This window comes from Corynebacterium sp. c7Ub_26 (assembly GCF_053760365.1).
Genome location: NZ_JBSNBL010000004.1, coordinates 57,672 through 288,357, shown reverse-complemented (window position 1 = coordinate 288,357; position 230,686 = coordinate 57,672). Strand labels below are relative to the sequence as shown.

The window sequence follows — 230,686 nt, the reverse complement described above, 5'->3', positions numbered from 1 at the left end:
ACCGTGGGGGTTTAAGCGCCTTCCGGTCATCAAATGCATTGGGGTCTAGTAAATTCAGGTAATGGAGAGGATTGCGCGATTAAGTCCCACCGTTGGATACTGACTTATTTGTTTAGCTGTAGTCGTAGAAGCCTTTTCCGTTTTCAACCCCGAGGCGGCCTTTCTCTAGGTAATTTTTAAAAATGAAGTCTGCCAGTTCCTTGGAACCGGGGAGGTCATGTTTCGCTTCTGCCGACAGCACAGAATAAACGGTTCGGAGTCCAATTATGTCGATAGTATGGAACGGTCCCTCCGAGCCCATAACCGTCTCCCATACCGTATCAACGGACTCTGGTTTGGCTACTCCGTTCGCGGCTAAGCTCAGTCCTGAGCGGATGAAAGGAACTAGGACCGAGTTTAAGAGGTAACCGGGGTGTTCACGGTTCAACCTAACGGGTTTTAAGTCTACTTCTTTAGCGAAAGTTTCCATCTTTGCAAGTACAGCGTCAGATGTATCGGCGTGAGGCATTATCTCTGCGACATTACGAGCCCATATCTCATTTGCCAGATGAACCGCAACGAAGATAGAGGAATCGCTGAAGCAATCTGTAAAATAACTCGGGAGGAAAGTAGATGAATTTGTTGCCACGATTGTGGCTGGATTTAGGTCTTTCGATATTTTCGTAAAGAATCTCTGCTTTAGTTCCTTATCCTCGGGTAGACATTCAAATACTAGATCCACGCCTGAGACTGCGGTTTCGATATTGTCTACGCATTCGATGTTCTCTAACGTCTTACTTATAGCGGGTGCCGCGTAATCAGTTTGGGCCTTATATACTTCAGTAAAGCGGGCGAGGCGTGTTTTAGTTCGGTCAATTGCTTCTGCACCGTGGGTGTAGATAGTAACTATTTTCCGTTTAACGCGAACTGTAGAGCAGACTGGGTTCCGAGCGTGCCGCCACCGGCGATAAGGATGCGATTTATCGACATGATTTCCTTTTGAACAGAATCTATGAACTATAAAAATATTTTTAAAATTAGAGGTGGTTCTGTTTATCGATGGCGCCCTCTTCCTCACAACATGTTGTAGTGGATATTCTACGACGAGGGCACGCTGATGGGTGTTTAATTAACGCCGTAGAAAAGTGTACTCAGTACCTGTTGAACTATATAATATCCCAATCGACCTTGTTTATGTTGAAAAACCGTTTTGGGGATCAGTCCATGTCAAATTTCACGCTCACTCCGCGGATTAACCACGGAGCACCTGCGACAATTAAACTTCAGCAGTTTGGCTACTTTTTGCGTATCCTCAAGGACCTTGAAGTTCTTGAGCCCATGGGGGCGGGCGACATCGCTGCTGCAGCGAAGAGCTTCTATCGCTGGGGAGCGCTAGAAACAACGATGTTATTCATGGCCGCCCGGATGAATCCGGACCGCCTAGGGCTCGTAGACGATGACGGCGAACTCACCTACGGCGAGTTTTGGGAGCTCACCAACCGCCTAGCTCGGGCGCTCCAAGCCCGAGGAGTGAAGGCTGGCACCAACGTCGCCGTTTTAGCCCGCAATGGCAGAGCGGCCATACTTCCTCTCACATGCCGTCACATGCTGGGCTTCAACATCTTTATGGTCAACGCGAACACGTCGGCAAAACAGCTCGAGCACGTGCTGGCATTCAACCATATTGACGTCTTCATCCTCGACGACGAATTCCTCCCCATGCTCGCAGATGATGCCACAGAAAAATATGACATCATCCTAGGCCACGTCGACGATCCTGATAATTCCGAGCACTACGAGACCATGGAGGGCATCATCGGCCAGGCTCGAGTAACAGACTCGCTACCCACGAGGCCGAAACGAGGCTTCCACGTGGTCATGACGTCGGGAACCACGGGAATGCCCAAGGGCGTCATCCGCGGCGCATTTAAGTCACCCCAAGGGGCCGCCCCGTTAGTCTCAGGAATCCCCTGGAAGCGCGGTCTTACCGTCATCCTCACCAGTGTTCTTTTCCATGACTACGGATGGGCCAACCTCGTCCTATCCTTATTCACGCAACTCACCATCATTGCTCGACGGGGCTTTTCTCCGGAAGAAACACTGCGTGATATCCAGCACTACCACGCCACGGCGATGTGCTCGGCTGCATCGCGCCTTCGTTCCATCGTCTCCTATATGGATAACGAAGGAATTGACCACGTCGACGGGCTTCAGTTCATTGTCTCGGCAGGTAGCCCCTTAGCTGCTCACGAAATCGAAAAGACTAACGAAAAATTCGGTGGCCCCGACGCGCAACCCGTTCTTTGTAACCTCTATGGGAGTTCGGAATCTGGCCCGATCGCCGTCGCCCGACCCAAAGAGCTCGCCGCAGATACCGCACTCAGTGGGCGCATCTACCCCGGTGAAATCGTCGACATCCGTGACGAGGACGGCAACCTGGTCCCCGAGGGCGAGATCGGCATCATCTGGGTCGCCGTGTATGACCTCTTCGCTGGATACACCGACCAAGACATAGACATCCCCACCATCAACGGAGCGATATGCATGCACGATCGTGGCTACATCACCGACGGCAACATGCTCCATGTACTCGGCCGCGGCGATGACCTCATCATCACCCAGTTTGCCGAAAAAATCTTCCCCATCGAGATCGAAAATGTCCTGGTTTCACACCCGCGGATCCATGACTCTTACGTTCACGGAGTTGCTGACGACCAATACGGCCAAGCAATCCGCGCCTATGTCATCAGAGGAGAAGGCACCGACCCGATCACCGCCGACGAAGTCCGCGAGCACGTTGTCAATGAATTGTCTGAGGGGCACCGCCCACGCGACGTTTTCTTCGTTGATGAATTCCCCCGCAATCCCATGGGCAAAGTTATCCGTAAGAAGCTCCCAGGCCACTCCACCGTCGAGTAGGGAAAGAAGTTAGGAGCGTCGTCGGCCGCCGAGTGGGGGCGGGCGCTACCTCTTCGAGGCTACCTTTCCGAACGGTCAGCAAGCGTGGGGCGAATAGGCCGCGCCAACTGGGTCATCTCTTTTCGCCCGCGCAACTCCACGGACTTCAACACGGTCCACCGTGCTTGCTCCGCCTCATTCGCACGGCGCAACGTCGCAGCAGACGTCAAAACACGGCCGGGGGTGTCCTTAGCCAAATCCGTCAACCGCGCCGCCTGGTTCACCGCATCCCCAATCACTGTGTACTCAAAGCGGTCATGGGCACCGATGTGGCCAGCCACAACGTGCCCGGCAGCCACACCAATGCCCGATTGCAGACGCAAACCGCGCAACTCCGCCCGAAGCTCGCGCGCTGCCGCCAACGCGTGACCAGCGATGTCGTCAAGTGGCAGCGGAGCCCCAAAAACAGCCAGCGCAGCGTCCCCCTCGAACTTATTGATAATCCCACGATGCTTGTGCACAATCTCTACAACTCGATCAAAGTACTGATTAAGCGTTTCCACAACGTCTTCCGGCGGATGATTCACCGCAAACGTCGTCGAACCAATCACGTCGACGAATAGCACCGCAACCAGGCGATCCTCGCCCCCCAACACCGGATTCTCCTCTATCGCCTGGCGCGCCACCTCAATGCCCACATACTGGCCAAAAACGTCACGCACACGTTGGCGGTCCCGCAAACCGCGCATCATCTCGTTGAAACCAGCCTGCAGAACTCCAATCTCTGAACCGTCGTAGATGGGAACATCAGTATCCGTTTCACCACGACGGACACGGAGAATAGCATCGTGGAGTTCGTCAATCGGGTCCGCAATGCTCATCGATAACAATGCAGCACCGGCCCAGCCGGTCACCAACGACGTCACTGCCAGCGCCACCACCGCGGGCATCAGACTCGCCGCGTCGCTGGAGAAAAAACCCTGGCGAGCACCCACCGCCAACAGCACGATTCCCACCACGGGGATGGCCGTCGTCGTTACCCATACTTGGCGGATGCGCCCGCTAATCGACGGCTCCAGGAAGGTACGATCTGCGTTCACCGTCAGAGCGGCGATCGCGATGGGGCGCACGCGACGCTCCGCGATGAAGTACGTGAGCATCGTGACCAGCGCACCGCCCAGAAGAGCCGTCACGCACACCGACACGGCGAGGCTCGCGGAACGAGTAGCGGCCACCGCCGTGAAGATCACCACACCAATGAGCCAGAGAGCCGCGCCCAGGAACGCCTGGAAAGCGGGGATGCGCAGCACCAAATGGCGGATCATGATCGGATCGAAGCGGTCAGGGTGGCGCTGCCACCTCAGCACCGACTGAAAGAGGAAAACGGTACAGCCGATGCCTGCCACCACGGCTGCCACGAAGTACACCGCGTAGAGCACGCCCACTGAACTGGAAAAATCCGTGAGATCGTCGCGCTCTTCCAGCGGCAACAGGAACCGGAGGAAAGCGCCCACAGCCAGCGCGCCGACCATATTAGCCAGAAGCACCAATGCCGCATACAAAGGCCACGACGTCCCCCGAAGCCACCGCAGATACTCCTGAATAGTCATAATCAATAGGATAACTGGTCAATCGGTGCGACGGGCGGTGTCTCGGCCGCGCATATCGGGCGGTGGCTTGGCCCCACATATCGCCGGCATGGCATGTCCTGGGCGCAACGTACACTATTCCCATGAATTCTCGCGCCACCGACCGCCCTGAACCCCCGCTGCTCCGGCAGATGGTGGGATCCCCTACTGTGCGCGAAACACTCACGAACGCGGTGTATGCTGCCCGGGAGATTGCTGGTGGCGGGAGTGGGTTGGGTGAAAATGGCGTGGATAGCGGGAGTGGGGCGGATAGGGAAAGCGCCACAACCGACGACGCCGCTCCCGCCGGCCAGCCTGCGTCGGCGCACCAATCCGCCCACATGACCCACGCCTGGCTCTTCACGGGGCCCCCCGGCGCGGGCCGCTCCGTCGCCGCAAAAGCCTTCGCCGCGTCGTTAATGTGCAAGGAAAAAACACCTGGTTGCGGGCAATGCGAAGCCTGCCGCACCGCCCTGGCCGGAACGCACACGGACATCGTCACGATCGTGCCCGAAGGCGTCGTCATCCCGGTGAAACAGGTGCGCGACATGATCGAGGCGGCCTCGCGCATGCCCACCACCGCACAGTGGCGAGTCGTGATCGTCGAAGACGCGGACCGGCTCAACGATGCCGGCGCCAACGCTCTGCTGAAATCCATCGAGGAGCCCCCGCCGCGGACGGTGTTTATCCTCTGCGCGCCGTCCACCGACCCCGATGACGTCCATGTCACGATCCGTTCGCGGTGCCGACACGTGTACATCCCTACGCCCTCAATAGACGAGGTCAAACACATTCTTGCCGACGACGCAGCCGTCGGGCTTACCGACAAGCAGATTGATTGGGCGGCGTCTGTGTCGGGCGGGCATGTTGGACGGGCCAAGCGGTTGGCGTCGGACGAACAAGCGCGCACTCAGCGGCAACGGGCGCTACGTGTCCCGGAAAAGGTGTACCAGGACGGCGACGCGTACCTGTACACCGGGGAGCTCGTGGCGTCGGCAAAGAAGGAAGCCGAGGCGGCCACCGCTGAACGCGACGAGGCTGAGCTGGCGAAGTTGCGGGAGGCCCTTGGCGTTGGTGCGAAAGGGCGTGGTGCGGCGAAAGCGCAGCGGGGGAGTGCGGGCGCGATGAAAGAACTGGAAACGAAGCAGAAAAACCGCCGAACGCGCATGGTCATTGACCTGTTGGATCTCTCGCTGATGGATATTGCGGGGCTTTACCGCGATGCGCTCATGGTGAGTGTGAATGCTGGTGGCGGAGGTGTGCCCGCCATCCACCCCGACCACGCGAATACAGCGGCCGAACTAGCCCGACGAAACACACCTGAGCAGCTGCTTCAGTGTGTTGATGCTGTTCGGATGGGACGCGAGTTACTCGCTTCAGGGGTCCGGCAAGAAGGAGCGCTCGACGCGATGGTGGGCAGGTTGCGGCAAATATGCGTAACCGGGCCTGTTGAGTAGGGCGAGGGAAGTCGTGGCGGGGCCGGGAATTTATCGCACGAATCGCGAGGTGAGGGCTACGTTTTGGTCCCACGACTGGTTCAGGTAATATGCGTCGAGGTACTTCATGCCGCCTTAGCTCAGTCGGTAGAGCATCTCACTCGTAATGAGAAGGTCGTCAGTTCGATTCTGACAGGCGGCTCCACGTAGCCCCAGGCACAATTCTGGTTGTGCCTGGGGCTTCACGCATTTTTGCGGACTGGGGGAACACGAGGCATCATGCCTGGTTGTGTGTCGGCGTTCGGGATCTTTCCGTAATAATTCCCGAACACATCACGGGTGGGATAAGGGGGTATACACGTGATGCAGATTGCTAATGGGGACGACCTGGTCTTGCCAGAGCCAAAGGTCCTCACATGGCTGGGTACACGAGGGACATTCCTCTCCGAGATACTCTCCTTCGGAGGCACCACGGCCGCTGGTGCGGCGTTCGCCTTCGAGGGTGCTACAAGGGGATGGGTGCTGGCGGTCGGGATTGTTGTCGCGGTGACTGCAATCGGGTTTCGAGCCTTCAGAGAGCGACACCGGAAGGAACTCACGGAGCACAAACAAGGCGAACAGCGCGACACGGTCCAAGAGCTGCTCTCGGAGATCAACATGCTCGATGCCTTGATATTGAGAGCTTCGGACCCTGAGCTCGGGGCCAGGGATCGAAAGGAACAACTGTCAGGCGCACGGCACATAGTGCTGAGGGTCGTTAGCGACAGGTTGGGGCCCGACGTTGGGGTGTCGGTGAACTATTTCGAAGTCACCTCGCCAGAACGCGCGACCCTTACTGCAGCATCATGGGGAAGGATCGGTGAAATGGGGCGTGTGTCTAGCAGAGTGTTTACTCCCGAATCGCCGACACTCATGCTCGCCCTGACAGGTAGAGGACGACTTGTGCATGATACCCGTCAGCTCACGGGGCCGGAAGCGGATGAGGAGCTCGAGTACGGATCGTTCGCAGTGGCCCCTGTTTTCGCAGTTAATAGCCTTTTTGGCTTGCTCACCGTTGATGCTAAGCCGGTTGATGGGCTCACGAGTTTTGACCAGAAGCTTCTGATGAAGTACGGCTCGTCGTTGGCCACGACGTTTGTGGCGCAGGGAGGAGTGCCGAAAATTAACATGGATTCTTTCGACCGCGCGGGTAGAATTGTTTCTGACCTACGCCATGGAGGTGAGCCTCAGTGACCAGCCCAAAGAACATCACATTCGATGCAACCTATTCGGAGCGCATCAAGCTCCTTGAGACGAACCCGGAGGAGTACTTCGCCAAGTACCCTCGGACGCGATTCGACTTCTTGAAGGACGAGAAAGATAATTCTCGCAAGCGTAAGAAGCGTTGGTAGGCGCACTGCGTCGGCAAACACCCGTCATGAGAATATCGCCAGTTCAATTCTGACAGGCGACTCCACATCCCGCCTATCCGAGCTTGTAGCTTTTCCGGATAAAGAAATCCACAGCTCGGTCGGGGAGTAGGCGGCGCGACAGCACCGTGAGTTTCGCCAATGGCCCCACCGCGTACCTCGTGCGAGGCCGCTCAGTCGTCGCGGCCTTCACAACAACACGCGCCACAGTCCCAGGCCGGGACACCATTCCCGGACGGTGCTTAAACTCAACAGACTCCGCCACCGCGTGCGCCATCTCCGCATACGCCCCACCCTCACTGGTTTCCTCCATCGATTCCTGAGCAATATGCGGCCACTCTGTCTTCACCGGGCCCGGCTCCACCACGGACACATCGATTCCCCACGGCTCCAGCTCCAAGCGCAGACAATCGCTCAGCCCCTCCAGGGCAAACTTCGACCCGTGATACCAACCGCCGAGCAGGGCAGGAACCTTCCCCGCGATCGACGACACATTCACAATCCGGCCCTCACCCTGCTCGCGCATATGCGGAGCAACCAAACGCACCAACGCCATCGGACCGAACACGTTAACCTCAAACTGTCGTCGGGCATCCTCCGGATCGACATCCTCAATAGCGCCCACAACTCCATATCCAGCACAATTGATCAGAACATCAATGTGACCAGCGTCGTCGATAATGGTGTTGATCCCGTCGCTCATGGAGTCTTCATCAGTCACATCCATCCGGAGCGTGCGCACCCCGTCGCGCGCCAGCTCGCGCAAACGATCCTCGCGCCGGGCTGCTCCGTAAACCACAAAACCCTTCTTGAGCAGCTTGAGCGCGGCCGATCGACCGATACCCGACGTCGCGCCCGTCACCAAAGCAACCTTCTTGCCGTCCAGTGAGCTAGAGCGATTGGGATGGGATGTGTCGGGATTCGTGCGAGCCATCGTTGTTCTTCCCTTCCGGCGATTCAGGCGATACGTCAAAAACATGATCCATACCACATATTGGTCGTTTGTGTGAGAGTTGCGTAATTTCGGGCTAAAATCGCGATTTTATTTCGTTGGAAAACTGGGCACTCCTACGATAAGGCCATGTCCTCCCCGAAATCGTCTGAGAGCGACAGCTCAGACGCACATCTTGACCCTGCCCCACATACCGCTGACAGCAGCGCCGCTTCCGCAACGACGAGTGCGCGAAGTAGCACGCAACAGGACCAGCTTGCCGACGTCACACCTCACGAACTCCGGGCCGCCACGCCGACCACCGCGAACGCTTCGGATCGCTACGCTTGGGTTTTCGTCGTACTGGCGATGTTTGTGATCGCCTGGGGTGGCAACGAATTCACACCGCTCCTCATTTTTTACCGTGGTGAAAGCGTGTTCTCGCCGGTCTTTGTCGACTCCCTGTTGGGAGCGTACGCGATCGGGATTATGGCCGGTTTGGTTTTCTTAGGGCCTCTCTCGGACCGCTACGGACGTAAGACGGTGATGCTATGGGGGCCGGTCGCGGCCATCATCGGCTCGATTTTGATTGCCGTCGGTGAAAAGTCTGAGATCCCCATGTTTATTGGCCGACTTCTCGCCGGCCTGGCCGTGGGGATTGCCATGACTGTTGGCGGCTCGTGGGTGAAAGAGCTTTCTCAGGCGCCGTTTGACCCGCACGCGAAAAAGTCTGCTGGTGCGGCCCGAGCAGCGATGGCCCTCACGGGTGGATTCGGAGTTGGTGCCGGCGTTGCTGGTCTTCTTGCACAATGGGGGCCGATCCCAGGGCAGCTTTCCTATATTTTGCAGATCATTCTGTCTATCCCCACCCTGGTTTTTCTGGTGAGAATACCGGAAACTCGCCAGTCTGCACACTTGAAAGTTCACGGCAGCTTTTGGTCTGACCTGGCCGTTCCCACCGCTAAGCACCCACGGTTCTTGACGGTCGCCGTGCCGATCGCACCCTGGGTCTTCGGGGCAGCCGGCGTTGCCTACGCGGTGACACCCGCACTCATGTCCTCCCACGTCAAAGCCCCCGTCGCCTACTCCGCGCTCCTCACGGTGGTGTGCTTGGCATTCGGGTTCGGCATCCAGCAAGTTGGTGACCGCATCAACACTGACTACAGCGCGCGCGGCCCCATCTTGGGCATCATCTTCGTTGCCATTGGGATGGCATTAGCGGCTTTCGTATCGACGCGACTCTCCATCGTCGGGTCCATTTCCGTGGCTGCTTTGTTGGGTCTCGGGTACGGACTTGTTCTGATCTCTGGACTGACGGAGGTCCAGCGGCTTGCTGGCCCGGATGATCTTGCCGGTTTGACCTCGGCGTTTTACGTGCTGACGTACGTCGGATTCTTCTTCCCCATGATTTTGACCAAGCTGTCCGGGGATTTCGACTACGTGGACATGCTCGCTTTCGGTGCCATCGAGGCGACGCTGACCCTGATTCTTTTGTTCATGGTGTCGCGCAAGAACCTGGATGACGTGACGGCTGAGGAGTAGTCGGCGGGTTGGCGCTTGGGTGCCAGCCTCGATTACCGGCCCTTGACCTCTAACCCTTGACCGTGACGTTTAGGGAAGCATACTGTTGGCGTGGTGATTCACTCACCACGCCGCCGCGCAATAGCCACCGCTGTCATAATCAGCCTCGTTATTGCAGCCCTCTTCGCCGTCATCGTGACCCGGCGACGATCGTCGTCGCCCAGCGAAGATGAAGAACTCAACGGGCCATCTAGCTCCGCCATCACCATCAAGTCGGGTGGTCTCACCCGCTCATACCGACTATCCGTACCCCTTACCGACGCAACCGCCGCGCCGCTTCCGGTGATCTTCGCCTTCCACGGGCACAGCCAAAATGCTGCGCTCATGGAGAAATACACCGATCTCGACCGACTCCCGGCCCTCGTCGTCTACCCCCAAGGCGAAAAAGACACAAGTGGCACCCAGCGCGCATGGGAATCCGCGCCCTACGCCACCACCAACGACGGGGACAAGGATTCGCAGCTCGTTCGCGATATCCTCGCCCAGCTCGACCGGAAATACCGGATCGACCACACCCGGATCTACGCGACCGGGAAATCCAACGGCGGGGGATTCGCTGCCAAACTCGCCTGCACAATGCCGGAGACTTTCGCCGCCGTGGCGCCCGTCGCCGGTGCCTACTATCCCGCGACGCACACATCATGCACCACCGGGTCAACGCCAAACAACGACGTGTCCGTCTTGGAAATACACGGTGTCAAAGACGGAACCATGCACTACGACGGAGGCACAAGCCACGGCGAACGCTACGTGGCAGCACCCGAACTGGCGGGCACATTCGCGCAGCTACAGGGATGCGCATCGGAACCCGCTACATCGCCGACGTCGTCGGCCGGCGTCACCCGCATGACATGGGGAGGGTGCCGCCCGGGAGTCGACGTCGAACACCTCGCCATCGCTGATGGAGGACACAATTGGCCGGGATCGCCCTACCAAAAGGAAAGCGGGGAAGGCCCGTATAACCACACGCTTCAGACCACCGACGTGGTGTGGGATTTTCTGAGCCGGCACCATAAATAAGGCGCGCGGGGTCGACGCTTCCGTGTTTACGCTTCCACTTCCGCCTTGCTAGAGAGCTGCACGCACGCCCCCAGCACCGCCACGAAGCCGACCCCCGCCAACCACATCAACCCCGGCCGGACTTCGTCGCCCAGCCAGATCAGCCCGATCGCCGACGGAACAATGGTCTCGCACGCGAAAGACAGCGCCGCCACCGTCGTCGTCGGCAATCGATCTAACGCATAGCCATAAGCAACCACAGCAAGGCCTCCCATCAGCACCATCGCCCAGACGAACGCGTCGCTGAGCCAGCCGAGTATCGACGAATGCACCGTCACCAAGCGGGCAGCAACGCCGACAAAACCGAAGCCCAGCCCCGAGATGACCGACAGAACAATCCCGGTCGTCATTGTCCATCGGGGTTGAGAGGCGACGACGCACACCGCCGCGACTGCGGCAAGGGGAATCGCGAGGGCGCACAAGCCCCAACCAACCCACCAAGCTACAGCTCGCGCCGGGCCTTCCTCGGCCGTCACACCCAGGACAATCAGGCCCGCGACCAGCACAGCAACGGCTATAACCTCGTGCGCGGTGAGGCGCTGGTGCAGCACGACCACCGCCAGCACAGCGGTCACCGCGACCGACGACGCCACCGTCGACTCCACAAGAAAAAGAGGCAGGGAGTGCAATGCCAATGCCGACATGAGGAAGCCGAGGAAGTCGCACACCAAGCCGAGGCCGTACAGCCATCCGGCGCGAATACGGCGACCCCACGACGAGCCGGCCGGAAGCGCGGCCAGCCTCCCCACCGCGATAGCCTGCAAAATAGTGGCCCCGCCGTAGGCAATCGCGGCGCACACGGCACCGATGTAGGCGATCATAGTGAATGTCACACGCTGATACGCTACCCTTTGCGCAATTGCCGACGCATTCGCCGGACGTATTTACCGACGGAGTAGTCCTGCGGCAATGGGCGCTCCACAGAGCGCAAGAACGTCAGGTACCCCCACGGCTATTGCCCCCATTACCTGAAATCTCGATGGCAGCGTCGTATCCTAAAACCGTGGCTGAACATTATGACGTAGTTATCCTTGGTGCAGGTCCCGGCGGATATGTGGCGGCTATTCGCGCCGCTCAGTTGGGCAAAAAAGTTGCGATTGTGGAGAAGAAGTATTGGGGCGGTGTGTGCCTGAATGTGGGCTGCATCCCATCCAAGGCACTCCTTCGCAACGCTGAATTAGCGCACACGTTCACGCACGATGCCAAGACATTTGGCATCTCAGGCGATGTGTCGTTCGACTTCGGTGCGGCTCACAAGCGCTCCAGGAAGGTGTCGTCCAACATTGTGAAGGGCGTTCACTTCCTGATGAAGAAGAACAAAATCACCGAAGTCCACGGCCTGGGCACCTTCACCGACGCGCACACCATCGAGGTGTCCGACGGTGACGATGCCGGTAAAACCCTCACGTTCGATAACTGCATCATTGCGACGGGTTCCGTCGTGAAGACGCTCCCAGGTATCGAGCTCAGCAGCAACGTCGTCTCTTATGAGGAACAGATCCTTAACGACGAACTCCCTGAGTCGATGGTTATCGTCGGTGCGGGCGCGATCGGCATGGAATTCGCTTACGTGCTGGCAAACTACGGCGTGGACGTAACCATCGTCGAGTTCATGGATTCCGTCCTGCCCAACGAGGACAAGGACGTTTCCAAGGAGATCGCCAAGCAGTACAAGAAGTTGGGCGTCACCGTCCTGACCGGGCACAAGACCACAGCGGTGCGCGACAAGGGCGATTCTGTCGAGGTTGACATTGAGAAGAAGGACGGGTCGAAGCAGCAGACGCTGACCGTAGACCGCGTTCTCGTCTCGGTCGGGTTCGCCCCGCGGGTCGAGGGCTACGGCCTGGACAAGACCGGCGTCGAGCTCACCGACCGCGGCGCTATCGCCATCGATGACTTCATGCGCACCAATGTCGACGGCATCTACGCCATTGGCGACGTTACCGCGAAGCTGCAGCTAGCCCACGTGGCTGAAGCTCAAGGCGTCGTGGCTGCCGAAACCATCGCCGGCACAGAAACCGAAACCCTGGGCGACTACATGATGATGCCCCGCGCAACGTTCTGTAACCCGCAGGTGGCGTCGATGGGCTACACGGAAGCTGCCGCGAAAGAGAAATTCTCCGACCGCGACATCAAGGTCGCCAGCTTCCCCTTCACCGCGAACGGCAAGGCGCAAGGCCTCGGCGAGCCCGCTGGTTTCGTCAAGATCGTGACCGACGGCGAATATGGGGAAATCCTCGGCGCACACATGGTCGGATCTAACGTCTCCGAGATGCTGCCGGAACTGACCCTCGCGGCCCGTTACGACCTGACCGCTGAGGAAATCGGGCGCAACGTTCACACCCACCCGACGCTGTCTGAGGCAATTAAGGAAGCGGCAGAGGGCACATTGGGCCACATGATCAACCTCTGAGGCGGGCCTGCCGCGTCCCGGCAGGACACTCAGGAAGATGCCCCTCCGCAGAAACGCACTCGCGCCTACGCAGAACCCCGCTCAGCGATGCTGAGTAGGGGAGGTGTGCGCGATGACCAGGGGAAACGTCCCCGTCGTCCGCGTAACTCGCGTCGGCGAAAAAAGAGCCACCCCGACGCGCGCTGCCCAATCCGGTTCGGCGAACCCTGCACCGCGTGCCAACCTGGAACCAGCGGGCCGGCCGACTGCCAACTTGTGCAAATGGTGCGGATGGACCCCGAACTCATGGAACGCATGCGCCAGATGAACCTGGCGCACCGGCACACGTCTTAAGCCACCCCGCCCAGGCCGCGGGTGCCGGTGCCCGCCTGCGTGCGGTTTACTCCGCCAGCGTGCGGTTACTTCTCCACGAAATATTCCCGGCCGGCCAAAGAATCCGGCAGTTGAACGTCGGTGTGAATATCGCTCTTCGGCATCAACCCAAACTTCTCATACGCTTTCCGCATGTACTCGGCCGCGTCGATATTGAGTGGCCCGGACGTCCACATGGCGTACGGAAGGTTGACGTACCGCTTCTGCTTCACTGCCTCCAAGTTCTTCGTCGCCGGGTTGGACTCCAGGATCTTCACTTTCTCCTCGAAAGTTTGTGAAGGATAGTCCACGAAGGCGATTACATCCGGCTGGGCAGAGGCGATTTTCTCCCACCCCACCGTGGTCCACGTGTCATCGACGTCATCGGTGGCGTTCTTCCCGCCAGCCGCTTCGATAATCGCCTGCGGTCCGCCGAACTTGCCGGAGGTGAAAATGGTGTCCTTCGCGCAGTCGAACACGAACGTTACCGGCGGCTTACCGGAGCCCTCAGCGTTATCAGAACCCCCAGCCGCGGGAGCTTGCTTCAACGCGTCCAGACGCTTATCCACATCTTTGACCACGTCATTCGCCTTATCGTCGTGGCCAGTCAGCTTCCCAATATTGGTGAGATCCGTCTTCGCAGCATCCCACGGATCCATCGTCCCGCGCTTGTCGGACCCGCCCTGCCGGCATGACTCGGAAAGAATGTAGGACTCAATCCCGTGATCCTTCAGCGCATCAGGCGTCAAATTCTTGGATTCCGAAAACCCGTAGTTCCACCCCGCGAACACAAGGTCCGGCTTGGTCGCGATAATTCGCTCCAGCGACGGAGAGTCCGGCGCATCCACCTTCAACTTGTCGACGACATCCTTGCCATATTTGGCCTCAAGGATTGCCTTGTCATCCTGCAGGCTGCTGACATTCGCGATATTGTCCGCCGCGCCCACCGCCAGCGTGGTGGCAATCATCTTCCCGTCATTGACGTACATGTGCTTCGCCGTCGAGGGATACGTGGCGTCCTTCCCACAATTCTTGACGGTGACCGGGCCCGAGTTGCCGCCCTCATTTCCGCCGCTAGCGCTGGTGGAATTGTCCGAGCTGGAGCACGCTGCCAGCGGAGCCATAATCAGACTGGCCATGAGCGCCGAGGTCGCAATGGTCCTCCCGGGGTGGCGACGTCGGCCTCCGTCGCTGAGTTTTAACTTCTTGGTGTCGTTCACAGTGTTCTGTTTCACGGTGCAGTATCCTTTCGTAAGCTTTCCACCACGAGATGGAGAGAATTGTTCGCGGTAGAAATATGGGTGGAATTCACGGAAAAGCCGTGCGCAACGGTGCTTTCCGTTAACGTTTCTTCGGGCGGCCCGGCCGCAAGAACACCACCGTCGCCAAGAACGATGACGTGGTCAAAGTGCGTAAACGCCAAATCCAGGTCGTGAATGGTGGCGCAGATCGTGCGCCCCGACGCCCGCATCACGTCGAGAAGCAGCAGCTGATACCGGACATCCAGGTGGTTAGTGGGCTCGTCCAGAAGAACAAGGTCCGTATCCTGGGCCAATCCGCGGGTCAACATGGCTCGACGACGCTCTCCGCCGGAAAGCTGGTCACACCGGTGATCGATCTTGTCCGCGAGGCCGACGACCTCCAGCGACGCGGTCACAACGTCGCGTTCCTTCTTCCCACCGGTTTGCCACGGCTTCAGATGCGGAATCCGCCCCAAGGCCACCATTTCGCCGAGGAGGAGATCATCCGGCGGCGCTTCCTCTTGGCCGATGAAAGCAATGCGTTGCGCCCGGTCGCGCGGGCGAAGAGAGTGGACGTCGGTACCGTCGTCGATAAGAACACGACCAGAATGAGGGCGGTGAATACCAGCGAGGACCCGAAGGAGGGTGGTTTTACCGACGCCATTAATGCCGACGATGGCCGTCATGCCGCCAGATGGAACGGTGAATGACACGTCCCGGAGGATGACTCGGTCCGAATGTGCAATGGAGCACGAGACATTGCGCGCTTTGAGTGTGGTCATTGGTTGCCCCCAAACATCACTCTTGACCCCCGAACCTGTAGTGCGAGCGCCCCATAAGCATCAGGAACACCGGGGCGCCGATGATGCCGGTCACGACACCCAGCGGGATCTCTTGCGGGATGGCGGCGACGCGCGCCAGAACATCCACCCACACCAGGAAAATCGCGCCGCAGAGCATGGCTGCGGGAACAAGCCGACGGTGACGAGGGCCAACGAGGAGCCGCGCAATGTGGGGGATCACCAGGCCGACAAAACCAATTCCGCCCGACACCGCCACCAGCGCACCCACCAGGATCGCTTGAAGGAAGAACAGGCACTGGCGGAGCACAGCAACATTGATTCCCAGTGCAGCGGCCGTGTCCGGGCCGGCGGCTAACGCATCGAGCTGCGACGATACCGCCATGAGGAGCGCAAAAGTCACAGCCACAATAGCCGACGGGATCCACAGCTTGGACCACGTAGCGCCCGCGACCGAACCCAGCATCCAAAACATCACGCCCTGTGCGGCCTGCCCATAGGGCGACTTAAAGATCATGAAGTTGGCGATCGCGCTGAACGCGGCGCTGATGACCACACCGGACAGGACGAGCCGCAGCGGTGTCAGCCCGCCTTGCCCCATAGCGACGAAGTACACCGTGAGGGTGGCGGCTATCGCCCCGGCCAACGCCCCGCCGGTGAGCGCGAAAACCACCCGAGGGTGATGACCGACGTTGCCCCCACGCTGGCACCCGACGAAATCCCCAACAAATACGGGTCGGCCAGCGGATTCCTGACCAGAGTTTGGATGGCGACGCCAGCCAGCGCTAGGCCGGCTCCGACGATTGCGGCTAACACACCCCGCGGAGCACGCAAATCCCACACCACGGAATCCAACGACGCGTCTGGTGTTCCTGCGCCCCCGAGATGCGCGCGGATGACAGACCATACTTGGCCGACGTCGTACTGGGCCGAACCAAACGTTGTCGATGCAATAAGGCTGATGATCAGTGCAGCCGCTCCTATCAGCAGGAATAGCCAGAGCGGAGCGCGCCGGGGCGTGTGCTCGGACGGATCCCGGCGGGAGCGACGCCCGAACGAAACCCCGCGGATCCGTCGTCGCGACGACGTGCAGGGTGGTGACGATGTACAACCGTTATTCACGTGATTCCTTGGCGAAATCTATAGCAGGGAACGGTTCGATGAACCTCCAGAAAACACTCACCGAAAGTAAAACACATTTTCTATAAAAGCTGAAACGGGTGGATGAACAGCGAAAATGCGTCTCGGATGCCCACCACGATGTGCCGCCTGCGCGTGTTATTGATATGCGCGCGCTTTATCTATTGATATACATGGACGGTAACTCAGAAAGGTGAATTATGAAGAAACACGGCGCAGCTTTTCTAGCCAGCACACTGTTAATCTTTTCCGCCGCGGTTCCAGCACATGCCGGGGATGCGCAACAACCGTTATCGCCACTGAAGTGGGGGCCATGCCCAGAGGGGTCGGGAGTGGCCGACCGTGCGACGTGCGCAACATTCACCGTTCCGAAAGACTACGACGATCCGTCGTCGGGGACCATCGAACTCACCATGAGCAAAATCCCCGCTAGTGGGCAGAAGAAGGGTGTTATTGCGGGTAACCCGGGTGGGCCTGGTGGCGACGCGCTGGGCATGTTTAGCGACCCCAGCGATAAAGGCGAAGGGACGCAGGCGGTTCATCTGCCTGAGAGCGTCGGCAAGAATTATGACCTCATTGCGGTGGAGCCGCGTGGGTTGACGTGGGGTACTCCGCTGAATTGTGAGCCGGCCATCGCCACGCCCTATATGACGGCGGGAATGCTTTATGCGGCGTGCGAATCGCATAATCCGGGGTACACAAAAACAGTAAATACAGAAAATACGGCACGTGATTTAGAAGAAGCGCGGAAACTTTTGGGCGAAAAGCAGCTCAATCTTTATGGGCTTTCCTATGGAGGGCCGCTGATGAGTACGTATGCCACTTTATTTCCGGAACATACTAATAAAGCGATTTTCGATTCGAGTGCGTCCCCCAATGACGTTGTTTTCCGTCTCGCAGAAAAGCGACAAGCTATCCGGCATGAAGCGATACATGAATTCTTCTCGTGGGTCGCTGAGCGGGACAGCGAGTATCACTTGGGGACCACACCGCGCGAGGTGTATCAATCCTTCGCCGCCGTGATTCATGACGAGTACGGGGTGTCGGCTCCTGTTCGTCCGCAGTCGGCGGACCGTCACGATGTCGAGGCAATTCCCGACGATTATGCACAGGCTGCCGTGGCTCTGGTGAACGCGGCTGACCTCGTCGCGTGGCGGACCGGCAGGGTGATCGATGCGGTGAAGCTCTATACCGACGCGATTTCGCCGGATCAATTCGCCGACCCGAACTCGATGGTGATGGGGACGCTGTATAGCCAAAAATCGTGGCCCAAGCTGGCGGAATACCTGAGCACGAAGAAGACGCAGGCGGGGGATACGAACGCCAGCGCGGGAGAATCGTCGGACGCGGATGAGAACGATAATGGCCGCGAACCAACGCCGGAGGAGCAGAAGCAGCTGGAAATTCAGCAACAACTTGTTCAGGCGATGACCATTCAGGGCAACGTCGTCTCCTGTAATGAGAACGCGACGGCCCTCGACCGATCCAGGCTGATCCCCTATTACACGTCCCTTATTGTGCCGGGGGACATCATTGATTTGAACGAAAACATGCTGGCCAGCGGCGCGTACTGCGATGGTTGGCCGACGAACACACCGTTCAAGAAGGTGTCCGGGGACAAGCTGAAGGTTAAGCCGCTTCACCTCGGTTACGACAAGGACACCGCGGTCACCGGAACGGGAGCCCCCGAGATGCGCGACGCGATGGGTGGCGACCTTCACATGTATCCGGGTTACAGCCACGGTGTGTTGGTGAATGACTTTGATCAGGCCGCCGACGTGGTCGCTGAGTATATGAATGGGGAATAGACAGCCCTGTCTTTTCTCGCTGAGGGCCGGGCGCTACCGTGGCACTATGCGAACGATAGCGATTGTTGGCGGCGGACCACGTGCGATCTCGGTCGTGGAGCGCCTCGGAAGTTTCTTGCGGGACTCGGCAGATCAGGCGTCAGCCGATGACAAGTCCGCGCACTCCGCTGGCAACGTCGCTATTCACCTTATTGACGACGTCGAACCCGGCGCGGGCCGTGTGTGGCGGACCGACCAATCATCCACGTTATGCATGAACACGCTGGCAGATGCGGTGACGCTCTTCACTGAACCGGGATCGAGTGTGCGTGGTCCCGTTCTGGAAGGCCCGACGCTCTACGAGTGGTTTCAATTGCTCCGCGGCGATGCTGTACAGCCACGGCCGACGGATTCTGATTCCTCCCGCGCACGCAAGAAAACGGAGCTGTTCCGCGAATTCCCGCCCACCATGCCCGCGGACTACGAGGAAGAAGTCCGTCAATCCCGTCCTGAATCGCATCCTTCGCGCGCGTTATATGGGCATTATCTGCGGTGGGTATTCGATATCACCGTGGACCGACTTCGGGCAATTCCGGGCGTGACCGTGCATATTCACAACGCCCGTGCCGTCGATATTCGGCCTAGCGATGCTGGCGCGGATGGGCATGGAGACACCGATGGTCCCGTCGGCAAGCAAGAAGCACACGCTGGGCAGCAGAGTTCTCAGGACACCATCACACTTTCCGACGGAACATCCATCGACGCCGACGCCACCATTTTGGCGCTCGGGTGGACGGACACCACCGCGAACACCGCCGAATCGGTGCTGGCCGCGAGTGTTGACGCGCACCCGAACCTGACCTGGATCCACCCCGGGCACCCCGCTGACCAGGACCTTGACCGTGTTGCTGGTGGGCACCCTGCCCGTGAGTCGGCACAGCAAGATCTACACGAGCACCGGCCCGACGTCATCGTTCGGGGACTGGGCATGGGGTTCTTTGACCTCATGGCCAGGTTGACCATCGACCGCGGCGGGGATTTCCAGCGCGCCTCGTCCTCGCCGTTGGACCTGACCTATAAGCCCTCCGGTCGGGAACCGCGGCTCATCGTGACGTCCCACCACGGGTACCCTTACCAGCCGAAACCCGTGTTTGGTTCGCTTCCGCCGGCGGCACCGATGCCTCGGCTGAAGGCTGCCGTTCAAGCTTTGCCCAGTGATCCACCAGCGGGCAGCATCGATTTCTCTACAACCCTGTGGCTAGCAATCCTGCGCGACGCGCAAGCTGCCTACTATCGCGTCCTTCTTCGCGACTCCGACGAGGCACTCCGCATTATCGACGACCCGGCAACAGACCCCTGGTCGCTTCACGATAATCCCCGGCTCGACGGTTTGGTCGCCCCCGTGGACCGCTTTGACCTGCCCTATTATGCCGATCCGATGTCCAGGATCGCGGCCGAGCTGCCGGAGGCGATGAATCCGGACACGGCAGACGCTGAATCTGCCATCCGCGCCCTTACCGAGGCGGTCAAAGAGGCGTTGAAGAATGACCTGGCCGAAGCGCGCCGGGGCCGCGAATCCGCGGTCAAAGCGGGTTTGCAGGTCATCGGAGCCGCGCGCAAAACCGTCGCCATCGCTGACGAACCGGGAAAATTCACGTCCGAGTCGCGCAGAGGGGACTACGCCGAGTTCGTGCGGATCGGTGCCAACGTCGGCTCCGGGCCGCCCGCGTTCCGTACCGCGGAGCTGATCGCCCTTATCGACGCTGGCCTGGTCGTTTTCGCGGGCGCAGATCCGATCATCGGCGTCACCACCGACCACGACGACGAACCGCAGTTCGTGCTGACTTCGCCGACCACCGGTGCGCGCCCGATGTACTCAACGACGCTAATCGACGCGTGGCAGCACAAACCGAACGTCAATAGGAGTACCGATCCGGTGACGCGGGCGCTGGTGGCGTCGGGAAGAATGAGACCATTTGCCCTGCATACGCCGCATGAGGACGATGCGAAACGTGGCGACGGCAGTGCGAACCGTGACGGTAGCGCCAAACCTCATCCCACCGCGACTCGCGCGCCCGAAGTCGACATGGCGACATGCCGGATTATCCACCCCGACGGCACGATCGATCCGCGCGTCCACATGTTGGGCATTCCGCTGCAAGAGATGCGTGCGGATACCACCATTTCGCCGATGCCGGGGACCGATCCGCTGATGCTGCAGGAAACAGATGCGGCAGCGGCAAGTGCGCTCGGGGTCGCCCGTGGGTAGCGTCGTCGGCAAGCAGTCTCGACATCATTGGCCACACTTCCTCTACACTGGCCCACACCATGACCGGAGCCATGAACGCTGACACACACGCTTGCACCCAGTCGCGACGCAACCACAGCTTCCGCGACGCCTGGATTGTTGAGACCACGACCGGCCCGATCAAAGGGCATGCCGAGACAGGCGTCGTTGCTTTCCGCGGAATTCCGTACGCGCAACCGCCGCGCGGTGACTTGCGATTTCGGCGTGCTCAACCGGTGGAACCGTGGACGGAACCGCTGATCGCGGACCATCCCGGCGACTATTGCGCTCAATACCGCAACAAGTCCGTGGGGTGGGTGGGCTCTGAGGACTGCCTGTGGCTCAACGTTGTTGTTCCGAATACGGCTGCTCGGTCGAGCGAAGGGCGCTCGGGCAAAGGCCAGTCTCACATGATTAATCGGGATGCCCGACGTCCGATCGTCGTCTACTTCCACGGTGGGTCCAACGTTCACGGCTCTGCCAACGAACCGTTGCTGACCGGGCAGTATTTCGCGCAAGCCATGGACGCGGTGGTCGTCGCGGTCAATTATCGTGTGGGAATCTTGGGGCAGCTGTCGCTCAATTACACGGCCGACGAGGCAAGTGTCGTCGGCACGAAGTCCACGACCAGGGCAGATTCCAACCCTGGCTTATCAGACCTCGTCACGGCCGTGCGGTGGGTCCACGACAATGCCGAGGCATTCGGCGGCGACCCCGCGCGCATCACGATCATGGGCGAGTCCTCGGGCGGCGCCATGGTGACCGCGCTGACCGCGGTGCCGGAACTCCGCGGGATCATCGCCGGAGCCATCGCGCAATCCCCGCCCGTCGCCATGGTCCATTCACCCGCAGCCGCCGCCCGGTGGGCAGATCGCGCGCGGGCCGAAAACCCCGACCTCAACGGCATCTCGGCCATGGAACTCGCGCACCTGACCGAACGGCTGAACGTCATTAACGACGAGTACCTCGAGTTTTCCGGCCCCTTCGCGCCCACTGTCGACGGGGACCTGATGGCTCGGCATCCTCTGGCTGTTCCCCAACCAACTGCCCCCGACGAACGAAGCGACGAACGTCGAGAAGAACCTCTTGACGACGGCACCCCGGCGGCGAACATCCCGCTTCTGATCGGGACGAACGCCGATGAATACCTGGTCATGCGGTGGGAGCGCATGTCCACCCGCGCCCAACGCGCGCGCATTCGTCGGCTGGCCCAGTCCATCGGCGGGAGCGCCCCGGAGATTTTGGCAGAGTTCTACCGCGGTGGCCGGACCCGCGCGGAGTGCGGGAGATTCGCCGGCGACGCCTTGTTCTTGGCATCGTCACTGCAATTAGCGTCCCGGTGGCCACAAGGGAAAGTCTGGATGTATCGGCTCGATATGTTGACGCCGTCGCTCCGGTTGTCAGGGCTGGGTGCGACGCACGCCCTCGACCTCCCCCTCTTATTTGAGCGCTACGATTCCGGCAAAGGCCCTGATGCGCTGTATTTGGGTGGTCACGATCAGATGCGGGCCACCAGTGCCGTCATGCAAAGTCGATGGAAGAATTTTATTCATTCCGGTAATCCAGAATTTCCACCATTTAGTGATGGCTTTGCTACTCAGATTTTTAATGCGGGCGAGCACACAGCGGAAGATCCGTCGGGTGAGCTGCGCCGGGCCTGGTCAGACGTTGATCTAACGAATTAATTTCGCCAAATAAGGAATCGTTAGTTCGCTGCATTTACTATATTTGTCAATGTGTCTATTCCTGTTAACGATTCTTCTCATTTAACTTCAACACCTAAAAGGTCATTTCGCGATAACTGGACCGTGAATACCACCACCGGGCCGGTGGTAGGTCACGCAGAAACGGGCGTGGCCGCTTTCCGCGGCATTCCGTACGCCGAACCACCCACCGGCGAGCTTCGCTTTCGCCGCGCCCGGCCCAAAGAGCCCTGGTCAACACCCCTTTTAGCAACACAGTCCGGCAGCCCCTGCATCCAAATCCGCAACGCCGACCAAGGCGTCATCGGATCAGAAAACTGCCTGTGGCTCGACGTCGTCGTCCCGCGCGACCCGTCGTCACGATCAGCGGTCGATGCGTCAGCCCGCCGCCCCGTCGTGGTCTTCTTCCACGGCGGTTCCAACGCATTCGGATCCGCCGCCAACAGGCTTTATTCCGCTCAGTACTTGGCGATGGCACTCGACGCCGTCGTCGTCGCTGTGAATTATCGGCTCGGGGTGGCAGGCGGAATGTCGCTGAGTTACGGAACATCGCAGTCCGACGTCCCCGCGGACCGCTTCGACACCAACACGCAGCTCTCCGACGGGATAACGGCCCTGACCTGGGTCCGTGACAACGCGGAGGCGTTCGGCGGGGATCCGCATCGAATTATCGCGATGGGGCAATCGTCGGGCGGGGCACTGGTGTCGTCCCTCACCGCTGTGCCCCAGCTGGAGAATGTCATCGCGGGCGTCATCATGCTCTCGCCGCCGCTGGCGATGGTCCACCACCCGGACTTAGCCGCGCTGTGGGCCAACCGCCTGTTCGATAAATGCCAGAATCCGGTGGCAGTGGATTCGCACACAATCGGGAAACTCAGCGGGGGCATACTCCAAGAAAATGTGGAAAACCTGGAGTTCGGAGGGCCTTTTGCCCCCGTTATCGACGGCGACCTCCTCCCGCGCCATCCGCTCGAAATCACGCCCGACGCCCCCGGGGTCGGCGGAAAAGTTCCGCTACTGATCGGAACAGTGAGCCACGAATACTATTTCATGCGGCTCAGGAAAGTTTCGACGACGACGCAACGCCGCCACGCCCAGACCTTTGCGGAATCCATCGGCCCGAACGCCGCCGAGGTGTTCCGGGACATGTACCGCAACGGTCGCTCACGCACCGAGTGCGCAGAGCTCTTCGGCGACGCCCTGTTCTGGGGCCCGTCCATCGCCCTGGCAGAGCAGTGGTCGCCCAGCAACGTGTGGATGTACCGCCTCGACGCCTCCACACCATTCTTCAAAGCCCTCGGACTCGGCGCGACGCACACCTGGGACCTTCCGCTGCTCTTCGGCCGGTACGACGCCGGAATGGCATCGAAAGCCTTCACTTTCGGCGGGTTGGACCGCATCAAGGAAACGACGGCTGCGATGCAACGTCGGTGGCGGGACTTTATTCACGACGGAAACCCCGGTTTCACTCCCTACGCCGACGACCGATCAACGCACATTTTTGGCGACGACGGCGAAACGACCGTGAACGATCCGCGCCACGACATGCGTGAGGCCTGGTCGAGCGTGGACTTCGGGTGAACGTAGGGCGGGGCGGCCTGCCTTTACCGTGAAAGTGCCGCCTGAGCAGCGTAAAGGCCGCATAATCCGTGTGCCCCCGCGCCCGGAGGCGTCGCCGCCGAACATAGGTACACCTGTGGCCCGTCGCCACGGCCGGTGACCGCATACGGGTTCGTCGACAATCGCGGCCTACCCACCAACCCGCCGAGCGTGTTCGCCCCGGTCGTGATGTTGCCACCCACAAAATTGGCATTGTCACGTTCAACATCCGCCGGAGTTCTGATTTCCTTAGCGACGATTCTCTCGCGGAACCCCGGCGCGTACTGCTCGATAACTCTCTCGATGGAGGCACACAGCGCGGACGCGTCGCGCTGCTCGGGGTGATTCCCTCCGTATCCGGCCGGTACGTGCGCATAGGCGTCGATGGGGTGGAGGTTTCCCCTGCTTCGCGACGGATCGGCAACGTACTGTTGGGTGACCAACACGAAAGGGCGCTCCGGCAGACGGCCGCGGTTGATCTCCCGTTCAGCGGTGTGAATATCGCGCACCGAGCCACCCAGATGCACGGTTCCAGCGCACCGAGCTGGCTCATAGGTCCACGGAATATCTCCCTCGATGGCGAAATTCACGACAGCGACGCCCGGGCCGTACTTGTACCGCGAGAGAGCAGCGCGAACATGCGGGGACACGCGCGGAGGACGTCGGCTCGCGTCGATGATCCCAAGAGCAGCTTGAGGTGTTGTGTCCAGCATGACGATGTCGTCGGCGCTGGCAGGGAGGTCGTCCAAGGATCGGACAGGGTTACCGGTCGTAATCTGCCCACCGGATTGTTCCAGCGCATGAACAAGGGCGTTGGTGATGGCCTGAGAACCGCCCTTGGCAACGGGCCAGCCGCGGGCATGTGCGGCGGTGGTGAGCATCATCCCGATGGCGGACGAGCCGGGGCCCGTCAACGGCCGAAACCCGTGTGCAGCGACGCCGGCGAAGAGTGCGCGAGCTTCCGCGGACAGCAATAATCGGGAAGTAGCCACGGCCGGTAGGCCTGCGGGAATACCGAATTGAAGGAGTTTTCCCCATTTACGTCCGTTTGTCCGAGCCTGGGCTAGCCGCAAAGGTGGCTGAAGAATATCGGACGCGAGCTCTGTGAAATTCCTGGCCAGAGGGCGGAAAATTCGCTCCCACCAGAATCGGTCGTGTGCAGTGGGAAATTGCTGGGCGGTGGCGTGGACATCGCGATACAGCGCGGCCCCACCAGATTTAGCCCCAGCAAAACCAGTGGCAACCCCACCCCGTGCAGTTCGAAGAAGTGGGTGCGCACATTGCACCGACGGCCACAACCACTCCAAGCACGCACTATCGTCGCTGGTTAAAGAGCGAAGGAGAGGATTCTCCAGCGCGAGCGGGTGGATCGCCGCGCAGTGATCGTGGATGAGCCCGGGAATGGTCAGTTCGTCGGAACGGGCACCTCCACCGATGGAGCTCTGAGCCTCGACGACAGTGACTGCATATCCAGCGCGTGCAAGAGTGACCGCCGCCGCGAGGCCGTTCGGGCCGCTGCCCACAACAAACGCTTGAGTCACAGGCACCCCTCCACCTTCGGCTCGCTCAAGTCACCGCGAATTATACGGCGTGTGAACCTGCGAGGGCTTCCTCACCCGTTTCGGATTTCTGGACTTCCTCCCAGTCATGCTCGCCAGCGTCCCACGTAGCCGTGTCCAAAATCCCGGCTCGCTTCGCCACCACCGTCGTGGCTAGGGACTGTCCAGTCACGTTCACAGCCGTGCGTCCCATGTCGATAATCGGCTCGATAGCCAGCAGCAGGCCGACACCAGATAGCGGGAGGCCCAGCGTCGATAATGTCAATGTCAACATGACCGTCGCGCCGGTCGTACCAGCCGTCGCCGCGGAACCGATAACCGAGACGAAGATAATGAGCAGGTAATCGGTGAAGTTCAGGGGAGTGCCATAGAACTGGGCGACGAAAATCGCGGCGACCGCGGGGTAGACGGATGCGCACCCGTCCATTTTGGTGGTCGCACCCAGCGGGATAGCGAAGGATGCGTACTCCGACGGCACACCCATGCGCTGCTCGGTGACGCGCTGGGTAACAGGCATAACACCCATCGACGAGCGCGTGACGAAGCCCAAGCTGGTCACGGGCCAGACGCGGCGGTAGAAGCCCGACACGGAAAGGCCATTGGTGGCGAGCACCGTGGGGTAGATAATGCCCAGCACAATGGCCAGGCCAACGTAAATAGCCAGGACAAACTTGCCGAGCGAACCGAGCGCGTCCCACCCGTAGTTCGACACAGCGTGCCCGATCAGCGCGGCCGTGCCAATCGGCGCCAGTCGGATGATCCACCACAGCACTGTTTGAACAATCTTGAGGACGGATTCATTAAACCGCAGGAACGGTTCCGCCGCGTGGCCGGTTTTCACAGCCGCAATGCCGATGGCCAGCGAAATGACCAGTAGTTGGAGCACATTGAAGGACAGGTCAATGCCATCGCCACTCGATGTGGTCGATGCGCCCAGCCCCAAGATATTCGACGGCACGATCCCCTCGATAAAGGCCAGCCAGCTGCCGGTATGCGATGGGTCCGCGGCCGTGGACGCGTCGATGCTGGTACCTTCACCGGGCTTCATAACCAGCGCCACAATAATTCCCGTGAGGACGGAGAAGAAGGCGGTGATGGCGAACCACACGAGCGTGCTAATCGCGAGCCGTGCCGCGTTGGTCACTTTCCGCAGGTTTGCGACGGAGGTAATCACCGCGGTGACGACCAGTGGCGGGATCATCACTTTCAGAAGCTGCACATAGGCAGTGCCGACGCCGTCGAGCAGCCCGCCCAGCCATCCTTCCTTGTCGCCGCCGAGCCCGTTGCTTTGAGCGCGCGCGATAAAACCGAGGATCAGGCCAATGATGAGGCCGGCGATCACTTGCGCACCAAACCCCGTCATCCATCCGGGGAGGAGCTTCTTCTTATCGACGGTGTCGTTGCGTTTGGCGCCGTTGTCGAGTTTTGTGTCAGCTGAATCGGCCATGTGTCTCCTTCGCTGTGACAACTGCGTGCGGGACGGCGGGAGGTGTCATGGCTGGTCAAGCCGGAGCCCGTGCAGACTGGTCTGTCTATTTATAACCGACGCACATATTACGTGGTGGCGTCCCTGGTTCCAACCCATGACAAGGGCCAACTATTCCTGACGTGACATATCACTCATCGGCGTGACAATCGTCGCCTGGCAGACACTTCGCGCTAATACGGGTTGACCGACGAACTATGCGTAGTAATTCGTATGTCATGAAGAATCGACGGAAATGCACGCTGGGGACACTCGGTACGGCTGCACACTCGACACCCCGGCCCGATCGGCGTTGCCGCCGCCAGGTCGGAGAGATCCAACCCCTCGGCATACACCGTGCGTTCCGCATGACGCGCCTCGCACCCCAGGCCAATGGCGAACACTTTTCCCGGCTGGCCGAACCGTCGTCGATAGTGTTTCACCGTCCTCGCCACCCACATATACGTCCGCCCATCCGGCATCTGCGCTAGCTGGCGCATCACTTTCCCCGGGTAGGAGAACGTTTCGTACACATTCCACAACGGGCAGGTACCGCCCGAATGTGTGAAATGAAAGCCCGTCGCCGATTGCCGCTTCGACACATTCCCGGCGCGGTCCACGCGAACAAAGGTCCACGGTATTCCCCGCAGCTTCGGGCGTTGCAGGGTAGATAAGCGGTGGCAAATGGTCTCATACCCCATGCCGTAGGCCGTCGACAGGTACTCGATGTCATAGCCGGCGCGCTCAGCCTGAGCATGGAAATTCGTGTACGGCAGCACCAAAGCCGCCGCGTAGTACGTCGCCGCGCCCCGCACCGCGAGTTGTCGGGATTCGTCGGACGTAAACCGCGGGTCCTCGTCGACAAGAGAATGAAGCTGATCGCCTACCTCTAAATAGGCAAGCTCCGTAGCCATCCGGAAAGCCTTCTGCCCCGACGTGAGATGCGCGTCGATGGTGAGCACGCCGGTGTCGGGGGAAAAGCGGTGCTGTACCATGTGCTCGGCGGTATCCGGGTGCCCATTCCCGCCGCTATCCAGGTGTGAAATATAGCGAACCTCGACCCCATATTTCGAGGTCAGCCGCGTGGCGACGCAGTCTTCGACGTGGTTGATATTGGGTACGCCCAGGCCCAGTGTCCCGGCAAGCCCCTCGGCCGCAACATCAAGCGAATCAATGTAGTTTTGGCGCGCATAGAAGAAATCACGAACCTCTTCGTGAGGCATCGTGAGCGCGTCGGGCCCCGTTGACGAATCCTCCACATCCGACCGATTCCGCTCCTCCGTGACCAGCGACAACTGGTCTGACACATTGCGATAGCGGCGGTGAATATCCACCAACGCGCGGGCAAGCTCCGGGTGAGTGTGCACGAGATCCGCCACCTCGTGCACATCAATGCTGGTGGGGCACACCTCGCGGTCCAGAGTGACGTCGTGAACCTCGGCGACCAGGCGGGAATCGTCTTCGCGCGAAAAGAAAGCCTCGTCGATTCCGAAACCATGGGTGATTTTCCGGAGAACCGACGAGGTCAGCGGGCGACTGTCATTTTCAATTTGGTTGACGTAACTGGCAGAGAGCCCGAGAGTATGCGCAAGGGTTGCTTGGCTTAACTCCCGTTCTTTGCGGAGCTGCTTGAGCCGCGTCCCGACGAATACTCGCGAGGACGGCCCCTCCTTCTCAGCTCCAGTGGTCATGCGACAACAATAGAGCGTCGCCGCGAGCGATAAAGGGGTTTTGCGCAGATTTGTCGACGCGGCCTGCGCGCACCCGCGTGCCTAGCGCGGGGCCGGGCGGACTGGCCTAGTGGAACTGGCCTTCCTCCGTGGAGCCCTTCAGTGCAACGGTGGAGGAGTTCGGGTCCACCGTGGTGGCAACGCGGTCGAAGTAGCCGGCACCGACCTCGCGCTGGTGCTTGACGGCGGTGAATCCGCGCTCCTTGGCAGCCTCGAACTCGCGGTTCTGCAAGTCCACGAAGGCCGTCATCTGCTCGCGTGCGTAACCGTAGGCCAGGTCAAACATCGAGTAGTTCAGCGAGTGGAAACCAGCCAAGGTGATGAACTGGAACTTGAAGCCCATCTTGCCCAGCTCGTTCTGGAACTTCGCGATCTCGTCCTTCTCCAGGTGCGAGGACCAGTTGAACGACGGCGAGCAGTTGTACGCCAGCAGCTGGTCGGGGAACTCCTCGTGCACACCGTCGGCGAACTTCTTGGCCAGCTCCAGATCAGGCGTGCCGGTCTCCATCCAGATGAGGTCCGCGTAGGGGGCGTAGGACTTGGCGCGCGCAATACACGGCTCGATCCCGTTCTGAACGTGGTAGTACCCCTCCGCAGTACGGTCGCCCGTGATGAACTTCTGGTCGCGCTCGTCGACGTCCGAGGTAATTAGTGTCGCGGCCTCGGCGTCGGTGCGGGCAACGATCACGGTCGGCGTGTTCAGAACGTCCGCCGCCAGCCGCGCCGACGACAGCGTGCGGATGTGCTGCTGCGTGGGGATCAGCACCTTGCCGCCCAGGTGACCGCACTTCTTCTCTGAGGCCAGCTGGTCCTCCCAGTGGGTACCGGCAGCACCGGACTGAATCATGGCCTTTTGCAGCTCGAAGACGTTCAGGGCGCCACCGAAGCCGGCCTCGGCGTCGGCAACGATGGGGACCAGCCAGTTATCGACGGCGGTGTCGCCCTCGATGCGCGCCACCTCGTCGGCACGAAGAAGTGCATTGTTGATGCGGCGCACGATCTGCGGAACAGAGTTAGCGGGGTACAGGGACTGGTCGGGGTAGGTCTGAGCAGCCAAGTTGGCGTCGCCCGCAACCTGCCAACCGGACAGGTACACGGCCTTCAGCCCAGCGCGAACCTGCTGGACAGCCTGGTTACCGGTGAGAGCGCCGAGGGCGTTGATGTAGCCGTCGCCCTCTTCGTGGATGGCGTCAAAAAGGATTTCGGCGCCGCGCCGGGCGAGGGTGTTTTCCTCGACGACGGTGCCCTGGAGCGCTTCGACATCCTCCGCCGTGTAGTTGCGGGTGATCCCCTTCCAGCGAGGGTTGGTTTCCCAATCCTTCTTGATTTCTTCAGCGGTACGGGCCTGTCCAACCGTAGACATTGTGCTCACTCCTATGAGGTCTAAGTTCTGGAGACATTGACACCCACATATCGGGCTAAATCCGTAGAAAACCGGACATTGCGATTTTGGTGAATGTCTGTATAGCCGGTGGCCATGGTGGCCTCGTTGGCGTGGTTATAACCTTTCTCGATGAGGAAACGCACGTCAATGACTTTTCGGATCGTATCTTTGTGCGGGGGTAGTGGGGGATTTTGCAAAGTTTGCAAACTTACGTCACCGTATGTTTCCGGTCGCACAATCGACAACCGGCAATGAGCTGCATTAATGCAAAATATGATCTAGATAACTGGGTGCTGTGGTTTGTGTCACTCCATAGTGTTTTGTGGATCACAGCAAAAAAGAGCGGGGGGAGCTGACGGGATATCTGGCACCGATTAGCTAAAAGGTGTTTCGCCGCACACCGAACTCCCTTAGGGTTAGCCACACCAGTGTTAGCAACACCACCGAGAACAGTTGTCGTTCCGAATGTTCCGAAGGAGAAGCTATGACAACCGCCACGTCCGACACCACACCCCGCACCAAAGTCGCTGGCCTCCAAGTGGCCACCACTCTTTATGACTTCATTACCGGCTCGGTTCTTCCCCGCATCGGCCAGGACCCCGACGCTTTCTGGTCCGGCTTCGCGGACATCGTGAAAACCTATACGCCTCGCAATAAGGAACTCTTAGCGCGCCGCGAGGAACTGCAAACCAAGCTCAATGAGTGGTACACCGAGCACCCCGGCGAGCAAAACATCGACGATTACGACGCCTTCCTCCACGAGATCGGCTACGTGGTGGACAATGACGATGATTTCCAGATCGACCCCGTCAATATCGACCCCGAAATCTCGGAAACCAGTGGCCCTCAGCTGGTGGTTCCCGTGCTAAACGCCCGCTTCGCGCTGAACGCTGCGAACGCGCGGTGGGGTTCGTTATATGACGCTCTCTACGGCACCGACGCAATCCCCGAAGACGGCGGAGCAGAAAAAGGCAACGGCGGCTACAACAAGGTCCGCGGCGATAAGGTCATCGCATGGTCGCGTGACTTCCTCGACAAGGCAGTTCCCCTGGTCGACGCATCCCACCACGATGTCACCCGATACGACATTTCCGACGGCTCCTTCGTCGGCTATGTCAACGACGAGAAGCATGAGCTGCGCGAACCGGACGTCTACGCCGGATACGCCGGGGACAAGTCCAACCCCACGTCGATTTTGTTGCGGCACAACGGGCTGTACATCGACATTTTGATCGACCCCGAATCCCCCATCGGGTCCACCGACAAGGCCGGGGTCAAGGACATTATTCTCGACGCCGCCGTCAGCACGTTGATTGACTTTGAGGATTCCGTCGCGGCCGTCGATGCCACCGATAAGACCCTGGGGTACAGCAACTGGTTCCAGCTCAACACCGGTGAACTGGAAGAAGAGGTGACCAAGGGGGACAAGACCTTCACCCGTCGGCTCAACCCCGACCGCGAATACACCAGTCCCGATGGCGAATCCTTCACCGCGCATGGCCGCACCTTGATGTTTACCCGCAATGTGGGCCACCTCATGACCAACCCGGCGATCCTGCTGGAAGACGGGTCCGAGGTGTTCGAAGGGATCATGGACACGGTCATGACTGCCGTGTGCGGGATCCCGGGGATTGACAAGAACAACCCCATGTACAACTCCAGCAATGGATCTATCTACATCGTGAAACCCAAGCAGCACGGGCCGGAGGAAGTGGAATTCACCAACGACCTGCTGGGTGCCACCGAGAAGCTCCTGGGCCTCCCGGAAAACACCATCAAGGTCGGAGTGATGGATGAAGAGCGCCGGACCACGCTGAACCTCGACGCATGTATCAAGGCCGTGTCTAAGCGGCTCGCGTTCATTAACACGGGCTTCCTGGACCGCACCGGCGACGAAATCCACACCTCCATGGAGGCCGGCCCCATGATCCGCAAGGGCGAAATGAAATCCGCCCCCTGGATGCAGGGCTATGAGGACAACAATGTCGACGCTGGTATTGCCCACGGACTGCCCGGAAAGGCGCAGATCGGTAAGGGCATGTGGGCGAAGACCGAGCTCATGGCCGACATGCTGGCGGAGAAGATCAGCCAGCCGGAACAAGGTGCCACCATCGCGTGGGTTCCGTCGCCGACCGCAGCGACGCTGCATGCCACGCATTATCACCAGGTAGACGTATTCACCGTCGACGAAAAACTCCGCGCTGCTGGGCGCCGTGATAACTACCGCGACCGCCTGACCGTCTCCGTATCGCCGGACGGACAATGGAGTGATGAGGACATTAAGGAAGAGGTAGATAACAACTGTCAATCCATTCTCGGTTACGTCATCCGGTGGGTGGAGCAGGGCGTGGGTTGCTCTAAGATTCCGGACATCCACAATGTTGACCTCATGGAGGACCGCGCGACGCTGCGTATTTCCTCGCAGCTGTTGGCCAACTGGCTGCGCCACGGCATCATCACCGAGGACTACGTGATCGAGGCGCTGAAGCGGATGGCGAAAGTTGTCGATAAGCAAAATGAAGGGGACCCGGCATACCGCCCCATGTCGGCCGACTTTGATACATCGATCGGGTGGCAGGCTGCGAAAGACCTGATTGTGGACGGGACGACCTCGCCGTCCGGATACACTGAGCCGATCTTGCATCGCCGTCGTCGCGAATTCAAAGAGCGCGAAGGGATTGCATAGGGTTCCGCCCCATAGAATGCTGTTGCGTTGGTGCTGTAACTGCTGCGTCTGTCACAGGTGATGGGTAACCTCATACGTGGACGGTGAAGGCCGAGCAGAAAGGCAACTTGTGGTGACGCAGTCAGCAGATACACCAACGCTTCAGGATCTTCTGAAATTCAAGGTCGTGCTTTTCGACCTTGATGGGGTTCTCACGCCCACGGCGACGCTCCACCAGCAGGCGTGGGCGACGATGTTCCAGGCGTTCCTGGCAGAGCGTGGCGAGCGTGCCTATACCGACCAGGATTACTTTGACTACCTCGACGGACGCCGTCGGGACGAAGCCATTCAATCACTCCTAGAATCACGGGGCATCACTCTTCCTTATAACCGTGCTGACGCAGGCTTGGACGGAGCCGATGATCCCACTGATAACACCATTACCGGGCTAGGCCTACGTAAAAACCGCGACTTCCTCGACCTCCTTAAACGTGGAATGGACCCGTACTCTGGTTCTTTGCAGCTGCTCCACGCGATGAAGGACCACAATGAGTCCCACGCGTCGGATGCCGTGCAGATGGGTGTGGTGTCGTCGTCAAAGAACACGACGAGGGTCCTAGAATCAGCGGGGCTCACTGATTATTTCCCTCACGTTGTCGACGGGACCATCGCCGAAGAGAAAAAGCTCAAGGGTAAGCCGGCGCCCGATACCTATGTTTATGGCGCCGAATTGTTTGGCCTCACCCCTGCCGACGCCGTCGTCGTTGAGGACGCCACCAGCGGTGTGGCCGCGGGGCGTGCCGGTGAATTTGGGTACGTCCTCGGCGTCAATCGTGGTGCAGGGAAAGACGCGTTGCTGAAGGCCGGGGCCGATGCCGTCGTTGACGACCTCGGCGAGCTGGTGTAAAAAAGGCCCCCTGCCAGCTAACCCACAACCTACGGATCGGTAGCCTGGTCGATAGGCTGTGACTGCAGCAGCTCATGCCGTTAACGTCACCACAAGGACCCCTAGGAGAGTGAATGAGCCCGAAAGCATCGCAAGCGACGTCGGAAGCTTTTCTTGCTGCCCGTCGCCATGGACATAAGGATCAAAAGGGCTCGATTGATGACGGCCGCCAGGACGGATTACTGGCCCGCGCCGACGGACACCACCACGGGGTTGACCCTGAGTCCACCATCGACCGCGAAAACAATCCTGTTGACCCGTGGCGACTCATTGAGCGCGTCCCTAACCGCATGGACCTGGGGGTATCGGAATCCATCTTTGCCCTCTCTAACGGATACATGGGGATGCGCGCGAACCCCTCCGAGGGGCGCGACTCCGCCTACCACGGCACCTACATCAACGGCCTCCACGAAACATGGAACATCCGCCACGCGGAGGACGCCTACGGCTTAGCCCGCAAGGGGCAGACCTTGGTCTCGGCACCCGACGCCAAGCCGATGCGCCTATATATTGACGACGAACCCCTCCGCTTGGGCAGCGCCGACCTCGAAGACTACGAGCGCGTCCTGGACTTCCGCGAGGGCATCCTGCGCCGCAACCTCATCTGGCGCACCCCGTCAGGCAAACGCGTGCGGGTGACCTCCGAGCGAATGATCTCCTTCCAGGAGAAACACCTGGCCATCATGAGCTTGGAGGTTGAGCTTCTCGACGCCGACGCGGCCGTCGTTATTTCGTCGCAAATCCTGAACCGTCAGGACGGCGAGGACGAATACCACGGTGGTGGCAATGGGAACAGCACGAACAGCGCCGCGGAAAAAGACCCACGCCAGGGTGAAACCATTGAAGAACGCGTTCTGATCCCGACGTTCCGGGCTCACCCTGCGCCAGAGCGCGCCACCTTGGGATACCGGTGTGCTGAGTCCGGCATGACCGTGACCTGCAGCATGGACCACGAATTGACAGTGGACATGCCGGGTGCGGAATCACTAAACACTCGTGAAGAAGCGGGCGTGGAAGTGGATGCGCGCGTGCGGGACGATAACGCCCGCGTCGTTCACCACCTCAATGGCAAACAAGGAATGACGATACGGCTGGAAAAGTTCGTGTCCTACCATTCCTCCCGCCATGTGGCGGCTGAAGAATTGGCCTTCCGCTGTGCGCGCACGATTAACCGCGCGGTGCAGGTGGGATTCCCGGCCTTGCAGCAGAACCAGAGGGAATGGCTCAATGCGTTCTGGGAACGATCCGACGTGGAAATCACCGGCCAGCCGGCTATTCAGCAGGCCGTTCGGTGGAACCTGTTCCAGCTGGTACAGGCTTCGGCGCGGGCCGATGGGCATGGTATCCCCGCGAAAGGAATGACGGGATCCGGCTACGGTGGGCATTATTTCTGGGATACGGAAATATATGTCATGCCGTTCCTGAGCTACACGAACCCGTCCTTTGCCAGGAACGCGATGCGGTTCCGTTTCCTCATGCTTCCCGCTGCTCAGGAGCGTACCCGAGAACTCTCCCACGACGGAGCCTTGTTCCCGTGGCGCACCATTAACGGCCTGGAATCAAGTGCGTATTACGCGGCAGGAACCGCCCAGTACCACATCGATGCGGATATCGCGTACGCCCTCATGAAGTACGTGTACGCATCGGGAGATACGGATTTTCTGTTGCGCGAAGGCATCCACATTTTGGTGGGTACGGCGCGGTTTTGGATGTCTTTGGGTTTCTTCGACCGCGATGGCGAATTCAATATTCACTCCGTCACGGGGCCTGACGAGTACACCACCGTGGTGAACAACAACCTCTACACCAATGTCATGGCGGAATATAACTTGCGCGTGGCTGCGGATGTTGTTCGCCAAATGAAGGCCGACCGGCCCAATGACTACGCTGACCTGGCGAAACAGTACGGCCTGGATGAGGAAGAAATAGAGCTGTGGGATAAAGCAGCCGAGCACATGCATATCCTGCTGGACCCGAAATTGGGGATCCACCCGCAGGATGACCAGTTCTTGGAGCGCGAGCGCTGGAACCTCGACGATCCCGCGGTAGGCCCGAAGCGTCCGCTGTTGCTGCACTATCACCCGCTCACCATCTACCGCTACCAGATCATCAAGCAGGCCGACGTCGTGTTGGCGCTGTTCTTGCGTGGTAACCGTTTTACCCGGGAAGAGAAGCTGGCCGACTACAACTACTACGACGAGTTAACCACGGGCGATTCGACCCTGTCCGCCGTTGTCCAGTCCATCGTCGCAGCGGAGCTGGACCTAAAAGACAAGGCGATGGATTTCTTCCTCCGTGGCCTGTTCGTGGACCTGGGTAACTTGCACGGGAACACGAAAGACGGCGTGCACATTGCGTCCACCGGCGGTGTGTGGTCCGCCCTCGTGTACGGCTTCGGTGGCTTCCGTGATTATGAGGGGCGGTACAGCATCAACCCGCGACTGCCTGACGAGTGGGAAGAGCTCATTTATCGGATCACCCTTCATGGTTGTCGCATTCGTGTCGCTATCCGACGTCACTCTGTTGAACTTGTCGTTGAAGAGGGGCTTCACGATGTCGGGCCCATTGAGGTCGGTGGCCGTGAAGTTATTGTGACTCATGAGCCAATGACCATCGCTTTGCCTGGTGAACGCAACCTCGACGATGACTAGTACCGGGCTAATGCCGGACTAGAACTGCCAGCCCCCAACCGGGGGCAGTGAGCTGTCAGGAAATGTCCGTGTTTCTACCTTAATAGGTCTGTTGAGGCTACGCTAACGGGCTACTTCGCACGAAGAAAACAGCATTAACATTGCAGGTCATGGCTAAAAAAATCAACCTTATTATCTCAATGGTCAGTGGGGGTAATGAATTACGCAAAGATGTAGTTGCGAAAAACCCGTCTTGACCACTAGTGATGTACATCACGCCGTAGCGGTGTAAGTGGAGTGCACCTCCCTCGTCGTCGTACAGTAAGGCTGACACTGGAGGTGCCATGACTGTAAAAAACGCGAACCGTGACGCCATTGTTCACGGTAAAATAACGACGGATCCGCTTCGCGACAAGCCGGCATTCCCGTCGTGGGCTATGAAAATGACGATGGCGATCACGGGCCTAATTTTCGGGTTGTTCGTGCTCGTTCATATGATCGGTAACTTAAAGATCTACATGGGGGCGGACCACTACAATGACTACGCAGAATTCCTGCGTACGATGCTTGAACCCTTGTTCCCGCGTGAGGGCGTTCTGTGGATTGCCCGCATTGTCTTACTCGCCTGCTTAGTTTTGCACGTTTATTGCGGCATTGCCTTACATGGACGTGCACGGCAGTCCCGCGGGAAATTCCGCCGGACGGGGCTAGTTTCGGGGATGAACACCTTCGCAGCACGGTCCATGGTTGTGACGGGCCTGGTCCTACTGCTGTTCATTATCTTCCACATTTTGGATTTGACGCTGGGGGTGCGGCCTATCGGATCGAGTGAATTTGAGGAGAACACCACCGGTAATGCGCATGCCTATGCCAACCTCATTCACAGCTTTGATCGTCCTGGGGTTGCGATTTTCTACATCCTTGCCATGGTGATTTTGTTCATCCACCTGTCGCATGGCATTTGGACGGCTATCTCTGATCTTGGAATTACCGGACACCGGTGGCGTCAAGTCATGCTATTTGTCGCTTACATAGTTCCGGCCATCATCATGATTGGCAACATTTCTATTCCCCTCGCTGTTCTGACCGGCGCGGTATCACTGTAGGCGGAGGTTACAAACATGAGTGCAGTTATTCAGAACCCCCACAATCAGGGGCCGGACTTCGACTACGACACCGCTGTTGAGAATTTCACCGCGCCTGATTCCTGCGTCCCCGGAGTGACCCTGGGCTCCAAATTAAAGGACAACGCTCCCCACATGGCGGGGCTCTCGCAGGCCGATGAGTGGGATTACGCTAAGCAACACTTCAAGCTGGTCTCCCCCCTGAACCGCAAGAAATTCACGGTCCTCGTCGTCGGTACCGGTTTGGCCGGCGGAGCTGCCGCCGCAGCGCTGGGCGAGCTGGGCTATGACGTCAAGGTATTCACTTACCACGACGCTCCTCGCCGTGCTCACTCTATTGCCGCGCAGGGTGGTGTGAACTCGTCTCGCTCGAAGAAGCTGGACAATGACTCCACCTACAACCACACCAAAGACACGGTAAAGGGTGGCGACTACCGCTGCCGCGAGAACGACTGCTGGCGTCTGGCAGAAGAATCCCCTCGGGTCATTGACCACATGAATGCCGTGGGTGCACCGTTCTCCCGCGAGTACGGCGGAACGCTAGCTACCCGTTCATTCGGTGGTGTCCAGGTTTCTCGTACCTATTACACCCGCGGGCAGACAGGCCAGCAGCTACAGCTGGCGACGACCTCCGCTTTGCAGCGCCAGATTGGTGCCGGCTCGGTAGAGATCTTCACCCACAACGAGATGATGGATCTCATTATCGACGGCGGTCGATGCCAGGGCATCGTCACCCGTAACCTCATTACGGGCGAGCTGACCGCCCACACCGGCCACGCCGTGATCCTGGGAACCGGCGGCTACGGCAACGTCTACTACATGTCCACGTTGGCGAAGAACTCCAACGCGTCGGCCATTATGCGTGCCTACGACCAAGGCGCCTACATGGCATCGCCGTCATTCGTGCAGTTCCACCCGACCGGTATCCCCGTGAACTCGGACTGGCAGTCCAAGACGATTCTGATGTCGGAATCGCTGCGTAACGATGCACGCGTCTGGACGCCGAAGAAGAAGGCCGACGACCGCGACCCCAATGACATCCCGGAAGACGAGCGCGACTACTTCCTGGAGCGTCGCTACCCGGCATTCGGTAACCTCGTCCCCCGCGATATCGCCTCCCGTGCGAACTCGCAGCAGATCAACGGCGGATACGGCGTCGGACCATTGCACAACTCCGTGTACTTGGATCTGCGCGACGCCATTCAGCGTCTGGGTAAGGACGTGATCAAGGAGCGTTACGGCAACTTGATCCAGATGTATGAAGAGACGATTGGTGAATCCGCATACGAGACACCAATGCGTATCGCTCCGACCTGCCACTACGTGATGGGTGGCCTGTGGACCGACTTCAACGACATGACGAACATCCCCGGCCTTTTCGCCGCCGGTGAGGCATCCTGGATGTACCACGGCGCGAACCGCTTGGGTGCAAACTCGCTGCTGTCGGCGTCGATCGACGGTTGGTTCACCTTGCCGTTCACGATTCCGAACTACCTGGCACCGCTGCTGGGCACGAAGGTGCTCCCGGCTGATTCGCCGGCCGCTCAGGAAGCCCTGGAACGCTCCAAGAAGCGCATCGAGAAGTTGATGAACATCCAGGCGAAGGACCCGCACGGGCCGGAATACTTCCACCGCAAGCTGGGAGACATCCTGTACTTCTCCTGCGGTGTGTCCCGAAACGTCGAAAATCTGGAAAAGGGCATCAAGGACATTCGCGAATTGCGCGACGAGTTCTGGCAGAACCTGCACATCCCGGGTGACGTCGATAACCTCAACCAGGTGTTGGAATACGCCAACCGTGTTGCTGACTACATGGACCTCGCCGAGCTCATGTGCGTTGACGCCATGGACCGCGACGAATCCTGTGGTGCCCACTATCGCGACGACCACCTCTCTGAAGACGGTGAGGCAGAGCGCGATGACTCCAAGTGGTGCTTCGTCTCTGCGTGGGAACACAACGGCGATGGCAAGTTCATCCGCCACGCCGAGCCCCTGTACTTCGACCGCATCCCTCTGATGACAAGGAACTACAAGTAATGAAACTGCATCTAGAGATCTGGCGTCAGGCGGGCCCGGAATCCGAAGGACACTTCGAGTCTGTCGATGTCGATGACGCCGTCGAGCAAATGTCCATCCTCGAGCTGCTGGACCACGTCAACGAAGGCTACATTGAGCAAGGCAAAGAGCCTTTCGCTTTCGCCTCTGACTGCCGTGAAGGTATTTGCGGCACCTGCGGCTTGACCATCAACGGCCGCCCGCACGGTCCGGACAAGAACAAGCCGGCCTGCCAGCAGCGCCTGTTCAACTTCAAAGATGGTGACAGCATCAAGATCGAGCCTCTGCGCTCTGCGGCATACCCCGTGATCAAAGACATGATCGTGGACCGCTCCGCACTGGATCGCGTGCTGGAACAAGGCGGATTTATCTCCGTCATGGCTGGTACCGCCCCCGATGCGGACTTCCTGCCCATGAACCACGCGGATGCCGAGAAAGCCCTTGACTTCGCGGCATGTATCGGCTGTGGCGCTTGCGTCGCGGCCTGCCCGAACGGTGCAGCGCACCTTTTCACCGGCGCGAAGTTGGAGCACTTGAAGCTCATGCCGCTGGGTAAGCAAGAGCGCGGTAAGCGTGCCCGCAAGATGGTGGACAACCTGGAAACCACCTTCGGCCCATGCTCGTTGTTCGGTGAATGTGCCGACGTCTGCCCAGCAGGAATCCCATTGACCGCTGTGGCAGCCGTGACGAAGGAGCGCACCCGCTCCGCGCTGCGGAACAAGGACAAATAGGTCACACACCTGTCACTCCCACGTTCTGTTGGCCTGCGCAGACACCGCAGGGTGGCAGTTCAGGGGTGACCCCACGTTGGCTTATGGGTAGTCTTTTACCCACAAGCCACTACACTAAGGGTCACACTCTATGACCCACCCTGATTCAGGTCGTGAAAGGTAAAGTTATGTCTTCGTCTGAGGTTCAATTTGAAGGCGAACCGCACTACATAGAGGGCTATGTCCCCGTATCCCTCGCATCACCGCATTCATCCCTGCACAGTAGCAAGACATGGTCGGGGATGGGATTTGTCCTCTCCTCACTCGCCTTCTTCGGCATCTTCATTTTCGGCCTCGCCACCGAGATTTTTGGTGGGCAAGGTTGGTCCACATACATGCTGATCGGCGGGCTTATTAGCGGTATCCTGTGCCTCGCACTCGGCTTCGGCCTCATTCACGCTGGCCGTGCCCCCTATCGTGAGTACAAGAAGCGCACCGGACGCCTTCACTAAAAGACGCCGCGATGTGTGTGGCTGTGCTTGTTCCGAGCGGTTTAGCGCTGTTCAGCACGGCCCCTGCATGAATTGTGCATGCGTGAAGGTCATCAATATCGCGCTTAGGTGAAATCAGATCCTGAGCACCTCCAGCAACGCCACCCCGTGTACATGGGGTGGCGTTGTTTTATGTCTGCAGGGTCGGGGGATCCAGCAAGACGCAAGTACGAACACGAGGCGTGTGCACCACGTGTTAGCGCATGCGTGTCGTGTCCTACCGCCCTGGCACAATAGAACCGTGACTGATTCTGGACCCCGTCATGCCCTTCCCGCGGACAATTCCCCTGATAACGATTCACCTACCCGTGCCTCTTCTGGAGACAACCTGCCACGTCGCACGTCCTCCGACGCAGCTGTAGCCAGGCACGACGCATCCCGGCGCGGAGAGCACGCAGCCGCGGAAGCTCCTGTAGCCGTTAACCACCGCGGCCAGGTCGCCTCTCAGGCGCCCGCTCCACGTGGCACTGCGCCGTCACCCTCGCCGTCAGCCCCGGCAGGGTCGTCGTCACCTTCATCCACCTCGCCGTCGATGGAAACCCTTCCGCCGGTCAGCGATGAGGCAGGCCGTCGTCGAGAATTGAAAAAATACAAAGCCATCGCCACAGGGCTGTTGGTTCTCGCAACGGTGATCTATCTCGTGTGCCGGTGGTTGGAGCAGGATTCCGACGCCGCCTGGATCGGTTATGTGCGCGCCGCCTCCGAAGCGGGCATGGTCGGTGCGCTCGCGGACTGGTTCGCCGTGACGGCGCTGTTCCGGCGGCCCATGCACTTGCCTATTCCTCACACGGCGATCATTCGACGCAAAAAAGACCAGGTCGGCGAGGCATTATCGGGGTTCGTGAGGGACAACTTCCTCAATGCCGAGCTCATTACCGACAAGGTCCAGAAGGCCGACATTCCCGCCAGAGTGGGGCAGTGGGCGTCGGAACCGGCCAATGCGGCGCGCGTGTCCGAAGAGGTTGGTAACGCGACGATCGCTATCGTTGAGGGCATCGACGATGACGAAGCCGCGGAGATGATCCGCACGATGGTGATCGACCGCATTGCGGAGCCGGATTGGGGGCCTCCCGCGGGTGCGCTCATGGAGCAATTCATTGCAGAGGGGAAGGCCGAGCCCGTCGTCGACACGATTATTTCCTGGGCATATGACCGCGCGCGTGATTCCGAGGAACTCATTACGCGGTTGCTCAACCAGCGGGCGCCGTCGTGGGCACCAGGGTTCATCAACGACCTTGTGGGCGAGCGCGTGTACCGGGAGGTCGTCGATTTTGCGTACAAGGTGAAGACGGAGCCGGACCATGAGGCCCGCCAGGCGCTGCGTCGGGTAGTCAATCAATGGGCTTCGGACCTGCAGCATGATCCGGAGATGATCAACAGGGTCGAGGAATTTAAACACGATATGCTGTCCTCCGCACCCGTGCAAGCTGTGCCTGCGACCGTGTGGCGCAATATGAAAGAACAAATCGTTCGCATGGCGTCGGATCCGCAAACACATGTGCGACGCAGAATCGCCGAGGAAGTCTCACTGTATGCCAACCGGCTGTTGACGGATCCGGAACTCCGCGCGCGATGGGGCGAGCGCGTCACGGGAACCGCGCGGTATATCGCGCAAAACTTCTCCGGCGAAGTGACCAGCATTATTTCCGAAACTGTGGAGCGTTGGGATGCTGACGAAGCCAGCGACAAGATCGAGCTCATGGTGGGGAAGGACCTGCAATACATTCGCTTTAATGGCACCATTGTGGGATCCTTGGCCGGGCTGCTGATTTACACGCTCTCGCAGCTGGTGCTGAGCCTGTAGTCTGGCAGTGAATCCGCCACCCTTGAAAACTACGTAGTGGGAGAGTCCGCGATGCATGTCATGATGACAATTTTCATGGTCCTCGGCTGGGTCATGGTGGCCATGAAATTAGCCATCACGGTCGTGGGTGTCGTGGGCGCCATCGTTGTGGCATCCACCCGCTCTGACGCGTTCGAAGCCGGGGATCGGCGCCCTAAGTGGCAGTGGTTCGGAATCCTAGTGGTATCGACGCTTCTCGTACTGTTCACCAGGAGCTTCATCTGGCTCTTCGGCATCGTGGCCATCGGCGTGTACTGGTTCGACGTACACCCGCAGCTCAAGAGCATCCAAAACGGCGAATACTACTGATCGTTCTGCGTCCCCAGAATCTGATTGGCATTATCCGACAGCGCTTCCAGATCGACGTCGTGACCTTCCTCCGTCACGCGCATACCCCGGCTGGTGACCTCCACGTGGGTCGCCTTTAGCTCCTTATTGCTGACGTTGGCGGCCTCCTCAATTTGCGACGTCAGAACGTCGGCCACTGACTGCGGAAGCGACATACCGAGCAACTTCGCGTTGGTCACCTTCATAGTGAGGTCGCCGTCGTCGATAGTGGGCTTGATCTCGAGATCGGCCAGGCCACCGGATAGCTCGAGGCTGAAGGAGCCTTTGGATGGGTTGGGGTTGACGGCCGTGACTTTGATGGCGCGATCGGCAATAGATTGCGCCGCGGGGGAATAGGCAGCTTGGCGGTAGGCCTCGCTGCTGGCGTTCTGCGAATTGGTGTTTGAACTGCTCTTTCGCGTCACGCCACCCTGTGCCGCGGCTTCGATGTAATCGGTGGACAGCGTGGTATCCAGCGTGAGCGTGCCCGCCTTGTGGGAGTTCATGTTGAGGTTATCAATCGTGATTGTCGACGGCGGGTACCCGCTGACGTCGGGTGCGGACGTGGTGCCGTCGGGGTAGGTCACGTCGAGTGAATTCGGAATATCCACCTTCACATGGCTGAGCTTGCGCGTGATTATCGCAGGTAGAACCGGGTGCGTGCCGAACGAGACCTGTGTGGAGGACGACGAGCCATCCGCGTGCTCTGAGAGCTCCTTTTTAATGTGAGAGGACACGTAGGCCCGCGCGGCAAATTCGGCGACCACGAGTACCACGATGGCCAGCACGATGACGACCACCATGATTTTTCCCAAAGAAGACTTAGAGCGATTCACGCGGACAAGTAAACCGGAGATCGTGGGGGCTCGGCAAGGGAAAATGCCGTATTTAGGAATGTTGTAGAAAACTATTCAGCAAATTCACAGAGTAAGGGGCGTTTACGGGGCATAGTGGCTGGTTTCTGGGGGCTCGTTCGTGAGAGTAAGGCTCACACGAGTGAGATATACGATCCCTGAAGAACTGGGGCATGATCTTCCATCGAATGATCGAAGAAACGGGTTATCTGGGGCCCAGCGGTAAGTTCCGGTCTGTTAGGGGGGATCTAGAACTTCACCCTCTGCATAATTCTCTCCTAGGGGTGGTCGCCTTAACGACGATGAAGTTTACGGCATCGTTCTCCAACTTAGCCGGGGGTGGTTAGCCCAATGACAAGACATCGGTAGTTGGATGAAAACCATCCAGAATTTCGAAGAAAGGAACTAAAACTCGGCTCCGTATTTTTTCGGTGGCTGTCGAATCTAGTTTTTAGGAACCATTCACCCCGATTTGGAGGTGGTCTCGTATAGGATTTTCTCAGCCACTTAAGTGCAAACTCAATAAAGTAAGAGCATATAATCTTATATATCCTCTAAAGGAGCAAACATGGTGACTAAACATGCCGTGTTTTTTAGGGTTGGGGTACGAGCTCTGCAAGCTTGGAGGAGTAACCACGCGGAGATCAACGCGTTTCTCGATAACTGTAGCCCAGATGGGCATGCCGAGAATCCGCACACCTCTGGAAGTGACGTGTCAGCACATGGTTTCTGGAGAAAAAATGACTGTAATAATAACCGCGCTAATGTTCGCGTTGATTTAGCCGCTTTTTGGGGGAACCGGAATACCGGCATAGGTACGTGGATAACAGTCGCATCAAACAGTCAGACTATCGAGCCAGGGGAGGTCGTGGAAATCGGGTTACGTCACGTGCGCATTGTTATGATTCCTCAACTCCAGTGAGTTGGCGGAACACAACAGATGTTGACGTAATTAATGAGCGGGACTGGCCTGGGAAGCAGGAAAACATCCAAAATCTCAACTGTGCCCCCAGAGACTAGGTTTTAGATGATGAAGGTTATCGATTATGTCCGGTGGATGGGAATTGCTGCCTGGACTGGTGGGCTAGCTATTCCCCGACACTCGCGCGGACTGGCACTGAAGCCGGGGAGTTCCGCACGGCATATTTCGATCGAGAGTGCGGGAGGTTGTGCCCGGACATTAGAGACCATCGAACGGGAATACACGCATATTCAGTGGCTTCTCGGTGGTTCACCTCTCGACGAAACGGCGCTGGACTACGTCTACCAGCAGGATCTGCGTATAACAGCCGGTGCCCTCATGAACCGCGCTTTCGCTGTTGTTGATTTCGGTGATACTCCCCGTGATTACAGCCCGGAGGCGTCGGTGGCGGTGGCACGTGAGGTCAGTACAACCGCAGCTGGTTCAGCACTATCAGGACACATCCCTGCTTGGAACCTGGCTGAACCACTGGGGTTGCTCGCTTTGGTTGTGCGGGAGTACTTCACTGGTTCCACTATCCAGGAACTCACCCGCGACTACGTGCACCGTTGGAGTGAAGGGAGCCGTCAGACCGGTAGTGGCAACCATGTTGGTAGCCCGATGGCCTTTGGGCGGCTTGCCTACAGCATTGCTCGTCATCCTGATAGCAAATTAGCGTCTCCCGTTACTCCCATCACGCTGCACGTCCACGCAGAGGATCCGATTTTCACTGAACGGGTACTGGAGCGACTCATAAACCGAGCCCAGGCGTTCGCGACCACCTTCGGAAGTACCGTCGATTGTCGAGCAGTCTTTCACAATGTCCGGCGTCACTCTTCGTGTGACCGAGGCTGTCACCCCACCACTCGGAGCAGAGCCACAGGTCAATCGCGAGTGTGAGTCTGTTGTCCTGCATCGTGATCCGGATAGCGGCGTTATTCAGGCTCGTCCGTTTACACCAGGTCGGACTCTCATTGATCGTCGTATTCAATGGGGTGATTATCTCCGGCCGGCTGAGGTAATTGACCAGTTACAGCGCGAGTGTTCCTTGGCTGATCCTGATTGTCTTGGGGCTCACGCGACGCCGACGTTGATGTGGGAATCATTGGCGACGTGGGGACTGTCGGACGACGTCCGATCCGGAATGAGTGACAAGTCTGAACTCGACGCTATTTCTGTGGATCGCGAACCACACACGTCCAGCCCGACAACAACCGTGCGCGCGGTCCACCCCAATGTTGTGTCATTAATGCGTGACTCGGTAGATCGACCGCTGTTCACCGTGGAGGTCGACGCTACTGCTCCGCTGGGCAACGTGATCCATGATGTGTGCGATGTGTTGGACGAACTCGGAGTTACTCCAGCGATGGACTTTCCCGTCGAGATAGTGCGGGCTGAGACAGCGTCAAGCATTCGCGGGTAGCGGGATCTGCTGCCGAGCACTGCATTACGGTAGCTATCGCGCGTAGGGATGACGATACAGAAAATCCAGAGCACGATGCACTAATTGAAGGGGTCAACGATGCAGTGAACCAGACCTGCTCCGCCCATTTTCCTGATTTACACATCGTGTGCGAGATCGTTGATGGGGACGAATGCGTCGATATCCGCCAGTGGGTCACAGCTCTTGGATACCATCCAGTTTCTGGACTCTTACCAGCATATATGCAACTCGAGCGCCTGGGCTGAGTAGGACTGCAGACGGCTAGCGTCGGGCAATACCTCACCCTTCCGTAACAACCTTCCATGGCACGGTGATGACGTTGTCGCGGATTCGTCGCCTCGGGGGAGCGACGGGAAATCCAGATCGGTGCAGGTAGGACAGCGCTTCCCGCCACCGGACGCGGGGGCCGTACACATCGAACGGTGCTGTTCTGTTCCACGCGTCGTCGAGCGTCATCAACAGATCGTGGACGGGGTCGCCCGGAACATTGCGGTGGATCAGAGCTTTAGGCAGACGTTCGGCTAGCTCAGAGGGCTTGTCAACGTCGAAAGGGTCCCATGCGAGGGTCAGCGTGCGCGGTCCGTCGGCGTCGAGGAGAATCCACGAGCACCGGCGGCCGAGTTCGTCGCAGGTCCCTTCGATGATGTGCCCGCCCGGCGCGAGTCGCGATTGCATCGTGTCCCACGCGGCGTGAACATCCGCGACATCGTATTGCCGCAGCACATTGAACGCGCGGACCAGGTGCGGCCGCAGCCCAGCCAGCTCAAACCCGCCGAGCGCGAAATGAACCCCATCGCGGTCGGGGAGGACGCGCTCGGGGTCGATCTCCAGGCCGGTGACGTCGATAGTAGGGCGAATAGTGCGCAAACGGGCGGCCCACTCGCAGGTCGTTGTCCAGCTCGCGCCGTACCCAACATCCACGGCCAGGGGCCTCTCCGCATGGAGGAGCGTGTGGCGCAGCTCCGTGTTATGAACAACCCAGCGATCGCATCGCCGCAGCCGGTTAATCCCCGTCGTTCCCCGTGTCACAGTGCCGACGGGCCCGTTCCCGCTCCACGATGGTGTGCGGACATTATGGGCGCGCAGATTCCGCGTCCCAGCGTCGGGATGGCGGCGATTCCCATGTGGGGTCGAGGGTTTGTCCATAGGGGGTGCGGTTCAGCAGGAGAGTGAGGTTTGAAGCGTCGTTAGCGGTGGTGTGGATGTGGTACTACCCACTCGTCGATAGTGATCGTAGACTGAGGAGCCGTACTGTCACGAGTCAACCGGGGCTGAACGGCAGCCCACCAATCCGACACTAAGGCTGAGCAGATGAGTTCTTTACCGACGAGTCCGCAGCAGGATTCTACCGATGACCTCCTGGAGCGCCTGGACGCGACCGTTGGTGTGTCCGTCGTCCGCGGGAAGTCATTCGCGGACTTAACGACGTTGCGCATCGGCGGTACTCCGCGCGCTGTCGTTGAGGTAACAACCCCCGGCGCCGTCGCCACAGTGGTCAAGGAGGTCGTTGATGCTCAGGTGCCGTGGATCGTCGTCGGTGGTGGATCGAACTTGGTGGTCGCGGAGAGCCCGTCGGTGGAGGAGCTGATTGCCGTTCATTTGATGGTTCGCCGGCCTATTTTGGACGATCCCGATGATGACGAATCGCAGCTAGCACCCGTGATGATGGACGTTCACGAGGGCACAGTGAGCTGTTTCGGTGGCGTCGAGTGGGATGCTCTCGTGGCCGCGACCGTGACATCGGGTTTGGGCGGATTGGAATGCCTGTCGGGGATTCCGGGGTCGGTCGGTGCGACGCCGGTGCAGAATGTGGGTGCGTATGGCGTTGAGGTGTCCTCGGTGCTGCAGCGCGTGCTGTTGACGTATTGCGGCGATGATGAGCACGAGGCCGGTGCGCAGGAGTGGGTCACTCCCGACACCCTCGACCTGGCCTACCGCTACTCGAATATCAAGTTCACTCGGCGCGCCGTGGTGACGGCTGTGGAGTTCCAATTGACGCCCGGGGGAGTGTCGGCCCCGCTTCGCTATGGTGAGTTGGCCCGGCGCTTGGGGGTGACTCCGGAAGAATCAGCCCAGGAAGGTGGGGCTCGACGACCAGCCGCTGCGGTGCGTGAGGTGGTCCTCCAGCTGCGTCACGGTAAGGGAATGGTTCTCGACGAGAACGATCATGACACCTGGTCAGCGGGCTCGTTCTTCACTAACCCCATTATCGACGCGGACGCCCTGCCTCTTATCCGTAAGGCTGTCCGTCAGCGGTGTGGTGATGACGTCGCGGAATCGATGCCAGCATTCCCCGTCGGCGATCGTGTGAAGCTATCGGCAGCGTGGTTGATCGATAAGTCGGGGCTGACGAAAGGATGGAAAGTTCACGCGCATGCTCCTGCGTCATTGTCGACGAAGCACACGCTGGCGTTGACCAACCGCGGTGGAGCGAGCAGCGCGGATATCGTCGAGCTCGCCCACGCCGTGCAGGACCACGTCCGGGACGTTTTCGGCGTGAGTTTGGAACCCGAGCCGGTGTGGGTGGGGTTTTAGGCCCGGCCAGCTGCGGCCGGCGACCGCGCTAGGCGGGCCACTAGCCCCGCAACCTGCTAGCTCCGGGCGTTCTAGCTCCGCTTCGAGCGCTCAATGATGTCATCGCGGACATCGCGTCGGCGGATCTTGCCCATCTGGTCCCGCGGTAGATCATCAAGGTGGTAGAACGTGCGGGGCACCTTGTACCGGGCCAGGGATTTCCGGCAGTAATCCTTCAGACCCTCCGGATCCAGGGCCGCGCCGGGTTCAAGGCTAATCGCGGCGACGACGGTTTCGGACCCATCCTCGCGCGGCAGGCCGACCACGGTGGAATCCTCCACGTCGGGGTGCTGGTTCAGAACGTCCTCCACCTCTTGCGGATACACGTTAAACCCGCCGGTGATGATGATTTCCTTGGTCCGCGCGACCAAGCGAATGAATCCGTCAGGCTCCATGATTCCCACGTCACCGGTGATGTACCAGCCGTCATGGAAGCTCCTCGCGTTGGCCTCAGGAGCATTGATGTAGCCAGAGAAAACCTGTGGGCCTTTGACCAGCAGCTCTCCGGCTTCCCCGTCGGGCATGGTGCGGTCCAAATTATCTTTGTCCGCAATCCGAATGATGGTGTCGGGGAACGGAATGCCGACGTACCCGGGCCGTCGATCGTCGGTCATAGGGTTTCCTGCGATGATCGGCGAAGTCTCCGTCAGCCCGTAGCCCTCGATGAGGTGCCCCTTGGTCAGAGCTTCCCACTTTTCGACGGTGGACACGGGCAGCGACGACGCCCCCGAGAACGAATTGCGCACCCCGTGGATGTCGATACCCTTCTCCGCGGCCTCCTGAGCGATGCGCCCATACAGGGTTGGCACCCCGGGCAGCCACGTCGGCGTTTGCTTTTTCATGATCGACATGATGAGTTTCATGTCCGGCGTCGGCAGCAAGATGAGCTTGGCGCCACCAATAAACGGGCCGAACAGCATATTCATCGTGATGCCGTAGGCGTGGAACATCGGCAGCGCGACGAGGAACGTTTCCTTGCCGGGACGCAGATCGGGCACCCACGCCTTGCCCTGGACGACATTGGCCACCAAGTTCCGGTGGCGGAGCTCCGCACCCTTAGGTGCCCCCGTCGTCCCGGACGTGTACAGAATCAGCGCGGGGTCGTCGGGATCCGCCTCATAGGGTTCGATGGTGGATCCATCCCCACCTAAACCGTCGGACACCAGTGTTTCCCATGGCACAGTCCCGTCGACGGAGGTTGTGAGCTTGTTTCGCATGGTGGCCAGAGGCGGGAGCGGGATGCGGAGGGCGATGCGATAGTGCAAGGGCATGGCCTTCGTCATATCCACCGAGACGATGGTGTCAAGAGCGGTGTGTGGGTCCCTGCGGAGAGTTTCGACCATTCCCACCGACTTGTCCCACGCGATGGCGATGCGGGCATCGTGATCCGCGAAGGGGCCTTTCAGCTCTGGGGCGGTGTAGAGCGGGTTGTGCTCGACGGGAACCGCGCCCAACATGATGCAAGCGAAGAAAGCGTGGACATGCTGGGGGCAGTTGGGCATGAGGAGTGCGACGCGGTCACCCCGACGCACCCCGAGCGCGTAGAGCCCGGCGGCAGCCCGTCGTACTTCTTGGTCGACATCTTTCCACGATTGTTCGGCACCGAAGAAGGAAATGCCTGGTCGGTTGCCAAATTTAGCCAGGTTGTCGCGGTAAATGGTGGACAGTGTCATGCCCTCATAATCCAGCTGGTGGCCGGTCCAATCGGGGTAGTACTGTAGCCAGGCTTTGTCGTCGGTTGCTCCCATGTCTGTGCTTTCTGTTATCGATATCTCGTGTGAGGACACTCAGGTAAGTCTTCACCCTAACCTTAACCATGCTCACATAAAAGTTTTTATAGATAAAACTATCACGGGTAGGAGAGTTTCGCAGACCAGGCCGGAGCACCATGCACCAGGCCGGAGCGCCCACGCGACGCTTGCACGGTGTGGCGATCTCATCCACTCTTAAAAGCATGAGCACTACACCTCGCGGCCGGATCGCCGTGATTTCGATGCACACCTCCCCCATTGAACAGCCGGGGGTTGGTGATGCCGGAGGAATGAACGTCTACATCCGATCCACCTCATTAGAACTCGGCGCACTGGGCTACGAGGTTGACATTTTCACCCGCGCCACACGCTCCAGCCAGGGGAAAATCGTGCAGCTCGCGCCGAATGTGCGGCTCATCAACATCATTGCCGGGCCCTACGAGGGGCTCAGCAAAGAGGAACTGCTTACACAAATGGTCGCGTTCACCAGCGGGATCATCGAATTCGCGCAATGTGAAAAAGTGTCCTACTCGCTTATCCACTCACACTATTGGATGAGCGGACAGGTGGGGTGGCTTCTTCGCGATCTATGGCGAGTCCCACAGGTTCACACCGCGCACACCCTCGCGCTCGTGAAGAACAGCGCGCTGGCTACAGGCGACCGCCCCGAACCCGAATCACGCCGCATTTGTGAACAACAAATCGTGGACAACGCGGATCGGCTCGTCGTCAATACCGAAGCGGGCAAAGACAACCTGGTCTTCCACTACGATGCCGACCCCGAGCACATCGACGTCGTCCTCCCCGGTGCCGATGTCACACAATTCTCACCCGGATCAGACCGGGCAACAGAACGCAGCCGACGCGAACTCGGCGTGCCTCTGCATGCCACGGTCATCGCTTTCGTCGGGCGCATGCAGCGATTGAAAGGCCCGCAAGTCCTCCTGCGGGCCGTTGCCAACATGATGAAAAAGCGCCCCGACCAGGAACTACGCGTCCTCATGTGCGGCGGACCATCTGGCAACGGGCTCGCACGCCCCACCGAATTTGAAGACCTCGCGCGGGACCTCGGCATCGACCCCATCGTCCGGTTCCTCGCACCCCGCCCGCCAGAGGACCTCGCCAGCGTTTACCGCGCCGCCGACATCGTCGCCATCCCCAGTTACAACGAATCGTTCGGGCTCGTCGCCGTCGAAGCCCAAGCATCCGGCACCCCCGTCGTCGCAGCTCGTGCCGGTGGACTGCCCATCACTATCGACGACGGCACCAGCGGAATCCTCGTCGACGGTCATGATCCCGCCGACTGGGCCGCAGCCTTGCAATACCTGTGCGATGACGACGACCGCCGAATCGCGATGGGCGAAAACGCCATCGACCACGCCTCCAGGTTCTCGTGGGCCAGCTCAGCGCGCCACCTGAGCGACATCTATGAGGACGCAATCCGGAAAGGCCCCCGCGTTCGTTGCGGAAGTGACCGCGCCGGGGCGTCATAGAGGCCACAATGGGGAGTATGACCAAAAACGACCTGATCAAACTCCTCGACAACGCCGGCATTGAGTTCGACGCCCCCGAGGGCAAGGACTTTGTGGCCGTTATTCTGCCTGGCACTAGGCGGCTGAAGACCGTTGCGCTGCTGATCCCGGGGCAGAATTACCTGCGCATCGAAGCCTTCGTGTGCCGTGCCGTCGAGGAAAAACAGGCCGACGTGTACCGGTTCCTGTTGCAGAAGAACAACAAAGCATTCGGAGTTGCCTACACGCTCGACGCCAATAACGACATTTATCTGGCCGGATATTTACCGGCGAATCTGAGCCCGCAGGACCTTGATCGTGCTTTGGGGCAGCTGCTGGACCGGGCGGATAACGATTTCAACCGGATGCTTGAGATGGGGTTTGAGGAATCCATCCGCAAAGAATGGGCGTGGCGGTTAAGCCGCGGTGAATCAACCAGAAACCTGGAAGCCTTCGAGGCCCTCCGGCCTGCTGAGGAGTAGTCGGGGAGTAGCCGCCGCTCCGTGCGCTGGGCATAATCCAGGCACACTAGGCAAGGTGTTGCTATTCGTGGCACGATAGAGGGCATGAGTAACGGAAAACTTATTCTCCTTCGTCATGGCCAGAGCCAGTGGAATTCCACCAACCAGTTCACGGGTTGGGTCGATGTTGATCTCACTGAAAAGGGCGAGGCAGAAGCCAAGCGCGGTGGCGAGCTCATCAAGGAAAAGGGCCTTCACCCCGAGGTGCTCTACACCTCCCTGTTACGACGGGCTATCCGCACCGCTGATATTGCCCTCAACGCTGCCGACCGGCTGTGGATCCCGGTCATCCGCGACTGGCGCCTGAACGAGCGTCACTACGGTGCGCTGCAGGGCCTGAACAAAGCCGATACCAAGGAAAAGTACGGTAACGAAAAGTTCATGGCATGGCGTCGTTCCTACGACACCCGCCCGCCAGAGCTCGAGGACGGCGCAAAGTACTCGCAGTCCGACGACCCGCGTTACGCCAACCTTGACTCGGTCCCGAAGACGGAGTGCTTGAAGGACGTCGTCGCTCGCTTCGTTCCGTACTTCAAGGAAGAAATCCTCCCGCGCGCTCAGAAGGGGCAGACCGTCCTGATCGCCGCTCACGGTAACTCCCTGCGTGCACTGGTCAAACACCTGGACAACATTTCCGACGACGACATCGCTGGCTTGAACATCCCCACCGGCATTCCGCTGGTCTACGAGATCGCCGAGGACGGCTCCGTTGTTAACCCCGGCGGAACCTACTTGGATCCGGAGGCTGCTGCCGCCGGAGCTGCCGCCGTCGCCAACCAGGGCTCGAAGTAAACGCTTGAGCGTGCAGTAACACGGGTGGATTGCAGAGACAGGAGAATGGCCCACGGTGGCGGAGGCAACTGCCGATTTCCAAGTGCCTTAGCGAACAGTGCGAAGTGCTGTTCAAGAGGCCGGGATCACGCTACCGAGGGGCCCTATAACCCCGAAAACCACGGTGTATTTGATCTAGAAAGCGCAAATCTCGGGCCTCATCGTCCGGTGGGATGTCTCGAGATTTACTTCTTCACAACACGCATGCTGTGAAGCTCCGACTTCATTATGTCACATTATGCATTATGTGAAGTTAGGCCATGCTGTGTGACATTGTGTGAATCCAACTGATTGTGTTGGTGAGGCGTATTCGTCTAGGTGTTAGCTGGTAGAAGGTGTTATGTGGTGATTTCGCTGGCGGAGTCGTCTACCGAGTAGGACGACCGTCAGGGCACTCTGGAGGCGCCGATGGGCGAGAGACCGCCCATGCGTGACCGGCAAACGATGGCCCGCCGTGTGCGCGGCTACGTTACCCACTCAAAGACACGCCCGAGCCTATCCACGACACCGCAGCGGGCTAGCACTCCTGAACGCAAAGCCCTGGCAACGATGTGCCGCAAAGGCGGATAGAAAGCCGCCGAGCGCTGGAAAAACGATCCCCACGGCTACTACGCACAAAACGAACTAAAAAGACTAGAAAAAGCAATCTCCGAAGAGAACAGCAAGGTAAGACGCGGCGGCTTCAGATTGCAGCCTGGTTCTTGGAGGGGTTGCAGCTAATCCGCGTGGGACGGTGAGGCATGGGGGAGTCCGCCGCGCGTGACCGACTACGCTTAATGATGTGTCCGCGACAATCGGCATCATCATCGCAGTCAGTGTGTTCGTCGGGGGAGCCATTGGTTTCACGGTGGCCAAACTGCACCGTGTTCTCTCTGGTGTGCAACTACTCCACCCGCGGCTGAAACCCCGCGCAGGTGGGGAAGCGCCCGGCCGCGAACCGACGGCCCGTGTTCAGAAACCGGCTTCGCCATCGCGACAACCTAAAGCTAAGGCGCCGAGCAAGCTGGTGACCTACGCCGACGTGCTCAATGTGGCCGTCGACAATTCACCGATCGCGGTGGTTGTCGTCGATAAGCATGAAGACATTGTGCTAGCCAACGATGCCTCCCGGGTATTGGGCATTGTGGATAAGACGCACATCAACCGGGCGGCTTGGGGGGCAGCGCTGAAAGTTTTCGCGGACGGTGAGCCGCGCGAGGTTGTAATCCGCCCAGAGCGGTCCGCCCGGCAGACCCGCGAGCGCCCGATTTTTTCGGTGAAAGCCGCCGTTCGCTTACTTTCCGACAGCGATAACCGCTTCATCGTTATCTATGCGATTGATGATTCAGAAAATGTGCGCATGGAAACTGCGCGAAGAGATTTCGTCGCAAATGTGTCGCATGAGCTGAAATCGCCAGTCGGAGCAGTGTCATTAATGGTGGAAGCGCTGCTTGAGGCGAAAGATGATCCCGAATCTGTCGAATATTTCGGCGGAAAAGTGATGAAAGAAACCCAGAGACTGGGCCAATTGATCACCGAACTGATTTCTTTAACCAAGCTACAAGGCGCGGAACCACTACCTGATTTCGAGGTCCTGAGCATCGACGACGTGGTTGACGAAGCAGTCGAGCGATGTCGATTCGCCGCAGAAGCACACGACATTTCGCTCTCCACCGACGCTCCCTGTGGGGCCGCGGTGTCAGGAGACACGAACTCCCTGGTCACCGCCGTGAGCAACCTCATCATGAATGCCATCAATTACTCGCCGGAAGCAACCCCGGTCACCGTCACTAGGAAAGTGCTCTCTGATCCCGACAAAGGGCGGCAGGTCGTCGATGTTCGGGTGACGGACCGCGGAATCGGCATCGCCCCCGAAGACCAAAAACGCGTCTTCGAGAGGTTCTTCCGCGTCGACAAGGCGCGGTCCCGACGAACAGGGGGTACAGGGTTGGGCCTCGCGATTGTGAAGCATGTGGCAGCAAACCACGACGGCGACATTAAGCTATGGAGTAAGCCGGAAACCGGATCAACATTCACTTTGGAGCTCCCGACGCATGACTAGTGTTCTTATTGTCGAAGATCAGGAAACGTTATCCGAGCCGCTTGCATTCCTCCTGCGCAAGGAGGGATTCGATGTCATCATCGCCCCGGACGGGCCGACGGGCCTGCGTGAGTTCAGCCAGCACGAGATCAGCATTGTTCTGCTCGACCTCATGCTCCCGGGAATGTCCGGCACCGAAGTCTGTAAAAAACTGAGGCAAAGCTCCACCGTCCCCATCATTATGGTCACGGCACGAGATACAGAGATGGACAAAATCGTTGGCCTCGAACTGGGGGCCGACGATTACGTCACCAAACCGTATTCAGCCCGCGAACTCATCGCAAGAATCCGGGCAGTGCTTCGACGTGGCCGAGGGACTTCCGGACCTGACCAGTTTGACGACGAAATTCTTGAGGTCGGGAACGTCCGGATGGACGTCGAACGCCACTCGGTACGGGTGGACGGTAAAGAGATCAGCATGCCCCTGAAGGAATTTGACCTGCTGGAATACCTAATGCGGAATGAAGGGCGAGTGCTGACCCGTGGCCAGCTGATTGACCGTGTGTGGGGGTTGGACTACGTGGGGGACACGAAAACGCTGGATGCTCACGTGAAGCGGTTGCGGTCAAAGGTGGAGCATGACCCCTCACACCCGCACCACCTGATCACTGTCCGCGGGCTGGGATACAAATTCGAATAAGGGCCTGGAGGTCTAGCAGCGTGGTGCTTCCCGCCGGTTTTTAGCTGCACTTAGCTAGCCGGGTGTGTGCCGGCGATCGTCGCCGGGTGCATCGCAACAATCGGCATTCCCAGCGACACAAGGCGACGTGAATTCTGCGCAGCCTCGATATGTTGCGTGACGTTGGACTTTCCCTCGGCCTCTATTACGATCCGAGCCCGTTCCTCTAACGCCTCATAATGTTCTGCGATGACCTCGTAAGCACTCTCGCCGAGCATTTCGGTCAACTCATCTTTGTGAGTCCGCCACAGAGATTCCCCGTGGAGGAAAGGCATGGGCGTGTGGCAACCTGGAGCGTCGCTGCAGTACCAGTCGAAGTCCTCTCCGCCGTCGCCCCACCCGCGGCGTTCGTATTCGCCAATCGTCGTATGCAAAATTTCATGGCCGTCGGGGCGGGTTTCCCAGACCTCCGTGCGGTGCAGAGGTAGTTGCCAGCACACCTCGGGCTTGGCGTATTCCAGCCGTTCACCAGTGTCCATGGCCCACTGGTGGAGAGCGCACCCCGTTCCCGTCGGCCATCCTGGTCGGTTTGCGAAAATGCAGGCGCCATCCACAATCGGCGTTTTGAGCGCTGGTTCTGGTTCGCCGTCATCAATATCCAGTTCATCCCACACCAGCCAGGGCTCCAACTCCGCCGGATCGCGGGTGCTCAGCCACTCGTCCGTTCCCTCCGGGCGAAGCTGCCAATACTTCGCGGGCATGCGGGATACACAATCCGTGAGGGCGTCGTGATCGTCTTCGTCGGCAAGAAAAGCTCCATGGACACAGCAGCCGGCATTGGGCATTGACGAATCAATCCCTGGGCATGCGTCGGTGCCGAACCGGCAGGAATAGCCGGAGAGCAGCCAGGTGAGATCGACGGTGATGAGGTGATCCTCGTCGTCCGGGTTGAGAAAGGAGAACCATTCGCGTGGGAAGTCCGCTGGGACTTCGACGCCGGCGCGGATGGAACGGTCCGCGAGGGTGCCCTCGGGGTAGCCGGTGCGCACGGAGTGGTTGCGCGCTGCGGAATGGGTGGGTTTAGGAATCGGCATTGCGCACTCAGCATAGATGCTGATGGGGCGATCACTTAAAACGCGGAAACTTACCGATGGTTGAACCCAGACGCAATACGGCTTTTAGAACTAAAATGTGTCCGTATGCCGGAAAATTGCGGTGGTATATGCGGGGTGGTGGCCAAACTGCGGGGGGGATATGGCCAAAAAATGGCCGAAAATTGACCATATACCCCCGCACTTTTATTCGGGGCGCGTATTCCCCCGCATTGTCGGGCTCCAGGTGTAGCTTCCCCGCAGTTTTCCTTGTCCCGGCTTCTTCTTGCGTGCGTCGGTGCTTCGGACCCTAGGAATTGCGTTCTTCCTGGGGTTTTATGACTGAAGATAAACTCTTCCTTGAAATGAAAAACGGCCTCGAGCTCATGCTCGAGACCAGGATTTCTTGTTAACATACAGGTGAAATCCATGCTCTTGGCTGATCACAGGGCACAGCTCGTTTAGCTGGCGCTTCGCATAAGCAATATTACGGGGATCGCCGAAACCGCTCATCCAGGAACGACTCATCCACGCTCATCAACGCCCGCGAGTATAACCATCGGCTGTGACAGAGGCGGTCCTGTCGGGATTATTCTTTGCTGACTCGCGCGCCAAAGGTTCCAGCAGGTCCTCGATGGTAATCAACCTTGAAACTGCCGCGATCGCTTCCGGTCGCGTTGATTTTTTCACTACAAGAAAGGGTGTCCTGTGCGCTACCAATAACGCAGACGATCGTGTATTCCTGCCCCGTCGTTGGGCTCTTTTGTGTGAAGTCAGCGCGCAATACGGAGGTCACAGTCGAGTCAGGGGCCCACTTGGAGTACGTCTGCTGCATCGCGGAGGTGAATATGGTCCCTGCAAAACCGCAGGATGTTTTCGCCGCTGCCGTAATCTCATCCCCGTCGTAGGTTGTGCCACAATATCCGCCGACTTGATTGGGATTGGGGATGTAATTGCTCGTCCCGTTCAACTTGGATGGTGCGTCTTCTTGCCGACGACGCCACCATCAGTGGCGTCGCCATTTGTATGGTGATCGTCCTCTGCTTGGGAGTCCAGAGAAGGCTGAATATTTGCATGAGTGCTCGATGCGCCGCGGGGGCTTGATGATGAAGCCACCGACAAGGACACTGCTGATGGCGAGCCTTGAGATGTCTCGTCACTTCGCTGGTCACATCCGGGGAGGCAAAGGACAACCACGGTGATAACGCTAAGCAGAGGAACGTACTTTCTACGTCTCTTCATGTCACCCATCGGCTTAAGCTCACCTTTCCCATAGATATTTCTGACATTAAGCATGATTATCTTCATGATTATCTTATGGTCTGGTTCTTTTATTTCGTGTGATTTCTCGGATCTGTCGCGGTGTTGTGACGGACGTATGATGGGTAAAATGTTTATTGGCCCAAGAATCTTCGGCTCAACGAAGGAGTCACCATGACTAAAAAATCACTTCAGCGTCGGCTATCTCGCGCAAAAGAATTGTACGCAGGGCATGCGCCTAAAAAAGAGCCAGTTTCTCAGAAGATCACGCGGCTCGCGCTCGGTGGATTTATGACATTCGCGGGTGTGTCGCACCTCGCGTGGAACCGCAAGACATTCCAGGACCAGGTCCCGTCCTGGGCTCCGTTCTCCGAGGACTCGGTCGTCGTCGGCTCTGGTTTGGCAGAAATCGGCCTCGGCCTCGGCCTCTTAGCTTTGCCCAAAGAGCGTCGCAAAGTTGGAGTTGCGTTGGCCGCGTTCTACATCGCTATCTTCCCAGGCAATGTCGGGCAATACGCCGAGAAGAACGGCGGATTCAATCTGGATACCGACGGCAAACGCCTCCTGCGTCTTTTCGGGCAGCCGGGATTGATCGCTGCCGCACTATGGGCTGGTGGCTTGCCTGAGAAGGACTAAATATCCGAGCGGGTTGAGTAACTCCGCCCCGCCACGCACGTTGGTTCGTTTATAGCACTGATACAGTTATGTTTCGTGCGACTCGGTGTACTAGACGTAGGAAGCAACACCGTTCATCTCGTGGTGGTTGATGCCCGTCAGGGTGGCCAACCGTCGGCGATGAGCGACTGGAAAACCACCATGCGGCTCATGGAGCACATTAATAAGCATGGTGAGTTGAACTCGAAAGGCCGCCAGAAGCTTGTCAAAGGGGTCAAAGAGGCCTCTGACCTGGCGGAAACTTTCGGCTGCGATGACATGATCCCCTTCGCTACGTCGGCGGTGCGGTCCGCCACCAACTCCGATGACGTTCTGGCGGAAGTGAAAGACCAGACCGGCGTCGAACTAAAAATTCTGTCCGGCGAGGATGAAGCCCGCTTGACATTTCTTGCTGTCCGGCGGTGGTACGGATGGTCGGCTGGGCGGATTATTGACCTGGACATCGGTGGCGGATCCCTGGAGATCAGCGCTGGGCCGGATGAAGACCCGGAAGACGCGTTCTCTGTGCAGTTGGGTGCGAACCGGTTGACGCACGATTGGCTCGATAAAGACCCGCCGTCGAAGAAGAAGATTAAAGCGCTGCGCGATTACATCGACGCAGAATTGGCCGACCCAGCAGCGACGATTAGGAACCACGGAATCCCCGACCTTGCCGTGGGAACGTCGAAAACCTTTAGGACATTGGCACGACTGACGGGTGCCGCCCCCAGTTCGGCTGGCCCAAGGGTGAAGCGGACGTTGACGCGCGCAGGTGTTCGGCAGTTGATTGCGTTTATTTCTCGTATGACGGCGGAGGACCGCGCGGAGCTTGAGGGCGTCAGTGCGGACCGTGCGCCTCAGATTGTGGCGGGTGCGCTGGTGGCTGAGGGGGCCATGCGCGCGCTGGACCTGGAAGAGATCAGCATTTGCCCGTGGGCACTGCGTGAAGGTGTGATTATGCGCTACACCGATTCGCCGGATTTCGTGGCTGACTATCCGTAGGCGGGGTTGTGGCTCCGCGATGCCGGCATTCGCGGCCGCCGCGACGTCGGTAATCGTTTGATTGTCGGCGCTATTTGGCTTATATACCTAAGAGTGAAACTAGTTTGTGGCCCAAAAATGTGGCCATATGTTCATTGTTGGCCTGCGCTTGGGTAGGGTTGAGGGCGTTAATGTCCGGCCCGTGAACAATGGGCCATTCTCCATTGATGGTCAAGAGGACGGTATGGCTGGCGACCAAATAACTGTGGCAGAACTTCTTGCTCGCCGCGCCGCGAGCCGGAAGAATGCCGGCGTAGCTGGGGAACCGGCTGACGATGCCGATGTTGCCCCTCGACGGCACCGGAACATTGAACAGGGGGGCGTGTCTGTCGCAGAGCTGACGGGGTCGATTCCGAAGGTTACTGACGAACACCTTGAAAACGGCGGATACGAAGAGCCGACGGACATCGATGTTGACGACGCTGATGAGGTAGAGACTGAAACTTCAGCGTCCGTGGACAACGAGTCGGTGGATAGCGACTCAGCCGATAATGAGTCCGTGGATAGCGACTCGTCGTGGTCTGACGAAACCTGGGCCCGAGCTGCACAGAACGATGCGCATGACGAGCAGGGTGCCGACGATGTCGAGCTGGTTGATCAGGGTGCCGACGACGATGCGCGCGTAATTGACGACGAAACTGACGTTGATGCAGCCGACGTCGAAGCTGAGGACGCCGCAGACACCGTTTGGAATGAAGATACGTGGGCTGTGGGTGTGGATGACGCTGACGATTCGGCCTCCAGCACCGTGGTTGAGGATGATCTAGCTGCTGACCGGCGCGGATCAGACCGCGTAGTAACGGACAGCGTAGCAGTGGACCGCGCCTCCGAGATCGACGATGATCGGTCGCATGATTCTCTGTCTGCAGCGACGTCGCGTGCGTCAACTCCGTCGACGGAAGAGACTCGCAATCTGCAACAGATTACCGACGAGGACCTCGCGGCCGCCGACGAACATCCCGACAACCATGGGTTAGTGCGCGGCGGCTACCCCTCCGATGACGGCTCGGTGATCGACGATGAGCCCGCGTATCGGTACGATGAGCAGGAAGAGATTCTGCCGGAGGAAGAGTACGAGGATTCCGAGCACTTGTCGGAGTACTCCGATGGGGACGATGAGTTCTCAGACCGGGACGAGGCCGCGGCCAGGAGCGAGTCCTCAGACAAAGGCGAGTCTTCGGACAAAATGAACATTGGCTTAATGATCGTCCAGATCATCGTCGCCTTGGCTGCTGGCATGGCCGTGTTCAAAGGGTTCACCATTCTGTGGAATAGGTTCTCGGTGCCGCTGACAGCATTGCTGGCCATCGTCATGACCCTTGTGTTCGTCGGGGTGGTTCACGCTCTTCTGCGTGAAAAAGACAAGCTCATCATGCTTCTTGCCGCGGTTGTGGGGCTCGCGCTGACCTTCGGGCCGTACCTCGTCGTCATGTAGCGGACCCGCGTCGTCAGTGTCGGTAGACGTGCATGGTTGACTCTGGCACCCTGGGTGCATGACTAAAATCGCGGTAATTGGTGGAGGAAAGATCGGCGAGGCCCTGATCGGGGGCCTCCTGTCCGGCGATTACGACCCGGCGGACATTGTCGTAGCTAATCGACGCCCAGAGCGCAGCGACGAGCTCAAAGAGCGCTATGGAGTTACCGCCGTTGACGACGATGCCACAGCGGTAGAAAACGCGGACATCGCTTTCCTATGTGTGAAGCCCTACGACACCCTCGGTGTGGTGGAAAGCATCGCAGATGTCGTTGACCACAACGACACGGACACGATCCTGGTGTCCATGGCGGCAGGAATCACGTTGTCCTCGCTGGAAGGGATCGCCTCCGCGGGGACGGCCATTGTGCGCGTGATGCCCAACACTCCCATGCTCGTGGGCAAGGGCGTCAACGTGATCGCGCGGGGCCGCTTCGTCTCTGACGAGCAATTGGAAACAGTCTCTGAGCTGCTCGGACTGCTGGGCTACACCGCGGAGGTCAAGGAATCGCAAATGGACGCGGCGACCGCTGTGTCCGGATCAGGCCCGGCCTATTTCTTCCTCGTTCTGGAAGCCATGACGGATGCTGGCGTCAACTTGGGGTTGCCGCGCGATCTCGCTAAGGAGCTGGCTTCGCAAACCGCACTGGGCGCGTCGACGATGGCCACGCAGGAAGGTGCCGACCCTGTGCAGCTCCGCGCGAATGTGTCGTCGCCAGGTGGGACGACGAGTGCGGCCACCCGCGCCCTCGATGAGAATGGCTTGCGTACAGCCTTTTACCGGGCGATGGAAGCATGCGCGAAGAAGTCTGAGGAGCTGGGGAAGCCGGCGTCGAAATCCGATAATTCGGGCGACAACTAAGGGAACGTCGGTAACTCCGACACTTTCGGCAATTCAACGGTGAGAGTTAGGGGCGTGAAGCAATCCAGAAGCAATCCAATTGGGTTGCTTTGTTTCACACTCGTCCCATGATGCTCATGGGTTCTCATCGGTTCCATAGGTTTTCTTAACTGCACAATTAACCCGTTGTGTCCCCCTATAATCGCTATGACACATCATTCACGCTAAGCTGGTCTAAGCACGTGCGTGTCACCCTGCGGGAGGGGAAGCCTGCAGCGCGGCGTGCCGAAAGGTAGAAAACTGAGTATGAGCCATGCAGAAAACGGATCGTTTCTGACGGTCGCTGAAGTTGCAGACATTATGCGAGTCTCCAAGATGACCGTGTACCGCCTGGTCCACGCCGGTGAGCTTCCGGCTGTTCGCGTAGGGCGTTCCTTCCGGGTACACGAGTCTGCGGTGGATGAGTATCTTAAAGAGTCGCACTACAAAGCGATCTAGTCGCACGCGATCTACTCGTTGGTTGCGAGGGGTGAGGCTAGAAAAGTCTCACCCCCATCAGCGACTTTGTCTGTGACGGACACTGCGTGGCAGATACGCCCTACGTTTCACTTTTGGTTTTAGCACGTCGTGGCCGGTAAAGTGGTGGCCATTCGTGTCTGCCTCGTGCGTAGGCGAGAAACTGTTCACTATCGATAAAGGATTCCTCATGGGTTCTGTCATTAAGAAGCGCCGCAAGCGTATGTCCAAGAAGAAGCACCGCAAGCTTCTGCGCCGCACCCGCGTTCAGCGTAGGAAGCTCGGTAAGTAAACCGGGCTCCGTGAGGAGCTCTCGCCAAAGCCGACCTGTCGGGTGAGGTGGAACTGTGGCTGCGCGGATCTTCGCCTCCGGGGCCGGCTTTTGTCGTATCTGAGGATAGGTGTATATGCATCAGGTTGAGCTGATGGTGAGGCAATCATGCGGATCGTGCCGACGAGTTGCGAAGCAGATTCGCCCGATCTGCCAACGCTGGGGTGCCGAGTTCGTGGTCACGGACGTTGGCTCCGACACCAGCTTGGCCATGGAATTCGGGGATCGTGTTCCCGTCGTTCTTGTCGACGACGACGAAATCGCCTGTTGGGAAATTGACGACGAGGACCTCATCGCTGCTCTGCAAGTGTGAGAGGTGCCGTCGGGCGTGAATAACGTCGGTTATGAGCACCGTGTCCCGCAGATGGCCACCGTCGGCAATGAGTAGCGCCGTCCGACCGCGCCCGGTTTTATGAAACTTTTGCCTGTCCTTACCGGGGTTGCCCGAATTGTTGTGGGATACCTCCAAAATCTGCGCGTTTACCCCCTCATGTGCGGCCCACACGCCGTAAATAACCGCTTTCTTTGTCATGGAAGGGACAAAGCGGATACGGTGTTTAATCGAATATGTGGGATCAGCTGTGTTACCCCTGTTACTGCAGCTGCTAGTAGAGACTCCCGGGGTGCCCCGGTTGGCCTGTCGAACGGGCCGAGTGAGGCGCTCAGCTAGCTCAGAGAGTTCCGTAAGGATGACGACCCTTCCGGTGACTTCTGTGCTGGTGGACAGTCCGGCACCCGCACAGAGAAGAGCGGGGATCCCCTGCGAGGAGGTTCTTTCGTGAGCATTGTGCTCGTAGGCATGTCGTATCGATGTGCACCTGTTTCCTTGTTGGAGCGGGCTACGGTAAGTGCGGAGGACCGCCCTAAGGTGGCGGCGGACCTTCTAACTGAGCCGTTTATTTCTGAGGCATTGATCGTTTCCACGTGCAACCGCACCGAGTTTTACGTGGTGTGTGAAGGTTTCCACCCCACGGTGGAGCACATCGTCGATACCATTTCGCGGTATTCGGGCGCGTCGGTGTCGGAACTGTTCCCGCACTTATACGTGCGGTACGCCGAGTCCGCGGTGGAACACATGCTCCGCGTTGCTGCCGGCTTGGACTCCATGGTTGTGGGGGAGCAGCAGATCATCGGCCAGATTCGCGGCGCCTACGCGAGCGCCACGGAAGATGGCACCATCGGGCACGGGCTGCATGAATTGGCACATCGCGCGTTGCGCACAGGCAAGCGCGTTCATGCCGAAACCGATATTGACGACGAAGGCCCGTCGATGGTGTCCTTCGCCGTTCGTCAGGCCCTGGACGCGATGGGGGTTGACAACCTCGACGGCCGTCACGCGCTCGTAGTGGGGGCCGGTGCGATGGCCTCGTTGGCGTCGACGCATCTTGGCCGTCTCGGCGCGTCGATGACCATTGCTAACCGCACGCTCGGTCGCGCGCAAAATGTGGCGTCCCACGCTCGCGAGGTAGGCGTGTCCGCAGATGCCACTGATCTATCCGACCTTGTGACAGAGATGTCTCGCGCGGATATCGTCGTCACCGCTACCGGAGCCTTGGATCCGTTGGTTGATACTCCGATGGTCGACCAGGCACTCGCGGCTCGCGCGGAACAGCATCACGGCGCTTCGTCTGAAACCTCCGATGACCTCGTCATTTGCGATTTGTCACTTCCTCGCGACGTCGTGTGCGCTCCTCGCCCCGGCGTCACCGTGTTGAATATCGACACGATGCAGAAAGAGCGTCGCGCTGCCCTCGAGGACCAGATCGACGTCGTCAAGAACAACCAGGGGCTGCCAGAAAGCGCTCAGCCCAGCGTCGTCTCTGATGATGCGGCTGCATTGGCACGGTCTATCGTCGCTGAGGAACTGCGGTCTTATGTCGCGCGCATTTGCAGCCAAGATGTCGTGCCGACGGTCAAGGCGTTGCGTCGTCGCGGTGCGGACATTTTGCGCAGTGAGCTGGACCGGATCGATTCCCGCACCCCGGACCTGAGCGAGAAGGAACGCAAAGAAGTTCACAGTGCCATGAAGCGCGTGGTGGACAAGCTCATGCACACGCCCACGGTTCAGCTCAAGAAACTGGCTGGCCACACGGATATGACCTACTCGGATGCGATCCGGGACTTGTTTGGCCTGGACGATGTGGAGTACCCGTCGGCGTCCGAAGGACGGCCAGAGCCCTCTGTGCCTCAACCAGATTCGTCATTGACCAACTACGCTGTTCCTATGGCCTTGCCTGATTCGGCCGACCCGCGGGGTATGGGCGCGATCATGGGGTTACGACATGATGGATCGGATGTGAAGAAAGGGCATTCATGATTCGTATTGGCACCAGGGGTTCCGCGCTTGCTTTAACTCAAGCTGGGCACGTTCGGGACGCGCTGATCTCCGCCGGATTAGAAGCTGAACTATTCACAGTTCATACACCGGGGGATGCGTCACAGGGTGCTGGTACTCCTGTTGCGCGGATCGGTGTCGGAGTGTTCACACAGACACTCCGCACGGCACTTGCCGCAGGCGAGTGCTCGTTGGCTGTTCATTCCTTTAAAGACTTGCCGACGGCACCTGACCCGCGTTTTCGTTTGGCTGTTCCGCCCAGAGTCGACGCCCGTGACGTGGTGTTCTCCCGTGATCGGATTCGGCTGGCGGACTTGCCGGCCGGGTCGGCGATTGGAACCGGTGCTCCGCGGCGCATGGGGCAGGTCTGGGCGCTGAGGCCGGACTGCACTGTCGTGCCCATCCGCGGCAACGTCGATACGCGCATCGGGCGGCTGGAGAAGGACCTGGACGCTGTGATCTTGGCGCGTGCCGGTGTGGAGCGTCTCGGCCGCCTGGGGGAGGCGACGGAAACATTGGACGTGGACACGGTGTTGCCCGCTCCGGCGCAGGGGGCGCTGGCGGTCGAGGCCGTCTCTGAGGGTCACGAGAATTGCTCCGAGGAAGCCCTGTATGCGATCCGTGTGCTTGATCACGAGATGTCGCACCGTCGGGCTATCGCGGAGCGTGCCGTGCTGGCCTCGTTGAACGCGGGGTGTACCGCCCCCGTGGGCGCCTACGCGACGGAGGATTCGTTCCGCGCGGGCGTGTTCGCGGTAGACGGTTCCACGCGTGTGACGTGGAGTTCCGAAGGCGAACCAACCGAGGACATTGGTCACCAAGCAGCGGAGTATCTACGGGCACATGGTGCGATGGATTTGATGTGAGCGCGCCGGTGTGGGGGCCCGCCGTCAGCCGGGTACTAGCCCCTGTCTGTGATGTCGGAGGGTGTCGTCGTTTTGGATTGAGCACGTAGTAGGATTTATTCTCTTTTAGTCAAAATTAGCCGCGGTTCGACCCCGCTTTAAAGGATCTCCATGACCAACTCGACTCCAGGGCGCATCCTGTTCGTCGGTGCCGGCCCCGGTAACCCTGACCTCTTAACGGTGCGCGCACGAGAAGTTCTGACATCTATTGCGGACGCATGGGTGGATGACGGCGTCGGTGAATCTATTTGCAGCCTCGTGGGACACGATGTCCCCGTCCCGCGCGAAAAAGTAGAGGAAGCCGAGCAAGAGTTTGCCCGGATGGTGGAGGAAGCGAAAGCAAAAGGGTCCCGACGACGGCCAACGCCCCCTCCGCCCCCGACGGCGGCGAATATTCGCAGCCCCGAGGGCGACCCGCAGGCCACGGCCGATGCCATGCTGGCTCAGGCTGCCACGGGTACCGACGTTATTCGCCTGGTAGCGGGCAACCCGTTGGGCAACACCTCGGTGTTAGCGGAAATTAGTGCTGTCGCTGGCCATGATGCCGATTTCCAGGTCGTTCCGGGGATGTCGGTTCCCTCGACGGTCCCGTCCTTTGCTGGTATTGCCGTTGGTTCGAGTTTTACCGAAACGGATGTGACGGGTAGCGACGATACCGCGACGTGGGATCGTCTTGCTCAGGCGCCCCAGCCGCTGGTTCTCCAGGCGGAGGCGCAGGACCTTCCCGTCATCGAGTCCCGGCTGGTGGACCGTGGTCTGCCCGAAAGCACGCCGGCCACCGTCACGGTGAATGGCACTACTCGTTTGCAGAAAACCTACGACGTCACCTTGGGCACGTTGACATCGTGCGAGGGTGATCTGCCAGGTCATTTGGTGGTCACCATTGGTGTCGAGGTCGGTGCGCGCAACAAGTACTCGTGGTGGGAAAACCGGGCTCTGTACGGCTGGTCGGTGTTGGTGCCCCGCGCGAAGTCGCAGGCAGGGCCGATGAGCACCCGCTTGGCTCAACACGGTGCGATCCCGTGGGAAGTGCCGACGATCTCTGTGGAACCCCCGCGCAGCCCGGCACAGATGGAACGTGCCATCAAAGGCTTGGTTGACGGTCGCTACCAGTGGATCGTTTTCACCTCGGTGAACGCGGTGAAAGCCGTGTGGGAGAAACTGACAGCGATCGGCCTGGATGCCCGCGCCTTTGCCGGGGTGAGCATCGCGACCGTCGGAAAGAAAACGGCCAAGGCTGTGACAGACCTGGGGATTAATCCCGAGCTCATGCCGCCGGCCAATGCCCGGTCCGCGTCGGGTCTCGTGGATGTTTTCCCGCCCTATGATGCCGATATTGACCCCGTGAACAGGGTTTTCCTTCCCCGCGCGGATATCGCCACCGACGTTCTGGTCGACGGCCTCATCGACTTGGGCTGGGACGTAGACGACGTTGTGGCCTACCGTACCGTTCGCGCGGCCCCGCCCAGCGCCGATATTCGCCACATGATTAAGTCCGGCGGTTTCGATGCGGTGTGCTTCACGTCGTCGTCGACGGTGAAGAACCTTGTTGGCATTGCCGGGAAACCCCACCAGCGCACCATCATTGCGTGCATCGGCCCGATGGCGGCAGCGACCGCGAAAGAATGTGGCCTGCGTGTTGACGTCGTGCCGGAAGAAGCCGGGGTTCCCGAACTCGTGGACGCGCTGGCTGAACATGTGGCAGGTTTGCGCGCAGCGGGGCAGCTGCCGCCTCCTAGGAAAGTGCGGAAGAAGAAAAAGTCCTCGTAAGTAGCCTGTCGGGACCACGTAGTACCCTGGGGCGCATGTCACAAACTAACGAATCCTCTCAGAGCACGAACCGCCCATCCCGCGATAGCTTAGGTCTTCAACGTCGCCCCCGCCGTTTGAGGAAGTCGGCGACGATGCGGGATTTCGTTGCAGAGACTCGTTTAGATCCGGCCAACCTGATCCAGGTGTTATTTGTCCGCGACGGCATCGACCAGCCGGAAGAAATCCCCTCCATGCCGGGGCAGTATCAGCACACGGTGTCCTCTCTTATCGACGCCGTTCGCGAGGCGCGCGACGCCGGCGTGCGGTGCGTTGACCTGTTCGGCATCCCTCTCGAGGAGGAGAAGGACGCCCAAGGGTCCGAGGCCTGGAACCCCGACGGCATCCTCAACCGCGGAATCGCCGCGGTACGCAAAGAATTCGGCGACAGCATCCTGGTCATGGCCGATACCTGCCTGGACGAATTTACCGATCACGGGCACTGCGGGGTGCTGACGGAAGACAAGCACGGGACCGTCGTCGTTAATAATGACAAGACCGTGCCGCTGTATGTGAAGATGGCGGTGTCGCAGGCCAAGGCGGGGGCGCACATTGTCAGCCCGTCCGGAATGATGGACGGCCAGGTCGCGGAGATCCGACGTGGCCTTGACGACGCTGGTTATGAGGACGTGTCGATTATGGCGTACTCGGCGAAGTATGCGTCGGCGTTCTTTGGGCCGTTCCGCGATGCCGTGGGATGCTCGTTGCAGGGTGATCGGAAGGCCTACCAGCAGGATCCCGCGAACCGTCGTGAATCGTTGCTCGAGGTGCAGCTGGATATCGACGAAGGCGCGGACATGGTGATGGTCAAGCCGGCCATGGCGTACTTGGATGTGGTTCGCGAGGTTGCGGACTTCTCGCCTGTTCCTGTGGCTGCGTACCAGGTCAGCGGCGAGTACTCCATGATTGAGGCCGCTGCGCAGAAGGGGTGGATTGATAGGCGACGCATCGTGCTTGAATCGTTGACCTCGATTCGACGGGCCGGCGCGGACATGATCTTCACATACTATGCCACTGAAGTAGCCCACTGGTTGAAGGACAACTAAGTCACGCGGTTTGCGCGCACACCGTCACCCCATGCTCCGCTGCGGTAGTCTGCCGCCCCATATTGGAGGAATTTATGGCTTCACCTGAGCACACACATCTGTCCCCGACGCTGCGTATGGCAACCACCCCTGGCGCATCGCCCGCGCCGGGATCCGGGCCTGCACCCGGTTCGGGTCCGACGCCGGGGTCAACGCCGACGTCAGGTTCGGGTTCTGCGCCAACGCCGGGGCAGCCGAACCCCACTCCGCCGTCGACACCAGGGCAGTCGGGGTCGTCGGGCTTAGGTGAACCGGCTCCGGGAGAACCAGGTGTGAGTGGCGATTCACTCCCCGGACGCGCCCCAGCCCCTGGAGGAGCGCAGAACCCGGGAGACACCAACCGCGGGTATAGCCCCGATAACGTGACCGGCGGGTACAGCCCGGATGACGCGAACCGTGGTTATGGGATGCCACCGCAGGCCGTGACCGGGTCGCCGCCGTCGAACAACAATGACGACAAGAAAAAGCAGCCCGAGCCGCCTCAAGATGTGAAGGATGCGCGGACAGCGTGGATGTGGACAGCACTCCTGCAGGCGATTCTTGGTGTGTTGACCGGGATCGAGGTCATTGCGAACCCGTCGATACTGGATACCGCCATCAAACAGGCTAAAGATATGTATGGCATGTCCACGGATGATGTCAGTAATTCGGCCATCGCCTCGGTCAGTGGGGTGATGATCGCGGTGTTTTACATTGTGGCCAGCCTGGTTGCTGTTCTCCTGATCAGGCAATTCGTGAAGGGGAAGAAGTGGACGCGATTCCTCTTGGTCCTGGGGTCCGCCTACCTGATTGTGAACGGCGTGAGCGGTGCCTTCGCGGTGCCGGACGTTGGGTCCAATATGTTCGTTTGGGCAACAGGATCGCTGGGCATTGTGTCGGCCGTGTTGTCGGCGGTAGGGATTTGGTTCTCTACCCGGCCGCCAGCATCAGATTATTTGCGGGGGACGTCCTCCAAGGACGACTCCAGTAACTCGGGTGACGGGAGCGCCCGGAAGTAACGACGGGAACTCCCGCGAGTAGCGCCCGAAAATAGTACAGAGACGGTGTCGGCACGTAAGGTACAAGTATGCCGATGTCCAGCACCGATAGTGAGCCCACCTCCCCGGCAGGAGGTCAACCACGCCCACCTATGGTCACAGCGGCCCGGTGGGTGTTTATTATCGCGGCGGTGCTGATGGTTCTGGCCGGCCTGATTTTAGCTAGCGCCCACTACACCGGCCATGAAGACTCAGACTTCATTCACGCGTGGGAACGAAATATGCGGATAGTCGGCATTGCCAATGTTCTTCTGGGGTGCGCCATCGGTTTCGCCGTCGCCCCCATGTCGGCAGGTAACCGACGTGCCCGGGTCGTTCTGATCGCATTGACGGCCGGCGGAATTGCCCTTAATATCATGGCTTTCGTTATCCACGTCGGCGGGTTTGTCCTTGCCCTCATCGCTGTTCTTCTGGCCATCGCTGTGATGTGTATGGTCCAGCCGTCCGTACGATCATATTTCGGAGTTCGTTCGCTATGGCAGTAAAAAAATCGGCTGTCGACGACCACACGCCAGATAGCTCACCCAAGAAGTCTGCATCGGGCGAGCCACCGACAGATTTCCCGCGGCACCGTCGCCCCTATGTTTCCTACTCGGGGAAGTACTCGCCCCGTAATAATCGACGTGCAGCGGATGGTTCGCTACTTCCCGCGGACCCGGAGTCCCTGGAGAAGTCTGAAACCGCTATCAAGGCGGCCGTCGACGCCGCCCGCGATCTGGACGTTGAGCGTCGGCACGCGGGTCTACTGAATGACGAGGACGAAGAAAAGTCATACCACTCGTTCACCCTGGAGCTGGACGGGCTTGAGGACGCTGTCCACGCGGGCGATATCGAAAAGATGCTCTCCGACGTCGACGGTGTGACCGCGCGCATTGTCTACGGCGACCCGTCGACGGCGTGGGTGTCGGCACCGAGCTCGATGTCGGTGGATCACATTATTTCGATCCTCCAGGCCAGCGGTGTGAGTGCCGTCAAGAAACTGGGGTCCGTGTACCGCCAGGTCATTGAATCCGAGGCTGAGCAGGAGAGGAAAGAGCGGAAACGACGCCGGCACCGTCGGCACAACGAGTCGTTCCTGTCCCGGCATCCCTTCCGCGTGAAGAAGCCGGACAACATGGAGGCGTTGTTTACGGCGCGCGCCTTGATCACGAAGCTGCGGCTCATCGTGGCGGTGGCGTTGTCTGTGCCCGTGGTGGCGATCGCCCTGTTCCCGCGGCTGCAGTTCCCGTACTGGCAGTGGGTGTCGGCGGGGTTGGCGTTGCCCGTCGTGTCCTATTGTGCGTGGCCCTTCCACCGGGCAGCTGTCGGCGGCCTCCGCCGGAAGATGGCCGCGCTCGACTCCGCCACCTCGCTGGCCGTCGCCGTGGCCTACGTGTGGTCCGTGGCCACCGTCGTTTTTATGCGGCCACAGGGTGACTGGACGTCGCCACCCAAATGGCTCGTCTTCCAGCACCAACCGCAAGTCTTTTTCGACGTCGCCTGCGGAGCGACCACCCTGGTCCTCCTGGGGCGGCTGCTGTCACGACGCAACCGCCTGCACAGCATGGAGTTGCTGTCCACGCATAACGTGGATTCGGGGATGATGGTCACCGTCATTCGTCGAACTGCCGACGGTCCACGGAAACAGTCCGTCAGCGCAGCGGAACTCCACCCTGGCGAGGACATTCTCGTCGCGCCGGGCGACATCATTCCCGTTGACGGAGTCGTCGTCGGTGGATCGTCGTTAATTAGTCCGGGGCCGGTGTCGGGGCACAGTAACCGGACCGTTGTCAAGGTGAATTCCCATATTTACGCTGGTGGGCGCAATATGGGGGACACTCTGAAGATCCGTGTTGATCGGTCCGGGCACACGACGCGTCTGGCGGCCATGCACCGCTGGGTTGAGGAATGTGACTACGCCGAGCACATGGCGACGCGCACGGCGACCCGGTCGGCGTCGCTCCTGGTTCCGTGGGCGATTGTGCTGGCCGTGATGTGCTTCCTGAACTGGTTCCTGATTATGAAGGACGCGGCGGGTGCGCTGGCGGCAAGTTTGGCGGTGCTCACCGGTGTGGGGCCGGTGTCTCTGGCTATCTCGACGACGTTGGCCTCGCGGTTGGGGCTGGCGCGCGCGATCAGCCGCGGCATCTTGTTCCGCGACGAGCAAGTCATGTGGGATCTGGGCGAGTGCGATATGCTGCTCTTCAACCGCGTGGGCACGCTGACCACCGGAAACATGAAAGTGGAGAGCGTGACCGCGGCGGAAGGGGAAAATGCCGACCTGATCCTCCGCGTGGCGGGTGCCCTGGCCATGGAGAGCGAACATGGTGTGTCTCGTGCGCTGGTGAAGGCCGCCCGTGAATCGCGTGACCTGGGAGCTGGCGGGAGCAGCGTCCCCCACTGGATTGAGGTGACGGGGGAGCAGATTACCGACAACGGGTCCTTCATCGGCACCGTGGATATTCCGATTCGCGGCGAGATGAGTTCCGTGAAAGCTGCACTGTGGCGGCCCCGCGATCTGTCCGAGCTGAAGGATGATCGCCTAGCAATGGCGGCGATCTCTGGCGGCACCCCTCTGGTGGTCTCCTGGAAGAACAAGAACCGCGGCGTAATCACCGTGATCGACGCGACGAAGGACGACGCGGCCGAGGCCATTGAGCAGCTGGAAGATATGGGCATCGAGACGGGAATGCTCTCTCGCGATACGTACCCGGTGGCCAAGAAGTCCGCGGACAGTTTGGGCATGAGCCTGGTTCTGGCTGGGATCGCGCCATCGCGTAAAGGTGCGGCCGTGCGGTCCATGCACCGCGAAGGCTACAGCGTCGCTCTCGTAGGTGACCGCGACTTGATGAAATACCTGGCAGTGGCCGACGTAGGAATCCTCGTTGGTGCTGCCGATTGCCTGGACACGGTTGATGCGTCGGTCGTTATTCTTCGCGACGAGGTGCGCGCTGTGCCTGATGCCGTGAACTTGGCGACGAAGGTGCGGCGCGTGGGCAAGGGCAATATGAACTTCTCGCGGGCGTACAACACGTTTGCGCTGGTGGGCGGCGCGCTGTCGATCATTAACCCCTTGGTGTCCACGCTGTTGATGCTGCTGGGCTCGACCGTGATTGAGATGCGGACGTTGACGTTGCGGCGGGCGTAACGGTGGGGTCGGCGCGTGGGGCGTGCAACCCGGCGTCGCAGAGTCGGCAGTGGATGTGACGGCGTGTTGGCCCTGAGTAACGGCGCTTATGGGCCCATGTCCTAGGTGCCGTTTACACTGAGCGTCATGACAATTACGGCTGCGGTTGACGGATCAGCAATTGGAAATCCAGGCCCTTCGGGGTGGGCTTGGTACATTGACGACGCCCGTTGGGCCGCTGGGGGATGGTCACGGGGGACGAATAACAAGGGCGAACTTGAGGCCGTCCGTCAATTGTTGCGCGTTACCGAACAGGTGTGCGATAGTAATGGCCGTCCGGAGGACTTGGAGGTTTTCTGCGACTCCCAATACGTCATTAATTCGGTAACTAAGTGGGTTCATGGGTGGAAGAAAAAGGGCTGGAAGAAGTCGAACGGGAAACCCGTCCTGAACGTCGAGCAGATCAAGGAGATCGACGAACTGCTCACCCGTCGTCGGAAGAGCGGTGCTGCGGTGACATTTCGGTGGGTCAAGGGGCACGCCGGCCATGAACTCAACGAGGCTGCTGATAGCCGCGCGAATGCTGCAGCGATGGCGTATAAGCGCCGGCGAGAACCAAACCGGGGGCCGGGGTATTCGCGCGAGGCGGCGTCCTCTGCGGACGAGTGTGGGCAGTTAGCAGCGGAGTTCCCTACCATGAAAACTATGACTCGTAGTAGTGATTTGTTCTCACAAGCTCGTGAATTAATCCCGGGTGGTGTGAATTCCCCCGTGCGCGCATTCGGTTCGGTGGGGGGCACCCCGCTGTTCATTGACTCCGCGAAGGGCAGCCACCTGTGCGATGTCGACGGAAACGAGTACGTGGATCTAGTGTCATCCTGGGGCCCGATGCTGCACGGCAACGCCCATCCCGCGATTGTGGAGAAAGTCCAGGAAGCAGCGACGAAGGGCCTGTCGTTCGGCGCTCCCACTGCTGCGGAAAACAGCCTGGCCAAGGAGATTATTGGCCGCACCGCGGTGGACGAAGTGCGCATGGTCAACTCCGGAACCGAGGCCACCATGTCCGCGGTCCGGTTGGCGCGCGGTTTCACCGGACGGTCGACGGTCGTGAAGTTCGCGGGGTGCTACCACGGGCACGTCGATTCCCTCCTGGTCTCGGCGGGCAGTGGCGTGGCGACCTTCGGTTTGCCGGATTCACCAGGTGTGACCCAGAGCGACACGATCGTGGTTCCGTACAACGATCTCGATGCGGTTCGTGACGTGTTCGAGCAGCACCCCGACGACATCGCCTGCGTGATTGCGGAGGCCGCGGCGGGGAATATGGGCACCGTCGCACCCCACGAAGGCTTCAATGCCGGGCTCAAGGACATCACCCACGAGTATGGTGCTCTTCTTATTCTCGACGAGGTCATGACGGGTTTCCGCACCTCGCATGAGGGCTGGTACGGCGTCGACGGCGTGGCGGGCGATCTCGTCACCTTCGGCAAGGTTGTTTCGGGCGGGCTGCCGGCTGCGGCATTTGGTGGCCGACGCGACATCATGTCCTACCTTGCGCCGGAGGGGCCCGTGTACCAGGCGGGGACGCTGTCGGGGAACCCCGTGGCGATGGCCGCCGGGTTAGCATCGTTACGCCTGGCAGATGAGAAGTGCTACGAGACGATCCGCGCGAATGCCGACCGGTTGGAAAACCTGCTGCACGAGGCTCTGGAACGTGAGGGCGTTGCCCACCACATCCAGCGTGCGTCCACGTTCTTGTCAGTGCGGTTTGCCGAGGGTGAGGGGCATAATTTCGCGGATATGCAAGCCGCGGACACGTTCCGTTACGCCCCGTTCTTCCACGAGCTGTTGGACAACGGTGTGTACACGGCGCCGTCGCCGTTTGAGACCTGGTTTGTATCTACGGCGTTGACCGACGAAGATTTCTCTCGCATTGAATCTGCATTGCGTCCTGCCGCGAAGGCGGCCGCAGCGGCCACCAAGGAGGGCTAAGTACGTGTCCACGATTGTCCACCTCGTCCGTCATGGCGAGGTCTTCAACCCGGATCGCATTCTGTATGGCCGCCTACCCGGCTATCACTTGAGCGACCGTGGACGCGTGATGGCGTCGATGTGTGCTCGCGCTTTCACGAATCACGATGTGACAGTGGTGAAAGCATCGCCATTGGTGCGCGCTCAGGAAACCGCAGAACCCTTCCAGAAGGTGACCGGTGTGGACATCGCGATCGACGATGACCTCATCGAAGCCGGAAATGAGCTCGAAGGGCATCGAATTAAGGGGTGGCGCTCCCAGCTGTGGAACCCCAAACTGTGGCACCACCTGACAGAACCGATGCAGCCCAGTTGGGGCGAGCCTTACCAGGACATTTGCGACCGTATGTGGGTTGCAGTGGGGCGAGTGCGTGAAGAAGCGCGTGGTCACGAGGCTGTGCTGGTGTCTCACCAGCTTCCTATCGTCATGGTGCAGCGCGATTACGCGGGCAAGGCGTTGGCCCATAATCCGGCGGTTCGCCAGTGCTCGTTGGCCAGCGTGACCAGCCTGATTTTCGACGACGATGGTGCTGGTGCGCAGGGCGGCCCGGCACAGAAGGGCGCGTCGGGTGTGGCGTCGGATGTTCGTGCAGCGGTTACGGCCTCGAGTGTTCGTGCTCAAGTGAGCGATCTGGTCTATAGCGAGCCGGCACAAGGCGTATAAATCCGAGACGTGGCGTATAAGTTGACGATACGGGCCGGAGTCAGTGTGAGGTGGTGTGAGTGGTGAAGAAGACGACATCCGCTAGCCCAAAGGTGGCTGCGCACGGTGGCGCATCGGTGGATACATCGGCAGCGCACTGTGATCGACCGGCGCGTGCGCGTAAAGCGGCGCATCGCCATGGTCGGGCGCTGTCCGCGCGTCACTCCGTCGCGTCGGCACTTGTGGCCTGTGCCGTCGCAGCGGTCGGGGCTACCACACTGACCGCCTGCGGTTCCGACGAAACAGCTGGCAAAGACGCGGTCGCCGTCGGCGGGAATTTCAGCTTCGTCTCCCCGGGTGGACAGCTGGTCATTAAGTACGACCAGAAAGACCGCAAGCCGGTGAAAGACCTGTCCGGGCCGTCGTTAATGGAGTCGGATAGGACGATTAAGTTGTCGGATTTCGACAATCAGATCGTGGTGCTGAACGCCTGGGGCCAGTGGTGTGCCCCGTGTCGCACCGAGGTTGATGACCTGCAAGAGATCCAGGATGACCTGCAGAAAGGTCCGGGGAACGGGGCGGACGGTTCGGATGATTCCGGCACGTCGAAAGGCGGACCAGCCGGCACCGTTCTCGGGATCAACGTCCGCGATTTCAACAAGCAGGCCGCGCAGGATTTCGTCAAAGATAACGACATCACCTACCCCAGCATCTACGACCCATCCTTCAAATCTGCTATCTCTCTAGGTGGAATCCCCGCATCCGTCGTGCCGACGACGATTGTCCTCGATAAACAGCACCGACCGGCGGCGGTATTCCTTCGCGAGGTCAATGCGAAAGAAATCATGGACGTTGTGAACGACCTGGAGAAGGAATAATGATCCCCGCCCAGGTTCATACTCTCCAGGTTCACGCTGATGTCGGTGCCGCCTTTGCGGATACCGCGACGTCGGGTCCGCTCCTCCTCGCGTTGGGCGCTGCCGCGCTCGCAGGCCTCGTTTCGTTCGCGAGCCCATGCGTCATCCCGCTCGTGCCCGGCTATATTTCTTATCTCGCCGGTGTCGTCGGTGCGGAAAGCGATATCACGGCTGAGGGGACAAGAGTTCGCTCACACCGTGGTCGGGTCGCCGGGGCTGCGTTGCTGTTCGTCGCCGGTTTCACGGTGGTCTTCGTCTTAGCGACGGCGTCCATCTTCGGTGCCATCTCCGCCCTGCAGATGAACAACGAGCTGCTACAACGCGTCGGCGGCGTCGTCACCATTGTGATGGGCGTCGTGTTCCTGGGGTTCATACCGTTCCTGCAGAACGAGCGTCGCATGGCTCCGAAGCATTGGTCCACGTTGATGGGGGCTCCGCTTCTGGGCGCGGTGTTCGCCCTCGGGTGGACGCCCTGTTTGGGTCCCACCCTCGCAGGGATTATTAGCATCGCTGCCGGAACGGAGGGAACGACGGCCCTGCGCGGAGTCATCCTGATCATTTTCTACTGCTTGGGGCTGGGGCTGCCCTTCGTCGTGGTGGCATTGGGGTCCTCCAAAGCATTAGCGAGCGTATCGTGGTTGCGTCGTCACAGTCGCGGGGTTCAAATCGCCGGCGGCGTCGCCCTGATCGTCGTCGGGATTGCCCTGGTCACAGGCCAATGGGCGGTATTCGTGTCGTGGATCCGGCAATGGGCAGTGACCAGCACGGTGACCCCCATCTAGACCTCTTCACCCTTGATCTGCCGCATAGACCATAATCGGATAGCAAAAGAAAGGCAGACGATTTGGCGCGCAAACAATTCTCATCACTGTGGCGCATCCCCTGGCGCTGGCTAACCAGCATGCGGACCGCGCTGATTTTGCTATTCCTCCTAGCCCTCGGTGCAATCCCCGGGGCCATCCTCCCGCAGCGCTCCCTGAACCAAGAGAAAGTCGACACCTACATCGCCGACAACGGCAAGCTCGGGCAGATCTACGACAAGCTCCAGCTTTTCGACGTTTTCTCCTCCACGTGGTTCACCGCCATCTACGTCCTGCTGTTCATCTCGCTAGTCGGCTGCATCATCCCCCGCACATGGGAGCACTACAAAGCGATGCGCTCCCAGCCCGTGCGCGCGCCCAAGAACCTCAACCGGCTGCCCCACTACCGCGCCCGCGCCCTCCCGGCCAACGATTTTTCCGACACCGACACCTACGCGCGCGACCACATCACCCCGCTGTTCAAGAGATGGCACACGCGTGAAACGTCGGCAAGCGAGGACCGCGCCGGGCAATGGTCGTTCAGTGCGGAACGCGGATACGCCCGCGAATTCTGCAACCTCGTTTTCCACATCGGCCTCACCGTCATGCTGGTCTTCATCGCGGCCGGCCGCCTGATGTACTACGAAGGCCAGGTCATCGTGATCGCCGGCAACGAGAACTCGCAGTTCTGCAACTCAGCCGTCGCTAATTTTGACTCTTTCCGACACGGGGCTCTTGTCGACGGGACGCGCCTGTCTCCGTACTGCCTGCAGATCGAGGACTTCAAAGCGGACTACTTGTCCAACGGGCAGGCGAAGATGTTCACGTCCGACATTCGGTACGCGACGAAGGACGACGTCGATAAGCCCGCGTCAGAGTGGACAAAGTACACGCTGAAGGTCAACCACCCGCTGCGGATCGCGGGCGACCGCGTGTACCTGCAGGGGCATGGTTATGCGCCGTCGTTCACGGTCAAGTGGCCCGACGGGGAGACGCGCACGGGAGAGATCCAGTGGCAGCCGACCGACATGACGAACTTCCTGTCGGCCGGGGCGATGCGGTTCGACCCGCCCGCCGGGATGTACCCTGACCTGCAAGAACGACGGAAAAACCAGTTGGCGATCCAGGGCATGTACGCGCCGACGGCCGTGTTTACCGGCGAGAACAACAATGTGCTGTCTGCGTCGCGGTTCCCCACTCAGGACGATGAGGCCGTTGCTATCGACGTGTTCCGCGGCGATGCCGGGCTGGACACTGGCGTGGGCCAGAGCATTTTCACCCTGGACACGAGCCTGATCCACCAGGGGCTGTTGTCGAAAATCGACCGCGTGAATCTGCCGAAGGGTGAGAAAACCACCCTTAACGACGGGACGGAAATCACGTTCAACGGCGCGAAGCCTTTCGTGAACCTGCAGGTCAGCCACGATCCGACGCAGGGTTACCTGTTGGGGATCACGCTCATCATGCTTGCTGGGTTGGTGGGATCCGTGTCGATTAAGCGGCGACGCATGTGGGTGCGCGTGACCCCGCAAGACGACGGCACCGCACTTGTCGAGACCGCTGGGCTCGCACGCACCGATAGGGCCGGCTGGGGCCGCGAGTTCAACAAGTACGCGCGGGCAATCCTGCAGGAACCGGACGACGACGATGAATATGACGACGACGAGGATTGATGGCGATTGATGACGTCGGCAGTGATGTAGAAGTCGGACGCAGCGTCGCTGTTGGTAGTGACGAGTAGTGGCGCACGGCCTGGGAGTATGGGGTGTTTATTGCTCCAAAGTGTGACGTGGAATAGCCTGGGCACAGATCAAGAGGAGAACTATGCCGGTTAATAAGACTCTCGCCTCGTTTTCGGACTTTTCGTTCAAAGTGGCGTTCGCCGTGTACGTCATTGGGCTGATCGTGATGTTGGCTTATTACGTGCGCGAGCGGATGCTTCAAGAGGCATACGAGGACGCCAGTCGTCGTGAGGAAAGCCAGTCCGGAGGCCAAGGAGCCCAGACCGCCTCGGACAAAGAGCTGGTCGGAGCTAGCGCGACGAAATCTGGCGTTGCGTCGGAGGCGTCGGAATCCGGTGTCGCGTCGGTAAGCGTGGGTGCAGGTACTGGTGCAGATGATGGTGCCTCCACAGCCTCTGCTGATCCGTCGAGTCGCGGAGGTTCTCGGGCCCGCTCATTGTGGGGACGCGTTGCCCACGACCGTCCGGTAATGAGCCAAGCTGAGCTCGACGCTCGCCAAGACAGCGTGGACCGCTTGGGTACGTTCGGCCAGGGCGTCGTTTTCCTCGGACTGCTGTTCCACGCGGCGTGCGTCATTCTGCGTGGGCTGTCGGCGCACCGTTTCCCCTGGGGCAATCTGTACGAATATGTCGCCCTGGTGTCGCTGGTCGCGATGATCGTCGCCACGGTGGTCCTGACCAAGCGCAAAAACCGCATCATGTGGCCCTGGGTGCTGACTCCCGTGGTCGCGCTGCTGTTCTACGGCGGGATGAAACTGTACGCTGCGTCGGCACCGGTGGTACCCGCGCTGCAGTCATACTGGTTCCCCATTCACGTATCGACGGTGTCCATCGGTGCTGGTTTCGGGCTGATATCCGGAATGTGTAGCTTGGCGTACATCGTGAGAATGTTTCAGCCGGTGGGGGAAGAGCACGGCATCGTCGGGAAGATCGCGGGGCCGCTGCCGAGCGCTAAGCGGCTCGACCGGCTGGCATACCGCACCGCTGTCGTGGCGTTTCCGATTTTCGGGCTCGGCGTGATTTTTGGCGCGATCTGGGCCGAATCGGCGTGGGGGCGGTTCTGGAACTGGGACCCCAAGGAGACCATGTCGTTCGTCACGTGGATCCTCTACGCAGCTTACCTACACGCCCGAGCCACGACGGGGTGGAAAGACCAGCGAGCAGCATGGATCAACGTGGTTGCTTTCGGGATCATGGTGTTCAACCTGTTCTTCATCAACCTCGTGGTGTCGGGGCTGCACTCGTACGCCGGGTTGAATTAAAACTGCCCGGGATTGAGAACCGCGGATTTATTTAGGAGGTCCCCAGCCGAATATGCCGGGCTTACATACGTCCGGGAGGGCAGGTGGCTTGGTGTGAACTAAAAGTGTGGGGGGGATATGGTCAATTTTCGGCCATTTTTCGCCCATATACCCCCGCAAAATTCGAGGAATCGGCCGACGTAAGCGTCGCCAGGAATTAGTTATCCTCATTTTCCGCGGACTGTGTGCCCCAAACGAACCTTGTGCGCCAAACGGATCTGGGAGCCAAACGGACTCTGGATTCCAAACGGCTCCCGGGCCTCCAAACAGTCCGGCGCACGAATCAACACCTTCGTTTATTTCCAGCAGGTTAAATCACGGGCGAGGCTTTGGAAAAGGGACCGACCGCCTAATAATCTCATTGGGGATAAAAGGTCACATGAAGAGGAAGATCCCTAATGCCCAAGTCGGTCCCACCTGAGCAGCCAGCGAACGAACCCCCTATGGAGGGATCGGCGGCACATAGTTCCCGCCCGGCCAACACAGCTCAATCATCTGCGACAACGGGTGTGTCGCACAGCGAAACCAACGGGACCAAGGGGACCGACGCGGCCAAGGAGACCAACAAAACCGACAAAGCAGTGGCCAACAAGACCAGCACCTCAGAGGACACCACCGCCCAGCCCAAAAAGTCCCTCGGCCAGCGCATCCGGGGCAACCTTTTGTGGCAGATCATCATCGCCATCATCGCGGGCATCGTCTGTTCGCTGTTCTTCCCGGATTGGCTCGCCCGCGTGTTCGTCACGTACAACAGCCTGTTTAGCAACTTCCTGAGCTTTTTCATCCCGGTGCTCATCTTCGCCCTGATTACGCCGGCAATCTCCGGCCTGGGCCGTGGCGCCGGCAAATGGTTAGCAATCACAACGGGCGTCGCGTACGGCTCGACCATCTTCTCGGGCCTGATCGCCTTTGGTACGGCGTCGATAGTGTATCCCTGGTTGCTCAAGGGCGATGACCTTTTCAAGGCAAAAACTGTCGGCGACGGCGCGCTCAAGCCGTTCTTCGAAGTTGAGATGAAGCCGCCGTTCGAGGTGATGACGGGCCTGCTGCTGGCGTTCACCATCGGCGTCGCCATGACGGCGGTGAAGAGCGACACGCTGTACGCGGGCGCGAAGGACCTCGAGCGCGTTATCATGCGCGTGATCAGCAAGTTCGTGATCCCGCTCCTGCCTCCGTTCATTTTCGGCATGTTCTTGTCGATGGGCATGAACGGCAATTTAACGAACACCCTGGTGTCGTTCGCGAAGGTCATCGTGCTGGCCATCCTCATGACGGTCATCCTGCTGGTGCTGCAGTTTTCGGTGACCGGGGGGATCGCGAAAGTCAACCCGTGGCGCGCGTTCAAGAACATGGTCCCGGCGTACCTCACCGCGCTCGGGACGTCCTCGTCGGCCGCGACCATCCCGGTCACGTACGAGTGCTCGAAAAAGAATGGGGTCGATCCGACGGTCGCCGGTTTCACGGTGCCGTTGTGCGCGACGATTCACCTGGCCGGGTCGATGATGAAGATTTCGCTGTTCGCGTTCGCGATTGTGCAGATGGCGGACATCGACACGACGCCGGCGAAGATGATCGGCTTCGTACTGATGCTGGGCATCACGATGATCGCCGCGCCGGGCGTGCCGGGTGGTGCGATTATGGCGGCGTCGGGGTTGCTCTCGTCGATGCTGGGCTTTTCAGATTCCGAGGTTGCGATCATGATCGCGGCGTATATCGCGATCGACTCGTTTGGCACGGCGTGCAACGTTACTGGCGACGGTGCCATCGCTCTGATTATCAACCGCATGGTGGGGGATAAGGGCATTAGCCGCAAGGAGCTCGAGGACACGCCGACGTATGAGGACGCGATTGCGGAAGCGGAGGCCCGCGAAGCTGCGATGCAGTAGGCGCGCCGGCCGCTGAGGTACGGTGTGTGCTATGCGCACTGTCTTGGTTACCGGCGGAGCTGGCTTCATCGGCTCGAATTTCGTTCATTACACCCGGGCGCACTATCCCGACGTGAAAGTCGTCGTCCTCGACGCGTTGACCTACGCCGGTAATCCGGAGAGCTTAAAGCCCGACGCCACAGACTCCACCGACCTCTGCGAACTGGTCGTCGGCGACGTGTGCGACCAGCCTCTCGTCGACAAGCTGGTGAAGTCGGCCGATCAAGTTGTGCATTTCGCCGCGGAGAGCCACAACGATAACTCTCTGCGGGATCCGGCGCCGTTCCTCAAAACCAATATCGAGGGCACGGTGACGGTGGCGTCGGCGTGCGTGAAGTACGACGTTCCGCTGCATCACATCTCGACGGACGAGGTGTTCGGGGATCTGCCGATCGGTTCGGATGAGCGCTTCACGGAGAGCTCGCCGTATCACCCGTCGTCGCCGTATTCGGCGTCGAAGGCCTCGGCGGATCATATGGTTCGCGCGTGGGTGCGCAGTTTCGGGTTGAAGGCCACGATCTCGAATTGTTCGAATAACTACGGGCCCCGGCAGCACCCGGAGAAACTCATTCCGCGGCAGATCATCGGGCTCATCGGTGGGCGGCGGCCGCGCGTGTATGGCACGGGCGAGAATGTGCGCGATTGGATCCATGTGGACGATCACAACAGTGCCGTGTGGACCATTATCGACGCTGCCCGCCGCGATCCGGCGCTGTACGGCCGCACGTTCCTCATCGGCGCTGATGGGGAGCGGTCCAACTTGGAGATCGTGGGGGATCTCCTCGAGGCATTCGGCCGGCCGTGCGATGATTTCGTGCATGTCACGGATCGGCCGGGGCATGACCGTCGGTACGCGATCGACCCGACGCGGCTCCGCACCGAGCTGGGGTGGGAGCCTATTCATTCTCTTGCCGACGGTCTGCGCGAGACGATTGAGTGGTATCGGAGCAATCGCACGTGGTGGGAGGTTGCGGCCAAGGCTGCTGAGGAAAAGTATGCGCTCACCGAGAGGGAGATCGGGTAGGCCGGTTGCGACCAGGTATTTCGTGGCACCTTGTCCTGTGCGGGGAGCACGAGGGTAATTAACAACCCTAATTAGGGTGATATTGTGTTAATACTTTGTTTTCTTCGTTTAGATAGCCCATCGTTCGTGCAAAAAGTATTAATACCATTCTTGTGAGGGGCAAGGAGTTCAAAGGTCACCGCAAAATCGAGTCTTTTAAAAATGAGGTGAGCATAGTGCAATCTCATTTTTTGAAGGGCCTTTTGTGCTCTTTAAACAGCTTTGTGGAAGATCCGTGCTCAGCCTCCTCAGTAGCGTATTTGTACTTGTTCTAGTGAGTTAACCACTTAATGAGTTTATTTTTGGCAGTTCGGATTCGAACAAGGACTGCTGTCCACCGCCCGTATTTAATGGGAATTATGGAGCGTGATGAATAAACTATCGTTTAAATCAACTTTATCGCTCCTCTTTTTAGCGGCATTAATCTCTGGGATAGGGGACGGGCTGATTCCTATTGCTTTTGCGCTTCAGGCCCACCGGGTAGATTCTTCCGGGCGAGGCCTGACGATGGTGCTCATCGCTTTATGGTCAGGCCGATTTATCAGTTCCGTGGTCGTGCGCAAACTGCCGCCGCCAAATCGCCCCGTGGGCTGGATGTTAAGTAGCGATTTTGTTCGCTTGCTGGCTCAGTGGGGATTAGTTGCCTGGGTGCTCGTCCAGGGGGACTCCATTGCTTCGTTCGCGGTATCAAGTTTCGTGTACGGATGCGCCTCATCGTTTTTCACACCGGCTCGCTTCGGTTTGCTGGCACTGCTGTTCACCGATTCGCAGCGCACGCGGGTTAACGGGACCTTGTCGATCCTCGGCGATGTTTTATATATTGCCGGCCCACTGATCGGTACCGCAGCGGTGATCACATTGGGTTTCCGTGCTGTATTACTTATCGACGGGGCTACGTTTCTGATAGCAATGCTGTTCGTATTGCCATTCTTTGGGGTGCGCAGAAAATCGGTAACCGACGATGCTCCCGAAAGTCATGAAACCGAGGAACGTACACCCTCTGATAACGCTGATGACGTGGACAATGCTGATGACGTTGATAACGCCGACCACGCCGCTCAGGTCGACTCACCAAGTACCGACGCAGCCTCTGTCCACACCAATATAAACAGCGCCAAGAACGCTTCCCCGGTGTTGCCGCGCTGGGTGCAGGTGGGACTCGGCACATGGTTGGTGGCCTCCCTTGTCAACGGTTTCCTCGGAAGCGCCGGCCCAACATGGATCATGAACTCGTTCGACGAGAAGACGTGGGGCTTCATGGCGACCGCCCTGGCAATTGGTTCACTACTGGGCTCAGCCGCCACGATTTTAAGGAAACTGGATCGCGTCCGTTTCACAACCTTGCAATTCCTGATGCTGCTGTTCTTGGCAGGGCAGTTATTGGCGCTGGCGTTCTCTCCGGTATTTGTCGTCATTGCTGTGGTCGGTGCAGTCGCGTCCTTGCTCATGACGTCTGCAGGCGTCTCCTGGGACTCGTTGGGACAGTCCTTAGGAAAAGACGAACTCGTGCATCAGTTTGCCACCAAGGACCAGCTGGTTTTCACTGCTGGAACCCCGCTGGGCATGCTTCTGTTCGCCGCGCTCTCCTGTCATCCGCACATTTCCGCCGTGATCCTGTCCGTCCTGTTGGTGGCCGCAGTAGTTGTCAGTTGCTTGCCGATTGCCCGCTCACCGCGCGTCGCTGACACGACTGAAAATCCATCTGCACTGGGCACATAAAAAGCCACCGCCCACACCCCACCCCGCCCCTCGTCGGTACGCCACTAGGCTGATGACCATGACGTCCCGACTCGAAGTCCATGAACCCGACCAGCACGCAACCTACGTCGACACCCCAATCCCGGGAGTGTTTATCTTCTATCCCACTGTTCATGCTGATCAGAGGGGTAGTTTTCACGAGTGGTACAAGGCGGACGCCTTCGCCGAGGCTTTGGGCTACCCATTTTTCCCCGAGCAAGCGAACATGAGTGTGTCCGCCCGCGGCGTGGTCCGGGGGATCCACTTGGCCGAGGTCCCCCCGGGGCAGGCGAAGATGGTGACGTGCCCTGCCGGCGCCCTCAGCGACATCATCGTTGACCTGCGCAAGGGCTCCACCACTTATGGCAAGCACATCGTCGTCCCGCTCAACCAGGACAATCACGCCGTGGTGTATCTCCCCGTGGGCATCGGGCACGGGTTTGTCGCACATCAGGACAACACGGTCGCCACCTATCTGACCAGCACCGCGTACGATCCGTCGCGCGAGTTCGGGGTGCGGATAACGGATCCCGCCCTTGGCATTGATTGCCAGTCGCTTCTCAACTCCGACGAGTCCTCAGATCAGCACTCTGCCACAGTCGACCCGATTTTTTCAGAGAAGGACCGCGTCGCTCCTCTTCTCGCCGACGTTGACGACCGGCTTCCCACCTGGGAGGACTGTAAACATTTCGAGGACGAATTACGCAACGGGTGGGCGTTGGCAAACAGCGAAGCCGGCGTCGACACGGAGTAAACGACGATTAATTGCCGACGGGACCTGCGCGACGAACCTCGCCGGAACGAGTCCAGTTGACCCCGCGCCGGGCTGAACCGCTAATCTGGCATACGTGAATGAGGACACGACGCAGCCAACCGAGAAACCGACCCGCCCGTGGGAGGACATTCTGCTGTATGGGCTGGCCCGGCTGTTATTGTTCTTGGTCTTGACCGTGGTGATCGCGTATGGCGCTTACCTCGTGGGTGCGCCCATGCCGCTCATGATTAGCGCCCTTCTGGCTTTGATTGTGGCGCTGCCACTGTCCATGTTCTTGTTCAAAGGCCTGCGTAGGCGTGTCACAACGGAGATGGCCTCGTGGAATGAGCAGCGCCGCGCCCACAAGGAATACATCAAGAACCAGCTCGAAGACCGGGAATAGGGAATAGCGCACCTACCCCAACCAGAGCGCGAGCGTGGTAACAAGAGCCCACACGACCATGGCCCGCCCAGTCATCCCGAGGACGGGAATAAGATCCTTCCCCTCGGCGCGGGAAACGATCGGTCGTGCAGCCAGCCCCAAAACCGGCGCTGCTAGCAGCCCAATCAGGGCCCAGGGCGTAGCAATAAAGGCCAGCAGTATCGACGCCACAACAGGCATGGCCGCAAGGACGCACCACAGCGTTCGGCTTCCTCGATCCCCCAGCCGCACCGCGAGGGTGATTTTTCCCGTGGCTGCGTCGCTAGGTATGTCGCGCAAATTATTCGCCAGGTTCACCGCCGCCGAGACCGAGCCAATCGCGACCGCGATTGCCACCCCCGCCCAGTTCACGTGATCGGCCTGTGTGTATTGCGTACCCAGCACGGCAACCAGCCCGAAGAACACAAAGACGGCTACTTCGCCCAATCCGCGGTACCCGTAGGGGTGCTTGCCGCCGGTGTAGAACCATGCGGCCACGACGCAGGCAGCGCCCACCAGGATCAGCCACCAGTGCCCACTGATCGCGCACAAAATCAGGCCAGCCAGCGCCGCCACGCCGAACGCCACAAACGCCGCGTGCTTGACGCCATAGGGCTGCACCAGCCCCGATGCGGTCAACCGGAACGGCCCGGAGCGGTCGTCGTCGGTACCCCGGATCCCGTCCGAGTAGTCATTGGCATAATTCACCCCAATAACCAGGAACCATCCGACGATCGCCGCAAGGATCGCTCGTATTATCGACGCTTGCCCCGTGAGCGCCGCGGCTCCCGTACCTGCGATGACGGGGGCAAAGCCGTTGGCCCAGGTGTGCGGGCGGGCGGCCTCGAGCCAATCGTGGGCGGTTACAGTGCGTGGAGATGTGCGTCGTGACGACGTCTGAGCGTCGAACTCGGAGCTGTTGTCGGAGGACGATGAGTCCGGTGTGCTGGGCTGGTCGGGAGTGTGGGACATGGTTCTATTGTGACGTATCGCGGGCTTGAGGAGGAGAGCCGGGTAGGCTCGTGTGTCGGGAATTTTTCGTTTCATTCCATCACGGAAGGATTATGCGTGCAGCAGGTCAGTTATTTTTTAGGCCAAGTGGTCAGTTTTTTCCTGACGCTCGCCCGGCTGATTCCGCTGCGCGTCCACAATGAGTTCGACGGTAAGCCGATTCCGCAGTCCGGCCCGGTGACCATTTCCGTGACGACGCATGGCCCGCGGGTGAACAAGGTGTGGTACACCCTGGAGTCGCTGGCTCGGGGGACAGTGTCGGCGCCCATTGTGTTGTGGCTTGATAAGGAAGACTACGAGCGACCCCTGCCGGAGCGGCTTCAACGACTGGTGGACCGCGGCCTGCAAATCCGCTGTTCAGACGGAAGTTTTGGGCCGCACACGAAGTATTGGCCGCTCTTCCGCGAGCGTGTCGCGTCGGCACGCGATTCGGAAATACCGGATCTGGCCAGTGAGGATTTACTGTCGCTTCGGGTCGCGACGGCCGATGACGACATCATTTACCCGGAATGGTGGCTGGAGCGGTTGCTGGAGTGTGCGGAGGTGAGCCCGCATGACGTGATCGCTTACCGGGCCCACCGGGTCTGTGTGAAGAAGGGGGCCCTGGCTCCGTATGCCCGCTGGCCTGCGGTGAAGTCGTGCCGGGCGTCGATTGCGAATATGGCGACGGGCGTGTCCGGGGTGCTCTACCCGCTGCCGTTTATGGCGTTCGTGGTGGATCAGGGCGATTCTTTCCGACGCCTCGCGCCGAAGGCTGACGACATTTGGCTGCATGCGTGCGCAGTGCGGTCGGGCACCAAGGTGAGGCAAGTTTTCGGCCAGCAGCGGAATTTCGCGGTTGTCCCGACGACGCAGTTCAACGCGGCTCTGGTTGTTCGCAATGTGTGGATGGGCGGCAATGATGTGCAGGCCAGCCGTGTGTACACCGGCGACGACATCGCGGCGCTGAAACAGGCTAGCGCGTTGTAACGCGTTACTGTCGCGTGGCGCTCAGTGGTATTGCGCGGCGGTGAGTATGTGCCGCAGTGCGTGGCGGTCCGTTTTCCCTGGTCCACGCAGTGGAATCTGCCCAACAATCGCGATTGAGGTTGGTAGGGCGTATGAGGGGAGGTCGAGGTGCTCGCGAATGTGTCGCGTCTCTTCGCGGTCGAGGAAGTACGGCGTGTTCTCCCGTGGTTGTTCGATTACTAAACACACGCTTTCGCCCCATTCCGCCGAGGGAATGCCCAGCACAGCGCAGTCAGCGTAACCCGCCCGCCGAGCTGCGGATTCAACGATCTCTGGCAGGACTTTCAGCCCTCCCGTATTGATGGCTTGGTCGTACCGGCCCAGAATCTCTAGCTTTCCATTGCGTATCGTCCCGATGTCATCCGTCACAAACCACCCATCGACGAACGGATTGGAGTTCCCCACGTGCTCCCCGGACGATGCAGCCTGAGCCGACGATCCGAAAAGGTCGTCGGCGTTGCGATACCCCGTGGCCAGTGTCGGTCCGCCGAGAAGCACCCGTCCCTCGTCGCCAGTCCCAAGAGGCTGGATCTTTACCGACGTACCCGGCAGAGGCGTCCCGTCGTACACCATCCCACCAGCGGTTTCCGAGGATCCGTAGGTGGTGACTATCGTCCACCCCACATCCGCGCACTTTTTCCGCAGCGCAGGACTCAGGGGTGCTCCGCCGACGAGGATGCCGTCCAGAATTCCGACCGCCCCAATAATCGTCGCCGGGGAGTAGCCGCCCGTACTATCAGCGTTGCCCGTTCCGCCCTCGCTGCCTTCAGCCTCGAGCGCCTGGATTAACCGTCTGACCTGCGTCGGGACCAGAGAACAGTATCGTCGTGGTCCGGTCATGCGGTGGATCGCGTTGACGAAAGCACTCGGCGTAAACGGTTGGGTCACGTCCACAAGTACCGGTTCGTAGCCCGCCGCTAGTGACCGTAGGAGGACTTGTAGTCCGGCGACGTGGTCGGGTGGTAGGGCGAGTAGCCATTGGCCGGGTCCACCGAGGATTTTTTCGGTTGCCGACGCCGACGCAGCAAGGGCAGTTGCGCTGAGTTGGGCTCCTTTGGGAACACCGGTCGATCCTGAGGTGGACAGAATGAATGCGATGGTGGCGTCGATGGGTTCACCGGCCCGCATGACCTCGCGCAGGAGCGTCGCCCGGTCAGGGTCCTTAGCAGGGAGAGGCAGCAGCGAAGCCTCACCGCGTAAAGCTTGCTCTAGCTGCGGATATAGGCCGACAACTGTGGTATTTGCTGGAATGGGAAGTGGTACCAGTGGCCGTGTGTTCACGGTGAGGCAGTGTAGTGAGGGGCAAGAGAAAACCCAGCCACCGGGGTGAGCCAGTGGCTGGGCGAAGTGTTAGTCGGCGATGAAGCCGAGGCTATCAAGCGTGACGAAGATGGTGTGAATCTCTTCGCGTGATGCTTTACGCTGATGAACAGCGTAGAAAGCTTGTGCCGCGTCTGCAGCCGTTGATGGAATGTGCCCTTCGGTGACGAGGAGATTAACTACGTCGGCAGTCTTCGTCTTAGTAACGGGCTCAGCAAGTGCAACCGCTGAACGGCCGTCATGCTCTGAATGTACACGGCCAACGACGTCCACAGGGGTGAATTGTTGGTCGCTGATGCGAAGCCAGTTGATGAAACGCATGATGCTGCTTGCCATTTTCTTCCCCTCCTTTATGAGGTCGTATGCGGGTTCTTAAAAGTGTCGTACTCGAGCCTCTTTATCCGGCGTTACCGGCCCAAACGCTGCTTGGTAGTGTCCGCCGAAACCGTTGCTTGAAGGTATCAAGTGAAGCTGTCAGCTAAGACTTCCGGTTGGAACCGTCGGGTGAAGGTGCCCTACGTTTAAAATTAGATAAAGTGCACTCTAGATGAAATTGTTGGTGTAGTCAAGCATTGACTACACCCTCAAATTTCCTAGGAAGACCCTGTCACTGTAATAGGTAAAACGACCTCTGAGCGTATCAATCCGTAGATACGCGTCATGACGTGAATGTACTGCCCCTCGCGTCGCCGGTGGGTGCGATTCAGGCGGTACGTTCTAGACGATGTGGCCTACGCATCGGCGACGTCAAAACCGCCATCACGAAGTTTTGCTCTCACGCGGGCAAGATCGTCCTCCGTCGGCGTTTGGGACATTGTCGTCTCAATATACCGTTGAATTTCCTGCTCGGTGATGGGTTCTCCCTGGTTACGGTGGGAATCTTGCTTAGCGACGATGGTTGCAGCTATGCGGTCGATGTCCTCTTCTCTCAGGTCTTGTCTGAGAACATACATGATTGCCCCGGCGTCGCCATCGGGTACAGCCGCTGGATAACCAATTCGTAACCATTCAATGAAACGTAGTAACCAGTTTTTATGTTCCAGCTCGCGTTGTTCGTCGATGGCCCGTTGAGTTGCTTCTGAAAAAGTCCCAGTTGTAGCTGGTTCTTTGTTGGTGGTGCCTGGGTTGGTGGTGGATCTTCGGTTCGGGGTGGATTCTGAGGTGGGGTGTGAACCAGTGCTCATCTCTAGGGTCCTTTAGTGTCCGCCGGACGTGCCGTAAATGTTGATACCTGTGTAGTGAGCGATCGTTGCGTTGGTGATCCACAGAACACCGGCGATGATGACTGCCAGACAGAGCGCGTAGATCACCCACGCCAAAATGTGGCTTATTCCCTTGGTGTGCTGTCCTTCCGCGGAGCCGGCAGCATCAAGGCGAACACCGAGGGAGAACAGTGTGGGAAGCCCGGCCCCTAAAACCAGTGCAACGACGAGGACGGTGAGGAGTGAATGGAGGGTAGACATTACCGGGCGACCTTTCGCTCTTCAGCGGGAATAACGGAGTTGGAGTCTTCATCCCACTTTGCGTTGACATTGTGAGATGACACTTTGTTCTTTCGGGACTGCTGATAGATGTAGCCAGCCAAGGTCACCAGGATGGCGAAGGCTGCTATAACGCCGATGAAGTCGGTGGTGGCCAGGCCGACAAGGTGGGCAACCAACCAGGTCAGGGCGCCGACGATGGCCGCGCAGGGGAGCGTGATCACCCAGGCGGTCGCCATGCGGCCGGCAACTCCCCAGCGCACTTCAGCGCCGCGACGTCCCAGGCCGGTGCCCAGGATCGATCCGGTCGCGACGTGCGTCGTCGACAAGGCCATACCGGCGTGCGACGAGGTGAGAATAATTGCAGCTGAGGAGGCTTCTGCCGCCATGCCCTGAGGGGAATCGATTTCGACGAGCCCTTTGCCCAGGGTGCGGATTACGCGCCACCCACCGGTGTAGGTGCCCAAGGCGATGGCGGAGGCACATGCCGCGATGATCCACAGAGGCATGTGAGTGTCGGCGTCGATCTCGCCGTACGCGACGAGTGCCAGGAAGATGACGCCCATCGTCTTCTGGGCGTCACCGGTGCCGTGGGCAAGCGAGACGAGCGAGGCTGTGGCGATCTGTCCGATGCGGAAGTGGTCGTTCTTGTTGTGTTCCTCGACGCTATCGGTGATGCGGTAGATCAACCAGGTGCCGCACGCGGATACCACGCCGGCGACGAAGGGTGCGGCCAAGGCGGGGATGATGATCTTGCCGAGGATGTTTGCCCAGGCCACGCCACCAATTCCGAGGGAGACGAACGCGGCGCCGATAAGCCCGCCGAAGAGGGCGTGAGAGGAACTAGAGGGGATCCCGAGCAGCCAGGTCAGCAGGTTCCAGACGATGCCGCCGATAAGCCCTGCGAAGACGACAAGAAGGAGTTTGTGCGCGTCGGTTTCGCTGCTCAGATTGAACTGATCGAGATTAACGATCCCTTTACCGACCGTTTTTGCGACCTCGACGGAGAGGAATGCGCCGATGAGGTTGAGGATCGCCGACAATGTGACTGCGACTTTTGGTGTGAGAGCGCCGGTGGCAATGGACGTCGCCATTGCGTTTGCGGTGTCGTGAAAACCATTTGTGAAGTCGAACGCGAGCGCGGTAGCGATCACTATGACGAGGATGATCAGTTCGGTCACAGCGAAAGTATCCTCCCCGGACTATGTAGCAGCCAAACTGTGGCGGCGCCGTTAAGGTTCCGTTAACTTTCCGGGGGTGGCTAATGGGGGAGGTTTGGTTAGTAATAGTAAGGGAACTCGTCCCAGTGCGGCGGGCGTTTCTCCAGGAAGGAGTTCCTGCCCTCCACCGCCTCGTCGGTCATGTACGCCAAACGCGTGGCCTCTCCGGCAAACACTTGCTGTCCCATGAGGCCATCGTCGGCAAGATTGAAGGCAAACTTCAGCATCCGCTGTGCGGTCGGGGACTTGGAATTGATCGCGCGCGCCCACTCGATGGCAACATTCTCCAGATCAGCGTGATCGACGACCTCATTCACGGCGCCCATCCGGTGCATTGTCTCGGCATCGTAGGTCCGGCCGAGGAAGAAGATCTCGCGCGCGAACTTTTGCCCGACCTGCTGGGCCAAGTATGCAGAGCCGTAACCCGCGTCAAAGGATCCCACGTCGGCGTCGGTTTGCTTGAATAACCCGTGCTCGCGCGACGCCAACGTGAGGTCGCACACCACGTGCAGGGAATGCCCGCCGCCGGCCGCCCAACCATCGACCAGCGCGATCACCACCTTCGGCATCGTGCGGATCAGCCGCTGAACCTCAAGAATGTGGAGGCGCCCGCCCTCTGCTTTGGCACGAGCAGTATCGACGCCCGACGCGTCGGCGTGCTCGACATCGGAATTGTGCTCGGTGGCGTACTGGTATCCGGAGCGACCGCGAATCCGCTGATCCCCGCCCGAGCAGAAAGCCCACCCGCCGTCCTTCGGCGACGGACCATTGCCCGTTAACAAAACAGTGCCGACGTCGGGACTGCGGCGAGCATGGTCCAGCGCCCGGTACAACTCATCGACGGTGTGGGGACGGAACGCATTGCGCACTTCTGGCCGGTCGAACGCGATGCGGACGATGCCGTCGGCGCGCTCGGTCCCGACGTGGCGGTGATACGTAATGTCTGTGAGGTCCTCGAACCCGGGAACCGGTTTCCACAGCTCGGGGTTGAAGGGCTGGTCAGTATCGGAATGGGTGGCGGAGTGTTCGTCTGACATACCGATGAGGATACTGACAATCAGCGCGCGGGTGGTTATGTCCGGCCGGCCGTTAGGGTAGAAGTCATGTCTCGCATGGACCTGCCCAATAGTGATTCCCGGCTTGCATCGTCGCATGAGGTCCCCCGCCAGAGTGGACCTGTGTGTGGGCCTGAGTTAGAGGCCGCATATGGGCCCGCGACGTGGCCGGATGGTGTATCGCTCCCGTCGCTCGACGACGTTTGGGAGCGCGCCCATGTTGTCCAGTTGCCGATGAATATTCGGTTCCGCGGGATCATGCAGCGCGAGGCCATGCTTATCGACGGTCCCCACGGCTGGTCCGAGTGGGGCGCTTTCCTGGAATACGGTCCGGCGGAGTCCGCGATGTGGTTGGCCTCGGCCCTCGAGATGGGTTGGGTGGGGCCACCCGCATTGTCGCGCGAATGGGTGCCGGTCAACGGGACGATTCCCGCGTGCGACCCCGCCCGTGTGCCCGAACTCCTTGATCGATATTCGGGCATTTCGACGGTCAAAGTGAAGGTGGCAGAAAAGAGGCAGACTCTCGACGACGACTGTGCCCGGGTTCGCGCTGTTCGTAAGGCTCGCCCTGACATCAATATCCGCGTCGACGCGAATGGTGGGTGGACCGTGGCGGAGGCCCATGAGGCCGTCCGTCGATTCCTCCACGACGGGCCCCTGGACTACGTGGAGCAGCCGTGCCCCCACCTCGAGGACCTCGCTGACCTGCGGAAAGTTCTTGCCGACGAGGGGCTGAGTGCCCGCATCGCCGCCGACGAGTCCATCCGTAAAGCGTCGGATCCCTACCGCGCGATACGAATGGGGGCCATTGACGTTGCCGTGGTCAAGGCCGCCCCGCTCGGCGGTCCGCGCAATGTAATCGCGGTGGCAGAGGAAGCGCGCAAACATGGTGTGGCCGTGACGGTGTCGTCGGCAATTGACTCGGTGGTGGGAATGTATGCGGGCCTCTGCGCGGCGTCGGCGGTCGATAGTCAGCCAGCTGGCCTGGCGACGGGGGCACTGATGGCTGGTGATGTGGGCGATCGGCGGCCCATTGTCGACGGAATGATGGCTGTGGAACCGCGAACTCCGGATCCGGATGCGCTGGCGAGGTATCGCGCCCCGGAGGATAGGGTGCAGTGGTGGAAAGAGCGCCTGGCCGCGGCGTGGAAACACGTGCCGGGAAATGTGGCCGATTAAGGCTGATGGTTAAGGCTGAGTAACAAGGTGGAAAGATCGTTCTCCATGAGTAGTTCCGGTGGTGCTCCTGCCTCCATCATGACAGCAGCGATTATTGTCGACGAGCTGATCCGTTGCGGCGTGCAGGACGTGGTCGTGTGCCCGGGTTCCCGTTCGGCACCGTTGGCGCTGGCCTTCTCCGAAGCCGCGGCGCGTGGGGAGATCACTCTTCACATGCGTACCGACGAGCGAACCGCGGCGTTCTTGGCGTTGGGCTTGGCGCAGGCCACGGGCGGTCCGCGGCGCAACCGCTCAGGTATTCCCGGCGGTCACCATGTTGTGCCGGTGGTGATGACGTCGGGGAGTGCGGTGGCGCATTGTGCACCCGCGATGGTGGAAGCGCAGATGTCGCACCTTCCTCTCATGGTGTTGTCGGCGAATCGTCCCTGGTCATTGTGGGGGACCGGGGCGAACCAGACGGTGGATCAGCGGTCGGCTTTCCGGGATACCGCCGTGCGGACGGAGGGGATTGACACTGCTACTCGACGCAGCGACGTCTGGCATGTGATGCATCGGGAGGTCCGCGCTGCCGTCGATAGGGCGATGGTCGCGGCGACGGCCACAGGCGTGCGCATGCAGATGCAGGCTGCTACTCCCGAGGATGCTCACCCCGACAATGCCGTGGCGCTGCCCTTCCGCGGTCCGGTGCACATTGATGTGCCCTTCGATAACCCATTAGTGCCGACAGATGATGACCAGCTCCGTGAGGCTGCCCAGTCTGCGCACCGGTTGGGCCGCCCGGATGGAGGGAGTTGGACGCGATTCGTTGGTCGGGCGACGGTGACCTCGCCGCGAGTTCTTCACATTGCTGGCCATAATGCGCCGCATGGTGACGCGCTCCGCGGGGTACCCACGATCGCCGAGCCCACCGCCGCAGTGCCTGATGTTCCTATTCATCCTTTGGCGCTGTCGCTGTTATCGCCCGATCACGTGGTGGTGACGGGCCGGCCGACCCTACACAGGGATGTCTCAAAACTCCTGGCCAGGCCTGATATTCCGATCACGGTCCTTGCTGACAACCCCGGCGATTACCCGGATGTCGCCCACATGGCCGGGGAGGTCGCGACGACGATCGACCTTGCGCCTCAAAGCCGGCAATGGGTGGATCACTGCCGGTCGGTGGATCACGCTGCTGCCGACGCTGTGCGCGAGGTGATCCTCTTGGATGATCTTTCCGTGCCATCTGAGGCTGTTGAACCCGTGGGGGAATCCTCTGCAGAGCTGCCCTCCGCGCAGCCGCCCACACCGCCCGCCCATGCGCAGCCCTCCCTCCTCCATCGGATGACAGGGCTGACGGTGGCCGCCGCCGTTGCGGATTCTGTCCACGTCGGCGATGCGCTCGTGGTCGGAGCGTCGAATCCGGTGCGCGACCTGTCGTTCGTCGGCGCTCCGTTTGATGGCGTCGAGATGTACTCCAACCGTGGAGCGTCTGGAATTGATGGTTTCTTATCGACGGCGATCGGCGTCGCGCTCTCTCGACAAGCAGCCGAACCCGACAGCGTGAGTGCACCGCGAACGGTGGCGCTGGCCGGAGACCTGACCTTCCTTCACGACGCGACTGGCCTGAACGTGGCGGCGTCGGAACCGCGGCCGTCGAACCTTCTGATTGTCGTGGCGAATGACCAGGGTGGAGGTATTTTCGAGGCCTTAGAGCCGGGGAAGCCGGAACTCCGCAACCATTTTGAGCGCGTCATGGCGACTCACCACGAGGTGGATATTAAGTCGATTTGCGACGCTTTCGGGATGGCGTACCGGAGGGCTGACACTGCGGAAGAGCTGGTGACCCTGTTGGAAAGCCACGCTGAGGGGATGCCGCTTAATGATGTTGGGGCCACTCGTTCGGACAGTGGCGATCAACGTGATCAAGCTGACGAACGCCGTGAACCGTACGACGGGATTACGGTGATTGAAGCCGTATGCGACCGTGCGCATCGACGTCAGACCGTAGAATCCCTGGAAGGACGCGTTGCTGTTCTCCACAGGCGTCAAGCGCAGTAAAGCCAAGCACGGCGGCGGAATAGCACAACGATGACCATACGAAAGCGGATAATGATCAGGGCACGACGGCGGGGAGGTGAGTATCGGAGTGAACGCGACTACAACCCACGACATGAACGCGGGTGACAAGTCACCTCACGGCGACAAGCCGCGGAGTCCCCGTCGGCCATTGTCTCGAGATGATGCTGAGGCGCGGATCGATACCGTGGCTCGTCGGTGCCGCCAGGTCGTCGCATTAATCGCATTACTGATGACTCTGGTGTGCGCCACGCTCGTCGCCGGGCCAGTCTATAACGACATTAAGCTGCACAAAGATAAAGAAACCGCCATCGCCACTGTGAACCACGTCGGCCTGTTGCGCACAGCAATTTCATTTCGGGATAGCTCCGGAGAATTCCATTCACCCAACACGGGAGTTTTATATCCTGGCGGATTACACGATGGTCAGAAAGTGTGGGTGGAGCATTCGCGCAGCCACCCCGACATTGTCCGAGTCCAAGGTAGAACCTGGACATTATCCCTTCTACCAGCGGTTTCAACATTTATCGTGACGGTCGCGCTATCGATGGGAGCAATAGCGTTGATTAACCGACGCGCCGAACGGAAGAAAAATTTATACAATGGCCACCGAGATAGATGATCGGCAGCATAAAACAGCATTTCTTATCGGCAAAAATAACCGCATTATCGCGGGGAATTGAGGAAGAGAAGAAGTCGTATGCGCATTGCAATTGTTGCAGAATCATTTCTTCCAAACATCAACGGTGTCACTAACTCAATTCTCCGGGTCTTGGAATACTGCGACCGCCACGGCCACGACGTACTAGTCATCGCGCCGGGTGCTCGCGAAGTTCAAGATGAATGCCCGGACTATGCGGGTTTCCCCATCGCCCGCGTTCCCACCGTTCAGGTGCCGCTGATCGACTCGCTCCCTATTGGGGTGCCGACGCCGACCGTGAAGCGGGCCCTTCGCAAATACAAGCCAGATGTTGTTCATGCAGCTAGCCCGTTTGTGTTGGGTGCCGCGGGTGCGTTCGGCGCAGCTCAACTAGGGATTCCGACCGTAGCTATCTATCAGACGGACGTGGCCGGGTTTGCGAATAATTACCACATGAAACCACTGGCCTCGGCCGCGTGGCAGTGGACACGGACAGTGCATAACGCCTGCTCACGGACCCTCGCGCCGTCGTCGGTGACCATCCAGGAACTCCGCCACCATAAGATTAGAGACGTATACCACTGGGCGCGTGGCGTCGATATTGAGCTGTTCTCCCCGTCGAAGAGATCGGACGCGTTGCGCCGGCAATGGGCCCCGAACGGGCAGAAAATCGTGGGCTACGTGGGGCGCTTGGCGGCGGAAAAATCCGTGTCCCGATTGGCTACCCTGCAGGACCGCGACGACATCCAGCTCGTGATCACCGGCGACGGGCCCGACAGTCAAGAATTGCGCGAGTTGCTACCACGTGCGATCTTCACCGGCGCGAAATACGGGGAGGATCTGGCGGAGGTGTATGCCTCCTTGGACCTCTTCGTCCACCCAGGCGAATACGAGACGTTCTGCCAGGCTGTTCAAGAGTCGTTAGCGTCGGGGGTACCCACCATCGGGCCGAGAGCCGGTGGCCCCATTGACCTCATCGACGACGGCGTCGATGGGGAATTACTGCCCGTGGAGTCCTTCGAGCAGGGCCTTCCTGCGGCGGTTGATCGCCTGCTCGAACCAGATGGCTATCACGACCGATGTGTCGCTGCCCGAAACTCCGTGAAAAAGCGCACGTGGGAATGCCTTGGTGACGAGCTCATGGGCCACTATGAGGCGGCGATTGAGTCCCCGATGGGGCAAGAAATCCGGCCGACGCTGCTGGAGAGGTGGCGCGCGGAGCGCGAGCACCGGTACGCGTAGCCACAATGTCGGGGAGCGCAGCTCTCGTCGTAGCGGGCCCACCGGGTACTCTGGGGCCTCGTGGCTAGAGCGACGTTGGAAAAGAAACCCCGTGAAGTGGCGCGCATGTTCGATACCGTCGGCAAGAAATATGACCTAACTAACACCGTGCTGACCGGCGGGATCGACACGCTGTGGCGAAAAGCAACGCGGAAGCGGCTTGAACCGAAGCCCGGCGAGAAAGTCGTGGACCTCGCCGCCGGGACCGGCGTATCCACAGCGGAACTATCCAAATCCGGTGCTCTCGTGGTGGGGTGCGACTTTTCCCTCGGCATGTTGAAAGCCGGACGCCATCGGAACGTGCCTTTAGTCGCAGGTGACGGGCTTAACCTGCCCTTCGCCGATAACACCTTCGACGCTGCCACCATCTCTTTCGGCCTCAGGAATTTCGGGGACACGGCCGCTGGGCTCCGCGAGATGGCCCGCGTCGTCAAGCCGGGTGGACGCTTAACGGTGTGTGAGTTTTCAACGCCGGTGATTCCCGTGTTCTCGACGATCTACACGGAGTACTTGATGCGGGCGCTGCCGGCGGTGGCGAAAATCGTGTCATCCGATCCGGAGTCGTACGTGTACCTGGCGGAGTCCATCCGCGCATGGCCTGACCAGGAGACTCTAGCGCGCATCATCCAGTCTGCGGGCTGGAGAGAGGTCGGCTGGAGGAACCTGACCGGCGGCATCGTGGCGCTCCACAGCGCGACGAAACCGCGATAAAAGCCCGACGAAACCCCAAGGTGTCGACGGCCCATATCTGTGGGTTTGTTTTTGTGCGATAGGCTAGGCACGTTGTTTTAGACGGCTGCGAGCCACCATCGTGCTCGTGCGTGCTGCGTCGTCCCCGATTGCGGGGCCCTATACGTGACGCGTGCTCGTGACCATCTACCCATGCCCAACGAACGAGGATCGTGCGATGACCAGCGGACAGAGCAGTGCTGTGGAATCCAGTGTCGACGCCGTGAGAGGCGAGGTTACCGGCCTGGATTCCCGTAGTGTGGAGTCCAGTATTGACCTCGGCGACGACGAATTGAATTCCTTTGTGGCCGACGGAATGGAAAAATGCGAGAAACTGCTTATCCATGAGTTGGATCAGGGCGCATCGTTCGTGACCGACAAGGTCAAGCACTTGGCGCTGGCCGGGGGGAAGCGCGTCCGCCCTACGTTCGCCCTGCTCGCGTCCCGTTATGGCGAGAGGCCGGGGTGCGACGACGTCATCAAGGCCGCCATCGTCGTCGAAATGACCCACTTGGCGACGCTCTACCACGACGACGTGATGGACGAGGCTGAGAAACGTCGCGGCGCGGATAGCGCGAACTTTCGGTGGAACAATTCGGTAGCCATCTTGGCTGGGGACTTCATCCTGTCGGCCGCGTCGCGGTTGATGGCGTCGCTGGGTGTGAAGACGGTGAAGCACTTCTCGGAAGCCTTCGGGGACTTAGTCACGGGCCAGATGCGCGAAACTATCGGCGCGACCTCGGGCGATGAGATTGAACACTACTTAAACGTCATCCACGAGAAAACCGCGGTCCTTATCCGTTCTGCGGGCTTTCTTGGGGCGATGCACGCCGGAACCCCGGCCCCGATCCAGCAGGCACTGGCCACATTCGGGGAGCACCTGGGCATGGTGTTCCAAATTGTCGACGACATGATCGATATCTTTTCCGACACCAGCGAATCGGGGAAGACGCCGGGCACGGACTTGCGCGAGGGCGTGCACACCCTGCCGATGCTCTACGCGATGGAAGGCGACAGGAAAGAGAATAAACGGCTCCGTGAGATGCTGCGTTCCCCCTTGTCGACGGATGCTGACATTGAAGAAGCGCTCGCTTTGATCGCTGCGACGGACGCGCGAGCGCGGACGGTGGCGAAGGTGGAGGAGCACGCCGACGCTGCCGTGAAGGCGCTTGAGGCGCTGCCGGATAATTCGACGACGAACGCATTGCGCGCGCTGCTGGGCTTCACCATGGCGCGTGTGGGGTAGCGACGACGATGTGCGCTTATGCCGGGTGGTGCGCGGAGAATAAATCCTCGCAAGTCGCGCCGTTAGCCTCCACAAAACCCCTGCGTGAAGGGGTGATTTGCTGTCTAGGCCTGTATTCGTAGTAGAGTATGCAGCGCGTTCAACTGAGCGCACGCCAGATTGCCCGAGCGGCCAAAGGGAGCGGATTGTAAATCCGTCGGCTTTGCCTACGTTGGTTCGAATCCATCATCTGGCACCCATGATCCCGCCAGGGTTGCAAGGTTTTGCAGCCCGGCGGGTTTGTCGTTGCCGGTGCGTTTGTCGCATAAGCCCCTAGCCAGGCCCCTCTTGTGCGGGTTTTCTTTAGCGGGCAGTTCGGTTTCGATCCGCCACACCTTCTGACCTGGTGATTTGTGAGTTCCATTCTGGTCGGTTACATTGTGTGAGGCTTCGCAAGATCACGTTTGCGCTGTTATGCGTGATTCCAACGACTTGACGCCCCCTTAGCTCAGTCGGCAGAGCGTTTCCATGGTAAGGAAAAGGTCGACAGTTCGATTCTGTCAGGGGGCTCCGTTACACCAATTCCCGGTGGACTGACGGTGCTCCGGTAGGTCCACCGGGATTATGTGTTGTAACTGTGGCGATGTAGCTCAGATGGTGAGAGCGCACGACTCATAATCGTGAGGTCGAGGGTTCGAGTCCCTCCATCGCTACTGGGAGATAGATGAGGGGTCGCCCTGACGGGTGGCCCTTTTTCTCCCACTACGCACTGCCGTCGAAGGTGGAGCCCACTATCGCCTAGTTTAGGCGTGAGGCTTCTCTGCTATGGTTGGTGTGTTGCCTGACCGGTGCAGCTGCAGAGATGAGTTCACATCAGTGATGGTGTGGATCCGTTGCTGTACGGTAGCGGTAGGGAAACATAGGGGCGTGGCTCAATTGGCAGAGCAGCGGTCTCCAAAACCGCAGGTTGCAGGTTCAAGTCCTGTCGCCCCTGCAAAAGCGTATTAAGCCAGTTTCCCGCAGAACTGGCATGTGTACATTTTCATCTCAGTCGAGGAGAGTGCGCGTGAGCGAGGAACGAAGCTCTACGGGAGCATTGCGTCCGTCCGGTAAACGCCAGATCGCAGGATCCTCCACTGTGTCAAAATCCCGCGCTCGTAGTGCCCAATCGGGCCCAGAGACCGTGGGTGGCCGTGGAAATATCTTCACCCAGATCGTCGATTATTTCCGCGGTGTTATTGCCGAGATGCGGAAAGTCATTTGGCCGACGTGGCGTCAGATGGGCGTCTACACCGGTGTTGTCCTGCTTTTCCTCGTCGTCGTGATCGGCATTGTTTCGGGCGTCGACTTCCTCGCCGGTAAAGGCGTCGAGTGGACTCTCACCCACTAAATACGCATTAACAACTCACGTCGGCCGAGGTTCCGAACAGCGCAAAGTGTAGTTGGGAATAGCCCGGTCAGCTGTGTATAATCGCTCCCATATTGTCCCGCCAACCCGAGAGGGGAGGCGGGATTTTCCTTTGGAAACACCGCAGAGAAGGACTGACATTATTCATGAGTGACACAACGAATTCATCCACCGAGTCCGACAAGCCGCAGAGTGCCGCAGATTTAGCAGCACAGGCAGCCGCTGATGTTCAAGAGGCTGCTCGCAAGGCTCAGCAGCCCCAGTTCTCCGCGGGCGCAGCGCAGAGCTCGTCCGACGCAAATCACGCGTCCGACGCTGCTGGCTCACAGGACAATGAGGCCGATCAAGCTCGTGATATGGACGCCGAAGGTGCCGTCGCCACGGAAACGGCGTCGGAAAGCGATAACACTGCGGCGTCGCCCACTGCGACCACGGGAAGCGACGCGGACGGGTCAGCGTCGGCAAGTGAGGGAGCAACCGATCAGCCCTCCGCTGCGGATGAGGCGGAGCAGGACCCCGAGGCAGCCGCAATGCAGGCCTACAAGGTGCGTCTGCGCAAGTTCATGCGTGAGCTCAAAAAGCTGCCGGGTGAGTGGTACATCGTCCAGTGTTACTCAGGTTATGAAAACAAAGTGAAGACGGACCTGGAGGTCCGCTCGCAGACCCTGGGTGTCGACGAGCAGATCCACGAAGTCGTCGTTCCTATTGAGGAAAAAGTCGAGGTCAAGGACGGGAAGCGAAAGGTTGTCAAGCACAAGCTGCTTCCGGGGTACGTGTTGATGCGTATTGAGCTTGACGACGCATCCTGGTCGGTCATTCGTGACACGCCGGGGATCACGAGCTTCGTTGGGAATGAGGGACACCCCACGCCGGTGAAGATTCGCGAGGTCGCGAAGTTCCTGTTGCCGCCGGAGACGGCAACGCAGAAGGCCGAACAGGAAGGCGAGGAGCCCGCTGCTGTGGACGTGTCCAGCACTGGTGTGGCTGCACCTCCGCGTCCCGCTGCGGACAAGGTCAAGGTCGACTACGAGGTCGGCGAGGCCGTGACGGTTCTGTCCGGTCCGTTTGCATCGGTGTCCGCGACGATTTCCGAGATCGATGCCGAGAACAGCAAGTTGAAGGCTCTGGTGTCCATCTTCGGGCGCGAGACCCCTGTGGAATTGGACTTTGACCAGGTGGAAAAGATCAACTAAGCGCCACCTGGGTGGATTTGGGCTAAGGTGCCCAGCTCCGGTATCTTGGTTCTTCGTGTGTGTCTGAGCCTTGGTGGTGGACAACGCGACGGTGAAATACCGCAACGGTGGATGCCGCTGGCTGGACGCACGAATGTCACTGTCATCTTTCCGGTGGCCTGGGAATTCAGGCATCCGGTCGAATGATGTGGTTCTCGCTTCCGGGTGGAGGTTCACCGTGGAGGTCAGGGTCGCGTTGTTTGGTAACAGAAAGAGGTTGTAACAATGGCTCCGAAGAAGAAGGTTTCGGGCTTCATTAAGCTGCAGATTCAGGCTGGTCAGGCTAACCCGGCTCCGCCGGTTGGTCCTGCGTTGGGTGCTCATGGTGTCAACATCATGGAGTTCTGCAAGGCATACAACGCTGCGACGGAAGACCAGCGCGGAAACGTCGTTCCGGTTGAGATCACCGTGTATGAGGATCGCTCGTTCACGTTTAAGCTGAAGACCCCGCCGGCTGCGAAGCTGCTGCTGAAGGCTGCGAACCTGCAGAAGGGTTCGGGCGAGCCGAACACCAACAAGGTCGGGTCCGTCACCTGGGATCAGTGTAAGGAGATTGCACAGACCAAGATGGAAGACCTGAACGCGAATGACCTGGACATGGGTGCGCGCATCATCGCTGGTACCGCACGTTCCATGGGTATCGAGGTCAAGGGCGCTACCGCGTAACTCGCGTTTCGCGTAATTCACTTTTCAGTGGGAGGGCCTCTTGCTGGCCCGCGACCACTACTCCAAACGCTTAAGGATTGGATTTTTATGAGCAAGAACTCGAAGGCTTACAAGGCTGCGTTGGAGAAGATCGACGCTGGCCGTATCTACGCTCCTATCGACGCGATGAAGACCGTCAAGGAGACCGCATACTCCTCGTACGACCCGACGGTCGACGTTGCTATCCGCCTGGGTGTTGACCCGCGCAAGGCTGACCAGCTTGTTCGTGGCACCGTTTCCTTGCCGAACGGCACGGGTAAAGAGGTCCGCGTTGTGGTCTTCGCTGAGGGCCCGAACGCTACCGCCGCTGAGGAAGCTGGTGCCGATGTCGTCGGTACCGCAGAACTGGTTGAGCGGATCCAGGGTGGCTGGACCGACTTCGACGCTGCTATCGCGACGCCGGACCAGATGGCCAAGGTTGGTCGCGTTGCACGTGTCCTGGGTCCTCGTGGCCTGATGCCTAACCCGAAGACCGGTACGGTGACCACCGACGTCACCAAGGCTGTGAAGGAAATTAAGGGCGGTAAGATTTCGTTCCGCGTGGACAAGGCCGCCAACCTGCACGCTGTGCTGGGCAAGGCTTCGTTCTCCGCTGAGCAGCTTGCCGAGAACTACGGTGCGCTGATCGACGAATTGCTTCGCGTGAAGCCGTCTGCTGCGAAGGGCCGTTACCTGAAGAAGGTTACTGTGTCCTGTACCAACGGTCCGGCTGTGCCCGTCGACAACACCGTGGTGAAGAACTACACCGGCGAGGCTGAGTAGTTTTCTGTAGCCGCATTACAGCGGTTAGCTCGGCTAGCCCGGTTGGTTGCATCTAGCCCGGTTGGGTTAGCCAAAAGATAGGCAGATTCGCATCCTGTGGATCTGCCTTTTTGTGTATGGGATGGCACATTCCCGGGATAAGTAGCGAAGTAAGTAGCAAAAAGTGTCCGCACCGACTCTTCGCTGCTTACCCCTGCTGTTGTGTTGGTTTTTGGGGAGGTTCGGGTCGCGCGTGGCTCCTGTGCAGCCCGTGCGCGGGGGCTTCTGATCGTCTTGCGTGAGATTTGTCCGGGGTTCGGGGGTTGTGCCCGGGTGGCGGAAAACTGCGGGGGAATATGGCCAATTTTTGGCGATTTTTCGCCCATACACCCCCGCACTTTTATCCGGCTTCCATATCCAACCGCAGTTCTCGAGCCAAGATGTAGAAAAACCGCGACGTCCCCCGCTAACTTTTCTCTTTCACCGTCTCCGGTGAACTTGGCCCCAAACCCCCAAACACCCGCCCTTTAGCCCCTATCTTTCTTTGGATAATGATTAGTTATTTGAATTAATGGACAAGATGCTTGCGAGTATCAGCTTCTTTTGGGATAGTTCTTTACCTAAGAGGAGGTTAATTTTACCCATTTCTCTCCGAGAGGATATTTTTATGTACTGGAAGGAGAAATTGGCAATTTTGTTATCTTCCTCGATTTCCCTAGTTTCGGTCCCAGCCGTCTCGGCTAGTGCTTCTCCTATTTCACAAGAACAGGGTTGTGTAGCAGCTCACCAGGGGGTTTCTGCTTCGAACGCTGATCGACAAACCGTTTCGAAAGATGATCTTGCTCAACTTAATAAAAATATTGAGTTGGCAGGTGGGTATCCGTTGCCTGAAGGAACGGTTGAGTACGGTTTTGCTGATAATGGTGATGCTATAGCCACTGATGCCAGCGGCCAAGAAACAACTTTGCTTTCGGCGACGGAAATGAATTCTGAGCTAGATAAAGGAATAATCCAATATAGCGCTGAGAGCGAAGAGGATGAGGATGATGACAAGGGAGTCGTTTCTGGGATTGCCCGCTCCCTTGCTGGTTGCGTCGGCGGTGCAGTCGGATATGACCAAGTAATGGATATTCTTGAAAAGAGGGTTTCCTATTGGACCTTGGTCAAGTTTCTCGGTAAAAAAGTTGGTCCAGGTCTTGCAATCAGCTGTATTGCAGGTGCGGGGGGCGCTCTCGCTGACTATATGGGGTGGTAGACCATGCGCCTACTAGTAACGATCTTGGGTTTTGTGGTGGCCTTACTTGTGTTCCGCTTTTTCGTTGAAGAGGCTTGGCCCTCTGCCATATTCCTTGGGGTTATGTGTGGACTTATTGCCGGAGCCGTCTTGACTCCTTCTGGTTGGCGATCGCTCCGACGGATCGCTCGTAACCTTAAAAAAGGTTGGTCTTAGCTGGTGACAGGATAATACCTACCTGAGGGCTTCTAAACAGCTCTCTAAGCTGTTTAGAAGCCATCTCGAAGTTGTCGTCCTTTCTCGATGAGCTATTGGATCTGATTCCTAACCTCGGTCCGACGGGTTGATTGAGACGCTTCTGCTGTTCAGCGGACGTTTCTCGATCAACTCTTTGGCGCAATTGCCTCCGGGCCAGCTCTGCCAGTGAGAACAGGCGCGCGTTACCTCAAATGACTTGGCCTTCAATCAGGCCGGGGAAGACCGGGGTGTGGGTCATGTAGCCGGTGTAGCTGATAACCGCGCCGATGGACCTGATCAGGCCTTTTCCACCCGGGCGGTGTATCACGGTGGTTTTGTCTCGTGGCGTCTGTGTGGTACCGACGCTTTCAAGGCCCAGGAGACGGGATTGCCGTGATTAGTTCCAACGATGGTGCTCGGGTCCGGACATGCCTGCCACCGCGCACGCCCGCCACGTCGGATAGCACCATGAACATCGGACAGCACCAACGCAACCACGAAACCACCAAACCAAGCCTAAAAGGCACGTGGCGGACCTCACTTAGGGGGTTAACAACACAGCGTTGTGGCCGTGAGTGTTGCCGACGGGGGTAGTAACCACCCCTGGTCATACTTGTCGGACATCTGACAGGTCGGTAGTGTGGGGCTCTGACCCGCACGGCGGTGAGTCACAGTGAGCGGGTTGTTGACAACACGTTAGGAGCGATCCTCCATGCATCAGCAATTTGGGACACTGAACTGGCTAGCCATTGCGGTCTACATCGTCGCCATGTTGGCAGTGGGCGTCTATTTTTCGAAACGCGCCGGTGCCAGCAGCGATGATTACTTTAAAGCTGGTGGGCGCATTCCCGCGTGGGCCGCGGGCTTTTCCATTTATGCCACCACCTTGTCCGCCATTACATTTATGTCGATCCCGGAAAAAGCGTACTTGACGGACTGGGCGTACTCCGCGGGAAATGTCGCGATTTTCGCCATCGTGCCGATCCTCGTCTATTACTACGTCCCGTTCTTCCGCAAGCTGGACGTGACGACGGCCTACGAATACTTGGAAGAACGTTTTGACGTGGTTCTTCGTGTATTCGGGTCCCTGTTCTTTGTTCTGTTCCACGTCGGACGTATTGCCATTGTTATTTACTTGCCGACGCTGGCTCTTACCGCCGTCAGTGATATCAACCCTTATTTGATCGCTGGTGTGGTAGGGATCGCGTGCGTGATTTACACATTCCTCGGCGGTATGGAGGGCGTGATCTGGTCCGACGTTATCCAGGGCATCATCCTCCTTTCGGGCGCGGTGATTGTAATTGTCGTCGCCTTGGTGAATAGTCCCGGTTCGGTGTCCCATACACTGTCCGAGGTCGCGTCGGAGGGGAAGTTCTATTCCGGCCAAAACTTCACCTTCAGCGATCTGTCGCTCTCGATCCCCATTATTTTCTTGGGCAGTGTGCTCAATAATTTGCAGTCCTACACGGCTAGCCAGGATGTGGTTCAGCGCTACCAGACCACGCCATCCGTTCAGGCGACAAAGGGCTCCCTGTATGTGAATGGGTGCCTCGCGCTCATTACCATCCCAATTTTCTACGGAATGGGAACCGCGCTGTACACCTACTACCAGGGCAATGGCGGTCTTCCCGATGACGTGAACACGTCGGCGATTGTGCCGTATTACATTCTGACCGAGCTTCCGGGTGGCATTGCCGGCTTGGTCATTGGTGGTATTTTGGCCGCTGCACAATCGACCATTTCGTCGTCGTTAAACTCCATCTCCGCGTGCATCACGGTCGATATTCGTAACCGTCTTATGCCCGGCCGTGGTGAGGCATCAGTCCTGTTCAGCCGTATGATTATTGTGATTACGGGCCTATTCTCGACGGGTATCGCGTTGTGGCTCATCGCCTCGGAGAAGGGTGAGCTGTGGGATCTGTTCCTGACGCTCACCGGCTTGTTTGGTATCCCGATTGCCGCGGTCTTTGCGCTGGGGATTTTCACCGTGCGGGCGAACCGGTTTGGTGTATTGGTCGGGCTTCTCCTGGGAGCAGTGTCCGGCTATTTCATGAACCAAACTGATTTGGGGCCGTTCATGATTTCCATCGTCGCGTTCGTCGTAACGCTAGTGGCTGGGTATCTCCTGTCCATTCCGCTCGCAGGCGTTGCGAAGGCCACGCGGACCGAGACCCTGCCGCTGACGATCCATGGTAAAGACTTGAGCTATGAACGTAAGTCCGCTCGGCGCGAGGCGCTGACGGATGAACCAGCCGCTGGTATTCCCGATACCGATGATCCCACTGAAACCACATCTGTAGCTCAGGTGTAATGACGCTGGATGAGAGTGCCCTCATCGCGTGGGGCACCCCATGAATGAAAATGAAGTATGTGAAGGGCCCCTCGGGCCCTTCATTTCTCGTTACGCTAGCAGCTTGAGTCCTTTTCGCATGGGTGTTCCGTGCAAGGGGGATTTTCTATCGAGCATGTGTGGCGATCTTCGACCGACCCTTCTCACATCGATGAGGCCACGGCCGTGGAAGATTCACGCGCCGTGCCAGTGGCATTGATAGCATTGATTGATATGAAGCACAGTGGGTGTTTTGAGGTTGGGGATCGTTAGGTTACCAGGAATCTTTCTCTTCGCGGGACGTCATCTCCGCGCTTCGTTTATGTGACGTCATCTCCGCGCTTCGTTTATGTGATGTAGATACCCCCGCCCCCGATGAGGCCTCCACAGAAGGCCCCGTAAGAGATTAGCTATTCAGTACTCCGTGTTCTCTGGGGACTGCGTACTCCCCTGCGCACTGCTTATTCCCCCAGCGCTGCGTCACGAATGTTCTTGAGCATTGCAAGGCGTTCGTTGAGCGACGATTCGCTTGGTACACACACTTTGGCACCAAAATAAACCCCGGGAGTACCAAGTGCTGCTTGGGTGCACTGACGGACCTGGTCGGGCGTCATCCATGACGTCGGCTCATCGGGATAAGCCGGTAGGTGGCCGTCGACCCATGGGTAGCCGTACTGAGTATCTTTATCACCCGCACCACTGAACATAACGCCAGCTAGCACCCCCTTGTCCCGAGCCAGCGTGATGTGCTGCAGGGGAGTGGCTGCGTCGCGGTTTTCGAGGCAGCTCCGCCCCCAATTGATGTGCACTTTAACGTCGTGTTCAGCGGCGATCGTGCATTCGTCGGCTAGCTCGAGGAAACCCTTTTCGGGCTCATGATCCTCGCGAGGTGCGTCACAATGCTCGATGACGATCCGAGCGCCTGACCAATTCCACGTCGCGATCTCGTCGAGGCTACGGGCGAAGGCATTTGAGTGGGCGGCACGGGTCGGGGCGGAATGGAGCTGAATGTATTTAATGACGCTGCGACCAGTCCGATCAGCCAGTTCCTGGACAGACTTGCAGATCCGGTTGGTGAATTTGAGGGCAGAAGCTCGGCCATCCTCATCTGCACTAGCCAGGCCAAACGCCGGATTCTTGCCGACGTTAACCATCGTGCCCGGGATAGCGGTGATCGTGTTGGCATTCCAGTGATCTGCGATCTGACGGCTGAGCCACGGGAGGCTTTCGGAGAGGTCGCCGGGGAAGGGAATCTCTAGACCATTGATCCACTTCTGCGTGGCAAGGAGAGAGTAGTACGTTTCCTGGTCGCGGCGGTCGAAGGGGAGACTGGCGTAGGCACCGACGATGAAGTCGGGTGGCGTCGTCTCCGACGAGCCTTTTTCTGCATGTGAGGGTGCTATTGGGGTGTTCATGTTTACCTTCCTTGCGTTTTGGGTGCGGGAGAGGCGGTATCGGTGGCGTTGGGCGCGGAGTCGGCGGGATGTTCGTCGCCGGCCGCGATGGCCGCGATGGTTTCGTCGTCCCCGTCTTCTGGGCGAACAGCGTCGGGATTAACCGCCTTTTGTAGTGCCTTCGGCAGGTTCAGCCCGATCGAGACCACAACGATGAGCGCGAAGCCCACGGACATAATCGCCAGTGCCACACCTAATGACGTTTTTGCCGCGATAGAGGCACCGAGCACGGGGCCGACGGCACCGCCGAGCGCGCCGACGTTGTAGCAAAATCACAGGCCAGCGGCCCTTTTCTCGACGGGGAAGTACGACGACACCCACTTGGGTAGCAGGCCGGAAACGCCTTGGCCAAACATCTGCTGGAAGAACAACAGCGCGGCGACCAGCACAACGATTCCGCTCGTTTGCACAAACAAGGGGATAACGATGATCTGCGAGAGAATAATGCTGATCGCGTACCACCGACGCATCCCCATCGCGTCACCAGCGAAGCCGGCGAGGATATAGCCGCAGGCGTTACCTACCGCCGCGAACGAAACGACGTTGGCTACTACGCCGGGGTCCATGCCAATACCGTGGAGGTACGTCGGCAACAGTCCTTGAATCGGCCAGGTGTACATGAATGACGCGAAGATCGTGATCATGATGAGGATCCCAATCACCCACCGACTCGGATCGAACTGGACGATGAAGGTGATGAAGACGGCAGCTGCTGCAATTCCGCAGAGGATGAGGACCGCAGTGCTCGACGTTGCTTGGGTGAAGATCACCATCAGGGCGACGAATGCGACCACGACGGCAAGGATGTTTGGAATGCGACGCTGGCTGCCAAAGAGAATGTCCAGCATATCGTCGTCGCGCTGTGCATCTTTTTGATTTTCTTTCCAGTCATTCGCTTCGGGGAGGCGACGTCGCATGTAGACAGCGACGAAAACGGGGATGATGCCGGTAAGAAACAGTGCACGCCAACCCCATCCCGGATGCCACGATTCCACCCAGCTGACCAGGTATTTATCGACCTGCGCGGCCAGGAGAACACCGAAAGCGTAGCCGGAAAGGAGGAAACCAGATGCCTTGTTCCGCATGTGGACCGGCCACGATTCAATAACGTAGGCTGCAGAGGCAGAGTACTCGCCGGCCATAGCGAAGCCGATGATGAGGCGGAAGAGGAAGAGGAACCAGTACCCCGGTGCGAATGCGCAGGCTATAGAGCCGAACGCGAACATGAGGATAGAGAGGACCATAGCGGGTTTGCGTCCCCACTTGTCGCCAGCCGCGCCGAGGATCAATCCGCCGAGCCATCGAGAGACGAAGGCTGCAGATATGAGTGCGGCAGATTCAACCAAGGTGAGATTGAAAGATTTGGTTATTAGGGGTAGGGCGAAGGCGATGAGGACGAAATCGTAGCCGTCAAGGAGGACGCCGATCCACGCGGCGAAGAAAGCTTTCCAGTCTTCTTTGGTGAGGTATGTCCACCGCCGTTGTGTGGGAGGGTGACTGGTAAGTGAAGTGTTAGTGACCATAGTGGCCTCCTCGTGTGCTTGAGGTGTGTGCGTTGCCGTGTTGTTGTGTGCTTGTGTCGCGGTGTTTATGTGGTGCCGGGCGCACATCGTTGTAACCCCAGCGTATCAGACATCAGACATCTGACATGTGGTATGATCGGGCCCGTTACCAAAAGTTGTCCCCAGCCCGGCCCGTGATAAGTTCGGGCTGGGGGTTATCTCATGTGTATCGTGCGAGCTTCCGAATGACTGGTAGTTTGCATGACAAACAGGAGCGCATATGTCTACGCTACGGACCACCCCATATCCTGCAGGTTCGATACTTGCCCGCGTTCGAACCACCATCGACGGGCCGCTTATCGGTGCCCAAACCTCCGTGGGAGAGTTGTCGATCAGGGTTGAAGATGATCATCCTCACATCACAACGCGTACCCCCGATCGGGTGCAGGACCTCGACGTTGAAGACGCCACAACCATCACCGACGGCCAATGGCACAGTATCGCCCTGACCGTCGGCCCGGAAGGTACCAAGTTCTATTTTGACGGCTATCAGGCTTTTTGTGGTACAGCACCAGCTTTTCTTGCCGACCTTCAGGCGAATGAGCTCACCATTGCTGAGGCGCCCGTCGACGTTGCCGACGTCATCTGCACCGGGGCCGTGTTGTCCGATAATGACGTCCTTGCGCACGCGACACCACCCCAACCGATGGTTCAGTTCGCGGCCAACCACTTGGCTGACTATGACACGCGTCGGGTTGCGCGGCTCGGAGCAGGGACGACGCTGACTCGGTTTCGTGTTCGTGGCGTTGGCCAGGGCGGGACGATCTTGTCGGCAGGGTATGTTCAGGCGGCGGGCGGTGAGGATTCTGCTGGGACCGGCGCGGGATCGTCGGGACCGGGCACGTCGGGTGTGAAGGGCTCTAACGGACAATCGCCGAGTGCTAAAACGTCGTCACCGAACAACAATGACGTCGAAAGATTGCGCCTGTCAGTGTCAGATATAGGGCTCACCTATGAGGTTCTGACCAGCGAAGACGAATGGCGCACCTTCGCCGTCGATGGCCACTGGGCGGACGGCTCATGGCACGACGTCGTCATCCGCGCAGGGGAAGGCGCTGTCGACCTCTATGTCGACGGATTCCGGGAAGCTCGGATCCCCGGGCAGGCATTTTTCGCCGACGCCAGCCCGGTCAACACCATTACGATCGGGCAAGATATCCACGGCCGTCGGCTCTTCGGTGAAGTCGCGCGCGCAGCGATTTACCCCACTCCGCTCACTGACGGGGCGATCAAGCGGCTATCGCATGTTGATCCCGTCCACACGCAGGCATTATTTGATCGTGGCATGCACGGGGCGGTGAGCTACCGGATTCCCTCGCTCGTGACGCTGCCGAGTGGGACGGTAATTGCCGGCGCGGATCAGCGGACGACCATCGCGAATGATGCGCCCAATGACATTAACTTTGTCATTCGGCGATCCCTCGACGGGGGCGACCACTGGGAAGATATGCAAACCATCCTGACCTACCCAGGGTCGGGCGCCACCGGAGCGAGCGTCATTGATTCGTGCACCGTGTACGACGAGGAGACCGGCACAGTCCACCTGCTGATAGACCATTTCCCGGGTGCGATCGGTCAGCCTAACAACGTCCATGGTGTCGGGCAGGACTCCGAAGGCCGGCTGATTCTTACAGACACCAGCGGGGGAGTTGCGTCGGACGCGGAGCCCTCTCCCGTGACATCCTCACCCACGGCGTACGTGCTCAATGCCGATGGTTCCGTTGTCACTGAAGATGGGGAAGCTACCGAGTTCAGCGTCGACAAGGAAGGGTGGGTAACCCGCGCCGGGAAACCAGCGGGGAACATCTACCTGGCCGATGGCGAGGATCCGAATCAGACGCTGTTGACCCTCCGAACCTCGTACATCGTGCATGTGACCAGCGACGATGAGGGCAAAACATGGTCCGCGCCTGAGTTGATCAACCACCAGGTCAAAGAGGAGTGGATGGCATTCCTCGGGACGTCGCCCGGTACTGGCGTGCAGCTCCATCACGGCGAGCGCGCCGGCAGGCTCGTGATCCCGGTGTACTACTCCGGCGACAACCCGAAGCACTTCTCCTGCGCGGTGATTTACTCTGATGACCATGGGGAGACGTGGCATCGGGGTGCTTCGCCGAATGATGGTCGGCTTTTCAAAGGTGCGACAATAGATTCGCGCACACTTGCCGACGACGAAGCGTCCACGCACGAGTCCACGGTGGTGGAGCTGAAGGCCGGAAGGCTCATGGTTCTCATGCGGAACCAGCATCCTTCCGGACGCGTGGGCACGGCGATATCCGAGGATGGTGGGGAAACCTGGGGAGAGGTCACCTACCACCCGGATATTCCGGAAATCTTCTCGCAGCCTAATGCGATCGCGATTGATGGTCCCGCTGGGAGTGCGGGGAGTGGTGGTTTGCCGGCGTCTGGCGCTTCGGCGGGGGCGGATTCGCCCGCGGCGGAAACGTCGCCTGAGCCGGATTCGCCGCTTTATGTGTTCGCCAATGCTTCTCAATTGATGCCTTACCGTGGGAACGGGGTGCTGCGCTTTTCGACGGACGAGGGCGAAACATGGCCGATAGCGCGCACATTCAACCCGGGCCACTACGTGTATCAATCCATGACGTACCTTCCCAGCGGGAAAATCGGGTTGCTCTGGGAAAACGAGTGGCAGGGGTTGTACTTCACGCAGATTCCGCTCAGCTGGTTTGGGCCCGAGCTTCAGGAGTACGAGGGTAGTGCACATGTCCACTAGCTAGGTGACCGCGTAGCGGGCGGGCTTGTAGCTTGGGCGCCGTAGCCGGGCAGCTACCAGCACCCGCCGTAGCCCGCGTGCTCTCACCACATATCACCGTCATCAGATAATCACCGAATCTCAAAACATTTGTAAGGAGTTTCCGCATGAGTTCGACATTCCGCGGAGTTATCCCACCGGTCGTCACGCCCTTGACCGAGGACCGCACATTCGACCGCCCCAGCTTCAACCGCAACATCGAGCGCCTCATCGACGCCGGTGTCAACGGCCTGTTCTTCCTCGGCTCCTCCGGCGAGGTCGCGTTCTCCACAGACGAGCGTCGCGACGAAATCGTCAAAGCCGCGATCGAGCAGGTCGCCGGCCGCGTCCCCGTCCTCGTCGGCTGCATTGACACCGAAACCGAGCGCGTCATCGAGCACGCCCGCCGCGCCCAAAAACTCGGCGCCGACGCCATCGTCGCCACTGCTCCGTTCTACGCACTCGGCGGGATGGCCGAGGTCGAGCAGCACTTCCGCCTCATTCACGGGGCCGTTGACCTGCCGCTATTCGCCTACGACATCCCGGTGTGCGTCCACACCAAGCTCCCCGTCGACATGCTGGTCCGCCTGGGTAAGGACGGCGTGCTGGCCGGGGTGAAGGACTCGTCGGGCGACGACGTCAGCTTCCGGTTCCTCATTCAAGACAACGAGGACGCCGGGCACCCTCTGCAGCTGCTCACGGGGCATGAAGTGGTTGTCGATGGCGCCTATCTTGCGGGTGCCGACGGTTCCGTCCCCGGATTGGCGAACGTCAATCCCGAGGTTTACGTGCGGCAATGGAAGGCGTTCCAGAACGACGACTGGAAGGGTGTTCGTGAGGCACAGGAAGAGGCAGCACGTCTGATGCGCATCGTCATGGTGACCGACGGCGTGAGTGGTTTCGGTGCCGGGGTCGGTGCGTTCAAGACGGCGATGAAGCTGCTCGGCGTGTTTGAGAGCAACCAGATGCCGAACCCGGTCGCGGCGCTCGAGGGCGACAATGTGAAAGCCATCGAAAAAGTGCTGAAAGACGTGGGGATGCTGTAAGGGGTTGTGTTTTGTGGGGTGCACTGCTTTTGCCGTGCGCCCGCTTTCCCCAGTGATCGGGCGTGCTCCCGTGACCTGGGGTTTTGTCGCGATATACCCCCGCAGTTTTCCGGAGCAGGACTCGCACACGGCCATTTATTATCGGTCGTGCTGCTCCGTGTGCGACCCGCCTACTTTTGGTCGACGCCCGAATTTATCCGGGTCCCCCCGAATCTGTCCTAATCTGCCCGATCCCTTCAGGGCATCCAACTTCCGCACATTGACGGAACCATTCACACCGGTTCCGCCTATCTACGCTCACTTCAGGCGAGGGTCTATTCCCCAGGTCGGAGGATCGCCCCCACCCCTAGTACCGCTGCCACTCGGGCTTATTCTTCTCGGCGAAGATGTAGTACTCCTTGTGTTCGAGGCAGGTAGCGGCCGCTTCGTCGATAATGACGGTCGCGTGCGGGTGGAGCTGCAGAACGCTCGCGGGGCACGACGCACTCACCGGCCCCTCTGCCAGCGCTTGAACGGCGGCGGCCTTGTTTTTGCCCGTGGCCAGAAGCAGCAGGTGGCGCGCGTGTTGGATCGTCCCGAGACCCTGGGTGAGCACGTGCCGCGGTACGTCGTCCTCGCTGTCGAAGAATCGCGCGTTGTCGCTCACGGTTTGCGGGTGCAGCGTTTTCAACCTGGTCGGCGAGTTAAGCGAACTGCCGGGTTCGTTGAATCCGATGTGCCCGTCGGTCCCGATCCCGAGAATTTGAATGTCGACGCCACCCGCGTTGCGAATGCGCTCGTCGTAGGCGCGCCCGGCTTCGTCAATGTTGTCGGCCAGGCCGTCGGGCGACGACACTGCTTCATCTTTGATGTCGATATGCTCGGTGAATTCGCGACGAGTTGTCCGGTAGTACGACTGTTCGTGGTCGCGGGGGAGGCCGACGTATTCGTCGAGAAGAAAAGCTTGGTTGTTAGCAAAAGATAGCCCGGATTCGTTATACCGGCGAATTAATTCTTGGTATGTGCCTAGTGGCGTCGATCCCGTGGCCAACCCGAGTGTTGCGCCTTCCGAGACGTACGGCTCGAGGATATCGGCAGCTTGAAGGCTTACTTGCTCGGGTGTTTTGCGAATGACAATTTCCATGGTGGCTTGATTTCCCTTTCTCGTTTTATTTTTCTTACCGACGCCTGACGTCGGGTTTTCAGTGCCGGCGCCTGGTGCAGGACCAAGGTGATTTCTGTCCGTAGGATTCACCCGTTCGGAGATGCTTCCGCACGGAGGGTTAGACCTCCGACCCGGCTTCACTCTCTCGCACATGGAGTGGCTGTCCAGCGGCGTAGACCTCGTGGAGCTGGAAGTTGGGATTCATGACGACAAAGTCAGCGGGAGCTCCAACCGATAGGTGACCGGCCAAGGGGGCAACGCCAGCCGACGTGTTAGGGTCAGCCGACGTACCAGCGCCCGAGGAACGAGCACTACCTAGATCGCCAGGCTTCTCGCCCCCGAAACCGAGCACCCGAGCAGCCGTCGCGCTTGTGAACTTCACCGCATCTACCGGGTCGAACCCACGCTTAACCGCCCGAACAAATTGATCGAATAGCGTCGAGGTCCCGCCGGCAATCGATCCCACCGACCCGTCAGTCGTCGTTAATCGCGCTACACCATCGGCCACCGTGACGGCAAGCGCCCCCAGCACGTAGGATCCGTCGGCCTTCCCAGCGGCCTCCATCGCATCGGTAATGAAGAACGCAGCGTCGGGGACCGACTCCGTGACCATGTCGACGGTCCCGTTGTGGAGGTGGACGCCGTCGGCAATGAGCTCGACAAACACCTGCCCGGGGAACTTCTTCGCGGATGTGATCATGGCGGCCGCCGCGCCGGGTGCCCGATGATGCAGGGGCGGCATCGCGTTGAAGAGGTGTGTCGCGGTCACCACGATGCCCCGGTCCACAGCTTTGCCGACGAAACTAATCGTGGTGTCGTAGTCAGCGTCGGTGTGTCCGAGTGACAAGATGATCCCCTCGCGCGCACAGATGTCCAGACAGTCCTCGGCACCTGGGCTTTCGGGGGCCAATGTGATCTGCCGGACCAAGCCGGGGTGGCGGGCGGCCACCCGCGCGAACATGTCAGCGTCGGCGGGCACGATCCGGCCAGGATTCTGAGCTCCGCACTTGTGCGCGTTCACGAACGGCCCCTCGAGGTGCACCCCCGCGATCAGCCCCTCGTCGGCCAGTGGCCTCAGGATGTCCAGCTGCCGAACAATTTCCTGCTCATTGGCGCTAACGAGGCTGGCCAGCAGGGTCGTCGTCCCGTGTCGACGGTGGAACAGGGCTGCCCGGCGGCAGCTCTCCTCGTCGCCGGTCGGGAACGCCCCGCCATCACCACCGTGATTATGGAGGTCGACAAATCCCGGAATGATGGTCGGCATACCGGATGCACTCCACAGTGTCGACGAACCACTAGCCGACGCATCTGTAGTCTCGCTGTCCAATGGAGTGACTGATGAAATGCGTGACCCTGTGACCTCGATGCGTGCATGCTCCGTGATGCCCGCAGCGTCAATGACTCGCCCCTCCACCGTGAAATCCGGATGGCTCATAGCCTTACCTGCTCCTAACTATGGTTGTGTGACTGTGCTGCCATGAAGAATACGATCGCCCGCGGCTGTTGGCTCGTCGCGATGTCATCGCTGGCGTGTCAACGTGCAACCGCTAACTGGTCATAGCGCGGCTGCTTGCTTGCTACGACGCAACTGCTCTCCCGCCACAGCTATTATGACTGCTAGTATAGGTTGTAAGACGTCTGACGTCTATGGCTCATGACAATTATCGGCGACAGCGCAGGAGGGTAAACCACTGTGGGACTCACACTCGCACTAGACATTGGCGGTACCAAGATCGCCTGGGGACTTATCGACGACAACGCTCCCCGCACAGTAATTGCCCACGGGCGCCTTCCCAGCCAACCCCCTGGCGGGAACACCGCGGACCAACTTGAGGCCGCCGTCGTCGAAGCGTTAGCCGCATCCGCCCAAGGAACGTCGTCGACAAGCGAAAAAGTCATTGAGCGAGTCGGCGTGGCAGCCGCCGGTGTTATCGACCCCACCACCGCGATGGTCGCCCGCGCCGGGGCCACGATGCCTGGATGGGAGGGCACCGATATTGCTGTCCGCATTGCCCGCCATATCGACGCCCCCGTTTTTGCGCATAACGACGTCCGGGTATGGGCCTTTGGCGAGCACACGTTGTGTTGGTACGACGAGTATCCGCACTCCCGCCTGCTCTACGTCAGCCTAGGCACAGGGGTTGGGGGAGCGTTGGTCATCAACGACGATCTCGCCACCGGCAATCGCGGCACAGCCGGAGAGATTTCCGAACTTTATTGCCCCCATTACGGCAGTGGCGTAGCTCGGTGTGAAGACGTGGCATCCGGCCCGGGCCTCGTTACGACGTATCACAAAGCGATTTCGGAACACGACCGTGACACTGCGTTCCCGTCGACAGTGACTGATCTTTTAGAACTAGAACGTCAAGGAGACCCATTAGCGACGAATGTCCTGGACCGCAATCTGCATGGTTTTGGCCAGATGTTGGGAACGCTTGCGATGGGGCTTGACCTTGACGTCATTATCCTCGGTGGAGGAGTAGCGGGGCTGGGCGAAGCCATCACGCGGCGAATTCGTGATGGCGTGCGGAACCATCTGGCCTACAGCGTTCGCCCGTGCGATATCCGCGATAGCGCCGTGCGAGAAGGCCCTCTCGTCGCCGCCGCCCTTTACGCTCGAGCGCGGCACCGAGAACAGCTAGAACGCTGAAAACTCGAACGGCATCACCGTCCGAGTCCAGCGTGATTGCCTTGGTCAAGCCTAACCACCTACCCCACGAACCAACTGAGCAAAGGAGATTCCCATGCCCTTCTCATTTTCCGCTTCAACCGCTGCTGAACAACGCCAGGAACTGCGTACGATCATCGCGGGGGACATCATCGTGTCTGCTCAAGCCCCAGACGGCCACCCGCTTCGTGACACTCATGCGTTAACGCTGAGCGCGAAGGCATGCGTCGACGCCGGCACCCCCGCGATTCGCTGCGGCGGCTACGGCGGAATCGCAGACATTACCTCTATTGGCGACGCCGTCGATGTCCCCATTTTCGGTTTAACAAAGGAAGGCGACTCCGGCGTGTACATCACGCCGACGGCTGCGTCGGTCAAGGCTGTCGTCGACGCCGGTGCTGCGGTGGTCTGTGCCGATGCCACCGGACGGCCACGTCCTGACGGATCCTCCACCGAAGACCTGGTGAAGGCCGCCCACGAGTCCGGCGCACTCTTCATGGCGGATTGCGACACTGCGGCCAACGGGATAGCAGCATACGAGGCGGGGGCGGACATCGTGTCCTCAACGTTGTCGGGATATACCCCGGCGACGGAGCATCTCGAGGGGCCTGACCTGGACTTTATTTCCACCGTCCGAGGTGAGGTAGGGGAGGAGCCGCTACTCATTGCGGAGGGGCATTATCATTCCCCCGACGCGGTGAAGGACGCGCTCCAGCGTGGAGCCGACGCCGTCATCATTGGATCTGCCATTACGGATCCGCGGTGGATCACAGGGTTCTACCGCAGTGAAATAGGTAGGTAGTTCGGTGGCAGCGCCCACCTAATAGCAAAGGGCGTGGCGGTGGCCCTTAACAATGTGCGCGACTCCTACTTCTCGCGCGTAACTTACTTAACTCCAAGCGCTTCGCGGAGTGGTTCGTAATGGTCGACGACGGCTTGCCGGTAGGCGTCCTCGTCTCCCGCGACAATGGCGTCGACAATTTTTTGATGCGCATCCACGGTCTGTTCCAGATTGTCCTTCGTGGTCAGATGCAGTTTCGGCACTGCCACCATGTGCACCCGCCACAGCGCTTTGGATAACTCCTGAATGAGCCCGTTGCTGGTCACCGACGAAATGTGATCGTGAAACATGGAATCAGATTCCATGAATGGTTCATTCCGCGTGACCGCGGACCTCATTTGGTTAATAAGACGGCCCAAGAATACGCCGTCGATATCGTCGCGATGCTCGATAACATCGCGCGAAATCTGTAAATCTAACGCCTGCCGCGTATCAACCACATCGATCAGCCGAGATCGCGCGTGATCGTCGTCGAGAGTAATACGCAGGGTAAGGCCATTGACCAGGGGTTCAAGGGACATGTCGGCGACGAACGTGCCGAAGCCCCGACGGACCTCAAGGATGTCCAGGCTGACGAGGGTCCGGATAGCTTCCCTCACCGACGACCGTGACAGCTTGAGTGATTCCACAATTGTGAGCTCACTGGGCAGCGGGTCACCGACCTTCAGGTGATTGTCCCGGATATAGGCGACAATCGACCGCATGGCCACATCGGTTGCCGAGCGGGCCTCAGAACCGAAGAGTCCCGTATTGCTGCTCCTATAGCTGCGACCAGTGGCAGCAGAGTGCGATTTGGTATTGTCTTGGCCACTCACAGTGAAGCTGACCGCTCCTTCATTGCCGGATTCGTGTCGTGTACATGGGTTCGTGTACGAGGATCATTTGTACAAGAATTATTGTCCTGTACGGAGATCGAATATGTATGAGAATTGCGTATTCGGGGGTATCGGGGGTTTGGCACCGACGTTCGTTCCGTGGAGCGGCGAAAGCATCGGCCCCGAAGTGGGCGGTCCGCGAAATCACGCAACCATGAAACGACGGGATCACCGTCGGATGTTGACAGTGATCCCGAATGTGTTCGTATCAGCCATAAAGCAGAACTACATCTAGTTCCGCGGAGACTCTTTATCCAGCAGCGGAGAGATTGCCTGGAGAGTTTTGTAGGGAACCTAAGCCGTGATGTCCTCAACGATTCCCGTTGTGCATTCCTACACGGGACGACACTCCAATACCGGACGGAGCCCCTATTGCCGCGACCTATAGCCCGCGGCTGACCTGGTCAATCAGGTTCTGGGTGAAATCCCTCGGCTGTGGCTTCACAAAGAAAGTTCCGTCGGTAGCCTTAGCAACTGTGTCGCCCGCACTCACTGTTTCCCCATCGGGTAGCTGGAACTGTACATTGTCGCGAGTCTCAAAGGTCGGCTTGACATAGTCGCCACCCTCAATCCACTGCTTCAGTGCGGCTTCGCTGGTGCTGGAACCGCTGTGAAAGTGCTCTTCGACGATGTCGACATTGGACATATCAGCGGGTGGGGGAAGAACGATCATTGATAACTCCTTTAGGAAGGCGATGAAACTTCAAATGTGCATCAAACGTGGTCATGCGTTCTAGGCACGATCCCGCACGAAGAATACTCACCAAAAGTGCGCTGGTTGAACGCGCGCGGAAAATTGTGCCGATTATGCTTTTCTACTATAGACGCGAACGTATGACAATCCTTCTTTTTGTAAATCGAAACTTTTAAGGTTGAGAAAGGTCGATAATAGGCCGACAGTAGAGGTATGAGCGCAATGGGGAATTTTCTCCGTGGCAATAGACCTCGTTGTTGACGCCGGGGGCATTGATTTTGAAAATGTGCACTTGGTGTGTAGTGTCCACCGAGGAACTTTAGGATAGTTCACGTTTCACCACAGACCGTCGGTCCTCAGAGAAATCTGAGCGAAGTGTTGCTCATCCGAGTGACGGCCCACGCAGGAGACAACGCGAACGCAAAGAATTCGTCACCACGCTCCAGGTTCGAACCGGATACAAGGTTTCGGCCGGGTAGCTCGAAGTTCAGAGCATTATCGACGCGAACGTCGCAAGGCCCTGACGCGAAACAGAAGGTGATGAACGAATTGCGCGCCCCGCCTCCTGTGCGGGGCGTTACTCATTGGGTCTCCCCGACGGTGAAACTTACCGAAGGAAGGAGGCGAGAGTACATGGCCAACCCGAAGAACACTGCAGCTGTCAAGGAGCTCACTGCGCGTTTCCAGAACGCAAGCAGTGCAATCCTGACGGAATACCGTGGTCTGTCCGTTACTGAGATGACAGAGCTGCGCAAGGAACTTGGCGCTGAGGTTGAATACTCCGTCGCCAAGAACACCATGATCAAGCTCGCCGCACGCGAAGCTGGCGTCGAAGGTCTTGACGAAGAACTTCTTAACGGCCCCACCGCTATTGCATTTGTCAATGGCGAAGCGGTTGATGCCGCGAAGGCAATGAAGAAGTTCGGCGCAGACCATGACGCTTTCGTGGTTAAAGGCGGAACAATGGATGGTTCGGCTCTGACGGCCGAGCAGATCCAGCAGCTCGCGGACATGGACAACCGCGAGACCACACTGTCCAAGATCGCCGGTGGATTCAACGGCGTTCTGGCAAACGTTGCGTCCTTGCTGGGCGCACCGCATTCCGAGATGGCACGCCTGGCCGCGGCCCTCGAGGAGAAGAAGTAAACACTGTCGGTTCGCCGCCGACAGGCGGGTACGGAACCTCCCACACGAAGACGCGTAGAAAGGAAGCCATATCATGGCTAAGTACACCAACGAAGAGCTCATCGAAGCTTTCAAGGAAATGACCCTCGTTGAGCTCACTGAGTTCAAGAACCTCTTCGAAGAGACCTTCGACGTCACCGCTGCTGCTCCGGTTGCCGTTGCTGCTGCAGGCGCTGCCGGTGGCGAAGCTGCTGCTGAGGAAGAGAAGGACGAGTTCGACGTCGTGCTCGAAGATGCCGGCGCCAAGAAGATCGGCGTTATTAAGGTCGTCCGTGAGGTCGTCTCCGGCCTGGGTCTGAAGGAAGCTAAGGACCTCGTTGAGTCCGCTCCGAAGGCTATCCTCGAAGGTGCTTCCAAGGACGACGCCGAGGCTGCCAAGACCAAGCTCGAAGAGGCTGGCGCAAAGGTTTCCCTCAAGTAAGACAGGGATATGCGCATCTAATTCAGCGCGATGCGCAGAGCACCCGATTCCGGCCCATACGGTGCAGGAACGGTGCTCGGCGTAAATGCCGCAAACAGGGGTTTCCCAACACGGGAGGCCCCTGTTTTTGTCATATGTACTAGGGTGTTGGCGCTAGGGTAGTGGTGTGGGCGCTTAGTTTGTTCGCGCGACGTTCCACCGCGCCCCACCGCGAAGCTGCGCGCACAGTTCCGAGCCCCACCACAGAGTGATAAAAAACCATTAGACATGGTGCCATAAGTAGTATAAGATAGTCCGTTGCGCTGGATCCCCGTGCACAGATTTCTCGTTAGGCCTTGTACCAATTCCTTCAAAAACAGGATTTGACAAGGTCCTTTAGTGATATCCAACCACGGATGATCCGCTTTTTGGAAGAAGACACTCACTCTTTTCACGCAGGCAAACCACAGCGAGCACGGTCACCCCGCGTGAGGTGCTGGAAGGACCCATCTTGGCAGTCTCCCGCCAGACCAGTTTAACGTCCGGAATCCCCGGCGCGACGAAACGCTACTCGTTCGCGAAGATTAAAGAGCCGATCGAGGTCCCTGGCCTCCTCGATCTGCAGCGCGACTCGTTCGCGTGGCTTATTGGCGCACCCGAATGGCGCGCTAAGAAGCAGGCTGAGTCCGAAGAAGGCGCGCGTATTACCAGTGGCCTGGAAGACATTCTAGAGGAGTTGTCTCCCATTGAGGACTACTCCGGCAACATGTCCCTCACCCTATCCGAGCCCCGCTTCGACGACGTCAAGAATACGATCGATGAAGCCAAGGATAAGGACATTAACTACTCCGCCCCGCTCTATGTGACGGCGGAATTCACCAACGCCATGTCTGGCGAAATTAAAAGCCAGACTGTCTTCATTGGCGATTTCCCAATGATGACGGACAAAGGCACGTTCATCATCAACGGTACCGAGCGTGTCATCGTGTCCCAGTTGGTTCGCTCTCCTGGCGTCTACTTCGACGAGTCCATCGACAAGTCGACCGAGCGCCCGCTGCACTCCGTCAAGGTCATCCCTTCCCGCGGTGCATGGTTGGAGTTCGACATCGACAAGCGCGACACCGTCGGCGTCCGCATCGACCGTAAACGTCGTCAGCCCGTCACCGTGCTGTTGAAGGCTTTGGGCTTGTCGACGCAGGACATCACGGATCGTTTCGGTTTCTCCGAACTCATGATGTCCACCCTCGAGCACGATGGCGTCGCTAATACCGACGAAGCTCTCCTGGAGATTTACCGCAAGCAGCGCCCGGGTGAATCACCCACGCGCGATTCCGCTCAGGCTTTGCTGGACAACAGCTTCTTCAACCCGAAGCGGTATGACCTGGCGAAGGTTGGCCGCTACAAGGTGAACCGCAAGCTCGGTTTGGGCGGCGGCTCCACCACGGGTGAGCACACGCTGACCGAAGAAGACATTCTGACCACCATTGAGTACTTGGTGCGTTTGCACGCCGGTGAGCGGACGATGGAATCGCCCGACGGCACCGAGCTGATGATCACCACGGACGATATCGACCACTTCGGTAACCGACGCCTCCGCACCGTCGGCGAGCTGGTCCAGAACCAGGTTCGCGTCGGCCTGTCCCGTATGGAGCGTGTCGTGCGTGAGCGCATGACCACGCAGGACGCGGAATCCATCACGCCGACCTCGCTGATCAACGTGCGCCCCGTGTCGGCAGCGATCCGCGAGTTCTTCGGAACGTCGCAGTTGTCGCAGTTTATGGACCAGAACAACTCCCTGTCTGGCCTGACGCACAAGCGCCGTCTGTCCGCCCTCGGACCTGGCGGTTTGTCCCGTGAGCGCGCCGGCCTGGACGTTCGTGACGTCCACGCCTCGCACTACGGCCGCATGTGCCCAATCGAGACGCCTGAGGGTCCGAACATTGGATTGATCGGCTCCCTCGCGTCCTACGCACGCGTTAACCCGTTCGGTTTCATCGAGACGCCGTACCGTCGTGTCGAAGATGGGCAGGCCACCGACGTTGTCGACTACCTCACCGCTGATGAGGAAGACCGGCACATCGTCGCCCAGGCCAACACGAAGATGGACTCCGAAGGCCGCTTCGTCGAGGACACCGTCGAGGTCCGTATGAAAGGCGGAAACGTCGAGGTCGTCCCGGCAAGCGAAGTGGACTACATGGATGTGTCCCCGCGCCAGATGGTGTCCGTGGCTACCGCCATGATTCCGTTCCTGGAGCACGACGACGCCAACCGTGCCCTCATGGGCGCGAACATGCAGCGCCAGGCTGTGCCGCTGCTGCGCAACGAAGCGCCCTTCGTCGGCACCGGTATGGAACTGCGCGCCGCCCACGACGCCGGCGACGTTGTGATCGCCCGCCGCTCGGGTGTCGTCGAAACCGTGTGTGCTGACTTCATCACCACACTTGGCGACGACGGCCAGCGCGACACCTTCCTCCTGCGCAAGTTCGAGCGCACCAACCAGGGGACCTGCTACAACCAGAAGCCCCTCGTTGAGGCCGGCGACCGCATCGAAGAGGGACAAGCCCTCGCCGACGGCCCCGGCACCGAGAACGGTGAGATGGCTCTCGGCCGGAACCTCCTCGTGGCGTTCATGCCGTGGGAAGGCCACAACTACGAGGACGCCATCATCCTCAACCAGCGGATTGTCGAGGAAGATGTCCTCACCTCAATCCATATTGAGGAACACGAAATCGACGCCCGCGACACCAAGCTCGGGCCAGAGGAAATCACCCGCGATATTCCGAACGCATCGGAAGATATTCTCGCTGACCTCGACGAACGCGGCATCGTCCGCATCGGCGCCGATGTTCGCGACGGCGATATCCTCGTCGGTAAGGTCACCCCGAAGGGTGAAACCGAGCTGACACCGGAAGAGCGCCTCCTCCGCGCCATCTTCGGCGAGAAGGCCCGCGAAGTTCGCGACACCTCCATGAAGGTGCTGCACGGCGAAACAGGCAAGGTCATCGGCGTTCGCGTGTTCTCCCGCGAAGACGACGATGACCTCGCGCCCGGTGTTAACCAGATGGTCCGCGTGTACGTCGCCCAGAAGCGCAAGATCCAGGACGGCGATAAGCTCTCCGGCCGCCACGGCAACAAGGGTGTCGTCGGCAAGATCTTGCCTGCTGAGGACATGCCGTTCCTGCCTGACGGAACGCCGGTCGACATCATTCTGAACACGCACGGTGTGCCGCGTCGTATGAACATCGGCCAGGTGCTGGAACTTCACCTCGGTATGCTCGCGAAATCCGGGTGGAAGGTTGACCCCGAGTCCCAGGACCCCGCGATCAAGGCCATGCTGGAAACGTTGCCGGAGGACCTCTACGACGTCCCCGCCGATTCCCGCGTTGCCACCCCGGTGTTCGACGGCACGACCAACGAAGAGCTGTCCGGACTGATGCGCTCCTCGCGGCCCAACCGCGACGGTGACCAAATGGTCAACGAATTCGGCAAATCCACCCTGATCGATGGCCGGACGGGCGAGCCCTTCCAGCAGCCGATCTCCGTGGGCTACATGTACATGCTGAAGCTGCACCACCTGGTCGACGAGAAGATCCACGCGCGCTCCACCGGCCCATACTCCATGATCACCCAGCAGCCGCTCGGTGGTAAGGCACAGTTCGGTGGTCAGCGCTTCGGTGAGATGGAAGTGTGGGCCATGCAGGCCTACGGCGCCGCCTACACGCTGCAGGAACTCCTGACCATCAAGTCCGACGACGTCGTCGGCCGTGTCAAGGTGTACGAAGCCATCGTGAAGGGCGACAACATCCCCGACCCGGGAATTCCGGAGTCCTTCAAGGTGTTGCTCAAAGAGCTGCAGTCTCTGTGCCTCAACGTTGAGGTCCTCTCTGCCGACGGAACCCCGGTTGACCTGGGTGCCGACGATGACGACCTCGACCAAGCCAACGCATCCTTGGGTATTAACCTCTCCCGCGACGAGCGTTTCGACGCTGACGCGGTGTAGAGACCTCCCAACTAGTAACCAGTAATCATCCGAACAACCCTTGTGAACGAGGGGAAAGGACGTTACGTGCTCGACGTCAATCTTTTCGACGAGCTCCGCATCGGTCTCGCCACGGCCGATGACATCCGTCGCTGGTCACACGGCGAGGTCAAGAAGCCCGAGACCATCAATTACCGCACCCTCAAACCCGAGAAGGACGGCCTGTTCTGCGAACGCATCTTCGGGCCAACCCGCGACTGGGAATGTGCCTGCGGTAAGTACAAGCGAGTCCGCTACAAGGGCATCGTCTGTGAACGCTGCGGCGTGGAAGTAACCAAATCCAAGGTCCGCCGTGAGCGCATGGGCCACATCGAGCTGGCCGCGCCCGTCACCCACATCTGGTACTTCAAGGGCGTGCCCTCACGCCTGGGGTACCTGCTGGACCTCGCGCCGAAAGATCTGGAAAAGATCATCTACTTCGCCGCGAACATCATCACCTCGGTGGACGAGGAGGCCCGTCACACGGACCAAGAAACCCTCGAAGCCGACATGTTCATGGAGAAGAAAGAGGTCGAGGCCGACCGCGACGAAGAACTCGCGGAGCGCCAGCAGAAGCTGGAAGAAGACCTCAAAGAGCTCGAATCCAACGGTGCGAAAGCCGATGCCAAGCGCAAGGTTCAGAACGCCGCTGAGCGCGAAATGCGCCACATCCGTGAGCGCGCCGAGCGCGAAATCGACCGCCTCGACGAGATCTGGAACACGTTCATCAAGCTTGCCCCCAAGCAGATGATCGTCGACGAAACCATCTACTCCGAGCTCGTCGACCGCTACGAGGACTACTTCACTGGCGGCATGGGTGCAGAAGCCATCCAGACGCTGATTAAGAACTTCGACCTCGAAGCAGAGGCGGAGAAACTCAGCGAGGTCATCCGCGACGGCAAGGGACAAAAGCAGGTCCGCGCGCTCAAGCGTCTGCGTGTTGTCGCTGCCTTCCTGCGCTCCGGTAACGACCCGGCAGCGATGGTCCTGGACGCCATCCCGGTGATCCCGCCCGAGCTTCGCCCGATGGTTCAGCTCGACGGAGGCCGGTTCGCGACGTCGGACCTCAACGACCTGTACCGTCGCGTCATCAACCGCAACAACCGCCTGAAGCGCATGATCGACCTCGGCGCACCCGAGATCATCGTGAACAACGAGAAGCGCATGCTTCAGGAATCCGTCGACGCGCTCTTCGACAACGGCCGCCGTGGACGCCCCGTCACGGGCCCCGGCAACCGTCCGCTGAAGTCGCTCTCTGACCTGCTGAAAGGTAAGCAGGGCCGCTTCCGTCAGAACCTGCTGGGTAAACGTGTCGACTACTCTGGCCGTTCGGTGATTATCGTCGGCCCGCAGTTGAAACTGCACCAGTGCGGTCTGCCGAAGCTCATGGCGTTGGAGCTGTTTAAGCCATTTGTCATGAAGCGCCTGGTGGAGAAGTCTTATGCGCAGAACATTCGCTCTGCGAAGCGGATGGTTGAGCGGCAGCGTCCCGAAGTGTGGGACGTCCTCGAAGAAGCCATCGCGGAACACCCCGTCATGCTTAACCGTGCGCCGACGCTGCACCGCCTGGGTATTCAGGCGTTCGAGCCGGTCCTCGTCGAGGGTAAAGCTATCCAGCTGCACCCCTTGGCATGTGAGGCCTTCAACGCCGACTTCGACGGTGATCAGATGGCTGTCCACCTGCCGCTGTCTGCGGAGGCCCAGGCTGAGGCCCGCGTGCTGATGCTCGCCTCCAACAACATCCTGTCCCCGGCATCTGGTAAACCACTGGCCATGCCGCGTCTGGACATGGTGACCGGCTTGTACTTCCTCACCCTGGAAAAGAGCGAGGACCAGCTCGGTGGCGAAGGCGCCTACCACGAAGCCGACGAGAACGGCCCGAAGCGTGGCACCTACTCGTCCTTCGCCGAGGCCCTCATGGCGCGCGACCGCGGAGTGCTTGGTCTCCAGGCACCCATCGAGGTTCGCATCAGCCACCTCCGTCCGCCGGAGGACATCGAGGCAGAACTGTTCCCCGACGGATGGCAGCGCGGCCAGAAGTGGACCGCCCACACCACCCTCGGGCGCATCATGTTCAACGAACTGTTGCCGTGGAACTACCCGTTCGTCAACGGTGTCATGGCGAAGAAGGCACAGGCCGTCATCATCAACGACCTCGCCGCACGGTACCCCATGATCACCGTCGCGCAGACCGTCGACAAGATGAAGGACGCCGGTTTCTACTGGGCAACTCGGTCCTGTGTCACCATCTCCATGGACGACGTGCTCGTTCTTCCCAACAAGGAAGAAATCCTGCAGCGGTATGAGAAGCAGGCTGCGACCATCGAGAAGAAGCTCGCTCGAGGCAAGATCAACAACGAAGAGCGCTACCGCTCCCTCGTTGACCTGTGGAAGGAATGCACCGACTTCGTTGGTGAGTCCGTCGAGAAGATCTACCCCGACGACAACCCGATCCCGATGATCGTGAAGTCCGGTGCTGCCGGTAACATGCGCCAGATCTGGACGTTGGCCGGCATGAAGGGCATGGTCACGAACTCGCGCGGTGACTACATCACCCGTCCGATCAAGACCTCCTTCCGCGAGGGCCTGTCAGTGTTGGAGTACTTCAACAACTCGCACGGTTCGCGTAAGGGCCTGGCCGATACTGCTCTGCGTACCGCCGACTCCGGTTACCTCACGCGTCGTCTTGTCGACGTCGCTCAGGACGTTATCGTGCGCGAAGACGACTGTGGGACTCGGAAGGGCCTCGAGGTCGATGTCGCGAAGCCTATGTTGGATGCTGAGGGCAACGAAACGGGAGAATTCACCTGCGCTGAATTCTTGGAGACCGCGCTGATCGGCCGTTACCTGGCCAAGGACGCTGTCAACGACGAGGGCGACGTTGTCTACGAGCGTGGCGCTTTCGTCGGCGATGCCGAAGCCAAGAAGATGGTTGCCGAGGGCGTGCGGACCGCTACTGTCCGGACCGTCATGATGTGTGAAACCGCCACCGGCGTGTGCGCGACCTGCTACGGACGCTCCATGGCCACCGGCCAAAAGGTGGACATCGGTGAAGCCGTCGGTATCGTTGCCGCGCAGTCCATTGGTGAGCCTGGTACTCAGCTGACCATGCGTACGTTCCACCAAGGTGGTGTCGGTGGCGACATCACCGGTGGTCTGCCCCGTGTTCAGGAGTTGTTCGAGGCGCGCGTGCCTAAGAACCAGGCGCCGATTGCGTCCACTGAGGGCACGATCGAGCTCGAGGACGACGGCAACTTCTACACGCTGACTATCACGCCTGACAACGGCGAGGACGAGGTCGTGTACGAGAAGCTGTCGAAGCGCCAGGGTCTGGCAGGGACGCAGGAACCCGGCGGATTCGAACACCAGCTGCGTACCGGCGACCATGTTGTCACAGGCCAGCCACTGCTGCGCGGTGCTCCCGATCCGCACGAAGTGCTTCGCGTTGAAGGCGTGACGGGGGTGCAGAAGCACCTCATTGAGCAGGTCCAGAAGGTCTACCGTGACCAGGGCGTGGCGATCCACGACAAGCACATCGAGATCATTGTCCGGCAGATGCTGCGACGCCTGACTGTCGTCGATTCGGGATCCACCGAATTGCTGCCGGGTAGCCTGATTGATCGGAACGAAGCGCGAGCTATTAACAAGGCCGTCGCGACGAATGGTGGCGAGGGTGCCGCCTTCCGTCAGGAAATCATGGGTATCACTAAGGCATCGTTGGCCACGGAATCCTGGTTGTCCGCGGCGTCGTTCCAGGAGACCACTCGTGTCCTGACCGATGCGGCGATCAACAAGCGGTCCGATAAGCTCATCGGACTGAAGGAGAACGTGATCATCGGTAAGCTCATTCCGGCTGGTACGGGCATCTCCCGCTACCGGAACATCTCGGTTGAGCCGACCGAGGAGGCGCGTGCGCAGGCGTTCTCTATGAACACCAGCTACGGCGACGGCTTCTATGGCGAAGACGGTGCGTACGGCGAATTCACCGGCGCGGCCGTTCGCCTGGATGACCAGGGGTTTGATGGAGGCTTCGGCGATATTAGCTAGGTGAGCCTTTGAGGCGTGGCGCGTTGCTGGCGGGCCGGTTAGCCGGCCAGGGTGCCACCGGCGTGCTGCCTCTCAAAAAATGATTTTTCGGCAAATGCCCGGGTGCGAGTTATCTCGCACCCGGGCATTTTCTATTTTTAATTGGCTTTTTCTCGTCGCTTGTTAGGTTTTCGTGGCTGGGAGAGCCACGTGGGGTGGGGCGTTTAGGTTCTCATGCGAGCTGTGTAGTGCGAACGCGTGTGCCCGCGGGTTAGCGCGGGCCCAAGTCGGCGTCGCCGCCGAAAACTGCGCTGGTATATCTCACTTTGCCCGGGCTCCAGGAAAACTGCGGGGGTCTATGGTCAATTTTCGGCCATTGTTCGCCCTTATACCCCCGCACTTTTCAGTTGAGCACCCGACATACCCTCGCACTTTTCTCCGTAGAAGAGAAAAGGCCTATTTCTGAGTGCATCGAATGCGTCAAAGGGGGAAACGTTAGTTTTATATTCTATTTATACCGGTCGTGCATGGGAGGCTTCACCCAACATGTGCGGTAAGTCTCCCAGCTCGTGCCGAGTAAACCCCATGGCCATGCGCAACCACCCACCTAACTTCACCAGATCTCTAAACAACCTATGAAAACCAATCCAGACCTCTCGAACGTCTCAGAAATCCTCACGTCCGTAATGTCGTCACCGGGAAAAGTCACTGTCGTCGGCTCACTCAACGTCGATCTAACTGCGCGGGTCGAGGAATTCCCAGCTCCCGGGAAACAGTTCCGGCCGCTGACCTGACGTATGGGTCCGGCGGTAAGTCCTCGAATCAGGCGGTCGCGGCGTCGAAAAGTGGCGCGGATGTCGCGATGGTGGGCGCGGTTGGCCACGATGCTTACGGGAGTTTTGTGCAGCGAAGTTTGGAGGATGCGGGGAGCGATACGTCGAGGGTTGTGGCTCGCGATCTGCCTACCGGAACCGCGCTAATCACGGTGAATGCGACCGGTGAGAACACGATTGTGTACTCGGCGGGCGCGAATCGGAGCGTGTCGCGGGCGGACCTGCAGACGGCTGCGGATGTTATGCAGTCCGCGGATGTTGTCGCGCTCGGCTTTGAATCTCCCGCGAGTGTGGTGGCGGCCGCGATCGATGTAGTTCGCTCTGCTTCCGACGCGAATACTGAAACGAGCGCGCACACGAATGTCGGGCCCATTGCGTACGCCGACCAAAACAATATGCCCCTCCAACACCGGAATAATGGTGGCGAAGCTCGAGGAACTCGCCGATCACCGCAGATTATTTTGAATTATTCTCCAGTTATCGACGTCGACCCGACGCTGTTGAGCGGGGTCGATATCGTGGTTGTGAACGAGGTCGAGCTGCGTGCCTTGGGGGAGCGGTATGGATTCGCCCAATTGCCGACGCGGGAACGAGACGGATTGGCTAACGTAGTCGGATCCAAGGTCGACGAATATGCCGACGCAAAGCCTGAGGACGCTCCTACTGTCCGCGACTCCGCAAGCAGCATGGCTAAAGAAGATGGTGCCAGCGAAAATGACCTGTTCACGACGGCGACGCGGCTAGTCGCCGCGATGGGCCTCGGAGGTTTGATTGTGACGCTCGGTCCGGAGGGCTGTTTTGTTGTGGAGACTGAGGATTCAGCTGAAAGCGGTGACGTTAATCCGACGAGTGACGGAGACCGAAGCGATCGCGCCAACCCAACCGACACCGTCCCCACTACTAACGCAGTGTATGTGCAGGGATATCCAGTCGATGCAGTCGATTCAACCGGGTGCGGCGATTGCTTTATGGGGACGGTCGCCGCATCGATAGCCTCCGGACAAAGTCTGCTGGATTCCGCCAGGTTGGCAACCTTCGTTGCATCTCGCGCCGCGACCGAGCAGGGCGCTCAAAGTTCATATTCCTCGGCCGACGAACTCGCAGACCAGCTCAAACACGACTAAGTGAACCAGCAAATACGGAGCTGATCGATCGGACTGCGGAACTGATCGACAGGTTGATAGAGGGGCGGGCTCGACGTTCACGTGCCACCCACCCCCGTCGGGAATTCTTCGTATCAGGGAACATTTCGTGCTTCAGCGGAACACATCAAATAGAGGCCGAGAGCGAGCGTCGACAAGCCGAATAAGAACGGCAACAACGACAAGAACGCCCCGTCCACGAACGAGCCGCACAACAACGGTCCGCACATAAACGTTTCGCGTAACAACGGTCCGTCACGGACACCGCGCTCGGCCATCGCACTAAAACCGTCCCGAAGGCCCCGAAGGAATCGCCATGACTTACCCCAACAACAACCCGAGCAGCCCATATCAGGGATCCAGCGATCCTTACTCGGGATCGTCTACCGGTTTCGGTGCGCCCGGTTCCGGGGAGGGCGGAATGCCGGCCACTTATGAAAGTGGCCAGGTCGACTCAGCATTCGGCGGCGGTCAGTATGGAAACGCGGGCCAGTATGCACAACCCAACCAGTGGAACCAGGGTGCGCCGCAGTTCGGCAACGGCATGAACGACATGGGCTCGGTCCCGCAGGGTCGGCAGAAGAGCAAAGTAGTTTCTGCCGTGCTCGCGTTTTTCCTGGGCGGCTTCGGAGCCCACAATTTCTACCTCGGGTATATCGGGGTCGCCTGCGCCCAGCTCGCCATTCTTTTAATTAGCGTTCCTTTGATGTTCGTTGTTGTCGGTTTTATTACCGACGCCGCCCTCTCCATCTGGGTTTTGGTCGAATTCATCATGATCCTCGCTGGTTCGGCGCGTTTCGCTACCGATGCCAACGGCGTGCCTGTTCGTTAAAACCGCAGTGTTCGGGAGGCAGCATTTCAATATGCGTACCGACGAAAACGGCGTGCTGCAGGGAACGCGAGTGCTCCATTAACCGGAGCGCGTAAAACGCAACCGAACGGGGGCCGGTGAGTCTGTGATGGACGCAGTGGTCGATTAGAATAATTACCCGGAATGCGATCAACCTAACAGGTAAGGCTCACCATGACTCCCGACGACAACTCCTGGAAGCATTCAAGCAACGACCGCTCTGACGGCGGCGGGGGCAGTGACGGCTCGGACGAGCCTACGCGTGATAATTCGGCCGACGACACAAATCGCCAGAACCATAGTCACAGTGCCGACGACGGCACCGCCAACGAAAACCAACACGACGGTGGCCAGGGCAACGACGCTGCTGGTGAGGACGCTCACACCTCGGAAGGCAATGATTCGTCGGCGGGAGAGTCCGACGCTCAATCCGCCGGGAGTCAATCGTCGGAAGAGGGTTTTGAAACCCGCGAGTGGCAGCCAGTCCAAGCGTGGAGTGAAGTCCGGAACACCGACGGGAGCGTGTCTCCTCGGTCCGGCGGGCCGTGGGGTAATTCCCAGCAATGGAACAACGCCGGCAACGGTGGGGGAAACGGCTGGAACAACGCTGGCACTACCGGTTGGAACAGCGGGGGTGGCCAGCAATGGAATGGGGGCGCCCCGGGCGGTTGGAACGGCCAGCCGGGCCAGGGTCAATACGGTGGCCAACAGTACGGCGGCCAGTACGGTGCTGCTCAGAATGGGGCAGGTCAGTGGAATAATCCCCAGGGCCAGCCGGGACAGTACGGCCAGCAGGCGCAATACGGACAGGGTCAGTACAACCAGCAACCGCAATACGGGCAGCAAAATCAGCAGCCCCAGTACAACCAAAACGCTCAGTACGGTCAGGGTCAGTCGGGCGGCTCGAGTGCTGTCGGGTCGCAGGGGGAGTCCGGCCAGTCGGGCTCGTCGATCTGGAAGGTCCTGCTTCCGATCATTCTCATCCTTGTCGTGGTCGCCACGCTGATCGGAGCGCTGATGTGGAAGCCGTGGGAAAAGCTCAGTAACGACGGTGGCGCGCCTGGCAGCGAATCGTCGGCAATCCCGGAAGAACCGAGCAACGAGTCCACAGAGGAAACGACGACGGAGCCCGAGGACACCGAGACCACCACGGAAGACACCACCACCGAACGGACAACCACGACAACGTCGAGCAACCACACGGGCACCGACATCCCAGGGTTGGGCCGCCAAGGATTTACGGATAACAGCGCTGCAACCTGTAATGCCGACGACGAATGGGTGTACGCGGGCATTAATGAGGACGGCGACAAGGTTGTCATCTGCCAGGTAGGGGACACCGACGGGTTCTACTACCGCGGTTGGTATCACGGAGGCGCGCTCGAACGTGACGTGACGAGCCGCGGCTCCGATGGGCGGTCATACACGATGAAGAGCGGTGGAACCGTGATCAACATCGATGGCTCCACCCTGGATGTTGTGCAGAACGGTAAGACGGTTTCTTCTTCCGTGTTTGACGGAGTGGCCACGAGGGAGCCGGATTGGGGCTAATCGCGTTCCTCGAACATCCGGCCACCTAATAGTCGACGCCCGACGGGCGCCTGGATAGCGAACGCGCGCCCGCCCAAGCCCAAATCCCACCGGTTTCTCACCATAAGTTTGGGAAAAATCCAGGTTATCGCTTAAACTGGAGCGCTGTGTCCGCCACGTGCGGGCGGGACAAACGTCCACCGTAGGCCAGCGAGAGCGGCTGACTCTTTCACGTACGCTCAAAAAACGCTGGTCACGGCGTTAAAAATTTCTTCCAAAAAGTTGCCCAGCGCAACGTCGAAAAGAAGTTTTTAGCACCACGGAATGAGCTTGCAAAGGCAGGTGCGAGCGGCAAGTAAGCACCCCGCCTGCACGGGCACTATGCCAGTGAGCGAGTGAAAAACCCGGTTTTGTTGTAATCTTCGTCACACTTCGCGTGGATTATCTGGGGGCAGATCTATCCGGATCGGCTCCGCCAGGATCGGAAAACAGCATCCCGGGAATGAACCGCAAACGCGTCAAAGAAACATAGAAAGTCGGTACATGCCTACTATTCAGCAGCTGGTCCGCAAGGGCCGCAAGGACAAGAAGGCCAAGGTGAAGACCGCGGCCCTCAAGGGATCACCGCAGCGCCGCGGTGTGTGCACCCGTGTCTACACCACGACCCCGAAGAAGCCGAACTCCGCCCTCCGTAAGGTTGCGCGTGTTCGTCTGACCTCTGGTATTGAGGTTTCTGCTTACATTCCCGGCGAGGGTCACAACCTGCAGGAGCACTCGATGGTGCTCGTTCGCGGTGGCCGTGTGAAGGACCTCCCAGGTGTCCGCTACCGCATTATCCGCGGCTCCCTCGACACCCAGGGAGTTAAGGATCGTAAGCAGGCACGTTCTCGCTACGGCGCGAAGAAGGAGAAGTAATTCATGCCACGTAAAGGTCCAGCACCCGCACGTCAGCTTCCGAAAGACCCGGTATACGGCGATACCATCGTCTCGCAGCTGATCAACAAGGTCCTCGTCGATGGCAAGAAGTCCACCGCCGAGCGCATCGTCTATGGAGCCCTCGAAGCCTGCCGTGAGAAGGCCGGCACCGACCCGGTTCTCACCCTGAAGAAGGCTCTTGACAACGTCAAGCCCACCCTCGAAGTGCGTTCACGCCGTGTTGGTGGCGCAACCTACCAGGTCCCGGTCGAGGTTCGCCCCGGCCGTGCCACCACCCTGGCACTGCGTTGGCTGGTAATGTTCACCCGCCAGCGTCGCGAAAACACCATGACCGAGCGTCTCGCCGCAGAGATCCTGGACGCATCCAACGGCCTCGGCGCATCCGTGAAGCGTCGTGAAGACACTCACAAGATGGCTGAAGCCAACCGCGCATTCGCGCACTACCGCTGGTAATCACCTCTCCGGCGTAGCCAGACCAAGAATTACACGCAGGCCCGCCACCATCGGATCGCCACGATCGACTGGTTCCGGTGAGTGGGCCACCAAACTACGAGTTGGGGTACACAGTGGCACAAAAAGTGCTTTCTGACCTTCATAAGGTCCGCAACATCGGCATCATGGCCCACATCGATGCCGGAAAGACCACCGTAACCGAACGAATCCTCTACTACACGGGTATTAACCGCAAAGTCGGTGAGACCCACGATGGTGCTTCCACCACCGACTGGATGGACCAGGAGAAAGAGCGCGGCATCACCATTACCTCCGCCGCGGTCACCTGCTTCTGGAAAGACAACCAGATCAACATCATCGACACCCCCGGCCACGTCGACTTCACCGTCGAGGTTGAGCGCTCGCTCCGCGTCCTCGACGGAGCCGTCGCCGTGTTCGACGGTAAGGAAGGTGTTGAGCCGCAGTCCGAGCAGGTGTGGCGCCAGGCCGCTAAGTACGACGTCCCACGCATTTGCTTCGTCAACAAGATGGACAAGCTGGGCGCGGACTTCTACTACACCGTCGACACCATCGTCGACCGCCTCCACGCAAAGCCGCTGGTCATGCAGCTCCCCATCGGTGCTGAAGATGACTTCGACGGCGTCGTTGACCTGATCAACATGAACGCCATCACCTGGCGCGGCAAGGTCGACGTCGGAGCAGAGCCCACCATCGAGGAAATCCCGGACGACCTCAAAGACAAGGCCGACGAATACCACGAGAAGCTCCTCGAGGCCGTCGCCGAGTCCGACGAAGAGCTCATGGAGAAGTACTTCGCCGGTGAGGAACTCACCGAGGACGAAATCCACGAGGCCATCCGCAAGATGGTTGTCAACTCCGAGATCTTCCCCGTGTTCTGTGGTTCCGCCTACAAGAACAAGGGTGTTCAGCCGCTCCTCGACGCCATTAACTGGTACCTGCCGACGCCTCTCGACGTCGGAGAGGTTCACGGCCACAAGGTCGGCGACGAGTCCGTCGAGCTGACCCGCCACCCCTCGGTGGACGCACCGTTCTCCGCTCTGGCGTTCAAGATCGCCGCCCACCCGTTCTTCGGTAAGCTGACGTTCGTTCGCGTGTACTCCGGTTCCGTCGAGCCTGGCCAGCAGGTCATGAACTCGACCAAGGGCCATAAGGAGCGCATCGGCAAGCTCTTCCAGATGCACGCCAACAAAGAGAACCCGATGGACGTCGCTAAGGCCGGAAACATTTACGCGTTCATCGGCCTGAAGGACACGACCACTGGTGACACCCTGTGTGACGCCAATGACCAGATCATCCTGGAGTCCATGGACTTCCCGGATCCTGTTATCGAGGTGGCCATCGAGCCGAAGTCGAAGGCTGACCAGGAGAAACTCGGTATCGCTATTCAGCGCCTCGCTGAAGAGGACCCGACATTCACCGTCAAGCTCGACGAAGAGACCGGCCAGACCGTCATCGGCGGTATGGGCGAGCTCCACCTCGACGTCCTAGTGGACCGCATGAAGCGCGAATTCAAGGTCGAGGCGAACGTGGGTGCCCCGCAGGTTGCGTACCGCGAGACCATCCGCAAGCCCGTCGAGAAGTACGAATACACCCACAAGAAGCAGACCGGTGGTTCGGGTCAGTTCGCGAAGGTCATCATCTCGCTGGAGCCCTACGCACCCAACCCGGACGAGCTGGAAGAGGGCGAGTCCGCAACCTACAAGTTCGAGAACGCCGTTACCGGTGGTCGCGTGCCGAAGGAATACATTCCTTCTGTCGACGCCGGTATTCAGGACGCCATGCAGTACGGTACGCTGGCCGGATTCCCGCTGGTCAACATCAAGGCCACGCTGGTCGACGGTCAGTACCACGAGGTTGACTCCTCTGAAATGGCCTTCAAGATCGCCGGTGCTCAGGCGCTCAAGGAAGCCGTTCAGAAGGCAAAGCCGGTTCTGCTGGAGCCGATGATGGCTGTGGATGTCATCACTCCTGAGGAGTACATGGGCGAGGTCATCGGCGACGTCAACGCACGTCGTGGCCAGGTTCACTCCATGGAGGACCGTTCCGGTGCCAAGGTCGTCAAGGCCACGGTTCCGCTGTCGTCCATGTTCGGCTACGTTGGTGACCTCCGCTCGAAGACCCAGGGTCGTGCAAACTACACCATGATCTTCGATTCCTACGCGGAAGTCCCGACGAACGTCGCGCAGGAGATCATCGCGGAGCGCACGGGTAACAAGTAATCCGCGCACCCTCACCATTACAGCCCCTCGTCGATCGGGTTACAGGGTCGACGAAGGGCAACGCATGGTAAGGGCCAGCCAGGCACTATCCACAAAATGCTGTGAAAAGTTGCTGTTAATACGCAGCACATCACAGGAGTGTGTGATGTGAATAGTGTGTGGTGGCCGTTACCATAGAATCAAGGTCGGAGGCAGCTTGAAATACGTTGCCTCACCCCTTTATTATGCTGTAACTGGCAATATTTAAATCACCTCTCGTAGAGTCACCTTCTATTGACCCTGACCAGTGTCGACACCAATTTATGATCGACGATGACCAGGGTTAACAAGGTGAAAGTGTTTCTGCGAAAGGTAACACCACCCGTGGCTGCGAACGTCGTAGCCACCGAGAAGTCCAGGAGGACAAACAGTGGCGAAGGCTAAGTTCGATCGGAACAAGCCGCACGTAAACATCGGTACCATCGGTCACGTTGACCACGGTAAGACCACCACTACCGCTGCTATCACTAAGGTTCTGTCGGAGAAGTACCCCGAAGAGAACCAGGCTTTCGCTTTCGACGCCATCGACAAGGCGCCGGAGGAGAAAGAGCGCGGTATTACCATTAACATCGCTCACGTCGAGTACTCCACCCCGAAGCGTCACTACGCTCACGTGGATGCTCCGGGCCACGCCGACTACATCAAGAACATGATCACCGGTGCTGCCCAGATGGACGGCGCAATCCTCGTCGTCGCTGCTACCGACGGCCCGATGCCTCAGACCCGCGAGCACGTTCTTCTTGCTCGCCAGGTTGGCGTTCCTTACATCCTCGTTGCTCTGAACAAGTGCGACATGGTTGATGATGAGGACCTCATCGAGCTCGTCGAAATGGAAGTTCGTGAACTCCTCGCTGAGCAGGACTTCGACGAAGATGCACCTATCGTTCACATCTCCGCTCTGAAGGCTCTTGAGGGCGACGAGAAGTGGGAGCAGTCCATCCTCGACCTCATGGACGCCTGCGACGAGTCCATCCCGGATCCGGTTCGTGAAACCGACAAGCCCTTCCTCATGCCTATTGAGGACATCTTCACCATTACCGGTCGCGGCACCGTCGTCACCGGTCGCGTGGAGCGTGGCAAGTTGAACATCAACGATGACGTTGAGATTCTGGGCATCAAGGAGAAGAGCCAGAACACCACCGTCACCGGTATCGAGATGTTCCGTAAGCAGCTCGACTACGCAGAGGCTGGTGACAACTGCGGTCTGCTTCTCCGTGGTACCAAGCGTGAGGACGTTGAGCGTGGCCAGATCGTGGCTAAGCCCGGCGCATACACCCCTCACACCGAGTTCGAGGGCTCCGTCTACGTCCTGTCCAAGGACGAGGGCGGCCGTCACACCCCGTTCTTCGACAACTACCGCCCGCAGTTCTACTTCCGCACCACCGACGTTACCGGTGTTGTGAAGCTCCCTGAGGGCACCGAGATGGTTATGCCTGGCGACAACGTCGACATGTCCGTCACCTTGATCCAGCCGGTCGCCATGGACGAAGGCCTCCGCTTCGCTATCCGCGAAGGTGGCCGCACCGTTGGCGCTGGTCGCGTGACCAAGATCAACAAGTAAGAACCTCTGATCACTTGCCCTGGTTTCTAGCCGGGAGCTAAGAGGTCGCCCCGCTGCTCCGCGCAGCGGGGTTTTTCTTTATGCGCCAATCCGCCACCCGTCATCCGCCTAGCATCTGCCTCTGCTTTCGCATGGGCAAGGAACAATCTGTGGGAGCTTAAGGATTGTGCCAGCGATGGAACCGGCGTAAAAATAGTAAAAATAAAGGAAATCAACGGGATATATACTTCATGCTCCTCACAATAGAAAGTCTTTAAACCATGAAACGTCTGTGCATAGCCATAGTTCTTCTCTTGGTCGCAGTCTCCATTATCCTCTTGCGTAAGAGTGGCACTATTAGCGATCTTGCCTCAGACGTGACCATGGTTTCTCTCATCGTCTTAGCTACTGGGATTGGTATTAAAGGGAGCGTTAAGAAAGACTAAGCTATTCGTACCCTAGAGCCACCGTTTCAACCATCGTGGAGCGGTGGGTTTATTTTGATAAGTTTTCTTGGGGATAAGTAGCAAAAGGCGGTGTGGACAGAACCCCGGATGCCGAAAAGTGCGGGTGGATATGCGCCCTCAAATAAAAGTGCGGGGGTATATGGTCAGTTTTCGGCCATTTTTCGCCCATATTCCCCCGCAGTTTTCCGGCATGTGGACACATTTTTGTCGTATAACTCTAAATCGCGAGGCCTAGCCGACGAGCAGCCATTTCACCCCATTCGCGTGGTCGTGAAACAGATGAGAAACAGTTCTACGAGGCACTGGGGATATATAAAGTAGACCTAGATAGTTCCCTCATTTCCCTAAGGATTCCCATGACCATCGTTTCCCACTATCTGCACACTGGCCGTCACCGTGCCCCACATCCCCACGCCGCCGGATTTGCGTTCTCTCCGGCGCCGTCATTGCAGCTGCGGCGTTGTTCACGCCGACGCTTGCGTCGCCAAGTAATGCCTCAGCAGCCCCGATGCCCAACGTCGACCAGAATGGAAATATCGCCGCTCCGGGGCGGACTCAGATTTCCTTCCAGAGCACGTTGACCGGCCACCACGTGGGAACCGCGAATGAGCACGAGTCGCGTCCAGGTTTGTCGCTGGTGAAGATGTATATCGCCGATTATGTGTTCGAGCACGGCACACCCGAGGACCAGGCCAAGGCCACCCAGATGCTCCGGTTCTCGGATGACAATATTGCGAGCGAGCTGTACGCCAAGTACCCGAATAGCATCAATGACCGTGCGGCGAAGTACCACCTGGCGGATACCCACGGTGCTCCTCATTGGGGGAACAGTACGACGTCAACGGCGGATTCGGTCGCTTATCTGGAAGCGAAGAAGCGCGAGAACCCGTTCGGTCCTGTCCTCTCTGCCTTAGCGACGGCATCTCCCGTGGCTGCCGACGGCTACAAGCAGGACTACGGGACCGCAACGCTGCCCGGCGTGTTGGGCACCAAGTGGGGGTGGTCCGATGATCGCAGCTCCGTGAACGCGTCGGCGTCGTTTGGCCCGTTCTTCTCCGTATCCGCCAGCACATACGGCCCGTCGCAGCAGTTGACCGACGATGTGCAGGGTGCGTTCACCAACCAGCCGTGGAATCCCTTAGCGCTGGACGGTGTGGGCATCCCCGCGTCCGGAGCCCCCGCCTCTGCAGCCAACGAATCTGCACCCGCCGTGACCTCCTATCCTGCCCGTGCGGTCGCGCAATCCGCGTTCGACACGTATAGGAACGCCGCTTTTAAGGACTTCCAGGATCGCTATGCCCCGAACACCTTTGGCCCTATAGGCAATTCTTCGCCCTTCTGGCCGACGGTTAATGCCATGCGCGATGAGGCCCTAGCAAACATCGGCCAGCCGATCGTCAACGCCGTACCGGAGAGTGTTCCGGTCCCGAGCGCGGTCGTGCCGTTCCTCCCTCCGGCCCCGGCCGCCCAGTAAACTCAAGTAAAGCCGGGCAGACCCGGCACCCGGCTAAACCCCTACTTCTTCTTGGCGACGATGGCGATAGCGGTCAACTCGTTCTCGTATTTCTGGAACGTCTGTCGCATCCCCATCACGCGCTTGCGCACGTTCGGTTTCGTCGCAATGTTAAACGCAATCTTGAGGGTGCGCAGGATCCCCTCGTCGCTAATGATCCGCTTGGGCTCCAACAAGGCCATGGGGGCGAAGTGCGTCGTCTCAACCTCGAAGCCGTGCGAGGTCAGCAGATCCTGCCACTCATGCTCGGTGAGGGGACGGGCATTGACCTTGATCGGCCGGGCCAGTGCCTTGCGCACTTCGGTTTTCGTGTCATCTGAGAGGTCGTTGGGCTGGAGGCCGAGCTCGTGGATGGCGTACCGCCCGCCGGGCCGAAGAATGCGGTGAACCTCCTCAATGATGGCCGCCTTGCCCTTATCACCCTGCATGGTCAGCATCGCTTCGCCGACGGCAACGTCGACGGACTCGTCGTCCAAAGTGGTGTTGTTCGCCCGGCCCTGGAGAACCCGAATCGCGTTGGCCGGCATATGCCCCGACGCCGCCTGGTGCGCAGCCGCCGCGGCCAGGTGAGCCGCATCCGGGTCTTCGTCGACTCCCGTGTAGGAGGACGGCTCTTCAGCCACGATCTTCTCGGCAGTTTTCCCAAGCCCAGGGGCCAGCTCCACGACATCATGGTTGTGAATGGGCAACGCGCTGAGCATCTTTTCGGTCAACTCGCGCCCGCCGGGACGGAGGACCTTCTTACCCACTTGCGCCAGGAGCCAGTGTCCAGACTGGTTTTCGACGGGACGATCACTCATAGGAAGCCGTGGCATTTCTTCTCTTTGTGCTGGCCGTAGTTTTGTCTGTGTACGCTCAGGTCACGCTTCAGGCCACGCTAAGGAAGGCGACCTTGACTTTATTGTTCCACGGTGGTGAGGAAAACCCGTGGTAGCGGGGAGAGAAATAACTCACATATTAAATGCGCATTTATTGCCGACGTTGGTACCGCACCCATGAAAAAACCGGCTGAACCACCTACCAAGTAAGTGGTTCAGCCGGCCTTACGTCGAAACCCGTGTGCCCGGGGCCGAATAAGCCCGAACAGCACGTCAGGCGACGCTAGCTCGCTTTATCCAGATGGATGAGGAATCGCGTATCCACATCTTCCTGGGGGAGCGCCGACACGATATCCGACGCTGCTTGGCGGCACTCGCCCCGCACATAGTCCAGATCGGCATGTGGGTCGCACCGCAACGTCATCGTCAGCACCTTCTGCCCACGGTCCACCTCAGAGCGGTATTTGCAGTCCGCAATACCGTCGTAACGGGTGAGATCCTGCGACACAGCGGACGCGATGTCGTCCAGCCGAACGGTGACCCGTCCGTTGTCGGCAGATTCTTTTGCTTCGACCTTGGTGACGCGGCGGCGATCAATAATCAACCACCAGAACCAGAGGCCAAGAAGAATCAGGATTGCCGACGCCACACCGAGAACCGTCGGGTACCAGGACTTATCAGTCAGCGTGCCCCAAAAGCTGGTGTCTGCGTACTCACCGAGCTTTTCGGCTGGAGTGAGGTGCAAGGCTAGGCCGATGCCCCATAGACCGCCTGCGATGAGGATGGCGGCGACCAGGATCATAATGATCCGGAGGAATATTGACTTTCCGTGGCTCATTGATCACTCCTTGGTCGGGCAAGTCGAACCTTGAGATCCGGCTGTGAAGACACCGCTTGAACGACGGGGCGACATGCCTTGTGCACGCGGTCGGACAGACCGGGGTCGTCCGGATCGCCGGTGACAGTGACAGTGACGCGCTTCGCAGTTGCCACGGTGGTGGCATTGAGCACGCCACGCTGGTCTTTCGCACGAGCGCTGCAGGCGCGGGCAACGTCCACCGGGCGCATCCACAAGGAAGCTTCGTTGTCGATCAAGATGTGCGTCTTGGTTCGCGGACGAAGGCTAGCAATGAGAATGATGAGGCCCAGTATCAGCGCAATAACGGCGATGATCAGGAACATCTGAACCCAGTGAGCGTGGCTGAGCCAATCGATGATCGGTTGTAACCACGACGGTCCACTGATCGTGTCGGTTTCCAGAAGGAGTTCGCGGATTCCGACGGCATCACCGGCGAGGAAGACCAGCCCAAGGATGAACATCCAGCCGCGCGCCCTCGGCGACTTCCGAGGTTCCTTCGCCGGGCGGAAGCTCAGCTTCTTCCAGCTAGGAGTTGCGCTCTGCTTGTGGCTGTCAGGCGTCGTAGTGGCCTTGGTCGGTTCAGCGTTCCGTGCGTCGGCCTTCGTTTCGGCCTTCCCGGACGCGGCACCATTCCCGCTCGCGGCCTTCGCCGCTTTTCCGGCAGGGTTGTCGGCCCGAGACTGGCCAATTCCGGCCTGGGCGTTGCCAGGTGTCGGTTCGTGTTCGGGTTTCAGTTGGTGTTTAGCCATTACTTCTGTCCCTTCCTCGAACCATCGTCAGCGTCGCGTCGCAAGGCCGGAATGCTCCGGTCCGAGCTAGGCGCTTTGCCCCCGGGCATGTCGACTGTCGACGGATACACCGTCCCGGGAGACACAACCGTCCGGATCTTCCGCGCGTCGCGCTCACGACGTCGCTGCACCCGGGCAGCCCGCTCGGCTTCCTTAGCCTTCCGCTTCTTCGTCGCATCGGACTCCGCGAATGGCTGCGGCCAGCCCGCACGAGCATGAGCAACAGCCTGCTTTTCGTCGTCCTCCAATTCCTGCATGACCTTGTGCTGGTCAACAGGCGTTTCGGGGGGCTTCGGGTGGGTGACCTCGGTCTTATCGACGGTGACCGGGGACGGCTTCAGCGGGTACGCGCGAATCGATTCCACGGGCATGGACTCCACCACGATGGGGTCGGTGCGTCGAGGCCCGATCTCTCCCACCAAGTGCGTGACCGGAATGCGCTTCGCGGTCGGAGTGATGCTCGGCGTGATCGGCGTCGGAGTCAGCGGAGGCTCCACCGGGCGCGAATGCGTAACAATGCGCTCGGTCTTCCGTGGCTTAGCGGAGGTATCCACATGCACAACGGGTGTGCGATCAACCGACGGATAGATAGTGGGCCTAATCGGCTCAGGCGTCACCGGAGACTGAACATCGGTGCTGTTCACCGAGATAGGAGTCAGTTCCTTCCGCGTGTGCACCGGCGGCACCGGCATAACCGGCGTGCGATGCGCAACGACGTCTTTGAACGGTTCGATCCGCGTGTGCTGCGGATGGATGAGCTCGGTAGCAGTCCGGTTGACGTGCACGGGCGTGAGAGTGACATCGCCAAACGGCTTCGGATGAAGAAGCGACGTCACCTGCCTGTTCGTCGTGACTTCCCGCGTCTCTAGTGGCGACGCCGTCACGGCCTCAATGTCGGGCTCGTGTTGGCGTGCCGCAATGTCCTCAGAGGTCACGCGCGTCGGCTGGGCGTTATCAACGTCACCCGGAACAACCGCTGCGACGGCCACGTCGGCTTTGATAACGGGAATGTCCGTGTATCGCTCGACCCAGGAGTGCAGCGCTTGCCGCGCGGAGGCGGCAACTTCCGTGACCGGCGACGGCCACCGAACGGCGATTTGCGCCACGATGGACATGGCGCGGTTCTCGGAGTCGAGGTCGATCTCCCAGCGGGGGAGTTCGCGCCCCGTGACTTTGTCCAGTCCACTTGCGTGATGGATGCACCCGGGAACGGATGCTAGTGCTTGCTCAACAATCCGGCCCACGGCTTTCTCGGAGATAACTGTGGAGGGTTGAGGCATATTTAGCCCCTGCCTCGTCCGCCACTACGAAGCAGCGAACGCAGGTCTATGAGACCGTCATATTGTGCTCCGGCTAGGCCTCCGATAGCGCAGAATACGAGCACAAGGAGGAAGCCGGAAAATCCCTGGAGCATGATGGCGAGCGCCAGCATGAAGCCGACGACGACACCAATGGGAGTTGCGTATTTCATGATTTCACCTTCCTGGTGAAGATCCTTCCATGAAGGATAGGAGGGTTGGGTGGACTCGCAATCTGCGCCTTCTGTGGAGTGCTACCGGGCCAGTGCAACCGAATAGCCGGGGTTACCGGGGTCGCGTACTAGTGGAGGCGTACCTCACCGCGCCTGGCATACCTTTCGGCAGGTGAGTCCGTACCGCGCGTGTTGTCCGTCGAGTCACCCGACGAATGCGCTTGACCAAGCGTCGAGCGGTGGGTGCGGAGACCGCCACCGCCGCTGCGGCTGCAGCTCCAGCATCAAGATGGCCGTCGGCATCGGTGTGTCGACGGGCGATATCTTGTGCTCGATCCCAGTTCGCCCCCATCGACGTCGTAGGACGAGGAGTGGGAGCGTACCGATCCGCCCATTCGCGGTCGAGTTCGTCGAGTTTACGGATGAACACCTGTGCATCTCCGCCGCGATCGGGGTGATAGCGACGGATCAGTGTGCGACGTTGCGATATATAGGCGGGATCCTGCGTGTAATCCTTGCCCTCGCGTGAGCCAGCGGACGTGCGGTGGGCTTGTCGTGAGGAGCGGGAAGTGCTCACAGGATCCTTTCCATTGCTATGTCTGCACTTTTTTGCCTGCGCGTGTACGGCTGCTACCTATACCGGAGCATCCATAAAAGGTCAGTAGCGATTCCTACTGGACGCGGGGCTGCTCTTGCTCGTCGTCGTCCTCGTCGTCGTCATCGATGTCCAGGTGGACGTCGTGAACGGTGACGTTGACTTCGGTGACCTCGAGGCCGGTCATGGCTTCGACGGAAACGATGATGTTCTTGCGGATGGCCTCTGCGAGCTCGTGGATGGCAACACCGTACTCAGCGACGATGGAGATGTCGACGGCTGCCTGGCGGTCGCCGACCTCTACCGAAATGCCCTGCTGGACGTTGACGCGGCCACCCGGGATGCGCTCACGCAGTGCGCCGACCATACGGGCGGTGCCACCACCGAGGTCGTGAACGCCGGAAACTTCGCGGGCTGCCATGCCGGCGATCTTGGAGACAACTGTGTCGGCAACGACGGTCTGACCGTGCTCGGTCTGGAGGGCGGAGGAGTTGTCGCTTTGAGCCACGGATGAGGACTGTGACTTAGCGAGATCCTTGGAGCCCTTGCTGCCGTTGTTCTGTTTGTTGGACGATTCGCTCACGAAAATCTCCTTAAAGGATGGTTAGTTTCTAACAAGATGGGGTGATCGGGCGAAAAGTACTGAAAAAGTACTAAGCCTTAGTTTGCCTATCGAGATCACCTCAACGTTGTTAGTATAAATATGTTTTTGTGCCGTGTCCAGCCAAAACGTAGATTTTCTAGCGAAGTTCGGCCCCGCGGAACGACAAAATAGCTTCGAACCTGCAGTTGTAATCGGAACGTTATTTAATTTCTTTCCCAACTTTTGCAGCGCCCGTGCTGATCCCCTTATTGATAAGGCCCTCCCGAAGGTAGAGCGGGACTATTGCCGACGTTGGTCTGGGTGGTTTTGGCCGACGAATATAGCCGGCGATTATGGCCGACGTTGAGCCGCGTTCTTATTGCCGACGCTTCACGTCCGCGAGGGCAGCGTGGTGGCGGTGGCATGGGTAATACGACAGAAGGCGGTGCGAAGCGCCGACGCACGGAACGAGGAGCCGGCACCCGGTCACATTTTTGTCGTAAAACCCGTTTGTCTTATAACCCGCTGACAGCGGACCGCGTGAAAAGCGTCGCCACGACCAGACTTTTTGACGCTGATTGTCAGCTAAACGCACAGAGCTCTATCTGTGATTATGTTTTTCCCGCCTGGGAAAAGAGAGTTTGCGCATGGTCCGTAAACGTGTTTTAATACTCGGGTTGCTTTAACACGATGCACCCCGCAACACCGGAAAGTCCATCGTCTGCAGTGAAAACCACGCAATAGCCTGACATACGAACTATCGACGTATGTCAGCTAGCGTGTGTCACGGCGCAGAGCGAAGGAAACTACCGATGACCGGTAAGGCATCGCTGGTGAAGTGAGCATGATCCACGGTGGTCAAACTCCTCCGTAGTGCGCTCGGATTCGCTTGGGCCTCACGGCCCGCTACTACGACAACATGTGATGTCGTAGAGAATCTGAGGAAGCGTAACCGGCGGGATAAGACCGCGGTGCTGACTAGATGAGAAGGCGACACGCCCTCCACAGAACCGAGCCGGGAGCATGGCAAATACACAGCGGCAGTAGGAAAAAGACCGCAGCCCATTCGTCGACAATATTGATGAAAAGCGGGTAGCGGAGCCTCTTTCCCTGCATTGATCCGATCCTGATCCTCACGTGGTCACCGCATAGAGACATGCCGGTCAGCGTGAATAGCGACGGAGCGAGTCACGTGTAGCCGTGCGTTCGCACCGCTCAGTGGGGGGATCGTCATCACATGCACATACTGGCACTGTGCCGGCTTCCAAGCGGGCGTCAGCGCTGACGGACAATGTAAGTAAAGACAAGCAGATCCGGAATGACGCAGTACACGCTGCACCAGGAAGGATTGATGCTAGGAATGAGGACAAGCGTGGCGGGACAAAAAATCCGCATTAGGCTCAAGGCCTACGACCACGAGGCAATTGATGCCTCGGCGCGCAAGATCGTGGAGACGGTCACTCGTACCGGCGCAACTGTAGTTGGCCCGGTACCGCTGCCGACAGAAAAGAACGTTTACTGTGTTATTCGTTCTCCGCACAAATATAAGGACTCGCGTGAGCACTTCGAGATGCGCACGCACAAGCGCCTGATCGACATCATCGACCCCACCCCGAAGACCGTTGACGCACTTATGCGCATCGACCTTCCGGCAAGCGTCGACGTGAACATTCAGTGAGCCTGGACCGTAGCGGAGAAGAATCAATGAGTGAAAATCAGATCAAGGGCATTCTGGGCACCAAGCTCGGCATGACCCAGGTCTTCGACGAAGACAACCGCGTTGTGCCGGTCACCGTCGTCGAAGCAGGGCCGTGCGTCGTGACCCAGATTCGCACCGAAGAAAAGGATGGCTACAGCGCCATCCAGATCGCCTATGGCGATATTGACCCCCGTAAAGTAAACAAGCCACAAAGCGGCCACTTCGCAAAAGCCGGAGTGACACCACGTCGCTACGTCACCGAAATCCGCATGGATGACGTCTCCGACTACGAAGTCGGACAGGACGTCACCGTCGAGCTTTTCGGCGATGTCAAGTTTGTCGACGTCACCGGCACCACCCGCGGCCACGGCTTCGCCGGCGCAATGAAGCGCCACGGCTTCGCCGGCCAGGGCGCTGCCCACGGTAACCAGGCTGCCCACCGCCGCGTCGGTGGCATCGGCGCCTGCGCCACCCCGGGCCGCGTCTTCAAGGGCACCCGCATGGCTGGCCGCATGGGTAATAACCGCGTCACCACACAGAACCTCAAGCTGTTCAAGGTGGATGCTGACTCGAACCTGCTGCTCATCAAGGGCGCAGTTCCCGGCATCCGTGGTGGCCTCGTTACCGTCAAGACCGCAGTGAAGGGCGGTGCACACGCATGAGCAATCTAACGCTAGATGTCCACACCGCTGACGGATCGACCAACGGCACCGTTGAGCTGCCGTCGTCCGTGTTCGACGTCGAGGTCAGCACCCCGCTGCTGCACCAAGTTGTCACCGCACAGTTGGCAGCACGTCGGCAGGGCACCCACGCCACCAAGACCCGCGGCCAGGTCCGCGGTGGTGGCCGCAAGCCCTACCGTCAGAAGGGAACGGGTCGTGCCCGCCAAGGGTCCATCCGTGCGCCCCAGTTCACCGGCGGTGGCACTGTTCACGGTCCGCAGCCGCGTGACTACGATCAGCGCACGCCTAAGAAAATGAAGGCAGCCGCACTGCGCGGCGCTCTGTCCGACCGGGCTCGTCACGACCGCATTCACGTGGTCGAGGACCTTGTCCCAGGACAGACCCCCTCAACGAAAGCCGCTCGTTCTTTCATCGAGCGCCTCACAGACCGCAAGTCGGTACTCGTTGTGCTCGGTCGCGAGGACGTCAACTCCATCAAGAGTGCACGTAACCTTCCGAACGTTCACATCTTGCCGAGCGACCAGCTGAACACCTACGACGTCCTCAACTCGGACGACCTCGTGTTCTCTGTCGAGGCCCTCAACGCCTTCATTGAGCGCGCTACCGGCGCCGAGACGAAGGAGGAGAGCAAGTGAGCGACTTAAATAACCCCCGCGACATCATCATCGCACCGGTTGTCTCCGAGAAGTCCTACGGCCTGATGGAGCAAGGCACTTACACCTTCCTCGTCCGCCCGGACTCCAACAAGACACAGATCAAGATCGCCGTGGAAAAGATCTTCGGCGTGAAGGTTTCCAGCGTCAACACCCTCAACCGTGAGGGCAAGACCAAGCGCACCCGCTTCGGCTACGGCCGTCGCAAGGCAACCAAGCGCGCAATGGTGACGCTGGCAGCCGGTAGTGATCCCATCGACATCTTCGGCGGTTCTGCCTCCTAAGGCGGACAGTTAGGACTAAGTCATGGCTATTCGTAAATACAAGCCGACTACGCCGGGTCGCCGCCAGAGCTCTGTCTCCGGGTTCGATGAGCTCACTCGCTCTACCCCTGAGAAGTCTCTGCTGCGCCCGCTGCACAAGACCGGTGGCCGCAACGTACACGGCCACATCACCACACGCCACAAGGGCGGTGGACACAAACGCCAGTACCGTCTGATCGACTTCCGTCGTAACGACAAAGACGGTGTGCCAGCCAAGGTCGCTCACATCGAGTACGACCCGAACCGCACGGCCAACATCGCGCTGCTGCACTACTTCGACGGTGAGAAGCGCTACATCATCGCGCCTCGCAACCTGAAGCAGGGCACCGTTGTTGAGTCCGGCGCCAACGCTGACATCAAGGTGGGTAACAACCTGCCGCTGCGCAACATCCCGACCGGTACAACCATCCACGCTGTGGAGCTCAAGCCGGGTGGCGGCGCCAAGCTCGCCCGCTCCGCTGGTTCCTCCATTCAGCTGCTGGGTAAGGAAGGCAAGTACGCCATCCTGCGTATGCCGTCCTCCGAAATCCGTCGCGTTGACGCGCGCTGCCGCGCCACCGTCGGTGAGGTCGGAAACGCTGACCAGATCAACATCCGCTGGGGTAAGGCCGGCCGTATGCGCTGGAAGGGCGTCCGCCCGACCGTCCGCGGTGTCGTCATGAACCCCGTCGACCACCCGCACGGTGGTGGCGAGGGCAAGTCCTCCGGTGGACGCCACCCGGTTTCCCCGTGGGGCCAGCCAGAGGGACGTACCCGCAAGCCAAACCGCCCGAGCGATGGCCTGATCGTGCGCCGCCGCCGCAGTAACAAGAACAAGAAGCGCTAAAAGGAGGTAGTTGAGAATGCCACGTAGCCTCAAGAAAGGCCCCTTCGTCGACGAACACCTCCTTTCGAAGGTGGACGCACAGAACGACAAGGGCACCAAACAAGTCATCAAGACATGGTCTCGCCGTTCCACCATCCTTCCCGATTTCATCGGCCACACCTTCGCCGTCCACGACGGACGCAAGCACGTGCCGGTGTTCATCGACGACTCCATGGTGGGCCACAAGCTCGGCGAATTCGCCCCAACCAAGACCTTCAAGGGTCACGTCAAGGACGATAAGAAGGGACGTCGATAAGCAATGGCTGATACCGTAACGTCAGCACGCGCCACCGCCCGCTACGTCCGCGTCACCCCGATGAAGGCTCGCCGCGTTATCGACACCGTGCGCGGAAAGTCCGTTGAGGAAGCACTTGACATCCTCAAGTACGCTCCCCAGTCGGCCTCCGAACCGGTGTACAAAGTTGTGGCCTCCGCCGCAGCGAACGCGGAAAACAACTTCGGCCTGGACCGGAACAGCCTCGTCATCTCGCAGGCTTGGGCCGACGAAGGACCAACCATGCGGCGTTTCCGCCCACGCGCACAAGGACGCGCATTCCATGTCCGCAAGCGCACCAGCCACATCACCGTGGTCGTCGAAAGCCAGAAGGGAAGTGCTCAGTAGTGGGACAGAAAATTCACCCCTACGGCCTCCGGCTGGGAATCACCTCTGAGTGGCGCTCACGCTGGTACGCCGACAAGCAGTACGCCGATTACCTCGCTGAAGACATCAAGATCCGCGACTTCCTGTCCAAGGGACTCGAGCGCGCCGGCATCGCCGATGTTGTCATCGAGCGCACCCGTGACCGCGTCCGTGTAGACATCCACACCGCGCGGCCCGGTATCGTGATCGGCCGCCGTGGAGCCGAAGCTGACCGCATCCGCGGGAAGCTGGAAAAGCTCACCGGCAAGCAGGTTCAGCTGAACATTCTTGAAGTCAAGAATGTGGACGCCTCCGCACAGTTGGTTGCGCAGTCCATCGCTGAGCAGCTGTCCAACCGTGTCGCGTTCCGTCGCGCCATGCGTAAAGCCATCCAGGGCGCAATGCGCCAGCCGCAGGTCAAGGGCATCAAGGTTGTGTGCTCCGGCCGCCTGGGTGGTGCCGAAATGGGCCGCACCGAGCGCTACCACGAGGGACGCGTTCCACTGCACACCCTGCGCGCCGAGATCGACTACGGAACCTTCGAAGCCCACACCACCTTCGGACGCATCGGCGTCAAGGTGTGGATCTACAAGGGTGACGTTGTCGGTGGGCGCCGTGAAAGCTTGATCAACGCTCGCGACGATCGTGGCAGCCGCCGTGGCCGCAACGACCGCCCGCGTCGTGGTGGCGGACGTCGTCGCCGCGCCGCAGAGCAGAAGCAGGAGGGCTAAACATGCTTATCCCTAAGCGCGTTAAGTACCGCCGCCAGCACCGGCCCACTCGACGTGGTGTGTCGAAAGGTGGCAACCGCGTGACCTTCGGTGATTACGGTGTTCAGGCCCTCGAGCCCGCCTACATCACCAACCGCCAGATCGAGGCAGCCCGTATCGCTATCAACCGCCACGTCAAGCGTGGTGGCAAGGTATGGATCAACATTTTCCCGGATCGCCCCCTGACCCAGAAGCCACTCGGTGTGCGCATGGGTTCCGGTAAAGGCCCCGTCGAAAAGTGGATTGCCAACGTCAAGCCAGGCCGCATCTTGTTCGAAATGAGCTACCCCAGCGAAGAGGTTGCCCTTGAGGCACTCCGTCGCGCAGGTGCGAAGCTCCCGTGCAAGGTACGCATCGTCAAGAAGGAGGACCAGTTCTAATGGCTACCGGAACACCGGCCCATGAGCTCCGTGAGCTCTCTGCTGAAGAACTCACCACGCGCCTCCACGAGGCGAAGGAAGAACTGTTCAACCTTCGCTTCCAGAACGCAACTGGCCAGCTGACCAACAACCGCCGCCTCGGAACGGTGAAGCGCGATATCGCTCGCATCCACACCGTCATCCGCGAACGCGAACTGGGCCTGTCCAGCGCTCCGGGAGATGAGGCGTAATGAGTGAGGCAACCGTGAACGACAAGAAGAAAAAGGGCATCCAGAAGGTCCGCATCGGCTACGTCGTCTCTGACAAAATGCAGAAGACCATCGTGGTTGAGCTCGAAGACCGCAACCAGCACGCCCTTTACGGCAAGACCATCCGCACCACCTCCAAGGTGAAGGTGCACGACGAAAACGAGACCGCTGGCGTGGGCGACCGCGTCCGCATCGAAGAGTGCCGCCCGCTGTCGGCGAACAAGCACTTCCGTCTCGTCGAAATCCTGGAGAAGGCTAAGTAGTCTTCCCGCAAGGGCATATTGCCCTGGGTATCACCGCGTCTGTGTTATGCAGGCGCGGTTTTTCGTGTTTTGGGCGGGGTGTGCTTGGGTTATACGACAAAATGTGTCCGTGTACCGGCTCCTGTCGTATCACCCATGCTTGCGGCTTCGTGTCCCCAATTCCCCCGACAACCCGACTGCGGTTTCCGACCTAGCATGGACTCGTAGACAAGCTGTTAGTTCAACCACGCTGTCACATCACCAAGGAGAATTAGTCAACAACTCATGCATTTCAGCATCGCAACCGTTAGCCTTCCCGGTACCGTCGACGTCAAACTTCGCGCTGCCGCCAAAGCCGGCTTCGACGGGGTCGAACTCTTCGTACCGCATATTGAAGAAAGCCTGATGACCTTGAACGACATCACGTCGTTGGTGAAGGAATTGGGCCTTTCGTGTGACCTCTACCAGCCGGTCAAGAGCCTTCTGAGCGTCCAAGACAAGGAGTTCCAGCACGGGCTCCGACGGTGCGAAACTGCGCTGGCCCACGCTAAGTAGCTCGGCACGAACACGATCCTGGTGTGTTCCAACACGGACTCCGCGTCGGTCGATAGCGACGAGGTCCGCGTGGACCAGCTTCGCCAGATCGGGAAACTCGCGGCGGACGAGGGCATGCGCGTTGCCTTCGAGGCTCTGGCGTGGGGGCGGTTCGTCTCCACGTTCGCCCACCCCTACGACATCGTTCGGCACGTGGATTTGCCCAATGTTGGTATCTGCCTGGATAGTTTCCACATGCTGGCTCTCGGCGAGGATCCGTCGGTGATCGACTCAGTAAATCCCTCCAAACTGTTCTTTGTTCAGCTTGCCGACGCCCCACGCCTCGACATGCCTGTCAAGGAACTGTCACGCCACCATCGCCTATGGCCAGGGCACGGCGATCTGCCCGTGAAGGAATGTCTGGCTAAGGCTCTCAACGTGGGGTACAGCGGGCCGGTGTCGTTGGAGATCTTCAACGATTCGCTCGACCATGACGATCCGGAAGCGGCGGCTGCCGACGCGTACCAAGCACTCGTTAGCGTAGAGCGCGGAACTAGGGCGTGGAATTAGAGGGGCCGCCTAGAGCCGCGAACGACAACGCCGCTGCCCGGTCGCGCCTGATCCGAACCCGTCACCGCTGAGTGAGCAATTCCCCTCGCTACGCCGTATTCCGCGAGTGGCGGGTTGTTGCGAACACGGCGAGTAGTCCTGCCACCACCATCACGCCGATGAACCATATCCCGGACATTGTCATCGTGGAGGTGGCGTCGGTAAGCGAGAGATTGTTGGCCAGCGCGCCTCCATTGAGCGCTATTTCGGCCTCGATGACGTGGGTCACCGGGTTGTTGCGCGCGAACCATTGAAGGCCCGAGACGAATGCGGTCGCGGGTACGAACCCCGCGGAGAGAAACAGCGCGACCATGAAGAGTGGGGTGACGATCATGGTGGCGTCGGGGCTGGCCGCTCCGAATCCGAGGGCGAGGACAAGTGTCGCTGTGAATATTGCTCCGCCGATCACGGCGACGACGAGCCAGAGGGCCGCCGACCAGGTGTGGATCCGCATCCCAAACAAGAAGGAGGCCACGAGTGCGGGGATGCTGGCGAGGATGGTGCGCAGGAAACTGAACAGCCACTCGCCGGCGATGAGTGGCCGGATTCCGCTGGCACTGGTGGACACTCGCGCGACGATTCCTGATTGGCGTTCGCGCACGATCTCTGCGCTATTGGCGGGGATGTAGAGCCACTGCGACCCCAGGATGAGCATGAGGCACAGGGGCAGCAGGTCGATTTTCTCGAGCCCCTGGACTTTGGCGATGAGGTCGCCGAACAGCGCCCACTGGAACACGATCATGAGCATCGGGGTGAAGATGGTGCTTAGTAGGGATGCGCGGGTGCGGACGAAGCGTCGGAAGAGGCGCATCGTGTGGGCCCAACTGGCGTGTACTCGTCGCGGGGACGGCTTCGTGGCGGACGGTGCCGGGGCGGTAGACGTTGCCGACGAATAGGTGGCAGCAGGTGTGTTAGACATGGGACTTCCTCGATATTGCTGCGAGAAAACCGTAAATTCCCGCGACTAAGAAGACGATGATCCAGCAGAGTGCCTCGATACCGGTCGAGCCAGGGGAGTCACCGTTGATGAGTAGCCGAGCGGTTTCGACCATGGTTGAGAGTGGTCGGTGCTCAATGACCGGGCGGACGCCACTGGGCAGCGCCACTGCCGGCACAAACGCGGTGGATAGCATCACGATGGGAATCGTTAGGCCCTGGAACACCAGCGAGGTGCTGACCGGCTGGTGCGCCAGAAGGCAGAGGCCGTCGGCAATCGCGCTGATGGACACTGCGGCACCGACCGTCAGGAGGATAAGAAGTAGCAGGTCGACGGCACTTCCGTGGAATCGTGCGCCGATCAGGACGGTGAGAACGATGACGGGGACGATGGAGATCGCGCCGCGAGTGAGGTCCGCAAGTAGCCGGCCGGCGACGAGCGACCAGTTAGGTGCGGGCATAGTGCGGATTCGTGCGTGTATTCCTTCCTCGGCGTCTTGGGCGACGGCTAGCAACGAACCCCCGGCAGTGAAGATGAGCCCTTGGAGGACGCCCGCGGGGAGGAGGAATGTGGCGTAGCTAATGCCGAATCCGTCGGTGGCCCGCGAGAATGCGCCGTAGAAGATGGCTATGAAGATCGCGGTGATCACAAAAATTGAGGGGAGCACCGATTTATTGCGGATCACGCGTTTGAAGTCGCGTGACCACACCGACGTGATCGCCGCTGAGCTGCTCATCGACGGGCCCGTGTTTCCGCTGCTCATTGGTGGTCGCCTCCCGGGGTGTGGGCGTCCGACCGAGCACTCGCCGGGGCCGCGCCGTCCGCCGACGCCACCTTGTCCCCCCGCGCATCCGTACGTGCCACATCGCCCGAGTCCGCGATGGCCATGTACACGTCCTCGAGCGTCAGCGGGATCAGCGCGGCGTCGGTGATGTCGTCCTCGGAACCGTCCCAGAGCGATAGCGCGCGCACGAGCGACCGGTGTCCGTCGGGCGCGTCAAGCCGGACGATGGTGTTCTCCTGGGCGGCGGTGAACCCGTTGTCGGTGGCAATGCCAGCGAAGTGTTCGGCCAGCTCAGGGGCACGGAATGTCACGGTCACCGCTGACGACCCGTAGCGCGACTTGAGCTCAGCGGAGGTCCCTTCGTCCAGAACTCGCCCGCCCCCAAAGCACGACGATCCGGTCGGCCAGATGGTCGGCTTCGTCGAGATATTGGGTGGTCAGCAGGATGGACGTGCCGTCGGCTTGCAGGTGGTGGACCATGTCCCACACGTCGTTGCGGCTGGCGGGGTCGAGCCCGGTCGTGGGTTCGTCGAGGAAGAGCAGCGGTGGTTGCACGGTCAGTGACGACGCAATATCTAATCGACGACGCATACCGCCGGAGTAGTCGGCGACGCGGCTGTCGGCGGCTCGTTCGAGGCCAAACCGGGTAAGCAGTTCGGTGGCCCTGTCTTTGGCTTCGCGCATGGAAAGGCCCGCGAGCGTTCCGAAGAACGTGAGGTTTTCGTGCCCGGTGAGCATATTGTCGACGGCGGCGTATTGGCCGGTCAGTGAGATAGAGGCTCGCACTCTGGCGGGATCTGAGGTGACGTCGTGGCCGTTGATTGTGGCGCTGCCGCCGCTGATTGGAATGAGGGTGGATAGCGCGTTGATAAGTGTGGTTTTACCTGCGCCATTGGCCCCGAGGACGGCGAGTACCTTCCCGCGCGGGATGGAGAGCGTGATGCCTTTGAGGATTTCTTTCTTGTTTTTCCGCTGCCGAGGTGGCAGTGGAAGTCCCGCACGTCTAAAGCAAGGTCGCTGCTGTTAGCGTGTGCGGAGGGTTCGCCCTGTGACTGAGTGCCCTCAGGTGCGGCTGTTCTGGGATGAAGAGAACGCGATGGCGACATAGGTTGACCTGCCTGGTGAAGTAATACCTGTTAAGCCAATGCTAGTTCAAACGCCCCGATAATTAAACCCCTTAAGAAATTGAACAAAAACGGGGATTAGCGCCCCGTTGAACGGTGGTTGCGCCAGTCTTTCAGCTCGGCGCGCCCCCCACAGCCCCTACTCCTTGCCCGCCAGCACCCGCTCCCGAGCCTCATCCGTTTTTGCATACCCCAGCAAATGAACACGCCGGTCAGCGCGCTGTTGCCGCTCACCACCGTCAACCCAGTCATTCATGAGCGCGATCCGCGGCAGCCGCTCATTGCGGTAATCGGGCTCCACGACAATAAGGTCACTCGGCGGGTTGGTGGCAATCAGTTCATCGCACAGATTCATCAGGAGCGGCGGGAACACCCCATGCCCGGTCTTCGCCCCATCCCCCACCGCAACGTGAAACCCCAGGTCATGAAATCGCGAGTCGTACACACGTCCAATCTCATCCCGGTGCGGCCGGTAGATCTCCATATAGCCGCACTCCTCCCCGTCGAGAAGTATGATCAGCGGCACCGAATACGTGCCAGAAAGCTTGGCCTCCCAATCCCGTTTCCACTGGTCAGCGGGCCACGGCTGCTCCCATGTTTCGACGAGGTGTGGCCGGTTCATCCACCGCGACACCGTCTTTGGATCCTCGGTGGTGGGATCCGCCATCCGCAGGGTTAGCCGTCCGGTTAGTTCGGGGATGCGTGGGGGTTGGTCGAGAATTGCCGACGACGGTACGTCGCGACGTAGGCGATGTAGACGCTCGTAAATCTCCTGCTCTGAGATGTTGAACGGACCGTGGCTGGTGGCGTCGCTCAATGAGCCCGTCGTAGAGCGGTCAGCAGCGCCACCTCTACCGGCGGTTGTGTCGTCGATAGTGTGAGTGGAGGTGTTGTGAGTAGGGGCGTTGGGTTGGCTTTCGGGAGTGTTGGTCATCCTCGGGTGGTTCTCCAGTGTTTCGCGCGATCGTTACTAAAAGGTAGGCTAACCGTAACACAACGTACTCGAGCAGGAAGAACATCATCGACAGTGAAAACGCTGGTTATCTTGGGTGCAGGGCCGAAAGCTGTGGCTGTGGCGGCGAAGGCATACGTGCTGAAATCGTTGGGGTATGAGGTCCCCGCTATTGTCACGGTGGACCCATTGGGGGTGGGGGGAAACTGGGTTTCCGGTGGTGGCTGGACGAACGGCCATCACCTGCTGGGCACCCCGCCGGATAAGGATGTCGGATTTCCGTATCGGACCCGAATTGCCAACGAGTCAGCGCAGGACAACACACGTGTCGACGCCGCGCTCATGGAATATAGCTGGATGAGTTATTTGGTCTCTCGGGACAAGTACGCCCAGTGGATCGATCGCGGACATCCCTGCCCGACGCATGAGGAGTGGGCCGAGTATTTGCGATGGATTGCACGTGCGGTGGATATGCGGGTGATGGCCGGCCGGATCACGGCGATTCGCGCCGTCGATAAAAACGACGAGGACAAGAACGACGCCGATAAGAACGCCGAAGCCAGCAACGTTGAGGACTACAACTGGGGTTGGGAATGCGACGTCGAACTCAACGACGGCGGATCCACGGTCCTGAGTTCCGACGGGGTCATGATCACCGGCCCGGGACCGTCGACGCGCCGACTTGCCGACGTCCCTGGTGTGCTCTCCATCGCCGAGCTGTGGGATCAGGTGGAAAACGGCACGTTCCCGCTGCGCAAACGGGTGGCGGTCATCGGCGGCGGCGAGTCCGCGGCCAGCGTCGTTGATCAGTTGGCGCACATGCCCTGCGAGTCCATCGCGATCTTCTCGCCCTCCCCGACGGTGTATTCGCGCGGCGAGAGCGTGTTTGAAAACAGCCTCTACACCGATCCGGAAAAATGGTTCATGCTCAGCATGGAGGAGCGGCAAGATTTCATCCGACGTACAGACCGCGGTGTGTTTTCCCAGCGTGTTCAGCAGACTGTGAAGGATTATGGGCACATCATCCATGAGCGGGGCCGCGTGGTCGATATCGTCCCTCGCGATGGTGTGTTGGATCTCTACGTGCCGTACAAGGGTGTCCCGGAGGCGGTGTCGACAGCGGATGTGGTGATTGATGCTCGTGGGGGCAACCCGTTGTGGTTCAGAGATTTATTTCCGAACGTGGAATCTGATTTTTATGCAGAAAAAATCGTGACGACGTGCTCCGAAGCGGACATCGCGCACAACATCGGTATTTTCTTGCAGCTCAAACCTCATCTCTCGACGCCTGACCAGCCGGGGATCATCCCTGCGGAGTGGACATTGGCGGTCGACAAGGGTCCGTGGCTATTCTTGCCGACGCTGTCCGGGCTGGCGCAGGGTCCGGGGTTCGCCAATCTGAGCTGCTTGGGTGAGGTATCGGACCGGATTCTCGCGTGTTACATCGATAACGGCCCTGCGGATAGCGAGCCTGGAAGCACACAGCAGGCCGGGGGAGAAGTGAGGGATGACATTCATGTCGGCTAGTTCACCTTGGGCGTTCGGTCCGTCGGTAGAGATCGACCCCTTGACGGTCGATGTGATGATTGACCAGGCCATTCGTCACCACCGCGAGCAGCCCGCCCTTCACGGTTTCCGCGACGACGGTAGCGAGCTGACTTTCACATACGACGACGTCGATCGCCACGCGGATGCGGTGGCGTGGGAACTTCGCCATCGCGGTGTGGGCCCTGGCGACCGCGTTGTGGTGCTCTCTGGCCGAAGTCCCTGGCTCCTCAGCGTTATGGTGGGGATTCTCCGCGCGGGGGCCGCTTATGTGCCGCTGGATGCGAGCTACCCGGCGGAGCGCATTCGCTACATCGTGAATGATTGCCAGCCCGACGTCGTGATCGGGCTCGGTGACGTATCCGTGCCCACGAATAACGCACCAACAAATAATGCGCCGACGAATAACACGCAGACCTGGGAACTCCAGCGGCCAGATGAGTATTTTTCGTCCGACGGCACCCGCCACAGGGAAGAATTTCACGCGAGTGATCGCACGCGCGAACTCCAGCCGGAGGATCCGTGTTACCTGATTTATACGTCGGGCACGACGGGGAACCCGAAGGGGGCCGTGAACCCCCACCGCGCGGTGGCCTCGCACTTGCAGTGGGTGGTCCGCACGCTGGGGCAGGATGCAGATTCGTCGGCAAGCGCTGGCGAATTGCGGATGTTGCACAAAGCGCCGATCGGTTTCGACGTCGGCGTCGCAGAGCTGCTGTGTCCGCTGGCCTGTGCCGGCCGGATAGTCATTCCCTGCCCGGACTGGTTCCCCGGCGATCCCTTCGCCCTGGGAAACATGATCGAAACGTATTCCGTGACGACGCTGTCGATGGTTCCGAGCATGCTCAGAGTCATGTTCGATGTCCTTGACGACGTCGGCCTGGGCTACGACCAGTTCGCTAGCCTGCGGCACGTGTTGTTAGGTGGCGAGGCTGTTCCGAATGACTTGGTCGAGCGTGCGCAGGCGGTGCTCCCGAGTCGACTGTTGGGGCTCTACGGTCCTTCGGAAACCGCAATGGACGTGGCGTGGGTGGACTTCGCCCGTCCGTATTCGGGGGCTACTGCCGACAGTGCGGGTACTCCCGACAGCGAGCTGACCGCTAACAGGGCGCCTACCTCCGAAAGCAACAGCGATAACCGAGTCCTTTCGGCCGCCGAAGCATGGGCGGACCCAAGCGCACACGACGATAATTCCCTTGCCGGGCTAAACCAGTCCGCGCCGCATAACCCGACGAATGAAGAATCCTCCACGGGCGGAACTCTGGTCGGCTGGCCGGAGGATAACGTCGTGTTTTACGTCGTCGATGAGAACTTGAACGAAGTCCCCGATGGCCAGTCCGGTGAGCTCTGCATTGCTGGTGCCCAGGTGGGCGCGGGGTATTTCAACAATCCGGAGGTCACGACGGAGGCGTTCGTGCCCAGCCTGCATCCGGACCGCGATGGCGGGACCATGTACCGCACCGGCGACGTCATGTCGCGCGATGCGCGCGGGATGCTCCGTTTTGAGGGCCGCATCGGGGACCAGGTGAAGATTCGCGGCAACCGAGTTGAGTTGGGCGATGTGGAAACTCATTTGCGACGCCTCGACGTGGTGAGTGACGCCGCGGTGGCTGTGGATCGCGCTGGGGGAGAAGCGACGCTTGTCGGCGGGATCGTTGTTTCGGAGGTCGCGACCATCAGCGACGGGGTTGAAACCGCTGGTCAAGCTACGATTCCGCAACAGGTGAAAGCCGAATTGGCCGCGCTGGTGCCTGAGTACATGGTGCCCAGCATCCTCGTCGTCATGACGGAACTTCCGCACAATGATCACGGGAAGATCGACAGGCGGGCGCTCATTGCCCACGTGAACACCGCGAACTCGGCGAGCGCGGGTTAGCTCGGCCGGAGCGTAGCAAGCGCCGAAAAACGCCTAACTATCCAGCGTCGCCCCGCCGTCGACACGAAGGTCGTGCATGACAATGTGGCGAGCGTTGTCGGAGACGAGATACAGGCAGGCCCCGGCGATGTCCTCCGGTTGCGCCAGTCGCTGCAGGGGGATCCCAAGTCGATACTGGTCGGGTGTGCCAGCGATAACGTCAGCCGAGCGGTCCTCCCCGGCTGGCCACATTCCGCGCAGCATGGGTGTGTCTGTGGAACCGGGGGAGACGATATTCACGCGCACGCCGTGTGGTGCGCACTCCAGGCCGAGGTTGCGGGCCCACGCGGTGATCGCCGCTTTCGACGCCCCGTAGGATCCCATGCCCGCTCGCGGGGTCGTCCCCGCGTTGGAGGAGACAACAACAATGGCGCCGCGTTTTCTCTCGCACATGCGCTGGGCAACGGAAGCGCACACGTGGGCAGCGCCGAACATGTTGACCTCGAAGCTCGCGCGCATGGCGTCGGTGTCGCCGTCGAGCGCGGCGTCGGCACGCAAGATCCCGGCCGTGTGGATCAGCACATCGATGGGTCCCCGGTCGGCCTCGATGCGGCTGATCGTGGTTCGCGCGGCCGCCAAATCGGTGACGTCGAGGACATAATCAACGGGCAGGTCAGCGGGTTTAACGCCGACGGCGGCCACATCACCGGTTCTCTTTCCGTCACCGGTCTGCCCATCACCACCCGCAGCGTCCGCACCCGAGCTGTGTCCGTGTGGCCCTTGGTCCACGGCGGTCACGCGATACCCCGCGTCCCGGGCGGCGGCGACGACGGCAGCGCCGATGCCACCGAGCGCCCCGGTAACCACACAATGGCGGGCCTCGCCCGCGGCACCCTGATCAGGCATCCCCGCCATCACTCGTCGCTCTCCTCGAAAGCGTCCACCCACGCATCGATAGTGGGATCCTCGATAAGGTCGGCAAACTCGGCATCCCACCCTTGGCGCCGCGCCCACTCGACGATGTCGATAATGCGCACCGAATCCAGCCCAAGGTCGGTGAGGTCGGCGTCGGTTTCCAGCGTGTCGGCGGGGATGCCGATCGCCGAGGCAACGCGGGTGTGGAGTTCGTCGGCAAAGATTTGGGGACTCAGCGGTGGGTTAGCTGCACTCATGGTAGGCTCCTCATTTTCTTCTCTCTAGCTGCTTGTTTATTTGTCTTTTGAGCAGTGTAGCCTAACGCTATGACCTTTGATTCGGTGCGTGCGAGTGACCCTGATAATCCGTCTGCCCCGGAGTGGTTTCCTCTCACCGCAGCGCAGATGGGTATTTGGAACGCGCAGTCACTGGATCCGGCCTCACCGTATTACGTCGTGGGCGAGGTGATGGAACTCGATCCGACGGATTCTCAGCCGGATATTTTGGTTACCGACGTTGTTCAGGCGCTGCATCAGACGATCGCGGAAGCTGAAACGCTGCGTCTGCAGTTCCGGCAGGGGGAGGGTCCGCCGGATGTTCATGCCGACGACTCCCCATGTCAAAGGGTTATCGACGACGCGCCGGGAGAGTACATCACGATCCCCGTTCACGATTTGCGCTCCCATCCGTCCCCCGAGGCCGCCGCGAACGCCTATGTTGACGCCGCGAAAGCACGCTGCGCGGAGGCGTGGTCGGGTCTCGTCGATCGCCCACTCTGCCATTTCGAGGTCCTTCGCTTAGATCACCGCCGGGTGTGGATCATCCAGCTGTATCACCACCTCATTGTCGATGGTTACGCGTCCATGACCTTGGCCCGACGCACGGCTGCTCACTACACCGAGCTCACAGGCGGCAAAACAGCGCGGCCGGCGAAATTTAGCGCGGTGCGTAGCGTCGTTAAGGAAGATTGCGAATACCACAAGTCGGACAACCGGGATCGCGATGCGCAATGGTGGCAGGAGTCGCTCGCGGGGGTTGGCAGCACGCAGTGGCGAGACGAGCTCATCGGCGGGTCCGAGAGTTCCTGCCGGACAACAGTGCTCACGGTGGATGCCGACGAGTTGGACGCGTGGAAAGCGGCGTCCCAGCGCCACGGGACGACGTGGGTGGACTCGTTGTTGGCGGCATACGGCGTGTACTTGCGGCGCGTGCAGGGGGTCGAGGCCGACGAACTGGTGGTCGCCATGCCGTTCGCCGCGCGAGAAACTACAGCTCAGCGGCGTACTCCGGCGATGATGGTCAACATGCTGCCCGTGCGGGTGCCCGTCGACCTCACCACGACGCTCCCCGAAAACGCGCACGCCGTCGAGGAAACAATGCGGACCGTGCGCGAACATCAGCGGTTCCCGGGGTCCGAGGTGGCGACGGCGTATGGGGATTCCTCGATCCTGCGCGGGATCGGCGCCAACTTGAAGGTTTTCGACGCCGCCCTCAAGTTTGGGAAAACGCGCGGGTACCTCCGGAATGTGGCGGGTGGCCCGCCGGAAAACCTTGTGCTGGTTGCCGCGCCGGGTCGGTCTGGTGGCGTGGATCTGAGTTTTGAGACGGTTGCCGACGTTCCCTCGCAGGTTGTTCACCAGCGCTTATCCGATATTCGGGCTGTGGTGAATGCGGGGCTGGGGTTGGATCGGCGGTCGGAGGCTGCTGGCGCGAGCGGTGATTCGCCGGACGAGAACGCTGAGAGCTCTCTGCCCGCTTCGTCCGACATATGTATCCGCCCTGAACAGATCCCGGCCGCTCTTCGTGAAGAGTGGGACCGGGAATCGTTATCCGACGATTCGTCTCGCGGCTCGATTGAGCCACTGGATGGTCTGATCGATTCGCTTGCACAGCGGTGGGGTGATCTAGTTCTGCTGGCCGATGGTTCGCCGGAGTCCTCGGAAACCTCTCCTACTTCCGCGGAAACCATGTACACCGGCTCTGAAATGGTGAAACAGTGTGATCGGCTGGCGGATTCCATCGCGTCGGTCTGTCCTGCAGGTGGCGTCGTTGCCATCGATATGCCGAAGAGCGCAGCCCAGGCAATTGCGGTTCTGGCTTCGTTGCGCGCGCATCGCCCGTTTGTCGTCATTGGCGACGATGCCCCGCAGGAACGACGTTCGTTCATCATGAACGATAGTGGCGCCGCAGCTGTGGTGACGGGACTCGATGACGTTCAGCCTGTCGAGCGCCACGATGACGAGCAGACGCCGCCACACGAATCCGACCAGGCAACATCGGCTGACGAGTTGGCCTACATCGTCTACACCTCCGGCACGACGGGACGGCCGAAGGGCGTGAACGTTAGTCGGCGAGCCCTTGAGCATTTGATCGCAGGCCACCGCGCGCAGCTATTCCCGGTGACATTGGATCATGTCGCGAATAGCCAGTCTCAGGCGTCCGCTACGCTGGCCCACACGGCATCGTTCGCGTTCGATGCTGCCATCGATCAGCTCTCGTGGATCTTCGCCGGCGTGCGCGTCGTCATCTACAACCGCTCCACCGTCGCCGATGGGGAGGCCTTTCACCGCTGCCTCCGCCGTGACAACATCACGATGATCGATGCCACCCCCTCGCTCTTCGGCGCGCTCCTCGCGTCGGGGGTTCCCCTGCTCGACGCGCAAAAGTTGCAGATCAGGGCCGTGCTGCTCGGCGGAGAACCCATGCCACAGCAGTTGTGGAACCAAGTGGCGGCAGCATCGCACGTCATCGGGTGGAATATGTATGGCCCGTCGGAAGCGACCGTCGACGCGTTGTGCGCACGAATCACACCAGGCACGGTGACGGTGGGCTGGCCGGTGCCCGGCATGTCAATTCGCATTTGCGACGCGTCGGGCGAGGTCGTTCCCCCGGGTGAAGAAGGCGAATTGTGGTTGATGGGGGAGCAGATCGCGCAGGGGTACCGGAATAATCCGGACGCGACGGCCCAGGCATTTTTCCGTGCCGACGCGACCGCCAGCCGTCCTCGTACCGACGTCACTACCGACGGCTCCGACGCCGACGCGCTCGTTCCCGCGTATCGGACGGGCGACCGGGTGCGGTGGGTGCCTGGCCGTGGGGTGGCGTTTATCGGGCGCGCGGATAACCAGATCGAGGTGCGGGGGCATCGCGTAGAACTCGAGGAAATCGACGGCGCGCTCGCTGCCCTTCCGGGCGTTCGTGCAGCGGGCACGGTCGCGGTTGCTCGCGGCGTCGGTGATGAGTCCCGTCCCGATGATAAAAGCTCCGCGTCAACAGGGGCTGGCCACGCTCATTCAGGTGCGGCGACGGTGAGTATCCGGGCAGGAGTTGTTCTCGAAGGGCTTGCGGGGAATACTCCGGCGTCCAATAAAAATTCCGATGACCCCCAGCCGAACGCTGATGACATCACGCAGCGTCTTTCCGAGTTACGCCAGCGCCTTTCGCGAATACTTCCGGACTATATGGTCCCGTCCACTCTTGTTGCGGTTCCCCAGATACCGCGGACGTCAACGGAAAAGATTGACCGGCGAGCACTCCGCGAACTGATTGAACAGTCCGGTTTGTCGAATGATCGCGCAGCCGAGCACCAGGGGAGCGGAGACCGCCAGGCCTCAAACACGGAACTCCGGGCTCCCGAAACACCGCGTGAGCTTGCTGTTTCTCGAGTGATCCAGGACGTCATGGGGCAGCTCGCGGACCTTGACGTGGATTTCATCAATCAGGGTGGAGATTCCATTACCGCGCTGGTGGTGGCCGGTCGGTTGCAGCAGCAAGGTTTTGAGATCCGCCCGGCAGATATTTTGTCCGGTCGTCCCCTGGGCGAGATCGCCGCGTCCTTGCGACGGTCGTCGTCAGGTGAGCCGAACAGTGCAGCATCGTCGGCTACCTCACATACCCCGGCGACCAGCACAAATGACCACAGTGATCCAAAGCAGCAACGGAATATTCTGACGGACTTTGGTGTGGTGGACGCCCCGTCGGGAATGGATCGGTCGGCCTTCACTGGTCCCAACCAGCCGATTATGTCGGTCGTGATTCCGTGTGCCTCGGACATGGGCGCCGACGAGTGTCGCGCATGTGCGACGAAGCTGGCTGAGGACGTCCCGGCTCTTCGTAGCATTGCGACGTGGGACACGGATACGACCGGTTCCGAGCAGTTCATCATCCGACGCCATCCTGCTGAGGACGACGATTTCCGCGCGCCCGTCGATCTTGCTGCCGGACGGCCATTCGCGCTTGAACCTGTCGACGGTGGTGTGCGCCTGAGCGTGCATAGTGCGTTGGTGGATGCCGACGGGTTTGCGCAGCTCATCGGTATTGTCGAGGCGCTCGTGCAGCGGTCGGGTCACGGTGACGGACATAGTGACGGTCGCCAACACCGCTATGCTTCGTGGCGTGGGCACTCTGCCCCGGCTCTCCCGTGGGCGCACAGTCGTGCCCGGGCAACAACGACGATTGATCCGTCACTCGCGAAGGCTCTTTTCAGTAACCTTGGAGTGAAATTTGGGCTGTCTGACCAGGATATTTTGACCGCAGCTGCTCTGATAGCCTCGGCGAGTGATCCCGATGAAACCCTCACCGTGATGGTGTTGAGCCGCGCGCTACGTGAACCTTCCGCTCCCGCCACCGGTCAGTCGTTGAACTCCGGGAATGCGGTTGCGCGTGATGTTGTTGGCCGGTTCGCCGCGCCGGGCTATGTCACTGTTTCGCCGTCGGATTCGCGGGCAGAGACTGAGGCGCTCCTGCTCAGCGTGAAAGAGCAACGCGCTACATTCCATGCCATTGATCCCACCGATACATCAGCGAGTACTCCAGCAATCACACTCGAACTAGGCCACATACCTAGCCCCACCGCAGACAAGCACCACACACTCCTCCCAATCCACCACGCCCTTCGCCCCGGCTTCCCAGGCGTCCCACATCTCACGGCCTGGATCACGGGCGCGGGAGTGGGCACGAACACACCCGACCACCACACAGCACCCGTCGGCAATGAACCCGATAAACCATCGCTCAGCATCACAGTCGATGCAGAAACGGATGGCCAGGCGGAACAGCTCGCGGATAGCGTCGTCGAGGCTCTGACAGATCTCGCCGTTGTCGCGTTGAGCGCGGAGGGCAGCGCGTCGCCATCGGATTGTTTAGCCCCCGTGACCAGCGCGGATATCGAGCATTGGCAGCGCCGCTTCGGCGCGCTTCAGAACGTGTACGGTCTCTCGCCGCTGCAAGAGGGTCTGCTGTACCAGGCACTGGATTCCCGCGAGCGCGACCATTACGTGATCGCCGCCTCCATGGCCGTCGAAGGCCCGGCGGACCCCGAACTCCTGCGCACCAGCTTCGAGGCGGTGATGAACCGCCAGGACGTGCTCAAAGCGGCGTTCGATTATGAAACACTCGACCGCCCGGTGCACGTCATTCCACGCACCCCGTGGTGGCAGTGGTCGGTGATCGACGCTCGCGGGCTCCCGTCGCGCGTGCAATTGTCGCTTATCGACGACGTTGTGGACCGGATGGCTTCCCGCCAGCTCGATGTGACGCGCGGGAATATGGTCGCGGCGACCCTGGTGAGGTTGGGCGATCGGCGCAGCCAGCTGGTGTTGGGGAATCATCATATTCTTACCGACGGGTGGTCCACGACGATCCTCTTGCGTGAGTTGATGCATGTGTACAACCGCGCTGCAGAGCTTCTGACCAGCGGAAATGCCGACGATGTGGAGGATACGCTCTCACACGCCATCGCAACTGCCATCGCCGAGTTGCCGCCACGATACCCGTACGGCCAATTTGTTGAGGACATGCAGCCCCGAGTGAAGGCTGACACCGAGCTGTGGATTGATCACGTGGCAGGTTTTGACCATGCAAGCCGAGTCATTGATGCACTCGCGCCCACCGCCGACCCGGACGCCTCAGCGACTGATAACGACTCCGGCGAGGAATATTGCATTGTACAGCTCTCTGAACAGCAGAAAGCTGACCTATCCCGCTGTGCCCGCACTGTCGGTGTCACCCCCAACACGCTCATTCAGACCGCGTGGGCGTGTGTCGTTGCGGTCCTGACCGGCCATGACGACGCCGTCCTCGGTGTGGTCACCTCGGGCCGACCCAGCGAGCTCGACGGTATCGACAACACGATCGGCCTCTTCATCAACACCCTTCCCGTGCGCGTGGATCTGCACGGCGACTCGCTGGCCTCGATCCTGCGTACTCACGCGCGCGCCCAGGCCGAGTTGGCGGACCACACGTCGGCCTCCCTCGCCGATATCGAGCGCCGGGTGGGCGAGTCTCGCGGTGAGGCTCCGCAGTCGGGCCCGCTCTTCGACTCATTGGTGGTGTACGACAACTTCCCCGATGAGTTCTCGGAGACAGACACCCAGCCCGGCCCCCTGCCTGATTCCGACGCCCCCGCGCCCGCGTCTCGCGGTATCCGCATCACGGGCCTGACCACCCGCGGCGAAACCCAGTACCCGTTGACGGTCATCCACCCGCCGGGAGGACCCTTCGATCTGGCCCTGGCCTACCAACCTGGAGTGGTTCCGCAGCAGGTGGCCTGTACTCTTGCCGACGCTCTACGCGCCATCCTGTCACGGTGTGCCACTCTTGCCGACGTCGAATCGCCCGAGTCGTTGCGTGCGATCCGGGACGAGATCGCCCCGATGCTTGATGCTATTCGGCGTGCACCAGGGCAGAAGGCGGACGACGACTCCGCGCAAGACCGTGAGGACCAGCCTACGTCGGAGCTTCCAACGTCGGAACCCACCACGTCGACCCAGCCCAACGCGGAAACTGAACGGCCCGACCAGGACAGCCAACTGCTGCGCGATACCTGCGAAGACATCGCCGGTTTGCTCAACCGCCCGGAGGTGGACCCCGATGTTGCCTTTGAGGATCTAGGAGTTCACTCTCTCATGGCTGTTCGACTCATGGGCAAGCTCCGGAAACGTGGCCACAAGCTGGACATTCAGACGATTGTGGAGGCCGGTTCTCCTCGGGGCATTGTCCGCGCGATCGAGGGCGATTCACCTCAGCCCCCGGCACCCCAGCCAACCGCCCCCACCGACACGCGCGATCACGATTCCCGCCCTCCGTGGATGGTCACGCTCAAAGAGGGCAAAGGCAGCCCCCTCTTCTGCTTCCACGCGATTGACGGTTCGGTGTTCTCCTACCAGGGGCTGGCCGAGTACCACGCGACCGACCGCCCCATCATCGGCATCCAATTCCCGGCGAACATCACTGGTTCGCTCAGCTGGGACAAGGCAGTCGATCTCTACGCGTCCGCTATCCGCGACTACCAGCCCGAGGGGCCGTACACCTTCGCCGGATTTTCCTTCGGCGCGACGATCGCCCACGCTGTCAGCGCACGCCTAAACCAACAACGCGACACCGCCACCAGCCCCGTCGTCGATCTCCTCGTTGTCCTGGATGCCTATCCAGCTCGCGCCGGGCTGACTCCGCCTCCGATTCCGGACGATCTCAGCGTGGACCTTCTTTCCGATATCACCGGTTTCAGTGCTCACGACCTGCGTGCCGACGACACCCTCCGCGAGCGATCGGAGTGCTCCGTTCGGGCGTGCGCGCGATGGATGGGGGAGGTCAGCGACACCCCGGTGTGTGACGTCGTGAAGAAAGTTGTCCTTATTACTGCGGAAAAGGCGCCGATTGCGCGGAACACGTCGGGGGTAGTTGGGCGGCCGAAGTCTGACCAACAAACCAAGTGGAACCCGGCAGAGGCCTGGGAAGATACGGGGGTGCAGTTACGTACGTACTCGTTGCCCCTCGATCACGGCGGCTTGGCTTCATTGGCAGGGTGGCGGCAGAGTGCTCCCACCATCGGGGAGGAATTGGAGTAAACGCCGGCGGGAAACCACGCGAACAGCACACAGCACGACACACCACACACCAACGCACCACGAAGGATGAGGGTTATGACACGAGCAACAATTCCATCGCCGAACGCGAAGGAATACGCCCAGCGTGAGGGGGGTGCGGCCAACGGTTGCCCGTGGGAGGACGTGCAGCGGTACCGGGAGCTGGAGATCTACACGGGCGACACGCACTGGGCGCTATTCGAGCGCGCCCGTGACCACTACAACGATGCGCCCGTCGCGGTGGACCGCTACCGCTCACTGACCTGGAGCGATGTCCGCCACTCGGCCCATAAAGTCGGCAACCTGCTGCGTGGCCTCGGCATTGCAGAGGGCGACGCCGTCATCGTCCAACTGCCCAATGCCGCTGTCCACATGGAAGCGATTTTTGGCATCTGGAGCATCGGTGCCGTTCCCGTCTTCGCCCTCCCCGCACACGGTGCCGACGACGTCGCCCACTTTGCTCGGACCGCACCTGTCGGAGTTCGGATCGCTGCAGTTCCGCGAGATAAGCACGCCAAGCGGGTTGAAAAAGGCCTTCACGAGGAGATTTCAGAACTCACCACCATCAAAATCGACCCTCGCGCCGACGACCCGTGGGGCAACCCCGTCATCAATGGCACCGAAGCCAGCAGCACCGAAGTCAACACCCACACAGACGCCGACGCAGACACCGCCCCCTGGCCTTCACCGGAAACCGACCCACAAGCGCTTGCTTTCCTCCAGCTTTCTGGGGGAACGACGAGCACGCCGAAGCTGATCCCGCGCAGCCACGACGACTATCTGTATTCGGTGCGCCGCTCCGATGAGGTGTGCGATATGCAGCGTGGTGATGTGTTTCTCGTGGTCATGCCGGCGTCACACAATTTCACGATGAGTTCGCCTGGCATCTTGGGTGCGCTTCATATTGGTGCCACGGTGGTGTATGTTCCCGACCCGTCGCCCACCACCATCCGCCGCTACATTCACGCGCACCGTGGCACGCACATGGCGCTGGTCCCGCCGCTGCTGATTAGCCTCCTCAACAGTCGCGACGAGGCCCAAACTCCCGACCCCACGATGGAGACGATGAAAACGGTGTGGGTGGGTGGCGCGAAGCTCAGCGCCTCCGCCGCCGAACGCGTCGCCCCGGAGCTGGGGATTAACCTCCAGCAGGTCTTCGGCATGGCTGAGGGCCTCGTGAATTACACCAAACTGGGCGGCAACATCGATGAGATCGTGAACACCCAGGGCGTCCCCATGAGCCCGGCCGACGAGGTTCGCGTTGTCAACGACGAAGGCGCCCCGGTGGATCGTGGTACGCCAGGTCATCTGCATACCCGCGGCCCGTACACTATCCGCCGTTATCACCGGAACCCGACGGCGAACGCGTCATCATTCACGGACGACGGTTTCTACATCACGGGCGATATTGTCACGGTGTCCGCCGACGGCGCGATCACGGTGACCGGTCGCGCGAAGGACCAGATCAACCGCGGTGGCGAGAAGATCGCCCCGGAGTCGGTGGAGAATTGCTTACTGAAGCACCCCGCTATACACGACGTATCGGTGGTGGGTATTTCCGACGATGTAATGGGCCAGAAGATCCGTGCGCTCATTATTCTTCGCGACGATTACAAGCTGGCAGGTGCGGATGCACCGGAAAACTCGGATGCGGGGAAAGGCCAGGGCGGTCAGGATTCCCAATCGGTGCAGGCCTCCCACCAGCCACTGACGGCAATGGACATCAAGAAATTCGTCCGTGAATCAGGATTATCGCGTTTTGCAGTGCCTGATGTCGTGGAATTCGTTGATGAGTTTCCTTTAACAGGCGTCGGCAAGGTGAGCAAGAAGGATCAGTGACACTACCGTGGTGTGACCCGAACTGCTGGGGGAGATGGCACCTGCTGAAAACTGCGGGGGTATAGGGGCGAAAAATGGCCGAAAATTGACCATATTCCCCCGCACTTTTGCCATGAGGCTGCGATATTGCCCCGCACTTTTGTGAAATGAGGGCGATTAACCGGCTATAGAGGATCTGAAGCTCCACAAATGTAACGACCGATAGGGCGAACCGCTCCTGCTATGTCCGGATTGCGGCCGCTAAACCAGTACCCCCAACACCTCCTCAGCATCAACCACGCGCCCACACCGCCGCGCCACCCAATTAATGGTCGCGGTGTGGTCGTTGCGGGTGAAGTCGGCGATGGCATCGCGCACAAGGAACGGCTGGATATCGTTCATAAACGCGTCCACCGCGCTCACCCCGCACCCCATGTGACCGTACACACCGGTAATGATCAGCTGGTCGCGCTTCGCAAAGGCCAACGCTTCTCGAAGGTCTGTTCGGGCAAACGCCGAGTACCTCCATTTCGTGATCACATGGTGGTGCTTCCGCGGCGCCAGCTCCGGGATAATGTTCGCCTCCGCGTCGGTTTGAATACCCTGTCCCCACAATTCGCGGAGCAGCCCTCGTCTGTACTCCTTTTGCTCCGGCGGCTGGGCCGTGTAGAAAACGGGGATGCCCACCTCGTCGGCGCGAGCAATGAGTTCCCGAATGTTGGCCACCATTGTCGACGCTGGCTCGTCGTCGGGAGTGTATGCGGAGATGAAGTAGTTTTGCATGTCGTGGACCAGGAGGGCCGCGCGATCGGCCTGAAGTGCCCAGTTGACAGAGGGTTTTGCCGTGAGGATGGGGATGCTGTACGGCGCGATGGGTGGGATTGCCACTAGTAAGTTCTCCTTGGGGGGTGAATTGTGGGGGACGTTCCCTTATGGGTGTTGTCTAGGGAAGTTCCGCACGCTATCGTGTCATTAAATTAGGCTAGCCATACTGAATGGTAGATGCGTTGCGGGTTGGTGGCCATCCTGGCCCCAACCAGGTGACAGTCAGCCTCTGTCATAACCCCGTGGCCTGCACTGTTCATACTTTTGTATTGGAGTTTCCGTGAAGCGTTCACTTGTTCGTCCTATGCCCTTGATCGCTCTGACGTTAGCCGGTTCGTTGGTTCTGGGCGCGTGCTCGAATGATAACGACAGTTCCAGCGATTCCACTGCCGCAGATTCAACCAGCCAGAGCGCGTCCGAGGGCACGAAGGATTCGTCGGATGTCAAGGAAGTCACGATTAAGCACGCCTGGGGTGAAGACACCTACCCGGTGAAGCCGAAGAAGATTGTCGCGATGGGTACCTCGGTTGATAACCTCCTCGCCCTGGGCATTACCCCCGACGTCGTTGTTCAGAGCCCGGATGATGCTCAGAACGCTAAGTGGAAGAACGACAAGCTCAAGGACGTTAAGAAGATCGACGCTGAGCCCCGGGAGCTGCCGGTTGAGAAGATCGCCGCCGAGAAGCCCGATTTCATTGTCGGCGATTTCTACCGCATCAATCAGGACGCCTACAACAAGCTGAAGGAAGTTGCGCCGACTCTTCCGGGCATGGGCCAGGATCCGCAGCTGATCGGTTGGAAGCCTCAGCTGGAGGCCTTGGGCAAGATCTACCAGGATGAGGACAAGGTCAAGGACATCGAGAAGAAGGACACCGAGGCCTTCGAGAACGCCAAGAAGGACCTGAAGGGTCTGGACGGTAAGTCAGCGCTGGTGGTTCAGCACCGCAGCGGGAACTTCGGTGTCATTACCGACGAGGCCAACCCCGCCAACCAGTTCTTCACCGACCTGGGTATGAAGCTGCCCGCCGGGTACACGGATGGTTCGATCCCCACTCAGCAGGGCCGCGCCATGATCTCCCCGGAGAACATTGACAAGTTGACCGCGGACTTCATGGTTCTGTTCGCTGCCGACGGGATGGACGCGGTGCGCGCTGTTCCGGGCTACAACGACCTGAAGCAAGTCAAGAGCGGTGCCACGGTTGAGGACAACAAGGCTGTGTCCTCCGCGCTGTATGTTCCGTCCTCCCTGTCCCGCGAGTGGGCTCTGAAGGAAATCAAGCCGGAGCTGAAGAAGGTCTCGGACGAGAAGTCTGATTCGAAGGATGATTCCAATAAATAAGGCTGTTTACCTACTTCATTGCCGACGCTGCTCTGTGGCTGTGGGGTGGCGTATTAGATGAGGGGTTCCCGGGTGTGTCATGTGGCATACCCGGGTTTTCTTGTACCGTACGGGCGTAACGGGTGCCCGATTATTTAAAGGAATGAGCATATGAAACGCAATAGCCGTCACCACGACATTTACCCGATTTCGTTACGTGAGATCACGGTGAGCCGTGTTGAGGACATCACTCCGGGGATGCGGCGCATCACTTTTACAAGCGACCAATTCGACGCCCACCAGCAGGGCGACGTGCACATCCCCGAGATGATCAGCACAGGTTTCGACGACGACGTGCGTTTGATTTTCCCCCACCCGGAGACAGGGGAGCGGCCGGCACCCAGGGCGTTAGGCGATGGCCGCCTGGAGTGGACCGCGGAGATCAACGAGCTATTCCGCACGTACACCGTGCGCCGATGGGATGCCGACGCCGGCGAGGTGGATATTGACTTCGCCCGCCACGGGTCCGGCTTGGCTGAGGCGTGGTCGGAGTCCGTCGCGCCAGGCGACAGTATCTATATGGCCGGGCCGAAGAATTGTGGCGCTCTCCCCGAGGGGGTGGATTGGATGTTGCTGGTGGGGGACGAAACTGCACTACCGGCCATCGGCCGTTGTGTAGAGAGCTACCCTACGTTAAGAGCTTTTGCGGCTATTGAGGTTACCACGCCGGACCGCATTCAGAAGTTGAACATTCCATCCCCCGACGTGGACCTGCATTGGGTGGTGAGGTCCCAAGGCCAGTCACTCGGCAGCTCGCTCGAATCCTTGGAGTGGCCCGAGGGTACGCCGTACGTCTGGTGCGCCGGCGAGGCCGGCCAGCTCCGCAGCATCCGCAAGCTGGTCAAAGAGCGCGGCGTCAAGCCCGAGAACACCCAGATCGTGGGCTATTGGCGCGATGGCAACGCCTCCGCCAGCAGGGCCACCAGTACCATTGCCGCCTACAACCGTCTTTCGGAGATGGCCGACATTGCCCCTGCCTTCGCTGTCCGAGCCGCAGCCGAAGCCGGCATTTTTACCGCGATCGACGCCGGCTTGACCACCCCCGAGCCCCTGGCCGAGAAGGCCGGTATCGCCACTGACCGCTTGGTGAGGTTCATGCGGTACCTTGCCGCCCTGGAGCTGGTCACCATCGAGCACGAAGAACCCAAGTCCACGGATCAATCCTCCCCAGATCAGTCCTCTAACAGTGCAGTGACCTATGGCCTCACTCCCGTGGGTATGGAGCTAGCTGATCCGACCTCACCCGCGGGCGGCTACCTATCGGGCTTCGGCTCCATGCCCGCGATGTCATTTATCCACGTGGGTCAAGGTTTGCGCACCGGGAACCCCGTCCAACTGGGCACATCCGGCCGCACGATGTCCGAGTGGCAGGATGTCAAGCCGGGGCTAGGCAGCCGGTTGGCGGTGGGTGCCAACCTCCGCATGGGATGGGTCGCCCCCGCCGTAGTCGCGGGCTTGGACCTGGGTGACGCGTCTTCGGCGCTCACTCTCGGCCCCGGTGCTGCCGTTCTCGCCGATGAGCTCACCCGCACTAACCCGTCTCTGACGGTCACCATTGTGGATCGCCCCGAGCATGAGGATCTCAACATAGCGGAGGTCAAAAATTCCCGACGCTCCCGGGTCTCCCACTCGTCAGCGCCGGCGGATCAGCTCGACTTCCCCCGGGTCGATGTTGCCGTGGTTCATGATCCATGGGGCTCCAATGGCCCAATAAATAGCCCTGGTGTTATAGCCGATCTTAAAGACACTGTGTCGTTAATCGTTGTGGTTACCCAAGTTCTCGCCGACGACGGCTCAGGCGATGAAGAAGACTACGAAGCAGACGTTCAACGCATGTTGGTGTCGGGCGCGTCGATCCCCACGGAGCGGGACGTTCGGGCCGCTTTACACGACGCCGGCTTCGAAGTAGAGAGCCGTCAGCCGGTCGGATGGGGGCCGATCCGTTTTGTTGCCCGCAGGGTTGGATGATTGCCCTGATGTATGCAATACTGTTCAGGTTGTCTGAGGCAGGTGGTTAACCTGCCCGATTGTGGTAGCGTCGCCATCCCTTTTAGCGATATAGCAAGCGGAAGGCGTGATTCTCACCTGGTCAGCGCACAATTTGCGTGTGACAGGGTGCAGTTACCACCAGCTGTTCAGTGATCATGTCGCCCCGGTGTGGGCGGTGGTGAGGCTGAAGAATCGGGCTAACCATCTCAAAACAGACAAGACCAGGTGCGTTCGGGTCGGAAATCCGGCGCACGAAGCAACAACCCCAGGTCTAGGAGACTCTAGTGATTCAGCAGGAATCGCGTTTGCGAGTCGCCGATAACACCGGTGCACGGGAAATCCTGTGCATCCGTGTGCTCGGTGGTTCCACACGCCGCTTCGCTGGTATTGGTGATGTCATCGTTGCCACCGTGAAGGAAGCAACCCCCGGCGGAAACGTCAAGGCCGGCGACATCGTCAAAGCCGTTATTGTCCGCGCGAAAAAGGAAACTCGCCGCCCGGATGGCTCTTACATTCGTTTCGACGAGAACGCTGCCGTTCTTATCCGTAACGACAATGAGCCACGTGGTACGCGTATTTTCGGGCCAGTTGCCCGCGAGTTGCGCGACAAGAAGTTCATGAAGATTGTCTCGCTCGCCCCGGAGGTGCTCTAAATGAAGATCCATAAGGGCGATACCGTCATCGTCATCTCTGGCCCGGACAAAGGCGCAAAAGGTAAGGTCATTGAGGCTTACCCGAAGCGTGACAAGGTCCTGGTTGAGGGTGTTAACCGCATCAAGAAGCATGTCGCTAATTCAGCACCGGAGCGCGGTGCGGAGTCGGGTGGAATTGTCACCCAGGAAGCTCCCATCCACGTCTCTAACGTGATGATCATCGATGCTGACGGTAACCCGACACGTGTTGGTTACCGTTTCGACGAGAACGGCAAGAAGGTCCGTATCTCCCGACGCACCGGGAAGGACATTTAACCATGAGCGAGAACTACACCCCCCGTTTGAAGACTCGGTACCGCAGCGAGATTCGTGAGACCCTGAACACGGAGTTCGAGTACGCGAATGTCATGCAGATCCCGGGTATCACGAAGGTCGTTGTCAACATGGGTGTTGGCGACGCTGCTCGTGACTCCAAGTTGATCAACGGCGCACTGAACGACCTCACTCTGATCACCGGTCAGAAGCCGCAGATCCGCCGCGCGAAGAAGGCTATCGCTAACTTCAAGCTGCGTGAAGGTATGCCGATCGGTGCTCGCGTCACCCTCCGTGGCGACCGTATGTGGGAATTCCTCGACCGCCTTCTGACGGTTGCTCTCCCACGTATTCGTGACTTCCGCGGTTTGTCGGATAAGCAGTTCGACGGACACGGTAACTACACCTTCGGTCTGTCCGAACAGTCCATGTTCTACGAGCTGGACGTGGACAAGATCGACCGTCCCCGCGGTATGAACATCACCGTGGTGACGTCCGCAACGAATAACGAAGAGGGCCGTGCTCTGCTGCGCGAGCTGGGCTTCCCATTCAAGAAGTAAAGAGCGGTAAGTAGAACCTTTTACTGGCTCTATATAGGGGCGAGTGGTGGTTGATAACCATCCCTCGCCCCTTTTCGTGTGCCCTACAGAAAATATTTGTATAGTAATCCGTTAACGGTAAAAACTAAATAGGGGTGAGCTGTTCATATCTAAAAACTCAACTTTGAAGCAATGTTAGCGAAAGCTGCAAACTTTATGTGCAGCGCATGTGCGTATTTGTGGGTGTCCGACTTTCGCTAATGGGGGTAATGCGGTGTGGTAGTGATTAAACAAAAAGGCTGCAGTCCGGAAGTAATACCGCATACGTAAGTAATTTTATACCGCCTGCAGCATTTGGTTTATGGACCAGTAGCCGCTATTTTCGGTGAACATGTCACTTATGTTGTAGAGGTTTCTCTATGTTTAGGAAGCTTTCACCGGAGCGTGGCGACGGGTGGATACGTCACCGCTGCTCCGCAACATAGGGGCCATCGGCACAACTATTTTACCTCTATGGAATTTTGAGACGCATAACCACAGGCGCGGAAGCGCCGTAAGAACCGGGGGCGAGTCGCGCGCATACGAGGATGGATGTTCGCTCTGGCGCTCGGTGTGGGGCGTGAGTCGTCGGATGCAGAGCCTGTTCCGTGTGAGGTGGTGGCGGTGGTAGCGCGATGGGGTGTGCGCGTCGAAGAAAGCGCTCGTGTTGTACTCCAATACTCGCTCGACTGAAGGCTTGTGGCCTCGTGTCTTGTGAACCTTGTGGGCTGAACTGCAGGTTTCGGGCCGCGAGGGTTTCTCGGGCCGACCTGTAGGTCGTGTATCGATTTGTTGGTTGTGGGTTTGCGGCCTTTTCGGTCTTTTCGGCCGACCGAATTTTATAGACGACGGCCACCCACGTGCATATTGAAAAGTATAACCACCGAAAGCTAACCGTGCGTTTGAGAGTTTTGGCGAGCGTAGAACGGTCGCCCGACGACAGTAGACCGAGCTACGCTCTATCCGACGAACTCGTGAGCGTGTCGCACCCGGTGACGGCGATAATCGAGCACACCAACATGCACAACGCCATGGACAGCGAAGGATCCGAGCCGAGCCCCACCAGCGGGGACACAATCCCGGCCGTCAGGAATTGCAGCGCACCCATCGCGCCGGAGCCCGCGCCCGCGCCGATATCACGGACAGCTTCAACACCTAGGTTAGTCGCGTTACCCAGCAGGAGCCCCGTCGCCGATGTCATCACGAAGAGACAAATGAGCGTCGGCCAGAGCCACGGCCCCAGCAGAGCGTCGATAAGCAAAATTGCCGACGTCGCAACGTAGAGGATAAGCCCGAAGACCAGCACAGATCACACCTCGAACCGGTTCACGAGTTTGCCGTTGAGGGCGGACATTCCCGCGATGGCGAGCGAGTTGATGGCGAACGTGATCGAGTAAACGTGCGTCGGTAGGCCCAGTTGGTCCTGGAGAACGAACGGTGAGGCCGAGATGTAGGAGAAGAGCGTGCGAAACCGACCGCGAACGCGAAGCAGTAACCGATGAAAGCTGGGCGGCCGAAACAGCGGAAAATCGTGGGCAGGAGTTTGCGGATAGTGCCCGGGGTGCGGCGATCAGCCGGCAGGCTTTCGAGCACCACGAAGCGCGAGACCACGACCATGATCACGTTGAATACGGCGATCACCCAGAAAATGCCGCGCCACCCGATGATCGGAGAGAGAAAACCACCCAGCAACGGGGCCATCGCCGGCGCGAGGCCCTGGATCGCCATCAGTGCGGAGAAAGCAGAGGCTGCAGCCCTGCCGTGCGCGACGTCGGGAATGACCGAACGAGCGACGACGACGGTGGTCCCGCCCGCGATGCCTTGGAGTAGCCGGAAGGCGATCAGCAAACCGATCGACGGGGTGAGCATACATCCGGCGGAGAAGAGGAAGAACAGTAACGAGCCGATCACCAGGGGATGGCGACGTCCTACCCCGTCGGAGACAGGCCCGGCGAACAGCTGACCGACAACAAGGCCGATCATGAACGCAGAGAGCGTGAGCTGCACCGACGAGGCCGTCGTCGACAGGCCTTTCGCGATGTCGATGAACGTGGGCAGGTATATGTCCGTACCCAGTGGGCCCGCCGCGGACAGCAGCGCGAGCGACGTTAGAACAGCAGCGGTGAGCTGGTTCTTCTTCGGCACCGTGGGGGAATGCGTATCCGTGGATTTCGGGTCTGCGGAGTTCGCGTCCGCTGGGTTCGCGTCCGCGGAGTGGACGTCGACACGTTCGACCTTGCCCACTGACGACGAACGCCCCCGGTCAGGGGACTATGAGGGCGAAGGATTCGAGGATGATGAGTTCGGATCAGTGCTCACTCGATGTACCTACAGGGTGACCTTTCTGAGTGACAACAACGCATTCCATCGTATTACGTGCTGGTTGCGCGCTTGTGATGTGTCCATGAATGGGCCACGAATCGGGCTCGGCGGCGGGCAAGTTCACTCAAAGTTCACTCAGTGTTGGTGTGAGCGACACTTTAGCGTCGACATTATGTCGCTATGGTCCCGCATCATAGACGCAGTTATCATTGACTCCTACCTACGCCATTGGCCCACTGAGTGCTTACCACACGTTTTGAAAGGTACGCCTGGATGTCCCAGCCTGAATTGTTCACCTCCTGCACACAATCGGTTCGCTCCCAGCAGAAACCGCTACGAGAACGCGCAATAACCTCGCGACGATTCTCACGAGTCGCCGTTGCCTCGCTTGTTCTCGGGGCCACCGTCGCTACCGGCGGAATTGCGCCGTCCCCCACAATCCCGCGGGCTGCAGCCGCCACGGACATCACCGCCAACATTCCCTACCTGCACCCGCCTGTGCAGCACGAGGGAGCCCCCACGTCTCAGGAGTTCCCCTCCGAGGAGTATAGTTGGTATGTTTCTGACCTCAGCTCACACCCATTCGGCATCTACGCGGATGTCGTCGGTTCGTACCCGGACCTCAAAGTCCACCACCCCGAGGTTCAAGACACGAACCTAGCGACGCTCACCCGTATTAATCACGCCGCCGCGACGAACCCGACCGCGATTTCGCGAGCTCAGAGCGATGCGCGCGCTGACAAGGAGGGCGTCCTCCAGTTGTTCTCCGATGCATTTGGTGGTCGGCTGGGCGATGAGTTCCGGCAGGCCCTTAACGAGAATCGCCTTCCTAAGACGGTGATGCTTTTCGGTGGGATTACCGCTCGGGCGGGTGGCCTCGCGAGCAGCACCATCGTCGAAAAGATCGGGTTTAATGAGACTCGCCCGTATGACGACCACCCCGCCCTGATCAACAAGTACGAGGTCCCCGGCGAGGATCTGTACGGGCATTCCAAGGCCTTCCCGTCCGGTCACACGAACCAAGCAACATGGACGACGACGCTGCTGGCGGCCATGCTGCCCGAGCTGTCGGATCAGCTGCTCGCCCGTGGATCGGAGGCTGGCTACAACCGCGTAGTCCTCGGTGTTCACTATCCGCTCGACGTGATGGGCGGTCGGATGACGGGGCTGGCCGCGGCGGCGGACCGGTGGAACGACCCGCGTATGAGAAACAACCTCATGGCGGCAGCACAGGAAATCCGCTCTGAGCTGGAGTGGAGGTGCGGCGATACCTTGGCCAACTGTGTGGCCGCGGATAGTAACTACGACGACAACGCACTCGACAACTACGCCTACCGAATGAACTACGACTTCGCACCGGTCAGCGACCCCAATGCTGCGATGATCGTGCCCCAGGCTGTTCCCGACCTCCTGATCAATGCCTTCCCCAACCTCACATACGAGCAGCGCGCCCAAGTGATTGAGCAGACCGCGGGTCCGGCGGGGATGCCGCTTGATGACCAATCGTCACGAGGATCCTGGGAGCGAATCAACCTCGCGGCAGCTATGAACGCCGACGTGACTGTTAGCGACGACGGCAGTGTGCATGTGAATTAGGCGCGGATGACACATCGGTCACGCGCGGGCGCGTGTGACGGCGGTCGACGAGGGTGACTATCTTATGAAATGGCCCACGAACAGAAAAGCATGGTAGAGGAGAGGATCGTTATGACGAAAAAGGAACGCAAAAATGACCAGCGGCCAGCGGTAACATCGTCCGAATCGACGACTCTGGAAGGCATTCACCCCGGAGCCGAACGGCTGGCCGGACGTCCTTCGTACACGCGTCGCAGTTTCTTGCGCTCGTCGCTAGCGGCGGGCGGAGCCATCGCTGCTGGTGGCGCTCTCGTCGGGCGATATCCTCGGGCCTACGCCGGTGACGCGCCGGGACCAAACACCGCCCCGCAGAACGACGCCTTCGACACCGATCTCTTCCGCCACTCCGTCGCATCGGGCGATCCACAACCTGACAGCGTCATCATCTGGACGCGAGTGACCCCGTCGCCTGAGGCTACTCCGGGGTCGGAAAAGGGCGCAGACACGCGGGTCAACTGGGAGGTATCCACGTCGCCAGATTTCACGAAAATCGTTCGGAGTGGCTACGAAACCTCGTCGGCGAGCAAAGATCACACGATCAAAATTGATGTGAAAGACCTGCAGCCCGACACCCAATACTTCTATCGTTTTGCTGTCGAGCGCGACGGGAAACCGCACTATTCCCGCGTCGGCCGGACCCGGACAGCGCTGGGCAGTGGTGGAGAGCGGACGGTTAATTTCGGTGTGGTCTCGTGCAGTAATTATGAGGCCGGATACTTTCGGTCTTACCGGGACATTGCTGGGCGCGACGACCTGGAATTCGTCCTCCACCTGGGTGATTACACCTACGAATACGAGACGGGCGGGTACAACGGCGCCTACGATTCTCAGGTCCGCGTGGTGCAGCCGCCGGAGCGTACCACGACTTTGCAGGATTACCGCATCCGCCAGGGCTGCTACCACGAAGACCCTGACCTGGCCGATTGTCATGCAGCCAAGCCCTTCATTTGCATTTGGGATGATCACGAATTTGCCGACAACACCTGGCGCGACGGCGCGGCCGGAAGCTCAGCCGAACCCGATGACAACTATCAGGCCATCAAAGCTGCGGCGATGCAGGCGTATTTTGAATGGCTGCCGGTGCGGGTGAATGCGGGGAACCAAGGCTCGCACCTCTACCGCAAGCTGCAATACGGAAACCTGATGGAATTCATCATTCCGGATTTGCGCACCTACCGCGATTACGAACTGGTTTATACCAATAAAAAGATGTTCCTCAAGACGGATCCGGATTTCGTCCGGGCCGCCGGCAAAGACGATCGCTCCATGATGGGGCAAACTCAGTTCGAGTGGTTCGGGAACGTGCTCTCCAGCTCACCGACCACGTGGCAGATGGTTGCTAATGAAGTGATGTTCGCCCCCATGACTCTTCCCGATGGCCTTGACCAGCACACACACGATTGGTTAGTCACACAAATCGGACTGCCCGATCAGGGGATCCCTCTGAACACTGACCAGTGGGATGGTTATATGGCCGAACGGCAAAAGATTATTGACCTTATTGCCGACACTAAGAAAAACGTGGTGTTCCTGACCGGGGATATTCACTCATCATGGGCCAATGACATTCCCCGGGATATTCAAAAATATCGCACTGGTGCATCTAAAGATGTTGTCGCCACGGAGTTTGTGACACCGTCTATTACCGCTAACGGGCTTTTCGATACGGTTGCGAAATCGCGTGCATTAGACCAACCAGCACGGCAGGTTTCTACCACAGCTGCCGACGCTCTACAGAAGACTAATGCGTGGTTTAAGTGGATAGATTTCATCCACCACGGATATATGGCAGTGAGCGTGTCTCCCGACGCTGTGTCGTGCGAGTGGTTGCACGTCGATAATGTTCTTTCTCCGAATACTCCGTTTAGGTCTGCTCGGAAGTGCACGGCATATAAACGTAAGCCCGGTGTACATACTGATGCCTAGGTTGTGAAATAGCGAGTGTGTGTAACCACAGCACGATATTCCTAGACTCACACTGTAAGGCTTAGCTAAAGTGATACGTGCTTTTTGGCTGAGACCTACGTATGCGGTCAACGCAATGCGTGAATGAGGCCCACGTGGGATTTCGACCGCCTCATCCCGCAGTGAAAGGGGTATCCGTGTCAACCAGTCGTCGTAACTTCTTGAAATCTTCCCTCGCTATTGCTGCATTGGCCACCACGGCCGGCGTCGTCAGCGCATGTAGCAACGACGATGATGACAAGAGCAGCGATAGTTCAAACAAGAACGACCGCATCGCCGCTATCGGATGGGGGGACTACTGCACACTCCTGGCGATGGACATCACGCCGACCTTCATCTTGACCCCGATGGGGATGGACGAGAATAAAGACAACGGCGTCGGTCCTTGGGCGAGCGACAAAGTCCAGGGAAAAGACATTACTGTCATGGCGGCGACCTCCCAAGAAATCGGCAACGACGTTTTGGAAAAAATTGCCGCCGCAAAGCCATCGAAGATCATTGCCCTGAACTCCGGGCTGAAAGATGATGAAAAGAAGCGGCTCAACGATATTGCGCCGACCACTGTTCACTCTGATAAGTACGCCGACTACCAAGTGCCGTGGGATGCTCAGGTCAAAGAAATTGCTAAGGCGGTAGGCAAGGAATCCGACGGTGACAAACTTGTCAGCGAAACTAAAAAGAAATTTGATGATTTCTCGTCGTCTCATCCGGATCTAAAAGGAAAGAAAGCCGCCACAGTTATTGCTATGCAAGGCCAATTCGCGGTCTATACCAGTGGCGATGGGCGCGGACAGTTTATTAAGGATCTGGGATTCGTCATTCCGGACGACCTTAGTAAGGGAGATAACGGCCAGTTCTACAAATATCTCTTGCCTGAGAACCTCTCCCAGCTGGACGAACTCGACTACCTCTTCCTGCTTGACTACGCCGGGGGTAATGAGGAAGCGAAGAAAAACCCACTGTTCCAGAACATTAAAGCTGTTAAAGACGGGAACATGCGAGAGATTACTCAGGACACCACGACGGCTATGAGCCTTCCTAACCCGCTGACCATTCCGTGGGCGGTTGAGCAGTTCGACAAGGTTATTTAGCAGGGAACCCAGAGGTACTTTTCGAACGGGAGCTTCTCGGGTTTCCCGGAGTGCCCCTGATACCCCTCATGGTCACCGGTGTGCAGCGTGAGCTGCATGATCGCTCCGTCCTTCGATGTCACATGGTGAACCACGAACGCCGGAACATATTGCACCATCCCCGGCGTCAACGTGGTCGCCGTGAACTCATCGTCATCGACCTCCGACGGATCAGACGCCTTCCTGGCGACGGCGAACTCGACCTCCCCTTCGATCACCTGGACGGAGATCGGGTGCGGTGCATGATGCGAATCCAGGCGCTGACCTGGCGCGAAGCGGAATGCCACGATCGTCGCCCCGTCGGCAGTGGCTAAGCGGTCTGCGGCGGGGAAATCGCCCTCCTTCGCGGCCGAAGCCTTGTCGTTAATATCGAGAACAAATGGAGCATGTGGTGTGAAGGGCATGACCTGGCTCTTCCTTCTACCCGATGATGATCTGGTGACCTCATCGTAACTCTGAGCGTGCTGGAGGGGCAGCCCCTTCTGGGGTGCATAAAAAGAGCACGACGCGCGGATGAAAGCACCGCGTTGACCACCGTCGGCAAGCGATTTTGAAAGAAATACCCTGGTTGTTAGACTGCTTGAGTCTTTGTACATCTACTTTGTTGTAGGCCCACCCGCCTCACAGCGTCCCTCGAAGACAAGCAGCGAGCCGATCAGCTACTGAGCTGGTTCGGCGCCCCTGAGTGGTTCACCTGAACCCTCGGCAATAATCCTGTCAAAACCCCAGCTAGATGGGCTACTTGCGCGCACGAAAGCGTGGAGCGGCTAGTTCGCGGATGGAGACAGTGACATTGCCGGGGGATTTTCTGTGGTAACCCATCAGTCGCTTGCCCGAAACGGGGATAACGCGTGGTGGAAGGGAACCGCAGCGAGAAAGGCACTAGGTCACATCCATGACCATGACAGATCCTATCGCCGACATGCTGTCGCGCGTGCGCAACGCAAGTAATGCGTACCACGACACTGTCTCGATGCCTTCGTCGAACCTCAAGGTCCACATCGCAGAGATCTTGAAGCAAGAAGGCTACATTGCTGACTTCACCGTTGAGGACGCCAAAGTCGGTAAGACCCTGACCATCGAGCTGAAGTACGGCTCCACCCGCCAGCGTTCGCTGTCCGGTGTGCGCCGCGTGTCCAGCCCTGGTCTGCGCGTCTATGCAAAGTCCACCAACCTGCCTCAGGTCCTGGGTGGCCTGGGCGTGGCTATTATTTCCACGTCCCAGGGTCTGCTCACTGACCGTCAGGCTTCTGAGAAGGGCGTAGGCGGAGAAGTTCTCGCCTACGTCTGGTAGGGGAGGAGTGAACACATATGTCGCGTATTGGTAACTCACCAGTGGCGGTCCCATCCAACGTCACCGTCACCATCAACGGGCAAAACGTTGAGGTCAAGGGCCCTAAGGGCACTCTGGCCATCCACGTTCCGGAGCCCATCACCATCGCTCAGGAAGGCGACGAGATCGTCGTCTCCCGTCCGGACGATCACCGCAAGAGCCGCTCCTTGCACGGCCTGTCACGCTCACTGATCAACAACATGGTCGTCGGCGTGACCGAGGGCTACACCATCAAGATGGAAATCTTCGGTGTTGGCTACCGTGTGCTGGCTAAAGGCAGCGACTTGGAATTCTCCCTCGGCTATAGCCACCCGATCCTGATCAAGGCACCGGAAGGCATCACCTTCGCCGTGGACGGACAGACCAAGTTCTCTATCAGTGGTATCGACAAACAGCAGGTGGGACAGCTCGCCGCGAATATCCGTCGTCTGCGCAAGGACGACCCCTACAAGGGCAAGGGTATCCGCTACGAAGGTGAGCAGATCCGCCGCAAGGTCGGAAAGACGGGTAAGTAATGAGCAACGACAACAAGCGTCTCCCTATCGGTAAAGACATTGCCACTCGCCGTCGCGTGGCTCGTAAGGCTCGCCACTTCCGTATTCGCAAGAACCTTCGTGGCACCGCTGAGATCCCGCGCCTCGTCGTGCACCGGACCTCACGGCACATGCACGTCCAGGTTATCGACGACACCATCGGCCACACCCTGGCTGCTGCGTCGTCCATCGAGCCTGAAGTCCGCGCCATGGAGGGCGACAAGAAAGCCCGCGGTGCCAAGGTCGGCGAGTTGATCGCTGAGCGCGCCAAGGCGAAGGGCATTGAGACTGTCAAGTTTGACCGCGGTGGCTACAAGTACCACGGTCGCGTCGCCGCACTGGCCGACGCCGCACGTGAAGGTGGTCTGAAATTCTAATGGCCACGCATAGCACCGCACTCAACAACGGAAGGATCGCGTAATGCCGGGACGTGAACGGCGTGACGGCGGACGCTCCGCCGACAAGAACGACAACAACAAGGGCCGCAATGATCGCAACAACCGCCGCGGACGCGGCCGCGACGACGACCGCAACCAGTACATCGAGCGCGTCGTCACCATCAACCGCGTCTCCAAGGTTGTGAAAGGTGGTCGTCGCTTCAGCTTCACCGCCCTCGTCATCGTCGGTGATGGACAGGGCATGGTTGGCGTCGGCTACGGCAAAGCCAAAGAAGTTCCCGCCGCAATCCAGAAGGGTGCCGAAGAGGCTCGCAAGAACTTCTTCCGCGTGCCCATGATTGCCGGGACCATCACCCACCCGGTCCAGGGCGAGGCTGCCGCGGGCATCGTGATGCTCCGCCCGGCCGCCCCCGGTACCGGTGTAATCGCTGGTGGCGCTACCCGTCCGGTTCTCGAATGCGCGGGAATCCAGGACGTTCTGTCGAAGTCCCTCGGCTCCGACAACGCCATCAACGTTGTCCATGCAACCGTGGATGCCCTCAAGCAGCTCGTGCGCCCCGAAGAGGTCGCAGCCCGTCGTGGCAAGTCTGTTGAAGAGGTCACCCCGACTCGTATGCTGCGCGCTCGCGCAGGGCAGGGGGCGTAACCCATGGCACTGAAAATCACACAGGTTAAAGGCACCGTCGGTACCAGAAAGAAGCAGAAGGACAATCTTCGGTCCCTCGGCCTCAAGCGCATTCGTCACTCAGTCGTCCAGCCCGACACCCCTCAGGTGCGCGGGATGATCAACGTGGTTCGCCACTTGGTCACGGTCGAAGAAGTGGCGGGGGAGTAGGAAAATATGAGCGAACCCATCAAGCTTCATGACCTGCGCCCAGCGAAGGGCGCGAACAAGCCCAAGACCCGCGTCGGCCGCGGTGAGGCATCGAAAGGTAAGACCGCTGGTCGCGGTACGAAGGGCACCAAGGCGCGCAAGCAGGTCTCTGCTGCGTTCGAAGGTGGCCAGATGCCGATCCACATGCGTCTGCCTAAGTTGAAGGGCTTCAAGAACCCCAACAAGGTCACCTACCAGGTGGTCAACGTTGCGGACCTCCAGAAGCACTTCGAAAACGGTGGCGACGTCACCATCGCCGACCTCGCCTCTGCAGGCCTGGTCCGCGCAAAGCAGCCGGTCAAGGTTCTGGGCGACGGCGAGATCACCGCGTCGGTCAACGTGACCGCAACGAAGTTCTCGGCCTCTGCCAAGCAGAAGATCGAGGCTGCCGGTGGATCCGTCACCGAAACCAAGTAACTAAGCGATCATCATCGCTGGGCTCCGGCTCGTGACTGTGAAAATGACCCCACATGTGGCGTCGTAACGGAAATCACAGTCAACGCGGCCGGACAAGCCTGAACTGATAGGAAAAGAGGGCGGCCTTCACCTGAGTAGGTGAAAGGGTCGCCCCTTTTTCTCTCGAACAGGCCTTTTCCTAGTCCGAACGGATAGGCCTTCACCCGCCGGTGCTGCTAGAGTGTGTTAGTCGTTGGCCTGCGCCTAAAAATTTATGCCTTACTGTCTCAGGAGGATATGTGTCCGCTTTCCTCTCGGTATTCCGGGACCCTGACCTTCGCAAGAAGATCTTGTTCACCATAACAATGATCATCTTGTACAGGATCGGTTCCCAAATTCCCACACCAGGAGTCGATTACTCGAGCATTAGTGATCGCTTACATGATCTAAACCAAGATCAAAGCTCCGTGTACTCGATGATCAACCTGTTCTCGGGCGGGGCGCTCCTTCAACTATCCATCTTCGCCATCGGCATCATGCCGTACATTACGGCGTCGATTATCGTTCAGCTGCTCACCGTAGTGATCCCCAAGTTCGAGCAGTTGAAGAAGGAAGGCCAGTCCGGTCAGGCCAAAATGACCGAATACACCCGCTATCTGACAGTAGGGTTGGCCCTCCTCCAGTCCGCCGGCATCGTTGCCTTGGCAGACCGCCAGCAACTGCTGGGCGAAGGCGTCCAGGTTCTGGACTCCAACGTCGGCACCTTCGGCGTCACCATGATGGTTCTCGTCATGACGGCAGGTGCGGTGCTCGTTATGTGGCTCGGTGAGTTGATTACGGATAAGGGCATCGGCAACGGCATGTCACTGCTCATCTTCGCCGGTATCGCTACCAGGCTTCCTGCCGACGGTGCCGCCATCCTTCGTGGCTCCGGCGGGCTGGCTTTCGCCCTCGTTGTCGTGGGTGTCCTCATCCTGGTCATCGGCGTGATCTTCATCGAGCAGGGTCAGCGACGTATCCCTGTGCAGTACGCCAAGCGCATGGTGGGGCGTCGGCAGTATGGTGAGACATCCACCTACCTGCCGCTGAAGGTGAACCAGGCGGGTGTTATCCCGGTCATCTTTGCGTCGTCACTGATTTATGTGCCGGTTCTGATCACGCAGATCGTGAACTCGTCGCAGACGAACGTGAAGAACAACTGGTGGCAGCGCGATGTGATCCAGTACCTCCAGAACCCGGCCAGCTGGCAGTACATTATCCTGTACTTCGCCCTCATCATTTTCTTCAGCTTTTTCTACGTGTCCATCCAGTACGACCCGTACGAGCAGGCGGACAACATGAAGAAATACGGTGGCTTCATTCCCGGCGTTCGCCCGGGGCGGCCGACAGCGGAGTATCTTGGGTACGTAATGAATCGTCTGCTGTTCGTCGGTTCGCTCTACCTCGGTGTTATCGCCGTGTTGCCGAATCTCTTGATCGACATGGGAATTTCTTCCTCCGGAGGAACCCACGGTTCGCTTCCGTTTGGTGGTACCGCGATCCTGATTCTCGTGAGCGTCGGCCTGACAACAGTTCAGCAGATCGAATCACAATTGATGCAGAGCAACTACGAAGGGTTCTTGAAGTAATATGCGCCTCGTTCTACTTGGCCCTCCCGGTGCTGGTAAAGGCACCCAGGCAGCCATTCTTTCCGACAAACTCGGCGTTCCTCACGTGTCCATCGGCGACTTGTTCCGGGAAAACATCGGTAACAACACCGAATTAGGCCAGGAAGCAAAAAGCTACATCGACGCCGGAAAGCTCGTGCCGACGTCCGTCACTGTCAACATGGTGAAGGACCGGCTCAGCCAGGACGACGCTGTCGACGGATTCCTCCTCGACGGATTCCCCCGGACCGTGGAACAGGGCGATGAACTCAAGAACATTCTTGACGGTCTCGGTACCAAGCTCGACGCGGTTGTCCAGTTCGACGTCTCTGAAGACGTTGTAGTGGAACGCATGTTGGCCCGTGGCCGTGCGGACGACACCGAAGACGTGATCCGTACCCGACTCAAGGTTTACCGCGACGAGACCGCGCCGCTGCTGGAGTACTACAAGGACTCCACTATCCGCATCGTGGCCGAAGGATCCGTTGAAGACATCAACGAGCGGACGATGGAAGCGCTCAAGGCGTTGGATTCATAAAATCTAACTCGCGCCCGTTGGCGTGCACATTATTTGACGAGTGCTCTGGATCTTCGCCACCAGATTTCGCTGCTCAAAGTCGTGCGTGATTATGCGGCAAGTACGGACTCCCTGGTGCTCGTTGCCACTCACGATCTGAACTTGGCGGCCCGCTACTGCGACCACATTGTTGCCCTCAAGGATGGCCTGCCGCACAGCCAGGGTGAACCGCCACGAGTGATTACCCGCGGGATGATTACCGACGTGTATGGGGTGGGCGCCACGGTGTTCGACCATGCCGGTTGTCCTGTGGTTTCCCGTGGGTGGAGCCGTCGATGCTTGCCGACGAGGCCGACGCAGAGGTATCCAGCGACAGCCAGGCGCTCATCGTGTTGTCCCGGTGTCGTCCCCGTGGCGCTTAGTCGCCGCGGTGTGACGCACGTACTCACTCGAGTATTACAGTGGAGCTCATGTCATTCCGCCGTCGGAAGAAGAAAATCCCCGCCAAAACATCGGACGAGCTCGACCAGATGGAACGCGCCGGCGCAATCGTCGGCAATGCTCTCGTCGCCGTGAAGAACGCGGCCAAACCGGGAGTGAGTTTGCTCGAGCTCAACGCGGTCGCCGAAAGCGTTATCCGTGACGCGGGTGCCATCCCCACCTTCTTGGGTTATGGGGGATTCCCCGCGTCCATTTGTGCGTCGCGCAACGACGTCGTTGTCCACGGAATCCCCACTTCCGAGGAAGTGCTGGAAGAAGGGGACTACATCTCTATCGACTGCGGTGCGACGTTGAATGGGTGGGTCGGCGACAGTGCCTGGTCATTCGGCATTGGTAAGGACGGTGCTTTGCAAGGCGACGAGTTGCCCGACGACCCCGAATCCTCCGCGGGCGGCTCGCTCCGTTCCCTGGATAAAGCGACCCAGGACGTGCTTGCCGCGGGTATCCGCGCCATGGTCCCCGGAGCCCGCCTTACCGACGTATCCCACGCCCTGGAAATGGCCACGCGCGACGCTGAAAAGAAATACGGCGTGCAATTGGGAATTGTCGACGGCTACGGCGGGCACGGAATCGGCCACGAAATGCACGAGGACCCTTACCTGGCGAATGAGGGGCCGGCAGGCCGCGGGCCGCTGATCCAAAAGGGATCCGTGCTGGCGATCGAGCCGATGCTGACCTTAGGCACCTACGACACTGCCGTCCTTGACGACGACTGGACAGTGATCACTACCGACGGAACGTGGTCCTCGCACTGGGAACACACAGTGGCGGCGACGGCCGACGGGCCACGCATTTTGACGCCACGGCCGGAGTAGACCTGGTGCACCCATACAAGTGGGCACACTGATAGAGGACGAAGACTGATAGCCCTTGACAGACCTGGTGTCTGAGTCAGCCTTTGTCCCAATACAGTCTGTGTCCGCAGAGGAGGAAACCCCCTATGTCCTCGCATTTTTCATCACCTACGGACGAAAACCCAACAATCGGTGCCTGGTCGGAAGTCGGTACGCTTCGTGAGGTCCTGGTATGCGCGCCGGGCCTTGCTCATCAGCGGCTGACACCACGAAATTGCCACGACCTCCTCTTCGACGAGATGCTGTGGGTCGACCGCGCCCGCCACGACCACCACGATTTTGTCCAACAGATGCAAGACCGTGGCGTCACTGTTGTGGAGCTCCACGATTTGCTGCGGGAAACCGTGGAGATCGATGAGGCCAGGGAGTGGATTCTCGAGCGATGGTTGACGCCGAACTCGGTGGGCCTGGGGCTGGAGGAGGAACTCCGCGGGTGGTTTTCGTCGTTACCCTCGGAGAGACTGGCCACCCTATTAATCGGCGGGCTCGCGTTCACGGACTTGCCGAAGGAATTTAACCGGTCGGTGACCAGCGCGTTGTTTGGGCATCGCGGCGAGCTGGAGTTTATTCTGCCCCCGCTGCCGAATACCCAGTTCACGCGGGATACGACGGCCTGGATTTATGGTGGCGTGTCGATCAACCCGATGCATTGGGCGGTCCGTGAGCGCGAGACGATCCTTCTGACCGCGATTTATCATTTCCATCCGCGCTTTGTGTCGCGGGATTTCACTGTGTGGTACGGCAATCCCGACGAGAAGAACGCGTTGGCCACTCTTGAGGGTGGCGACATTATGCCCTTGGGGTCGGGCATTGTGCTCATCGGCATGGGGGAGCGGTCGTCGTGGCAGGCGATTTCGCAGCTCGCGCGGAGTTTGTTCCTCCAGGGTGCGGCGGAGCGGATCATTGTGGCGGAGATGGCCCCGGCCCGCGCCAGTATGCACTTGGATACGGTCTTCACTTTTTGCGACCGGGACGTCGCGACGGCGTTTATGAATGTGGTGGAGGCGATTCGGCCATTCACCCTGCTGCCGTCGGATAAACCCCGCGGCTTCCAGATTTACCGCGAGGAGCGTTCATTTATTGACACCGTGACCAGCGCTTTAGGGCTGAATGAGCTTCGCATCGTGCCGACGGGCGGCGAGGCTTTCGCGGCCGAGCGCGAGCAATGGGACGACGGCAATAACGTCGTGGCCCTGGAGCCGGGTGTTGTTATGGGATACGACAGGAACGTCCACACCAACGCCCTCCTGCGCGAAGCCGGCGTCGAAGTGCTGACGATCAATTCCGCGGAGCTCGGCAGAGGGGGGGTGGAGGACATTGCATGACCTGCCCGATTCTGCGCGATCCCGTGGAGTATTAGACGCTTAGATCGGGTCCGCCGAAATTTCTAGATTTCGCGTTTGACGCGGGCAGGGTTCCCCGCGGCGAACGTGTGCGAGGGGATATCCCGCGTGACGACGGAACCCGCGCCGATGACGACATTGTCGCCGATCGTGACATTGGGGCAGACGATGACGCCGCCGCCGAGCCACACGTTGTTGCCAATGGTGATTGGGCCAGCGCTTTCGACGCCGGCTTTGCGCGCGTCGTGATCCTCCATGGGGTGAAGCGGGGTGAGCAATTGGCAGCGCGGGCCGATTTGAACGTGATCGCCCAGCGTGATGGGGGCGGGGTCCAGGAACACGGCGTCAAAGTTGATGAAGCACCCGTCGCCGATGGTGATGTTGAAACCGTAATCGCACCAAAACGGGTGCTGGATAAATGACTTCCCGAAGCTTTCGAACAGATTGCTGTAGAGGCCGTGGCGCTGCTTGATGTCGAGCAGGTTTTGGTCATTTATTTTGGCGAGTTTGCGCAAACAGTCGAAGTGGGCCTGGACGAGATCAGGGTCGCTGGCGTCATAATCCTGTCCGGCGATCATCTTTTCGCGGTTGGTTGTCATGGTCTCTCACCTCGTCGTTGTGCGTGGACGTGTTTTGTGGGCGCTGGCGTTTTTTGTGGGTGTTTCCGCACTAGTGGAGGCCAGTGTAGCCCGTCGTCTAGCTCAGCATTGCCGCCCGGTCATGGGGGCCATGGGGGATTCAGTGGTGAGCGTGGCCAATTTCCGCACTGAGCCGAGCGACGTGGAGTGCGAGGTACGCTCGTTCATCGTCGGTAAGCTCTGTGTCCAGCCGCAATTCCAGGACACTGGCCAGCCGGTCCGCGCACAACACCGCGTCGGGGTGTGACTGTCCAAGGCTATCGCGAAGTATCGACATTCCCTCGTTGAGCTGATTGCCATTGCGGACGCGGACGAAGAAATAGCGCATGTGGGTGATGAACCGGGCGGCGTTGACGGAGGTCCGATCCATCGTTATTCCCAGCGAGGAGTCCACGATGTCGAAAAGCTGAGAAAACAGCCCGGTCATGGTGTAGGTATCGCTGAGGTCATCGGTATGGAAAGCTGCGTTAACCAAATGCAGGGTGATTGCCGTGGCCTCGGCATGGGGGAGTGGAGGCTGGCGCCGACGCGCTAACCATGCGTTAGTCTCGGTGAGCATTCGCTCGGCCACGCGGTATTCGTCGGGATATAAGTGCCGAACCTCAGCTTCCAGTGGATGGCTATTAGTCGCGGGCGCGTCGGCTAGCCCCTGCCTTGTGACCGACATTTGAAGGTGATCTGCCAGGGCAATGACCGTGGCTGATTCGGGATGCGGAACGAGGGCGCCGGCCACCCCATCGACCAGATTGGTGGCGAGGTTCACGTAGTCCAGCTCCAGCGACGCCAGCAGGCCACCCATGTTGTCGACGTTGCGGCCGTGTTCGGGGACAAAAACTTGCTTCACCTTCGTCTTATCGACGGGCTGTCCGGCTTTTTTCCCGAACCCCAGACCCCACCCGGTGAGAACAACCTCCCTGCCGTCGTCGCGCGTGGCCAGCACGACGTTGTTGTTCAGTACCCTTACGATTTTCACGGTAGCTCCTGCATCTGGCGTGCGTTATTTCCTCAGTGAACCTGTCTCCTTAGCGGTACTGTCGTTTTTATCGTTTGAGGTTCTCACCATTGGTTGCAATGACGTTCTTATACCAGTCAAAGGAATCTTTGCGGTATCGCTGTAATGAGCCCGAACCGTCGGAATTGAGATCGACATAAATAAATCCATACCGTTTACGAATCTCGGCAGTAGAGGCAGAAATCAGATCAATACAACCCCAGGACGTATATCCCATGACGGGAATGTCATCTTTAATCGCTTCTTCGACTTGCACAAGATGGTCGTTCATGTAGTCGATCCGGTACTGATCATGAACCGTTTTCCCGTCAGGAGCAGAAGCGTCGTCGACCAGTTCGTCGACGGCGCCGAGCCCGTTTTCCACAATGAACAGCGGTTTGTGCCAGCGGTCCCACATTGAGTTCAGCGCATAACGCAGGCCTTCGGGGTCGATAGCCCAGCCCCACTCGCTGACTTCCACTTCGGGATTGACGACGCCACCCATGATGTTGCCATCGCCGCGTTCAGCGTTGGGATCAGCGCTTTCCGCCACCGACATGTAGTAAGAGAAGGACACGAAATCGACCGTGTTGTTCTTCATGACGTCGAAATCGTCGTCGGTGGTGTTCAGCGTGATGTCGTTTTCCCTGAACAGGCGCTTAAGTGTGTGCGGATACTCGCCGAAGACGTGGATATCGCCGAAACACGCATCGAGTTGTGTTTCGTACTGGGCTTTTAGGGCGTCGGCAGGCTTGGGTGTCAGCGGGTAGCGGGGAATGCTGAGCACCATGCAGCCGATCTGGTTATTCGGATCGATCTCGTGCCCGGCCTTCGTGGCTCGCGCGGAGGCCACCAAAATGTTGTGAACGGCCTGGTAGATATCAGTATCGGGGACATCCTCGCGGGAGGCTTCGATGGCTCCACCGATGAATGGCTGGTGCAGGATGGAATTGACCTCATTGAAAGTGAGCCAGTACTTCACGCGGCCCTTGTACCGGTTGAAAACAGTGCGCGCATATTTTTCGTAGAAGTCAATGAGCTGGCGGTTCTTCCAGCCACCGTAAGAACGCGCCAAGTTGAGAGGCGTTTCGTAATGGGAAAGAGTGATGAGAGGCTCGATGCCGTGCTTTTCTAATTCGTTCAAGACCTTGTCGTAGAAAGCGAGCCCTTCTTCGTTTGGCGTATCGTCATCGCCGTTAGGGAAAATGCGAGACCACGCGATAGAGAAACGAAATACCTTAAATCCCATTTCGGCGAACAGAGCAATATCGTCGGCATAACGATGATAAAAATCGATCGCGTTGAGCTTGAGATTCTCGTCGGTAGGTTCCTTGGTAGGAGGTGCCATCAAGCCCTGCGGCAAGACATCTTGAATGGATAGTCCTTTGCCACCTTCGTTATATGCGCCTTCAATTTGGTTAGCAGCTGTGGCCCCTCCCCATAGGAAACCTTTGGGAAAAGCGGATTGGTTTTCGTGGGATAGAGACATGTGTTTTCCTTTCGATGTTATGTCTCAAAGGCGTGAGTGTTGTGTTTTTTACTGCTGCGGTCATTCCGCCGTCGGCCTACGGCGTGACGGTAAACAGCACATCATGGCTCACGGAACGACCAGCGGAAACGTCGAGTGAAACGTCGGCAAGCTTTTGTGAGTTGGTGACCACAACCACCGTCGTGTCGTCGTAGCCGGATTCGGTGATGGCTCGAAGATCTGCCGTTCCCAAAGGCTGCCCGGTTGTCACATGGTCCCCCCTCGACACAGATGTCGTGAAACCTTCACCGTTCATTTTTACCGTATCGACGCCGACATGAATAAGAACCTCGACGCCCGATGCCGACCGGATTCCGTATGCGTGACCGGAACGCGGAGCTGCAATCACGGTCCCCTCCATCGGAGAAGTGATGACGCCGGATGACGGCTTGATGCCAACGCCTGTTCCCATCGCACCCGAAACGAACACTTTGTCCGGAACATCTTTGAGATCAATGACGGTGCCTTCGATGGGAGACACCACTGCAGCCGACGCTCCAACGTCGGTGGTGGGGGACTCTGCGGAAGCTGTAGGAGAAACTGTGGAGCCCGGGTGCTTCGTCGGATCTGTTTCGTGCTTATCCGAGTGAGTTGGTTGCGTATCGGGCTTCTGGGAACCTGACTGTGCTTCATGTCCCGGGATTGCGATGGCTTGATCGGCTTTCTTTTCCGCGTAGGGGACAAGGAACCAGCTGGCGATGAACGCAATCGCGATTGCGGTTCCGGAACCGATGAGCTGGGCTGCGAATGAACCGATACTCGTGGTGGCAGGTAAAGCCAACAAGGACGGAAATACATACGCGCTAAATGCGTTCTTACCTTGCGCGATGATGGCCCCGCCGATTGCGCCACCGACACAACCTGCATAGAAGGGGTATTTCAGCGGCAGGTTGACGCCGTAAATGATCGGCTCAGTGACCCCAGCGAGGAAACCGGAAATTGTTCCGGCCCCGGCGACTTTCCTTCGCGCGGAGTTCTTAGAGCGGACCCACACCGCGGCTGCTGCAGCTGCTTGGGCAAGCACAGCCGCCATGAGTGGGGCCATCAATATACTTTGATTGCTGACCGCAAGCTCATTGAGGAAGATTGGCTGAAAAGCCCAATGCAACCCGAAAATAACCAGGACCTCCCAAAATGCGCCCATAATGGCCCCGCCAACCCATGGAACGGTCTGGAAAACACTATTCACGCCCTGGGCGATGATTTCCGACAACCACGCCATTGCGGGGCCGATGGTGAGCAGTGTCAATGGCACCATGACAGCCACAACAAGGAGTGGAGTAAAGAAGTTGCGGATCGCGCCGGGGAGAGTCCTCTCCAACCAGTGCTGAAGATATGCTGCTACCCATACCGCGACAATGGGGGCCAAAACAGACGACGTGTACGTCGCCGTTTTCAACGGTATGCCTAAGAAGTGCACGTCGTCCCGGGTCCCAATTTCGACAATGGCCGGATACACCAACGGGGCGACCGTGGCAATCGCGATGAATATGTCTGCCTTGAACTTTCGGGCTGCTGTGACAGCCAGGAACAGGGGGAGGAAGTAGAAGAAGCCGTCGAATGCAGCGTTGAACACGCGATACGTGTCGGAGCTCTCCGAGAGCACATCCAAGGTTGTAAACAAGGTCAAAAAGGCCTTGCCAAGACCCAACCCTGCTAGGCACCAGACAATGGGGCTAAACAGTGCAGAGATGAGATCCATGAAGGCGCTGACCGGGTTTTTCTTCCCGGAATCATCGTCATCGATCTCCGCAGCGGAGCCGTCGGTGTCACTCGGGTCAGTATCTCCCTTGACGCCTTTTACCTGCATGTTGGGTTGTGCAATGACTGCTTGGTACGCAAGTGGAACTTCATTGCCGACGACGACCTGATGCTGCCCGCCGGCGACAACCAATGTCACGACACCAGGTGCGGCTTCGACGGCGCGCTTGTCTACTTTTCCGGCATCGCGGATCTTGAACCGGAGCCGTGTTGCGCAGTGGGTGACGCTTCGGATGTTGTCGGGCCCGCCGAGTGCTGGAATAACGTGCTCGGCTAGAGGCACAAAATCAGTTTTTGTGACCATGGCTGTCCTTCCGCATGGTGTTTCCTTCCATAAGGCGCTTCTTCTTTCGCGCATAAAAAAAGACCCGAGACGGGCCACAACGCCTCGACGTTGCGTCCGTCTCAGGTCTTGCCCCCAATATCCCCTGGGGTAACAATCCTGTGGATCTATGCTCCTAGGGTGCCACATACCTCACAGCGCTACAAGGAAAGTGTTGCAGAACACAAAAATTACTCTGCTCTTTTTACTTGAGGGGCATCTTCGTTTGATGGCACGGTACTTGGTGGAACTTGAGGGAGAGGTCGCGGCGAGCGTCCTTGAACTAGACGTTTTCGCAGGTGATGTGTATTATTTCTGAACGGTGTCTTTCAACGACATGAGAGACGCTGAAATCTGCCTCGTCAGCCGTTTTTAAAAGGCTTGACAAGGCGGTTTTACCTGCATAAACGTAGTCAACCAGATGCTTGCCGAAGCATCGGGAAACGTGGAGGATATGGCCAAGAAGGAAGGCGCCATCGAGGTCGAAGGCCGCATCGTCGAGCCTTTGCCCAATGCGATGTTCCGTGTAGAGCTGGACAACGGGCACAAGGTGCTCGCGCATATTTCCGGCAAAATGCGGCAACACTACATCCGTATTCTTCCCGAGGACCGCGTCGTGGTGGAGCTGTCTCCCTATGACCTGTCCCGTGGACGTATCGTCTACCGCTACAAGTAAGCAGATTTAGACCTATCAGCCTCCTCATCTCCGTAGGGCGGTAGAGCTTCCGCGGTCCGCAATTCAGCGGCCACCGCACAGTTCGAAAGGCAATTGCCTGGTTAACAGCGTGTTTAACCGGCTTGTTTCCGTCCCACGAAACAGCCTCTGGCCACGGTGGCCGGAGCCTTGTCACAAGCTTCAATGCGCTACTCGGCGCCGACCGAGCACCATTGACCAATCGTCAAGGACGAATGGGGAGAAAACCACCGTGACAACCGGAAGGATTTTGCCATATGGCACGCCTTGCAGGAGTTGACCTCCCGCGCAACAAGCGCATGGAAGTCGCTCTTACTTACATCTATGGCATTGGACCAACCAGTGCTAAGCAGCTTCTTGAGAAGACAGAAATCTCTCCTGACCTGCGTACCGACGCTCTGACCGACGATCAGGTCGCGAAGCTTCGTGACGCTATCGAGGCCGAGTACACCGTCGAAGGTGACCTCCGCCGCCAGGTTCAAGCTGACATCCGTCGGAAGATCGAAATCGGCAGCTACCAGGGCCTCCGCCACCGTCGTGGCCTACCCGTTCGCGGTCAGCGCACCAAGACGAACGCTCGTACCCGTAAAGGCCCGAAGAAGACGATCGCAGGAAAGAAGAAGTAATTTATGCCTCCGAAGACTCGTTCCAACGCACGCCGTTCTGGCCGTCGCGTCGTCAAGAAGAATGTGGCCAACGGTCACGCCTACATCAAGTCCACTTTCAACAACACCATCGTGTCTATCACGGACCCCAACGGTGCTGTTATCTCTTGGGCTTCCTCCGGACACGTCGGGTTCAAAGGATCCCGTAAGTCCACCCCCTTCGCCGCACAGATGGCCGCAGAATCCGCAGCTCGCAAGGCTCAGGAGCATGGCCTGAAGAAGGTTGAAGTTTTCGTCAAGGGCCCGGGGTCAGGTCGCGAGACCGCCATCCGTTCCCTGCAAGCAGCCGGCTTGGAAGTCAATTCCATCTCCGACGTCACGCCACAGCCGCACAACGGCTGCCGTCCGCCGAAGCGTCGCCGCGTTTAAGGGAAGAGGAGAGATAAACAATGGCCCGTTATACCGGTCCCGCAACACGTAAATCCCGCCGTCTCCGCGTCGACCTCGTCGGTGGAGACGCCAACTTCGAGCGCCGCCCCTACCCTCCGGGACAGGCTGGCCGCGCCCGGATCAAAGAATCCGAATACCTGCTCCAGCTGCAGGAGAAGCAGAAAGCACGCTTCACCTACGGCATCATGGAAAAGCAGTTCCGCCGTTACTACGCCGAAGCGCACCGTCGCCCCGGCAAAACCGGTGACAACCTGATGGTCCTCCTGGAGTCCCGCCTGGACAACGTCGTCTACCGTGCTGGTCTTGCCCGCACGCGTCGCCAGGCACGCCAGTTGGTTTCCCACGGCCACTTCACCGTCAACGGCAAGAAGGTCAACGTTCCGTCCTTCCAGGTTTCTCAGTACGACATCATCGACGTGCGCGAGAAGTCCCGGAAGATGGTCTGGTTCGACGAAGCACAAGAAGCTCTTGCCGACGCCGTTGTGCCCGCATGGCTTCAGGTTGTTCCGTCAACCCTGCGCATCCTCGTGCACCAGCTGCCCGAGCGCGCTCAGATCGAGGTTCCGATCCAGGAACAGCTGATCGTCGAGTTCTACTCGAAGTAACAGCATCGCCGCTGTCGGCAGTGTCGCTGTGGCCTTCATCGGTTACAGCGTTCATCGTCGCCACGGTTTATTCCACTTGTCCCTTCCAGGCGTCATATAGCGGTCGCCACCAGGAGGAATTACATCCATGCTCATTTCACAGCGTCCACAGTTGACCGAGGAATACATTGACTCCTCGCGCTCACGGTTCGTCATCGAGCCGCTCGAGCCAGGTTTTGGTTACACCCTTGGCAACTCGTTGCGTCGTACGCTGCTGTCATCCATCCCGGGTGCGGCGGTCACTAGCGTCCGCATCGAGGGCGTCCTTCACGAATTCACGACGGTTCCCGGCGTGACCGAAGATGTCTCCGACATCATCCTGAATATCAAGGGTTTGGTTCTCTCGTCGGATTCCGACGACCCCGTAACCATGTACATTCGCAAAGAAGGACCGGGCGAGGTCACCGCGGGTGACATCATGCCTCCGGCCGGTGTGGAAATCCACAACCCGGACATGCACATCGCCACGCTGAATGAGCAGGGCAAACTCGACATCGAGCTCGTCGTTGAGCGTGGGCGCGGATACGTTCCCGCTGCCCAGGCGACCGGCGAGATCGGGCGTATTCCCGTCGACCAGATCTACTCACCTGTTCTCAAGGTGAGCTACAAGGTTGAGGCAACGCGTGTTGAACAGCGCACCGACTTCGATCGCCTGGTTATCGACGTCGAGACCAAGAATTCCATCACCGCCCGCGATGCGATGGCATCCGCTGGCGGAACCCTGGTTGAGCTCTTCGGACTCGCCCGCGAACTGAACACCGCTGCTGAAGGCATCGAGATTGGCCCCTCTCCGCAGGAGAGCGAGCACATCCAGGCCTACGGCATGCCCATTGAGGACCTGAACTTCTCCGTGCGCAGCTACAACTGCTTGAAGCGCGAAGAAATCCACACGGTCGGTGAATTGGCATCGCGCACCGAGTCTGATCTTCTGGACATCCGCAACTTTGGACAGAAATCCATCAACGAAGTCAAGGTCAAACTTGCTGGCCAGGGCCTCGCGCTGAAGGATGCGCCCGAAGGCTTCGATGTGTCGGAAATCGAAGGCTATGACGCCGAAACAGGCGAGTGGATAGACACCGAAGGCGAAGACATCGCCGAGTAAGTAGCGGTATCGCCTACTCTGACCTCCGCAGCATTGGCAAACGGTTATTCCGGGTTGCCCCCCGAAGGACTTTTGCCTGAGGCGGACGAGTAGAAAAGTCGCTCACAATTTATCGTCACGAGGAGAATATTCCATGCCTACCCCTAAGAAGGGAGCCCGGCTCGGAGGATCCCCATCCCACCAGCGGAAGATCCTCTCCAACCTGGCAGCCCAACTTTTCGAACACGGCGCTATCCGCACGACAGACGCCAAAGCCAAGTTGCTGCGGCCCTACGCCGAGAAGCTCATCACCAAGGCGAAGTCCGGCACTCTCGCTGATCGTCGCAATGTCGCGAAGTTGATCCCGAACAAAGAGATCATCTCCGTACTTTTCGACGACATCGCGCCGAAGGTTGCCGACCGCAACGGTGGCTACACCCGCATCATCAAGCTGGAGAACCGCAAGGGCGACAACGCCCCCATGTCGCAGATCTCCCTGGTGACCGAGGAACTCGCCTCCAGCGAAGCCAGCCGCGCCACCCGCGCCGCAGCTTCCAAGAAAGCTGAAGAAGAAGCAGCTTCCGAGGCGGAGTAAAACGCGCAAAGAGCTCGCCGCGACGTGTTTGCGGTGAGTCTGGTACGGCGCTTTATACAGCGGTGACTTGCATGGATACGATTCCTCGCAGGTCATTTTGCTATTTTTAGGATGTCTTGGTTCCAGACTGATTGGTCAGAATTACGCGCGGTTACGCTCCACATTCAGTCCGATCACTGTGTGTTGCCTTATATGCGGGCGAGTCATAGTCGCAGACAGCCGTCTTGATCACTGAATCGGTCGCCACGCCGTCTTCCACGGTGAAGTTTATCGGCGTCCCGGGCTTCAACATGTCATCGTATTTATTGCCTTGGGGCTCGATGCTCTTCACCGTCGCCATGATCGTCCCGTTGGACGCGTCGCCGTTTACCGAGTCCACCGTGACGGTTGCGTCGTAATCCTTACCCATCGCCCCGTAGTAACCGACGAACTTTCCCGTCCCATCAGGCTGAATCTTCAGGCTACGGCCATGTCCAGACCAATCGCCGGCAGCCCATCCGGCGGGCCCGCCGGCTGCCTTATCCGCAGCCTGGGAATCCTGTGCGCTCGGAGTTTCGGCTTTGTCGTCGGAAGTGGGATCGGCGCTGGTCGACGTCGTCGATGATGCTGCTGAGCTGGAGTCAGTGGACGAAGACCCGTCGTCTGAACAAGCTGCCAGGCTAAAGCCCGCGGCAGCGATAACGCCGATGGCGGCACGACGCGTGAAGCCTGAACGACGGCGATGAGTATTGTGCATGAAGAAGTGTCCCCCTTGAAAGGAATAGCAGTGATGGGATAGGGCACCACATAGGCGTGATAGCCAGGGCTATCTGGCCCGCTTCTTGGTGATGCCTTTGGAGTTCAGTACTGTCCCGCGTCAATTATGACATCGTGGAGGGGGATCCAGGGTCACAATCCGATCACAATGAGGTCGGGCAGAATGAGAGCGGGACGAGGGCTGAGCGCATGATTGAACGCGCGCATCACCCGTCAGAAGTACGTTCGCCTACACTCCGCATTCACTTTGATCACTGTGTGTGGACGCATACGCCGGCGAATCGTAGTTGCAGACTGTCGTCTGGATCACCGAATCTGTCGCAACGCCATCCTTCACCGTGAACGTGATCGGCGTCCCGGGCTTGAGCATGTCGTCGTATCGAGTTCCTTGAGGTTCACTGCTATCCACTGTGGCAGTGATGGTGCTGTTCGACGGATCACCTGTCGCCGAATTCACAGTCACTGTTGCGTCGAAATCCTTCGCGACAGCACCGTCCCGACCAATAAATTGGCCAGTCCCATCCGGCTGGATCTTCAGGGTTCGACCATGGCCAACCCAACTGCCAACAGCCCATCCGATCCCTTGGTCGGTAGCAGCAGCGGCTCCACCAGCGTCGCCTCCTGCCTCATTCGCAACAGGAGGTTGCTGTCTTTGTGGATTGTCGGCCCGTTCGTCGGACGTTGGCTCCGCGCTTGTCGACGTCGCCGTCGATGATGATGACGAAGTACTGGACGAGGAACTTGATGAAGATGATGACGACGAGCTACTAGATGATGAGACGGAGCTGGAGTCAGTGGACGACGACCCGTCATCTGAACATGCTGCCAGGCTAAAACCAGCGGCAGCGATGACGCCGATGACGGTAAAACGTTTGAACCCTGATACGTGGCGATGGGCGGTGGGCATGGATCTGTGTCCTCCTTGGAAGACCTAGCGGAGATGGGACAAGACACCACGCAGCCACATAGCCACGGCTATCGGTTTAGCCTGGGTGATGTCCATGGCACGTTGAATACTATGTTGTGTTAATTATTGCATCGGGGCGGGTTCTTCGAGGTCACAATCCGATCACAAATGGGGAGCAGGGGGAGGGGCCGATTGACTGAACGGCCGCGGGGCCTCATGGACACATGAGTGGATGAGTAAAAGCCGTGTCGTCTGGCGTCGTCAGGCACCACACATGGGCATTGTCCCGTACTCGGCCTTATATTCAGGCAGTTTCGAGTTGCAGAAGGATCCAGACCCTCGGTCACTCGCTATACCGTTTTCTACTTCGAAAGTGTAAATAGTTCCGGTAGTATCCCCGCTGGCATTCTGGCTACTAACCACCTTCACAGTTATGGTGCCTTTTCCACCGTCTCCGGAGGAATCTATGAGTTGAAGAGTTTCCTCAGTAGCTCCCACACCTGTGGGGGGATCGGCTACTAACTTTCCAGAGCCATCCGGATTTATTTCGAGGAGTCGTCGGTGTCCCTCCCAACGACCAACCACCCATGAGGGGACATCAACGGCAGCCTGATTCTCAGTGTCCGCGTTGTTTTCTTCTGCCTCCGAGTCAGCGTCTGAGCTTTCAACATCGGGGTTGGGTTGGTTGTTCTCCGAACCGTCGAGAGTCGGGTTCATCGACTTACTAGCAGTACTGCTGCGGGTACTCGATGGAGCAGAAGTTGTCTTTGTCGACGTGGTTGTCGAGGTCGTTGTTGATGAGCTGTTGTCGTCATCGCTTGAGTTACAGCCAACGAGTACTGTGCCCAGGGCAGCGCCCAGACAGAGCGTAGCGACCTTTTTGCGCGCGCCGAACGGTTTACGCGCAGGGGGCTTTGATTCGGGGAGCAATGAGGGGAACTTCATAGTTTTATCATTACTCACTCAGTCAGCAGATGTGAAGGATTAGAAAATATGAGTTCGGGGCACCAAGACTCATCGCTATGCCTCATCCGCGCTGCTTTATGAAGCATCTAACAGATTGCAGCCTCTAACAGATACAGTGTCACCGTGATTCCGAATGACAACGCCACCGCACACCCGGAACCGAAGCCTACCGACACCACGAACGCCCTGGTTCGTCTTCGCCTCGACATCGCCTATGATGGCACCGATTTTCATGGTTGGGCCCGTCAAAATGATGTTCGCTCGGTTCAGGGGGACATTGAGCAGGCTTTCGAGACGGTGGTGCGCCAGCCCGTCCAGCTCGTTGTCGCTGGTCGGACAGATGCGGGGGTTCACGCCTCAGGCCAGGTGGCACATGTTGATTTTCCACGCGACATCCTGAACACACGGAGCATCCACAATGATCCGTCGACAATGGTGTCACGCTTCGCCCGGTTGCTGCGTCCCGACGTTCGCATCCGCGCGTGTTCCTTTGCGCCCGACGGTTTCGACGCCCGTTTTTCCGCGCTCCGACGCCATTACGTGTATCGCGTGACGACGAATCGGGCCGGGGCCTTGCCGACGCGGGCCCGCGACACCGCCGTGTGGGGCAGGGCAGTGGACCTCGATGCGATGAACAACGCGGCTGAGGTACTCGTCGGCCTCCACGATTTCGCTGCGTTCTGTCGCGCACGTCCCCATGCCACAGCCATCCGTGACCTGCAGCATTTCTCATGGCATGAGGTGTCCACGGCAGCGGAACCGAATGTCTACGAGGCACGGGTGACGGCCGACGCGTTTTGCTGGAACATGGTGCGCTCCATCGTCGGCGCGTCTCTAGCTGTGGGGGAGGGGAAGCGGCCGGATGGGTTCATGGAGGACATGCTGGCCCATGATTCGCGGCACCCTATGGTTCCCGTCGCGCCGGCAAACGGACTGACGTTAACGGGCGTCGATTACCCTGCTGACGATAAGTTAGCGGCCCGCGCGGAGCAGACTCGGGGTATCCGGTCGCTCGATTAGCCGCAGGAGGTCGGACGCGTCCATGACGGTGTGGGCCTCCCGCCATCGCTGCGAATCGGGCCGTCGGACAATATCAATAATCGTCTCCGCCGAACCGTGCGTGATCGCCCACGTGATAGAAGCATCGCTGCAGTCCCAAATCTCCAGGTCAGCGTCGCCTTGTGGATGAAGAAAACTCTTTCGTGACGACGATTGACGCTGCGTGGCGTCGAAAAACGAATTGTGATCGCATTTCCCGCCCTGGCTATCGGGCGTTGCTCCACCTTCAGGAGGAACGACGATCGTGAATTTTGTTGATACCCACTCGCCGGGCGAATCAGTGATGACAATGACGCGACGACCAGCTGCTCGAACGTTGTCGCCCAAACGTTGGGCAGCCCTACACTGCAAAGAGCGATCGCCAGCCTGTTCGGCGCTGCTCGAGACGATGGCGATCCGGCCAGATGAATCGGGAAGGACCACCGAACCAGTCGCAACGCTAGCCGGACTATGTAGAGGCTGACTGTCTGGGCTGTTCTGGTCATCCTCAGCTAGTGCGCGGACGTCACGAAGGTAGCCATCCCATCCAGGTTCCTGGCCCGCGTCGGGAGAAACCCAGGCTTGCCACCCGCAACTGTGAATATATGAGATGACCTGCGAAGAATCTGCGGTGGGTAGCTCCACAAAGAGCCTCCAGGTGGTTGTCGCCTGTGTGGAAGAGTGGGTGTCCCAGCCAGTGATAACGTCGGCACCGGTATGTGCCGTCGAGGTCAACATGATCGGGCAACGGACAACACGGTGGAGGACGGCGAGCATCACGGGAGCGGAATATGCATGAGTGAGGGGATAGAGCTCGATGATCGTTGACTGCTGGCCGCCGGTGCTAGATGCACCGTAGCCTGTACGCGTCGATCCTATAGTTGAGCCCCACGGCCATCGCCAAAATAATCCGATAAATATCGGGCCGACGCAGGCAATGATGACGAAAAAATCCCCCATAGATACCCCTTAAAAATAAGAAAGGTGGCCACCGTTGAGCGACCACAGCAATCTTATAAGAGATTATGGAAAGCGGAAAGGCTATAAGAACTTCCGGACTTTCGCGAAGATCTCGGGATAGTGCGAATCAATTCGCTTTGAGGACAGGGCAATGGAGCCGGCGAGCATAGCAAGGCCCACAATCAGGGAATATGCAGCGGCAAACCAAGCACCGGTGAGACCAACAAGTGGAATAGCAACCGCCGGACCAAGAATAATGGTGAATGCAGCCAGTGCAATAAGCATGGCCACGAAAGCCGGGCCAGACTGCCGCCCGTTATTCCTCATTGTGTTAACGCCGGGTTTGATAGCGGGGAAGGGATTATAGGCGGAAAGGAATAAGCCGACCGCGGGACCTGCAAAAACCCCACCGAGGCACGCGCCCGCAATAATCGCTTTCTGGTTGGGGGTGAAATCCGCGAAAAGCACCATGATGACCAGGCAGGGAACCAGCAATAGGACATCGAAAATAATGACGGCAATAGCACGAGCCGCAACGATATCTTTACCGCGTGTTCCAGCTGCCATATGGACCCAGTTAGCTGGTCCATCCATACCGATATCATTCGAAGCGAAGTTAGAGCTACCAATAATCGCAATATACAGCGCGCCGACAATTAGACCATTGTTTCCAGTGGCAATCCCCATGATTAAGAATATGAGCGCCATGATCGGGAAATTCAAAATGGCGTATTTAAAGCGAATATCTCTCTTCCAATATTTCAACTGACGTGAGAACAACGCTCCGACGACAGTGTGGGGAACTCCGCAAAGGTAAAAAGAATCTCGAGCGGATACGTCTTCAGATTCTCCCGACGTATTGGCAGCGGACGCAAAATCACGATCGACTGACCGCGACCATAGGTATAGGCCGACAATAATGAAAACAACTGTGATGACGGTCCGGATAACGAGGCTGATCCACGCATGCTGAGCGGCGTCGTCTATCATCGCCGGGCCTGACGCGAGGGGTGTCCACCCCGCAATATGAATAACCCACTTCAGAATAGTGTCGGTTACCGAGGAGGCGAAGCCCGAAGCGAAAACCTGAATAACAATAAAAACAAAGAGGAACAGAAATGTGCCAATGAAATAGAGCCAGTTTCGGCGTGAACGGTTACCTCCATTAGAGCTCGATGTCACAATCAGGGCTTGATTAATAACGAGGAGACACGAAATCCCCAAAATTAATCCGACGATCCCAATGGCCGCCGTGAACCATTGACCAGTCGCATTACCTGACATAATAACTGCGACCATCGTGGCTATAGTGACACCAATAGCAATAATCGCTCGACTTTGAACAACGATGGTGGGCAGTAACGCTCTCACCAGCGACGAAGGTTTAAGTGGGAACTGCGCTAACTTAGCTGGCTGAACCGTATTTTCCCCAGCTGGCCATATGAAAGCCAACACAAGGAGGGTCGTGGCCCCGAGTGCTGCGAAAGCCGTCCATGGATTGTCGGCGATAGGTCCACTCATATCGCCCGCCGGGTGTGCACCGACCGCGGCCGCTGAAAACCGGCCCGTTTTACGGGCAATATCGACGCAAGAGCTAGCTGTAAATGCGACGCCCCCTATCGCGTACAGCGTCGTCATAATGACAAGAATCCATTGGCTCGCGCCCTCATACCAGGACTTTTTCCATAAGCGCATATGCAAGCGGAAAACCGCAGAACGGATTTCCTTATCGCTAGCGTGAAATGGCTGAGACGGCGACGCGGATTGAGCACGTGTCACGGGAGAACCCGATACAGGCTCCGCACTATTCGGATTAATCGGCTGGCTCATGATGCTAACCACCCCAAACTTCCTTCAGCGAGTTGCCCGCCACCGACGAGGTTGAGGAATGTATCGGTCAAACTCGATCCATTGCGCACCTCATCGGTTGTTCCGCTAGCCAAAACCCTGCCATTTTGCATAATCGCAACGTGATCGCACAGCCCCTCAACTACTTCCATCACATGCGAGCTCATAATGACAGTTCCCCCGGCTTTGACGTACGTCGTCAAAATTGATCGGATAATTTGAGCTGATACGGGGTCAACAGCTTCTAGTGGTTCGTCGAGAATGAGAAGTTCGGGGCGGTGAATAAGTGCCTGAGCTAAAAGAATCTTCTTTGTCATGCCGGCCGAATAATCAGCGACAATTTTATTTGCCGATTCTTTGAGATCGAGAACATCGAGTAATTCATTAGCGCGTTTCTCGACGACTCCCTCATCCATTCCGCGCAGAGCGCCAGAAAATTGGAGAAGTTCTTTTCCTGACAAACGATCAAAAGTGGGTAGGCCATCAGCCAAGAGCCCGAATGTCGCTTTTGCTGCTGCGGGCTTATCCCACACATTAATTCCATTGACCCATACAGAACCCTGGTCCGGGCGGAGGAGACCGGTGGACATCGTGATTGCCGTCGTCTTTCCTGCACCATTAGGGCCAACGAGGCCATAAAAGCTCCCGCGCGGAATGTCCAAATTCAATTGATTAACAGCTGGTTTTCCGCGGAAAGCTTTGTAGAGGTTACGAAAAGCCATAGCGCACGACGTCGGATCATCCGCGAGCGGTGCGACATGGGGTGATGGGGTAGGGGTATCGGAAGCAGGGCCATTATCCGGTAGATTCTCCATGCCAGCCACATTAGCTGAAGATGAAGTTCTGTCCTGGCAATGATGTAGGTTATGGAGTGCGCAGCGAAACCTGCCGACTACACAGGACCTGCAGAACATGGGGGATGACGGGGGAATCATGGCAAATTTGAACCACGACGGGTCGGCTCACGACGACCACCAGCGGGGATGTGCATCTGCCGGTGGCGGTAAGGACTATCAGCAGCCGACGTCCAGTGCACAGTTAGCCGGATACCGATTTGTTCGTAAGCAGCTGGAACAGGCCCTGGTTTGTGCGGATACCCGCATGGTTCACGACGTTCCCGGGAGCCGACGCCGAGCCCTGGCGATCGGTGTTGTACTGAGCGTTCTCGGTATCGCAGGTGCTGGGATTATGGCCATGATGCGGCCAGACCCCGCGATTGGAGACCACACGATCCTCATTGCTGCAGATACCGGCCAAATGTTCGTGCGTGTTAACGACACGTTCCATCCGGTGACGGATCTGGCATCGGCGCGGCTCGTGGTGGGTAAAGCGGCAGAAGCCCATCGAGTGTCGAGCAAAAATTTAGCGTCCTTGTCGCGCGGGGAGTTTATCGGGCTCCGGGGGCCATCGGATTTGCCGCCGCAGGGTAATGCGGAATCAACGGAGGGATCGTGGGGAGTGTGCCATTCGCCGGATAATCCCCGGTCATCGAATAAATCTCGGTCGGTAGATGGCCTTCGGTCCGCGGATCAGTCTGGTGCACAGAAGATGCGTTCGCGCGCTCCAGGCGCATCCTCCTTGGTGAAAAAGGCTGCCTACAACAAGGCCGAAGGGGCCGAGGGTGAGGGTGCTGACGACGTCGAGAATGACGTCAAACCTGGTCAGAATAGCCGCGGCACGTTATCGGTGGCGGTAGCCGAGTCCATGCCACTCAATGCTCGCTCGGCGATCCTCCGCGCAGAAAGCGGGATGTGGTTGATCAGCCCGGATTCGTCCGACGGGCATCCGTATCGTCGCTCACTTCTTGCCAAGCGCGGTTCCATTCCCGAGCCGGCAGTATCGCGGGCATTGGGCGTTTCGTCATCGATCATTCGGGATGTCCCGGATTCCTTCGTCGAAGCGATACCCCGCGTCGATGATGTTCGTACTATTCGATCATCCATGCCAGCTGGTGGCGAATCTGGCTTACGGCGACCCTTCAACACCATCGGTACCGTCATCATCGCTGATCAGCATGGTTCGTCCACGGGGCACTCGGCAGACCCTTCATCGACGCACCGACAGACCGTCGATAATCGCCCATCCCATGATTCCCGGGCAACCACGCGCGACGACGCAGCTGCTGACGACGGTGACGTTTACGTCGTGCGTGACCACGGAATTGCTCCTTTAGCTCCTGTGCATGCCCGATTGTTGCTTTCGCGACCAGGCGTGGTGGTAGAGCGGGTGAGCCCGGCGGACATATCAGACATACCGACGGCCGACGAACTGAACTGGGGAACCATACCGGGGGAGAAGCCTGAGTGGGCTCCGCGAGAGGGACGGCTCTGTGCGGGGACGGTAGCAAGCCCACGCGAGAAGCAGCGACCCGCAACCGATGCTGAATCCACAGAGGTGGGCGACGCCGATATTCTCACGTGGTCGGAGGCGACAACCTTCCCGCATGGTGCAGTGCCTGTCGTTCAGGCGGAACAGGCGGTGGCCGTCGGCAAGAAAGAGGAAGAGCGGCTCACTCCACGGACTGCCGATTATTACTCCGGGCCGGCTCACGCGGTGGCCGTTGATACCGGCTCGGGGTATGCGATCGTGAGTTCGGACGGTCGACGCTTTGCGGTCGATTCATTGGAAACACTGCAGATCCTGGGATTTCGTACCCCCACGGTGGCACCGTGGTCAGTAGTCCGGCATCTTGCCGAGGGAGAAAGCCTATCCCGCGATCGCGCGTCAAAAATTATTGTCGCCGCCGAGCAACCATGACCGCGGCACCCACCGCACACAGAATCGTAAACGGGATCGCAATCACGGTCATCACCATGCGGCGGTGGGAACGATGAGCAGCAGCGGGAACGGTGATGTCAGGATCGGACGCTTCCCGAGACTCCGTGGGGATCACACCGCCAGACTCCGCGTGCCGACGCGCCATCCCCACCGCCCGAGCAGGATGAACCATCCCCGCCTGGGACCCAGCCCCCGGCGTTGCCGTCGCTGCAAGAATCTGACGAACATCAGAAGGACTCAAATGCGGAGCAACCTCCAGCATCAAGGCCACCGTGCCCGACACGAGCGGTGCAGAAAAGCTCGTCCCGACAAAAGGCTGAGGGGTTGGTTCCTCCGCCATGGCAGGATTCCGCTGAATCTCCGCAGGATCAGTGGCCGCCATAATCGGCGATGACCCCAGTTGAGGGCCCATCACAGGGCCACCGGGGGCCGTAATATCGCCGCCGGCGAGGGCATAATCCGCCCGCCGATGACGATCACCACCGACGGCCCCCACCGAGATCACCGTCGGTTCATGGGCAGGATAAGCATTCATTCCATCATGACACGGACCAGTGGAATTCCCCGCCGCCGCGACTACCGTCACCCCGGCGCTCTCGGCACGATCCAGCGAACCGCGAAGATGCTCGATCCCCTCGGGCTCCATCCGTGGATCTGTGCAGGCAGCGACCGAAATATTGATCACGCGCGCATGAGCGTCGACACTCCTATTAATAGCGTCCGCAACACCAGTTAAGGTGCCCGTTTTCGGGGACCCGGTTGAAGGAGACGCAGGCTGCCCGCCTTCGCCTTCGCCTTCGCTAGAGCGAGGACGTGGCTGGGCGTGAGCGCTCGTTTGTCGTATCGACAACAATTCAACATCTGGAGCTACCCCACGGGCACGTCCGTGACCAGCGATAATCGTGCCGACGATTGTTCCGTGTAGATCGCAATCCTCAGTGCCATCGGTGTCTCCCAAGAGATCCCCGCCACCGACCAGCGTCGGGAGATCGACATGGCGATTCACCCCCGTATCAATGACGGCCACCGTGATTCCCCGCCCCGTTGCCAAACGCTGGGCCTCGGCCAATGAAGGCAAGGAATCCACGGGAGTAAGCATATCCGTGGCGAAACCGCGCCGGGCTAACTCGATCTCCGTCAAACCGCGTGAACATTGGTTTTCACGAGTGTCGACGTCGGCAGCGTATGACCATGGAGGTCCGACTGACCAGGGAGAATCGATGATCGTCGACGATAAAACCCCGATCGTGACGCAAAGGGACGCGAGGGCACGTCGTGAAGAAGCACCGCCTTTCTGGCTGGTAGATGAGGAGTCGTATGGGAAACGGGCGGAGTTGGCGGCCTTCACAGAGTGTGGCATGGCGGTTACCCCAGCCCACGAATAACGGTGAAAATCCCAGCCACCCACAAAGCGAGAGGGATCGCCGCCGCCGTCATGATGGCTTCCATAATCTCAATCGCCTTCTGAATCGTGGGGTCCGTTACTCTCCATTGCGGCAGGACGGGAATAACTAACAGTAAGGCGAAAACAGACGTTCCGGCTGCTAGAGCCACCGTGTGCATCGTCCCGACGGGATAATCAGCCAAAAACAGAGTCAGTGACGTAATGGCGAGGCACGCGAGCGACGTTGCTCGAGCCAAAGCCTGAACTGAATATCGAGCTTGCAGACGCGCGCGAAGCCCCTCCGCGATGGCAATCACCAGGATGAGCGACGCTGTTCCCGCCGATGGAGATGACCACGCGAGGCATAGAGCAGAAAGAACGATGACGGCCGCGCAGCCTGTGGACATGCCCGTATGAATGGCATGCGCCAGGTGGACACGGTGTGGGCGATCGGGCAGAGGTGGGCTATCGGCCTCATCGAGCTCACTCCCCGTCGACGGGACAGGGTCCGGGCGAACCCCAGCGCACCGGAGTGCGAGCATCCCGGTCCACGAATGGATGAAAAGTGCGAGCAGCAGCCAGACACAAAACACGACTTGAGGGTTCACGAAGGAGAAGAAAGTTAGCCCCAGCGGGAGAACCATGATCCCGGAAAACATGAGGAGGGCGATGGCGGAAATGATGTCTGATGATTTATTAATCGCGCCTGGAATTCTCCCGATTGAATTGCCCACCACTGCTGCGGAATTTTTCTTATAAACGCTGAGATGGAAGTAGGTTACTGCTCCGCATACCAATGCTGTGCAGAGACAGCCGAGGGATACCGCCATCCAGGGAGATGACCAGCTCAGAGAGCCCAGCGCCCATGCAGCCGCCCACCACAATGCTGTTGACTCGAGGACGTAGGAACTATGCGGGGGAGAATTCCGAGCCCACAAGGATGCATATCGCCCGTCAGGTTGTGATGGATAGTTTGTATCCTTTTTTCCGTTCCCATTGATACCCGAGGGTTTTATTGTGTGGTGAGTCTTAATATAAGCAAGAAATACGCAAAAAGAAGAGGAGAGTAAAGCAACAGCGACGAGACACCACCACGGAAATAGTGATGAATAAGCGAAGAGAGATAAAAAGTACCCATGCCCATCCGGGGAGGCCAAGGGGGGATTATGTCGGGTGATCGACGTAATTTCGTCCCAGAGGCCCCAATTCTTGGAAATCACGTTGACCAGTTGGGGAATAAGTGACAATGCCACCAAGATCATAATCGTGATGGGTAAGATTCCGCGGTTAACGATGTGACCGAAAAAGTGGTTGTCGCCGGATTGAGATAGAGCTTCCGCTGTGGTGATGTGAATATCGTGGCCGGACCACGGACGCGTGGTTAGCAAGAGCGTATCGCCTGGTTGAACCCCATAATCCGCCAATGATGCGTCATACTGAATAGCTCGGCCATTACTGGTTATAAGCCTCCACGGTGTTGGTGGGGCAGTGGTATCAAGAACCTGTCGTTCCCGAAGAGAATCCACCAGGTCGCAGATTAATTCTGTGGCGGGCTGGTGGGTAAGCACCGTGACATCGAGACACTGTCGGTGGAGAGGTTCGTGGATATCGTCGTCGTTTAGAAGGTTACTGAATAAAGAGTTAGGCGCTGAAAAGTCAGTAGGGTAAATAGATAATTCACGGTCATCATTGCTCGCCGATTCATTTCTTTCACCGCTATCGTTTTGCTGAAAGCCTAAACTTGCGAATGATTCATCGGGCAGCTCAAGAATGATACGTATTCGTGTTCGCGTTAGATCAATCCGTGGGCTCGTCGTTAATTCGTTGTCTTCCCCCGCTTGATATGCGGTTGAACTGCGAAAATCGTGCGTGTTTGTGTATGGCATGTATCCCCCATTTCCCCCAAATGCTATGCCGGATAACAAGTTTCGCATATACTACCCACATTGCACAGCCTGAGGGGATCCATGCTGTGTATATCGTGATCAGCCGCAGGTGGCTAGGGGGCAGTCAGTGGGGAATTCATCCGGGCAGTCGGTGGTGCGTCGTTCACCTGAGCGTGCCGACGGGAAAGATGAATCTTCCACGGCGACGTCGATGCAGACAGTCGCTCCTTATGCCGACAGATGGTGCCCGGAGCTTCCAGAACCTCGTGAGATCCCTGTCGATCAGCCGCCCGAGGCCCCGCGTTCCCCTCAGCAGCCGCTTTTTCGTCGGCTTTTGCCTTTAGTGATGGTGGTTGCGGTGCTCGGGATGGTCGCCATCATGGTTGTTTCCGGAAACGCGGCCAACCCTATGACTTACCTTTTCCCGCTGATCATGGTTGCGTCCATGGTGGGGATGGTGACAGGGAATCAGGCTCAGTCTGTCGACGAGCGACGCCGCGTGTATCTGAGGCACATTGATCGATGTCGCCGAGAATCCAGGGAAGACGCTGAACAGCAGCGCTCCATGATGGAGGTTGTGGATCCCGATCCTCATGCCTTGATGCTTTTTGTGGGAAGTAACCGCATGTGGGAGCGGGGTCGGTACGACGACGATTTTGCCCATGTGCGCATCGGAACAGCGTCTCAACGTGCGCGAACCCACGTGAGTATTGGGGAAACCAATGCGGTGGAAGATATTGATCCGATTTGTGCCCTGGCCTTGCGCCGCGCGCTCAGAGAATCATTGGTGCTCTCAGATGTTCCTGTGTGCCTGGCACTGGGTGACTTTTCGACGGTGTACATCGGTGGAGCCGACGGGCGGAAAGTTGTTCGCTCTCTGCTGGCCCAGCTAATCACTCTGCATGGTCCGGAGGCTGTGCAGATTATGGTGTGCGGCCATCCGCGATCGTGGCCGTGGCTGCCATGGATTCCCCATTCGGACGGTCAGGAGGCGTTCTCCGATCCCGAGGAAGTCGTGAAGGCCTTGGATGAATTGTGGTCGGATATGTCTGGGGCCTCTGGCTCTCGAGATGACTCCGGGCCTCAAGTTCTTCTCATTATCGACGGTGCTGCGCCTCTCGCCGTTGCCCATCACCCAGCGGTGGCCAGCGTGATTGTCGTCGGCACGCCTGACGAGGATGTGATGTCGGAGACCCAGCGCCAGCAGCGTCGGCATGTGATGGACCAGTGGGAGGCTCACGCGGCAGACGAGGGCATCGCGCTTCGAGCCGATCATGGAATGATTTCTGCATTAACGACGTCGGGCCTGGATACATTTGCCCAGGCCGATACGCTTTCTGAGCAGGAACTTGATGTTCTCGCCCGCTCGATGGCACGGTACACGCGGCCGACAGATGCCGTGCTCGCTCAGCACTCCTCGGAAGGAATCGACGAAGTAGAACTTGTGCTCGGTGTGGCGACACCTCTTCTGGTCTCACCGTCGTCGGCATGGACTGAGAAGCGGGGAGCGGAGCGTCTTCGCATCCCATTGGGCCTCAACAGTGACGGAGACCCCTTCTACCTGGACATCAAAGAATCCGCCGAGGGAGGGTCGGGGCCTCACGGTTTATGCGTCGGCGCGACCGGCTCGGGCAAGAGCGAATTATTACGAACCTTGGTGCTTTCGCTTGTGGCGTCGCATTCACCTGAACAGCTCAACCTCGTTCTCGTTGATTTCAAAGGCGGCGCGACGTTCATAGGCATGGAACGGTTGCCCCATGTTGCAGCGGTGATCACGAACTTGGACGACGAATCCGCGCTTGTTGATCGTATGGAGGATGCCCTCCAGGGGGAGTTGACCCGGCGTCAAGAATTCCTTCGCGCGCACGGGGTGTCGTCCTCGGTGGAATACACCGATATGCGGCGTCAATGTGCTGGTCGCGGAACTGCCGATGACAGTGGTTATCCGCCTCTGCCGGCACTCGTCATCATTATTGATGAATTCTCGGAATTATTGAGTGCACATCCTGGTTTCATCGACACTTTTGTGGCGATTGGACGATTGGGGCGCTCTCTGGGGGTCCACCTTCTTTTAGCGACGCAGCGCCTGGAAGAAGGACGATTGCGGGGGCTCGATGCCCATCTGAGTTACCGCATCGGGCTTCGCACATTTTCTGCTGGGGAGTCGAGGATTGTTCTTGGCGTCAACGACGCCCACACTCTTCCCAAGGAACCCGGTTATGGTCTCGCGCGAGTGGGTGGAGATTCCATTACCGCATTTCGTGCCGCCTATCTGTCCCGACGCTGGAATGGTTCGGTTGCATCGGAGGCTGCTGGTTCCTCTGTTCCGGCGAAAGCGTCGCCACAGCCCTCAACGATTCTGCGCACTGCCATTGACAGATTGAGTATCGACGGACCCTGCGCATCGGAGGTGGCGCGCTTTGTACCTGCCCGAACGATATGGCTGTCGCCCTTACCTGACGTCTTAACCATGTCCGAATTGAATACTCGGACTCGTCGTCTCACACGTGACCACACCTGTTCCAACGAAGGTCTTCATATAACGATCGGCCTGATCGACGCACCACGGACTCAACGTCAAATCCCATGGACCATCGATCTGCGGGGATCAGCTGGGCACGTCGGCATTATTGGTGGCCCGCAGTCAGGAACAACAACCGCGGCGCGAAGTGTGGTCACGACGTTGGCGTTGTCCCGTACCAGTGATCAGGCACAGTTTTATGTCCTGGACATGGGCGGATCCGGCCTAGGAACTCTGGAACGATTGCCGCACACGGTCGCCGTGGTTCACCGGCATGAACAAGACCGCATCCTTCGGCTGGTCAATGAAGTCGCTGTGTTGGCCGAGGACCGTCGAGAGGAATGGCTCCGGCAGGGATGGTCCAGCGTCGATGCTGCCCGCGACCACGGGCTTAGCGACATTTTCGTGGTCATCGACGGGTGGCACGTCATAACGACAGATTTCCCAGACGTGGCCGATGCTCTCGGGCTCCTCATTGCAGACGGCCTCTCGGTAGGAATTCATGTCATTATTACGGCCAATAGATGGTCCGCACTGCGGCCCCAGATCCGTGACTTACTCGGAACGAAAATTGAATTATCGCTGGGGGACCCCCTGGAGTCACTGATCGATAGGAAACTATCTGAACGGATACCCAGCCATCCAGGTCGCGCAATTGTGAAATGGAAGGGGACCGGCCTTCATGCCTTGGTCGTTCACTCAACGAACCAAGATATTGCCGAGGTGACGCGCATAGCAGCGCAACGAGGAGATACTCGAGTTCCCGCGCTACGGGTTCTTCCGGACGTCCTCACCCGCGATGAACTCGACCCCGTTCTTCCTCCAGCGATCGCGATGGGCCGCGAGAGCGCGCGTCTATCAACGTGGTCGTGGTCGACGGTGGCAAACCCGGCGATGCTCATCGTCGGAAAAGGGGAGAGTGGACGAACAATGACGCTTCGCTCGCTCATCCACGGAATTACAAGCGCGTATAAGCCGAAAGGTTTTGGGAAGAAACCCGCGACGGATCAGGACGCGAAAGCCGATGGCTCTGCAGCTGATGCGCCAACCAAAGTTGATGAAACAAGCACGGATGATGTGCCAACCGCGGCCATCGTCGTCATTGATCCACGACGAACCTTGCTGGCAGAAGTCCCGAGCGATTATGACGCCGGATACGCCTCGACACCCTCCGCCGCAGACACTTTGATTGCCCAGCTGACCACCACCATGAACATGCGCTTACCTGGTGATTCCATCACTCCGCAGGAACTGAAGAACAGATCGTGGTGGTCCGGCCCAGAGATTTTTCTTCTTATCGACGATTACGACCTTCTCACGATTTCGCCATCCGTCATGAGTGGATTTGTCAGTGTGCTCCCGCATGCTCGCGATATCGGGGTGCATATTGTTGTGGCGCGACGGGCATCAGGAATGATGCGCGCAGCTCACGATCCTCTGCTCGCAGGAATGCGTGCCATCAACGGTGTAGTCGTGCTGCTCTCCGCGGATAAAGACGATGGCCCATTATTCGGGGTGCCATTACGGCCAGCTCTTCCAGGCCGCGCACACATCGTTGTCAACGGGACGACCAGCGAAATTCATTTCGCACGCGCGCAGCTTTCACCGGAGGACAGTGCTGAGGACGGGGACAAGAAATGTAGTCTTGCCGGCACTAATGCGGATGACACAAACGCGGCTGATACGGATGACGCCGATGCAGCCGAAACCACCACGGCAGACAGTAATAACACCGAACAGAAATAGCACCGAAAAATTAAACGGGGTTGAGACATAAGGGGGAACTACGTGACTGTGAGTACGACGACAAGGAACTACGCGCCACCAAGCTTTACGTCGACGATGCCTCCAGATAATCATCAGGCTCGTATAAAGAGACACACCGAGTCCAGCCGAGGCCAGAGCGTCCCGGACGTCGTGTCCATCGGGCGTAACAGCCGAACCGAACAACGCATTGTTTTGTGCCCGTCATGGTGGGGGCTACTTCGTCGGAAGCGGTGGGCTGATAACTACATCGACGATGATGCACAGCGATACCAACATCCGGATACTGATCCTTCCTTCGCACGCTCGGCGTTAACAGAGAACGCTCCAACCATTCTCCCGATGTCCGACGCGCTCTGTAGCATTGAGCCTGCTCTTCGCCCTATTTCGTTCGTCCTTCACATCGCAGGGCAATACGCGGGGCTGACAGCACTGACTCTTCCTGCCGACGAAGCAATGACCGACCTCGTCCCCATTGGCGACGGAAAGTCCTTCATGGACCCCCTGATCGCCGTCGTCAGTGCAGAAATCGAATCTGCCGTGGAGACCGGCCGAGTCCCGAGTTCGCGTGAACGAGACCTGATCGGACCCGAGGGCGTCGAAGTCCTTGTCGTTGCTACAGACAAGGCTACAGATAAGCCCGGTCGGGGCGCTGAACTTGTTGAATATGCCCTGGAGAAGCTGAATGAGGCGTCCATTCCGGCGATGCGAGTCGGCATCGAAGAGATAGAGATTTCGGCACGTATGGCCGGAGCCCTCTCGCGCGATTCACACAACGATGTTCGCCCTATGAGCAGCGAGGCGTATCGCGCCGGGAACGAAACGAATCGCAGCGGAGATGACACCGCGTTGCCCCGGGGAGGGCGAACCCAACAGAATCCTCCCACCAGGGTGCGGACGGATAAGGATGGTTCACCAAACCCCACAAAACGAAAGACAACCGACCTTCTTCCGCCGCGCCGGGATTATCGCCGTGGAGGTTTCCTACTCCGCCACCGCAATGCGCTCGCGGTCACCATGTGCACCCTTGTTCTCATAGGGACAGCTCTCGCCGTCACGCTGCGCAGCGGCGGAAATCATGAGCAAGCGAATCAAGCAGAGGCCAACTCTCAACACATTGATAGCGATGAACGGGCAGAGGGGAACGACGCAACCGGGGGCCAAACAGCACTATCCGCCACCCCAGCAAGTAGCGACCACCACGATCATCCAGGCGGAATCGTCGATAACGGAATTGTGCGGGCAGCCCTGACCTCTGGATGGATACGGTCTCACTCGTCGACGCCAGAGCGTCTTATTTTGGAAGACCCTGCGGATGAAGACATACGGATCCTGGTCTCAGGGCATCCCGTCCAACCAGACGTGACCGACGCACACCTCCGTGAACACGTCGAATCAATGGTCCAAACCCGTGCTGAGTTCTCCAACTACGCGCCCGAATCCGCGTGGCGGCAAGGTGCCGTGAGCTACGAAGAACGCCCAGAAGGCGGATCGGTGGTTCAGTGGACGACATTCTTGCAAGAAGGAAAACAAGTCAGCGTCGGATGCCAATGGAAAGGGGAGCTCACCGCGAAACGCACAGCGGCATGTTCGACCGCCGCGCGCAGTGCAGAAGTCATGCCCTCATGATGCGGAAATCCATGCCAGTAGGTGTATCTGCCCAGCATATGAGGTCAAGGCAGTTAATCGTAGGTGCGAAAAGGCACCCGCCGGAAAAAATATTAAATAGCTGGGAACCGATTGACGACTGATGAGTCTGTACTCATACACCGCCACAACACCACGGAAAAACTCGGGACTGTAACGAGGCTGTGGTGGGGCGGGATTCGATACCAACACATTTCACTAAGACGGGGGAACCAATGAGCGGGCTTTTTGCTACCGAACACGAACTGATGACCACGACGGCTGGAAAAGTGGATGCCGTCAATGACCAAGTCCAAGCAGAACTTCAACGCCTACAAGGCACTGTCGACGGCGTAGCGGGAGCGTGGAAAGGAAACGCCAGCGTCGCCTTCGGCGAACTCATGGCCCAATGGAACGACGCCGCGCTTCGGCTCCGTGAAGCACTGAGCTCCATATCAGACAACATTCGCGCGAACGCCTCAGCATTCGCCACCACCGAAGAACAGAACGCCGCATCATTCACCCAGCTAGGCGGCTTGTCTCTATAAAACCTTCGCGCCAGCACCCTGACCAACCACGAAAAGACATAGGAAAGAAAGAGAGCAGCACTATGAGCACCGACATGATCCACTACAGCTTCGGCGACATCGCAGCAGCCAGCGGAGACATCACCCAAACATCAGCACGTATCAACGGCTTACTCGATGAGCTCAAAAGCCAACTAGCGCCCATGGTCAGCACCTGGACCGGTGAATCTGCATCCGCATATCAGGCAGCCCAGCAACAATGGGACACCGCCGCAGCCGACCTCAACCAAATCCTCGCCACCATTGCGCGGGCAGTGGCAGACAGCAATGATTCCATGAGCGATATCAACCGCTCGGCTGCAGCATCCTGGAGTTAGCGTAAATCCCTTAGCGTAAATCCTAAGGACGCACAGGTGGGTTGATGAGGGGCAGCGTGGAAGTCGCCAATGGAGAAATTCACCAATTCATGCAGTGATTATTCATCATCACAGTTGAACTGCACGAAAACGGTAAATAAAATTCAAGGAATGAATTTTCTGCGTTCAGTGCGGTCCAGCTTCCCGCGCACAGCGACCCACCGTCGGTCAACGGCACCGGGACAATCAGCCGCGGGCACACAACGGCCCTACACGCTGGCCCGCACTGTCGCCACACTGGGAACGTGCGCAACCCTCGTCGGCGTCAGTGTTGCCGGATGTACCTACAACTCCGAAGGAGCAGGAACATCCGACGACCCCACCGAAACGATCTCAGTTCCTAAAGACGACGCCATCGCTAACTCCATACCCGCAGCGCTGAAACAAAAAGGCACTTTCACCGTGGGAACGTCGGCGGACTTCGCCCCACTCGAATTCATCGGAAACGATGGGAAAACCATCGAAGGCGCCGAAATCGACATGGCCAAAGCCGTAGGAGACCTCTTCGGGCTCACCACGCAATTCACCAACGCAAGCTTCGACAGCCTCGTGGCATCCGTCGGCACCAAATACGACGCAGGATTCTCGTCGTTCGATGTGAAACCCGAACGCCTCGAACACACCAACATGGTCACGTTGTATACATCGGGGACGAAATACTCCGTCCTCAAAGACAACCCACGGGACATCGACCCCAGCGACATTTGTGGTGACTCCGTCGCCGTCCTCACCGGGTCCGTCTACGAAGAAATGGCCAACGACAAGAACGACGAGTGCAAGCACAACGGCAAAAAGGGAGTCACGATCCAGTCGTACAAAAACTCCGCCGACGTCGCCACCGCCGTCGCTGGAGGGAAAGCCGACCTCTGGTTCTCCGACTCGCCCGTCGTCGACTATGCAGAGAAGCAATCCAAAGGGCGCGTCCAGCCGATCGGAAAGGTCGTCGACTCCACTCCTAAAGCCGCCATCGTCGCCAAGAATGACACCCAACTTGCCGACGCCATCCATGCCGCCATCCAAAAGCTCATCGACGACGGGACGATGAAGAAAATCCTGGCCAAATGGGGAACCGAAGATTCCTTCATTTCCGAATCGCAACTCAACCCCAAGCCAGATGATGACGCATAAACCCCAGCGCGACAGTCAACACGCCAGCCACCGCGCCACCATCGTTGCAGCACTAACGCTCGTTATCGCAGGAGTGCTATCCGGCTGCACATATAAATCCGAAGAAAGCCCAACCGGAAATAACGCAATAGCATCCACAATCGATGCCCTCACCACCAACGATGACATCGCGAAGACAGTGCCAGAGCCGATCAAGTCTCGCGGAACTCTCATCGTCGGGACCTCGGCCGACTATGCGCCCGCCGAATTCGTCGGCTCCGATGGCAAAACCCTCGAAGGATTCGAAATAGACCTCACGCGGGCACTCGCGCGCGTGATGGGGCTCCAAGCAGACATTCGCAACTCAACATTCGACAGCATCGTCCCGTCCGTCGGCACGAAATTCGACGCCGGAATCTCCGCATTCACCATCAATAAAGAGCGAATGAAACAAGTGAACATGGTCAGCTTGTATGACTCCGGGCGAGCATTCGGCGTCGCCAAAGGTAACCCCAAAAACGTTGACCCGGAGCATCTGTGCGGGCACTCCGTAGCAGTGCAAACAGGGTCCCTGCACGAAGAAGTTGTGACCGAAGAAGCATCCCACTGCGGAAGTGGCGAAAAGCTGACCATCCAAAGCTACAAAAACCAAACCGACGCGTCCACGGCAGTCGTGGGAAGAAAAGCCGACGTCGTGGTGGCAGATTCGCCGATAGTGTCCTACGCAGTGAACCAATCCCAAGGGCGCCTCGACACGGTCGGCAGCATTGTGAACCGGGCACCCAAGGCAGCGATCGTTTCGCAAAACAATCGCCCCCTGGCAGAAGCCATTCGAGCCGCCACACAAGAGCTCATTGATAATGGCACCATGAAAACAATCATGGATGCGTGGGCCAACAAGGGATCAGAAATCCCCGAAGCCCAAATAAACCCGCTCGTGTCCTCCTGACACTTTGACGACAGACCGACCGACCCAGAGGAACCCATTGCTACCGCTCAACCGCGAATTCTCCCACGTCGCCCGCTCCATGACCCGAGACCTCCTGGGATACATCAGCCACGACGACTTCATCAGCTTCGCCGGCGGAGCCCCGGACCCCACACTCCTGGACACATCGGGCATCACGGAATGCGTCCGAACGGTGCTAGACGACAGCGGGCCGGACGTCTTCCAATACTCCGTGACAGAAGGCGAACCCGAACTTCGGCAAGCAATGGCTCGGGAAATGCAACGTCGGCACCTGCCCGCCCGCGCGGACAACATCCTCATCTCCACCGGCAGCCAAGAAATACTGTTTTTACTCGCCCGCGTCATCATCAACCCAGGGGACACGGTCCTGGTCGAAGCCCCCACCTACCCCGCGGCCATCCAAGCATTCACCATGACCGGAGCGCGGGTCATCCCCGTGCCCTGCGACGATAACGGCATCATCCCCTCGGAACTCGAGCGCGCACTACGGGACTACGACCCCGTCATCACCTACCTCATCCCGGTCTTTCAAAACCCCACCGGCCGCTCAATGAGCGAGCGTCGGAAAGATGAAGTGCGGCGCGTTCTGGCAGATCACCGCAGTTTACTGGTTGAGGACGACGCGTATTCGCCCTTAGCCTTCGACGGGAACGCGCGCGAACCGCTCTCTCATACGTACGAGTCCGAATCCGGCGCGGTCTACTTGGCCAGCTTGTCGAAATTCCTGTCACCAGCGTTCCGCATCGGAGCCGCCCTGCTACCAAATTGGCTACTCCAACCAATGGTGGTTGCCAAACAAGTTTCGACGCTGCACGGGTCTGTGATTGACCAGCGCGCTGCCGCACTGTGGCTCGACAGGGTAGAACCGGACGGCGTCTCCTCCCGCGACCGCGCCTTGAACACGATGCGGTCAACCTACCAGGCACGATGCAATGCCCTGCGCACGGAATTACTCGATATCGTTCCCGACGGGACGCACATCACCGACCCCGATGGCGGCATGTTCGTGTGGATAGATTTCCCGGACGAATTACGTCCTCAGGTGAATACGCTGTCGCTCATCGACGACGCAATAGAACACGAGATCGCTTTCGTTCCGGGCACGGAATTTTTCCCACACGACTCTCAACCGACCTCGGTCTACCGAAACGTCGAAAGAAAAGACAGTACGACGATCAACGCGGACACGAAGCTGGAAGGGCAGCTCTCCATACGCTTTTCCTTCGCGGGGAATAGCATCCCGGTGATGAAGACGGGGATGGAGCGGTTTGCCACAGTGCTGCAGGAAGCTCTGCGTTAAGGGAGAGAAGGCACCCGCGAAGGGGAGAGCGGACTCGTCACATAACGAGCGTCGGCCAGCCCCGCATAACGCCCGGCCACGGATAACGCCCGCTCACTTGAACTGCCCACACCTATTCCGGTACTCTCAACTATCTGTGTGTCGAGTTGTCGATGTAGCGTTGATTCAGTGATAGGAACTACGATTTCCGCGCCGTTGACGCTGATACAACGCCACATTGGCAATGTGACACGAGTCGCGGGTCTCCACCGGCCGCCGCGGCAGCAGACTGACGGTAGTTAGCCTGTTCAATTTTGTGGCTGGCAGTTCCAGACAGACTTTCAAGGAGTCATGTTGTCTACTTTCCACCCGAAGAGCGGTGACATTACCCGTAAGTGGTACGTCATCGACGCCGCCGACGTGGTGCTCGGCCGCCTCGCTGTTGAGGCTGCTGACCTGCTGCGCGGCAAGCGTAAGCCGATTTTTGCGCCGAACGTTGACTGTGGCGACCACGTCATCATCATCAACGCCGATAAGGTTCGCGTTTCATCAAATAAGCGCGAGCGTGAGTTCCGTTACCGTCACTCCGGATACCCGGGTGGTCTGACCACCATGACCCTGGGTCGTTCGCTCGAGGTGCACCCGGAACGCGTCATCGAAGAAGCTATCGCCGGTATGATGCCGCACAACAAGCTTTCCCGCGCATCTATCAAGAAGCTTCACGTGTACGCAGGTAGCGAGCACCGTCACGCTGCCCAGAAGCCCGAGAACTACGAGATCAAGCAGGTGGCACAGTAGTGAGCGAGAACACCGAAAACCAGATTCAGGACGAGGCCAACGAGGCCGACTTCATCGCCGCTCAGGCAGCGAGCGAAGAGTTCGTTTCCACCATCGGCGATTCCGTCGCCACTGAGGTTGAAGAAGAAGCAGTTGTTGAGCCCGAGCAGCGCGACTTCCCGATCCAGACCGTGGGTCGTCGTAAGCGCGCCGTTGTTCGCGTCGTCATGACCGCCGGCTCCGGCGAGTTCACCTGTAACGGCCGCGCCCTGGAAGATTACTTCCCGAACAAGCTGCACCAGCAGCTCATCAAGGCTCCTCTCACCCTCATTGAGTGTGAGGGCCAGTTCGACATCAAGGCGAACCTCAAGGGCGGTGGCCCCTCGGGTCAGGCTGGCGCTTTCCGCCTGGCGATCGCCCGTGCGCTGAACGCCTACAACCCGGCTGACCGCAGCGCCCTCAAGAAGGCTGGCTTCCTCACCCGCGATGCTCGCGAGGTTGAGCGCAAGAAGGCTGGTCTGCACAAAGCTCGTCGCGCTCCGCAGTACTCCAAGCGTTAAATATCGCTTACCCGGCTTGTTCCGGGTTGCGTTGGACGCGCACAACCCCTTGTCCTGCCACTCAATTCGGCAGAGCAAGGGATTTTCCTATATCTATATCGACGACGACGTATGAACCCGACGGTGTATGCGCCGACGGGTTAATTAGAACGCTCAGTCGCCGCTACCGACCGTGCACTGGCTGGCGGGCTTCTTCCCCTTCGGGAATGCCTGTGTCAGCGCGTCGGCAAAACGTCGACCTTTTTCCTTGGCGCCCACGGTATTCGGATGGATCCCGTCGTCAATGAACCAGTCATCTTGCACTTCACCGGCCCAATCGTAAAGGCGCAGGTTGGGGTACTTCTTGCACATCTTCCGCAGCGCCTCGTCATAATGCTGCATACCGGAGTTAGAGTAGGCGGACTGGGCAGCGTTCACAGTCTTCACCGTCGGCCACAGCACGTGCTTCTCGTCCTTGACAATGTCCATAATCGTGCGGATACGGTCCTCTGCCGACGTCTGATTGCCAGCGGTGACGTTAGCGGCGTCGTTCGTCCCGATCGCCATCACCCAGCACGCGTCTTTGTAGTGGTGGCTCTCCATGTTGGTGACGACTTCCGTGGCGTTGGGATCATCTTTATACCGCTCGATGACAGCCCGCGCGCCCTTGATGTCCAGGTACACATCCTTCGCGCCCACACACTTGTATTGCGCGCCCACACGGTCCGTCGGATCCGGCAGGTAGTCGGGCGAATTAAGCGCGATAGAGGTGGAATCGCCAATATGGATCACCGTTGAGCAGTCAATTTCGGCGTTGGCATTTCGCCCTTGAGCAGTGTCTTTACCGTCTTTATCGCTTGCCGACGCTGCGTCGGGTTTGTCGGCACCGTTTCTCTGCTCATTACCGTTGTCTCCACCGACTTTGACCGCCCCATCGGTACCACTCCCGCCGATCGCTGCCATCGGGTCGTTGGACGAGGAGCCATTCGACCCGTCGGCAAGAGCTTTAGGCAATCCGGCGGCGAGAATCGCGAGAAGGATGACCGAGGCAACCCCGGTGAGGACCGGCGGCGTCCCCCGTCGGCGAGAGACTGCCGGGCTCGCTGCAGTGCCGGATGCGTTTTCCGACACGCAGCCTGACCACCACTTACGTGCCAGTGCAACAACCCCATGCCGGCGGATCGGGTCCTCGATCAAGGTCCAGGACACAGCAGCCAGAATGACAGATACCGCGGACAGCACGGGCCCTGCAATAATCAGGTGATTCTCGACGAACCCATCGGGCGCGAACACGATAACAGGCATGTGCCAGAGGTAGATCCCGTAGGAGCGCTCGCCCAGCCAGCGTAGAGGCGGAAGACCAACGATGCGGGTCATCCACGAGTGCTCGTCGGCAAGAGGGAGTAGAGCCGCCGCAGTGGCCAGGGCGAGAACGGCGAATCCCCCCTGGTAGAGCCATATGGCGTTATCGTCGGTACGAACCATCATGACAATGACGACGGCCAGACCGGCCAGCCCGACGAGGTCAAGGAGATGGCGGGCGAGTGCGTTGGAACGCCAGGCCCCTGAAGCTTGTGTGCTGTCGGATCCCGAAGCGTTGGAAGCGGCGACGCCGGGCTTCCACACGAAAGCTAGGGACGCGCCGATGAGCAGCCCTAATGCGCGAGTATCCGTTCCTTCGTACACGCGAGTGTGATCGACGCCGGGCTCGACCAAGTAGGCCATCCATGCGCCCGAAATAGCGGCAAGAATCAAGCACGTAACAGCAGCGAAACCGTGCGAATGCTTGCGCCGCTGCCACAGGAAAGTGATGGCGGTGAACACAAACGGCCACACGAGATAGAACTGCTCTTCCACCGCCAGTGACCACATGTGGCTGAGCGGTTGCGGCCCACCAAACATGTCGAAGTACGAATCACCTTCGACGATCTCGTACCAGTTGTTGTAATAGAACAGCGCGGAAAGAGCTTCCCAACCACGCTTCGCTAAATTCCCGTGGTCGAGGAACGCGGTGAGCATCATGACCGTAATCAAAACGGTGATGACCGCTGGTAACAGCCTGCGGAAACGTCGAAGCCAGAATTGGCCAAACTTGATACGA

At 59.2% G+C, this 230,686-nt stretch carries 199 protein-coding genes, 5 tRNA genes and 3 pseudogenes (1 of these 207 running past the window's edge); 144 read left to right on the top strand and 63 right to left on the bottom strand.

Annotated features, from left to right (window positions below; all coding sequences use genetic code 11):
* Nucleotides 1-112: 112 nt before the first annotated feature.
* Nucleotides 113-1,057, bottom strand: a complete 945-nt coding sequence (locus ACWORE_RS08705) for a 3-hydroxyacyl-CoA dehydrogenase NAD-binding domain-containing protein (RefSeq protein ID WP_455303544.1) — start codon at nucleotides 1,055-1,057, stop codon at nucleotides 113-115.
* Nucleotides 1,058-1,203: 146 nt separating this feature from the next.
* Here ACWORE_RS08705 and ACWORE_RS08700 point away from each other — a divergent pair, with 146 nt between their 5' ends.
* Nucleotides 1,204-2,898 (top strand): AMP-binding protein, encoded by a 1,695-nt coding sequence (locus ACWORE_RS08700; RefSeq protein WP_455303543.1) that lies wholly within the window; start codon nucleotides 1,204-1,206, stop codon nucleotides 2,896-2,898.
* A 59-nt stretch (nucleotides 2,899-2,957) separates the two neighbouring features.
* On the opposite strand, the gene ACWORE_RS08695 is transcribed toward ACWORE_RS08700, so the two are convergent.
* Entirely contained in the window at nucleotides 2,958-4,490 is a 1,533-nt protein-coding gene (locus ACWORE_RS08695; protein ID WP_455303575.1) for an adenylate/guanylate cyclase domain-containing protein, read from the bottom strand.
* A 119-nt stretch (nucleotides 4,491-4,609) separates the two neighbouring features.
* On the opposite strand from ACWORE_RS08695, the gene ACWORE_RS08690 reads away from it, so the two are divergent.
* The 4 genes from ACWORE_RS08690 (at nucleotide 4,610) to ACWORE_RS08675 (ending at nucleotide 7,332) form a co-directional block, all read left to right on the top strand.
* On the top strand, nucleotides 4,610-5,962 hold the full coding sequence (locus ACWORE_RS08690) for a DNA polymerase III subunit delta' (RefSeq protein ID WP_455303542.1): 1,353 nt from the start codon (nucleotides 4,610-4,612) through the stop codon (nucleotides 5,960-5,962).
* 108 nt (nucleotides 5,963-6,070) lie between these two features.
* Nucleotides 6,071-6,146, top strand: a tRNA-Thr gene (locus ACWORE_RS08685).
* Between the two features lie 155 nt (nucleotides 6,147-6,301).
* The gene (locus ACWORE_RS08680; RefSeq protein ID WP_455303541.1) at nucleotides 6,302-7,174 is read left to right on the top strand and encodes a hypothetical protein; all 873 of its coding nucleotides are present in this window, start codon (nucleotides 6,302-6,304) and stop codon (nucleotides 7,172-7,174) included.
* A complete protein-coding gene (locus tag ACWORE_RS08675) occupies nucleotides 7,171-7,332 on the top strand; it encodes a hypothetical protein (protein ID WP_156441652.1) in 162 nt (53 codons plus the stop codon). Before ACWORE_RS08680 ends, ACWORE_RS08675 begins: the two co-directional genes overlap by 4 nt.
* 73 nt (nucleotides 7,333-7,405) lie before the next feature.
* Here ACWORE_RS08675 and ACWORE_RS08670 read toward each other — a convergent pair whose 3' ends face one another.
* On the bottom strand, nucleotides 7,406-8,284 hold the full coding sequence (locus tag ACWORE_RS08670; RefSeq protein WP_455303540.1) for an oxidoreductase: 879 nt from the start codon (nucleotides 8,282-8,284) through the stop codon (nucleotides 7,406-7,408).
* 147 nt (nucleotides 8,285-8,431) lie between these two features.
* Between ACWORE_RS08670 and ACWORE_RS08665 the strand changes: the two genes are divergently transcribed.
* Nucleotides 8,432-9,823 carry an MFS transporter gene (locus tag ACWORE_RS08665; RefSeq protein WP_455303539.1) on the top strand — a complete coding sequence of 464 codons (1,392 nt, stop codon included), beginning with the start codon at nucleotides 8,432-8,434 and terminating at the stop codon, nucleotides 9,821-9,823.
* Nucleotides 9,824-9,913: 90 nt separating this feature from the next.
* Nucleotides 9,914-10,882, top strand: coding sequence for an alpha/beta hydrolase family esterase (locus tag ACWORE_RS08660; protein WP_455303538.1), 969 nt, complete (start codon nucleotides 9,914-9,916; stop codon nucleotides 10,880-10,882).
* Between the two features lie 26 nt (nucleotides 10,883-10,908).
* On the opposite strand, the gene ACWORE_RS08655 is transcribed toward ACWORE_RS08660, so the two are convergent.
* Nucleotides 10,909-11,754, bottom strand: coding sequence for a hypothetical protein (locus ACWORE_RS08655; RefSeq protein ID WP_455303537.1), 846 nt, complete (start codon nucleotides 11,752-11,754; stop codon nucleotides 10,909-10,911).
* A 170-nt stretch (nucleotides 11,755-11,924) separates the two neighbouring features.
* Here ACWORE_RS08655 and lpdA point away from each other — a divergent pair, with 170 nt between their 5' ends.
* On the top strand, nucleotides 11,925-13,334 hold the full coding sequence (gene lpdA / locus ACWORE_RS08650; protein ID WP_455303536.1) for a dihydrolipoyl dehydrogenase: 1,410 nt from the start codon (nucleotides 11,925-11,927) through the stop codon (nucleotides 13,332-13,334).
* An 87-nt stretch (nucleotides 13,335-13,421) separates the two neighbouring features.
* Nucleotides 13,422-13,667, top strand: coding sequence for a DUF6767 domain-containing protein (locus ACWORE_RS08645; protein ID WP_406605191.1), 246 nt, complete (start codon nucleotides 13,422-13,424; stop codon nucleotides 13,665-13,667).
* Between the two features lie 65 nt (nucleotides 13,668-13,732).
* On the opposite strand, the gene ACWORE_RS08640 is transcribed toward ACWORE_RS08645, so the two are convergent.
* The 3 genes and pseudogenes from ACWORE_RS08640 to ACWORE_RS08630 all read right to left on the bottom strand — a co-directional run bounded on the left by ACWORE_RS08640 (nucleotide 13,733) and on the right by ACWORE_RS08630 (nucleotide 16,716).
* A complete protein-coding gene (locus ACWORE_RS08640) occupies nucleotides 13,733-14,824 on the bottom strand; it encodes an ABC transporter substrate-binding protein (protein WP_455303574.1) in 1,092 nt (363 codons plus the stop codon).
* A gap of 92 nt (nucleotides 14,825-14,916) precedes the next feature.
* Nucleotides 14,917-15,708 carry an ABC transporter ATP-binding protein gene (locus ACWORE_RS08635; RefSeq protein ID WP_455303535.1) on the bottom strand — a complete coding sequence of 264 codons (792 nt, stop codon included), beginning with the start codon at nucleotides 15,706-15,708 and terminating at the stop codon, nucleotides 14,917-14,919.
* Between the two features lie 16 nt (nucleotides 15,709-15,724).
* A pseudogene (locus ACWORE_RS08630) lies at nucleotides 15,725-16,716 on the bottom strand (FecCD family ABC transporter permease).
* A 350-nt stretch (nucleotides 16,717-17,066) separates the two neighbouring features.
* Here ACWORE_RS08630 and ACWORE_RS08625 point away from each other — a divergent pair.
* From ACWORE_RS08625 to ACWORE_RS08610, 4 genes are all read left to right on the top strand, one after another.
* Nucleotides 17,067-18,674, top strand: coding sequence for an alpha/beta fold hydrolase (locus tag ACWORE_RS08625; RefSeq protein ID WP_455303534.1), 1,608 nt, complete (start codon nucleotides 17,067-17,069; stop codon nucleotides 18,672-18,674).
* A 46-nt stretch (nucleotides 18,675-18,720) separates the two neighbouring features.
* Nucleotides 18,721-20,922 (top strand): FAD/NAD(P)-binding protein, encoded by a 2,202-nt coding sequence (locus tag ACWORE_RS08620; protein WP_455303533.1) that lies wholly within the window; start codon nucleotides 18,721-18,723, stop codon nucleotides 20,920-20,922.
* Between the two features lie 71 nt (nucleotides 20,923-20,993).
* Nucleotides 20,994-22,625 carry a carboxylesterase/lipase family protein gene (locus ACWORE_RS08615; protein WP_406605186.1) on the top strand — a complete coding sequence of 544 codons (1,632 nt, stop codon included), beginning with the start codon at nucleotides 20,994-20,996 and terminating at the stop codon, nucleotides 22,623-22,625.
* Nucleotides 22,626-22,748: 123 nt separating this feature from the next.
* Nucleotides 22,749-24,224 (top strand): carboxylesterase family protein, encoded by a 1,476-nt coding sequence (locus ACWORE_RS08610; protein ID WP_455303532.1) that lies wholly within the window; start codon nucleotides 22,749-22,751, stop codon nucleotides 24,222-24,224.
* Between the two features lie 23 nt (nucleotides 24,225-24,247).
* Here the strand turns inward: ACWORE_RS08610 and ACWORE_RS08605 are convergent, their stop codons facing one another.
* The 4 genes from ACWORE_RS08605 to aceA all read right to left on the bottom strand — a co-directional run bounded on the left by ACWORE_RS08605 (nucleotide 24,248) and on the right by aceA (nucleotide 30,359).
* Nucleotides 24,248-25,783, bottom strand: a complete 1,536-nt coding sequence (locus ACWORE_RS08605; RefSeq protein ID WP_455303531.1) for a phytoene desaturase family protein — start codon at nucleotides 25,781-25,783, stop codon at nucleotides 24,248-24,250.
* 40 nt (nucleotides 25,784-25,823) lie between these two features.
* On the bottom strand, nucleotides 25,824-27,248 hold the full coding sequence (locus tag ACWORE_RS08600; protein WP_455303530.1) for a dicarboxylate/amino acid:cation symporter: 1,425 nt from the start codon (nucleotides 27,246-27,248) through the stop codon (nucleotides 25,824-25,826).
* Between the two features lie 212 nt (nucleotides 27,249-27,460).
* A complete protein-coding gene (gene ramB / locus ACWORE_RS08595) occupies nucleotides 27,461-28,957 on the bottom strand; it encodes an acetate metabolism transcriptional regulator RamB (protein WP_455303529.1) in 1,497 nt (498 codons plus the stop codon).
* Between the two features lie 106 nt (nucleotides 28,958-29,063).
* Complete coding sequence (gene aceA / locus ACWORE_RS08590) at nucleotides 29,064-30,359, bottom strand: isocitrate lyase (RefSeq protein ID WP_406605182.1); 1,296 nt, start codon at nucleotides 30,357-30,359, stop codon at nucleotides 29,064-29,066.
* Between the two features lie 505 nt (nucleotides 30,360-30,864).
* Here aceA and ACWORE_RS08585 point away from each other — a divergent pair.
* The 9 genes from ACWORE_RS08585 to ACWORE_RS08545 all read left to right on the top strand — a co-directional run bounded on the left by ACWORE_RS08585 (nucleotide 30,865) and on the right by ACWORE_RS08545 (nucleotide 43,213).
* Nucleotides 30,865-33,066 carry a malate synthase G gene (locus ACWORE_RS08585; protein ID WP_455303528.1) on the top strand — a complete coding sequence of 734 codons (2,202 nt, stop codon included), beginning with the start codon at nucleotides 30,865-30,867 and terminating at the stop codon, nucleotides 33,064-33,066.
* Nucleotides 33,067-33,175: 109 nt separating this feature from the next.
* The gene (locus ACWORE_RS08580; RefSeq protein WP_455303527.1) at nucleotides 33,176-33,952 is read left to right on the top strand and encodes an HAD family hydrolase; all 777 of its coding nucleotides are present in this window, start codon (nucleotides 33,176-33,178) and stop codon (nucleotides 33,950-33,952) included.
* A gap of 113 nt (nucleotides 33,953-34,065) precedes the next feature.
* Complete coding sequence (locus ACWORE_RS08575) at nucleotides 34,066-36,642, top strand: glycoside hydrolase family 65 protein (protein ID WP_455303526.1); 2,577 nt, start codon at nucleotides 34,066-34,068, stop codon at nucleotides 36,640-36,642.
* A 323-nt stretch (nucleotides 36,643-36,965) separates the two neighbouring features.
* Nucleotides 36,966-37,727: a succinate dehydrogenase cytochrome b subunit gene (locus ACWORE_RS08570; protein ID WP_296137585.1), complete on the top strand. Its 762-nt coding sequence runs from the start codon at nucleotides 36,966-36,968 to the stop codon at nucleotides 37,725-37,727.
* Nucleotides 37,728-37,742: 15 nt separating this feature from the next.
* On the top strand, nucleotides 37,743-39,782 hold the full coding sequence (locus ACWORE_RS08565; RefSeq protein WP_296137587.1) for a fumarate reductase/succinate dehydrogenase flavoprotein subunit: 2,040 nt from the start codon (nucleotides 37,743-37,745) through the stop codon (nucleotides 39,780-39,782).
* Nucleotides 39,782-40,531, top strand: a complete 750-nt coding sequence (locus tag ACWORE_RS08560) for a succinate dehydrogenase/fumarate reductase iron-sulfur subunit (protein ID WP_046205073.1) — start codon at nucleotides 39,782-39,784, stop codon at nucleotides 40,529-40,531. Before ACWORE_RS08565 ends, ACWORE_RS08560 begins: the two co-directional genes overlap by 1 nt.
* A 167-nt stretch (nucleotides 40,532-40,698) precedes the next feature.
* A complete protein-coding gene (locus tag ACWORE_RS08555; protein WP_406605177.1) occupies nucleotides 40,699-41,022 on the top strand; it encodes a hypothetical protein in 324 nt (107 codons plus the stop codon).
* Between the two features lie 280 nt (nucleotides 41,023-41,302).
* A complete protein-coding gene (locus tag ACWORE_RS08550) occupies nucleotides 41,303-42,865 on the top strand; it encodes a DUF445 domain-containing protein (RefSeq protein WP_406605176.1) in 1,563 nt (520 codons plus the stop codon).
* A 60-nt stretch (nucleotides 42,866-42,925) separates the two neighbouring features.
* Entirely contained in the window at nucleotides 42,926-43,213 is a 288-nt protein-coding gene (locus ACWORE_RS08545; protein WP_296137597.1) for a DUF2516 family protein, read from the top strand.
* On the opposite strand, the gene ACWORE_RS08540 is transcribed toward ACWORE_RS08545, so the two are convergent.
* The gene (locus ACWORE_RS08540) at nucleotides 43,207-44,067 is read right to left on the bottom strand and encodes an LmeA family phospholipid-binding protein (RefSeq protein ID WP_455303525.1); all 861 of its coding nucleotides are present in this window, start codon (nucleotides 44,065-44,067) and stop codon (nucleotides 43,207-43,209) included. The two genes, ACWORE_RS08545 and ACWORE_RS08540, sit on opposite strands and share 7 nt — an antisense overlap.
* Nucleotides 44,068-45,112: 1,045 nt before the next feature.
* Between ACWORE_RS08540 and ACWORE_RS08535 the strand changes: the two genes are divergently transcribed.
* Nucleotides 45,113-45,946, top strand: a complete 834-nt coding sequence (locus ACWORE_RS08535) for a hypothetical protein (RefSeq protein ID WP_296137602.1) — start codon at nucleotides 45,113-45,115, stop codon at nucleotides 45,944-45,946.
* On the top strand, nucleotides 45,867-46,469 hold the full coding sequence (locus ACWORE_RS08530) for a hypothetical protein (protein ID WP_296137605.1): 603 nt from the start codon (nucleotides 45,867-45,869) through the stop codon (nucleotides 46,467-46,469). Before ACWORE_RS08535 ends, ACWORE_RS08530 begins: the two co-directional genes overlap by 80 nt.
* A 300-nt stretch (nucleotides 46,470-46,769) precedes the next feature.
* Here ACWORE_RS08530 and ACWORE_RS08525 read toward each other — a convergent pair whose 3' ends face one another.
* The gene (locus ACWORE_RS08525; RefSeq protein ID WP_406605174.1) at nucleotides 46,770-47,636 is read right to left on the bottom strand and encodes a methyltransferase domain-containing protein; all 867 of its coding nucleotides are present in this window, start codon (nucleotides 47,634-47,636) and stop codon (nucleotides 46,770-46,772) included.
* 165 nt (nucleotides 47,637-47,801) lie between these two features.
* Between ACWORE_RS08525 and ACWORE_RS08520 the strand changes: the two genes are divergently transcribed.
* Nucleotides 47,802-49,025: a UDP-N-acetylmuramate dehydrogenase gene (locus ACWORE_RS08520; RefSeq protein WP_455303524.1), complete on the top strand. Its 1,224-nt coding sequence runs from the start codon at nucleotides 47,802-47,804 to the stop codon at nucleotides 49,023-49,025.
* 71 nt (nucleotides 49,026-49,096) lie between these two features.
* On the opposite strand, the gene ACWORE_RS08515 is transcribed toward ACWORE_RS08520, so the two are convergent.
* Nucleotides 49,097-50,851: a long-chain-fatty-acid--CoA ligase gene (locus ACWORE_RS08515; protein WP_455303523.1), complete on the bottom strand. Its 1,755-nt coding sequence runs from the start codon at nucleotides 50,849-50,851 to the stop codon at nucleotides 49,097-49,099.
* Between the two features lie 167 nt (nucleotides 50,852-51,018).
* Between ACWORE_RS08515 and mshA the strand changes: the two genes are divergently transcribed.
* The 5 genes from mshA to ACWORE_RS08490 all read left to right on the top strand — a co-directional run bounded on the left by mshA (nucleotide 51,019) and on the right by ACWORE_RS08490 (nucleotide 56,398).
* A complete protein-coding gene (gene mshA / locus ACWORE_RS08510) occupies nucleotides 51,019-52,308 on the top strand; it encodes a D-inositol-3-phosphate glycosyltransferase (RefSeq protein ID WP_455303522.1) in 1,290 nt (429 codons plus the stop codon).
* Between the two features lie 17 nt (nucleotides 52,309-52,325).
* Nucleotides 52,326-52,808 (top strand): type III secretion system chaperone family protein, encoded by a 483-nt coding sequence (locus tag ACWORE_RS08505; protein ID WP_406605171.1) that lies wholly within the window; start codon nucleotides 52,326-52,328, stop codon nucleotides 52,806-52,808.
* An 84-nt stretch (nucleotides 52,809-52,892) separates the two neighbouring features.
* The gene (locus ACWORE_RS08500; RefSeq protein ID WP_406605170.1) at nucleotides 52,893-53,639 is read left to right on the top strand and encodes a phosphoglyceromutase; all 747 of its coding nucleotides are present in this window, start codon (nucleotides 52,893-52,895) and stop codon (nucleotides 53,637-53,639) included.
* Nucleotides 53,640-54,459: 820 nt separating this feature from the next.
* The gene (locus ACWORE_RS08495; RefSeq protein ID WP_367270408.1) at nucleotides 54,460-55,719 is read left to right on the top strand and encodes a sensor histidine kinase; all 1,260 of its coding nucleotides are present in this window, start codon (nucleotides 54,460-54,462) and stop codon (nucleotides 55,717-55,719) included.
* Nucleotides 55,712-56,398, top strand: coding sequence for a response regulator (locus ACWORE_RS08490; RefSeq protein WP_455303521.1), 687 nt, complete (start codon nucleotides 55,712-55,714; stop codon nucleotides 56,396-56,398). Before ACWORE_RS08495 ends, ACWORE_RS08490 begins: the two co-directional genes overlap by 8 nt.
* Nucleotides 56,399-56,448: 50 nt before the next feature.
* Here ACWORE_RS08490 and ACWORE_RS08485 read toward each other — a convergent pair whose 3' ends face one another.
* The 3 genes from ACWORE_RS08485 to ACWORE_RS08475 all read right to left on the bottom strand — a co-directional run bounded on the left by ACWORE_RS08485 (nucleotide 56,449) and on the right by ACWORE_RS08475 (nucleotide 58,710).
* Nucleotides 56,449-57,471, bottom strand: coding sequence for a hypothetical protein (locus ACWORE_RS08485; protein ID WP_455303520.1), 1,023 nt, complete (start codon nucleotides 57,469-57,471; stop codon nucleotides 56,449-56,451).
* 586 nt (nucleotides 57,472-58,057) lie between these two features.
* Nucleotides 58,058-58,438 carry a hypothetical protein gene (locus ACWORE_RS08480; protein ID WP_455303519.1) on the bottom strand — a complete coding sequence of 127 codons (381 nt, stop codon included), beginning with the start codon at nucleotides 58,436-58,438 and terminating at the stop codon, nucleotides 58,058-58,060.
* Complete coding sequence (locus tag ACWORE_RS08475; protein ID WP_455303518.1) at nucleotides 58,435-58,710, bottom strand: hypothetical protein; 276 nt, start codon at nucleotides 58,708-58,710, stop codon at nucleotides 58,435-58,437. Before ACWORE_RS08475 ends, ACWORE_RS08480 begins: the two co-directional genes overlap by 4 nt.
* Before the next feature lie 192 nt (nucleotides 58,711-58,902).
* Between ACWORE_RS08475 and ACWORE_RS08470 the strand changes: the two genes are divergently transcribed.
* The 26 genes and pseudogenes from ACWORE_RS08470 to ACWORE_RS08345 all read left to right on the top strand — a co-directional run bounded on the left by ACWORE_RS08470 (nucleotide 58,903) and on the right by ACWORE_RS08345 (nucleotide 87,174).
* Nucleotides 58,903-59,364, top strand: coding sequence for a DoxX family protein (locus ACWORE_RS08470; RefSeq protein ID WP_296137628.1), 462 nt, complete (start codon nucleotides 58,903-58,905; stop codon nucleotides 59,362-59,364).
* Between the two features lie 75 nt (nucleotides 59,365-59,439).
* Nucleotides 59,440-60,384: a Ppx/GppA phosphatase family protein gene (locus ACWORE_RS08465; RefSeq protein ID WP_455303517.1), complete on the top strand. Its 945-nt coding sequence runs from the start codon at nucleotides 59,440-59,442 to the stop codon at nucleotides 60,382-60,384.
* A gap of 127 nt (nucleotides 60,385-60,511) precedes the next feature.
* On the top strand, nucleotides 60,512-61,858 hold the full coding sequence (locus ACWORE_RS08460) for a hypothetical protein (protein WP_455303516.1): 1,347 nt from the start codon (nucleotides 60,512-60,514) through the stop codon (nucleotides 61,856-61,858).
* A 58-nt stretch (nucleotides 61,859-61,916) separates the two neighbouring features.
* Entirely contained in the window at nucleotides 61,917-62,759 is an 843-nt protein-coding gene (proC, locus tag ACWORE_RS08455; protein WP_296137637.1) for a pyrroline-5-carboxylate reductase, read from the top strand.
* A 285-nt stretch (nucleotides 62,760-63,044) separates the two neighbouring features.
* Nucleotides 63,045-63,236 carry a helix-turn-helix domain-containing protein gene (locus tag ACWORE_RS08450; protein WP_012732517.1) on the top strand — a complete coding sequence of 64 codons (192 nt, stop codon included), beginning with the start codon at nucleotides 63,045-63,047 and terminating at the stop codon, nucleotides 63,234-63,236.
* Between the two features lie 208 nt (nucleotides 63,237-63,444).
* Nucleotides 63,445-63,546 carry a 30S ribosomal protein bS22 gene (locus ACWORE_RS08445; RefSeq protein ID WP_003402602.1) on the top strand — a complete coding sequence of 34 codons (102 nt, stop codon included), beginning with the start codon at nucleotides 63,445-63,447 and terminating at the stop codon, nucleotides 63,544-63,546.
* A 115-nt stretch (nucleotides 63,547-63,661) separates the two neighbouring features.
* Nucleotides 63,662-63,898 carry a glutaredoxin family protein gene (locus ACWORE_RS08440; protein WP_455303515.1) on the top strand — a complete coding sequence of 79 codons (237 nt, stop codon included), beginning with the start codon at nucleotides 63,662-63,664 and terminating at the stop codon, nucleotides 63,896-63,898.
* A 465-nt stretch (nucleotides 63,899-64,363) separates the two neighbouring features.
* Entirely contained in the window at nucleotides 64,364-65,902 is a 1,539-nt protein-coding gene (locus ACWORE_RS08435) for a glutamyl-tRNA reductase (RefSeq protein WP_296137642.1), read from the top strand.
* Entirely contained in the window at nucleotides 65,899-66,786 is an 888-nt protein-coding gene (gene hemC, locus ACWORE_RS08430; RefSeq protein ID WP_455303514.1) for a hydroxymethylbilane synthase, read from the top strand. Before ACWORE_RS08435 ends, hemC begins: the two co-directional genes overlap by 4 nt.
* A gap of 150 nt (nucleotides 66,787-66,936) precedes the next feature.
* On the top strand, nucleotides 66,937-68,595 hold the full coding sequence (locus ACWORE_RS08425) for a bifunctional uroporphyrinogen-III C-methyltransferase/uroporphyrinogen-III synthase (RefSeq protein ID WP_406605163.1): 1,659 nt from the start codon (nucleotides 66,937-66,939) through the stop codon (nucleotides 68,593-68,595).
* Nucleotides 68,596-68,630: 35 nt separating this feature from the next.
* Nucleotides 68,631-69,680, top strand: a complete 1,050-nt coding sequence (hemB, locus tag ACWORE_RS08420) for a porphobilinogen synthase (protein ID WP_455303513.1) — start codon at nucleotides 68,631-68,633, stop codon at nucleotides 69,678-69,680.
* 74 nt (nucleotides 69,681-69,754) lie between these two features.
* A complete protein-coding gene (locus tag ACWORE_RS08415) occupies nucleotides 69,755-70,717 on the top strand; it encodes a hypothetical protein (protein ID WP_406605162.1) in 963 nt (320 codons plus the stop codon).
* A 68-nt stretch (nucleotides 70,718-70,785) separates the two neighbouring features.
* Nucleotides 70,786-71,241 carry a hypothetical protein gene (locus ACWORE_RS08410; RefSeq protein WP_455303512.1) on the top strand — a complete coding sequence of 152 codons (456 nt, stop codon included), beginning with the start codon at nucleotides 70,786-70,788 and terminating at the stop codon, nucleotides 71,239-71,241.
* Nucleotides 71,232-73,883 (top strand): heavy metal translocating P-type ATPase, encoded by a 2,652-nt coding sequence (locus ACWORE_RS08405; protein WP_406605160.1) that lies wholly within the window; start codon nucleotides 71,232-71,234, stop codon nucleotides 73,881-73,883. Before ACWORE_RS08410 ends, ACWORE_RS08405 begins: the two co-directional genes overlap by 10 nt.
* 126 nt (nucleotides 73,884-74,009) lie before the next feature.
* A pseudogene (locus ACWORE_RS08400) lies at nucleotides 74,010-74,441 on the top strand (ribonuclease H family protein); the annotation flags it as partial.
* A 117-nt stretch (nucleotides 74,442-74,558) separates the two neighbouring features.
* Entirely contained in the window at nucleotides 74,559-75,851 is a 1,293-nt protein-coding gene (gene hemL, locus ACWORE_RS08395; RefSeq protein WP_455303572.1) for a glutamate-1-semialdehyde 2,1-aminomutase, read from the top strand.
* Between the two features lie 4 nt (nucleotides 75,852-75,855).
* Complete coding sequence (locus tag ACWORE_RS08390; protein WP_455303511.1) at nucleotides 75,856-76,554, top strand: histidine phosphatase family protein; 699 nt, start codon at nucleotides 75,856-75,858, stop codon at nucleotides 76,552-76,554.
* A 188-nt stretch (nucleotides 76,555-76,742) separates the two neighbouring features.
* Entirely contained in the window at nucleotides 76,743-77,411 is a 669-nt protein-coding gene (locus ACWORE_RS08385; protein ID WP_448234997.1) for a TlpA disulfide reductase family protein, read from the top strand.
* Nucleotides 77,411-78,232: a cytochrome c biogenesis CcdA family protein gene (locus tag ACWORE_RS08380; protein WP_406605158.1), complete on the top strand. Its 822-nt coding sequence runs from the start codon at nucleotides 77,411-77,413 to the stop codon at nucleotides 78,230-78,232. Before ACWORE_RS08385 ends, ACWORE_RS08380 begins: the two co-directional genes overlap by 1 nt.
* A gap of 119 nt (nucleotides 78,233-78,351) precedes the next feature.
* A complete protein-coding gene (locus tag ACWORE_RS08375) occupies nucleotides 78,352-79,923 on the top strand; it encodes a cytochrome c biogenesis protein ResB (protein WP_455303571.1) in 1,572 nt (523 codons plus the stop codon).
* A 151-nt stretch (nucleotides 79,924-80,074) separates the two neighbouring features.
* Nucleotides 80,075-81,253, top strand: coding sequence for a c-type cytochrome biogenesis protein CcsB (gene ccsB / locus ACWORE_RS08370; RefSeq protein ID WP_455303510.1), 1,179 nt, complete (start codon nucleotides 80,075-80,077; stop codon nucleotides 81,251-81,253).
* A 437-nt stretch (nucleotides 81,254-81,690) separates the two neighbouring features.
* A complete protein-coding gene (locus ACWORE_RS08365; RefSeq protein WP_455303509.1) occupies nucleotides 81,691-83,178 on the top strand; it encodes a dicarboxylate/amino acid:cation symporter in 1,488 nt (495 codons plus the stop codon).
* Nucleotides 83,179-83,209: 31 nt separating this feature from the next.
* A complete protein-coding gene (gene rfbB / locus ACWORE_RS08360; protein ID WP_455303508.1) occupies nucleotides 83,210-84,241 on the top strand; it encodes a dTDP-glucose 4,6-dehydratase in 1,032 nt (343 codons plus the stop codon).
* A 408-nt stretch (nucleotides 84,242-84,649) separates the two neighbouring features.
* Nucleotides 84,650-85,999: an MFS transporter gene (locus ACWORE_RS08355; RefSeq protein WP_455303570.1), complete on the top strand. Its 1,350-nt coding sequence runs from the start codon at nucleotides 84,650-84,652 to the stop codon at nucleotides 85,997-85,999.
* Nucleotides 86,000-86,057: 58 nt separating this feature from the next.
* On the top strand, nucleotides 86,058-86,771 hold the full coding sequence (locus ACWORE_RS08350) for a dTDP-4-dehydrorhamnose 3,5-epimerase family protein (protein WP_296137674.1): 714 nt from the start codon (nucleotides 86,058-86,060) through the stop codon (nucleotides 86,769-86,771).
* Between the two features lie 94 nt (nucleotides 86,772-86,865).
* Nucleotides 86,866-87,174: a DUF4229 domain-containing protein gene (locus tag ACWORE_RS08345; protein WP_296137677.1), complete on the top strand. Its 309-nt coding sequence runs from the start codon at nucleotides 86,866-86,868 to the stop codon at nucleotides 87,172-87,174.
* 12 nt (nucleotides 87,175-87,186) lie between these two features.
* Here the strand turns inward: ACWORE_RS08345 and ACWORE_RS08340 are convergent, their stop codons facing one another.
* Nucleotides 87,187-88,164 (bottom strand): 1,4-dihydroxy-2-naphthoate polyprenyltransferase, encoded by a 978-nt coding sequence (locus ACWORE_RS08340; protein ID WP_455303507.1) that lies wholly within the window; start codon nucleotides 88,162-88,164, stop codon nucleotides 87,187-87,189.
* 96 nt (nucleotides 88,165-88,260) lie between these two features.
* Between ACWORE_RS08340 and ACWORE_RS08335 the strand changes: the two genes are divergently transcribed.
* The gene (locus ACWORE_RS08335; protein WP_455303506.1) at nucleotides 88,261-89,172 is read left to right on the top strand and encodes a glycosyltransferase; all 912 of its coding nucleotides are present in this window, start codon (nucleotides 88,261-88,263) and stop codon (nucleotides 89,170-89,172) included.
* 21 nt (nucleotides 89,173-89,193) lie between these two features.
* Here ACWORE_RS08335 and ACWORE_RS08330 read toward each other — a convergent pair whose 3' ends face one another.
* The 6 genes from ACWORE_RS08330 to ACWORE_RS08305 all read right to left on the bottom strand — a co-directional run bounded on the left by ACWORE_RS08330 (nucleotide 89,194) and on the right by ACWORE_RS08305 (nucleotide 94,269).
* Complete coding sequence (locus ACWORE_RS08330; protein WP_455303505.1) at nucleotides 89,194-90,492, bottom strand: AMP-binding protein; 1,299 nt, start codon at nucleotides 90,490-90,492, stop codon at nucleotides 89,194-89,196.
* Between the two features lie 69 nt (nucleotides 90,493-90,561).
* A complete protein-coding gene (locus ACWORE_RS08325) occupies nucleotides 90,562-90,867 on the bottom strand; it encodes a hypothetical protein (RefSeq protein ID WP_296106797.1) in 306 nt (101 codons plus the stop codon).
* Between the two features lie 395 nt (nucleotides 90,868-91,262).
* Entirely contained in the window at nucleotides 91,263-91,715 is a 453-nt protein-coding gene (locus ACWORE_RS08320) for a DUF3349 domain-containing protein (RefSeq protein WP_296137685.1), read from the bottom strand.
* A 12-nt stretch (nucleotides 91,716-91,727) separates the two neighbouring features.
* Nucleotides 91,728-91,994 carry a hypothetical protein gene (locus ACWORE_RS08315; protein ID WP_221913234.1) on the bottom strand — a complete coding sequence of 89 codons (267 nt, stop codon included), beginning with the start codon at nucleotides 91,992-91,994 and terminating at the stop codon, nucleotides 91,728-91,730.
* The gene (locus ACWORE_RS08310; protein ID WP_296137689.1) at nucleotides 91,994-93,193 is read right to left on the bottom strand and encodes an inorganic phosphate transporter; all 1,200 of its coding nucleotides are present in this window, start codon (nucleotides 93,191-93,193) and stop codon (nucleotides 91,994-91,996) included. Before ACWORE_RS08310 ends, ACWORE_RS08315 begins: the two co-directional genes overlap by 1 nt.
* A gap of 98 nt (nucleotides 93,194-93,291) precedes the next feature.
* Complete coding sequence (locus ACWORE_RS08305) at nucleotides 93,292-94,269, bottom strand: 1,4-dihydroxy-2-naphthoyl-CoA synthase (RefSeq protein WP_455303504.1); 978 nt, start codon at nucleotides 94,267-94,269, stop codon at nucleotides 93,292-93,294.
* A gap of 66 nt (nucleotides 94,270-94,335) precedes the next feature.
* Between ACWORE_RS08305 and ACWORE_RS08300 the strand changes: the two genes are divergently transcribed.
* From ACWORE_RS08300 to ACWORE_RS08225, 16 genes are all read left to right on the top strand, one after another.
* On the top strand, nucleotides 94,336-95,466 hold the full coding sequence (locus ACWORE_RS08300) for an o-succinylbenzoate synthase (protein WP_455303503.1): 1,131 nt from the start codon (nucleotides 94,336-94,338) through the stop codon (nucleotides 95,464-95,466).
* 45 nt (nucleotides 95,467-95,511) lie between these two features.
* Entirely contained in the window at nucleotides 95,512-97,503 is a 1,992-nt protein-coding gene (gene menD / locus ACWORE_RS08295) for a 2-succinyl-5-enolpyruvyl-6-hydroxy-3-cyclohexene-1-carboxylic-acid synthase (protein WP_406605148.1), read from the top strand.
* Nucleotides 97,504-97,591: 88 nt separating this feature from the next.
* Nucleotides 97,592-98,143: a DUF3592 domain-containing protein gene (locus ACWORE_RS08290; protein ID WP_455303502.1), complete on the top strand. Its 552-nt coding sequence runs from the start codon at nucleotides 97,592-97,594 to the stop codon at nucleotides 98,141-98,143.
* A 78-nt stretch (nucleotides 98,144-98,221) separates the two neighbouring features.
* Nucleotides 98,222-99,403, top strand: coding sequence for a glycosyltransferase family 4 protein (locus ACWORE_RS08285; protein WP_296137698.1), 1,182 nt, complete (start codon nucleotides 98,222-98,224; stop codon nucleotides 99,401-99,403).
* A gap of 60 nt (nucleotides 99,404-99,463) precedes the next feature.
* Complete coding sequence (locus ACWORE_RS08280; RefSeq protein WP_455303501.1) at nucleotides 99,464-100,153, top strand: demethylmenaquinone methyltransferase; 690 nt, start codon at nucleotides 99,464-99,466, stop codon at nucleotides 100,151-100,153.
* 334 nt (nucleotides 100,154-100,487) lie between these two features.
* Nucleotides 100,488-101,417, top strand: coding sequence for a polyprenyl synthetase family protein (locus ACWORE_RS08275; RefSeq protein ID WP_455303569.1), 930 nt, complete (start codon nucleotides 100,488-100,490; stop codon nucleotides 101,415-101,417).
* Nucleotides 101,418-101,570: 153 nt separating this feature from the next.
* Nucleotides 101,571-101,652: transfer RNA gene (locus tag ACWORE_RS08270), tRNA-Tyr, on the top strand.
* Between the two features lie 241 nt (nucleotides 101,653-101,893).
* Nucleotides 101,894-101,966 (top strand) — tRNA-Thr (locus tag ACWORE_RS08265).
* A gap of 69 nt (nucleotides 101,967-102,035) precedes the next feature.
* Nucleotides 102,036-102,109, top strand: a tRNA-Met gene (locus tag ACWORE_RS08260).
* Between the two features lie 208 nt (nucleotides 102,110-102,317).
* Nucleotides 102,318-102,390: transfer RNA gene (locus ACWORE_RS08255), tRNA-Trp, on the top strand.
* A gap of 72 nt (nucleotides 102,391-102,462) precedes the next feature.
* Nucleotides 102,463-102,786 (top strand): preprotein translocase subunit SecE, encoded by a 324-nt coding sequence (secE, locus tag ACWORE_RS08250; RefSeq protein WP_455303500.1) that lies wholly within the window; start codon nucleotides 102,463-102,465, stop codon nucleotides 102,784-102,786.
* A 164-nt stretch (nucleotides 102,787-102,950) separates the two neighbouring features.
* The gene (gene nusG, locus ACWORE_RS08245; protein ID WP_455303499.1) at nucleotides 102,951-103,997 is read left to right on the top strand and encodes a transcription termination/antitermination protein NusG; all 1,047 of its coding nucleotides are present in this window, start codon (nucleotides 102,951-102,953) and stop codon (nucleotides 103,995-103,997) included.
* A 264-nt stretch (nucleotides 103,998-104,261) separates the two neighbouring features.
* Nucleotides 104,262-104,702, top strand: a complete 441-nt coding sequence (gene rplK / locus ACWORE_RS08240; RefSeq protein WP_012732481.1) for a 50S ribosomal protein L11 — start codon at nucleotides 104,262-104,264, stop codon at nucleotides 104,700-104,702.
* A gap of 87 nt (nucleotides 104,703-104,789) precedes the next feature.
* The gene (gene rplA, locus ACWORE_RS08235; RefSeq protein WP_012732480.1) at nucleotides 104,790-105,503 is read left to right on the top strand and encodes a 50S ribosomal protein L1; all 714 of its coding nucleotides are present in this window, start codon (nucleotides 104,790-104,792) and stop codon (nucleotides 105,501-105,503) included.
* Between the two features lie 559 nt (nucleotides 105,504-106,062).
* Nucleotides 106,063-106,737 carry a hypothetical protein gene (locus ACWORE_RS08230; RefSeq protein WP_455303498.1) on the top strand — a complete coding sequence of 225 codons (675 nt, stop codon included), beginning with the start codon at nucleotides 106,063-106,065 and terminating at the stop codon, nucleotides 106,735-106,737.
* A 928-nt stretch (nucleotides 106,738-107,665) separates the two neighbouring features.
* Complete coding sequence (locus ACWORE_RS08225) at nucleotides 107,666-109,264, top strand: sodium:solute symporter (protein WP_455303497.1); 1,599 nt, start codon at nucleotides 107,666-107,668, stop codon at nucleotides 109,262-109,264.
* Nucleotides 109,265-109,743: 479 nt separating this feature from the next.
* Here ACWORE_RS08225 and ACWORE_RS08220 read toward each other — a convergent pair whose 3' ends face one another.
* Genes ACWORE_RS08220 through ACWORE_RS08210 form a run of 3 tightly spaced genes read right to left on the bottom strand, consistent with a single transcriptional unit; the run spans nucleotide 109,744 to nucleotide 112,259 of the window.
* Entirely contained in the window at nucleotides 109,744-110,697 is a 954-nt protein-coding gene (locus ACWORE_RS08220) for a DUF4862 family protein (RefSeq protein WP_455303496.1), read from the bottom strand.
* A 2-nt stretch (nucleotides 110,698-110,699) separates the two neighbouring features.
* The gene (locus ACWORE_RS08215; protein WP_455303495.1) at nucleotides 110,700-110,966 is read right to left on the bottom strand and encodes a hypothetical protein; all 267 of its coding nucleotides are present in this window, start codon (nucleotides 110,964-110,966) and stop codon (nucleotides 110,700-110,702) included.
* Between the two features lie 42 nt (nucleotides 110,967-111,008).
* Entirely contained in the window at nucleotides 111,009-112,259 is a 1,251-nt protein-coding gene (locus ACWORE_RS08210) for a sialate:H+ symport family MFS transporter (protein ID WP_455303494.1), read from the bottom strand.
* 259 nt (nucleotides 112,260-112,518) lie between these two features.
* Here ACWORE_RS08210 and ACWORE_RS08205 point away from each other — a divergent pair, with 259 nt between their 5' ends.
* Nucleotides 112,519-115,032, top strand: a complete 2,514-nt coding sequence (locus tag ACWORE_RS08205) for a sialidase family protein (RefSeq protein ID WP_455303493.1) — start codon at nucleotides 112,519-112,521, stop codon at nucleotides 115,030-115,032.
* 146 nt (nucleotides 115,033-115,178) lie between these two features.
* Nucleotides 115,179-116,096 carry a dihydrodipicolinate synthase family protein gene (locus ACWORE_RS08200; RefSeq protein ID WP_455303492.1) on the top strand — a complete coding sequence of 306 codons (918 nt, stop codon included), beginning with the start codon at nucleotides 115,179-115,181 and terminating at the stop codon, nucleotides 116,094-116,096.
* A 346-nt stretch (nucleotides 116,097-116,442) separates the two neighbouring features.
* Here the strand turns inward: ACWORE_RS08200 and nagB are convergent, their stop codons facing one another.
* Nucleotides 116,443-117,219, bottom strand: coding sequence for a glucosamine-6-phosphate deaminase (gene nagB / locus ACWORE_RS08195; protein ID WP_455303491.1), 777 nt, complete (start codon nucleotides 117,217-117,219; stop codon nucleotides 116,443-116,445).
* 139 nt (nucleotides 117,220-117,358) lie between these two features.
* Nucleotides 117,359-118,675, bottom strand: coding sequence for an N-acetylglucosamine-6-phosphate deacetylase (locus ACWORE_RS08190; protein WP_455303490.1), 1,317 nt, complete (start codon nucleotides 118,673-118,675; stop codon nucleotides 117,359-117,361).
* Between the two features lie 258 nt (nucleotides 118,676-118,933).
* On the opposite strand from ACWORE_RS08190, the gene ACWORE_RS08185 reads away from it, so the two are divergent.
* Complete coding sequence (locus ACWORE_RS08185; protein ID WP_406605137.1) at nucleotides 118,934-119,890, top strand: ROK family protein; 957 nt, start codon at nucleotides 118,934-118,936, stop codon at nucleotides 119,888-119,890.
* A gap of 94 nt (nucleotides 119,891-119,984) precedes the next feature.
* Complete coding sequence (locus tag ACWORE_RS08180) at nucleotides 119,985-120,710, top strand: putative N-acetylmannosamine-6-phosphate 2-epimerase (RefSeq protein ID WP_296137727.1); 726 nt, start codon at nucleotides 119,985-119,987, stop codon at nucleotides 120,708-120,710.
* Nucleotides 120,711-120,793: 83 nt separating this feature from the next.
* Here ACWORE_RS08180 and ACWORE_RS08175 read toward each other — a convergent pair whose 3' ends face one another.
* Both ACWORE_RS08175 and ACWORE_RS08170 read right to left on the bottom strand, forming a co-directional pair.
* Nucleotides 120,794-121,564: a FadR/GntR family transcriptional regulator gene (locus tag ACWORE_RS08175; protein WP_296137728.1), complete on the bottom strand. Its 771-nt coding sequence runs from the start codon at nucleotides 121,562-121,564 to the stop codon at nucleotides 120,794-120,796.
* 442 nt (nucleotides 121,565-122,006) lie between these two features.
* Nucleotides 122,007-122,297: a hypothetical protein gene (locus ACWORE_RS08170; RefSeq protein ID WP_296137730.1), complete on the bottom strand. Its 291-nt coding sequence runs from the start codon at nucleotides 122,295-122,297 to the stop codon at nucleotides 122,007-122,009.
* Nucleotides 122,298-122,951: 654 nt separating this feature from the next.
* Between ACWORE_RS08170 and rplJ the strand changes: the two genes are divergently transcribed.
* The 14 genes from rplJ (at nucleotide 122,952) to ACWORE_RS08100 (ending at nucleotide 143,451) form a co-directional block, all read left to right on the top strand.
* Nucleotides 122,952-123,464, top strand: a complete 513-nt coding sequence (rplJ, locus tag ACWORE_RS08165; protein ID WP_204582725.1) for a 50S ribosomal protein L10 — start codon at nucleotides 122,952-122,954, stop codon at nucleotides 123,462-123,464.
* A gap of 73 nt (nucleotides 123,465-123,537) precedes the next feature.
* A complete protein-coding gene (rplL, locus tag ACWORE_RS08160; protein ID WP_012732464.1) occupies nucleotides 123,538-123,924 on the top strand; it encodes a 50S ribosomal protein L7/L12 in 387 nt (128 codons plus the stop codon).
* Between the two features lie 472 nt (nucleotides 123,925-124,396).
* Nucleotides 124,397-127,903 carry a DNA-directed RNA polymerase subunit beta gene (rpoB, locus tag ACWORE_RS08155; RefSeq protein WP_455303489.1) on the top strand — a complete coding sequence of 1,169 codons (3,507 nt, stop codon included), beginning with the start codon at nucleotides 124,397-124,399 and terminating at the stop codon, nucleotides 127,901-127,903.
* A 66-nt stretch (nucleotides 127,904-127,969) separates the two neighbouring features.
* The gene (locus ACWORE_RS08150) at nucleotides 127,970-131,968 is read left to right on the top strand and encodes a DNA-directed RNA polymerase subunit beta' (protein WP_455303488.1); all 3,999 of its coding nucleotides are present in this window, start codon (nucleotides 127,970-127,972) and stop codon (nucleotides 131,966-131,968) included.
* A gap of 614 nt (nucleotides 131,969-132,582) precedes the next feature.
* Entirely contained in the window at nucleotides 132,583-132,741 is a 159-nt protein-coding gene (locus ACWORE_RS08145) for a hypothetical protein (RefSeq protein ID WP_296137738.1), read from the top strand.
* Nucleotides 132,702-133,904, top strand: a complete 1,203-nt coding sequence (locus ACWORE_RS08140) for a PfkB family carbohydrate kinase (protein ID WP_455303568.1) — start codon at nucleotides 132,702-132,704, stop codon at nucleotides 133,902-133,904. The genes ACWORE_RS08145 and ACWORE_RS08140 overlap by 40 nt, the downstream gene beginning before the upstream one ends.
* Before the next feature lie 334 nt (nucleotides 133,905-134,238).
* Nucleotides 134,239-134,754: a TM2 domain-containing protein gene (locus ACWORE_RS08135; protein WP_448234911.1), complete on the top strand. Its 516-nt coding sequence runs from the start codon at nucleotides 134,239-134,241 to the stop codon at nucleotides 134,752-134,754.
* Between the two features lie 192 nt (nucleotides 134,755-134,946).
* Entirely contained in the window at nucleotides 134,947-136,323 is a 1,377-nt protein-coding gene (locus tag ACWORE_RS08130; RefSeq protein ID WP_455303487.1) for a hypothetical protein, read from the top strand.
* Nucleotides 136,324-136,845: 522 nt separating this feature from the next.
* Nucleotides 136,846-137,217 (top strand): 30S ribosomal protein S12, encoded by a 372-nt coding sequence (gene rpsL, locus ACWORE_RS08125; protein WP_012732458.1) that lies wholly within the window; start codon nucleotides 136,846-136,848, stop codon nucleotides 137,215-137,217.
* A 3-nt stretch (nucleotides 137,218-137,220) separates the two neighbouring features.
* Entirely contained in the window at nucleotides 137,221-137,691 is a 471-nt protein-coding gene (rpsG, locus tag ACWORE_RS08120; RefSeq protein ID WP_455303486.1) for a 30S ribosomal protein S7, read from the top strand.
* Nucleotides 137,692-137,804: 113 nt separating this feature from the next.
* Nucleotides 137,805-139,931 carry an elongation factor G gene (gene fusA, locus ACWORE_RS08115; RefSeq protein ID WP_406606123.1) on the top strand — a complete coding sequence of 709 codons (2,127 nt, stop codon included), beginning with the start codon at nucleotides 137,805-137,807 and terminating at the stop codon, nucleotides 139,929-139,931.
* Between the two features lie 409 nt (nucleotides 139,932-140,340).
* Nucleotides 140,341-141,531: an elongation factor Tu gene (tuf, locus tag ACWORE_RS08110; protein WP_455303485.1), complete on the top strand. Its 1,191-nt coding sequence runs from the start codon at nucleotides 140,341-140,343 to the stop codon at nucleotides 141,529-141,531.
* Nucleotides 141,532-141,824: 293 nt separating this feature from the next.
* Nucleotides 141,825-141,956 (top strand): hypothetical protein, encoded by a 132-nt coding sequence (locus tag ACWORE_RS08105; RefSeq protein WP_455303484.1) that lies wholly within the window; start codon nucleotides 141,825-141,827, stop codon nucleotides 141,954-141,956.
* 529 nt (nucleotides 141,957-142,485) lie between these two features.
* Complete coding sequence (locus ACWORE_RS08100; protein ID WP_455303483.1) at nucleotides 142,486-143,451, top strand: hypothetical protein; 966 nt, start codon at nucleotides 142,486-142,488, stop codon at nucleotides 143,449-143,451.
* Nucleotides 143,452-143,492: 41 nt separating this feature from the next.
* On the opposite strand, the gene ACWORE_RS08095 is transcribed toward ACWORE_RS08100, so the two are convergent.
* From ACWORE_RS08095 to ACWORE_RS08065, 7 genes are all read right to left on the bottom strand, one after another.
* Nucleotides 143,493-144,290 (bottom strand): class I SAM-dependent methyltransferase, encoded by a 798-nt coding sequence (locus tag ACWORE_RS08095; RefSeq protein ID WP_455303482.1) that lies wholly within the window; start codon nucleotides 144,288-144,290, stop codon nucleotides 143,493-143,495.
* Between the two features lie 301 nt (nucleotides 144,291-144,591).
* The gene (locus ACWORE_RS08090) at nucleotides 144,592-145,146 is read right to left on the bottom strand and encodes an Asp23/Gls24 family envelope stress response protein (RefSeq protein ID WP_406605126.1); all 555 of its coding nucleotides are present in this window, start codon (nucleotides 145,144-145,146) and stop codon (nucleotides 144,592-144,594) included.
* On the bottom strand, nucleotides 145,143-145,916 hold the full coding sequence (locus ACWORE_RS08085; RefSeq protein WP_455303481.1) for a hypothetical protein: 774 nt from the start codon (nucleotides 145,914-145,916) through the stop codon (nucleotides 145,143-145,145). The genes ACWORE_RS08090 and ACWORE_RS08085 overlap by 4 nt, the downstream gene beginning before the upstream one ends.
* The gene (locus ACWORE_RS08080; RefSeq protein ID WP_455303480.1) at nucleotides 145,916-147,235 is read right to left on the bottom strand and encodes a hypothetical protein; all 1,320 of its coding nucleotides are present in this window, start codon (nucleotides 147,233-147,235) and stop codon (nucleotides 145,916-145,918) included. Before ACWORE_RS08080 ends, ACWORE_RS08085 begins: the two co-directional genes overlap by 1 nt.
* Nucleotides 147,236-147,237: 2 nt before the next feature.
* Nucleotides 147,238-147,426 (bottom strand): DUF2273 domain-containing protein, encoded by a 189-nt coding sequence (locus ACWORE_RS08075; protein WP_012732449.1) that lies wholly within the window; start codon nucleotides 147,424-147,426, stop codon nucleotides 147,238-147,240.
* 112 nt (nucleotides 147,427-147,538) lie between these two features.
* Entirely contained in the window at nucleotides 147,539-148,003 is a 465-nt protein-coding gene (locus ACWORE_RS08070; protein ID WP_455303479.1) for a hypothetical protein, read from the bottom strand.
* A 94-nt stretch (nucleotides 148,004-148,097) separates the two neighbouring features.
* The gene (locus ACWORE_RS08065; protein WP_041629601.1) at nucleotides 148,098-148,529 is read right to left on the bottom strand and encodes an Asp23/Gls24 family envelope stress response protein; all 432 of its coding nucleotides are present in this window, start codon (nucleotides 148,527-148,529) and stop codon (nucleotides 148,098-148,100) included.
* A gap of 1,447 nt (nucleotides 148,530-149,976) precedes the next feature.
* Here ACWORE_RS08065 and rpsJ point away from each other — a divergent pair.
* The 13 genes from rpsJ (at nucleotide 149,977) to ACWORE_RS08000 (ending at nucleotide 156,211) form a co-directional block, all read left to right on the top strand.
* Complete coding sequence (gene rpsJ, locus ACWORE_RS08060) at nucleotides 149,977-150,282, top strand: 30S ribosomal protein S10 (protein WP_046202865.1); 306 nt, start codon at nucleotides 149,977-149,979, stop codon at nucleotides 150,280-150,282.
* A 26-nt stretch (nucleotides 150,283-150,308) separates the two neighbouring features.
* Nucleotides 150,309-150,965: a 50S ribosomal protein L3 gene (rplC, locus tag ACWORE_RS08055; protein WP_046202866.1), complete on the top strand. Its 657-nt coding sequence runs from the start codon at nucleotides 150,309-150,311 to the stop codon at nucleotides 150,963-150,965.
* Nucleotides 150,962-151,621, top strand: a complete 660-nt coding sequence (gene rplD / locus ACWORE_RS08050; protein ID WP_296137763.1) for a 50S ribosomal protein L4 — start codon at nucleotides 150,962-150,964, stop codon at nucleotides 151,619-151,621. Before rplC ends, rplD begins: the two co-directional genes overlap by 4 nt.
* Complete coding sequence (gene rplW, locus ACWORE_RS08045) at nucleotides 151,618-151,923, top strand: 50S ribosomal protein L23 (RefSeq protein ID WP_296137765.1); 306 nt, start codon at nucleotides 151,618-151,620, stop codon at nucleotides 151,921-151,923. The genes rplD and rplW overlap by 4 nt, the downstream gene beginning before the upstream one ends.
* Nucleotides 151,924-151,945: 22 nt before the next feature.
* Entirely contained in the window at nucleotides 151,946-152,788 is an 843-nt protein-coding gene (gene rplB / locus ACWORE_RS08040) for a 50S ribosomal protein L2 (protein WP_204582740.1), read from the top strand.
* 16 nt (nucleotides 152,789-152,804) lie between these two features.
* Entirely contained in the window at nucleotides 152,805-153,083 is a 279-nt protein-coding gene (gene rpsS / locus ACWORE_RS08035) for a 30S ribosomal protein S19 (RefSeq protein WP_012732440.1), read from the top strand.
* Nucleotides 153,084-153,086: 3 nt separating this feature from the next.
* On the top strand, nucleotides 153,087-153,449 hold the full coding sequence (gene rplV / locus ACWORE_RS08030) for a 50S ribosomal protein L22 (protein ID WP_204087562.1): 363 nt from the start codon (nucleotides 153,087-153,089) through the stop codon (nucleotides 153,447-153,449).
* A complete protein-coding gene (rpsC, locus tag ACWORE_RS08025; RefSeq protein ID WP_012732438.1) occupies nucleotides 153,449-154,198 on the top strand; it encodes a 30S ribosomal protein S3 in 750 nt (249 codons plus the stop codon). The genes rplV and rpsC overlap by 1 nt, the downstream gene beginning before the upstream one ends.
* A gap of 2 nt (nucleotides 154,199-154,200) precedes the next feature.
* Entirely contained in the window at nucleotides 154,201-154,617 is a 417-nt protein-coding gene (gene rplP, locus ACWORE_RS08020) for a 50S ribosomal protein L16 (RefSeq protein ID WP_012732437.1), read from the top strand.
* A complete protein-coding gene (gene rpmC / locus ACWORE_RS08015; RefSeq protein ID WP_012732436.1) occupies nucleotides 154,617-154,847 on the top strand; it encodes a 50S ribosomal protein L29 in 231 nt (76 codons plus the stop codon). Before rplP ends, rpmC begins: the two co-directional genes overlap by 1 nt.
* Entirely contained in the window at nucleotides 154,847-155,128 is a 282-nt protein-coding gene (rpsQ, locus tag ACWORE_RS08010) for a 30S ribosomal protein S17 (protein ID WP_012732435.1), read from the top strand. Before rpmC ends, rpsQ begins: the two co-directional genes overlap by 1 nt.
* 264 nt (nucleotides 155,129-155,392) lie before the next feature.
* The gene (locus ACWORE_RS08005) at nucleotides 155,393-155,662 is read left to right on the top strand and encodes a hypothetical protein (protein ID WP_406605121.1); all 270 of its coding nucleotides are present in this window, start codon (nucleotides 155,393-155,395) and stop codon (nucleotides 155,660-155,662) included.
* 21 nt (nucleotides 155,663-155,683) lie between these two features.
* Entirely contained in the window at nucleotides 155,684-156,211 is a 528-nt protein-coding gene (locus tag ACWORE_RS08000; protein ID WP_455303478.1) for a sugar phosphate isomerase/epimerase family protein, read from the top strand.
* Between the two features lie 88 nt (nucleotides 156,212-156,299).
* Here the strand turns inward: ACWORE_RS08000 and ACWORE_RS07995 are convergent, their stop codons facing one another.
* The 5 genes from ACWORE_RS07995 to ACWORE_RS07975 form a co-directional block, all read right to left on the bottom strand.
* Entirely contained in the window at nucleotides 156,300-157,169 is an 870-nt protein-coding gene (locus tag ACWORE_RS07995) for an ABC transporter permease (RefSeq protein ID WP_455303477.1), read from the bottom strand.
* Nucleotides 157,162-157,950, bottom strand: a complete 789-nt coding sequence (locus tag ACWORE_RS07990) for an ABC transporter permease (protein ID WP_455303476.1) — start codon at nucleotides 157,948-157,950, stop codon at nucleotides 157,162-157,164. Before ACWORE_RS07990 ends, ACWORE_RS07995 begins: the two co-directional genes overlap by 8 nt.
* On the bottom strand, nucleotides 157,947-158,159 hold the full coding sequence (locus tag ACWORE_RS07985) for a hypothetical protein (RefSeq protein WP_455303475.1): 213 nt from the start codon (nucleotides 158,157-158,159) through the stop codon (nucleotides 157,947-157,949). Before ACWORE_RS07985 ends, ACWORE_RS07990 begins: the two co-directional genes overlap by 4 nt.
* A gap of 157 nt (nucleotides 158,160-158,316) precedes the next feature.
* A complete protein-coding gene (locus ACWORE_RS07980; protein WP_455303567.1) occupies nucleotides 158,317-158,901 on the bottom strand; it encodes an ABC transporter ATP-binding protein in 585 nt (194 codons plus the stop codon).
* A 333-nt stretch (nucleotides 158,902-159,234) separates the two neighbouring features.
* Entirely contained in the window at nucleotides 159,235-160,029 is a 795-nt protein-coding gene (locus tag ACWORE_RS07975; RefSeq protein ID WP_455303473.1) for a GNAT family N-acetyltransferase, read from the bottom strand.
* Nucleotides 160,030-160,122: 93 nt separating this feature from the next.
* Between ACWORE_RS07975 and ACWORE_RS07970 the strand changes: the two genes are divergently transcribed.
* Together ACWORE_RS07970 and ACWORE_RS07965 are read left to right on the top strand one after the other, a co-directional pair.
* Nucleotides 160,123-161,574, top strand: a complete 1,452-nt coding sequence (locus ACWORE_RS07970; protein WP_455303471.1) for a SidA/IucD/PvdA family monooxygenase — start codon at nucleotides 160,123-160,125, stop codon at nucleotides 161,572-161,574.
* Entirely contained in the window at nucleotides 161,564-163,468 is a 1,905-nt protein-coding gene (locus ACWORE_RS07965) for an amino acid adenylation domain-containing protein (protein ID WP_455303469.1), read from the top strand. The genes ACWORE_RS07970 and ACWORE_RS07965 overlap by 11 nt, the downstream gene beginning before the upstream one ends.
* Before the next feature lie 33 nt (nucleotides 163,469-163,501).
* Here ACWORE_RS07965 and ACWORE_RS07960 read toward each other — a convergent pair whose 3' ends face one another.
* Nucleotides 163,502-164,362 (bottom strand): SDR family oxidoreductase, encoded by an 861-nt coding sequence (locus ACWORE_RS07960; protein ID WP_455303467.1) that lies wholly within the window; start codon nucleotides 164,360-164,362, stop codon nucleotides 163,502-163,504.
* Entirely contained in the window at nucleotides 164,362-164,619 is a 258-nt protein-coding gene (locus tag ACWORE_RS07955) for a phosphopantetheine-binding protein (protein WP_296105170.1), read from the bottom strand. The genes ACWORE_RS07960 and ACWORE_RS07955 overlap by 1 nt, the downstream gene beginning before the upstream one ends.
* A gap of 69 nt (nucleotides 164,620-164,688) precedes the next feature.
* On the opposite strand from ACWORE_RS07955, the gene ACWORE_RS07950 reads away from it, so the two are divergent.
* Nucleotides 164,689-172,209 carry a condensation domain-containing protein gene (locus ACWORE_RS07950; RefSeq protein ID WP_455303465.1) on the top strand — a complete coding sequence of 2,507 codons (7,521 nt, stop codon included), beginning with the start codon at nucleotides 164,689-164,691 and terminating at the stop codon, nucleotides 172,207-172,209.
* 75 nt (nucleotides 172,210-172,284) lie between these two features.
* Nucleotides 172,285-174,066, top strand: coding sequence for a (2,3-dihydroxybenzoyl)adenylate synthase (locus ACWORE_RS07945; RefSeq protein ID WP_455303463.1), 1,782 nt, complete (start codon nucleotides 172,285-172,287; stop codon nucleotides 174,064-174,066).
* 240 nt (nucleotides 174,067-174,306) lie between these two features.
* Here the strand turns inward: ACWORE_RS07945 and ACWORE_RS07940 are convergent, their stop codons facing one another.
* Complete coding sequence (locus tag ACWORE_RS07940; protein ID WP_296137787.1) at nucleotides 174,307-174,933, bottom strand: isochorismatase family protein; 627 nt, start codon at nucleotides 174,931-174,933, stop codon at nucleotides 174,307-174,309.
* A 217-nt stretch (nucleotides 174,934-175,150) separates the two neighbouring features.
* On the opposite strand from ACWORE_RS07940, the gene ACWORE_RS07935 reads away from it, so the two are divergent.
* The 6 genes from ACWORE_RS07935 to ACWORE_RS07910 all read left to right on the top strand — a co-directional run bounded on the left by ACWORE_RS07935 (nucleotide 175,151) and on the right by ACWORE_RS07910 (nucleotide 180,473).
* Nucleotides 175,151-176,209, top strand: a complete 1,059-nt coding sequence (locus ACWORE_RS07935; RefSeq protein ID WP_455303461.1) for an ABC transporter substrate-binding protein — start codon at nucleotides 175,151-175,153, stop codon at nucleotides 176,207-176,209.
* 150 nt (nucleotides 176,210-176,359) lie between these two features.
* On the top strand, nucleotides 176,360-178,216 hold the full coding sequence (locus tag ACWORE_RS07930) for a siderophore-interacting protein (protein WP_455303460.1): 1,857 nt from the start codon (nucleotides 176,360-176,362) through the stop codon (nucleotides 178,214-178,216).
* Nucleotides 178,217-178,521: 305 nt separating this feature from the next.
* On the top strand, nucleotides 178,522-178,890 hold the full coding sequence (rplN, locus tag ACWORE_RS07925) for a 50S ribosomal protein L14 (RefSeq protein ID WP_012732418.1): 369 nt from the start codon (nucleotides 178,522-178,524) through the stop codon (nucleotides 178,888-178,890).
* Complete coding sequence (gene rplX / locus ACWORE_RS07920) at nucleotides 178,891-179,205, top strand: 50S ribosomal protein L24 (protein ID WP_012732417.1); 315 nt, start codon at nucleotides 178,891-178,893, stop codon at nucleotides 179,203-179,205.
* A 2-nt stretch (nucleotides 179,206-179,207) separates the two neighbouring features.
* Entirely contained in the window at nucleotides 179,208-179,762 is a 555-nt protein-coding gene (gene rplE, locus ACWORE_RS07915) for a 50S ribosomal protein L5 (RefSeq protein WP_296105180.1), read from the top strand.
* A gap of 570 nt (nucleotides 179,763-180,332) precedes the next feature.
* The gene (locus ACWORE_RS07910) at nucleotides 180,333-180,473 is read left to right on the top strand and encodes a hypothetical protein (RefSeq protein WP_455303459.1); all 141 of its coding nucleotides are present in this window, start codon (nucleotides 180,333-180,335) and stop codon (nucleotides 180,471-180,473) included.
* 259 nt (nucleotides 180,474-180,732) lie between these two features.
* Here the strand turns inward: ACWORE_RS07910 and ACWORE_RS07905 are convergent, their stop codons facing one another.
* Together ACWORE_RS07905 and ACWORE_RS07900 are read right to left on the bottom strand one after the other, a co-directional pair.
* Nucleotides 180,733-181,086 (bottom strand): MFS transporter, encoded by a 354-nt coding sequence (locus ACWORE_RS07905; RefSeq protein WP_296105184.1) that lies wholly within the window; start codon nucleotides 181,084-181,086, stop codon nucleotides 180,733-180,735.
* 20 nt (nucleotides 181,087-181,106) lie between these two features.
* Nucleotides 181,107-182,024: an MFS transporter gene (locus ACWORE_RS07900; protein WP_455303458.1), complete on the bottom strand. Its 918-nt coding sequence runs from the start codon at nucleotides 182,022-182,024 to the stop codon at nucleotides 181,107-181,109.
* A 426-nt stretch (nucleotides 182,025-182,450) separates the two neighbouring features.
* On the opposite strand from ACWORE_RS07900, the gene ACWORE_RS07895 reads away from it, so the two are divergent.
* The 3 genes from ACWORE_RS07895 (at nucleotide 182,451) to ACWORE_RS07885 (ending at nucleotide 186,793) form a co-directional block, all read left to right on the top strand.
* Nucleotides 182,451-183,698, top strand: a complete 1,248-nt coding sequence (locus ACWORE_RS07895) for an acid phosphatase (RefSeq protein ID WP_455303566.1) — start codon at nucleotides 182,451-182,453, stop codon at nucleotides 183,696-183,698.
* A 111-nt stretch (nucleotides 183,699-183,809) separates the two neighbouring features.
* A complete protein-coding gene (locus tag ACWORE_RS07890) occupies nucleotides 183,810-185,663 on the top strand; it encodes an alkaline phosphatase D family protein (protein ID WP_455303457.1) in 1,854 nt (617 codons plus the stop codon).
* Between the two features lie 176 nt (nucleotides 185,664-185,839).
* Nucleotides 185,840-186,793 (top strand): ABC transporter substrate-binding protein, encoded by a 954-nt coding sequence (locus tag ACWORE_RS07885; RefSeq protein WP_455303455.1) that lies wholly within the window; start codon nucleotides 185,840-185,842, stop codon nucleotides 186,791-186,793.
* Here ACWORE_RS07885 and ACWORE_RS07880 read toward each other — a convergent pair.
* Nucleotides 186,790-187,428: a hypothetical protein gene (locus ACWORE_RS07880; protein WP_455303454.1), complete on the bottom strand. Its 639-nt coding sequence runs from the start codon at nucleotides 187,426-187,428 to the stop codon at nucleotides 186,790-186,792. The genes ACWORE_RS07885 and ACWORE_RS07880 overlap by 4 nt on opposite strands.
* Nucleotides 187,429-187,727: 299 nt before the next feature.
* Between ACWORE_RS07880 and rpsH the strand changes: the two genes are divergently transcribed.
* The 8 genes from rpsH (at nucleotide 187,728) to ACWORE_RS07840 (ending at nucleotide 192,550) form a co-directional block, all read left to right on the top strand.
* A complete protein-coding gene (rpsH, locus tag ACWORE_RS07875) occupies nucleotides 187,728-188,126 on the top strand; it encodes a 30S ribosomal protein S8 (RefSeq protein WP_012732404.1) in 399 nt (132 codons plus the stop codon).
* 17 nt (nucleotides 188,127-188,143) lie between these two features.
* Complete coding sequence (gene rplF, locus ACWORE_RS07870) at nucleotides 188,144-188,680, top strand: 50S ribosomal protein L6 (protein WP_296137809.1); 537 nt, start codon at nucleotides 188,144-188,146, stop codon at nucleotides 188,678-188,680.
* Nucleotides 188,680-189,075: a 50S ribosomal protein L18 gene (rplR, locus tag ACWORE_RS07865; RefSeq protein WP_012732402.1), complete on the top strand. Its 396-nt coding sequence runs from the start codon at nucleotides 188,680-188,682 to the stop codon at nucleotides 189,073-189,075. The genes rplF and rplR overlap by 1 nt, the downstream gene beginning before the upstream one ends.
* 43 nt (nucleotides 189,076-189,118) lie before the next feature.
* The gene (gene rpsE, locus ACWORE_RS07860; protein WP_455303452.1) at nucleotides 189,119-189,742 is read left to right on the top strand and encodes a 30S ribosomal protein S5; all 624 of its coding nucleotides are present in this window, start codon (nucleotides 189,119-189,121) and stop codon (nucleotides 189,740-189,742) included.
* A 3-nt stretch (nucleotides 189,743-189,745) separates the two neighbouring features.
* Nucleotides 189,746-189,931, top strand: coding sequence for a 50S ribosomal protein L30 (gene rpmD, locus ACWORE_RS07855; protein WP_012732400.1), 186 nt, complete (start codon nucleotides 189,746-189,748; stop codon nucleotides 189,929-189,931).
* A gap of 6 nt (nucleotides 189,932-189,937) precedes the next feature.
* Nucleotides 189,938-190,387: a 50S ribosomal protein L15 gene (gene rplO / locus ACWORE_RS07850; RefSeq protein WP_046202889.1), complete on the top strand. Its 450-nt coding sequence runs from the start codon at nucleotides 189,938-189,940 to the stop codon at nucleotides 190,385-190,387.
* Between the two features lie 278 nt (nucleotides 190,388-190,665).
* The gene (gene secY, locus ACWORE_RS07845; protein WP_455303450.1) at nucleotides 190,666-191,994 is read left to right on the top strand and encodes a preprotein translocase subunit SecY; all 1,329 of its coding nucleotides are present in this window, start codon (nucleotides 190,666-190,668) and stop codon (nucleotides 191,992-191,994) included.
* Nucleotide 191,995: 1 nt separating this feature from the next.
* Nucleotides 191,996-192,550 (top strand): adenylate kinase, encoded by a 555-nt coding sequence (locus tag ACWORE_RS07840; protein WP_455303448.1) that lies wholly within the window; start codon nucleotides 191,996-191,998, stop codon nucleotides 192,548-192,550.
* A 152-nt stretch (nucleotides 192,551-192,702) separates the two neighbouring features.
* On the opposite strand, the gene ACWORE_RS07835 is transcribed toward ACWORE_RS07840, so the two are convergent.
* Nucleotides 192,703-192,978: a hypothetical protein gene (locus tag ACWORE_RS07835; RefSeq protein WP_455303447.1), complete on the bottom strand. Its 276-nt coding sequence runs from the start codon at nucleotides 192,976-192,978 to the stop codon at nucleotides 192,703-192,705.
* Between the two features lie 21 nt (nucleotides 192,979-192,999).
* Here ACWORE_RS07835 and map point away from each other — a divergent pair, with 21 nt between their 5' ends.
* Together map and arcA are read left to right on the top strand one after the other, a co-directional pair.
* The gene (gene map / locus ACWORE_RS07830; protein WP_406605092.1) at nucleotides 193,000-193,845 is read left to right on the top strand and encodes a type I methionyl aminopeptidase; all 846 of its coding nucleotides are present in this window, start codon (nucleotides 193,000-193,002) and stop codon (nucleotides 193,843-193,845) included.
* A gap of 125 nt (nucleotides 193,846-193,970) precedes the next feature.
* Nucleotides 193,971-195,244 (top strand): annotated as a pseudogene (gene arcA / locus ACWORE_RS07825) (arginine deiminase).
* 27 nt (nucleotides 195,245-195,271) lie between these two features.
* Here the strand turns inward: arcA and ACWORE_RS07820 are convergent.
* The 4 genes from ACWORE_RS07820 to ACWORE_RS07805 all read right to left on the bottom strand — a co-directional run bounded on the left by ACWORE_RS07820 (nucleotide 195,272) and on the right by ACWORE_RS07805 (nucleotide 200,449).
* Nucleotides 195,272-195,826, bottom strand: a complete 555-nt coding sequence (locus ACWORE_RS07820; RefSeq protein ID WP_406605090.1) for a sugar O-acetyltransferase — start codon at nucleotides 195,824-195,826, stop codon at nucleotides 195,272-195,274.
* Nucleotides 195,827-195,965: 139 nt separating this feature from the next.
* Nucleotides 195,966-196,838, bottom strand: coding sequence for a CAT RNA binding domain-containing protein (locus ACWORE_RS07815; protein WP_455303445.1), 873 nt, complete (start codon nucleotides 196,836-196,838; stop codon nucleotides 195,966-195,968).
* Nucleotides 196,839-196,905: 67 nt separating this feature from the next.
* Nucleotides 196,906-198,345, bottom strand: a complete 1,440-nt coding sequence (locus ACWORE_RS07810) for a glycoside hydrolase family 1 protein (RefSeq protein WP_455303444.1) — start codon at nucleotides 198,343-198,345, stop codon at nucleotides 196,906-196,908.
* Between the two features lie 76 nt (nucleotides 198,346-198,421).
* A complete protein-coding gene (locus ACWORE_RS07805) occupies nucleotides 198,422-200,449 on the bottom strand; it encodes a beta-glucoside-specific PTS transporter subunit IIABC (protein ID WP_455303442.1) in 2,028 nt (675 codons plus the stop codon).
* 472 nt (nucleotides 200,450-200,921) lie between these two features.
* On the opposite strand from ACWORE_RS07805, the gene infA reads away from it, so the two are divergent.
* From infA to rplQ, 6 genes are all read left to right on the top strand, one after another.
* Nucleotides 200,922-201,143, top strand: coding sequence for a translation initiation factor IF-1 (gene infA, locus ACWORE_RS07800; RefSeq protein ID WP_012732387.1), 222 nt, complete (start codon nucleotides 200,922-200,924; stop codon nucleotides 201,141-201,143).
* Between the two features lie 275 nt (nucleotides 201,144-201,418).
* Nucleotides 201,419-201,787: a 30S ribosomal protein S13 gene (gene rpsM / locus ACWORE_RS07795; RefSeq protein ID WP_012732386.1), complete on the top strand. Its 369-nt coding sequence runs from the start codon at nucleotides 201,419-201,421 to the stop codon at nucleotides 201,785-201,787.
* A gap of 3 nt (nucleotides 201,788-201,790) precedes the next feature.
* Entirely contained in the window at nucleotides 201,791-202,195 is a 405-nt protein-coding gene (gene rpsK, locus ACWORE_RS07790; RefSeq protein ID WP_406605086.1) for a 30S ribosomal protein S11, read from the top strand.
* Between the two features lie 20 nt (nucleotides 202,196-202,215).
* Nucleotides 202,216-202,821, top strand: coding sequence for a 30S ribosomal protein S4 (gene rpsD, locus ACWORE_RS07785; RefSeq protein ID WP_012732384.1), 606 nt, complete (start codon nucleotides 202,216-202,218; stop codon nucleotides 202,819-202,821).
* A 127-nt stretch (nucleotides 202,822-202,948) separates the two neighbouring features.
* On the top strand, nucleotides 202,949-203,962 hold the full coding sequence (locus ACWORE_RS07780; RefSeq protein ID WP_296137853.1) for a DNA-directed RNA polymerase subunit alpha: 1,014 nt from the start codon (nucleotides 202,949-202,951) through the stop codon (nucleotides 203,960-203,962).
* Between the two features lie 133 nt (nucleotides 203,963-204,095).
* A complete protein-coding gene (gene rplQ / locus ACWORE_RS07775; RefSeq protein WP_046202896.1) occupies nucleotides 204,096-204,536 on the top strand; it encodes a 50S ribosomal protein L17 in 441 nt (146 codons plus the stop codon).
* Between the two features lie 151 nt (nucleotides 204,537-204,687).
* On the opposite strand, the gene ACWORE_RS07770 is transcribed toward rplQ, so the two are convergent.
* The 3 genes from ACWORE_RS07770 to ACWORE_RS07760 all read right to left on the bottom strand — a co-directional run bounded on the left by ACWORE_RS07770 (nucleotide 204,688) and on the right by ACWORE_RS07760 (nucleotide 207,144).
* Nucleotides 204,688-205,272 carry a hypothetical protein gene (locus tag ACWORE_RS07770; protein ID WP_455303439.1) on the bottom strand — a complete coding sequence of 195 codons (585 nt, stop codon included), beginning with the start codon at nucleotides 205,270-205,272 and terminating at the stop codon, nucleotides 204,688-204,690.
* A 249-nt stretch (nucleotides 205,273-205,521) separates the two neighbouring features.
* A complete protein-coding gene (locus ACWORE_RS07765; RefSeq protein ID WP_455303437.1) occupies nucleotides 205,522-206,199 on the bottom strand; it encodes a hypothetical protein in 678 nt (225 codons plus the stop codon).
* Between the two features lie 261 nt (nucleotides 206,200-206,460).
* The gene (locus ACWORE_RS07760) at nucleotides 206,461-207,144 is read right to left on the bottom strand and encodes a hypothetical protein (RefSeq protein WP_455303436.1); all 684 of its coding nucleotides are present in this window, start codon (nucleotides 207,142-207,144) and stop codon (nucleotides 206,461-206,463) included.
* A 144-nt stretch (nucleotides 207,145-207,288) separates the two neighbouring features.
* Between ACWORE_RS07760 and truA the strand changes: the two genes are divergently transcribed.
* Nucleotides 207,289-208,185: a tRNA pseudouridine(38-40) synthase TruA gene (truA, locus tag ACWORE_RS07755; protein WP_455303434.1), complete on the top strand. Its 897-nt coding sequence runs from the start codon at nucleotides 207,289-207,291 to the stop codon at nucleotides 208,183-208,185.
* Here the strand turns inward: truA and ACWORE_RS07750 are convergent.
* The 3 genes from ACWORE_RS07750 to ACWORE_RS07740 form a co-directional block, all read right to left on the bottom strand.
* Nucleotides 208,138-209,163 carry a hypothetical protein gene (locus ACWORE_RS07750; RefSeq protein WP_455303433.1) on the bottom strand — a complete coding sequence of 342 codons (1,026 nt, stop codon included), beginning with the start codon at nucleotides 209,161-209,163 and terminating at the stop codon, nucleotides 208,138-208,140. The genes truA and ACWORE_RS07750 overlap by 48 nt on opposite strands.
* Nucleotides 209,164-209,244: 81 nt before the next feature.
* Nucleotides 209,245-210,993: a hypothetical protein gene (locus ACWORE_RS07745; RefSeq protein ID WP_455303431.1), complete on the bottom strand. Its 1,749-nt coding sequence runs from the start codon at nucleotides 210,991-210,993 to the stop codon at nucleotides 209,245-209,247.
* Entirely contained in the window at nucleotides 210,990-211,826 is an 837-nt protein-coding gene (locus tag ACWORE_RS07740) for an ABC transporter ATP-binding protein (protein ID WP_455303430.1), read from the bottom strand. The genes ACWORE_RS07745 and ACWORE_RS07740 overlap by 4 nt, the downstream gene beginning before the upstream one ends.
* Before the next feature lie 118 nt (nucleotides 211,827-211,944).
* Between ACWORE_RS07740 and eccB the strand changes: the two genes are divergently transcribed.
* On the top strand, nucleotides 211,945-213,768 hold the full coding sequence (gene eccB, locus ACWORE_RS07735) for a type VII secretion protein EccB (protein WP_455303428.1): 1,824 nt from the start codon (nucleotides 211,945-211,947) through the stop codon (nucleotides 213,766-213,768).
* Here the strand turns inward: eccB and ACWORE_RS07730 are convergent.
* A complete protein-coding gene (locus tag ACWORE_RS07730) occupies nucleotides 213,743-215,149 on the bottom strand; it encodes a S8 family serine peptidase (RefSeq protein ID WP_455303427.1) in 1,407 nt (468 codons plus the stop codon). The genes eccB and ACWORE_RS07730 overlap by 26 nt on opposite strands.
* Before the next feature lie 5 nt (nucleotides 215,150-215,154).
* Nucleotides 215,155-217,059, bottom strand: coding sequence for an EsaB/YukD family protein (locus tag ACWORE_RS07725; RefSeq protein WP_455303426.1), 1,905 nt, complete (start codon nucleotides 217,057-217,059; stop codon nucleotides 215,155-215,157).
* Nucleotides 217,060-217,186: 127 nt separating this feature from the next.
* Here ACWORE_RS07725 and eccCa point away from each other — a divergent pair, with 127 nt between their 5' ends.
* The 9 genes from eccCa (at nucleotide 217,187) to rpsI (ending at nucleotide 228,606) form a co-directional block, all read left to right on the top strand.
* The gene (gene eccCa / locus ACWORE_RS07720; protein WP_455303425.1) at nucleotides 217,187-221,326 is read left to right on the top strand and encodes a type VII secretion protein EccCa; all 4,140 of its coding nucleotides are present in this window, start codon (nucleotides 217,187-217,189) and stop codon (nucleotides 221,324-221,326) included.
* 42 nt (nucleotides 221,327-221,368) lie between these two features.
* A complete protein-coding gene (locus ACWORE_RS07715) occupies nucleotides 221,369-222,973 on the top strand; it encodes a type VII secretion-associated protein (protein ID WP_455303424.1) in 1,605 nt (534 codons plus the stop codon).
* Between the two features lie 233 nt (nucleotides 222,974-223,206).
* Nucleotides 223,207-223,518, top strand: a complete 312-nt coding sequence (locus ACWORE_RS07710; RefSeq protein ID WP_012732365.1) for a WXG100 family type VII secretion target — start codon at nucleotides 223,207-223,209, stop codon at nucleotides 223,516-223,518.
* 62 nt (nucleotides 223,519-223,580) lie between these two features.
* Complete coding sequence (locus ACWORE_RS07705) at nucleotides 223,581-223,874, top strand: WXG100 family type VII secretion target (protein WP_406605070.1); 294 nt, start codon at nucleotides 223,581-223,583, stop codon at nucleotides 223,872-223,874.
* Between the two features lie 150 nt (nucleotides 223,875-224,024).
* Nucleotides 224,025-225,041 (top strand): ABC transporter substrate-binding protein, encoded by a 1,017-nt coding sequence (locus ACWORE_RS07700; RefSeq protein ID WP_296137878.1) that lies wholly within the window; start codon nucleotides 224,025-224,027, stop codon nucleotides 225,039-225,041.
* Nucleotides 225,028-225,969 (top strand): ABC transporter substrate-binding protein, encoded by a 942-nt coding sequence (locus ACWORE_RS07695; RefSeq protein WP_296137879.1) that lies wholly within the window; start codon nucleotides 225,028-225,030, stop codon nucleotides 225,967-225,969. Before ACWORE_RS07700 ends, ACWORE_RS07695 begins: the two co-directional genes overlap by 14 nt.
* Before the next feature lie 37 nt (nucleotides 225,970-226,006).
* Nucleotides 226,007-227,290: an aminotransferase-like domain-containing protein gene (locus ACWORE_RS07690; RefSeq protein WP_406605068.1), complete on the top strand. Its 1,284-nt coding sequence runs from the start codon at nucleotides 226,007-226,009 to the stop codon at nucleotides 227,288-227,290.
* A 333-nt stretch (nucleotides 227,291-227,623) separates the two neighbouring features.
* On the top strand, nucleotides 227,624-228,067 hold the full coding sequence (gene rplM, locus ACWORE_RS07685) for a 50S ribosomal protein L13 (RefSeq protein ID WP_296138014.1): 444 nt from the start codon (nucleotides 227,624-227,626) through the stop codon (nucleotides 228,065-228,067).
* Nucleotides 228,067-228,606 (top strand): 30S ribosomal protein S9, encoded by a 540-nt coding sequence (gene rpsI / locus ACWORE_RS07680; protein WP_455303422.1) that lies wholly within the window; start codon nucleotides 228,067-228,069, stop codon nucleotides 228,604-228,606. Before rplM ends, rpsI begins: the two co-directional genes overlap by 1 nt.
* Before the next feature lie 153 nt (nucleotides 228,607-228,759).
* Here rpsI and ACWORE_RS07675 read toward each other — a convergent pair whose 3' ends face one another.
* Nucleotides 228,760-230,686, bottom strand: partial view of an acyltransferase family protein gene (locus ACWORE_RS07675; RefSeq protein ID WP_455303420.1) — the 3' portion only. It continues 194 nt past the right edge of the window; only the last 1,927 of its 2,121 coding nucleotides appear in the window; its start codon lies beyond the right edge, outside the window — the gene reads right to left on this strand; its stop codon occupies nucleotides 228,760-228,762.

Excerpts from the sequence above, each read along its gene's own strand:
- ACWORE_RS08700 (WP_455303543.1), top strand. The coding sequence starts at position 1,204 with ATGTCAAATTTCACGCTCACTCCGCGGATTAACCACGGAGCACCTGCG.
- ACWORE_RS08690 (WP_455303542.1), top strand. The coding sequence starts at position 4,610 with ATGAATTCTCGCGCCACCGACCGCCCTGAACCCCCGCTGCTCCGGCAG.
- ACWORE_RS08670 (WP_455303540.1), bottom strand. The coding sequence starts at position 8,284 with ATGGCTCGCACGAATCCCGACACATCCCATCCCAATCGCTCTAGCTCA.
- ACWORE_RS08665 (WP_455303539.1), top strand. The coding sequence starts at position 8,432 with ATGTCCTCCCCGAAATCGTCTGAGAGCGACAGCTCAGACGCACATCTT.
- ACWORE_RS08645 (WP_406605191.1), top strand. The coding sequence starts at position 13,422 with ATGCTGAGTAGGGGAGGTGTGCGCGATGACCAGGGGAAACGTCCCCGT.
- ACWORE_RS08640 (WP_455303574.1), bottom strand. The coding sequence starts at position 14,824 with ATGGCCAGTCTGATTATGGCTCCGCTGGCAGCGTGCTCCAGCTCGGAC.
- ACWORE_RS08635 (WP_455303535.1), bottom strand. The coding sequence starts at position 15,708 with ATGACCACACTCAAAGCGCGCAATGTCTCGTGCTCCATTGCACATTCG.
- ACWORE_RS08625 (WP_455303534.1), top strand. The coding sequence starts at position 17,067 with ATGAAGAAACACGGCGCAGCTTTTCTAGCCAGCACACTGTTAATCTTT.
- ACWORE_RS08620 (WP_455303533.1), top strand. The coding sequence starts at position 18,721 with ATGCGAACGATAGCGATTGTTGGCGGCGGACCACGTGCGATCTCGGTC.
- ACWORE_RS08615 (WP_406605186.1), top strand. The coding sequence starts at position 20,994 with ATGAACGCTGACACACACGCTTGCACCCAGTCGCGACGCAACCACAGC.
- ACWORE_RS08600 (WP_455303530.1), bottom strand. The coding sequence starts at position 27,248 with ATGGCCGATTCAGCTGACACAAAACTCGACAACGGCGCCAAACGCAAC.
- ramB (WP_455303529.1), bottom strand. The coding sequence starts at position 28,957 with ATGACCACTGGAGCTGAGAAGGAGGGGCCGTCCTCGCGAGTATTCGTC.
- aceA (WP_406605182.1), bottom strand. The coding sequence starts at position 30,359 with ATGTCTACGGTTGGACAGGCCCGTACCGCTGAAGAAATCAAGAAGGAT.
- ACWORE_RS08585 (WP_455303528.1), top strand. The coding sequence starts at position 30,865 with ATGACAACCGCCACGTCCGACACCACACCCCGCACCAAAGTCGCTGGC.
- ACWORE_RS08575 (WP_455303526.1), top strand. The coding sequence starts at position 34,066 with ATGAGCCCGAAAGCATCGCAAGCGACGTCGGAAGCTTTTCTTGCTGCC.
- ACWORE_RS08570 (WP_296137585.1), top strand. The coding sequence starts at position 36,966 with ATGACTGTAAAAAACGCGAACCGTGACGCCATTGTTCACGGTAAAATA.
- ACWORE_RS08565 (WP_296137587.1), top strand. The coding sequence starts at position 37,743 with ATGAGTGCAGTTATTCAGAACCCCCACAATCAGGGGCCGGACTTCGAC.
- ACWORE_RS08560 (WP_046205073.1), top strand. The coding sequence starts at position 39,782 with ATGAAACTGCATCTAGAGATCTGGCGTCAGGCGGGCCCGGAATCCGAA.
- ACWORE_RS08555 (WP_406605177.1), top strand. The coding sequence starts at position 40,699 with ATGTCTTCGTCTGAGGTTCAATTTGAAGGCGAACCGCACTACATAGAG.
- ACWORE_RS08545 (WP_296137597.1), top strand. The coding sequence starts at position 42,926 with ATGATGACAATTTTCATGGTCCTCGGCTGGGTCATGGTGGCCATGAAA.
- ACWORE_RS08535 (WP_296137602.1), top strand. The coding sequence starts at position 45,113 with ATGATGAAGGTTATCGATTATGTCCGGTGGATGGGAATTGCTGCCTGG.
- ACWORE_RS08530 (WP_296137605.1), top strand. The coding sequence starts at position 45,867 with ATGTCCGGCGTCACTCTTCGTGTGACCGAGGCTGTCACCCCACCACTC.
- ACWORE_RS08525 (WP_406605174.1), bottom strand. The coding sequence starts at position 47,636 with ATGGACAAACCCTCGACCCCACATGGGAATCGCCGCCATCCCGACGCT.
- ACWORE_RS08520 (WP_455303524.1), top strand. The coding sequence starts at position 47,802 with ATGAGTTCTTTACCGACGAGTCCGCAGCAGGATTCTACCGATGACCTC.
- mshA (WP_455303522.1), top strand. The coding sequence starts at position 51,019 with ATGAGCACTACACCTCGCGGCCGGATCGCCGTGATTTCGATGCACACC.
- ACWORE_RS08505 (WP_406605171.1), top strand. The coding sequence starts at position 52,326 with ATGACCAAAAACGACCTGATCAAACTCCTCGACAACGCCGGCATTGAG.
- ACWORE_RS08500 (WP_406605170.1), top strand. The coding sequence starts at position 52,893 with ATGAGTAACGGAAAACTTATTCTCCTTCGTCATGGCCAGAGCCAGTGG.
- ACWORE_RS08490 (WP_455303521.1), top strand. The coding sequence starts at position 55,712 with ATGACTAGTGTTCTTATTGTCGAAGATCAGGAAACGTTATCCGAGCCG.
- ACWORE_RS08485 (WP_455303520.1), bottom strand. The coding sequence starts at position 57,471 with ATGCCGATTCCTAAACCCACCCATTCCGCAGCGCGCAACCACTCCGTG.
- ACWORE_RS08475 (WP_455303518.1), bottom strand. The coding sequence starts at position 58,710 with ATGAAGAGACGTAGAAAGTACGTTCCTCTGCTTAGCGTTATCACCGTG.
- ACWORE_RS08470 (WP_296137628.1), top strand. The coding sequence starts at position 58,903 with ATGACTAAAAAATCACTTCAGCGTCGGCTATCTCGCGCAAAAGAATTG.
- ACWORE_RS08460 (WP_455303516.1), top strand. The coding sequence starts at position 60,512 with ATGTTCATTGTTGGCCTGCGCTTGGGTAGGGTTGAGGGCGTTAATGTC.
- proC (WP_296137637.1), top strand. The coding sequence starts at position 61,917 with ATGACTAAAATCGCGGTAATTGGTGGAGGAAAGATCGGCGAGGCCCTG.
- ACWORE_RS08450 (WP_012732517.1), top strand. The coding sequence starts at position 63,045 with ATGAGCCATGCAGAAAACGGATCGTTTCTGACGGTCGCTGAAGTTGCA.
- ACWORE_RS08445 (WP_003402602.1), top strand. The coding sequence starts at position 63,445 with ATGGGTTCTGTCATTAAGAAGCGCCGCAAGCGTATGTCCAAGAAGAAG.
- ACWORE_RS08440 (WP_455303515.1), top strand. The coding sequence starts at position 63,662 with ATGCATCAGGTTGAGCTGATGGTGAGGCAATCATGCGGATCGTGCCGA.
- hemC (WP_455303514.1), top strand. The coding sequence starts at position 65,899 with ATGATTCGTATTGGCACCAGGGGTTCCGCGCTTGCTTTAACTCAAGCT.
- ACWORE_RS08425 (WP_406605163.1), top strand. The coding sequence starts at position 66,937 with ATGACCAACTCGACTCCAGGGCGCATCCTGTTCGTCGGTGCCGGCCCC.
- hemB (WP_455303513.1), top strand. The coding sequence starts at position 68,631 with ATGTCACAAACTAACGAATCCTCTCAGAGCACGAACCGCCCATCCCGC.
- ACWORE_RS08415 (WP_406605162.1), top strand. The coding sequence starts at position 69,755 with ATGGCTTCACCTGAGCACACACATCTGTCCCCGACGCTGCGTATGGCA.
- ACWORE_RS08410 (WP_455303512.1), top strand. The coding sequence starts at position 70,786 with ATGCCGATGTCCAGCACCGATAGTGAGCCCACCTCCCCGGCAGGAGGT.
- ACWORE_RS08405 (WP_406605160.1), top strand. The coding sequence starts at position 71,232 with ATGGCAGTAAAAAAATCGGCTGTCGACGACCACACGCCAGATAGCTCA.
- hemL (WP_455303572.1), top strand. The coding sequence starts at position 74,559 with ATGAAAACTATGACTCGTAGTAGTGATTTGTTCTCACAAGCTCGTGAA.
- ACWORE_RS08380 (WP_406605158.1), top strand. The coding sequence starts at position 77,411 with ATGATCCCCGCCCAGGTTCATACTCTCCAGGTTCACGCTGATGTCGGT.
- ACWORE_RS08375 (WP_455303571.1), top strand. The coding sequence starts at position 78,352 with ATGCGGACCGCGCTGATTTTGCTATTCCTCCTAGCCCTCGGTGCAATC.
- ccsB (WP_455303510.1), top strand. The coding sequence starts at position 80,075 with ATGCCGGTTAATAAGACTCTCGCCTCGTTTTCGGACTTTTCGTTCAAA.
- ACWORE_RS08365 (WP_455303509.1), top strand. The coding sequence starts at position 81,691 with ATGCCCAAGTCGGTCCCACCTGAGCAGCCAGCGAACGAACCCCCTATG.
- rfbB (WP_455303508.1), top strand. The coding sequence starts at position 83,210 with ATGCGCACTGTCTTGGTTACCGGCGGAGCTGGCTTCATCGGCTCGAAT.
- ACWORE_RS08355 (WP_455303570.1), top strand. The coding sequence starts at position 84,650 with ATGAATAAACTATCGTTTAAATCAACTTTATCGCTCCTCTTTTTAGCG.
- ACWORE_RS08350 (WP_296137674.1), top strand. The coding sequence starts at position 86,058 with ATGACGTCCCGACTCGAAGTCCATGAACCCGACCAGCACGCAACCTAC.
- ACWORE_RS08340 (WP_455303507.1), bottom strand. The coding sequence starts at position 88,164 with ATGTCCCACACTCCCGACCAGCCCAGCACACCGGACTCATCGTCCTCC.
- ACWORE_RS08325 (WP_296106797.1), bottom strand. The coding sequence starts at position 90,867 with ATGGCAAGCAGCATCATGCGTTTCATCAACTGGCTTCGCATCAGCGAC.
- ACWORE_RS08320 (WP_296137685.1), bottom strand. The coding sequence starts at position 91,715 with ATGAGCACTGGTTCACACCCCACCTCAGAATCCACCCCGAACCGAAGA.
- ACWORE_RS08315 (WP_221913234.1), bottom strand. The coding sequence starts at position 91,994 with ATGTCTACCCTCCATTCACTCCTCACCGTCCTCGTCGTTGCACTGGTT.
- ACWORE_RS08305 (WP_455303504.1), bottom strand. The coding sequence starts at position 94,269 with ATGTCAGACGAACACTCCGCCACCCATTCCGATACTGACCAGCCCTTC.
- ACWORE_RS08300 (WP_455303503.1), top strand. The coding sequence starts at position 94,336 with ATGTCTCGCATGGACCTGCCCAATAGTGATTCCCGGCTTGCATCGTCG.
- menD (WP_406605148.1), top strand. The coding sequence starts at position 95,512 with ATGAGTAGTTCCGGTGGTGCTCCTGCCTCCATCATGACAGCAGCGATT.
- ACWORE_RS08285 (WP_296137698.1), top strand. The coding sequence starts at position 98,222 with ATGCGCATTGCAATTGTTGCAGAATCATTTCTTCCAAACATCAACGGT.
- ACWORE_RS08275 (WP_455303569.1), top strand. The coding sequence starts at position 100,488 with ATGGAAAAATGCGAGAAACTGCTTATCCATGAGTTGGATCAGGGCGCA.
- nusG (WP_455303499.1), top strand. The coding sequence starts at position 102,951 with ATGAGTGACACAACGAATTCATCCACCGAGTCCGACAAGCCGCAGAGT.
- rplK (WP_012732481.1), top strand. The coding sequence starts at position 104,262 with ATGGCTCCGAAGAAGAAGGTTTCGGGCTTCATTAAGCTGCAGATTCAG.
- rplA (WP_012732480.1), top strand. The coding sequence starts at position 104,790 with ATGAGCAAGAACTCGAAGGCTTACAAGGCTGCGTTGGAGAAGATCGAC.
- ACWORE_RS08230 (WP_455303498.1), top strand. The coding sequence starts at position 106,063 with ATGCTTGCGAGTATCAGCTTCTTTTGGGATAGTTCTTTACCTAAGAGG.
- ACWORE_RS08225 (WP_455303497.1), top strand. The coding sequence starts at position 107,666 with ATGCATCAGCAATTTGGGACACTGAACTGGCTAGCCATTGCGGTCTAC.
- ACWORE_RS08220 (WP_455303496.1), bottom strand. The coding sequence starts at position 110,697 with ATGAACACCCCAATAGCACCCTCACATGCAGAAAAAGGCTCGTCGGAG.
- ACWORE_RS08210 (WP_455303494.1), bottom strand. The coding sequence starts at position 112,259 with ATGGTCACTAACACTTCACTTACCAGTCACCCTCCCACACAACGGCGG.
- ACWORE_RS08205 (WP_455303493.1), top strand. The coding sequence starts at position 112,519 with ATGTCTACGCTACGGACCACCCCATATCCTGCAGGTTCGATACTTGCC.
- ACWORE_RS08200 (WP_455303492.1), top strand. The coding sequence starts at position 115,179 with ATGAGTTCGACATTCCGCGGAGTTATCCCACCGGTCGTCACGCCCTTG.
- nagB (WP_455303491.1), bottom strand. The coding sequence starts at position 117,219 with ATGGAAATTGTCATTCGCAAAACACCCGAGCAAGTAAGCCTTCAAGCT.
- ACWORE_RS08190 (WP_455303490.1), bottom strand. The coding sequence starts at position 118,675 with ATGAGCCATCCGGATTTCACGGTGGAGGGGCGAGTCATTGACGCTGCG.
- ACWORE_RS08180 (WP_296137727.1), top strand. The coding sequence starts at position 119,985 with ATGCCCTTCTCATTTTCCGCTTCAACCGCTGCTGAACAACGCCAGGAA.
- ACWORE_RS08170 (WP_296137730.1), bottom strand. The coding sequence starts at position 122,297 with ATGATCGTTCTTCCCCCACCCGCTGATATGTCCAATGTCGACATCGTC.
- rplJ (WP_204582725.1), top strand. The coding sequence starts at position 122,952 with ATGGCCAACCCGAAGAACACTGCAGCTGTCAAGGAGCTCACTGCGCGT.
- rplL (WP_012732464.1), top strand. The coding sequence starts at position 123,538 with ATGGCTAAGTACACCAACGAAGAGCTCATCGAAGCTTTCAAGGAAATG.
- ACWORE_RS08145 (WP_296137738.1), top strand. The coding sequence starts at position 132,583 with ATGAAAACCAATCCAGACCTCTCGAACGTCTCAGAAATCCTCACGTCC.
- ACWORE_RS08135 (WP_448234911.1), top strand. The coding sequence starts at position 134,239 with ATGACTTACCCCAACAACAACCCGAGCAGCCCATATCAGGGATCCAGC.
- ACWORE_RS08130 (WP_455303487.1), top strand. The coding sequence starts at position 134,947 with ATGACTCCCGACGACAACTCCTGGAAGCATTCAAGCAACGACCGCTCT.
- rpsL (WP_012732458.1), top strand. The coding sequence starts at position 136,846 with ATGCCTACTATTCAGCAGCTGGTCCGCAAGGGCCGCAAGGACAAGAAG.
- rpsG (WP_455303486.1), top strand. The coding sequence starts at position 137,221 with ATGCCACGTAAAGGTCCAGCACCCGCACGTCAGCTTCCGAAAGACCCG.
- ACWORE_RS08100 (WP_455303483.1), top strand. The coding sequence starts at position 142,486 with ATGCCCAACGTCGACCAGAATGGAAATATCGCCGCTCCGGGGCGGACT.
- ACWORE_RS08095 (WP_455303482.1), bottom strand. The coding sequence starts at position 144,290 with ATGAGTGATCGTCCCGTCGAAAACCAGTCTGGACACTGGCTCCTGGCG.
- ACWORE_RS08090 (WP_406605126.1), bottom strand. The coding sequence starts at position 145,146 with ATGAGCCACGGAAAGTCAATATTCCTCCGGATCATTATGATCCTGGTC.
- ACWORE_RS08085 (WP_455303481.1), bottom strand. The coding sequence starts at position 145,916 with ATGGCTAAACACCAACTGAAACCCGAACACGAACCGACACCTGGCAAC.
- ACWORE_RS08080 (WP_455303480.1), bottom strand. The coding sequence starts at position 147,235 with ATGCCTCAACCCTCCACAGTTATCTCCGAGAAAGCCGTGGGCCGGATT.
- ACWORE_RS08075 (WP_012732449.1), bottom strand. The coding sequence starts at position 147,426 with ATGAAATACGCAACTCCCATTGGTGTCGTCGTCGGCTTCATGCTGGCG.
- rplC (WP_046202866.1), top strand. The coding sequence starts at position 150,309 with ATGAGTGAAAATCAGATCAAGGGCATTCTGGGCACCAAGCTCGGCATG.
- rplD (WP_296137763.1), top strand. The coding sequence starts at position 150,962 with ATGAGCAATCTAACGCTAGATGTCCACACCGCTGACGGATCGACCAAC.
- rplB (WP_204582740.1), top strand. The coding sequence starts at position 151,946 with ATGGCTATTCGTAAATACAAGCCGACTACGCCGGGTCGCCGCCAGAGC.
- rpsS (WP_012732440.1), top strand. The coding sequence starts at position 152,805 with ATGCCACGTAGCCTCAAGAAAGGCCCCTTCGTCGACGAACACCTCCTT.
- rplV (WP_204087562.1), top strand. The coding sequence starts at position 153,087 with ATGGCTGATACCGTAACGTCAGCACGCGCCACCGCCCGCTACGTCCGC.
- rplP (WP_012732437.1), top strand. The coding sequence starts at position 154,201 with ATGCTTATCCCTAAGCGCGTTAAGTACCGCCGCCAGCACCGGCCCACT.
- rpmC (WP_012732436.1), top strand. The coding sequence starts at position 154,617 with ATGGCTACCGGAACACCGGCCCATGAGCTCCGTGAGCTCTCTGCTGAA.
- rpsQ (WP_012732435.1), top strand. The coding sequence starts at position 154,847 with ATGAGTGAGGCAACCGTGAACGACAAGAAGAAAAAGGGCATCCAGAAG.
- ACWORE_RS08005 (WP_406605121.1), top strand. The coding sequence starts at position 155,393 with ATGCATTTCAGCATCGCAACCGTTAGCCTTCCCGGTACCGTCGACGTC.
- ACWORE_RS07995 (WP_455303477.1), bottom strand. The coding sequence starts at position 157,169 with ATGTCTAACACACCTGCTGCCACCTATTCGTCGGCAACGTCTACCGCC.
- ACWORE_RS07990 (WP_455303476.1), bottom strand. The coding sequence starts at position 157,950 with ATGAGCAGCGGAAACACGGGCCCGTCGATGAGCAGCTCAGCGGCGATC.
- ACWORE_RS07975 (WP_455303473.1), bottom strand. The coding sequence starts at position 160,029 with ATGACCAACACTCCCGAAAGCCAACCCAACGCCCCTACTCACAACACC.
- ACWORE_RS07965 (WP_455303469.1), top strand. The coding sequence starts at position 161,564 with ATGTCGGCTAGTTCACCTTGGGCGTTCGGTCCGTCGGTAGAGATCGAC.
- ACWORE_RS07960 (WP_455303467.1), bottom strand. The coding sequence starts at position 164,362 with ATGGCGGGGATGCCTGATCAGGGTGCCGCGGGCGAGGCCCGCCATTGT.
- ACWORE_RS07955 (WP_296105170.1), bottom strand. The coding sequence starts at position 164,619 with ATGAGTGCAGCTAACCCACCGCTGAGTCCCCAAATCTTTGCCGACGAA.
- ACWORE_RS07950 (WP_455303465.1), top strand. The coding sequence starts at position 164,689 with ATGACCTTTGATTCGGTGCGTGCGAGTGACCCTGATAATCCGTCTGCC.
- ACWORE_RS07945 (WP_455303463.1), top strand. The coding sequence starts at position 172,285 with ATGACACGAGCAACAATTCCATCGCCGAACGCGAAGGAATACGCCCAG.
- ACWORE_RS07930 (WP_455303460.1), top strand. The coding sequence starts at position 176,360 with ATGAAACGCAATAGCCGTCACCACGACATTTACCCGATTTCGTTACGT.
- rplX (WP_012732417.1), top strand. The coding sequence starts at position 178,891 with ATGAAGATCCATAAGGGCGATACCGTCATCGTCATCTCTGGCCCGGAC.
- rplE (WP_296105180.1), top strand. The coding sequence starts at position 179,208 with ATGAGCGAGAACTACACCCCCCGTTTGAAGACTCGGTACCGCAGCGAG.
- ACWORE_RS07910 (WP_455303459.1), top strand. The coding sequence starts at position 180,333 with ATGTTCGCTCTGGCGCTCGGTGTGGGGCGTGAGTCGTCGGATGCAGAG.
- ACWORE_RS07890 (WP_455303457.1), top strand. The coding sequence starts at position 183,810 with ATGACGAAAAAGGAACGCAAAAATGACCAGCGGCCAGCGGTAACATCG.
- ACWORE_RS07880 (WP_455303454.1), bottom strand. The coding sequence starts at position 187,428 with ATGTACAAAGACTCAAGCAGTCTAACAACCAGGGTATTTCTTTCAAAA.
- rpsH (WP_012732404.1), top strand. The coding sequence starts at position 187,728 with ATGACCATGACAGATCCTATCGCCGACATGCTGTCGCGCGTGCGCAAC.
- rplF (WP_296137809.1), top strand. The coding sequence starts at position 188,144 with ATGTCGCGTATTGGTAACTCACCAGTGGCGGTCCCATCCAACGTCACC.
- rplR (WP_012732402.1), top strand. The coding sequence starts at position 188,680 with ATGAGCAACGACAACAAGCGTCTCCCTATCGGTAAAGACATTGCCACT.
- rpsE (WP_455303452.1), top strand. The coding sequence starts at position 189,119 with ATGCCGGGACGTGAACGGCGTGACGGCGGACGCTCCGCCGACAAGAAC.
- rpmD (WP_012732400.1), top strand. The coding sequence starts at position 189,746 with ATGGCACTGAAAATCACACAGGTTAAAGGCACCGTCGGTACCAGAAAG.
- rplO (WP_046202889.1), top strand. The coding sequence starts at position 189,938 with ATGAGCGAACCCATCAAGCTTCATGACCTGCGCCCAGCGAAGGGCGCG.
- ACWORE_RS07840 (WP_455303448.1), top strand. The coding sequence starts at position 191,996 with ATGCGCCTCGTTCTACTTGGCCCTCCCGGTGCTGGTAAAGGCACCCAG.
- map (WP_406605092.1), top strand. The coding sequence starts at position 193,000 with ATGTCATTCCGCCGTCGGAAGAAGAAAATCCCCGCCAAAACATCGGAC.
- ACWORE_RS07820 (WP_406605090.1), bottom strand. The coding sequence starts at position 195,826 with ATGACAACCAACCGCGAAAAGATGATCGCCGGACAGGATTATGACGCC.
- ACWORE_RS07810 (WP_455303444.1), bottom strand. The coding sequence starts at position 198,345 with ATGTCTCTATCCCACGAAAACCAATCCGCTTTTCCCAAAGGTTTCCTA.
- ACWORE_RS07805 (WP_455303442.1), bottom strand. The coding sequence starts at position 200,449 with ATGGTCACAAAAACTGATTTTGTGCCTCTAGCCGAGCACGTTATTCCA.
- infA (WP_012732387.1), top strand. The coding sequence starts at position 200,922 with ATGGCCAAGAAGGAAGGCGCCATCGAGGTCGAAGGCCGCATCGTCGAG.
- rpsM (WP_012732386.1), top strand. The coding sequence starts at position 201,419 with ATGGCACGCCTTGCAGGAGTTGACCTCCCGCGCAACAAGCGCATGGAA.
- rpsK (WP_406605086.1), top strand. The coding sequence starts at position 201,791 with ATGCCTCCGAAGACTCGTTCCAACGCACGCCGTTCTGGCCGTCGCGTC.
- rpsD (WP_012732384.1), top strand. The coding sequence starts at position 202,216 with ATGGCCCGTTATACCGGTCCCGCAACACGTAAATCCCGCCGTCTCCGC.
- ACWORE_RS07780 (WP_296137853.1), top strand. The coding sequence starts at position 202,949 with ATGCTCATTTCACAGCGTCCACAGTTGACCGAGGAATACATTGACTCC.
- rplQ (WP_046202896.1), top strand. The coding sequence starts at position 204,096 with ATGCCTACCCCTAAGAAGGGAGCCCGGCTCGGAGGATCCCCATCCCAC.
- ACWORE_RS07770 (WP_455303439.1), bottom strand. The coding sequence starts at position 205,272 with ATGCACAATACTCATCGCCGTCGTTCAGGCTTCACGCGTCGTGCCGCC.
- ACWORE_RS07765 (WP_455303437.1), bottom strand. The coding sequence starts at position 206,199 with ATGCCCACCGCCCATCGCCACGTATCAGGGTTCAAACGTTTTACCGTC.
- ACWORE_RS07760 (WP_455303436.1), bottom strand. The coding sequence starts at position 207,144 with ATGAAGTTCCCCTCATTGCTCCCCGAATCAAAGCCCCCTGCGCGTAAA.
- ACWORE_RS07750 (WP_455303433.1), bottom strand. The coding sequence starts at position 209,163 with ATGGGGGATTTTTTCGTCATCATTGCCTGCGTCGGCCCGATATTTATC.
- ACWORE_RS07745 (WP_455303431.1), bottom strand. The coding sequence starts at position 210,993 with ATGAGCCAGCCGATTAATCCGAATAGTGCGGAGCCTGTATCGGGTTCT.
- ACWORE_RS07740 (WP_455303430.1), bottom strand. The coding sequence starts at position 211,826 with ATGGAGAATCTACCGGATAATGGCCCTGCTTCCGATACCCCTACCCCA.
- eccB (WP_455303428.1), top strand. The coding sequence starts at position 211,945 with ATGGCAAATTTGAACCACGACGGGTCGGCTCACGACGACCACCAGCGG.
- ACWORE_RS07730 (WP_455303427.1), bottom strand. The coding sequence starts at position 215,149 with ATGCCACACTCTGTGAAGGCCGCCAACTCCGCCCGTTTCCCATACGAC.
- ACWORE_RS07725 (WP_455303426.1), bottom strand. The coding sequence starts at position 217,059 with ATGCCATACACAAACACGCACGATTTTCGCAGTTCAACCGCATATCAA.
- ACWORE_RS07710 (WP_012732365.1), top strand. The coding sequence starts at position 223,207 with ATGAGCGGGCTTTTTGCTACCGAACACGAACTGATGACCACGACGGCT.
- ACWORE_RS07705 (WP_406605070.1), top strand. The coding sequence starts at position 223,581 with ATGAGCACCGACATGATCCACTACAGCTTCGGCGACATCGCAGCAGCC.
- ACWORE_RS07700 (WP_296137878.1), top strand. The coding sequence starts at position 224,025 with ATGAATTTTCTGCGTTCAGTGCGGTCCAGCTTCCCGCGCACAGCGACC.
- ACWORE_RS07695 (WP_296137879.1), top strand. The coding sequence starts at position 225,028 with ATGATGACGCATAAACCCCAGCGCGACAGTCAACACGCCAGCCACCGC.